The sequence below is a fragment of the Deinococcus aerolatus genome (assembly GCF_014647055.1).
In the GTDB taxonomy this organism is placed as follows: Bacteria; Deinococcota; Deinococci; order Deinococcales; family Deinococcaceae; genus Deinococcus; species Deinococcus aerolatus.
In genome coordinates this window covers 1-223,648 of sequence record NZ_BMOL01000003.1, presented here as the reverse complement: position 1 = coordinate 223,648, position 223,648 = coordinate 1, and the positions used below count along the sequence as shown (strand labels likewise).

General features: G+C 67.8%; 212 protein-coding genes and 2 tRNA genes (1 of these 214 cut by a window edge). 127 read left to right on the top strand and 87 right to left on the bottom strand.

Annotated elements, in window-relative coordinates:
* Positions 1-209: the 5' portion of a hypothetical protein gene (locus tag IEY31_RS05530; RefSeq protein WP_188969802.1), read on the bottom strand. It extends 160 nt beyond the left edge of the window; only the first 209 of its 369 coding nucleotides appear in the window; the start codon lies at positions 207-209; the stop codon falls past the left edge of the window.
* 216 nt (positions 210-425) lie between these two features.
* Between IEY31_RS05530 and IEY31_RS05525 the strand changes: the two genes are divergently transcribed.
* The 3 genes from IEY31_RS05525 to IEY31_RS05515 all read left to right on the top strand — a co-directional run bounded on the left by IEY31_RS05525 (position 426) and on the right by IEY31_RS05515 (position 3,649).
* Entirely contained in the window at positions 426-1,274 is an 849-nt protein-coding gene (locus IEY31_RS05525) for a tetratricopeptide repeat protein (protein ID WP_188969800.1), read from the top strand.
* Positions 1,275-1,365: 91 nt separating this feature from the next.
* Positions 1,366-2,844, top strand: a complete 1,479-nt coding sequence (locus IEY31_RS05520) for an NAD(P)H-hydrate dehydratase (protein WP_188969798.1) — start codon at positions 1,366-1,368, stop codon at positions 2,842-2,844.
* A 79-nt stretch (positions 2,845-2,923) separates the two neighbouring features.
* The gene (locus IEY31_RS05515) at positions 2,924-3,649 is read left to right on the top strand and encodes a DUF4388 domain-containing protein (RefSeq protein ID WP_188969796.1); all 726 of its coding nucleotides are present in this window, start codon (positions 2,924-2,926) and stop codon (positions 3,647-3,649) included.
* A 111-nt stretch (positions 3,650-3,760) separates the two neighbouring features.
* Here the strand turns inward: IEY31_RS05515 and IEY31_RS05510 are convergent, their stop codons facing one another.
* A complete protein-coding gene (locus IEY31_RS05510; protein WP_188969793.1) occupies positions 3,761-5,440 on the bottom strand; it encodes a chloride channel protein in 1,680 nt (559 codons plus the stop codon).
* A gap of 212 nt (positions 5,441-5,652) precedes the next feature.
* Here IEY31_RS05510 and IEY31_RS05505 point away from each other — a divergent pair, with 212 nt between their 5' ends.
* Complete coding sequence (locus IEY31_RS05505; protein ID WP_188969791.1) at positions 5,653-6,276, top strand: superoxide dismutase; 624 nt, start codon at positions 5,653-5,655, stop codon at positions 6,274-6,276.
* Between the two features lie 133 nt (positions 6,277-6,409).
* On the opposite strand, the gene serA is transcribed toward IEY31_RS05505, so the two are convergent.
* The 5 genes from serA to IEY31_RS05480 form a co-directional block, all read right to left on the bottom strand.
* Positions 6,410-8,044: a phosphoglycerate dehydrogenase gene (gene serA / locus IEY31_RS05500; protein ID WP_188969789.1), complete on the bottom strand. Its 1,635-nt coding sequence runs from the start codon at positions 8,042-8,044 to the stop codon at positions 6,410-6,412.
* 104 nt (positions 8,045-8,148) lie between these two features.
* Positions 8,149-8,769, bottom strand: coding sequence for a leucyl/phenylalanyl-tRNA--protein transferase (gene aat, locus IEY31_RS05495; RefSeq protein WP_188969787.1), 621 nt, complete (start codon positions 8,767-8,769; stop codon positions 8,149-8,151).
* Positions 8,770-8,807: 38 nt separating this feature from the next.
* Complete coding sequence (locus IEY31_RS05490; protein ID WP_188969786.1) at positions 8,808-9,239, bottom strand: PaaI family thioesterase; 432 nt, start codon at positions 9,237-9,239, stop codon at positions 8,808-8,810.
* 66 nt (positions 9,240-9,305) lie between these two features.
* The gene (locus tag IEY31_RS05485; protein WP_188969784.1) at positions 9,306-10,400 is read right to left on the bottom strand and encodes a peptidoglycan DD-metalloendopeptidase family protein; all 1,095 of its coding nucleotides are present in this window, start codon (positions 10,398-10,400) and stop codon (positions 9,306-9,308) included.
* 169 nt (positions 10,401-10,569) lie between these two features.
* Positions 10,570-11,019, bottom strand: a complete 450-nt coding sequence (locus tag IEY31_RS05480; RefSeq protein ID WP_188969782.1) for a hypothetical protein — start codon at positions 11,017-11,019, stop codon at positions 10,570-10,572.
* Positions 11,020-11,235: 216 nt separating this feature from the next.
* Here IEY31_RS05480 and IEY31_RS05475 point away from each other — a divergent pair, with 216 nt between their 5' ends.
* The 3 genes from IEY31_RS05475 (at position 11,236) to IEY31_RS05465 (ending at position 14,548) form a co-directional block, all read left to right on the top strand.
* Entirely contained in the window at positions 11,236-13,098 is a 1,863-nt protein-coding gene (locus IEY31_RS05475; protein ID WP_229723340.1) for a glycoside hydrolase family 10 protein, read from the top strand.
* A gap of 35 nt (positions 13,099-13,133) precedes the next feature.
* Positions 13,134-13,637 (top strand): flavin reductase family protein, encoded by a 504-nt coding sequence (locus IEY31_RS05470; RefSeq protein WP_188969780.1) that lies wholly within the window; start codon positions 13,134-13,136, stop codon positions 13,635-13,637.
* Positions 13,638-13,810: 173 nt separating this feature from the next.
* Positions 13,811-14,548: a metallophosphoesterase family protein gene (locus IEY31_RS05465; protein WP_188969778.1), complete on the top strand. Its 738-nt coding sequence runs from the start codon at positions 13,811-13,813 to the stop codon at positions 14,546-14,548.
* A gap of 86 nt (positions 14,549-14,634) precedes the next feature.
* On the opposite strand, the gene IEY31_RS05460 is transcribed toward IEY31_RS05465, so the two are convergent.
* Positions 14,635-15,072 carry a hypothetical protein gene (locus IEY31_RS05460; protein WP_188969776.1) on the bottom strand — a complete coding sequence of 146 codons (438 nt, stop codon included), beginning with the start codon at positions 15,070-15,072 and terminating at the stop codon, positions 14,635-14,637.
* 219 nt (positions 15,073-15,291) lie between these two features.
* Here IEY31_RS05460 and IEY31_RS05455 point away from each other — a divergent pair, with 219 nt between their 5' ends.
* From IEY31_RS05455 to IEY31_RS05430, 6 genes are all read left to right on the top strand, one after another.
* Positions 15,292-15,864, top strand: coding sequence for a DUF2721 domain-containing protein (locus tag IEY31_RS05455; RefSeq protein ID WP_188969774.1), 573 nt, complete (start codon positions 15,292-15,294; stop codon positions 15,862-15,864).
* Positions 15,865-15,949: 85 nt separating this feature from the next.
* Complete coding sequence (locus IEY31_RS05450; RefSeq protein ID WP_229723339.1) at positions 15,950-16,510, top strand: precorrin-2 dehydrogenase/sirohydrochlorin ferrochelatase family protein; 561 nt, start codon at positions 15,950-15,952, stop codon at positions 16,508-16,510.
* Entirely contained in the window at positions 16,507-17,628 is a 1,122-nt protein-coding gene (gene hemA, locus IEY31_RS05445) for a glutamyl-tRNA reductase (protein WP_188969770.1), read from the top strand. Before IEY31_RS05450 ends, hemA begins: the two co-directional genes overlap by 4 nt.
* 69 nt (positions 17,629-17,697) lie before the next feature.
* Positions 17,698-18,567, top strand: coding sequence for a CAF17-like 4Fe-4S cluster assembly/insertion protein YgfZ (ygfZ, locus tag IEY31_RS05440; protein WP_188969768.1), 870 nt, complete (start codon positions 17,698-17,700; stop codon positions 18,565-18,567).
* A 5-nt stretch (positions 18,568-18,572) separates the two neighbouring features.
* Positions 18,573-19,010 (top strand): hypothetical protein, encoded by a 438-nt coding sequence (locus IEY31_RS05435; RefSeq protein ID WP_188969766.1) that lies wholly within the window; start codon positions 18,573-18,575, stop codon positions 19,008-19,010.
* Positions 19,011-19,146: 136 nt separating this feature from the next.
* Positions 19,147-20,493 carry a flavin monoamine oxidase family protein gene (locus tag IEY31_RS05430; protein WP_188969764.1) on the top strand — a complete coding sequence of 449 codons (1,347 nt, stop codon included), beginning with the start codon at positions 19,147-19,149 and terminating at the stop codon, positions 20,491-20,493.
* On the opposite strand, the gene IEY31_RS05425 is transcribed toward IEY31_RS05430, so the two are convergent.
* Together IEY31_RS05425 and ttcA are read right to left on the bottom strand one after the other, a co-directional pair.
* On the bottom strand, positions 20,490-21,029 hold the full coding sequence (locus IEY31_RS05425) for a hypothetical protein (RefSeq protein ID WP_188969762.1): 540 nt from the start codon (positions 21,027-21,029) through the stop codon (positions 20,490-20,492). The two genes, IEY31_RS05430 and IEY31_RS05425, sit on opposite strands and share 4 nt — an antisense overlap.
* Positions 21,030-21,080: 51 nt before the next feature.
* Complete coding sequence (ttcA, locus tag IEY31_RS05420) at positions 21,081-21,950, bottom strand: tRNA 2-thiocytidine(32) synthetase TtcA (RefSeq protein WP_188969760.1); 870 nt, start codon at positions 21,948-21,950, stop codon at positions 21,081-21,083.
* Between the two features lie 155 nt (positions 21,951-22,105).
* Here ttcA and IEY31_RS05415 point away from each other — a divergent pair, with 155 nt between their 5' ends.
* Complete coding sequence (locus IEY31_RS05415; protein ID WP_188969758.1) at positions 22,106-24,454, top strand: transglycosylase domain-containing protein; 2,349 nt, start codon at positions 22,106-22,108, stop codon at positions 24,452-24,454.
* A 112-nt stretch (positions 24,455-24,566) separates the two neighbouring features.
* Here IEY31_RS05415 and IEY31_RS05410 read toward each other — a convergent pair whose 3' ends face one another.
* The 3 genes from IEY31_RS05410 to IEY31_RS05400 all read right to left on the bottom strand — a co-directional run bounded on the left by IEY31_RS05410 (position 24,567) and on the right by IEY31_RS05400 (position 27,679).
* Positions 24,567-26,060, bottom strand: coding sequence for a tripartite tricarboxylate transporter permease (locus IEY31_RS05410; RefSeq protein WP_188969756.1), 1,494 nt, complete (start codon positions 26,058-26,060; stop codon positions 24,567-24,569).
* Positions 26,060-26,572, bottom strand: coding sequence for a tripartite tricarboxylate transporter TctB family protein (locus tag IEY31_RS05405; RefSeq protein ID WP_188969754.1), 513 nt, complete (start codon positions 26,570-26,572; stop codon positions 26,060-26,062). Before IEY31_RS05405 ends, IEY31_RS05410 begins: the two co-directional genes overlap by 1 nt.
* A gap of 150 nt (positions 26,573-26,722) precedes the next feature.
* A complete protein-coding gene (locus tag IEY31_RS05400; RefSeq protein ID WP_188969752.1) occupies positions 26,723-27,679 on the bottom strand; it encodes a Bug family tripartite tricarboxylate transporter substrate binding protein in 957 nt (318 codons plus the stop codon).
* Between the two features lie 205 nt (positions 27,680-27,884).
* Between IEY31_RS05400 and IEY31_RS05395 the strand changes: the two genes are divergently transcribed.
* From IEY31_RS05395 to IEY31_RS05380, 4 genes are all read left to right on the top strand, one after another.
* The gene (locus IEY31_RS05395; RefSeq protein ID WP_188969750.1) at positions 27,885-29,498 is read left to right on the top strand and encodes an ATP-binding protein; all 1,614 of its coding nucleotides are present in this window, start codon (positions 27,885-27,887) and stop codon (positions 29,496-29,498) included.
* The gene (locus IEY31_RS05390; RefSeq protein ID WP_188969748.1) at positions 29,495-30,193 is read left to right on the top strand and encodes a response regulator; all 699 of its coding nucleotides are present in this window, start codon (positions 29,495-29,497) and stop codon (positions 30,191-30,193) included. Before IEY31_RS05395 ends, IEY31_RS05390 begins: the two co-directional genes overlap by 4 nt.
* A 174-nt stretch (positions 30,194-30,367) precedes the next feature.
* Positions 30,368-32,746 carry a penicillin acylase family protein gene (locus tag IEY31_RS05385; protein WP_188969746.1) on the top strand — a complete coding sequence of 793 codons (2,379 nt, stop codon included), beginning with the start codon at positions 30,368-30,370 and terminating at the stop codon, positions 32,744-32,746.
* Positions 32,747-32,847: 101 nt separating this feature from the next.
* On the top strand, positions 32,848-33,447 hold the full coding sequence (locus IEY31_RS05380; protein ID WP_188969744.1) for a single-stranded DNA-binding protein: 600 nt from the start codon (positions 32,848-32,850) through the stop codon (positions 33,445-33,447).
* A gap of 77 nt (positions 33,448-33,524) precedes the next feature.
* On the opposite strand, the gene IEY31_RS05375 is transcribed toward IEY31_RS05380, so the two are convergent.
* Entirely contained in the window at positions 33,525-35,135 is a 1,611-nt protein-coding gene (locus IEY31_RS05375; protein ID WP_188969742.1) for a S49 family peptidase, read from the bottom strand.
* Between the two features lie 100 nt (positions 35,136-35,235).
* Positions 35,236-35,898 (bottom strand): c-type cytochrome, encoded by a 663-nt coding sequence (locus tag IEY31_RS05370; protein WP_188969741.1) that lies wholly within the window; start codon positions 35,896-35,898, stop codon positions 35,236-35,238.
* A gap of 129 nt (positions 35,899-36,027) precedes the next feature.
* Between IEY31_RS05370 and IEY31_RS05365 the strand changes: the two genes are divergently transcribed.
* Positions 36,028-36,795 (top strand): helical backbone metal receptor, encoded by a 768-nt coding sequence (locus IEY31_RS05365; protein ID WP_188969739.1) that lies wholly within the window; start codon positions 36,028-36,030, stop codon positions 36,793-36,795.
* A gap of 6 nt (positions 36,796-36,801) precedes the next feature.
* Here IEY31_RS05365 and IEY31_RS05360 read toward each other — a convergent pair whose 3' ends face one another.
* Positions 36,802-37,272, bottom strand: a complete 471-nt coding sequence (locus IEY31_RS05360) for a hypothetical protein (RefSeq protein ID WP_188969737.1) — start codon at positions 37,270-37,272, stop codon at positions 36,802-36,804.
* 47 nt (positions 37,273-37,319) lie between these two features.
* Positions 37,320-37,904 (bottom strand): TetR family transcriptional regulator C-terminal domain-containing protein, encoded by a 585-nt coding sequence (locus tag IEY31_RS05355; protein ID WP_188969735.1) that lies wholly within the window; start codon positions 37,902-37,904, stop codon positions 37,320-37,322.
* 138 nt (positions 37,905-38,042) lie between these two features.
* Here IEY31_RS05355 and IEY31_RS05350 point away from each other — a divergent pair, with 138 nt between their 5' ends.
* Positions 38,043-38,645: a DoxX family protein gene (locus IEY31_RS05350; RefSeq protein WP_188969733.1), complete on the top strand. Its 603-nt coding sequence runs from the start codon at positions 38,043-38,045 to the stop codon at positions 38,643-38,645.
* A gap of 87 nt (positions 38,646-38,732) precedes the next feature.
* A complete protein-coding gene (locus IEY31_RS05345) occupies positions 38,733-39,296 on the top strand; it encodes an MOSC domain-containing protein (protein WP_188969732.1) in 564 nt (187 codons plus the stop codon).
* Here IEY31_RS05345 and IEY31_RS05340 read toward each other — a convergent pair.
* The 3 genes from IEY31_RS05340 to IEY31_RS05330 are packed head-to-tail and all read right to left on the bottom strand — an operon-like array spanning position 39,283 to position 41,048.
* The gene (locus IEY31_RS05340; protein WP_188969730.1) at positions 39,283-39,945 is read right to left on the bottom strand and encodes an LrgB family protein; all 663 of its coding nucleotides are present in this window, start codon (positions 39,943-39,945) and stop codon (positions 39,283-39,285) included. The two genes, IEY31_RS05345 and IEY31_RS05340, sit on opposite strands and share 14 nt — an antisense overlap.
* A gap of 1 nt (position 39,946) precedes the next feature.
* Positions 39,947-40,351: a CidA/LrgA family protein gene (locus IEY31_RS05335; protein ID WP_188969728.1), complete on the bottom strand. Its 405-nt coding sequence runs from the start codon at positions 40,349-40,351 to the stop codon at positions 39,947-39,949.
* Positions 40,338-41,048, bottom strand: a complete 711-nt coding sequence (locus IEY31_RS05330; RefSeq protein ID WP_188969726.1) for a 5'-methylthioadenosine/adenosylhomocysteine nucleosidase — start codon at positions 41,046-41,048, stop codon at positions 40,338-40,340. The genes IEY31_RS05335 and IEY31_RS05330 overlap by 14 nt, the downstream gene beginning before the upstream one ends.
* A gap of 174 nt (positions 41,049-41,222) precedes the next feature.
* Between IEY31_RS05330 and IEY31_RS05325 the strand changes: the two genes are divergently transcribed.
* Positions 41,223-42,020, top strand: coding sequence for a methyltransferase domain-containing protein (locus tag IEY31_RS05325; protein WP_188969724.1), 798 nt, complete (start codon positions 41,223-41,225; stop codon positions 42,018-42,020).
* A gap of 2 nt (positions 42,021-42,022) precedes the next feature.
* Here the strand turns inward: IEY31_RS05325 and IEY31_RS05320 are convergent, their stop codons facing one another.
* A complete protein-coding gene (locus IEY31_RS05320) occupies positions 42,023-42,895 on the bottom strand; it encodes an EamA family transporter (RefSeq protein ID WP_229723338.1) in 873 nt (290 codons plus the stop codon).
* A gap of 156 nt (positions 42,896-43,051) precedes the next feature.
* Between IEY31_RS05320 and IEY31_RS05315 the strand changes: the two genes are divergently transcribed.
* Positions 43,052-44,137 carry an alpha/beta fold hydrolase gene (locus IEY31_RS05315; protein WP_188969722.1) on the top strand — a complete coding sequence of 362 codons (1,086 nt, stop codon included), beginning with the start codon at positions 43,052-43,054 and terminating at the stop codon, positions 44,135-44,137.
* Positions 44,138-44,195: 58 nt separating this feature from the next.
* Here IEY31_RS05315 and pyrE read toward each other — a convergent pair whose 3' ends face one another.
* The 3 genes from pyrE to proC form a co-directional block, all read right to left on the bottom strand.
* On the bottom strand, positions 44,196-44,765 hold the full coding sequence (pyrE, locus tag IEY31_RS05310; protein ID WP_188969720.1) for an orotate phosphoribosyltransferase: 570 nt from the start codon (positions 44,763-44,765) through the stop codon (positions 44,196-44,198).
* A 56-nt stretch (positions 44,766-44,821) separates the two neighbouring features.
* On the bottom strand, positions 44,822-45,406 hold the full coding sequence (locus IEY31_RS05305; protein ID WP_229723337.1) for a hypothetical protein: 585 nt from the start codon (positions 45,404-45,406) through the stop codon (positions 44,822-44,824).
* A gap of 85 nt (positions 45,407-45,491) precedes the next feature.
* Positions 45,492-46,283, bottom strand: a complete 792-nt coding sequence (gene proC / locus IEY31_RS05300; RefSeq protein ID WP_188969718.1) for a pyrroline-5-carboxylate reductase — start codon at positions 46,281-46,283, stop codon at positions 45,492-45,494.
* Positions 46,284-46,429: 146 nt separating this feature from the next.
* On the opposite strand from proC, the gene IEY31_RS05295 reads away from it, so the two are divergent.
* Both IEY31_RS05295 and IEY31_RS05290 read left to right on the top strand, forming a co-directional pair.
* Positions 46,430-47,233, top strand: coding sequence for a 50S ribosomal protein L11 methyltransferase (locus tag IEY31_RS05295; RefSeq protein WP_188969716.1), 804 nt, complete (start codon positions 46,430-46,432; stop codon positions 47,231-47,233).
* A 37-nt stretch (positions 47,234-47,270) separates the two neighbouring features.
* Entirely contained in the window at positions 47,271-47,984 is a 714-nt protein-coding gene (locus IEY31_RS05290; protein ID WP_188969714.1) for a 16S rRNA (uracil(1498)-N(3))-methyltransferase, read from the top strand.
* Here IEY31_RS05290 and recO read toward each other — a convergent pair.
* On the bottom strand, positions 47,981-48,709 hold the full coding sequence (gene recO, locus IEY31_RS05285) for a DNA repair protein RecO (RefSeq protein WP_188969712.1): 729 nt from the start codon (positions 48,707-48,709) through the stop codon (positions 47,981-47,983). The genes IEY31_RS05290 and recO overlap by 4 nt on opposite strands.
* A 135-nt stretch (positions 48,710-48,844) precedes the next feature.
* Here recO and IEY31_RS05280 point away from each other — a divergent pair, with 135 nt between their 5' ends.
* Positions 48,845-49,246 carry a hypothetical protein gene (locus IEY31_RS05280; protein ID WP_188969710.1) on the top strand — a complete coding sequence of 134 codons (402 nt, stop codon included), beginning with the start codon at positions 48,845-48,847 and terminating at the stop codon, positions 49,244-49,246.
* Positions 49,247-49,335: 89 nt separating this feature from the next.
* Here IEY31_RS05280 and IEY31_RS05275 read toward each other — a convergent pair whose 3' ends face one another.
* The gene (locus tag IEY31_RS05275; protein WP_188969708.1) at positions 49,336-50,043 is read right to left on the bottom strand and encodes an MOSC domain-containing protein; all 708 of its coding nucleotides are present in this window, start codon (positions 50,041-50,043) and stop codon (positions 49,336-49,338) included.
* 70 nt (positions 50,044-50,113) lie between these two features.
* Here IEY31_RS05275 and IEY31_RS05270 point away from each other — a divergent pair, with 70 nt between their 5' ends.
* Positions 50,114-51,688 (top strand): phospholipase D-like domain-containing protein, encoded by a 1,575-nt coding sequence (locus IEY31_RS05270; protein WP_229723336.1) that lies wholly within the window; start codon positions 50,114-50,116, stop codon positions 51,686-51,688.
* Positions 51,689-51,798: 110 nt separating this feature from the next.
* Here IEY31_RS05270 and IEY31_RS05265 read toward each other — a convergent pair whose 3' ends face one another.
* The gene (locus IEY31_RS05265; protein ID WP_373289116.1) at positions 51,799-52,491 is read right to left on the bottom strand and encodes a Bax inhibitor-1/YccA family protein; all 693 of its coding nucleotides are present in this window, start codon (positions 52,489-52,491) and stop codon (positions 51,799-51,801) included.
* Between the two features lie 157 nt (positions 52,492-52,648).
* Between IEY31_RS05265 and IEY31_RS05260 the strand changes: the two genes are divergently transcribed.
* From IEY31_RS05260 to IEY31_RS05245, 4 genes are read left to right on the top strand one after another with little or no spacing between them, the layout of a single operon-like run.
* The gene (locus tag IEY31_RS05260; protein ID WP_188969704.1) at positions 52,649-52,900 is read left to right on the top strand and encodes an indolepyruvate ferredoxin oxidoreductase subunit alpha; all 252 of its coding nucleotides are present in this window, start codon (positions 52,649-52,651) and stop codon (positions 52,898-52,900) included.
* On the top strand, positions 52,897-53,352 hold the full coding sequence (locus IEY31_RS05255; protein ID WP_188969702.1) for a group III truncated hemoglobin: 456 nt from the start codon (positions 52,897-52,899) through the stop codon (positions 53,350-53,352). The genes IEY31_RS05260 and IEY31_RS05255 overlap by 4 nt, the downstream gene beginning before the upstream one ends.
* Entirely contained in the window at positions 53,349-53,651 is a 303-nt protein-coding gene (locus IEY31_RS05250; RefSeq protein WP_188969700.1) for a cupin domain-containing protein, read from the top strand. Before IEY31_RS05255 ends, IEY31_RS05250 begins: the two co-directional genes overlap by 4 nt.
* 11 nt (positions 53,652-53,662) lie before the next feature.
* Entirely contained in the window at positions 53,663-54,361 is a 699-nt protein-coding gene (locus IEY31_RS05245) for a Crp/Fnr family transcriptional regulator (protein ID WP_229723335.1), read from the top strand.
* 82 nt (positions 54,362-54,443) lie between these two features.
* Here IEY31_RS05245 and IEY31_RS05240 read toward each other — a convergent pair whose 3' ends face one another.
* Positions 54,444-55,043: a hypothetical protein gene (locus IEY31_RS05240; protein ID WP_188969697.1), complete on the bottom strand. Its 600-nt coding sequence runs from the start codon at positions 55,041-55,043 to the stop codon at positions 54,444-54,446.
* A 148-nt stretch (positions 55,044-55,191) separates the two neighbouring features.
* Here IEY31_RS05240 and IEY31_RS05235 point away from each other — a divergent pair, with 148 nt between their 5' ends.
* The 3 genes from IEY31_RS05235 to IEY31_RS05225 all read left to right on the top strand — a co-directional run bounded on the left by IEY31_RS05235 (position 55,192) and on the right by IEY31_RS05225 (position 59,125).
* Positions 55,192-56,166, top strand: a complete 975-nt coding sequence (locus IEY31_RS05235) for a polyprenyl synthetase family protein (RefSeq protein ID WP_188969695.1) — start codon at positions 55,192-55,194, stop codon at positions 56,164-56,166.
* A 303-nt stretch (positions 56,167-56,469) separates the two neighbouring features.
* Positions 56,470-57,714, top strand: coding sequence for a Glu/Leu/Phe/Val family dehydrogenase (locus tag IEY31_RS05230; protein ID WP_188969693.1), 1,245 nt, complete (start codon positions 56,470-56,472; stop codon positions 57,712-57,714).
* An 88-nt stretch (positions 57,715-57,802) separates the two neighbouring features.
* Positions 57,803-59,125 (top strand): Glu/Leu/Phe/Val family dehydrogenase, encoded by a 1,323-nt coding sequence (locus IEY31_RS05225; protein WP_188969692.1) that lies wholly within the window; start codon positions 57,803-57,805, stop codon positions 59,123-59,125.
* 284 nt (positions 59,126-59,409) lie between these two features.
* Here IEY31_RS05225 and treS read toward each other — a convergent pair whose 3' ends face one another.
* A complete protein-coding gene (gene treS, locus IEY31_RS05220) occupies positions 59,410-61,068 on the bottom strand; it encodes a maltose alpha-D-glucosyltransferase (RefSeq protein WP_188969690.1) in 1,659 nt (552 codons plus the stop codon).
* 213 nt (positions 61,069-61,281) lie between these two features.
* Positions 61,282-61,355, bottom strand: a tRNA-Gln gene (locus tag IEY31_RS05215).
* Between the two features lie 349 nt (positions 61,356-61,704).
* On the opposite strand from IEY31_RS05215, the gene IEY31_RS05210 reads away from it, so the two are divergent.
* Complete coding sequence (locus tag IEY31_RS05210) at positions 61,705-63,612, top strand: 30S ribosomal protein S1 (protein WP_188969688.1); 1,908 nt, start codon at positions 61,705-61,707, stop codon at positions 63,610-63,612.
* Between the two features lie 261 nt (positions 63,613-63,873).
* Positions 63,874-64,470: a TetR/AcrR family transcriptional regulator gene (locus IEY31_RS05205; RefSeq protein ID WP_373289115.1), complete on the top strand. Its 597-nt coding sequence runs from the start codon at positions 63,874-63,876 to the stop codon at positions 64,468-64,470.
* 134 nt (positions 64,471-64,604) lie between these two features.
* Here the strand turns inward: IEY31_RS05205 and IEY31_RS05200 are convergent, their stop codons facing one another.
* From IEY31_RS05200 to IEY31_RS05190, 3 genes are all read right to left on the bottom strand, one after another.
* Positions 64,605-65,549 (bottom strand): acetyl-CoA carboxylase carboxyltransferase subunit alpha, encoded by a 945-nt coding sequence (locus IEY31_RS05200; RefSeq protein WP_188969684.1) that lies wholly within the window; start codon positions 65,547-65,549, stop codon positions 64,605-64,607.
* On the bottom strand, positions 65,546-66,400 hold the full coding sequence (gene accD / locus IEY31_RS05195; RefSeq protein ID WP_188969682.1) for an acetyl-CoA carboxylase, carboxyltransferase subunit beta: 855 nt from the start codon (positions 66,398-66,400) through the stop codon (positions 65,546-65,548). The genes IEY31_RS05200 and accD overlap by 4 nt, the downstream gene beginning before the upstream one ends.
* Positions 66,401-66,513: 113 nt before the next feature.
* Positions 66,514-67,011: a LapA family protein gene (locus tag IEY31_RS05190; RefSeq protein ID WP_188969680.1), complete on the bottom strand. Its 498-nt coding sequence runs from the start codon at positions 67,009-67,011 to the stop codon at positions 66,514-66,516.
* A 128-nt stretch (positions 67,012-67,139) separates the two neighbouring features.
* Between IEY31_RS05190 and cutA the strand changes: the two genes are divergently transcribed.
* The gene (gene cutA, locus IEY31_RS05185) at positions 67,140-67,451 is read left to right on the top strand and encodes a divalent-cation tolerance protein CutA (RefSeq protein WP_188969678.1); all 312 of its coding nucleotides are present in this window, start codon (positions 67,140-67,142) and stop codon (positions 67,449-67,451) included.
* Positions 67,452-67,579: 128 nt separating this feature from the next.
* On the opposite strand, the gene IEY31_RS05180 is transcribed toward cutA, so the two are convergent.
* The 3 genes from IEY31_RS05180 to IEY31_RS05170 all read right to left on the bottom strand — a co-directional run bounded on the left by IEY31_RS05180 (position 67,580) and on the right by IEY31_RS05170 (position 72,162).
* Positions 67,580-67,918, bottom strand: coding sequence for a cupin domain-containing protein (locus IEY31_RS05180; protein WP_188969676.1), 339 nt, complete (start codon positions 67,916-67,918; stop codon positions 67,580-67,582).
* Between the two features lie 94 nt (positions 67,919-68,012).
* The gene (locus IEY31_RS05175) at positions 68,013-71,498 is read right to left on the bottom strand and encodes a diguanylate cyclase domain-containing protein (RefSeq protein WP_188969674.1); all 3,486 of its coding nucleotides are present in this window, start codon (positions 71,496-71,498) and stop codon (positions 68,013-68,015) included.
* A 232-nt stretch (positions 71,499-71,730) separates the two neighbouring features.
* Positions 71,731-72,162 (bottom strand): hypothetical protein, encoded by a 432-nt coding sequence (locus IEY31_RS05170; RefSeq protein WP_188969672.1) that lies wholly within the window; start codon positions 72,160-72,162, stop codon positions 71,731-71,733.
* Positions 72,163-72,462: 300 nt separating this feature from the next.
* Here IEY31_RS05170 and IEY31_RS05165 point away from each other — a divergent pair, with 300 nt between their 5' ends.
* Positions 72,463-73,608 carry an AI-2E family transporter gene (locus IEY31_RS05165; RefSeq protein ID WP_188969670.1) on the top strand — a complete coding sequence of 382 codons (1,146 nt, stop codon included), beginning with the start codon at positions 72,463-72,465 and terminating at the stop codon, positions 73,606-73,608.
* 42 nt (positions 73,609-73,650) lie between these two features.
* Here the strand turns inward: IEY31_RS05165 and IEY31_RS05160 are convergent, their stop codons facing one another.
* Complete coding sequence (locus IEY31_RS05160) at positions 73,651-74,151, bottom strand: hypothetical protein (RefSeq protein ID WP_229723334.1); 501 nt, start codon at positions 74,149-74,151, stop codon at positions 73,651-73,653.
* A gap of 55 nt (positions 74,152-74,206) precedes the next feature.
* Here IEY31_RS05160 and IEY31_RS05155 point away from each other — a divergent pair, with 55 nt between their 5' ends.
* From IEY31_RS05155 to IEY31_RS05140, 4 genes are all read left to right on the top strand, one after another.
* Entirely contained in the window at positions 74,207-74,524 is a 318-nt protein-coding gene (locus tag IEY31_RS05155; protein WP_188969668.1) for a hypothetical protein, read from the top strand.
* 37 nt (positions 74,525-74,561) lie between these two features.
* Positions 74,562-75,416, top strand: a complete 855-nt coding sequence (locus IEY31_RS05150; protein WP_229723333.1) for a nitroreductase family protein — start codon at positions 74,562-74,564, stop codon at positions 75,414-75,416.
* Positions 75,417-75,468: 52 nt separating this feature from the next.
* Positions 75,469-76,374 carry an aldo/keto reductase gene (locus tag IEY31_RS05145; protein WP_188969666.1) on the top strand — a complete coding sequence of 302 codons (906 nt, stop codon included), beginning with the start codon at positions 75,469-75,471 and terminating at the stop codon, positions 76,372-76,374.
* A gap of 107 nt (positions 76,375-76,481) precedes the next feature.
* Positions 76,482-77,543, top strand: a complete 1,062-nt coding sequence (locus IEY31_RS05140) for a type III polyketide synthase (protein ID WP_188969664.1) — start codon at positions 76,482-76,484, stop codon at positions 77,541-77,543.
* 58 nt (positions 77,544-77,601) lie between these two features.
* Here IEY31_RS05140 and IEY31_RS05135 read toward each other — a convergent pair whose 3' ends face one another.
* Both IEY31_RS05135 and IEY31_RS05130 read right to left on the bottom strand, forming a co-directional pair.
* Entirely contained in the window at positions 77,602-77,931 is a 330-nt protein-coding gene (locus tag IEY31_RS05135) for a hypothetical protein (protein WP_188969662.1), read from the bottom strand.
* 24 nt (positions 77,932-77,955) lie between these two features.
* Entirely contained in the window at positions 77,956-78,183 is a 228-nt protein-coding gene (locus IEY31_RS05130; protein ID WP_188969660.1) for a hypothetical protein, read from the bottom strand.
* 362 nt (positions 78,184-78,545) lie between these two features.
* Here IEY31_RS05130 and IEY31_RS05125 point away from each other — a divergent pair, with 362 nt between their 5' ends.
* Genes IEY31_RS05125 through IEY31_RS05105 form a run of 5 tightly spaced genes read left to right on the top strand, consistent with a single transcriptional unit; the run spans position 78,546 to position 81,666 of the window.
* Positions 78,546-79,127, top strand: a complete 582-nt coding sequence (locus IEY31_RS05125; protein WP_188969659.1) for a hypothetical protein — start codon at positions 78,546-78,548, stop codon at positions 79,125-79,127.
* 59 nt (positions 79,128-79,186) lie between these two features.
* Complete coding sequence (locus IEY31_RS05120; protein ID WP_188969657.1) at positions 79,187-79,390, top strand: hypothetical protein; 204 nt, start codon at positions 79,187-79,189, stop codon at positions 79,388-79,390.
* Between the two features lie 10 nt (positions 79,391-79,400).
* Positions 79,401-80,093 (top strand): SDR family oxidoreductase, encoded by a 693-nt coding sequence (locus IEY31_RS05115; RefSeq protein ID WP_188969655.1) that lies wholly within the window; start codon positions 79,401-79,403, stop codon positions 80,091-80,093.
* On the top strand, positions 80,090-81,040 hold the full coding sequence (locus IEY31_RS05110; protein ID WP_188969653.1) for an NAD(P)/FAD-dependent oxidoreductase: 951 nt from the start codon (positions 80,090-80,092) through the stop codon (positions 81,038-81,040). The genes IEY31_RS05115 and IEY31_RS05110 overlap by 4 nt, the downstream gene beginning before the upstream one ends.
* Positions 81,037-81,666 carry an HAD family hydrolase gene (locus IEY31_RS05105; protein WP_188969651.1) on the top strand — a complete coding sequence of 210 codons (630 nt, stop codon included), beginning with the start codon at positions 81,037-81,039 and terminating at the stop codon, positions 81,664-81,666. The genes IEY31_RS05110 and IEY31_RS05105 overlap by 4 nt, the downstream gene beginning before the upstream one ends.
* A 53-nt stretch (positions 81,667-81,719) precedes the next feature.
* Here the strand turns inward: IEY31_RS05105 and glyA are convergent, their stop codons facing one another.
* The gene (gene glyA, locus IEY31_RS05100; RefSeq protein ID WP_188969649.1) at positions 81,720-82,946 is read right to left on the bottom strand and encodes a serine hydroxymethyltransferase; all 1,227 of its coding nucleotides are present in this window, start codon (positions 82,944-82,946) and stop codon (positions 81,720-81,722) included.
* 264 nt (positions 82,947-83,210) lie between these two features.
* Between glyA and pheS the strand changes: the two genes are divergently transcribed.
* Genes pheS through IEY31_RS05080 form a run of 4 tightly spaced genes read left to right on the top strand, consistent with a single transcriptional unit; the run spans position 83,211 to position 87,664 of the window.
* Positions 83,211-84,242, top strand: coding sequence for a phenylalanine--tRNA ligase subunit alpha (pheS, locus tag IEY31_RS05095; protein ID WP_188969647.1), 1,032 nt, complete (start codon positions 83,211-83,213; stop codon positions 84,240-84,242).
* 11 nt (positions 84,243-84,253) lie between these two features.
* On the top strand, positions 84,254-84,760 hold the full coding sequence (locus tag IEY31_RS05090; protein WP_188969645.1) for an NUDIX hydrolase: 507 nt from the start codon (positions 84,254-84,256) through the stop codon (positions 84,758-84,760).
* A complete protein-coding gene (locus IEY31_RS05085; RefSeq protein ID WP_188969643.1) occupies positions 84,757-85,164 on the top strand; it encodes an NUDIX hydrolase in 408 nt (135 codons plus the stop codon). Before IEY31_RS05090 ends, IEY31_RS05085 begins: the two co-directional genes overlap by 4 nt.
* A 40-nt stretch (positions 85,165-85,204) precedes the next feature.
* On the top strand, positions 85,205-87,664 hold the full coding sequence (locus tag IEY31_RS05080) for a phenylalanine--tRNA ligase subunit beta (protein WP_188969641.1): 2,460 nt from the start codon (positions 85,205-85,207) through the stop codon (positions 87,662-87,664).
* Between the two features lie 25 nt (positions 87,665-87,689).
* On the opposite strand, the gene IEY31_RS05075 is transcribed toward IEY31_RS05080, so the two are convergent.
* The gene (locus IEY31_RS05075) at positions 87,690-88,670 is read right to left on the bottom strand and encodes an NUDIX domain-containing protein (protein ID WP_188969639.1); all 981 of its coding nucleotides are present in this window, start codon (positions 88,668-88,670) and stop codon (positions 87,690-87,692) included.
* A 10-nt stretch (positions 88,671-88,680) separates the two neighbouring features.
* On the bottom strand, positions 88,681-89,640 hold the full coding sequence (locus IEY31_RS05070; RefSeq protein WP_188969637.1) for an alpha/beta fold hydrolase: 960 nt from the start codon (positions 89,638-89,640) through the stop codon (positions 88,681-88,683).
* A gap of 50 nt (positions 89,641-89,690) precedes the next feature.
* Between IEY31_RS05070 and IEY31_RS05065 the strand changes: the two genes are divergently transcribed.
* The 3 genes from IEY31_RS05065 (at position 89,691) to IEY31_RS05055 (ending at position 92,145) form a co-directional block, all read left to right on the top strand.
* Complete coding sequence (locus IEY31_RS05065) at positions 89,691-89,996, top strand: hypothetical protein (protein WP_188969635.1); 306 nt, start codon at positions 89,691-89,693, stop codon at positions 89,994-89,996.
* Positions 89,997-90,264: 268 nt separating this feature from the next.
* Positions 90,265-90,933 carry a response regulator transcription factor gene (locus IEY31_RS05060; protein WP_188969633.1) on the top strand — a complete coding sequence of 223 codons (669 nt, stop codon included), beginning with the start codon at positions 90,265-90,267 and terminating at the stop codon, positions 90,931-90,933.
* A 126-nt stretch (positions 90,934-91,059) separates the two neighbouring features.
* Positions 91,060-92,145 carry a hypothetical protein gene (locus IEY31_RS05055; RefSeq protein WP_229723332.1) on the top strand — a complete coding sequence of 362 codons (1,086 nt, stop codon included), beginning with the start codon at positions 91,060-91,062 and terminating at the stop codon, positions 92,143-92,145.
* Between the two features lie 144 nt (positions 92,146-92,289).
* Here the strand turns inward: IEY31_RS05055 and IEY31_RS05050 are convergent, their stop codons facing one another.
* A complete protein-coding gene (locus IEY31_RS05050; protein ID WP_188969631.1) occupies positions 92,290-92,709 on the bottom strand; it encodes a hypothetical protein in 420 nt (139 codons plus the stop codon).
* A gap of 306 nt (positions 92,710-93,015) precedes the next feature.
* Here IEY31_RS05050 and def point away from each other — a divergent pair, with 306 nt between their 5' ends.
* From def to IEY31_RS05030, 4 genes are all read left to right on the top strand, one after another.
* Entirely contained in the window at positions 93,016-93,699 is a 684-nt protein-coding gene (gene def, locus IEY31_RS05045; RefSeq protein WP_188969629.1) for a peptide deformylase, read from the top strand.
* Entirely contained in the window at positions 93,692-94,654 is a 963-nt protein-coding gene (gene fmt, locus IEY31_RS05040; protein WP_229723346.1) for a methionyl-tRNA formyltransferase, read from the top strand. The genes def and fmt overlap by 8 nt, the downstream gene beginning before the upstream one ends.
* Before the next feature lie 117 nt (positions 94,655-94,771).
* Entirely contained in the window at positions 94,772-95,608 is an 837-nt protein-coding gene (dkgB, locus tag IEY31_RS05035; RefSeq protein WP_188969627.1) for a 2,5-didehydrogluconate reductase DkgB, read from the top strand.
* The gene (locus IEY31_RS05030; protein WP_373289114.1) at positions 95,609-96,493 is read left to right on the top strand and encodes a phosphotransferase family protein; all 885 of its coding nucleotides are present in this window, start codon (positions 95,609-95,611) and stop codon (positions 96,491-96,493) included. It abuts the gene before it with no gap.
* A gap of 47 nt (positions 96,494-96,540) precedes the next feature.
* Here the strand turns inward: IEY31_RS05030 and IEY31_RS05025 are convergent, their stop codons facing one another.
* Together IEY31_RS05025 and IEY31_RS05020 are read right to left on the bottom strand one after the other, a co-directional pair.
* Positions 96,541-97,392 (bottom strand): YtxH domain-containing protein, encoded by an 852-nt coding sequence (locus IEY31_RS05025; protein WP_188969625.1) that lies wholly within the window; start codon positions 97,390-97,392, stop codon positions 96,541-96,543.
* A 57-nt stretch (positions 97,393-97,449) separates the two neighbouring features.
* On the bottom strand, positions 97,450-97,839 hold the full coding sequence (locus IEY31_RS05020; protein WP_188969623.1) for a hypothetical protein: 390 nt from the start codon (positions 97,837-97,839) through the stop codon (positions 97,450-97,452).
* Between the two features lie 83 nt (positions 97,840-97,922).
* On the opposite strand from IEY31_RS05020, the gene IEY31_RS05015 reads away from it, so the two are divergent.
* Together IEY31_RS05015 and IEY31_RS05010 are read left to right on the top strand one after the other, a co-directional pair.
* Complete coding sequence (locus IEY31_RS05015; protein ID WP_188969621.1) at positions 97,923-98,921, top strand: DUF1517 domain-containing protein; 999 nt, start codon at positions 97,923-97,925, stop codon at positions 98,919-98,921.
* A 136-nt stretch (positions 98,922-99,057) separates the two neighbouring features.
* Complete coding sequence (locus tag IEY31_RS05010; RefSeq protein WP_188969619.1) at positions 99,058-99,384, top strand: HNH endonuclease; 327 nt, start codon at positions 99,058-99,060, stop codon at positions 99,382-99,384.
* A 437-nt stretch (positions 99,385-99,821) separates the two neighbouring features.
* Here the strand turns inward: IEY31_RS05010 and IEY31_RS05005 are convergent, their stop codons facing one another.
* Entirely contained in the window at positions 99,822-100,667 is an 846-nt protein-coding gene (locus tag IEY31_RS05005; RefSeq protein WP_188969617.1) for a phosphatase PAP2 family protein, read from the bottom strand.
* Positions 100,668-100,815: 148 nt separating this feature from the next.
* On the opposite strand from IEY31_RS05005, the gene IEY31_RS05000 reads away from it, so the two are divergent.
* From IEY31_RS05000 to IEY31_RS04975, 6 genes are all read left to right on the top strand, one after another.
* The gene (locus tag IEY31_RS05000; RefSeq protein ID WP_188969615.1) at positions 100,816-101,622 is read left to right on the top strand and encodes a M12 family metallopeptidase; all 807 of its coding nucleotides are present in this window, start codon (positions 100,816-100,818) and stop codon (positions 101,620-101,622) included.
* Between the two features lie 113 nt (positions 101,623-101,735).
* A complete protein-coding gene (locus IEY31_RS04995) occupies positions 101,736-103,385 on the top strand; it encodes an ABC transporter ATP-binding protein (RefSeq protein WP_188969613.1) in 1,650 nt (549 codons plus the stop codon).
* 104 nt (positions 103,386-103,489) lie between these two features.
* On the top strand, positions 103,490-104,677 hold the full coding sequence (locus IEY31_RS04990) for a MalY/PatB family protein (RefSeq protein WP_188969611.1): 1,188 nt from the start codon (positions 103,490-103,492) through the stop codon (positions 104,675-104,677).
* 125 nt (positions 104,678-104,802) lie between these two features.
* Positions 104,803-106,161, top strand: coding sequence for a glycogen synthase (locus IEY31_RS04985; RefSeq protein WP_188969609.1), 1,359 nt, complete (start codon positions 104,803-104,805; stop codon positions 106,159-106,161).
* Between the two features lie 49 nt (positions 106,162-106,210).
* Positions 106,211-107,011 carry a hypothetical protein gene (locus tag IEY31_RS04980; protein WP_229723330.1) on the top strand — a complete coding sequence of 267 codons (801 nt, stop codon included), beginning with the start codon at positions 106,211-106,213 and terminating at the stop codon, positions 107,009-107,011.
* 61 nt (positions 107,012-107,072) lie between these two features.
* Entirely contained in the window at positions 107,073-107,822 is a 750-nt protein-coding gene (locus IEY31_RS04975; protein WP_188969607.1) for an RNA methyltransferase, read from the top strand.
* Between the two features lie 78 nt (positions 107,823-107,900).
* On the opposite strand, the gene IEY31_RS04970 is transcribed toward IEY31_RS04975, so the two are convergent.
* The 3 genes from IEY31_RS04970 to IEY31_RS04960 all read right to left on the bottom strand — a co-directional run bounded on the left by IEY31_RS04970 (position 107,901) and on the right by IEY31_RS04960 (position 109,804).
* Positions 107,901-108,299, bottom strand: coding sequence for an inorganic diphosphatase (locus IEY31_RS04970; RefSeq protein ID WP_188969605.1), 399 nt, complete (start codon positions 108,297-108,299; stop codon positions 107,901-107,903).
* Between the two features lie 23 nt (positions 108,300-108,322).
* Entirely contained in the window at positions 108,323-108,718 is a 396-nt protein-coding gene (locus IEY31_RS04965) for a hypothetical protein (RefSeq protein WP_229723329.1), read from the bottom strand.
* Positions 108,719-108,916: 198 nt separating this feature from the next.
* Positions 108,917-109,804, bottom strand: a complete 888-nt coding sequence (locus IEY31_RS04960; RefSeq protein WP_188969603.1) for an alpha/beta hydrolase — start codon at positions 109,802-109,804, stop codon at positions 108,917-108,919.
* Between the two features lie 143 nt (positions 109,805-109,947).
* Between IEY31_RS04960 and IEY31_RS04955 the strand changes: the two genes are divergently transcribed.
* Together IEY31_RS04955 and sdaAB are read left to right on the top strand one after the other, a co-directional pair.
* The gene (locus IEY31_RS04955; RefSeq protein WP_188969601.1) at positions 109,948-111,435 is read left to right on the top strand and encodes a lycopene cyclase family protein; all 1,488 of its coding nucleotides are present in this window, start codon (positions 109,948-109,950) and stop codon (positions 111,433-111,435) included.
* 66 nt (positions 111,436-111,501) lie between these two features.
* Positions 111,502-112,167, top strand: a complete 666-nt coding sequence (gene sdaAB / locus IEY31_RS04950; RefSeq protein ID WP_188969599.1) for an L-serine ammonia-lyase, iron-sulfur-dependent subunit beta — start codon at positions 111,502-111,504, stop codon at positions 112,165-112,167.
* Here the strand turns inward: sdaAB and IEY31_RS04945 are convergent.
* Complete coding sequence (locus IEY31_RS04945; protein WP_188969597.1) at positions 112,164-112,916, bottom strand: IclR family transcriptional regulator; 753 nt, start codon at positions 112,914-112,916, stop codon at positions 112,164-112,166. The genes sdaAB and IEY31_RS04945 overlap by 4 nt on opposite strands.
* A gap of 221 nt (positions 112,917-113,137) precedes the next feature.
* Between IEY31_RS04945 and hutU the strand changes: the two genes are divergently transcribed.
* The 4 genes from hutU to hutH are packed head-to-tail and all read left to right on the top strand — an operon-like array spanning position 113,138 to position 118,431.
* Complete coding sequence (hutU, locus tag IEY31_RS04940) at positions 113,138-114,835, top strand: urocanate hydratase (protein ID WP_188969595.1); 1,698 nt, start codon at positions 113,138-113,140, stop codon at positions 114,833-114,835.
* Positions 114,832-115,743: an arginase family protein gene (locus tag IEY31_RS04935; RefSeq protein WP_188969594.1), complete on the top strand. Its 912-nt coding sequence runs from the start codon at positions 114,832-114,834 to the stop codon at positions 115,741-115,743. The genes hutU and IEY31_RS04935 overlap by 4 nt, the downstream gene beginning before the upstream one ends.
* Entirely contained in the window at positions 115,736-116,935 is a 1,200-nt protein-coding gene (gene hutI / locus IEY31_RS04930) for an imidazolonepropionase (protein WP_188969592.1), read from the top strand. The genes IEY31_RS04935 and hutI overlap by 8 nt, the downstream gene beginning before the upstream one ends.
* The gene (gene hutH, locus IEY31_RS04925) at positions 116,932-118,431 is read left to right on the top strand and encodes a histidine ammonia-lyase (RefSeq protein ID WP_188969590.1); all 1,500 of its coding nucleotides are present in this window, start codon (positions 116,932-116,934) and stop codon (positions 118,429-118,431) included. Before hutI ends, hutH begins: the two co-directional genes overlap by 4 nt.
* A gap of 60 nt (positions 118,432-118,491) precedes the next feature.
* Here hutH and IEY31_RS04920 read toward each other — a convergent pair whose 3' ends face one another.
* From IEY31_RS04920 to IEY31_RS04900, 5 genes are all read right to left on the bottom strand, one after another.
* Complete coding sequence (locus tag IEY31_RS04920) at positions 118,492-119,583, bottom strand: bifunctional 3-deoxy-7-phosphoheptulonate synthase/chorismate mutase (RefSeq protein WP_188969588.1); 1,092 nt, start codon at positions 119,581-119,583, stop codon at positions 118,492-118,494.
* A gap of 45 nt (positions 119,584-119,628) precedes the next feature.
* Positions 119,629-120,075, bottom strand: a complete 447-nt coding sequence (locus IEY31_RS04915; RefSeq protein ID WP_188969586.1) for a globin domain-containing protein — start codon at positions 120,073-120,075, stop codon at positions 119,629-119,631.
* Between the two features lie 71 nt (positions 120,076-120,146).
* Positions 120,147-120,935, bottom strand: a complete 789-nt coding sequence (locus tag IEY31_RS04910; protein WP_188969584.1) for an ABC transporter permease — start codon at positions 120,933-120,935, stop codon at positions 120,147-120,149.
* A gap of 61 nt (positions 120,936-120,996) precedes the next feature.
* Positions 120,997-121,935: an ABC transporter ATP-binding protein gene (locus IEY31_RS04905; protein ID WP_188969582.1), complete on the bottom strand. Its 939-nt coding sequence runs from the start codon at positions 121,933-121,935 to the stop codon at positions 120,997-120,999.
* Between the two features lie 122 nt (positions 121,936-122,057).
* Positions 122,058-122,921, bottom strand: a complete 864-nt coding sequence (locus IEY31_RS04900; RefSeq protein WP_188969580.1) for a 1,4-dihydroxy-6-naphthoate synthase — start codon at positions 122,919-122,921, stop codon at positions 122,058-122,060.
* 70 nt (positions 122,922-122,991) lie between these two features.
* On the opposite strand from IEY31_RS04900, the gene IEY31_RS04895 reads away from it, so the two are divergent.
* Positions 122,992-123,501, top strand: coding sequence for a DUF6174 domain-containing protein (locus tag IEY31_RS04895; RefSeq protein WP_188969578.1), 510 nt, complete (start codon positions 122,992-122,994; stop codon positions 123,499-123,501).
* Here the strand turns inward: IEY31_RS04895 and ribF are convergent.
* Complete coding sequence (gene ribF / locus IEY31_RS04890; protein WP_188969576.1) at positions 123,485-124,384, bottom strand: riboflavin biosynthesis protein RibF; 900 nt, start codon at positions 124,382-124,384, stop codon at positions 123,485-123,487. The genes IEY31_RS04895 and ribF overlap by 17 nt on opposite strands.
* Positions 124,381-124,899 carry an NUDIX domain-containing protein gene (locus IEY31_RS04885; RefSeq protein ID WP_188969574.1) on the bottom strand — a complete coding sequence of 173 codons (519 nt, stop codon included), beginning with the start codon at positions 124,897-124,899 and terminating at the stop codon, positions 124,381-124,383. Before IEY31_RS04885 ends, ribF begins: the two co-directional genes overlap by 4 nt.
* Before the next feature lie 282 nt (positions 124,900-125,181).
* Between IEY31_RS04885 and tilS the strand changes: the two genes are divergently transcribed.
* Positions 125,182-126,801 (top strand): tRNA lysidine(34) synthetase TilS, encoded by a 1,620-nt coding sequence (tilS, locus tag IEY31_RS04880; RefSeq protein WP_188969572.1) that lies wholly within the window; start codon positions 125,182-125,184, stop codon positions 126,799-126,801.
* Between the two features lie 38 nt (positions 126,802-126,839).
* Positions 126,840-128,006, top strand: coding sequence for a diaminopimelate decarboxylase (gene lysA, locus IEY31_RS04875; RefSeq protein WP_188969570.1), 1,167 nt, complete (start codon positions 126,840-126,842; stop codon positions 128,004-128,006).
* A 30-nt stretch (positions 128,007-128,036) separates the two neighbouring features.
* Here the strand turns inward: lysA and IEY31_RS04870 are convergent, their stop codons facing one another.
* Positions 128,037-130,511, bottom strand: coding sequence for a phosphoenolpyruvate carboxylase (locus tag IEY31_RS04870; protein WP_188969568.1), 2,475 nt, complete (start codon positions 130,509-130,511; stop codon positions 128,037-128,039).
* A 101-nt stretch (positions 130,512-130,612) separates the two neighbouring features.
* Complete coding sequence (locus IEY31_RS04865; RefSeq protein WP_188969566.1) at positions 130,613-131,422, bottom strand: TIGR00282 family metallophosphoesterase; 810 nt, start codon at positions 131,420-131,422, stop codon at positions 130,613-130,615.
* A gap of 92 nt (positions 131,423-131,514) precedes the next feature.
* On the opposite strand from IEY31_RS04865, the gene IEY31_RS04860 reads away from it, so the two are divergent.
* Positions 131,515-131,904: a universal stress protein gene (locus tag IEY31_RS04860; protein ID WP_188969564.1), complete on the top strand. Its 390-nt coding sequence runs from the start codon at positions 131,515-131,517 to the stop codon at positions 131,902-131,904.
* A 214-nt stretch (positions 131,905-132,118) separates the two neighbouring features.
* Complete coding sequence (locus IEY31_RS04855; RefSeq protein WP_229723328.1) at positions 132,119-132,523, top strand: MliC family protein; 405 nt, start codon at positions 132,119-132,121, stop codon at positions 132,521-132,523.
* Between the two features lie 232 nt (positions 132,524-132,755).
* Here IEY31_RS04855 and IEY31_RS04850 read toward each other — a convergent pair whose 3' ends face one another.
* Positions 132,756-133,628 (bottom strand): EamA family transporter, encoded by an 873-nt coding sequence (locus IEY31_RS04850; protein WP_188969561.1) that lies wholly within the window; start codon positions 133,626-133,628, stop codon positions 132,756-132,758.
* A gap of 88 nt (positions 133,629-133,716) precedes the next feature.
* Between IEY31_RS04850 and IEY31_RS04845 the strand changes: the two genes are divergently transcribed.
* From IEY31_RS04845 to IEY31_RS04820, 6 genes are all read left to right on the top strand, one after another.
* The gene (locus IEY31_RS04845; RefSeq protein ID WP_188969560.1) at positions 133,717-134,898 is read left to right on the top strand and encodes a thiolase family protein; all 1,182 of its coding nucleotides are present in this window, start codon (positions 133,717-133,719) and stop codon (positions 134,896-134,898) included.
* Between the two features lie 3 nt (positions 134,899-134,901).
* Positions 134,902-135,216, top strand: coding sequence for a YciI family protein (locus tag IEY31_RS04840; protein ID WP_188969558.1), 315 nt, complete (start codon positions 134,902-134,904; stop codon positions 135,214-135,216).
* Positions 135,217-135,518: 302 nt separating this feature from the next.
* The gene (locus IEY31_RS04835) at positions 135,519-136,355 is read left to right on the top strand and encodes a 3-hydroxyacyl-CoA dehydrogenase family protein (RefSeq protein ID WP_188969556.1); all 837 of its coding nucleotides are present in this window, start codon (positions 135,519-135,521) and stop codon (positions 136,353-136,355) included.
* Positions 136,356-136,451: 96 nt separating this feature from the next.
* Positions 136,452-136,703 (top strand): hypothetical protein, encoded by a 252-nt coding sequence (locus IEY31_RS04830; RefSeq protein ID WP_188969554.1) that lies wholly within the window; start codon positions 136,452-136,454, stop codon positions 136,701-136,703.
* Positions 136,704-136,817: 114 nt separating this feature from the next.
* Entirely contained in the window at positions 136,818-137,570 is a 753-nt protein-coding gene (locus IEY31_RS04825; RefSeq protein WP_188969552.1) for a tryptophan-rich sensory protein, read from the top strand.
* 79 nt (positions 137,571-137,649) lie between these two features.
* Entirely contained in the window at positions 137,650-138,399 is a 750-nt protein-coding gene (locus IEY31_RS04820) for a shikimate dehydrogenase (protein ID WP_188969550.1), read from the top strand.
* A 51-nt stretch (positions 138,400-138,450) separates the two neighbouring features.
* On the opposite strand, the gene IEY31_RS04815 is transcribed toward IEY31_RS04820, so the two are convergent.
* The 5 genes from IEY31_RS04815 to IEY31_RS04795 form a co-directional block, all read right to left on the bottom strand.
* The gene (locus tag IEY31_RS04815) at positions 138,451-139,455 is read right to left on the bottom strand and encodes an ABC transporter permease (RefSeq protein WP_188969548.1); all 1,005 of its coding nucleotides are present in this window, start codon (positions 139,453-139,455) and stop codon (positions 138,451-138,453) included.
* A 16-nt stretch (positions 139,456-139,471) separates the two neighbouring features.
* Positions 139,472-140,500, bottom strand: a complete 1,029-nt coding sequence (locus IEY31_RS04810) for an ABC transporter permease (RefSeq protein WP_188969546.1) — start codon at positions 140,498-140,500, stop codon at positions 139,472-139,474.
* A gap of 196 nt (positions 140,501-140,696) precedes the next feature.
* Entirely contained in the window at positions 140,697-142,274 is a 1,578-nt protein-coding gene (locus IEY31_RS04805) for an ABC transporter substrate-binding protein (protein WP_188969544.1), read from the bottom strand.
* Positions 142,275-142,435: 161 nt separating this feature from the next.
* Entirely contained in the window at positions 142,436-144,472 is a 2,037-nt protein-coding gene (locus IEY31_RS04800) for a glycoside hydrolase family 20 zincin-like fold domain-containing protein (RefSeq protein WP_229723327.1), read from the bottom strand.
* A gap of 120 nt (positions 144,473-144,592) precedes the next feature.
* Positions 144,593-145,846 carry an ABC transporter substrate-binding protein gene (locus IEY31_RS04795; protein WP_188969542.1) on the bottom strand — a complete coding sequence of 418 codons (1,254 nt, stop codon included), beginning with the start codon at positions 145,844-145,846 and terminating at the stop codon, positions 144,593-144,595.
* Positions 145,847-146,030: 184 nt separating this feature from the next.
* Here IEY31_RS04795 and IEY31_RS04790 point away from each other — a divergent pair, with 184 nt between their 5' ends.
* On the top strand, positions 146,031-147,500 hold the full coding sequence (locus IEY31_RS04790; RefSeq protein WP_229723326.1) for a glycoside hydrolase family 3 protein: 1,470 nt from the start codon (positions 146,031-146,033) through the stop codon (positions 147,498-147,500).
* A gap of 15 nt (positions 147,501-147,515) precedes the next feature.
* Here the strand turns inward: IEY31_RS04790 and IEY31_RS04785 are convergent, their stop codons facing one another.
* Both IEY31_RS04785 and IEY31_RS04780 read right to left on the bottom strand, forming a co-directional pair.
* On the bottom strand, positions 147,516-148,436 hold the full coding sequence (locus IEY31_RS04785; RefSeq protein WP_188969540.1) for a DegV family protein: 921 nt from the start codon (positions 148,434-148,436) through the stop codon (positions 147,516-147,518).
* Positions 148,433-149,317, bottom strand: a complete 885-nt coding sequence (locus tag IEY31_RS04780) for an NAD(P)-dependent oxidoreductase (RefSeq protein WP_188969538.1) — start codon at positions 149,315-149,317, stop codon at positions 148,433-148,435. Before IEY31_RS04780 ends, IEY31_RS04785 begins: the two co-directional genes overlap by 4 nt.
* A 145-nt stretch (positions 149,318-149,462) precedes the next feature.
* Between IEY31_RS04780 and IEY31_RS04775 the strand changes: the two genes are divergently transcribed.
* From IEY31_RS04775 to IEY31_RS04740, 8 genes are all read left to right on the top strand, one after another.
* On the top strand, positions 149,463-150,425 hold the full coding sequence (locus IEY31_RS04775; RefSeq protein ID WP_229723325.1) for a hypothetical protein: 963 nt from the start codon (positions 149,463-149,465) through the stop codon (positions 150,423-150,425).
* A complete protein-coding gene (locus IEY31_RS04770) occupies positions 150,425-150,979 on the top strand; it encodes a GNAT family N-acetyltransferase (RefSeq protein ID WP_188969537.1) in 555 nt (184 codons plus the stop codon). Before IEY31_RS04775 ends, IEY31_RS04770 begins: the two co-directional genes overlap by 1 nt.
* Positions 150,980-151,060: 81 nt before the next feature.
* A complete protein-coding gene (locus tag IEY31_RS04765) occupies positions 151,061-151,588 on the top strand; it encodes a hypothetical protein (RefSeq protein WP_188969535.1) in 528 nt (175 codons plus the stop codon).
* Between the two features lie 345 nt (positions 151,589-151,933).
* Positions 151,934-152,728: a 30S ribosomal protein S2 gene (gene rpsB, locus IEY31_RS04760; RefSeq protein WP_188969533.1), complete on the top strand. Its 795-nt coding sequence runs from the start codon at positions 151,934-151,936 to the stop codon at positions 152,726-152,728.
* 103 nt (positions 152,729-152,831) lie between these two features.
* The gene (gene tsf, locus IEY31_RS04755; RefSeq protein WP_188969531.1) at positions 152,832-153,629 is read left to right on the top strand and encodes a translation elongation factor Ts; all 798 of its coding nucleotides are present in this window, start codon (positions 152,832-152,834) and stop codon (positions 153,627-153,629) included.
* A 141-nt stretch (positions 153,630-153,770) separates the two neighbouring features.
* A complete protein-coding gene (gene pyrH / locus IEY31_RS04750) occupies positions 153,771-154,508 on the top strand; it encodes a UMP kinase (RefSeq protein WP_188969529.1) in 738 nt (245 codons plus the stop codon).
* Between the two features lie 111 nt (positions 154,509-154,619).
* The gene (frr, locus tag IEY31_RS04745) at positions 154,620-155,171 is read left to right on the top strand and encodes a ribosome recycling factor (protein ID WP_188969528.1); all 552 of its coding nucleotides are present in this window, start codon (positions 154,620-154,622) and stop codon (positions 155,169-155,171) included.
* A gap of 106 nt (positions 155,172-155,277) precedes the next feature.
* On the top strand, positions 155,278-156,105 hold the full coding sequence (locus IEY31_RS04740; RefSeq protein WP_188969527.1) for a phosphatidate cytidylyltransferase: 828 nt from the start codon (positions 155,278-155,280) through the stop codon (positions 156,103-156,105).
* A gap of 192 nt (positions 156,106-156,297) precedes the next feature.
* Here the strand turns inward: IEY31_RS04740 and IEY31_RS04735 are convergent, their stop codons facing one another.
* Complete coding sequence (locus tag IEY31_RS04735; protein WP_188969526.1) at positions 156,298-156,819, bottom strand: DUF4388 domain-containing protein; 522 nt, start codon at positions 156,817-156,819, stop codon at positions 156,298-156,300.
* A 122-nt stretch (positions 156,820-156,941) separates the two neighbouring features.
* Here IEY31_RS04735 and IEY31_RS04730 point away from each other — a divergent pair, with 122 nt between their 5' ends.
* The 5 genes from IEY31_RS04730 to IEY31_RS04710 all read left to right on the top strand — a co-directional run bounded on the left by IEY31_RS04730 (position 156,942) and on the right by IEY31_RS04710 (position 162,590).
* Positions 156,942-157,931, top strand: coding sequence for an ADP-ribosylglycohydrolase family protein (locus tag IEY31_RS04730; protein ID WP_188969525.1), 990 nt, complete (start codon positions 156,942-156,944; stop codon positions 157,929-157,931).
* Positions 157,928-158,491 carry a nucleotidyltransferase family protein gene (locus tag IEY31_RS04725; RefSeq protein ID WP_188969524.1) on the top strand — a complete coding sequence of 188 codons (564 nt, stop codon included), beginning with the start codon at positions 157,928-157,930 and terminating at the stop codon, positions 158,489-158,491. Before IEY31_RS04730 ends, IEY31_RS04725 begins: the two co-directional genes overlap by 4 nt.
* A 133-nt stretch (positions 158,492-158,624) precedes the next feature.
* Entirely contained in the window at positions 158,625-159,965 is a 1,341-nt protein-coding gene (locus IEY31_RS04720) for a right-handed parallel beta-helix repeat-containing protein (RefSeq protein ID WP_188969522.1), read from the top strand.
* 220 nt (positions 159,966-160,185) lie between these two features.
* Positions 160,186-161,283: a redox-regulated ATPase YchF gene (gene ychF, locus IEY31_RS04715; RefSeq protein ID WP_188969520.1), complete on the top strand. Its 1,098-nt coding sequence runs from the start codon at positions 160,186-160,188 to the stop codon at positions 161,281-161,283.
* Positions 161,284-161,504: 221 nt separating this feature from the next.
* Entirely contained in the window at positions 161,505-162,590 is a 1,086-nt protein-coding gene (locus tag IEY31_RS04710) for a GGDEF domain-containing protein (protein WP_229723324.1), read from the top strand.
* A gap of 22 nt (positions 162,591-162,612) precedes the next feature.
* Here IEY31_RS04710 and pgl read toward each other — a convergent pair whose 3' ends face one another.
* The 4 genes from pgl to gnd all read right to left on the bottom strand — a co-directional run bounded on the left by pgl (position 162,613) and on the right by gnd (position 167,218).
* On the bottom strand, positions 162,613-163,302 hold the full coding sequence (gene pgl, locus IEY31_RS04705; RefSeq protein ID WP_188969518.1) for a 6-phosphogluconolactonase: 690 nt from the start codon (positions 163,300-163,302) through the stop codon (positions 162,613-162,615).
* A 64-nt stretch (positions 163,303-163,366) separates the two neighbouring features.
* A complete protein-coding gene (locus IEY31_RS04700; protein WP_188969516.1) occupies positions 163,367-164,311 on the bottom strand; it encodes a glucose-6-phosphate dehydrogenase assembly protein OpcA in 945 nt (314 codons plus the stop codon).
* A 73-nt stretch (positions 164,312-164,384) separates the two neighbouring features.
* Entirely contained in the window at positions 164,385-166,145 is a 1,761-nt protein-coding gene (zwf, locus tag IEY31_RS04695; RefSeq protein ID WP_188969514.1) for a glucose-6-phosphate dehydrogenase, read from the bottom strand.
* Positions 166,142-167,218, bottom strand: coding sequence for a phosphogluconate dehydrogenase (NAD(+)-dependent, decarboxylating) (gene gnd, locus IEY31_RS04690; RefSeq protein ID WP_188969511.1), 1,077 nt, complete (start codon positions 167,216-167,218; stop codon positions 166,142-166,144). Before gnd ends, zwf begins: the two co-directional genes overlap by 4 nt.
* Before the next feature lie 244 nt (positions 167,219-167,462).
* Here gnd and mqnC point away from each other — a divergent pair, with 244 nt between their 5' ends.
* Both mqnC and IEY31_RS04680 read left to right on the top strand, forming a co-directional pair.
* A complete protein-coding gene (mqnC, locus tag IEY31_RS04685; protein ID WP_188969509.1) occupies positions 167,463-168,644 on the top strand; it encodes a cyclic dehypoxanthinyl futalosine synthase in 1,182 nt (393 codons plus the stop codon).
* A 4-nt stretch (positions 168,645-168,648) separates the two neighbouring features.
* Positions 168,649-169,095: a hypothetical protein gene (locus IEY31_RS04680; protein WP_188969507.1), complete on the top strand. Its 447-nt coding sequence runs from the start codon at positions 168,649-168,651 to the stop codon at positions 169,093-169,095.
* Positions 169,096-169,145: 50 nt separating this feature from the next.
* On the opposite strand, the gene IEY31_RS04675 is transcribed toward IEY31_RS04680, so the two are convergent.
* Positions 169,146-171,047, bottom strand: a complete 1,902-nt coding sequence (locus IEY31_RS04675) for a hypothetical protein (RefSeq protein ID WP_229723323.1) — start codon at positions 171,045-171,047, stop codon at positions 169,146-169,148.
* 203 nt (positions 171,048-171,250) lie between these two features.
* On the bottom strand, positions 171,251-172,591 hold the full coding sequence (gene obgE, locus IEY31_RS04670; RefSeq protein ID WP_188969505.1) for a GTPase ObgE: 1,341 nt from the start codon (positions 172,589-172,591) through the stop codon (positions 171,251-171,253).
* Positions 172,592-172,983: 392 nt separating this feature from the next.
* On the opposite strand from obgE, the gene uvrA reads away from it, so the two are divergent.
* The 5 genes from uvrA to IEY31_RS04645 all read left to right on the top strand — a co-directional run bounded on the left by uvrA (position 172,984) and on the right by IEY31_RS04645 (position 179,100).
* On the top strand, positions 172,984-176,010 hold the full coding sequence (gene uvrA / locus IEY31_RS04665) for an excinuclease ABC subunit UvrA (RefSeq protein ID WP_188969503.1): 3,027 nt from the start codon (positions 172,984-172,986) through the stop codon (positions 176,008-176,010).
* Positions 176,007-176,789: a hypothetical protein gene (locus IEY31_RS04660; protein ID WP_188969501.1), complete on the top strand. Its 783-nt coding sequence runs from the start codon at positions 176,007-176,009 to the stop codon at positions 176,787-176,789. The genes uvrA and IEY31_RS04660 overlap by 4 nt, the downstream gene beginning before the upstream one ends.
* Positions 176,790-176,999: 210 nt before the next feature.
* Positions 177,000-177,707, top strand: a complete 708-nt coding sequence (locus IEY31_RS04655) for a DsbA family protein (RefSeq protein WP_188969499.1) — start codon at positions 177,000-177,002, stop codon at positions 177,705-177,707.
* 83 nt (positions 177,708-177,790) lie between these two features.
* Positions 177,791-178,228 carry a disulfide bond formation protein B gene (locus tag IEY31_RS04650; protein WP_188969841.1) on the top strand — a complete coding sequence of 146 codons (438 nt, stop codon included), beginning with the start codon at positions 177,791-177,793 and terminating at the stop codon, positions 178,226-178,228.
* 68 nt (positions 178,229-178,296) lie between these two features.
* Positions 178,297-179,100, top strand: coding sequence for a GNAT family N-acetyltransferase (locus IEY31_RS04645; RefSeq protein WP_188969497.1), 804 nt, complete (start codon positions 178,297-178,299; stop codon positions 179,098-179,100).
* 68 nt (positions 179,101-179,168) lie between these two features.
* Here the strand turns inward: IEY31_RS04645 and IEY31_RS04640 are convergent, their stop codons facing one another.
* Positions 179,169-181,004 carry an HRDC domain-containing protein gene (locus tag IEY31_RS04640; protein WP_188969495.1) on the bottom strand — a complete coding sequence of 612 codons (1,836 nt, stop codon included), beginning with the start codon at positions 181,002-181,004 and terminating at the stop codon, positions 179,169-179,171.
* Positions 181,005-181,091: 87 nt separating this feature from the next.
* Between IEY31_RS04640 and IEY31_RS04635 the strand changes: the two genes are divergently transcribed.
* Together IEY31_RS04635 and IEY31_RS04630 are read left to right on the top strand one after the other, a co-directional pair.
* The gene (locus IEY31_RS04635) at positions 181,092-182,051 is read left to right on the top strand and encodes a hypothetical protein (protein WP_188969493.1); all 960 of its coding nucleotides are present in this window, start codon (positions 181,092-181,094) and stop codon (positions 182,049-182,051) included.
* Between the two features lie 111 nt (positions 182,052-182,162).
* Positions 182,163-183,374: a vWA domain-containing protein gene (locus IEY31_RS04630; RefSeq protein WP_188969491.1), complete on the top strand. Its 1,212-nt coding sequence runs from the start codon at positions 182,163-182,165 to the stop codon at positions 183,372-183,374.
* Between the two features lie 97 nt (positions 183,375-183,471).
* On the opposite strand, the gene guaA is transcribed toward IEY31_RS04630, so the two are convergent.
* Positions 183,472-185,016, bottom strand: coding sequence for a glutamine-hydrolyzing GMP synthase (gene guaA, locus IEY31_RS04625; RefSeq protein ID WP_188969489.1), 1,545 nt, complete (start codon positions 185,014-185,016; stop codon positions 183,472-183,474).
* Between the two features lie 161 nt (positions 185,017-185,177).
* On the opposite strand from guaA, the gene IEY31_RS04620 reads away from it, so the two are divergent.
* The gene (locus tag IEY31_RS04620) at positions 185,178-186,425 is read left to right on the top strand and encodes a 3-isopropylmalate dehydratase large subunit (RefSeq protein ID WP_229723322.1); all 1,248 of its coding nucleotides are present in this window, start codon (positions 185,178-185,180) and stop codon (positions 186,423-186,425) included.
* Positions 186,422-187,054, top strand: a complete 633-nt coding sequence (locus IEY31_RS04615; protein WP_188969487.1) for a hypothetical protein — start codon at positions 186,422-186,424, stop codon at positions 187,052-187,054. The genes IEY31_RS04620 and IEY31_RS04615 overlap by 4 nt, the downstream gene beginning before the upstream one ends.
* A 171-nt stretch (positions 187,055-187,225) precedes the next feature.
* Here IEY31_RS04615 and IEY31_RS04610 read toward each other — a convergent pair whose 3' ends face one another.
* Complete coding sequence (locus IEY31_RS04610; protein ID WP_188969485.1) at positions 187,226-187,630, bottom strand: YchJ family protein; 405 nt, start codon at positions 187,628-187,630, stop codon at positions 187,226-187,228.
* A gap of 200 nt (positions 187,631-187,830) precedes the next feature.
* Here IEY31_RS04610 and IEY31_RS04605 point away from each other — a divergent pair, with 200 nt between their 5' ends.
* From IEY31_RS04605 to IEY31_RS04590, 4 genes are all read left to right on the top strand, one after another.
* A complete protein-coding gene (locus IEY31_RS04605) occupies positions 187,831-188,673 on the top strand; it encodes a TrmH family RNA methyltransferase (protein WP_188969483.1) in 843 nt (280 codons plus the stop codon).
* Complete coding sequence (locus IEY31_RS04600; protein WP_188969481.1) at positions 188,670-189,854, top strand: hypothetical protein; 1,185 nt, start codon at positions 188,670-188,672, stop codon at positions 189,852-189,854. Before IEY31_RS04605 ends, IEY31_RS04600 begins: the two co-directional genes overlap by 4 nt.
* A 342-nt stretch (positions 189,855-190,196) precedes the next feature.
* Positions 190,197-191,054 carry an MBL fold metallo-hydrolase gene (locus IEY31_RS04595; RefSeq protein ID WP_188969479.1) on the top strand — a complete coding sequence of 286 codons (858 nt, stop codon included), beginning with the start codon at positions 190,197-190,199 and terminating at the stop codon, positions 191,052-191,054.
* Between the two features lie 185 nt (positions 191,055-191,239).
* Positions 191,240-192,577: an MATE family efflux transporter gene (locus IEY31_RS04590; protein ID WP_229723321.1), complete on the top strand. Its 1,338-nt coding sequence runs from the start codon at positions 191,240-191,242 to the stop codon at positions 192,575-192,577.
* Positions 192,578-192,742: 165 nt separating this feature from the next.
* On the opposite strand, the gene wrbA is transcribed toward IEY31_RS04590, so the two are convergent.
* Positions 192,743-193,363, bottom strand: coding sequence for an NAD(P)H:quinone oxidoreductase (wrbA, locus tag IEY31_RS04585; RefSeq protein WP_229723320.1), 621 nt, complete (start codon positions 193,361-193,363; stop codon positions 192,743-192,745).
* 305 nt (positions 193,364-193,668) lie between these two features.
* On the opposite strand from wrbA, the gene IEY31_RS04580 reads away from it, so the two are divergent.
* Together IEY31_RS04580 and IEY31_RS04575 are read left to right on the top strand one after the other, a co-directional pair.
* On the top strand, positions 193,669-194,124 hold the full coding sequence (locus tag IEY31_RS04580) for a MarR family winged helix-turn-helix transcriptional regulator (RefSeq protein WP_188969475.1): 456 nt from the start codon (positions 193,669-193,671) through the stop codon (positions 194,122-194,124).
* Positions 194,121-196,061: an MDR family MFS transporter gene (locus tag IEY31_RS04575; RefSeq protein WP_229723319.1), complete on the top strand. Its 1,941-nt coding sequence runs from the start codon at positions 194,121-194,123 to the stop codon at positions 196,059-196,061. The genes IEY31_RS04580 and IEY31_RS04575 overlap by 4 nt, the downstream gene beginning before the upstream one ends.
* A 404-nt stretch (positions 196,062-196,465) precedes the next feature.
* On the opposite strand, the gene glpX is transcribed toward IEY31_RS04575, so the two are convergent.
* The 3 genes from glpX to ffh form a co-directional block, all read right to left on the bottom strand.
* Positions 196,466-197,560, bottom strand: coding sequence for a class II fructose-bisphosphatase (gene glpX / locus IEY31_RS04570; RefSeq protein ID WP_229723318.1), 1,095 nt, complete (start codon positions 197,558-197,560; stop codon positions 196,466-196,468).
* 729 nt (positions 197,561-198,289) lie between these two features.
* Positions 198,290-198,365, bottom strand: a tRNA-Lys gene (locus IEY31_RS04565).
* A gap of 80 nt (positions 198,366-198,445) precedes the next feature.
* Complete coding sequence (gene ffh, locus IEY31_RS04560) at positions 198,446-199,783, bottom strand: signal recognition particle protein (protein WP_188969473.1); 1,338 nt, start codon at positions 199,781-199,783, stop codon at positions 198,446-198,448.
* A gap of 73 nt (positions 199,784-199,856) precedes the next feature.
* Between ffh and IEY31_RS04555 the strand changes: the two genes are divergently transcribed.
* Positions 199,857-200,144, top strand: a complete 288-nt coding sequence (locus tag IEY31_RS04555) for a nucleoside triphosphate pyrophosphohydrolase (RefSeq protein WP_188969471.1) — start codon at positions 199,857-199,859, stop codon at positions 200,142-200,144.
* 492 nt (positions 200,145-200,636) lie between these two features.
* A complete protein-coding gene (locus IEY31_RS04550; RefSeq protein ID WP_188969469.1) occupies positions 200,637-203,762 on the top strand; it encodes a DEAD/DEAH box helicase in 3,126 nt (1,041 codons plus the stop codon).
* Between the two features lie 12 nt (positions 203,763-203,774).
* Here IEY31_RS04550 and IEY31_RS04545 read toward each other — a convergent pair whose 3' ends face one another.
* Positions 203,775-205,001 (bottom strand): hypothetical protein, encoded by a 1,227-nt coding sequence (locus IEY31_RS04545; RefSeq protein WP_188969467.1) that lies wholly within the window; start codon positions 204,999-205,001, stop codon positions 203,775-203,777.
* A 71-nt stretch (positions 205,002-205,072) separates the two neighbouring features.
* On the opposite strand from IEY31_RS04545, the gene IEY31_RS19015 reads away from it, so the two are divergent.
* Positions 205,073-205,387, top strand: coding sequence for a DUF433 domain-containing protein (locus IEY31_RS19015; RefSeq protein ID WP_188969832.1), 315 nt, complete (start codon positions 205,073-205,075; stop codon positions 205,385-205,387).
* Here the strand turns inward: IEY31_RS19015 and trhO are convergent.
* Together trhO and ilvA are read right to left on the bottom strand one after the other, a co-directional pair.
* Positions 205,282-206,181 carry an oxygen-dependent tRNA uridine(34) hydroxylase TrhO gene (trhO, locus tag IEY31_RS04535; protein ID WP_188969465.1) on the bottom strand — a complete coding sequence of 300 codons (900 nt, stop codon included), beginning with the start codon at positions 206,179-206,181 and terminating at the stop codon, positions 205,282-205,284. The two genes, IEY31_RS19015 and trhO, sit on opposite strands and share 106 nt — an antisense overlap.
* 64 nt (positions 206,182-206,245) lie before the next feature.
* Positions 206,246-207,796, bottom strand: coding sequence for a threonine ammonia-lyase, biosynthetic (ilvA, locus tag IEY31_RS04530; protein WP_188969463.1), 1,551 nt, complete (start codon positions 207,794-207,796; stop codon positions 206,246-206,248).
* Between the two features lie 268 nt (positions 207,797-208,064).
* On the opposite strand from ilvA, the gene IEY31_RS04525 reads away from it, so the two are divergent.
* The 5 genes from IEY31_RS04525 (at position 208,065) to IEY31_RS04505 (ending at position 213,569) form a co-directional block, all read left to right on the top strand.
* On the top strand, positions 208,065-208,289 hold the full coding sequence (locus IEY31_RS04525; RefSeq protein WP_188969461.1) for an RNA-binding S4 domain-containing protein: 225 nt from the start codon (positions 208,065-208,067) through the stop codon (positions 208,287-208,289).
* A complete protein-coding gene (locus tag IEY31_RS04520; protein ID WP_188969459.1) occupies positions 208,286-208,831 on the top strand; it encodes a DUF1684 domain-containing protein in 546 nt (181 codons plus the stop codon). The genes IEY31_RS04525 and IEY31_RS04520 overlap by 4 nt, the downstream gene beginning before the upstream one ends.
* Positions 208,832-208,909: 78 nt before the next feature.
* Entirely contained in the window at positions 208,910-209,674 is a 765-nt protein-coding gene (locus tag IEY31_RS04515; protein WP_188969457.1) for a peptidylprolyl isomerase, read from the top strand.
* A 204-nt stretch (positions 209,675-209,878) separates the two neighbouring features.
* Entirely contained in the window at positions 209,879-211,684 is a 1,806-nt protein-coding gene (locus tag IEY31_RS04510) for an ABC transporter ATP-binding protein (RefSeq protein ID WP_188969455.1), read from the top strand.
* A 73-nt stretch (positions 211,685-211,757) separates the two neighbouring features.
* Positions 211,758-213,569 carry an ABC transporter ATP-binding protein gene (locus tag IEY31_RS04505; RefSeq protein WP_188969453.1) on the top strand — a complete coding sequence of 604 codons (1,812 nt, stop codon included), beginning with the start codon at positions 211,758-211,760 and terminating at the stop codon, positions 213,567-213,569.
* Positions 213,570-213,660: 91 nt separating this feature from the next.
* Here IEY31_RS04505 and IEY31_RS04500 read toward each other — a convergent pair whose 3' ends face one another.
* Positions 213,661-216,279, bottom strand: coding sequence for a BamA/OMP85 family outer membrane protein (locus tag IEY31_RS04500; protein WP_188969451.1), 2,619 nt, complete (start codon positions 216,277-216,279; stop codon positions 213,661-213,663).
* Positions 216,280-216,656: 377 nt separating this feature from the next.
* On the opposite strand from IEY31_RS04500, the gene IEY31_RS04495 reads away from it, so the two are divergent.
* The 3 genes from IEY31_RS04495 to IEY31_RS04485 are packed head-to-tail and all read left to right on the top strand — an operon-like array spanning position 216,657 to position 219,405.
* Positions 216,657-217,310 (top strand): YggS family pyridoxal phosphate-dependent enzyme, encoded by a 654-nt coding sequence (locus IEY31_RS04495; RefSeq protein WP_188969831.1) that lies wholly within the window; start codon positions 216,657-216,659, stop codon positions 217,308-217,310.
* Positions 217,307-218,137, top strand: a complete 831-nt coding sequence (locus tag IEY31_RS04490) for a DivIVA domain-containing protein (RefSeq protein ID WP_188969449.1) — start codon at positions 217,307-217,309, stop codon at positions 218,135-218,137. Before IEY31_RS04495 ends, IEY31_RS04490 begins: the two co-directional genes overlap by 4 nt.
* The gene (locus IEY31_RS04485) at positions 218,134-219,405 is read left to right on the top strand and encodes a cytochrome P450 (protein WP_229723317.1); all 1,272 of its coding nucleotides are present in this window, start codon (positions 218,134-218,136) and stop codon (positions 219,403-219,405) included. The genes IEY31_RS04490 and IEY31_RS04485 overlap by 4 nt, the downstream gene beginning before the upstream one ends.
* Positions 219,406-219,534: 129 nt before the next feature.
* On the opposite strand, the gene IEY31_RS04480 is transcribed toward IEY31_RS04485, so the two are convergent.
* Positions 219,535-220,215, bottom strand: a complete 681-nt coding sequence (locus tag IEY31_RS04480; RefSeq protein WP_229723316.1) for a hypothetical protein — start codon at positions 220,213-220,215, stop codon at positions 219,535-219,537.
* A 29-nt stretch (positions 220,216-220,244) separates the two neighbouring features.
* Positions 220,245-220,448: a helix-turn-helix domain-containing protein gene (locus tag IEY31_RS04475; protein ID WP_151847641.1), complete on the bottom strand. Its 204-nt coding sequence runs from the start codon at positions 220,446-220,448 to the stop codon at positions 220,245-220,247.
* 795 nt (positions 220,449-221,243) lie between these two features.
* On the opposite strand from IEY31_RS04475, the gene IEY31_RS04470 reads away from it, so the two are divergent.
* Both IEY31_RS04470 and IEY31_RS04465 read left to right on the top strand, forming a co-directional pair.
* Positions 221,244-222,020: a DUF554 domain-containing protein gene (locus tag IEY31_RS04470; protein ID WP_188969447.1), complete on the top strand. Its 777-nt coding sequence runs from the start codon at positions 221,244-221,246 to the stop codon at positions 222,018-222,020.
* A 132-nt stretch (positions 222,021-222,152) separates the two neighbouring features.
* A complete protein-coding gene (locus IEY31_RS04465; RefSeq protein ID WP_188969445.1) occupies positions 222,153-223,322 on the top strand; it encodes a DUF4384 domain-containing protein in 1,170 nt (389 codons plus the stop codon).
* Positions 223,323-223,648: the final 326 nt, after the last annotated feature.

Here is a 223,648-nt window from a genome sequence, read left to right as displayed (position 1 = left end):
GCGGCCCGGCGCAGGTAGTCATGTGCGACGGCGGCCTGCGGAAAGTAGAACATGGGCACCAGCATGGCGGGAATCAGCAGCAGCTGCACCAGATAGAACCAGACGGGCAGGCTGGCAAAGCCGTATTCCAGGCCGCCAAACACGATATTCAGCGCGCCGATGATCACGCCGGTGATCAGGGCGGTGCGTGGGAGAAAGGAAGCATTCACGCCACCCATGCTGCCACAGCGCGGGGGTGGCAACTGTCCGGCGACTCGGGAGTGTCTGGAGGGGGGGCGCGCGGCGGGGTTGTTGCAGACCGCCTCCAGTCCCGCCGCGTCCAGTCAGCTTCCGTTGCCAGGAGTGGGGTAGAGCAGTGAGCGGGCCAGCCGGAATGCGAAGCCCGCCGCCCTCGCCCGTCCCTGCACGGCATATCATCGGCCCTGATGTCTGATCCCGTTCGTTCCAGTTCCAGGCCAGCGGAGCCGTCCGCCGCTGCCCCCGCCGCCCTGCCCGATCTGGGCGAGGTCATTCGCGCCGGAGAGTGGCGGCGCGCGCTGGCCGTCTCGCGCGTGAACGGAGCCGGCCCCGACATCCAGGAGGCGCTGGAGGCGGTGTTCCGCTTTCAGGAAACGGTGCGGGCGCGGCGCTACCCCTCGGCGCGCCGGGCGCTGGCCGATTACCGCGAGGCGCTGGCGGGCAAGGCCGACGCCGCCGAGCTGAGCGTGCTGCGCCGCGTCGCCGATCCAGACGTGCTGGCCACGGCCCTGGAGGCTCTGGCCGCCCACCTCAAGGAGCCGGACCCGGAGATCCTGGCCGCCGGACTGGCCCCGGCGCTGAGCGAGCCCCTGACGCGGGCCGAGGCGCTGAACATCCAGGGCGTGCTGATGGCGTTGCAGGAACAGGGGGCCGGGGCCAGGACGCTGTTCGAGCAGGCGCTGGAGGCCGATGCGGGCCACTACCGCGCGCTGACCAACCTGGGCAATCTGGACATCGAGGCGGGCGACTACGCCGGGGCCGAGGCCCGATACCGCGAGGTGATTCGCCTGAATCCCGATTACGACGGCGGCCACCACAATCTGGGCGTGGCGCTGCGCCGCCAGGGCAAGATGGGCGAGGCGGTGCGCTCGATCCGGCGCGGCCAGCGGCTGGGCATGAAGCGCTCCAAGGAGGACGCCGACGCCGAGGTCAAGGCGCAGTTCGCGGCCAACCCGCTGTTCAAGGGAATGCGCTGGGTGCTGATCGCCGTGGTGGTGCTGGTGCTGTTCCTGGCCCTGCGCGGCGCGTTGACCTAGCGCCCGTTGACAAGGCAGACGGTTCGGTCATAGCCTTCTGCCACCAGGCCGTGGCGTGGGCGCCGTCGCATGGGGTGCGCTATAAGCGGGCATGAGCGAATCTATCCTGAGTCCTGGCGGCGCGCGGCGGGTAGACGCCCGGCTGGAAAGCGCCGGGCTGCTGGACCTGACGATGGAGGAGGCCGGGCGGGCGGTGGCCGATGCGGTTCAGGCCTCCTTTCCGGAGGGGCCGGTGCTGCTGCTGGCAGGCGGCGGGGCCAACGGTGGGGACGCTCTGGTGGCTGCCCGCCACCTGCTGACCCTGGGCCGGACGGTGCGCGTGCTGGCACAGCCGAGTAAGCACCCACTGACCCGCCTGAACCGCCGCCGTCTGCGGGCCACTGGCGGCGAGGTGCAACCCCTCCTTGTGGCCGCCCTGCGCCGCGCCTCCGCCTCCGCCGGGGTGCTGGTGGACGGCCTGCTGGGCACCGGCTTCGTGCCGCCGCTGCGTCCGGCCCTGGCCGGGGTGATGGGGGCGTTGAACGCCGCCCACGACGCGGGGGTTCCGGTGCTGTCCATTGACCTGCCCAGCGGTCTGGATGCGTCCAGCGCGGCCCTGCCGGACCTGAGCGTGGAGGCCGACATGACCGTTACCCTGATGGGCCTCAAGGCGGCCCTGCTGTTTGGCGCCCCGGCCACGCGGGCGGGGCGGGTGACGCTGGTGCCCCTGCGCGTGCCGCCCGCGTGGGTGCGCGCCGAGGCACTTGCCACCCGCCCGGGTGACGCAGAGGTGGCCGCGCTGCTGCCCGTTCGCACCACGGGCGCGCACAAGGGCACGGCGGGCCGGGTCTGGGTCGTGGGCGGCCACTCCGGCACGGTGGGGGCGGCGGCGCTGGCAGGCCAGGGAGCGCTGCGGGCCGGGGCAGGACTGGTCACCGTTCACTCGCTGGCGGACGTGCCGCTCGTCACGCCTGAACTGATGGTCCGGCGGCACGCGGACTGGGCCACGGCCCTGCCCGAACTGCACAAGGGGGCACTGCCGGACGCCGTGGCGCTGGGCATGGGTCTGGGACCGGAGGCCGTGCAGGTGGCCCGCGAGGTGCTGACCTGGGGGGTGCCCACCGTGCTGGACGCCGATGCCCTGTCCCCTGAGCTGGCGGGCCACGGCCACCCGCAGTGCATCTGGACCCCGCACCCCGGCGAGGCCGCGCGGCTGCTGGGCACCGGGACGGCGCAGGTCACCCGCGATCCGCTGGCGGCCGCGCGGGCCTTGCAACAGCTGCTGGGCGGCGCGGTGGTCCTGAAGGGCGGCCCCAGCGTCGTCGCGTCGGGGGGAGACGGGGGGGGGTCCCTGACCGTCTCGCGCGGCGGACATCCAGGGATGGCCTCCGGGGGCATGGGCGACACGCTGTCGGGCATCCTGGCGGCGCTGCTGGGCCAGGGTCTGGACGCGGCCGACGCGGCCGTCGCGGGGGTCAGGCTGCACGCCCGCGCGGGCGAACGTGCCGCAGCCACGCACGGCTACGGCCTGACCGCCACCGACGTCTCGGAGGAACTGGGGGCCGCCTGGCGGAATCTGTTGGAGCTGTAGAACCTGGCTTCAGTTAAGTCTGGACCGTTCCGCAAAAGTGGGAGTGCGGTAAGAGTGCCCGGCATACCGTACCGGTACTGTGCAGGGACTTCTCTCCGACCTACCATTGCTGGGCATTCTGGAACTGATTCACGCGACCCGGCAGACCGGCGTGCTGGACGTCCAGGCCGAGGTGCCCTATACCGTGACGTTCGTGGGCGGTGAGATTATTTCCGGCGGCATTCTGGACTGGATGGGGCTGGACGCGCTGTACGCCAGCCCGCTGCTGCCGGAGAGCGGTACCTTCGACTTCACGCAGCGCCCGGTAGCGGGGCAGCCGCTGGGGCCCTACGAACATCTGTCGACCGACTGGGCGCGGGTCAGTGACGAGTGGGAGAAGGTCTGCGAGATCATCGGCAGCCCCAGCCACTGCTTTCACGGTGACCTGTTTCCCTTTGGAACCCAGGGCGGCTTCTCGGTGCGCGGCGCGGCCCGCGAGCTGGACCTTCCGGTGTTCCAGGCCGCGCAGCTGGTGGTGGGGGCACTCAAGCAGGGGCGCGTGTTGCCGGTGGACCGCTACGAATGGTACCGGTTGCGGCTGCAGCCTGCCGGTCAGCGGGCCAGGGTTCATCCGGTGGCCCGTCACCTGAACGGCAAGCGCACGCTGGGGGAAGCCGTCCATGCGGGCCTGCCCCAGCGCGACGTGCGCGACTACCTGCTGGGCGAGCTGCGCCTGGGCCTGCGTTTTCCCGGCAGCGGCTGGGTACTGCGCGACCTGGTCTGGGAACAGCGGTACAGCCCCGTACCTGTGCCGGAGCCAAGTTGACCGCTCACCACCCCTCTGGATGGACCGCAGGACAAAAGTACGTTTACCCATGATGTCCAGGCCAATATCTGGGACGGGAACAGCAATCACCCGGATCCCCACTTCTGCAGCTCAGGCCCCCGGCAGCCGCAGCAGGCCTTCCAGGGCGGCGTAGGCATCCGGGCGGGCCAGGAACACCAGTTCGTCGTTGGGGGTCAGGCGCATCTCGGGATGGGTCAGCCGCACGCTGCCGTCGCGGACGATGCCCACCACCTCCACGCCCGGCGGCAGGCTCAGCAGCTTGAGCCGTGCGCCGCGCCAGCTCGGCGGCACGCCCCGGCGGTACAGCTCGCGCTCGGCGCCTGTGCTGCCTGTAGTTTCGGTCGGTGTATCGGCGGGCTGCGGGGTCAGGTCATCGTAGAGGACGGCGGGCGCGTCGGCAGACGCTTCCGGGGCGCGGCGCGGGATAAAACGCACGGAATCGGGCAGCTGGGCCAGACCGCCGATCAACCCCGGTCCGCCCTGATGGACGCCGCTCTGGGCGCGGGCCTCGACCTGGCCGGGCACCAGACCACTCGTGCCGCTCAGAACGTGGGCCAGCCCGGCGGCCAGCAGCGCGCTGGGCAGCAGGGCCTCGCCGCCCCAGGCCACGGCCAGCAGCGCGGCGGCCAGCGGCACGTTCAGGGTCACGGTCAGGTAGGCCACCAGACCGATTAACGTGGCCAGCGCCGGGTCCACGCCCGCCGCGCTGCCCAGCCCCGCACCGATCAACCCGCCCACCCCCACCGAGGGCAGCACGCCGCCCCCAAAGGCCAGCCGCGCGCCCAGGGCCAGCAGCAGCCAGCGCCACGCGCCCAGCGCGCCTGCCTCGGCCCCCACAAAATCCGAGACCCCCAGCTGCACCCAGCCGCTGCCGTCGCCCAGCACGCCGGGGGTGGCGTACACGGCGAGGGCGGCGGTGGCCAGCCCGAACAGGCCGCCCAGCACGGGACGCCAGCGGCCCCCGGCCCAGCGTGTGGGCAGGGTCCGCACCGCCTGGACCGACAGCCACCCGGCCAGCGTGGCGATCAGCGCCACCCCCAGCAGCGCCGGCAGCTGGGCCAGCGCTGGCACGCCCAGTTCCGGGACGCTCAGCAGCGGCGTGAAGCCGAAGGCCAGTCCGTACACGGCGGTCCCGGCCACGGCGGCCAGCACGCAGGGCATGACCACCTCGAACTCGAACTCGAAGCGGCGGTATAGCACCTCCGCGATCAGCACGGCGGCGGCCAGGGGGGCGTGCAGCACCGCGCCCAGCGCCGCCGCCGCCCCGGCCAGGGTCAGGGTACGGGCCTCCACCGCGTCCAGCCGCGTGAAGCGGCCCAGCAGCCGCGCGCCCAGTTGGCCCGTGACCGTAAAGGCCGAATCTCGTCCCACCAGCAGGCCCGCGCCGTAGGCCAGGACCGTGCCCAGCAGGGTACGCAGCTGCATCAGGGGACCGGGCCACTGGCCGCGGGCGTGGTAGCCGCGCACCAGCTGGCCCAGCGCGTCTCCGGCCGAGGCGGGCACCAGCCAGGTGTACAGCGCGCCCAGCACCGGCAGCGCCAGCAGGCCCCACGGCAGCGCATCGCCGAAGGCCATCAGCAGGCCGGCCTCGCCGGGGGTGCCGGGCGGCGCGTAGCCGGTGACCAGGGCGCCCAGGCGCAGCGCCGCTTCCAGCAGCAGGCGCAGCAGAATGCTCAGGCCGCCCACCAGCGCCCCCACCAGTACGCTGAGAACCACCAGCCGTCCCGTTTCCAGACGGGTCAACACGGCGCGGGGGAACGGTGAACGCATACGCGGCCCATGCTAGAGCAAAGTGGCGGTGCAGACGGCTTGCCCCACCCCGCTGCGTGACGGGGCCTGCTTCTCATCTTAGGGTGGCCTAAAAATTCATGCTTTCCTGAGAATTGGGGTGTGGCGGGTAAGCTGGGGGTAGTTTTTGCGAAAGCAGGGAGTGCGCGCACGGTGCGTGCCTCCGGCTTCGGCTTGCAAGGAGAAAGACTGATATGGCTTACCAAGTTCCCCCCCTGCCCTACGACTACGACGCTCTGGCCCCCCACATCGACGCCCGCACCATGGAAATCCACCACGACAAGCACCACCAGGCCTACGTGGACAACGCCAACAAGGCGCTGGAAGGCACCGAGTTCTCCGACATGCCCGTCGAGGAGCTGATCACGAAGCTGGACAGTGTGCCGGCCGACAAGAAGATGGCCCTGCGCAACAATGCCGGTGGCCACGCCAACCACAGCCTGTTCTGGACCGTCATGGGGCCGCAGGGCAACACGCAGCCGGGCGGTGAGTTGATGACCGCCATCGAGGGTGCGTTCGGTTCCTTCGAGGACTTCAAGAAGAAGTTCGAGGACGCCGCCAAGACCCGCTTCGGCAGTGGCTGGGCGTGGCTGGTTGTGCAGAACGGCAAACTGGCCGTGGTCAGCACCGCCAACCAGGACAACCCGTTGATGGGCGAGGCGATTTCCGGCACGAGCGGCACCCCGGTGCTGGGCGTGGACGTGTGGGAACACGCCTACTACCTGAACTACCAGAACAAGCGTCCCGATTACCTGGAAGCCTTTTGGAACGTCGTGAACTGGGACGAGGTGGCCCGGCGTTACGCCGCTGCCAAGTAACCCACTTGAATTAAGGAGATCGATTTGAAGATGCCCCCTGGCCGAGTGTGGCCGGGGGGCACTTTTTGTCGATGCCCGGGCGCCTGCTGACCGTGACGTGGTTAAGGTGCTGGGCCAGGCCCCGGAATACGGCCTACACCCGCACCAGATAGGCGCTGTCGATCACGTCCAGATCGCGCACCGCCTGCAGTTGCCCGGCGCTGAGGCCCTCGTCCAGGGTCAGGGTGAACAGGGCCTCTCCGCCCCGCTGGGCGCGGCCCAGGGCCATCCCGGCGATGTTCACGCCCCAGGTGCCCAGCAGCGTGCTGAGCTGGGCCACCGCGCCCGGCTTGTCCTGGTTGCTGGCGATCAGGATGTAGCCTTCGGGTTCCAGCTCCACGCGGTAGTCGCGCAGGCGGGTCAGGCGCGGGCTCTTGCCGAAGACCGTGCCGCCCACCGTGCGGGTGCGGGCCCTGTCCGGCCCCTGGGTGGGTCCCTGGGTGCTGACCTTCACGATCACCTCGGTCTGGTAATCGGGGCTGTCGGTCTGTTCGCGCACCGCCAGATTCAGGCCGCGCTCCCTGGCCAGGGCGCGGGCGTTGATCATGTTGGGCCGCTCGTCGGTGCTGCCCGACAGGTAGCCCACCAGCACACCGGAGACCACCGGGGCCGGGTCCACCGGGAACTCACCCCGGAAGGTGATCTCGATGTCGTGCGCGCCGGGCAGCAGCTGCGCCTGAATGCGGCCCAGTTTCTCGCCCAGGTCCAGGTAGCCGCCCAGCGCCTCCAGGGTCTTGGGGTCCAGCGCCGGGGCATTGACCGCGCCCTTGCTCACGTCGCCGTGCAGGGCGGCCAGGACGCGTGAGACGATCTCGGCACCCACCCGTTCCTGGGCCTCGCGGGTGTTGGCCCCCAGGTGGGCGGTGATGCCCAGGTTGGGCGCCCCCAGGAAGATGTGATCGGCGGTGGGCGGCTCGTCCACGAACACGTCCACCCCGGCCCCGAACAGGTGCCCGCTGTGCAGGGCGTCCACCAGCGCCTGCTCCTCGATGATGCCGCCGCGCGCCGCGTTGACCACGATGGCGTCAGGTTTCATCAGCGCCAGTTCACGCGCGCCGATCATGCCGGTTGTTTCCTCGGTCAGGGGGGTGTGGACGGTCAGGAACTCCACCTGCTCCAGCAGCCCGTCCAGCGAGGCGGCGCGGGTCACGCCCAGGCGCTCGAATTTGCTGTCGGGAACGTAGGGATCGTAGGCCACCACGGTCATCCGCAGACCCTGGGCGCGGTCTGCCACCATGCTGCCGATGCGCCCCAGGCCGACGATGCCCAGCGTGCGGTCCTTGAGTTCCAGGCCCAGAAACTTGCGGTCCCACTCGCCCGCCCGCGTCTTGCGGTCCGAGCGGGTCAGGCCGCGTGCCGCCGCCATCAGGTGCATCACGGCCAGTTCCGCCGCCGAGACGTTGTTGCTTTCGGGGGCGTTCAGCACCAGCAGTCCGCGCAGGCTGGCGTACTCCAGATCGATGTTGTCCACGCCCACGCCGCCGCGCCCGATCACCTTCAGGCGCGGTCCGGCGGCGTCGATCAGTTCGCGGTCCACCTTGGTGCGGCTGCGGGTGATTAGGGCGTCGTACTCCGGCAGGCGGCGCAGGGTCTCGGCGCGGTCCATGTTGCCCTCGTAATCGATCTGGAAGCCGCCGTGGTCCAGATTGCCGGGGTTCATCTCGTCGCAGATCAGCACGCGCAGCACTTGCGGGGCCTGATCGGTGGGGGCAGGGGCAGGAGCGCTCATGTCCAGAGGGTAAGCCGCGCGGGGCGGCCGGGGGGCGGTTGATCTAGCCCGTCGTGCCGGAGATGGGGGCTGGACTGTGCTGAACGTCCCTGCCAGGGCCGCGCTCAGAGCGCGGCGTTCACCCGCAACGCCGCTGCCAGCAGGGGCGCGTACTCGCGGTCCGTGACCTCATAGACGCCCAGCGTCTCCAGATGCGGGTTCTGGATCTGGGCGTCCAGCAGAATGAATCCTCTGGCCCGCACGTATTCGGCCAGCCGGATCACGGCCACCTTGCTGGCATTCGTGACCCGGTGAAACTTGCTCTCGGCGATGAACGCGCCGCCCAGCGCCAGCCCCAGGACGCCGCCCGCCAGCTCACCGTCCCGCCAGACCTCGAAGGAGTGGGCCAGGCCGGTGTCGTGCAGGTGCCCGTAAAGTTCCGCCAGCTCCGGGCTGATCCACTCGCCGTCCCGCAGCGGTGCTCCGGCCAGACGGCCCCGGCAGCCCTCAATCACCTCGCCGAAGGCGGTGTCCACCCGGACCTCGAAACGCGGCAGCTCGCGGCGCAACCGCCGGGCAATGTGCAGGCCGGCGTCCTCGGTCAGCGGCACCAGGGCGCGGCCCGGCACGCTGTACCACTGCACGCCGTCCCCGTTGTCCATCAGGAAGGCACCGTCCGCATAGTTCTGCGCGACCTCGCGGGTCAGGGGGTCGGGGTGCCTCAGAAAGTGGGCGGCGGTGGGCATCTCAGCGCGGACAACGGGCCGGTGTGGCCCCAGCGGGTTTACCGGCCATACAGCACCGCCTGGGTGCAGCGGAACAGCGCCATCACCTTGCCTGCCGGGCCGCGCACCTCGGCGTCCCAGACCTGGGTGGTGCGTCCGGCGTGCACGCTTCTGGCCTCGCAGGTGATGGTGCCCTCACGCGCCGTGCCCAGATGGTTGCTCTTGAGTTCGATGGTGGTGAAACTGCTGGCCCCTTCCGGCAGCAGCACCCGCGTGCCGTAGCCGCAGGTCGTGTCGGCCAGCGCCACCACGCTCGCCGCATGCAGGAAGCCGTTGGGCGCCAGCAGCTCGTCGCGCAGGGTCAGCTCGGAGCGCACCAGTCCGTACTCAACGTGCGTGAACCGGATGCCGATCAGGCCGGGCAACTTGCCCTCGCCCTGTCGGTGCAGTTCGTCCAGTGTGGGGATGGGGCGCAGGGTGGGGTCAGCCATGTAGGTCAGGGTAGCAGCCCGGCGCCCCGGCTCTTTCGGCAGCGGGCCAGGGCCACAGTCCCGGGCTTATTTGGGCCACAGCCGGTCCACCCAGTTCGCCGGATTGGTGCCCTCGCCGCGCACGCGCATTTCAAGATGCAGGTGCGGCCCGGCGCTCAGACCCGTCGTGCCCACCTCGCCCACCTTCTGGCCGCGCTTGACGACCTCTCCGGGCTTGACGGCAATCTTGCTCTGGTGGAAGTACAGGCTGGTCACGCCCGCACCGTGGTTAATCACCACCAGACCGCCGCGCACCGGGTACTTGCCCGCCAGAATCACAGTGCCGTCGTTCACCGCCAGTACCCCCGTGCCCACCGGGGCGGGGTAGTCGGTGCCGAAGTGGTAGGCCACGTCACCGCCCGCCACGTAGGTGCGCGGCTGCCCAAAGCTGCTGCTCGTGGCCTTGCCCCTGGCCAGCGCCGGGGCGAAGGGACGGGTCCACACCTGGGGGGTCCGCAGTGCGTAGGCCCGGTCCACGGCGGCGTCCTCGGCAGCCTTGCCGGGGTCCTGCAACACGCCGCTGACGCGTGGGGGCAGGTTCAGGTGCTGGATGGCCTGGTCCAGACCCACCACTGGAATGCGCCCGCGAATCAGCTCGCCGCCCAGCGCCACCTCGTAGACCACGGGCGTCGTCTTGCCCAGCACCACGCGGCCCAGCACCACGTACTCGCCTGCCGCCCCGATGGGCTTCAATACCTCGCCCGGCATCCGCACGTCCTCGCCCACCTCGCTGGGAAAGCGCACGGTGGTCTGCCCGGCCCGCGCGCCGGAAAGCTGCACCACAAACGCCTCGCCCATCCGCAGGCTCTGCGGCACCCGCACGGTCACGCCCGCAATGCTGGAGGCGGCCGTGGGCGTCAGCTGCTCGGGGGGCAGCGGCGCGGGCAGGGGGGGCTTGCTGCTGGCCGGGGTGCTGGAGGTGGGGGCCACGCCAGGAATCCGCAATTGTTGCCCGATTTCCAGGGCTGTGCCCTTCAGGCTGTTCAGGCGGATGATGGAGTTGACGCTGGTGTTGTTGGCACGGGCAATCGAGTACAGCGTGTCACCCTTCTTCACGGTGTAGGCCCCCGCGACGCTGAACAGCAGGGAAAAGGCAAGCAGCACGGCGGCGCGGTCTTTCATGCCGGGCAGAATAAGGGGAACATGTGAGAATGCTGATATACCGGCGGTTGAAGGCTGGTGAAGGCTTTTTTCCAGGCCCATCCGCGCCCGGCCACATGCGAAGGTAGATCACAAAAAAGAAGCCGGCAGACTTGCCGACTTCTCCTTGTGGACCTGTGTTGCTGTCAGGTCAGAGGGGGGCGCACAGCGGCACGGTGGCCAGCGAGGCCGCCTCGTGGATGTTGATGTAAGTGGCCCCGCTGAGCGCGGCGGTGTTCTGCAGGCCCTTGAGGGTCAGGGCGCCGCTGGCGTCGCTCATCATGGCCTCGCCAATGGTGCCGCCCACCACGGCGCCGTTCGAGGTGCACGCGTCGCTGCTCGCGGTACCCATCTTGTGGTAGTGCGCCAGGTAGCTGGTGCTGGGCTTCAGGCCGGTGGCCGTCAGGGTGGTGGCGCGGTCGCCGTTGTTCAGGTCGATGTACTTGGCCGAGCCTGCCGAACTCTTGTAGGTCGCGTCGTTGGGCAGCATAGCCTTGAACGCGGCGGTCTTGCTGGTCCCAGTCACTTCGGGAGCCTTCTTGCTGTTGCAGGAAGCCAGGGCGAGGGTACCGATCAGGACCATCAGTGCAGCTTTCTTCATATGAAACCTCCTGGAATGATGTGGTGCGTCATCCAGCGTAGCATGTGTCCAGGCGCGGTTAAACCGTGTGAACGGCGTGTCCGGCAGCGCGCAGCGCGGTTTGTCTGCCTGCTTGGCACCTGGGATTGTTACTGTGGGTGCAGAGGGCTGCCTGTGCGGCCCACGGTGACTGCGCGTGCCTGCGCCTGCGGGTGCGCTAGCCTGCTGGGCAACACCATGATGCTTTCCCTTTCACGCCGCGCGGCGGCCCTGACCTTCACGCTCATTCTCGGAACGGGGCTGGGCGGCCTGGGCGGCGCGCAGGACACCGGCATTCCCGCCGTTCCTGTGCCGCCGCCCTCCGCAACGCCGCCGGAGCCGCCGTCCCCCGTGGTGCCGCCCACGGTGGTTCCACCGGCCGAGCCCGCGCCGCCCGCCCCGGCCCAGCCGCAGCCAGTCCAGCCTCAGCCGGAACCATCACAGCCTGCGCCGCCGTCGCCCACCACGCCCCCGGTGCTGATGCCCGGGCCGCTGGTGCCCGCGCCGCCGGTCAGAACGGTGCCTGCGCCCGCCGGGCCAGCGGTTCCTGTGCCGGTGACGGTCAATCCTGCGCCTGCGCTGCCCAGGGCGCCGGTCGGCAGCGGGGTGCGCGGGTTGTGGGTGGACGCCTTCGGGCCGGGCCTGAAGACGCGGGTGCAGGTCACGCAGATGGTGGAAGACGCCGCACGCATGGGGGTCAACACCCTGTTCGTGCAGGCCATCCGCCGCGCCGACTGCCTGTGTCTCAAGGCCAGTGTACCCAGGGCGACGGACCCCGATCTGGAAAAGGGCCTGGACCCGCTGGGGCTGGCGGTGCGGCTGGCCCACGCCCGCGGCATGCGGGTGATTGCCTGGATCAGCGTGACTGGTATGGCCAACACGGCCGCGCCCAACACCAACCCCGCGCACATCTCGCGCACGCACGGCCCGGATTCCGGCGCTGCGTCGTGGATGGCCCGCCGTGCGGACGGCAGCTGGCAGGAAGGCAACGACGGCTGGCTGGACCTGGGCATTCCCGAGGCCGCCGAGTACGCCATTCAGGGGGTGGTCAGTCTGGTCAAGAATTACGGCATCGACGGCGTGCAGCTGGACCGCATCCGGTACCCGGACGGCGACGTGTGGGGCTACGATCCCAAGGTGCTGGCCCGCTACCGTGCCGAGACGGGCCGCACCGGAACGCCCGGCATAAACGACACGGTGTGGCAGGACTGGAAACGGCAGCAGGTGACCAACGTTGTGCGGCGCATCGCGCTGGAGATCAAAGCGTTGCGCCCGGACGCCTGGATCACGGCGGCCACCATCACCTACGGGGCACCCCCCGCGCCCGGTGATCTGGCGGCCTTCCGGCGCACCCGCACCTACGGCGACGTGCTTCAGGACTGGCCCGCGTGGATGCAGAGCGGCCTGATCGACCTGAACGTCCTGATGAACTACAAGCGCGACGCGGTGGGCGAGCAGGGCCAGTGGTTCGACGGCTGGAATGCCTTTGCGCGCGGTGTGCCGGCCCGGATCGATGGCCTGAGCGCAGGCGTGGCCGCCGGCACCGCCATGTACCTGAACGGCGCTCCCGTGACCGCCGCGCAGGCTCAGCGCAGCGTGGGCGCGGGCCTGGGCTGGGTGGGCTACTCGTACCGCACGCCCACCCTGGAGGTCTACGGCGCAAAGCAGACCACCGCGCAGGGCCTGAACAGCCTTCAGAAGCTGCTGACCGCCCCTGGCGCGGCGCTGGCCTCGCCCTCACCGTGGAAGGAAAAGCCGCCCACCACGCGCGGGCTGATGGGCCGCATCACCGGAACCCCCGTTCCCGGCTTCCGGGTGGTGGAGGCGCTGCAGGGTGGGCAGGTGGTGGCGTACTCGCTGACCGACGGCGGCGGCTACTACGGCTTCGCGGCCCTGCCGCCCGGCAAGACCGAGGTGCGGGTCAGCGGCCAGCGCTGGGTGGACACCGTGCCCGAACGCGGCGTGGTGCGCCTGCCAGACCTGACCGTGCGTGACCTCAAGCCCGTGACCACGGCCCCCTTACCGGTCATGCCGGCCATCCTGACGCCTGCCAGACCCTGAACATCCCCTCGCCTGCGGACGGGTAAACTCGCGGCATGACCTCCACCGATTCAACCTCCGGCACGCAGCCGGGTGTCACGCCCCTGGAATTTCGCGAGACGCTGGGGCGCTTTGCCAGCGGCGTGACCGTGATCACTGCCAGCGACGGCGAGACCCGCCGGGGCATGACGGCCAGCGCCTTCGTGTCGGTCAGTCTGACGCCTCCGCTGATTCTGGTGTGCGTGGACCACCGCGCCCAGATGTACTCGCTGCTGTCCGAAGACCGCGTGACCCATTTCGGCGTCAATGTGCTGAGCAGCACCCAGAAACATCTCAGTGACCACTTCGCCGGACGCCCCGGCCCCGAGGAAGCCGTGCCGTGGTTCACCCACGAGGGCCTGCCCCTGATCGGGGGCAGCGTGGCGCAACTGGTCTGCCGCAAGCAGCAGGTCATCGAAGCCGGAGACCACACCCTGTACCTGGGCTTCGTGGAATACAGCCGCTACACCGACGACGATCCGCTGCTGTACTTCCGTGGGCAGTACCACGAGCTGGGGTAGGGCAGGGTGTGGGAGAGGCCCGCGCGCTGATTCCTGGCCAGGGTCAGGCTGGGCGGCCTGGCCCCGTCTTTTCCCGCGTCCGCAACACCATGGCCGACAGCCCACAACCCAAATAAAGACCTCCTTACCCACTGTGGGAAAGTGGTCAGCCGCAGTGGTCTAGACTTCCAGGCATGATTCGTCTCGCCATCCTCGCGGACCTGCACGCCAATCTGGCGGCCACGCTCGCGGTACATCAGGACGCGGCGCGGCGCGGGCTTACCGAGTTCTGGGTGCTGGGTGACGTGGTGGGCAAGGGCCCTCGCCCACGCGAGGTGCTGGACTGGACGCAGGCACACGCCAGCCGCGTGATCCAGGGCAACTGGGACGCCCGCGTCGCCGGAGCCAGCCACCGCCCCCAGGATCTGTGGCCGCGCAGCAAGCTGTCGCCCGAACAACTGGGCTACCTGGAAACCCTGCCCTACGGCATCGAGGAACAGTTCGGCGGCGCGTGGTGGCGGTTTGTCCACGCCAGCAGCCGGGGTCTGTTTCACCGCCTGTACCCGCACAGCAGCCTGTCAGACCAGATTGAGGCCTTCGCGCCCAACCCGCAGTTGGGGCTGACCCAGCACGCCGACGCGCTGGTCTACGCCGACATGCACGAGGCCCTGCTGCTGGACGTGGAGGGCCGCCCGCTGATCAACTGCGGGTCGGTGGGCAACCCGCTGGACAGCACGCTGCCGTGTTACCTGATTCTGGAATTCGAGGAGAACGGCCCCGGCTACAGTGCCACCTACGTCCGCCTGACCTACAACCGCGACGAGGAAATCTGCGCTGCCGAGGCCAGCGGCATGCCGTTTACCCGTGAGTACATTACCGAACTGCTGACCGGGGCCTTTCAGAAGCGGCGGGCGCGCACTGGGGAGGTCTAGGGAAGGCTGGGCAGAGAGACCTGTCGAGGAAGCTTGGAGCAAAAAGGCCCCCCGCCCCGGTGGGAGGGAAGCCGCAAAAAGCGTGCTCAGTCCGCCAGATCACTGGTGGACGCACCGATCACCGGAATGCTCAGGGTGGCCAGCGTCTGCCCGCCAGCCCTCACGTTGAGGGTGGCGGTCTCGTTGACGGCAACGCCGGTGTCCGCGCGGCTGACCGTGACATGCAGCAGCGCCATGTCGCCGACCTGGGTCACGCCGGTCAGGGTGATGGTGGTGCCGGCGGCCAGCGTTCCGGCGTCCACGCTCAGGTCGCCGGGAATGCTGCCGCCCAGCACAGACACCGGAACCTGCAGCGACATCCACGCGCTCTCGGTAAATAGCGAGGGGTAGCTGAGGTCACCGCTGCCGTCGCTGGCGGTCACCCGGACGGCGGCGGGGCCGGCAACGGCGAAGGCGGTGGTCAGGGTGGCGGGGGCGAGGCTCAGGGTCAGGCCGAGTGCGGCGGACAGCAACGTTTTCTTCATGGGGGTCTCCTGGCGGCGGGTTCGGCGCGGTGGCCTCTTCTTTCCGTCCTGTGCCCAGTGTGGGCGAGGCGTGTGCAGGGCAGATTCAGGACGGGTGCAGGCTGTGCAAATGTGCGTGGACGACACAGATGCCCTCTGGCACGGTGGCGCAACCATTACTGGTGCGGAATGTGCAGAATGGACGAAGGCGGCCCGCGCTCCACGCGCTAGCCTGCCCGCATGGCCGAGACCAGCCTGGGCGTTCTGAGCGCCATGATCACGCCCGCCGTCCTGATCAGCGGCGCCGGCACGCTGCTGATGAGCACCAGCATGCGGGTGGGGCGGGCCACCGACCGGGTGCGCCACCTGACGGCCCGCTTCCGGTTTCTGGTGTCGGCGGAGGGCCAGCAGGAGCCCCGCGCCCGCCAGGAAAAACAGATGATTGTGCGGCAGTTGCCGCGTCTGGCGCGGCGTACCCGGCTGCTGGTGCGGGCCATGACGGCGCTGTACGTGGCGGTGGCCCTGCTGGTGCTGACCAGCATCCTGATCGGCGGCGCGTCCCTGCTGGGCGAGCTATCCGGCGTGCTGCCGGTGCTGCTGGCGGTGGCCGGCTCGGCCTCGCTGGCCTACGCGGCCCTGCTGCTCAGCTTCGAGACCCGCCTGAGCGCGCGCACCACCCGCGAGGAGATGGACTTTCTGGTGGGACTGGGCGAACACTATTCGGCCCTCTACGACGACACCTACCCCGATCTGGACTCGGACGCGGGCACGGCGCCCGTGCCTGTGTCCCCGGCCTCAAAGCCGCGCCTCTAGTGTGAGGTGAAACCCCGTCCTGGCCGCCTTTCTTACCGTTCGGTCGGGGACGCCTGCCCCGCCGCTGGGCGGTATGCTGCCCGGTGTGAGTGTGTTGCCCGTCTTTCTGAACCTGGGTGGTGAGCGGGCTGTGGTGGTCGGCGGCGGTGCGGTGGCCCTGCGCCGCGCCCGGACCCTGCTGGACGCCGGAATGGCGGTCACCGTGATCGCCCCCGAGATTCACGCGGACCTGCTGGCCCTGCCGGTGACGTGTGAGCGCCGCGGCTACCGGGACGGCGACCTGACGGGTGCGCGGGTGGTTGTGGCGGCGACGGATCAGGCCGAGGTCAATGGCGTTGTGGCCGCCGCTGCCCGGCAGGCCGGCGCCCTGGTCAACCACGCGGGCGAGGCGGGGCAGGGCAACCTGCACTTCGCGGCGACGGCGCAGCGTGCGGGCGTGCAGGTGGCCGTGAGCAGCGGGCGCGAACTGCCGCTGCTGGCCCAGGCCCTGGCCCGCCGCATCGCCGCCCTGCTGCCCGCAGAAGCGCAGATTGACGGCTGGATTGCGGCCCGCGAGCACGCGCTGACGCTGGACCCGCCGGGCCGCGAGGCCGCCCTGCAGGGCCTGAAAACCGACATCCACGCCGCGCTGGGGGGGCCGGCATGACGCTGGCGTGTCCCACCGCCCGGCAGTTCGTGGCCCGCTCGCCGCTGCCCGCGCCTGACCCACTGGATTTTGTGGTGGTGGGTCTCAACCACCACAGCGCCCCGGTGGAGGTCCGCGAACGCGCCGCCGTGCGGGCCGGCGAGGAGGACGCGCTGCTGGCGCACCTGTCGCGCCACGCCCGCGAGGTCATGCTGCTGGCGACCTGCAACCGCACCGAGGTCTACCTGGCCGGGCTGAGCGGCGACCCGCTCTCGGCGTTCCAGGGGGCCTGGGGCCACGCGCTCGAAGACCACCTGTACAGCCATTCCGGCGAGGAAGCCGTGACCCACCTGTACCGCGTCGCGTCCGGGCTGGACAGTCTGGTGATCGGCGAGACCCAGATCCAGGGTCAGGTCAAGCGCGCGTGGCAGGCGGCCAACGCCCGTGGCCTCAGCGGCCCGCTGCTGAACAAGATCGCCCAGGGGGCGCTGGCTGCCGGCAAGCGGGTGCGGACCGAGACGGGCCTCAGCGACAGCGTGGTCAGTGTGTCCAGCGCCGCCGTCGAACTGGCCGAGCTGGCACTGGGCGGGCTGGCGGGGCGGACCGCCCTGATCATCGGCGCGGGCGAGACCGCCGAACTGACCCTGACCCACCTGCGCGCCGCCGGGATTGAGGACGTGATTGTGGTCAACCGCACCGCCGAACGCGCCCGTCAGCTGGCCGCCAGACTGGGAGGCCGCGTCTGCGCCGCCGAGTTCCTGCACGAGGCGCTGCCGGAGGCCGATGTGGTGATCGCTTCCAGCGCCGCGCCGCATTACGTCCTGAACGGCGAGGCCGTGGCGGCGGCCCTGGCGGCACGCGGAAGCGGGGACCGTCCCATGTTCTTCATCGACATCAGCGTGCCGCGCATTCTGGACCCGGACATTGCCGCCGTGCGGGGGGCGCACCTGCTGAATCTGGATGACCTGACTGCCGTGGTCCACCACAACCTGCAGGGCCGCCGCGCCGCGCTGCCGCAGGCCGGGGCCATCATCCGCGAGGCCGCCTCGGACCTGAGCCGCTGGCACCTGACCCGCACGGCCCAGCAGACGCTGCAGGGACGCGGCGCACCGCGCGAACTGGCGGTGGCCAGCGACTGAGCGGCGCGGCCCCGCTGTTGGCCCCCCTTCCCCCATTCCCGGCCACCCGATTCCCGTACCCTGAGCCCCATGTGGACTCTTCTTCCTTCTGGCGGCCTGCGCGTGACCGGCGCAGACCGGGTGGATTTCGTGCAGGGGCAGATGACTGGCGATCTGCGCGGCGCGGCGACCCCCGGCGTGGTGGCCTGTGCTTTCCTGAACGTGCGCGGCCAGATCGAGCAGTTTGCGCGGGCCTACAAACGCGCTGACGACGTGTACCTGCACCTCGACGCCGGTCAGGCTGCGCCGCTGATGGCCCGCCTGGGGCGTTACATCATCTTCGATCAGGTGGAGGTGCAGGACGTGTCCGACACCCTCGGCACGGTGCATGTCTGGGCGGCGGGCGTGCCCGGCTGGAACGCGGACGGCCCCGACGCGCAGAGCTTTGAGCTGGGCGGCGGTACCGTGCTGGCGGGCCGCGTGAACCGCAGCGGGACGCCGGGCGTGGACCTGCACTACCTGACCCACCACGAGGCCGAGGTGCTGGCCGCGCTGGAGGGAGAAGAGGTGCCGCTGGAGACGCTGGACGCCGCCCGCATCCGTGCCGGGATGCCCGACATTACCCGCGACGGCTTTCTCGGCGTGCTGCCGCAGGAGGTCGGGCTGGACGTGGGCGGTCCGCTGCCCGCCATCAGCTACCGCAAGGGCTGCTACGTGGGCCAGGAAATCATGGCCCGCCTGGAGGCGCGGGGGCAGACCCGCTACCACCTTGCCCGGCTGGCGGGGGACGGCTGGCCGGTGGGCGCGGACGTAACCCACGCCGGGAAAGTGGTGGGTCAGGCAGGCCTGAACGTGGGTGGCCTGGGGCTGGCCCGCCTGCGCAAGGACCTGCCAGAGGACGCCGAGGTTCAGGTGGCCGGGTTCCCGGCCCGCGTGCAGACCCTGGCCGCCCGCAGCTGAAGTCCATGCTCGACACCTTCGTGCGCGACATGCGCTCGGACCGCGCTGGACTGATCCGCGCTGCCCGACGCGCCTACCTGCTGGGGCTGCTGGCCCTGACGCTGCCGGGGGTGGTGCTGGGGGGAGTGTTGCTGCTGACCCGGCCCCTCCCGGTTCCGCTGGCCGCCGTGCTGGCGCTGCTGCTGCTGGCCCTGGCCCTGGCTCTGGTGGCGCTGCGACTGGCCCGCACCGCCGCTACCAATGCCGAGCTGCCTGCCCGGCAGGCGGCCCTGGCAGGCGCGATTCAGGCGGCCACCGCGCCGGGGGTGCCGCTGTTACTGGCCTGCGCCACCCTGTCGCAGTGGCTTGTCATGGGCCTGTTTCTGCTGCTGGCCGCGGTGATGCACGCCGTGGTCTGGACGCAACTGCCCGGCTGGGTGCGGGAGCCGGAGGCGGTGGATTGAGGGCTGCGCGGTTGGTCTCGGGCCACCGCCCAGAGGGGGAAACGGCTGACCTTCTCCTCTGCGCTGCTCCATACATCCAGGAGCAGAGGCCACGCAAAGCGGCCCAACACCTGCCCCCGACTTGCTACCCTGATCCATGAACCCAGACATCATCGTGGTGGGTGCGGGCCTGGCGGGATTGACGGCGGCCCGGCGGCTCACGCAGGCGGGCCGGCAGGTGCGGGTGCTGGAGGCCCGGGGGCGCGTCGGCGGGCGCACCCACACGCTGCGGCTACCGCAAACCGGCTTGAGCGTGGACGTGGGTGGGCAGTGGGTCGGCCCCAACCAGCCGCACGTGATGGCCCTGATCCACGAGCTGGGGCTGGAGGTGTACCCCACCCACGACGAGGGCCAGAATCTGGCGCTGATCGGCGGCAAGGTGCTGCATTACCGGGGCCTGATTCCGCCGCTGCCCCCGCTGGTGCTGGCTGATTACGCTCTGCTGTCGCACAGGTTCGAGGCGCTGGCCCGCACCATTCCGCTGGACGCGCCCTGGACCGCCCCGAACGCCGCCGAACTGGACGCGCAGACCTTCGAGACCTGGATTCAAAAGAATGCCCGCCGCCCGCAGACCCGCGCCCTGATGCGCCTGTACGCCGGTGGGGTGTTCAGCGCCTCACCCGCCGAGATGAGCCTGTTGCACGCCCTGACCTACACCGCGCACGGCGGCGGCATCAACGGCCACACCCTGACGCGCGGCCACGCCCTGCAGGACCGGGTGCTGGGCGGCGCGGGCAGCATCTCGCAGCGGCTGGCCGACAGTCTGGAAGACGTGCGGCTCAACAGCGCTGTCCTGCGGGCAGAGCAGGATGATGCGGGCGTCACGCTGCATACCTCCGCCGGGACACACCGCGCCGCGCACGTCGTCTTTGCCGTGCCGCCCACCCTGCTCTCTGGCCTGCCTTTCGAGCCGCCGCTGCCGGCCCGCCGCGCACAATTGCAGCAGCGGCTGCCGATGGGCGCGGTCATCAAGTTCATGGCGGTCTACGAACGTCCCTTCTGGCGCGAGGCGGGCCTGAGCGGCATGGCGATCAGCGACAGCGGCCCCGTGGCGGTCACCCTGGACAATAGCCCCCCACAGGGCCACCCCGGCGTGTTGCTGGGCTTTATCGAGGGCGACGAGGCCCGTGAACTGATGGACGCCGACGAGGACGAACGCCGCACCGCCGCCCTGAACAGCCTGGGCCGCCTGTTCGGGGATGAGGCGCTGTGGCCCATCGAGACCGTGCAGCGTGACTGGACCACCGAACCGTTCAGCGGCGGCTGTTACGGAGCGCTGTTTGGTCCCGGCGTGTGGACCGGCTACGGCGAGGCCCTGCGTGCCCCGGTGGGCCGCATCCACTGGGCCGGCGCGGAAACGGCCCGCGTGTGGATGAATTACATGAGCGGCGCCATCGAGAGTGGCGAGCGCGTGGCGGCAGAACTGCTTGCGGCGCGGGGCTAGCCCAGCATGCTGACGATCTGCAGGGCGGCCTCCTGCGGGTTCAGTCCGGTGGCATTCAGCGTGCTGCCGGGCCAGTGTGCCGTCTTCTGCCCGAGCCAGCGTTCCCAGTGCATTTCCGGCCACCCACCCCCGGTGAGTACGTCCGGCTGCCAGTCCGCAAAAGCCTGATGGGCGCGCAGCCACGCCGCCCAGTTCAGCGTGTCCTGGGTGGCGTTAGCGCTGCCACGCTGGCGCAGGCGGCGGATGCGCTCCACATCGTCCACGTCCAGCAGCAGATGACGCAGGCCGGGCAAGGCGGGGGCTGAGGGCGCGGCCAGGATCTCGCCCAGCGGACACGGCCCCAGCAGGCCGAAGTGGCCGTCCGTCTCCAGCGCGGCCCTGAGCCAGTGTTCAGTCTGGCGCTGGCGTTCCGCCTTGCCGCCGTCCGCCCAGCGCTCGTTGAAACTGTGCCAGCGTACGTCTGGCCGCAGCTGACGCAGGCGCGGCAGCACCGTGGACTTGCCTGCGCCGGAGGCCCCGCCAATGACGTAGAACATGGGTCAAGCATAGGCCGGTGGCCCAATCACTGCGATTGGGCAAGGGTTCATTCAGCCCAGGGTCTGCAGTTCTTCCAGCCCCACCAGAAATTCCCGCGCAGCGAATTCCTCTCCGTCGAAAGCCGTATCCCTCGCTGCCTCTGCCCCGGCAAAGTCGTACAGCGTGCGGTCCAGCAGGTGGCTGGGGGTCACGCGGCCCAGCGACCGCAATATGTTGTTCAGGCGGCCTGGATGCTCGCGCTCCCACGTGGCCAGCATCTCGCCCACCACCACGCGCTGAAGGTTGGGCTGCGAGCCGCATAGGGTACACGGGATGATCGGAAAGGCGCGGACGTCGGCGTAGCGCTGAATCTCTGCCTCGGGCACGTAGGCCAGTGGGCGGATCACGACGTTGCTGCCGTCGTCGCTGGTCAGGCGGGGGGCCATGGCCTTCAGGCGGGCGCCGAAGAACATGTTCATGAACAGCGTTTCCAGCAGGTCCTCGCGGTGGTGGCCCAGCGCAACCTTTGTGGCTCCCAGACGGCGGGCGTGCGCGTACAGGTGGCCCCGGCGCAGGCGGCTGCACAGCGTGCAGGTGGTCTGTCCGGGCGCGGTTTTGGCGGTCACGGTGCTGTAGGTGTCGCGCTCCAGAATACTGAATTCCACGCCCAGCGCCGTCAGGTAATCGGGCAGGACGTGTTTCGGGAAGCCCGGCTGCCCCTGGTCCAGATTGACTGCGACCAGCCCGAACCCGATGGGCGCACGTTTCTGAAAATGCAGCAGCACGTCGAGCAGTGTGTAGCTGTCCTTGCCGCCGCTGAGGCAGACCATCACGCGGTCGCCATCCTCGATCATGGAGAAGTCGGCGATGGCCCGCGCCGCCCCCCGGACGATGGGCCTGAACAGGTTGGTGGGCGGGGCGGTGGAGGGCAGGTGGCTCATGGCGTGTGCCGCATGGTAGCGCCCGCCTCCGCCTTATGGCGGACGCCTGTCGGCGGGGCGGGGCTGGGGCCAGAATGCGCCCCGATGACCGGCCTGCCCACAGACCGTGACGCCTCTTTCGGCGTTTGGTGCCCTGCCCCGCTAGAGTGGAAGCGATGAGGTTTCTGGTTGGTCTGAGCCGCTTTGTGGCGATTGCGCTGTTGTTGGCGGCGCTGGGTGTCCTGGCCCTGTGGTGGATGTGGGGCCGTGACCTGCCCAGCGTGACCGATCTGGACGTGCTGGAGGTCAGTGGGCAGACCCGCGTGTATGACCGCCAGGACACCCTGATCGGCACCCTGACGCCCAGCCTGAGCAGTTCGGGCGGCACCAACCGCAACCTGCTGAAGCTGGGGCAGATCAGCCCGTGGCTGCAAAAGGCGGTGGTGACCAGCGAGGATCGCCGCTTCTACGAGCACCACGGCGTGGATTACATCGGCATTGCGCGGGGGCTGATCAAGGGGCTGCTGCAAAACGATCTGGAGGGCGGATCGAGCATCACCCAGCAGGTGGTCAAGAACACGCTGCTCTCGGACCTCCAGGCGGCGCGCACCGCAGAGCGCAAGTTCAAGGAGGCGGTGCTGGCCTATCAGTTGGACCGCAACTACGACAAGGAGCGTATCCTCAACGCCTACCTCAATATCATCTACTGGGGCGACGGGGGCCGCGACGACATTCTGGGCGCGGGGACGGCAGCGCGGGCGTACTTCGGCAAGCCTGCCTCTGACCTGAACCTGGCCGAGAGCGTGTATCTGGCGACGATCATTCCCGCCCCCAACCGCCGCTACAAGCAGTTCGCCGCCTTCCGCCCGCTGATGAAGGACCTGCTCTCGCGCATGGTGGAAGACGGGCGCGTCACGCAGGCCGAGGCCGACGCCGCGTGGAAGACCGCGATCTACCCGGCTGGCTGGCGCATCGGCTGGAACGCCGACGGCACGCTGCGCAGCGCCGTGCTGGAAAATCCGGGCCGGCTGCAGGACAACATGAACGTGGCGGAAGCCGTGCAGGGCACCGGGCGCTACGCCTACCAGTACTATCTTCAGGCCGTCGAAAAGGAGTTGCTGCCCATCATCGGGCGTAAGGCGCTGTACGGCGGCGGCAAGATCGTGACCGGCATGAGCCTGAGCGCGCAGCAGTCCGCCGAACGGGCCAGCCTGAACGCCTCACTACCCGACGGTGCCACCCTGGGCATCGCGCTGGTCAGCCCGCAGAACGGCGAGGTGCTGGCGCTGGTGGGTCAGAAGCTGACCGGCGGGCGGCCCGGCGACTGGGACAACGCCACCCAGGCCAAGCGGCAGGTGGGCAGCTCGATCAAGCCTCTGCTGTACACGCTGGCGCTGCAGGCCGGCTGGAAGCAGAGCGACACGGTGCTGGACTCGCCGCTGCTGAACACCTCGTACCAGCCGCAGAACTACGACGGGCGCTGGACCGGGCGCTACGTGACCATGCGCTACGCGCTGGACCACAGCCTGAACCTGCCCACCGTGCGGATCGCGCAGGAACTGGGGGTGCAGAACTTCGAGGCCAAGCTGCGGGAACTGGGCCTGACCCCGCCGCCCGAGGCCGGGCTGTCGCTGAGCATCGGCACCCTGGAGGCCAGCCCACTTCAGATGGCCGCCGCCTACGCCACGCTCGCCAACGGCGGGCTGTACTACAAACCCAGCTTGGTCCGCAGCGTGCAGGACGCGCGCGGCGTGTCGCTGTACACCCGGCCTGCCCCCACTCCAAAGCGGGTCTGGGACGCGCAGACCGCGTGGCTGGGCCTGGACATGATCCGGGGCGTGGTCAATGACCTGACGGTGGCCCAGGGTGGCCTGGCCACCCGCGCCCAGATCGAGGGCCGTCAGGTGGGCGGCAAGACCGGCACCACCAACGAGATTAAAGACCTGTGGTTTGCGGGCGTCACGCCCACCGTGGCCGGGGCGGTGTGGGTGGGCCGGCAGGAGGGCGGCGCCCTGCCGTACTGGGCCTACAGCGGCGAGATTCCCACGCCGATCTGGCAGCAGACCGTCGCCGGGGCGCTCGCGGGCCAGCCGGTCCAGACCTTCAAGGAACCGGACGGCATCACCTACCGGGTGGTCCGCCAGGTGGAGATGGCCTTCCGCACCGCCCAGGCCGATCAGGAACCCACCGCCCGTGACGGCACCGGCAACAGTGGCAGCAGCTTCTTTCGCCGTGACCGCCCGGCCGCGCCGGAGACGGTCCCGCCTGCCGTGCAGACCGAACTGTCGCCCGAGCCGCCTGTTCCCGAAGCGGAGCCGGAGCCCGTGCCGGACCTTGAAGTGGCCCCCGCCGTGGAGGAGATCCCCGCCGGTCCCATCACGGACGGGGAAGAGGTGGCCCCGCCCGAAGTGCTTCCCGGCGGGGACGTCTACGATTCGGTCCCCGCCGAGCCGGAGCCGCTGCCGGAGGTTGTGCCTGATGGGCCGTACACCGCGCCGGGAGAGGAGATTCCGCCGCTGAACTGAGGGACGCTGCCCCTCTTGCTGGCAGTGGGAGGTTCGGCAACCTCCCTGAAGCTCACGCCATAGAAAAGCCCCCTCCGCACGGGAGAGGGCAGGTCGGGTGAGGTGAGTGGCCTTACGCTGCCCGACGCGACGCCCGGTATTTCAGCACCTGCGGCACCAGCAGCGCGGCCAGCACGCACAGCATCAGGAAGGCGGTCAGCGGCTGGCGCACGAAGATCGAGAAGTCCCCGTTGCTCTGCTGCAGCGCCGTGCGGAACTGCGCTTCCGCTGTTGGCCCCAGCACCACGCCGATGATCGCGGGCGTGACCGGGAAATCGAAGCGGCGCATGCCGTAGCCGATTACGCCGAACAGCGCCAGCAGGCCCAGATCAAAGACGCTGTTGTTCAGCGAGTACACACCCACCGTGCTGAACACCAGAATCCCAGCGTACAGAAAGGGGCGCGGAATCAGCAGCAGCCGGGCCCACACCGGCGCCAGCGGCAGGTTCAGCGCCAGCAGCATCACGTTGCCGATGTACAGGCTGGCGATCAGGCCCCACACCAGTTCACCGTTGGTCAGAAACAGCAGCGGTCCCGGCTGCAGCCCGTACTGCTGGAAGGCGGCCAGCAGAATGGCGGCGGTGGCGCTGGTGGGCAGGCCCAGCGTGAGCAGCGGCACCAGCACGCCCGCCGCGCTGGCGTTGTTGGCGGCCTCCGGGCCGGCGACACCCTCGATGGCCCCGTGGCCGAATTCTTCCGGGTGCTTGGACAGCCGTTTTTCCAGCGTGTAACTCAGGAAGGTCGGGATTTCCGCGCCGCCCGCCGGAATCGCCCCGAAGGGAAAGCCCAGGGCTGTGCCGCGCAGCCACGGCCCCCAGCTACGGCGCCAGTCCTGCTTTGACATCGTGGCGCCGCCTTCCAGCTTGATCACGTCGCTCTTGCCCTTGCGCAGGCGGCTGGCGACATATAGCGTCTCGCCGATGGCGAACAGGCCGATCACCACGGTGATGAAGTCGATGCCGTCCAGCAGTTCCGGGCGGCCCAGCGCGAAGCGGGCCTGACCGCTTTGCAGGTCGGTGCCCACCAGCCCGATCGCCAGTCCCATGAACAGGCTCAGCAGGCCGCGCAGTGGGCTACCGCCGAAGGTGGCGCTGATGGTCACGAACGCCAGCATAATCAGCGCAAACTTGGCGCTGGGCGTGATCTGCACGGCAATCTCGGCAATGGCAGGTGCGGCGAAGGTCAGCAGCAGCGTGCCAATGGTGCCCGCAATGAACGAGCCGATGGCGGCGGTGGCCAGCGCGGCGGCGGCGCGGCCCTTGCGGGCCATCTTGTTGCCCTCCAGCGCGGTGATGATGCTGGCCGACTCGCCCGGGGTGTTCAGCAGGATAGAGGTGGTGCTGCCCCCGAACATCCCACCGTAATAGATGCCCGCGAACATGATAAAGGCGCTGACGGCCGGCAGTTTGGCCGTCACCGGCAGCAGCAGGGCCACCGTCAGCGCCGGGCCGATGCCGGGCAGCACGCCCACCAGCGTGCCCAGCGTGACGCCGATCAGCGCCCACAGCAGGTTGATGGGGGTCAGCGCGGTTTCAAAGCCCGCCAGCAGAGAGGTCAGGGCCTCCATTACAGGACGCCTTTCAGGACGCCGGGCGGCAGGTTCAGGCCCAGGCCGCGCGTGAAGGCCACGTAGGTGACCAGGGCCACGGCCAGCGCCACCCCGGCCATCAGGCCGACGCGGCGCTCACCGAAGGCCCATGCCACGCTGAAGTACATGATGGCGGTGCCGATCACGAACCCTGCGGTGGTCAGCACCGCCGCGCCCAGCACGAAGCCGCCCAGGATGATGCCGGGAGACGCCAGATTGACCGGCACCGTCAGGTCCGTGTCCTCCTCGGCGGCAGGTTCGGCGCGGTCACCGCGCAGCACGCTCACGGTCAGCAGCAGCCCCAGCACGGTCAGGCCCACGCTGACGATCAACGGAAAGACGCGTGGCCCCACCACCGCATTGATGCCAAAGGGAATCTCACGGCTGCCGAGAAACAGCGCGGCCCCCAGTGCGGTCAGGGCTAAGGCCACCAGCAGGTCCGGAACGCTGATGGGTGGGCGGGTGGAAGGGGTGGGCGGGGGCTGGGTCATGGGGGCTCCTGCAGGGAATGAATGAGAGGTCAACAGGTTGAGCGGGGCGTGGCACGCTCAACGGGAGGCGGCGCCAAACGAGGTGGGGCGCCAAAGAAAGGGGCGGAGGGGCCGTGGAACTCCCCTCCGCCCCACCGCCGGGTCAGCGGCTCACTTCACCAGGCCGATGCTCTGCAGCACTTCCTTGGTGCGGGCTGCTTCCAGCTTGAGGTACACGTCGAACCTGCTGCCGCTCAGGTACAGATCGGTCCAGTTGCGGGTGGCCAGGGTGTCTTTCCACTGCTTGCTGGCGTGCATCTTGTCCATGGCGGCGACCAGCGCGGCCTTCTCGCCCGCGCTGATGCCGGGGGCGGCCACGATGCCGCGCCAGTTGGCCAGTTCCACGTTCAGGCCCTGCGACTTGAGGGTGGGTACGGGAATCCCCGCCTGAGGCTTGGCCGAGCTGATGCCGATGGCGCGCAGCTTGCCAGCCTTGATCTGGGCCTCGAACTCACCGTAACCGGCCACGCCCGCCGCCACCTGGTTGCCCAGCAGGGCCGCCAGCGTCTCGCCGCCGCCGCTGAACGGCACGTAGTTGACCTTCTTGGGGTCAATCCCGGCGGCCTTGGCCACCAGCCCCACCAGCATGTGGTCGGTGCCGCCGGCGCTGCCGCCCGCAAACGCCACCTTGCCGGGATCGGCCTTCCACGCGGCCACCAGATCGGCCATGTTCTTGTGGGGGCTGGCGGCAGGCACCACGATGACCTCGTACTCGCCGGTCAGGCGGGCGATCGGGGTCACGCGGCTCAGGTCCACCTTGGAGCTGTTGGTCTGGATGGCGCCCACCATCACCAGGCCCATGGTCATCAGCAGGCTGCCGTCGCCCTTGGCGTTGTACAGCTGCGCCAGACCGATGGTACCGCCCGCGCCGGGCACGTTGAACACCTGCACCGGCTTGACGATGCCCTGTTCCTGCAACACGGTCTGAATGGCGCGGCTGGTCTGGTCCCAGCCGCCGCCGGGGCTGGCCGGGGCCATGATGCGCAGGTTGTTGACGCCCTGGGCCAGGGTGGCGGGCGCGGCGAGCAGCAGAGCGGACAGGGCAAGGACAATATTCTGGTGCTTCATGATGGAACCTCCGAAAAGTGATGCGCGGTGAGGCGCGGGTTTGGATTGTGCGTGGAATGAAGCGTAGCCCCCCGGTGGAATCGAAGCAAGAGGAAGAGGCCGTCTGGCACGCCGTTTTTCGTGAGCGCAATGCACAGCCGTGAACACAATGCACGGAACCGGGTCAGCCTGGGCAGGCACGGTTCTAGAATGACCGGCAACGCTGATGACCCCTGCCTCCCGCCCCCATTCCAGCCTGCCCAGAGGAGGGCTGCAAGGCCGTCTGGTGCGCTGGCATCTGGCGGTGCTGTGCGGCATGACGGCGTTGCTGGTGGGCGTGCAGTCGTGGCAGCTGTACGGCGAGGCCCGCGCGCGGCTGGGCGAGCGGGCGCTGACGGCCAGCCGTCTGGTGGCCCGGCTGCCGGAGGTGGTGGTGGGCGCGGCGTCCGGCCAGCCCAACCCGGCACTGAACGCCCGTGTCAACTCGCTGCGCGGCGCGGCAGAGGCCGACTTTATCGTGGTGGGGGACCGTGCGGGCCTCCGGCTGGCGCACCCGGTGCCGGCGCGGCTGGGCCTGCCGATGGAGGGGGGCGATAACGCTGAACCCTTCGCGGGCCACGAGATCGTGAGCGTGGCGCGCGGCAGCCTGGGCGTCAGCGTGCGCGGCAAGGTCCCGGTGTGGCAGGCCGGAGAGGTGGTGGGCGTGGTCAGCACCGGTTACCTGATGCCGCAGGTGTGGTCCCTGGTGGGCGAGGCGCTGAGTGGTCTGGCGCCGTGGTTCGTGCTGGCGCTGGCGCTGGGCAGTGGGGGCGCGGTGTGGGCGGCCCGCCGGCTGCGCGCCGAGATCCTGAACCTGGAGCCGGAGGAAATCGCCGCGCTGGCCCGGCAGCAACGCGCCGTGCTGGCCGCGCTGCGCGAGGGCGTGATCGCGGTGGACGCGGCGGGAAGGGTCACGCTGGTCAGTGACCGTGCCGCCGAGGTGCTGGGCCAGCGCCCCACCCCGTACCCGCTGGAGCAGGGCTGGCCTGAACTAGCCCGCCTGACGCGCGGCGGCGTGGCGGCCCGGCAGCAGAACCTGGAACTGACCCTGCGCGGCGAGCCGCTGCTGGTCAACTTGGAGCCGCTGGAGGGCGGCGGTTTCGTCTCGGGTTTCCGGGACCGCGCACAGGCGCTGGCGCTGGCTGAGGAGCTGACCCACGCCCGCGGCTTCGTGGACGTGCTGCGCGCCCAGACGCATGAGTACCAGAACCGCCTGCACGTTATTTCCGGCCTGCTGCAACTGGACCGCCCGGAGGAAGCCCTGCGCGTGCTGAACGCCGAGATCCGCTCGGACGCCCAGTTCCGGCAACTGCTGCGCGACGTCCAGGTGCCGCGTCTGGTGGCGCTACTGGCCGGCAAGCGCGAGCGGGCGCAGGAGCTGGGCATCGAGTTCGCGGTGGCCGAGGGCAGCGTCCTCTCGCCTGTTTGGGAACGGCACGCCGACACGCTGGTCACGGCGGTGGGCAACCTGACCGAGAACGCCTTCGAGGCGCTGGCCGGCCAGCCGGGCCGCGTGACCGTGTCCATCGGCGAGGACCCCGAGGGCGTGCAGATCGAAGTGGAGGACAGCGGTCCTGGCGTGCCGGACGGCCTGGGCGAGCAGGTTTTCGTGCGTGGCGTGAGCAGCAAGGGCGAGGGGCGGGGGCACGGGCTGGCCGGGGTGCTGGCCCGCGTGGGGGCGCTGGGCGGGCACCTGCGGCACCACCGGCGCGGCGGGCAGACCGTGTTCGAGGTCAGCCTGCCCGCACCGCTGCCTGCGCTTTCCACTCCTTCCGCGCCGGCTGAACAGGTGGGTGGATGACGCCCGCTCCCCCCGTGCGCGTGCTGCTCGTCGAGGACGATCAACGCGTGGCCCGCGTCAACCGTGACCTGCTGGAGCGGGACCCCGGCGTGCATGTGGTGGGCAGCGCTGCCAGCTGCGCCCAGGGCGACGCGCTGGCCCGCGCCCTGCAACCGGATCTGATCCTGCTGGACGTGCATCTGCCCGACGGCAGCGGTCTGGGCCTGCTGCACCACTGGCGTGCGGCGGGCCTCCTGACCGACGTGGCCCTGATCACCGCCGCCGATGACGAGGCCAGCGTGCGGCTGGCGCTGGCGCACGGGGCCTTCGACTACCTGATTAAGCCGTTCACCGGTGCGCGGCTGGCTGAACTGGTGGCCCGTCACCGCGCCCGCCGTCCCGCGCATGAGGGCGGGCCGCGGCTGGACCAGGCCGAGCTGGACCGGGTGCTGGGTGTGATCCCCAGCGCCGTGGGGGGCCTGCCGCGCGGCATTGACCCGCATACCCTGGAGCGGGTGGCCGCCGCCCTGCGCGCTGCGGCAGGTAGCGTCAGCGCTGAGGACCTGGGCGAGCGGGTGGGCCTGAGCCGCGTGACCGCGTGGCGCTATCTGGAACATCTGGTCCGCACCGGGGAGGCCAGCCTGGACCACCACTACGGGCAGTCGGGGCGGCCCGCCAAGCTTTACCTCTCCACCGACACGTCTGACGCGAGGTAAAGACCTGCTGGGCGGGATTGCAGAGCTGAACGCTTGTATTTCCCTGCCGCCCACCTGTCATGCGTCTCCGGACAGGCCGCGCGCAGGCGTGCTGTCCCCTGTGACCCTGCCAGTCGCTATGCTGCACGTCACCAAATTGCACTCAATACAAACATTCATCTAGGGGGAGACTCAATGGCACGACGTGGATCGGTGGGGCATGCGTTAAAGGGAATAGGGAGGGGGCTGCTGTGGTTGTTGCTGATCGTGCTGGTGGCGGTACTGGGCGTGGTGTTGTGGGCCAGGGCCACGTCCACGCCGCAGGTAAGCGGTGAGGTCACCCTGGGCGGTCTGAGCGGTCCGGCCACCGTCACCCGTGACAGGTGGGGCGTGCCGCACATCCGCGCGCAGACCGACGAGGACGCCGTGTTCGCGCTGGGCTACGTGCACTGGCAGGACCGCGCGTGGCAGATGGACTTCCAGCGCCGCGTGGTGGCGGGCCGCCTGTCCGAGGTGCTGGGCGCACCCGCGCTGGCCCAGGATAAATTTCTGCGGACCTGGGGCTTTCAGAAGGCCGCCGAAACGGTGCTGCCCGCCCTCTCGGAGCAGGCCCGCCGTCTGGTGCAGGCCTACACGGCGGGCGTGAACGCCGCGATGGCGCAGGGCCAGGTGGCGCCTGAATTCCGCATCCTGGGCTACACGCCTGAACCCTGGAAGGAGGTGGACAGCGTGTCCTGGAGCAAGCTGATGGCCTATGACCTGGGCGGCAACATGGAGGACGAGGTGCTGAACACCCGCGTCATGCAGCGCCTGGGACAGCAGGGGCTGGACGAGGTCACCGCCCCCTACCCAGCGGACGGCCCCACCATCCTCAGCGGCGATGAGCTGGCGAAGACGGGGACGCAGCCGGGGGCCGGCTTGGACACCGCCACGCTGCCGGAGTCGGCCATCGACGCCCTGCAGGCCCATCTGAACGCCGCCCGCGAGCTGGGCTTGCAGGCGGTTCCGGGCAAGGGCAGCAACGACTGGGTGATCGGCGGCAGCCGCACTGCCAGCGGCAAGCCGATCCTGGCCGACGATCCGCATCTGGCGCTGACCAGCCCGATGCTGTGGTATCTGGCCGATCTCCAGGGTCCAACCCTGAAGGCCATCGGGGCCAGCATTCCGGGCCTTCCCGCCATCGTGATCGGGCGCAACGAGCGCGTGGCCTGGGGCGTGACCAACACCAACCCCGACGTGCAGGACCTGTACATTGAACCCGCCGACGCTTCGTTCACCCAGCGCCAGGAAATTATTAAGGTCAAGGGCGGCGACGACGTGACCCTGACTGTACGCGAGAGCCGACACGGCCCGGTGGTCAGCGACGCGGGCGCGTCCGACGTGGGGCCGCGCGTGGCCCTGCGCTGGACCGCCCTGCAACCCGGCGACACCACCATGGATGCCTTTCTGGGGCTGAACTACGCCCAGAACTGGGACGACTTCAAGGCGGCCCTGACCCGCTACGTGGCCCCCAGCCAGAACTTCGTCTACGCCGACGTGGACGGCAACACCGGCTACTACGCGCCGGGCCGGGTGCCGCTGCGCGACGGCTGGGACGGCAGCCTGCCGGTCAGCGGCGATGGCAGCCGCGAATGGACCGGGTTCATTCCCTTCGAGGGCCTGCCGCACACCTACAACCCCGCCGACGGCCTGGTGGTCACGGCCAACAACAAGGTCGTGCCGGACAGCTACGCCTACAGCCTGGGCAACGAGCGCAACTGGGCCGAGCCGTACCGCGCCGCGCGCATCACCGACCTGCTGACCGCCAAGCCCGACGGCCTGACCGTGCAGGACGTGAAGGCGGTGCAGCTCGATACCGTCAGCCTGGTGTGGCAGGACATGAAGGACGCGCTGCTGGCCACGCAGCCTGACGGCGAGCTCAGCCGGCAGGCGCTGGAGCTGCTGCGCGGGTGGGACGGCAACATGCGGGCCGACGCCGTGGCCCCCACCGTCTTCGAGGCGTGGCTGATGCAGCTGCAGAAGATGGCCCAGGATGAGCTGGGCAACGCCGCCACCCTCAATAGCCTGAGCGTCCTGAAACAGCTCCAGTCCGACGGCGAACTGTGCCGCAACGTGGCTGCCCAGATTCAGAACTGCGCTGCCGAGCTGCGCGCCAGCCTCGGGCGCGCGGCCGACGACCTGAGCGCCCGCCTGGGGGCCGATCCGGCGGACTGGACCTACGGCCGACTGCATCAGGTGGCCAGCAACCACCGCGCTTTCGGCGACGTGACGGCGCTGGCGTGGCTGTTCAACCACAGTGCGCCCACCAGCGGCGGGACCAACACCGTGAACGTCGCCCGCCCTGAGCAGGGCACTTTCCGGCAGACCCACGGCGCCAGCTACCGCCAGATCATTGACCTGAGCGACATGAACAGCAGCGTGTTCATCGGCAGCCTGGGCCAGGGCGGCAACCCGCTGGGCGACCACGTCAGCGATCAGCAGCCCATGTGGATAGAGGGCCAGTACCTGCCCATGAGCACCGACGCGGCAGACTGGGGCCGCGTGCGGACGCTGACACTGACGCCCGGAACTTAGCTGGCCCGGAAATCGGCTGGGGGAGCGGCAACTCCACGCCGCCAACAAACGCCAAACCCCTCCTTAGACTTTTGGCCCCCCGGCCCTTTAGACTTCCGGACATGCCTGAATTTGACCGCGTGCGCGAAGCCCTCCGCGCCAGCATGAGCGCCTGGGCCACCCTGGAAGTACGGGGGGACCAGGCGCGCGTCATTCCCGTTCCGGACCTGGATCAGCTGGCCCTGCACCTGGAGGCGGCCGACCCGCAGTGGGCGCTGGCCTGGGCCTGCGACAGCGTGCAGCCCCCGGTGGTCCGCGCCCGCCTGACCCTGCTGGGCGTGACCCGCGAGGGCCTGTCGGGCGGCCACACCCTGAACGACGCCAAATGGGCCGCGCTGGCCGACGCGGCCCGCAGTTTCGGCGTGGCCCCCGCCGGGGAGATTCCCTGGGTGGAATACGACGCCGAGGACGGACCCAACACCTCGGATCTGGAGGACGTGACGCCGCTGCCTGGCCCGCCCGCCGCCGCGCCGCTGCCGCCGGAGCCGCCGCGCGACCCGCAGATGGAAAAGGCCCGCAACCACATCGATGACCTGCTGGACCAGCTCAAGGCGGCGGGCCGGGGGGGAGAGGCCGCCCGCATCCTGATGCGCGGCTACGGCGAGACGCTGGAAGAGAGCCGGGCCATCTACAAGGAACTGCACGCCATCCTGAAAAGCTGAGCGCCGTTCCAATCACCAGAACGCCCCTCGTCCATGACGGGAGAGGGGCGTTCTGGTGGTCTGATCAGGTTTGGATCTCAGCGCACCTTCACTTCCTGATCGAACCACGTTAGCACCCGTTCGCGGCCAAAGGGCCAGACGTTGATCTGAGCGGCGCGGCCAGCCTCCTGCACGAATTCGGGCAGGGGTCCGGCGTTCCTGGGGGTGGCGGTGTACACCGGGGCGTCGTAGGGCAGCCCGGCGAATTCGCAGGCGCGCTCGATGCCGGTGCGCAGGTCACCCAGCTCGTCCACCAGCCCGCGTTCCAGCGCGTCGTGGCCGCTCCAGATGCGCCCGCGCCCCAGGGCATTGACTTGGTCCCTGCTCATCTTGCGGCCCTCGGCCACCCTGGAGGTGAAGCGCTCGTAAACCTCCAGAATGCCGCGCTCGACGTGCTGGCGTTCGTCGTCGTTGTAGGGGCGGCTGGCGCTGTACATCAGGGCGCGGTCGCGGCCCACCCGTTCGGGATTGAGGCCCTGGCGGGCATTGAATTCCTGCAGGATCGGCTTGCCGCTCACCACGCCGATGCTGCCGGTCAGGGTGTACGGCGAGGCGACGATGTGTCTGGCGTGCGTGGCGACGTAGTACCCGCCGCTGGCCGCGTACTCGCCCATAACCACCACCACCGGCTTTTCGCTGGTGGAGACCTCGCGCCACATCAGGTCCGAGGCCAGCGCGCTGCCGCCGCCGCTGTTGACGTACAGGACGATGGCGCGGGTGTCCTTGTCCTCTTTTGCCCGCTTGAGCGCCGCCACCACCGTGTCCGATCCGGCCATCGGGCCGCCCAGGAGTGGCAGGGGCAGCGCGTTGTTGCGGCTCTTGCCCGTCACGATGGTGCCGATCACCGGCACAATCGCCACCTTACCTGCCTTCGGGCTGCCGAATTTGCGCGGCATCAGCAGGTCAATCACGGCGGCCAGCGGACGGGTACCGGGACCGACGAGTTCGTCCTCGTAGGCCACCTTGGTGATCAGGCCGGCGTCCAGCGCCCCCTGCGCGCTGGTCAGGTCGCCGGCCAGCCACGCGGCAGCCACCCCGCGCTCCACGCCACGCGCCGCTGCCAGATCATCGGCCCAGGCGGCTTCCAGACCGTCGATGTAGGCCTGAAGCTGCTCGCGGTTGGCGTCGTCCATGTGGTCCTGAGAGAAGCGGGTCAGCGCGGCCTTGTACTCGCGGATTCTCAGGTTCTCGAACTCGATGCCGTGCTTCTTGAGGAACTCGCCCAGATAGGTCTGCTCCAGCCCGAAGCCGCCCAGCAGCACGTCCGCCGATTCGGGCGCGGCAATCTCCTTCGCGCCGCTGGCGGCGATCAGGGCGGTCATGGTCAGCTGAGGCAGGTAGGCCACTACACGCTTATTGGTTGCCAGCCGTCCCAGCATGCCCCGGACCGCGTGTGCGGCGGCGGGGGAGGCCGTGAATTCGGAGATCTTCACGAGCACGCCGTGCAGCCACTCGGCGTTGCCCAGCTTGTCGATGCGGGCTTCCAGCGCCTCCAGCGTCTCGGTGCGGCTGAGCAGCGCGGCAATCGGGTTGCTGGGGTTGCGCTCCGGATACGGTCCGGTGACGTCCAGCACAACCCAGGTCGGGTGGGTCATGCCGCCGGGCAGGTTGGAATCCTTGTTCAGAAAGGGAATGTTGAGGGGAGCCATACCCTTAAACTACGCGGCCCGGCGCGCGAGGGTTCCCGGCAGGCCACCGCCATCAAAAAAGCCTGCCGCGTGGGCAGGCCGGCGGAGCAGCAGTGGAGGGTCAGAAGGTCTTGACGTAGGCAAAGACATTGGCGATATCGGCGTCGGTCAGCTGGGTCTCCGTGAAGCGGGGCATGATGGCGCCCAGTTCCTCGCCGTCGGGCAGCTTGCCCTCGCGCAGCACGGTATTAAACTGGGTGACCGTCCACGACTTGGGACCGTTGGCCAGTTTCAGGCTGGGGCCAATGCCGCCGCCACCGTCCGCGCCGTGACAGCCGGAGCAGTTGCTGACGTACAGCTCCTGGCCTGCCGAGGCGTCACCCTGGGTCTCTCCGGCCACGGCGGTGGCGGCCGGCGGGTTACCGGTGGCGGCCTGCTCGTTGCTGGTGGTGTCTGGGGTGCTGGGTGTGCCGGCCTGGGCCTGCTCGGTGTCGCCGCTGGGCGCGCCGTTGCCACTCATGTCGCCGCCCGGCCGGGCCACGGCCCCCTCGGGTCCGCTGGTGGTGCCGCCGGCCTGATCGGGCTTCACGTCGCCCAGTGCGCCGGGGGCACCCGCCGCACCTGTGGCGGCGACGTTGGCGCTGGGGGCTTCTTCAGAGACGGCGTTGGTCTCGTCATGGGCTTCTGCGTGGTGCGGGGTGGTGGCCATGCGGTAACCCGCAACCGAGCCAGCCAGCGTCAGGGCCAACAGCAGCGTGATGGTGACGGCGAACGTGTTCTTCATGACCCACAGGTTACCACACGGTCAGGGGGCTTTTGACCGCGCTGCACGCGCGGAAAATGCCGAAAGACACAACCGTGAAGGCGTCATGATGGCCCTGCTCCGCGCCGCCGCGTCGCTAGACTGTCCTGCATGGATTGCGGCCCCTCTTCCCCTTTACGGCTGGCCTCCCTGGTGTCCAGCAATTCGGACATTCTGGCGGCGCTGGGCGCGGCGGACTGGGTGGTGGCCGCCGACTCGCACAGCGACGCGCCGGGCCTGGAACGTGCTGTCCGGGTGGGGCCGGACCTCGACATTGATCTGGACGCCGTGGCGCAGACCCGGCCTGATCTGGTCCTCGCCAGCCTCAGCGTGCCGGGCATGCAGCGCGTCGTGGACGGTCTGCACGCTCGCGGCCTGCCGACTTTGATCCTCGATCCGGTTACGGTGGCCGGCACCCTGGATGACATCCGGCTGATCGGGAAGACCATCGGGCTGGAGCGCCGGGGGCAGGAGGTGGCAGCGCAACTTGAAGCGGACCTCGCCAGCCTGCGCCGCGCCTCTCTCCGCCCTCCGCGCGTGCTGGTGGAGTGGTGGCCGCGCCCGATCATCGCGGCCACGCGCGACTCGTGGGTCACGGAACTGCTGGCCGGGATGGGGGCGGTCAATGCCCTGGCCACGCGCCCGGGCCGCAGTACCCCCCTGACGCTGGACGAGGTGCGTGAGGCACAGCCGGACCTGATCGTGTGTTCGTGGTGCGGCGCGAAAAAACTGCGGCCCGAGGTGATCGAGGCGCGTGGGCTGGGGATTCCGGTCATCGCGGTTCCCGAAAGTGGCCTGGGCCGCCCCGGCCCCCGGTTGCTGGAAGGGGCGCGGCAGATCGCGGCGGCGCTGGAGAAGATGGCGTTGGCCGTGACCTGAGCTTGCCTATGCCGGAGCCGCCAGCAGCTCCCGCAGCTGAAAACTGTGGCGCACGGGATGCATTACCGCGTGTTCCAGCATGGCGTCGATCCAGTAGTGCATCCCCGGCGTGTATCTCTCCGGTTCCATGTCCGCATTCTCGGCGGCGGCCAGCGGCACGCGCCACCAGCGCAGCAGACGGTCCAGATAGTCCTGCGCCTGCGCCTCCACGTCCCCAATCTCAGGAACAGCCTCCACCTGCGGATCGGGCAACCCCAGATGCGCGCACATCCTGACCATGTACTGCCCGGACGAGTGCAGCACATGCCGCAGCAGGTGCTGCAACGACTGATAGTGGGCGTCGGGTGTGGCGGGGAGGCGGACGTTCGCCGCCTCGGCCTGCCGCCACACCTCCAGAAACTCGCGCATCTTCTCCTCATGGAGCAGCACCAGCGCCCGCGCGGCACGGGAAAGGTAGGAATCTAGTTCTCCGGTCATGTCGTAGCGTGACAGCTTTCCGGCAGCGCTGACCTCGGCCAGATGGCCTAGTCCCAGCCCAGAATCGCCCGCAGGCCCCCCAGGCAGTCGGCGCGGTAGGCCGCCAGATCGGGTGCCGCGTCGGCCAGAAAGCGTACGCTCAGGCCTTCGACCAGCGCCCGCAGTTGCCGCGCCCGCGTTTGTGCGCCGTCCTCCCCGGCCAGCCGCGCCAGTTCCAGGTCCAGGTCCAGCGTCTGCCGCAGGAAGTCGCGCTGCACGGCCATCAGTTCCGGGTCACGGGTGGCCGCCGCCAGGAAATCCAGCGACACGGTGTAGAAGCGCCGGGTGTTCTGGACGCCGTAAAACTGGTTGTCCACGAAGGCGCGCAGCTTGGCATCGGGCGTGTCGGCCAGCCGCAGCGCCCGCCGCGTCGCCACCGTGATGGTCCGGGTGAACCGCCGCATCACCGCCGAGAGCAGCCCGGCGCGGCTGCCGAAGTGGTACACCAGCGTGCCCCGACTGACCCCGGCGTGTTCGGCAATGTTGGCCAGCGTTACCCCGGCATACCCGCGCTCGTACAGCGCCAGGTACGCCGCCTGTTCCAGCGCCGAGCGCCGGGCGCGGTCCTGAATGGGGTTGACGGTGCGGGCCATAAGACTTCCCAGCATCGGGGCTGGGACGTGGGGAGTCAACTCGAGCAGGTTCGGTGGGCCACGTAATGCGGCGGGCAGAAGCTGCGGAGACAGCAGGGGAGACGGTTGCTCCCTTCCCCTTGCCCAGGAGGCTCCACCATGACCATCCTGCCCACCGCCCCGGCCCCGGCCACCCTGAGAGAACCCGCCATCTCCCGCCTGCTGTTCGCCGATCCGCGGCTGGCTCCCCTGTGGCTGCTGTTGCGCCTGTACGTGGGCCACGAGTGGCTCAGCGCAGGCTGGGGCAAGGTCACCAACCCCGCCGGGGTGTGGGTGGGCGAGAAGGCCGGCGCCGCCGTCACCGGTTTTCTGAACGGAGTGCTGGTCAAGACTGGCGGCGATCACCCGGATGTGGCGGGCTGGTACGGCTGGTTTGTGGAAAATCTGGCCCTGCCCAACGCGGTCGCCTTCTCGTACCTGGTGGCCTACGGCGAACTGCTGGTGGGCGTCGCCCTGATTCTGGGGCTGTTCACGGGCATCGCGGCCTTTTTTGGCGGCTTTCTGAACGCCAATTTCCTGCTGGCCGGCACGGTCAGCAGCAACCCGCTGCTGTTCATCCTGGCGACGTGGCTGGTGCTGGGCTGGCGCGTGGCCGGATGGTGGGGCCTGGACCGCTGGACCCTGCCGCGTTTTGGCGTGATGGAGCATCCCGACACTGTGCGGGCCGATCCGGCGCGGCGCCCGGCAGAGCCCGTCCGCTAACGGAGAACCAGGCGGGGCACCCGGACAGTCATCGTCCGGGTGCTTTCGGGCCTGCCGTGGGCGCGGCGGCCTGTCATACTCAGAGGCATGAAGCTGCTGGGCGTCTGTGTCGGCACCCCGCAGGCCGTGCGGAGCAAATCCGGCTGGACTGGCATCCACAAGCGGCCCGTGGCTGGTGCCGTGTTCATCGGACGTCTGGGGTTAAGCGGCGATCACATCCTGGACACCGAAAACCACGGCGGTCCCGATCAGGCCGTCTACATCTACACCGGGCCGGATTACAGGTTCTGGTCCGCCCGGCTTGGCCGGCAACTGGCGCCGGGCACCTTCGGGGAGAACCTGCTGTTCTCTGACCTTCAGTCCGCCTCCGTGCGGCTGGGCCAGCAGTTTCGGGTGGGCAGCGCGCTACTGGAGGTCACCTTTGCCCGTATTCCCTGCGTGACCCTGGCCGAGCGCATGGGCGATCCCGGTTTTGTGAGGCGTTTTCGTGACGCGGGTCGGCCCGGCATGTACGCCCGCGTTCTACAGGAGGGTGAGGTGCGGGCAGGCGATCCCGTGACCCCTGTCGGGAGCGTGCTGACCGATGCGCCCACCGTTCTCGACAACTTTGAGGCCTTCTTTTCCGGGCAGGAGCCCCTTAGCCCCGGCTGACGCCCGCCACCACCACGGTCACCAGCAGGGCGGCCAGCCCCATGCCAATCGAACTGGCCGCCCCGGTCAGTTCACCCTCCTCGCGGGCGCGGGCGGTCCCGACGCCGTGGGCCACCGCGCCAATCGCCAGCCCACGCGCCAGCGGATGCTTCACGCCGATCAATGTCAGGAAGCCTGGCAGGATCAATGCTCCCACCAGCCCCGACAGCACCGCCAGCGTGGCGGCCAGCGCGGGCGGCGCGCCGGTAAACTGCGCGAGTTGCAGCGCCACCGGACTGGTGGCAGGGGCGGTCAGCAGCGAGCGCTGGGCCTCACCGCTCAGCCCCAGCACGCGCGAGAACAGCACGTCGGCCCCCACGCCCACCAGCGTACCGCTCAGGCCGCCGATCACCAGCGAGCGCCACTGCCTGGCCAGCAGCGCCCGCAGCCGGTACATCGGCACCGCCAGCGCCACGATGGCCGGGGCCAGTAGCGCGGTCAGCGGCCTGACCTCCTCCAGGTAGCGGGCGTGCGGAATGCCGCCGACAAGAAGCACCCCGGCCACGATCAGCGTGGCCACCAGCGTGGGATTGGCCAGCGGCGAGCGCACCCGCAGCTGCAACACCACGCCCAGGGCGAAAGCAATTAACGTCAGCGCGATCCAGGGCACGCTACGCCTGTGCCCCGTCCTGCCCAGGCCGGACGAGACGCGAGGCCAGCACCCCGGCCACGCCGCCGCCCAGCAGCAGGCCCGCCGTCATGACCAGCAGCCACAGCCCCCAGTTGGCCCCGGCAGACAGGAACCCGATAAAGCCCACGGTGGCCGGCACGAACAGCAGCCCCAGGATGCCCAGCAGGCCGTCGGCGGCGCCTGCGATCCAGTGCAGGCGCACCACCCGAAGCCCCAGCGCGGCCCACAGCAGCGCCAGCCCCACCACCGAACCCGGCAGCGGCAGCCGCGTGACGGTCACCAGCGCCTGACCGGCAGCCGCAAACGCCACCAGCAGGCCCAGCCCCAGCACAAAGCGCACCGGGGCGGAGAGCCGGGCCGTCAGGGAGGCTTCAGTGGCGGTCATGGCCGTCAGGGGCGGTCAGCCGCACCAGCATGCCGCGCACCACGGCCTTGGCGTGGCGGGCCACCCTGGGCATGAACTCGCGGTAGTCCACCCCGGCGCTGCCGTCCGCCGTGTCGCTGACGCTGCGAATAATCACGAAGGGCACGCTCGCCTTGGCGCAGACCTGGGCCACCGCCGCGCCCTCCATCTCGGCGCAGGCAGCGTCAAACGTGGTTTGCAGGCGCCGCACTGCTTCCGGTGAGGCGATGAACTGGTCCCCGCTCGCAATGCGGCCCTCGATGACGCGCACGCCGTCCACCTCCTGCGCGGCCTGCACGGCGGCGGCCCGCAGCGTCTCGTCGGCGGCCCAGGCAGCAGCCTCGCCCGGCACGGTGCCCAGCGGGTAGCCCAGCGCCGTGACGTCCACGTCGTGCTGCACGCAGTCGGTGCTGACCACGATGTCGCCCACCTGCAGGTCCGGGTGAACCCCACCGGCCACGCCGGTAAAGATGATGCGCGTCGCGCCCGCCGCCAGCAGGTGCGCGGTGGTCAGCGCCGCATTGACCTTGCCGATGCCGCCGCGCGTGAGCAGGATCTCCGTGCCGTCCAGCTGGCCGCGGTACAGCGTCGCACCCGGGTAGGACAGCTCCTGACGGCCCGTCAGATCGCCCAGCAACAATTCGATTTCTTCGTCCATCGCGCCGATGATTGCCAACATTGCCGGGAAGTCTAGAGCATCCGGCCCGCGGTCCTGGGGAGGAGGCCCCGGCGGGCGGGCATCCTCCCGGCGCAGCGCGCGCTGAACCTGCCGCTGGGGACCGGTTTCGACTCTTGGCGCATGTCACTACTCGAGTACGCACACTCTGAAAATCCCCGGATTTAAGCTCAGGGCATGACCTGGAATCCTGACCAGTACCACCGGTTCAACGAGGCCCGCAGCGCTCCCGCACGCGATCTTCAGGCGATGGTGCCGCAGCAGGCCTACCGCGAGATTGTCGATCTGGGCTGCGGCACGGGCGAGCAGACCGTGGGGCTCGCGGCCCGTTTTCCCACAGCGCGCGTGCTGGGCCTGGACAGCAGCCCGGAAATGCTGGGGCGGGCGCGGGACCACCGCCTGCCCAACCTGCGTTTTCAGGAAGGCAGCATTCTGGATCTGGACGGCGGCTACGATCTGATCTATTCCAACGCGGCGCTGCAGTGGCTGCCGGACCACCCGGCGCTGCTGGCGCGGCTGTGGTCGAATCTCCGTCCCGGCGGCGTGCTGGCGGTGCAGGTGCCGGCCAACCACGATCACGCCTCCCACCGCCTGCTCTCGGCCACGGCAGACGACTTCCGCACCGAACTGGGCGGGTTCACGCGCTTCGGGCCGGCGCATGGGGCCTCGCCGGTGCTGACGCCGGCCGCCTACGCCGAGACGCTGGACGCCCTGGGGGCGGCTGACATCACGGCGCTCAGCAGGGTCTACCCGGTGGTGCTGGACGGCGCGGCGGGCCTGCTGGACTGGACGCGCGGCACGGCGCTGGTGCCCTACCTCTCGCGGCTGGACGCGGAGACCGGACGGCGTTTCGAGGCGGCGTACCTTCGGCGGTTGACGGACGCGTTTCCCGGCGGGCGGGTGTACTACGCCTTCACGCGGGTGCTGTTCGCGGCGCGGCGGCCGGATGGCCATGGGGCCGCCGCGCGTGGCTGAAGCTAGTTCACCGGCTCCACCATGGGCGGCGGGCGCGGCGTGGTCAGGTTGATGCCCGCACTGGCCAGGATCACGCAGGCAATCGCCACCCATTGCAGGCCGGCCAGCCGCTCGCCCAGGAACAGCAGGCCGCACACGGCGCCCATGGCCGGCTCGACGCTCATCATCACGCCGAAGACGCGCGGAGGCACCAGCCGCAGGGCGCGCATTTCCAGACTGTAGGGCAGAGCGCTGGACAGCGCGGCCACGCCCAGCCCGGTGAGCAGCACGGCGGGGTCCAGCAGCGCCGTTCCGGCCTGCGCCACCCCGAACGGCACGCACACGGCGGCGGCCACCAGCATGCCCACCGCCACGCCCGTGGTGCCGGGCAGCCGCCGCCCCACCGCGCCGCCCAGCAGGATGTACGCGGCCCAGAAAGCCCCCGCCACCAGCGCCAGCGTGACGCCGATGGGGTCCAGCGGGCCGCTGCCGTTGCCCTGCGGGCTGATCAGCACGATGCCCAGACCAGCCAGAATGACCCAGGCAAAATCCAGCGCCCGCCGCGACAGCGCCGCCGCCAGCAGCAGCGGCCCGATGAATTCCAGCGTCACGGCAATCGCCAGCGGCAGCCGCTCCAGTGACAGGTAGTACGTGAGGTTCATCAGGCCCAGCACTGCGCCGTAGGGCACCACGGCCTGCCAGTCGTTGCGGGTCAGGCGCCGCAGGTTGGGCCGGAAAATCAGCATCAGGATGGCGGCGGCCAGCCCCACGCGCAGGCCGGTGGCGCCCAGTGGCCCAATCAGCGGAAACAGCGTCTTGGCGTAGGCCGCGCCCGCCTGAATGCTCAGCATCGACAGCAGCAGCGCCGGAATGGGAGGAAGGTGGAAGCGGCGCATCCGGAAGCCATTATGGGGGGTGTGGGGCCGGGACTGCGCTCCTGAAATGTGGGCCTGGAATAAGGGCTGCTGCGGCTGCATGACCTGACTGGACCCTGCCGCAGCGGGGGGCCGGTGTGACCGCCGCGTAACGCCCCGCGCCTACCCTCAGCCGTGATGAGCGAGACGCTGCGGGACGCACGGCTGGAGAGGAGAGGCGGGCCGGGAGAGTGGATCTTCTCGCTCCAGGCGATGTTGGCGGGCGTGGCGGTGCCGCTGCGGCTGGGGGCGCAGTCGTGGGGCACCCTGAATGAGGCGCGGGACAACGCCGTGCTGGTATGTCACTACTACACCGGCACCATGCGCGCGGCGGGCCATGGCCCGGACGGCACCCCCGGCTGGTGGGCGGACCTGATTGGGCCGGGGCGGCCGCTGGACACGGACCGCTACTTCGTGATCTGTCTGAACACCCCCTCCAACGTGCAGGCGCTGGATCCCGGCATCGTGACCACCGGGCCGGACACCCCGCACCCGGACGGTCAGCGGTGGGGCGAGCGCTTTCCGTGCTGGGACTTTGGCGACCTGCACGCCATGCAGCGCGAGCTGATGTGGGCGCTGGGGGTGCAGCGCTGGCACGCGGTGGCTGGCCCCAGCCTGGGTGGGCTGCAGGCCCTGCAGTGGGCCGCCCGAACCCCTGAGCTGGCCCCACGCGTGGCGGCGGTGGCGGCCAGTCCGCATGTCGGGCCGGCGCTGCGGGACGCCTTTGCGCCGCTGCTGGGGCACGTGGCTGCACAGGACAATCTGGACGGGGCGCTGCGTCTGATCACCTTTTTTGGTCTGGGGGCCGACGGGCTGGAGGCGACATTTCGCGGCGGCGAGTTCAACACCTACCTGTCGTCCCGCTCGGGCACGGCCAGTCTGGCGCACATTCTGGATATTGCCCGGCTGGTGGGCACCCACCGTCTGGCGGAAGTGGCCCCACACGCTGACCTGTTCGCGCGCTGGGCCGGATGCGGGCTGCGGCTGCTGACCGTGAACGTCGCGGTGGACCAGTTCTTCCCCGCCGCCGAGATGCGGGCCTTCGCGCAGGCCTCGGCGGCGGCGGGCGTGGACCATACGCACCTGGAATTCGCCTCTGAGCAGGGCCATCTGGGCTGCGTGAACGACACGGCGGCCTTCGCCCCGCTGCTGCGCGAGTTGCTGGCGGCCCCGGTCCCGGTCCCGCTGCCCGCCGCGCCCAGCGGCCACGTCACCCAGGTCTGAAGCTGGCCTACTGCCTGCGCTGGTCTGAACTGCCCCGGTCCGGTTTCAGACCGGCGCTCTAGATCTCCTGCATGGGAAGCTGCGCCAGCCACTCCGGCACCTCACCCGGCGGGTAGGTGTCAAACACCAGACGGCTCAGCGACACCAGCGGATAACCGGCCAGCGGGCCGCCCTCGGCGCGGCGGTCCACGATGCACGCGATGGCCGCGCACCTGCCCCCGGCGGCCTCGGCGGCGCGCACGGCTTTCAGCACGCTGCCTCCGGTGGTCAGCACGTCTTCCACGGCAATAAAGGCCTCGCCCGGTGCCACCGTGAAGGCCTCCCGGATTTTCATGCCGCCCTGCCCGTCCTTCTCGGCGAAGATGGCGCGGACGTCCTCCCCGCCGAAGTGCCGCGCCACCTCGTAGGCCAGGACCACGCCGCCCATCGCGGGACCGATCAGGAGGCTGGCCTGCACGCCCGCCTCCGTGAGTTTCCCGGCCATGGCGGCAGCGATCTGCCCGGTCAGGTGCGGGTATTGCAGCACAGTGGTGCTTTGCAGGAATTTGGGGCTGTGGCGGCCACTGGCGAGCAGAAAGTGCCCCTCGTGGTAGGCCCCGGCCTGCCGGTACAATTCGAGAACATCCATGCCGGAAGTATCGCACTGGCGGGCTCTCCGGCGCAGGGGGCGCGGGCCGGCATGTCCTAGCGCAGCAGGTTGACCCGGCTTCCGTCCGCCGTTTCAAAACGCACGACACCCAGGCCCGGCACGAAATACGCGGTCTGCACGCTGACGCGCCCGCCCGCGCTGGTCTCGGTGCGGATGCTCAGGGCGTTGTACCGGCGCCCACTGGTTTCAATGGTTGCCACGCCGGTCACGGCGCTGCTGACGGTCATGTTGCCGCTGGCGCTGGTCCAGCGCTGGCCGGGCGTCAGCGGGGCGGGCGGGTAGATGTTGAGCGGCGCGGCGTACCAGCCCAGCCGTCCGCCCGTGTTGACGCCGCGCAGCCACACGCTGCCGTCGGCGCGGTATTCCAGCAGGTCCTGCGTGAAGGTTTTGCCGCCGAACTGGTGGCTGACCGGCACCACCCGCACACCCCGGTGCGTCACGGCGGGTCCCACCACCTGCGTCTCGCCGTTGCTGTAGGTCCAGTGGGTGCCGGATTTGTGGGGGTAATACTCTGGATAGGCCCGGCCCTGTGCGGCGGCCCCGGCCAGATTGCCCAGCAGCAGCACAGCGCCCAGCGCGGGCAGGCGGCGGCGGAACATGAATGTCGGTTCGGCAGGCATCTCTGGCGCAGCCTAGGGTGCGGGCCGTGACAGCCTTCTGACGGACACCGGCCTGTGCCGGTCTGTCTCCCGTCTGGTTCCGGCCTTACTCCTGATCCAGCCCCAGTTCCGTGCTGCGGCGGGTGGCCTCGATCACCGCGTGCATCAGTCCGCCGCGCACGCCCGCCGCTTCCAGGGCCGCCAGCCCGGCAATGGTGGTGCCGCCCGGCGAGGCCACCTCATCCTTGAGCATGCCGGGGTGGGCACGGCGCTGCAGCAGTTCGCCGCTGGCCACCAGCAGTTTGGCGGCCAGTTCGTTGGCCAGCACGCGCGGCAGGCCCATGCGGACGCCGCCGTCGGCCAGCGCCTCGGCCACCACGGCGGCGTAGGCGGGGCCAGAGGCGCTCATGCCGGTAAAGGCGTTGAACAGGTGTTCGGGCAGGTCATAGGCGTCGCCCACCGAGCCGAACAGGTGGTGCGCGAAGGCCAGATCGCCCGCGTCCGCGGCCTCGCGCGGCCCGGTGATGGCCGTCTGCGACAGCCCGATGGTGGCCGCCAGATTGGGCATCACCCGCACCACCCGCTGCGTGCCCAGCCGCCGCGCCAGGCTCGCCACGCTGACCCCGGCCATGGTGCTGATGTATCCGGCGTTCTCCTGCGCCAGCCATTCGCTGGTTTCGGGAAACACGCGCGGTTGCAGGCTGATCAGGATGCGCTGCGCCTGTCCCAGGTCCGCCGGGGCGATCACCCGCGCCCCGGTGCGCGCGGCGATGTCCTGCACGCGGGCGGTGTTCGCGTCGATCAAACCGATCTGCGCGGGCGCGATGCCGCCGCGTGCCGTCACCCCTTCCAGCAGGGCCAGGCCCAGTTTTCCGACGCCGACGATGGCAAGTTCCATGCGCGGCAGTATAGGGGTGGGGAATTATGTGGCAGTGTGGGCGTCTAAATTCCCGCTGGCCCCGCCGCCCAAGTCGTGGCCTGGGGGCGCGGTGGGGTCATCCTGACGGTGACGCGTGCGGCCCTGTTGCCTCTAGACTCCTGTACATGCTGGTCTACCACCTGCCGGGAACCTTTGAAACGCGCGAGGCGCACCTTGATCTGCTGTGGGAGGCCGGGGCGACGGGCCTGGAAGAGCGCGCCGGGCTGATCCGCGCCTACTTCGACACCCGCGCTGAACTGGACGATGACATTGCGGACGGCGAGTGGCGCGACGAGGTCGAGCAGGACTGGCAGGCGCAGTTCAAGGCGACGCTGCGGCCGGTGCTGGCGGGCCGCGTGACCATCGTGCCGCCGTGGCTGCGCCATGAGGTGGGCGCCGGACAGACGGCGCTGGTGATCGAGCCGGGCATGGCCTTTGGCACCGGGCACCACGCCACGACGCGCATGGCGGTCGAAGCCCTGTCCGCCCTGGACCTGGGGGGCAGGCGGGTGCTGGACGTGGGCACCGGCAGCGGCGTGCTGGCCATCGCGGCGGCGCTGCTGGGCGCGGAGCACGCCACCGGGCTGGACATTGACCCGCTGACCATTCCCATTGCCACCGAGAACGCGGAGATCAACGGGGTGCCGCCGGGCCGGGTGGCCTTTGCCGAGGGCAGCCTGGGCCTGGGCGACGACACGGACGAGGTGTACGACGTGCTGGTTGCCAACCTCTACGCCGAACTACACGATCTGCTGGCCGGCGAGTACGCCGCCGCGCTGCGTCCTGGCGGGCCGCTGATCCTGACCGGCATCCTGACCGGCAAACTGGCCCTGGTCCGCGCCGCCCTGGACCGCGAGGGCTTCGGCGACGTGACGGTGCGCGAGGACGGCGAGTGGGTGCTGGTCACGGCCACCGCGCCTGCCCAGTGATTCGCCCAGCCGGGACCCGCCCGGTGGGAGGGACCGCATGACCGACACCCGCATCCGCGTCTCGGCCCTGACGCCCCGGATGGACCTCGGTCCGCGCGAGGCCCGCCACCTGCACGTGCTGCGCCTGAAGGTGGGCGACGTCCTGCGGGTTTTCGACGGGCAGGGGGCCGAGGCCGCCGCTCAGATTGCCCAACTGGAGGCGGGCCGCGCCGTCCTGACGCTGGGCGAGGCGGTCAGCGGCGCGGCCGAGACGCCGTTTCCCCTGACGCTGGCGGTGGCCCTCCTGAAGGGAGACAAGCTCTCGGACGTGGTACGCGCCGCCACCGAGCTGGGCGTGGCGCGGGTGCAACTGCTGGTCACGGCCCGCGCCGACGCCCGCGAGATCGGGGCGCAGAAGCTGCTGCGGCTGGCGCGGGTGGCCGAGGAGGCCAGCAAGCAGTCGCGCCGCGCGGTGGTGCCGCAGGTGCTTGCGCCCATCTCCCTGACCGAGTTTGCCTGGGAGGGTCAGCTGTTCGTGGCCCAGCCGGGTTCGCAGGGGCGGATCATGCCCCTGCTGGACTGGGCCGCACCCGTGAACGTCCTGACCGGCCCGGAAGGTGGCCTGACCAGCGCCGAGGTGGGGGGCCTGCTGGAGCGCGGCGCCCACGCCGTCACCCTGGGGCCGCGCGTGCTGCGGGCCGAGACGGCCCCGGTGGCGCTGCTGGGGGCCATCGCGGCGTTCGGGCAGGAGGACCAGCCCAGGCCCGCCTAGACGACAGCCGCGCTGGGCACCAGCTGCCGCCAGCTGTGCACGCCGCCCACCTGCACGGTCACGAAGCGTTCCAGGGTGCGCCACAGCGCCGGGCGCTGCTCAGGCGGCACCGGGGCGTCCATGCTGGCCCTCACCGTGCGGCGCACCGCACCCAGCAGGAAGTCCAGCGACTCGGGCGGGTACGCGGGCAGGCTGGCGCAGGCGGCGCACAGCATCTGGCCGCCCAGCGGGTCCGGGTGCGCGGGGTCCGGCGCGCTGCAGCGGGCGCAGCGGGCCGTTTGCGGCACGATGCCGGCCAGCCCCAGCAGCTTGTGACTCATGACCAGCGCCACCCACTCGGGGTCCGGCTGGTGGGCCACGCCGCGCAGCGCCCCCGCGAACAGCTCGAAAGCCTGCTGGCTGAACTCGCCCTCCTGAAACAGCGCGTCGGCAAATTCGGCCAGCAGATGCGCGAAGGCGTGACGCTCCGGCTCGGCCAGCGAGGGCAGCGCGCCTTCCAGCACCGCCTGCTTGAGGGTGGCCAGATCGTTCTGCGGCGTCTGGTAGGTCTGCACGCCGACGTGGTGAAACAGGTTCAGGCGGCTGGCCAGTGGCCCGCGCACCCCGCCGCGCGCAATGGCCTTCAGCTTGCCCTGCGGCGTCAGCAGCGTCACGATGATGTCGCCGGAAGGCAGCACCCGGCGCCGGATCACGATGCCGCTGCGGTTGGCGGTGCGGTGCTTCACCGTCGCTGCCTCCTACTCTCAATTTTTTCCTGCGCCTGGGGCCGCGTCACGCTCCGCAGTCTAGGCGTCCTGGCCCCCGCCGCCTGTGCCAGCGTCCACGTTCCTGAGGGCGGGGGGCGGGTAAACTGGGCGGCAATGAAAGACCCGCGCCCACAGGAACACAGCGCCCGCGACCTGTTGCGGGAACTTTTCCCCGAAACGCACCGCGAACTGTTCGGCCCCCACGAGGGCGACGCCCGGCCCACCCTGGGCCTGTACCCGGTGGCCGATGGGCGGCTGGCCCTGGTCCACGGCGATCAGCTGGCCGAATTCACCCCACTGGACCCCCGGGGCAAGAATGTCCTGCACTGCGATCTGTGCCACTACACCCGCAGCCGCAGTGAGGCCGCGCTGTACCGCGTGGTGGTGGCCGCCCGCCGCACCCGTTACGTGACGCTATGCACCGCCACCGGGGCCTGCCAGGACCGCGCCGGGCGCCGGGGGCTGGAGACGCTGGCGGGACGGATCTTTCCGCTGGAACTGCCGTTTGCAGAGTAGGGGCGTTTGGCAATTGGGCGTCTGGCCGTTAAGCCCCCATACTCACTGGCTGGTCCATTAACCCTGCCCTGGGTGGATTCCGCTGCCACTCACAGGGTTGAGCCTTCACGCCTCTCGGCCAGCTGACCCTGCACCCTGGCCCGGACGCGCACGGCCAGTGGGAACTCCAGGTACCGTTGCAGCGTTTCGGGGTCCGGGGCCGCGTCGTACCACAGGGCGAACAGCTGCGCGATGGTCGGCGCGTCCTTCGGGGCGGAGGTGACGCGCACACGGTCGCCGACCCCCAGCTGGCCGCCGCGCAGGACGCGGGTGTAGAAGCCGGGACGGCCCGCCGCCACAAACCGCCTGATAAAGGCTGGATCGCCGAGATGTGCCGCCAGCGTGGCGCAGGGAATACGCGGGGCAGTGACCTCCAGCAGCACGCCGCCCCCCTCTGAACTTGCGCCCTGCCCGATTTCTAGACGGTCACCCACCCGCATGGTGGCGGATTCCAGCCCGCCCACTAGCAGGTTCTCCCCGAACAGGCCGGGAGGCAGGGGCCGTCCCAGCTCAGCCTCCCAGTGGGCGTAATCCTCGCGGGTGTACACGTACACGGCCTGATCGGGGCCGCCGTGGTGGCGGGTGTCCACCACCCGGTCACCGTCCAGCCCGACCCCGGTTACGCGCACCCGGCCCGGCAGAGGCCGTTTGTCGATGCCGCTGACGTGCGGACGCGCGCCGATCTGGACGGTGGAAGGCTGGCCGATGTTGACGCTCAGAAGGTGACGGTCAGGCGTGAAGGGGGCGGCGGCGGTCATGCGCCAAGCTATCAGGAGTGGTGAAGGTGGCGTCAGGCACGGGCCGGACACGCCGTCTAAGCTGTGGGGGATGGGGGCGCTGCTGTTGCTGAGGATGTTTGGTCTGGTGGCGCTGCTGGGCTTGCTGCTGGGCCTGGGCGGTGTCGCGTCCCCCACCTCTCCCAGCCCCGCCACGCTGAACGCCGCCTCACCCAAGCCCACGCCGTTCACCCTACTGGCCGGTGACCTCTCTCCTCCCGAGCTGGCCACGCTGGATGGGCTGGGCCTGGTGGTACCGGACTGTCCCGCGCCGCAGGCCCCCCTGGACCGCGTGCTGTACGCCCATCTGCGTGGCCAGGGCGCCGAGCTGAGCTGCGGCAACGCGTTTGTACGCCTTATTCACTTTCCCAATGATGACTCGGGCGAGAGCGGTCAGGCTCCGGACCCGCTGGGCGGCTTCAGGGTGGTGGCCCGCCAGATCGAGTCGGCCCGGCGCGAGGTGTTGCTGGCCAACATGCTGTGGGACGGCGGCAAGGACGCACCTGGAGCGCTGCTGGCCCGCGCGGTGGCTGCGTTGAGGGCATCGGTGGCCCGCTTCCCCGCCCGCTATCCCCAGGGCGTGACCGTCCGGCTGATGTTCGGCAACAGCGTGCGCCTGGACGCCTTGCTGGACCCCAGCAGCAGCGTCTACAGCGCCGCGCAGCACCTGCTGGAAGCCGGGGTGCCGCTGTCGGGCGACCCGGTGCAGGGCTTCAGGCTGGAGCTTGCCAACTACACCTACGCTTCCCCGCACAACCACCTCAAACTGCTGGTGATTGACGGGCAGGAGACGTCGGCGGGCGGGGCGAACATCAGCTATTTCCATGTCCCGGACAGCACCCCCGGTGGCCTGGACCTGACCGATCTGCTGCTGGACCTGAAGGGGCCGGTGGCGCGGCACACGGCGGCGGCCTTCCGCGATTCCTGGCTGCTGAGCCGCCCGCTGCGGTGCGGCGGCAGCGTCACGGTGGCCACCCTGCGCCGCGCCTGCACGCTGGTGGACGCGGGCGAACCCTATCCGCTGTTCTATACCGCCCCGCCGGCACCCGCCGGAACGTCACGTGCCTACGGTCTATACCGCCGCTCCGGCTACGAGACGCAGGACGCGGCGCTGCCCGCGCTGTTTGCCGCCGCGGGGTCCAGCATTGACCTGATGCAGTCGCAGATCAGCGGCACGCTTCAGTGCAGCCTGAGCCTGACAGCGCCGGGAGGCTGCCCGTTCCCCGGCGAGGCCCTGCCGGTGTGGCAGGCGATTGTGAGCGGGGTGCGGGACCGGGGCGTGCGGGTTCGGGTGGTGCTGGACTATGATCCTCTGCTGCAGATTGAGCCGCTGGCCCTGCTGTCGGGTGTGTGGACGTACCTCAAGCCGCTGGGCCTGGAAGACCACCTGCAGGTGCGCTGGTCCGGCACGGCAGGCGGCATGCACACCAAGGCCGCGCTGGTGGACGACGCCATGCTGACGGTAGGCAGCCTTAACCTGCATTTCTCGTCTTTCGGGCCGCGCGGGCTGAACGAGTACACCCTGGCGACCAGCGATCCTGCCGCGCTGCGGGCCGCCCGTCAGACCTTCGACTTCGAGTGGGCGCGCAGCACGCCACTCCGCCTGCCGTACTGGTTGCGCCCCTGACACCGCGCTGCACCCGACACTGTGCCGCCCCCGAACACTGCGCCCGCAAACCCAACAAAAAAAGCACCCTTGCGGATGCTTTGCTGAGAGGGAACGGTGCGAGGAAGGGCTCAGTTCCGGCTGCCGCCGAACAGGCGCAGGATGAACAGGAACATGTTGATGAAGTCCAGGTACAGTCGCAGCGCCCCGTTGATGGCGGCGCGTTCGGCCTGCTCGCCCTCGATGCCGCTCAGGGCCATGTTGCGCAGCATCTGGGTGTCGTAGGCGGTCAGGCCCGCGAACAGCAGCACGCCAATGATGCTGATGCCGAAGGTCAGGGCGCTGCTGGCGACGAAGATGTTGACGATCATGGCGATGATCAGGCCGATCAGCGCAAACAGGAAGAAACGGCCCATTACGCTCAGGTCCTTCTTGATCACGTAGCCCACCACGCTCATGGCGGCGAAGGTGCCGGCAGTTGTGGCAAAGGCGCTGATCACCGCAGCGGGGCTGTAGGCGAACAGCAGGGCGCTGAAAGTCAGGCCGGTCAGGGCAGCGTAGGCGATAAACAGCATTCCGGCAACGGCACTGTTCAGGCGGTCGGCAAAGAGGCTCAGGCCGAAGACCAGGCCCAGCTGAACGAGCAGCAGCGGCATGCGGTACTGCATGATCTGATAGGCAAAGGCCTCATTCTGGGCAGTGAGAAAAGCGATTCCGGCAGTCAGGGCCAGTCCGGCGGCCATCCAGGAATAGGTGCGGGCCATGAACGTGCGGACAATTTCTGCCGTTCGCGCCTGCGGTCGGGGCATGGGATAGGTCTGCATACGTACCATGATACGGGGTGACCCCGGCGGAAGTTCCCGCGGGTGCCCCGCGGTCTTGAGGACGCCTTGACCCACTCTGAAAGGACCTGGCCCGGTTTGCCCCCCCAGGTTGATCTGGGTCATGGCAGACCCGCCACCGGTCTGGCACACTCGGTCCATGACCCACATCATCACCAGCCCCTGTATCGGCACCAAGGACGCCTCCTGCACCGAGGTCTGCCCAGTAGAATGCATCTACGACGCCGGCGAGCTGTATCTGATTCACCCCGACGAATGCATCGACTGTGGGGCGTGTGTGCCGGCCTGTCCGGTCAGCGCCATCTTGGCCGAGGAGGCCGTGGTGGGCTGGATCACCCACCTGAAGCTGGGCGCCAGCGTGCTGCTGTGCGCCGCCGTGGGAGCCGCATGACCGGCCCGCTGCTGCTGACCGCCGGGGGCGAGACGCTGTTTTCGCGCATCGGCGAGGCCCGGCTGCGGGCGCTGCTGTGGGGCTTTTACGCTGAAGTGATGAAAGACGAGCTGTTGGCCCCGGTCTTCAAGCAACGCGTCGGGCCTTTTCCGGGCGCAGGCTGGCCGGTGCATATCGCCCGGCTGGAGGGCTTCTGGCGAGCCGTGACCGGCGGTCCCAGTGCCTACCGGGGACAGCCCGGCCCGGCGCACAGCGATCTGGGCGCGGGGGCCGAACACTTTGACCGGTGGCTGGCCCTGTGGGAAACGGCGCTGGCCGAACATCTCGGTCCGCCCGAGGCTCAGGCCATGCTGGTACTGGCCTCACGCATGCGGGGATCGCTGCAACGCTTCGCGCTGGCCGGCGCGTCCCCGTCCTTAACCCAGACACACCTAACCCAGAGAGTCCAATGACCACTGAACAGCCCCTTCCTGCCCCAGACATCCAGCGCGCCGCGCCCCCACAGGTCATGGCGGTCACCCCCGGTGGACGCTCGCTGCTGTTCACCCTGGAGCCTGGACAGGGCATCCCGCCCCACCGCCATCCCGGCAGTCAGGTGCTGCTGGCCGTGCTGTCCGGCGAGGTCGAGGTCCGGGCGCCGGACATGCAGGTGGCGCGGGCCGGAGAGGTCCTGGTCCACGACGGCGACGGATCCATCAGTCTGCTGGCCCGCCAGTCGGCCCAGGTGCTGGTGACACTGCTGACCAGGTAAAGCGTGACAGCATGGGGTTCGTGACTGCCCGTGCCCTCTCGCTGCTCGTCCGCGCGCCCATCTTCCAGGGGGCCGAGGACGCGGATCTGCAGCCGTTGGCCGGGCTGGCGACCTTCTCGCGGCTGTCGCGAGGGCAGCATCTGTTTCAGGCGGGGCAGACGATCGAGTCGCTGTACATCGTGGCCTCGGGCAGCGTGCGGGTCTACCGCCTGTCGCGTGGCGGGCGGCGCGAACTGACCCTGCACGTCGAGGGGCCGCATCAGGTGGTGGCGGGGGGCGCGGCCTTCCAGAGTCGGGCGATCTACCCGGCGCATGCCCAGGCCCTCCACAGTCCCACCGAGATGCTGACCCTGCCGGTGGACGCAGTGCGGCACGCGGTGTTCAACACACCAACGCTGGCGCAGGCGGTCATCGCCTATTTCGCGCGGCGGCAGGCCGAACTGCTGGGGCGTCTGGACACGCTGATCTTCAGCGAGCTGGGCGAGCGGCTGGCCGCCTACCTGCTGGAACATGCCGCCGCGCCGCATGCCCTGCCCACCAACTCTGACCTGGCCGCCCTGCTGGGCACCGTGCCGGAACTGATCAGCCGCAAACTGGGCGAGTTCTACCGCCTGGGCCTGATCGTGTTGGAACGCCGCACGGTGCGGGTCAGCGACGCGGCAGAACTGGCCCGGCTGGCGGGAGGCATAGCCAGGGAGGCGGGGCACTGAATGTTCCAGTGCCCCGCCTCGTGTTGGTGTGTCGCTGTGTGTGCTCTGGCCCGTGTCCGGCGCTTCTGGGCTGCCGGTTGGCCTAGCGGCCGTCCTGGCCGGCCCGCTCGCTCTGTAGCCGGCCGCCGCCGACCACGTCGTCGAGCCGGATTGCCCCATGCTGGCGCATCAGGCTCAGGGCCTCGTCGGCGCGGGCGCTGCTGGCGTTGCGGGCAATCACGATGACGTGGCCGTCATTGATGCCGGCGTTGAACTTCTCGGCCTGCACCGGGGGCACGCCCATACGGCGCAGCAGCGCCACGTAGTCGCCGTGATCGCTGCCCGCCAGAGAGCCGAACATGCCGCCCAGGAACAACCCGCCGATGACGCCGTACATGATGCCCAGCAGGCCACCCTCCTGATAGATGCGAGTGACCGGAAAGATCAGCAGCAGCAGCCAGATCGGAACGGTCAGGGCCAGACTGGCCAGCACGCCCCCAATGGCCCCGCGAATTACGCTGGCTGACCCGGCCGGGGCGCCCGCCTCGGGACTGACGCCGGTGGCCTGCGCCAGGTCCTCTTCAGCCACGGCGTCGCTCAGGGCAAAGCCCAGATGATCGCGTTCAAAGCCGCGAGATTTCAGCGCTTCCAGAACCACCTTGGCCTGGCTCGGTTCACGAAAGAGGGCAACGACACTTTCCATACCTGCATGTTTACCATGCGGCGGCCCGGATTGGGGAGGGACAGGCAGGTAATGTCCTTTACCTTCGGCCCTCTGGCGGCGCCCACGCGGCGGCGAGACCGCGCCGGAGGGTACGTTTGGCCCCCCCCGGTACTTCTATACTGTGGGCATGACCGGCGTCCTGGCTCTGAGCGTTCCCGATGCGGCCTTTGAGGCGCGTCTGCGCGAGGTGCTGCGCTCGCGGGTGGAGTTTATTGAGCTGATCGGTGACGATCTGGTGGCGGCCGGCGGCAAACGTGTCCGGCCGCTGCTGACACTGCTCTCGGCACAGTTGCTGGGCGCCTCGCCGTCGCGGCCCGGCTGGGACGGGGTGTTGGATCTGGCGGTGTGCGTCGAACTGCTGCACTCGGCCTCGCTGCTGCATGACGACCTGATCGACGATGCCGACACCCGGCGCGGTCAGCAGTCTGCCTTCCGGCGGTTCGGCAACGTGGTCAGCGTGATGAGCGGCGACTTCATGCTGGCGCGGTTGCTGACGCTGCTCTCGGGCATGAGCGGCGGCCCAGCCCTGACCCGCGCCTTCGGCGAGACCGCCAGCGTGATCTGCGAGGGCGAGGTGCTGCAATTTCAGGTGGCGGCCTACCAGGACTATGACCTGCCAAACTACCTGACTGTCATTCACGGCAAGACGGCGGCCCTGACTGAGCTGGCCGCCAGCGCCCCGGCCACGCTGCTGGGGGCGGACCTGGGAGCCCATGAGGCACTGGGCGTTTTTGGGCGGGAGTACGGCCTGGCCTTCCAGATGCAGGATGACCTGCTGGACCTTGCGGGCACCGAGCAGCAGATCGGCAAGCCGGTGGGCGGCGACCTGCGTGAGGGCAAGGCCACCTACCCGACGCTGCTGCTGCTGGACGGGCCGCACGGGGCCGAGGTGCGGCGCATTCTGGAGCGCCGTGCCGAGCGTGAGGGTGACGTGGAGCGCGTGCGTGAACTGGCGCTGTTGATGGGGGCATTTGACCGCACCCGCAAGGAGATTCGCCGCCGCGCCGCCCTGGCCGTGGACGCCTTGCACCTGTTCCCTGCCACGGAGGCGCGGCAGGCGCTGGAAGCGCTGGCCCGCCGCGAGATCAACCGCGCCCACTGAACGGCCCACCCTGTCCCACCTGGATGGACGGTTGACAGGGTGCCTTACATTCGCCAGATATACCGGGTGACGGCCTCATTTGTAAGCGCTGGAATCGCTTCAGCTGAGGTCTTTGTGCGCGGCTCATTTTGCCGGGTTGACGGGCTGGGCACGCGAGGTTAGAACGGGGAGACGACATTCCCCACGCCGGACCGTTCATGGGCTTCCCATGTCCTGCCGGGCCTGTTGTCTATGCGTGTATCCTCCAAAGACACACTTCGTTGCACCACGGCCGATCCGCTCATCCACCCAAGGAGACCCCACATGCGGGCATCAGGACTCAACTGGCAGGGCCTTATGGAACAGCTTCAGCAGGCGCTGCCCCACTGCGACGTGACCGATCAGTCGCTGGCCTATTTCAAGTATCCCAAGCGTACCGTGACCATGAACCTGCCGGTGCGGATGGACGACGGCACGGTCCGGGTGTTCAAGGGTTTCCGCACCGTTCACAGCACCGCGCGCGGCCCGAGTATGGGCGGTATGCGCCTCAAGGAGGGCCTGAACGCCCATGAGTGCGAGGTGCTGGCCGCAATCATGACCCTCAAGGCGGCGGTGGCCGATCTGCCGCTGGGCGGCGCCAAGGGCGGCGTGGACGTCGATCCCTCAATGCTCAGCCCGCACGAGACTGAGGGGCTGGTGCGCCGCTATACCTCCGAGATCGTGGAACTGATCGGGCCGCGCACCGACATCCTGGCCCCTGACGTGGGCAGCGACGCCCAGATGATGGCCTGGATGATGGACACCTACAACCAGAACACCGACACCACGGTCAACGGCATGGTGGTGGGCAAGCCGCTGCAACTGGGCGGCAGCTACGCCAGCAAGGATGCGCGGGGCCGCAGCGCCGCCCTGGTCACCGCCCGCGTGTTGCAGGAGGCCGGGCGCACTCTGCACCGCGCGCCGTGCGCCGTCTACGGCTTCGGTGACGTGGGCCGCAAGGCCGCGCAGACGCTGGCCGCCGAGGGTGCGATGGTCATCGCCGTCAGCGACCAGAACGGCGCAACCTTCGCCAGCGGCGGGCTGGACCTCGACGCCCTATCGCAGCACCGCGAGATGTTCGGCACCGTGCAGGGCTTCGCCACCGACATTACCGTGGACGAGCTGCTGGAGCTGGACGTGGACGTCATGATGCTGGCCTACGACTACGGCGCCGTCAACGCCAGCAATGCCCACGCCATCCGCGCCAACTATCTGGTGGAGGCCACCAACCGCGCCGTGCTGCCCGAGGCCGAGCGCTTTTTGAAGGAGCGCGGTGTCATCGTGCTGCCCGATCTGGTGGCCAGCCTGGGCGGCGCGGTGGTCAACTACCTGGAGTGGGTGCAGGACGCCAGCAACTTCTTTTGGACCGAGGAGGAGATCGAGGCCGCCATCGACGAGCGCGTCGACGCCGCCGTGGACACCGTGATGGAGTTCATGCGGGCGCACGGCCTGGATCTGCGGACCGCTGCCTACGCGGTGGCCCTCAACCGCCTGCACAACGCCACGGTGATGCGTGGGGTCTATCCATGAGCGGCTCTGGCGTTGTGCGCGCCGCCTCCACATCCTCTGTTCTACCCACCCCACGCCCCACGCCCCAGCCCTCCAAAGGAGCTTCCGCATGACCGCCACCCAGGATTCCGATCACGTCAACCAGAAAAAGTACGGCGCCCACGACATTCCCAGCTACCTCGACCCCAACCACATCGGGCCGTACGAGATCTACCTGGAGCAGGTGGAGCGGGTCACGCCGTACCTGGGCAAGCTGGCGTACTGGGTGGAGACCCTCAAGCGGCCCAAGCGCATTCTGGTGGTGGACGTGCCGATTCATCTGGACGACGGCACCGTGGCGCACTTCGAGGGCTACCGCGTACAGCACAACACCTCGCGCGGCCCGGCCAAGGGCGGCATCCGCTACCACCAGGACGTGACCCTGAGCGAGGTCATGGCGCTCTCGGCGTGGATGACCATCAAGAACGCTGCCGTCAACCTGCCGTACGGCGGCGGCAAGGGCGGGGTCCGGATCGATCCCCGCAAGTACAGCACCGGGGAAATCGAGCGCCTGACGCGCCGCTACGCCACCGAGATCGGGCTGATCATCGGGCCGGAAAAGGACATCCCCGCACCGGACGTGAACACCAACCCGCAGACGATGGCGTGGATCATGGACACCTACTCGATGAACGTGGGGCGCACCTCCACGGGCGTCGTGACCGGCAAGCCCGTGTCGCTGGGCGGCTCGCTGGGCCGGGCCGACGCCACCGGGCGCGGCGTATTCGTGACCGGCGCAGAGGCCATGAAGAAGCTGAGCCTGCCGATGGAAGGCGCGCGTATCGCCATCCAGGGTTTTGGCAACGTGGGCGAGGCCGCTGCACGTATCTTCCACGGGCACGGCGCAAAGATCGTGGCGATTCAGGACGTGACCGGAACCATCCACAGTGAGGCGGGGATCGACCCGGCCGCCGCGCTGGAGCATCTGCGCCGCACCGGCAAGATCACCGAACTGCCCGGCAGCGAGGAAATCCAGAAGGACGAGTTCTGGAGCGTGGACTGCGACGTCCTGATTCCTGCCGCGCTGGAAAACCAGATCACGCTGGCCAACGCCGACAAGATCCGCGCCCGCCTGATCGTGGAGGGGGCCAACGGCCCCACCAACCCCGCCGCCGACGATCTGCTGTCCGGCAAGGGCATCACCATCGTGCCGGACGTGCTGGCCAACGCCGGGGGCGTGACGGTCAGCTATTTCGAGTGGGTGCAGGACTTCAGCTCGTTCTTCTGGACTGAGGAGGAGATCAACAAACGCCTGGACCGCATCATGTCCGAGGCCTTCTTGAGCCTGTGGGACGTCAAGGAAAAGCACAACGTGACGCTGCGGACGGCTGTGTACATCGTGTCCTGCACGCGGGTTCTCGAAGCGCGGGCGTTGCGTGGCCTGTACCCCTGAGCGCTGCTTTTACTGAACCTGCCCTCTCCGTCATGGAGGGGGTTTTTCAATTCATACGGGCTCCGATTGAATCGTTTGCAAAACGATGAAAATCCGAGCGAAGCGAGAACGAGTAGAACGGGTTCCGGGAGTGGAGTTAGCAAACCGGCGCCCTCCCGGTTTGCTAACGAAACAGACGGAATCCGTATCAGGAATGCTGCACACAGGCCCAGGCAGGGCAGCGGCGAGAGAAGAATGAATCTCCTCCCGCCGCATCTGCCCGGGCTGATGCTCTCAGCCGCCCCTCAATTCAGGCGCAACCAGTAATATTCGTGCCGTCCCATGATGATCGTGTACGACGCGTTGTTCACGGGGGGGAACGGACTCGCGCCGGACAGCGTGACTGGGGTCCGGCCGACATGATCGCTCAGGTCCAGGGTGGCGGCCTGGGCGTTGGCGGCAAAGTTGCATACGATCAGGAGCGTCTCGTTGTCGTGGCTGCGGGTGAAGGCCAGCACCGAGGCGTTGTCGGTGTCCACAAATTTCAGGTCGCCGTGGGCAAAGGCGGGATGCTGGCGGCGGGCCTCCAGCTGACGGGAGGTCCAGTGCAGCAGGCTGCCCGGATCGCGTTCCTGGGCCTGCACGTTGACGCGCTGGTAACCGTACACCGGATCGCTGATCGGCGGGAAGAAGCAGTCTGAGGGCCACGCGGTGGAAAAGCCGCCACTGATGCCCGCGTTCCACTGCATCGGGGTCCGCACGCCGTTGCGGTCGGCCAGTCCCAGATCGTCGCCCATGCCGATCTCGTCGCCGTAATACAGGATCGGGCTGCCGGGCAGGGCCAGCAGCACGCTGTTCAGCAGCTCAATGCGGCGGCGCTCGTTGTTCAGCAGCGGGGCCAGGCGGCGCCGGATGCCCACGTTGATACGCATACGCGTGTCGGGCGAGTACGCCGCATACATAAAGGCGCGCTCATCGTCATCCACCATTTCCAGCGTCAGTTCGTCGTGGTTGCGCAGGAAGGTGGCCCACTGCCCGAACGACGGGATCTCCGGCAGGCGGCCCATGATCTCGCGGATGCTGGTGGTGTCCTCCTTTTTCAGGCTCATGTACAGCCGGGGCATCACCGGGAAGTTAAAGCACATGTGGAATTCCGGGTCCTCTTCCGTGCCGAAGTACTCGGCCACGTCCTCGGGCCACTGGTTGGCCTCGGCCAGCAGCAGGCGGCCGGGGAATTCCTCGTCCACCATGCGGCGCATCCGCTTCAGGATCTCGTGTGTTTCGGGCAGGTTCTCGCAGTTGGTGTCCTCGCGCTCGATCAGGTACGGCACGGCGTCCACCCGGAAGCCGTCCACGCCGACGTTGAGCCAGAAGCGTGCAGCCTCCAGAATCTCCTCGATCACCCTGGGGTTGTCGAAGTTCAGGTCCGGCTGGTGCGAGAAGAAACGGTGCCAGTAGTAGCGCCCGCACTGCTCGTCACGGGTCCAGTTGCTGGTCTCAGTGTCGGTGAAGATGATCCTGGCCCCGGCGTACTCAGTGCCAGTGTCGCTCCAGACGTAGTAGTCGTGGTACTCGTTGGGGCTGCCGTCGGGCAGGGTAGGGCCGCGCCGGGCCGCCTGAAACCAGGGATGTTCGCTGGAGGTGTGGTTGGTCACCAGATCGGAGATCACCCGCAGGCCGCGCACGTGCGCCTGATTCAGGAAGAACTGGAAGTCCTCCATGGTGCCCAGGTCCGGGTGGATGGCCGTGTAATCGGCCACGTCGTACCCGTCGTCGCGCAGCGGGCTGGGGTAGAAGGGCAGCAGCCACAGGCAGTCCACCCCCAGGGTCCGCAGGTAATCCAGCTTACCGGTCAGGCCGGGAAAGTCGCCCTTGCCGTCACCGTTGCCGTCCGCAAAGGTGCGGACCGACAGTTCGTAAAAGACGGCGCTCTTGTACCATTGTGGAGGGGTGTGCTGGGTCATTGCCCCCAAGTGTAGGACACCTGCGCTTTGGAAGCGTTGCCACCCTGAAGCATGAAAGTTGGACTCACGTCTTTTAAAGCCAGCGTGCCGCACCGTTATGGGATCGGGTAACGTCACTCAGGCGGCCTGTAACAGGGGCCAGCCTCACGTCAGGTCCACCGTCAGGGACAGACACAACAAAAAACCCCGCCGGAAGCGGGGCCTTCTGTGTTCTGGTTGGGGCACAAGGACTCGAACCTTGATCGACAGTGTCAGAGACTGTTGTCCTGCCATTAGACGATGCCCCAGCGAGAAGAGGGGTGCTTTCCCACAGGGGAAGGCGACAGGAAGTATACCGGGGCGGTGCAGATGCGTCAAGCGTTCGTCTGCGGCCAGCCGGACTGTCTTCCAGGCGTGCCTATACAGGACCGTCCATCAGCGTTCTGTCAGGAAGCTGCGGCGGGAATCAATGGACTGCGTTCAGAGCGTGCTTGCCGCCCCCGCTTAGACTCTGGTACACTGACAGATGTTGCCGCGCCGTAGCGCCCGTGTCTTCCCCCGCTGAATTAAGCCTCAGAAGGCCGAAGGACGCACGGCAGCAGTTTACAGAAGCTGGCTGTCAGGCGAAGTTCTGCCAGCCCAGGAGGACAGGAGTTCATGGAAGACAACACCCAGACCCCCGCCGTGCAAAGCGGGACTCAGCCCACGACGGGCAACGAGACGGCCACCGACACCCAGGCAGAAGGCACGACCAACGCTGCCAGCGAAGTGGAGACCGCCGCCACCGAGACCCAGGCCTCCGAGCCTCAGGCCACGGAATCTGAGCCCGCGCCCGCGCAGGCCCCAGCCGCCCAGTCCGCCCCCCAGCAGGCCAGCGCCCCCGCTGCCCCTGAGGAGCGCGAGTACCCCGCCATGACCATGGAGGACATCCTCGCCAGTGAGGCGCAGGAGCCCCAGAGCGTCACGCGCGGTGACATCGTGGACGGCCAGATCGTGTTCATCGGTCAGGAAGGCATCGCCGTGGACATCGGCTCGAAGGTAGAGGGCATCATCCCCCTCAACCAGCTCGGCGATGAGCCGGTCACGCTGGAAGAGGCCCAGGGCATGTACAAGCCGGGCGACCAGATCGAGGCCTACGTCGTGCGCGTGGACCTGTCCAACAGCCAGATCGTGCTGAGCAAGAAGCGTGCCGATCAGGACAAGGGCTGGCGCGTCCTCGAGAAGATGCAGGAGGCCGACGAGGCCTTTGAAGTCGAGGTGCTGGAGAAGGTGCGCGGCGGTCTGGTGGCCCAGGTCGAGGGCATCCGTGCGTTCCTGCCTGCCAGCCAGGTCGATACCCGCCGGGTCAACGATCTGGACCCCTACGTGGCCAAGCCGCTGATGGTCAAGCTGATCGAGCTGAACCGCAAGCGCAACCGCGTGATCATCAGCCACCGCGCCATCATGGAAGCCCAGAAGGCCAAGGCCCGTGAAGAAACGGTGGGTCAGCTGGAACCCGGCGCGCAGTTCGAGGGCGAAGTGGTCGAGATCACCGATTTCGGCGTGTTCGTCAACCTCGGCGGCATCGACGGTCTGGTTCACCGCAGTGAGCTGACCTACGGACGCTTCAACCACCCCCGCGACGTGGTCACGGTGGGCGACAAGGTCCAGGTCCAGGTTATTGACGTGGACGAGGGCCGTGAGCGCATCAACCTGTCCATGAAGTCGCTGACCCAGGACCCCTGGGAAGGGGCGATCGACCGCTACAGCGTCGGTCAGCGCGTCAAGGGCAAGGTTACCAACCTCACTAACTTCGGGGCCTTCGTGGAACTGGAGTCCGGTCTGGAAGGGCTGGTCCACGTCTCTGAGATGAGCTGGACCAAGCGCGTGCGTCATCCCAACGAAGTGATGAAGGAAGGCGACGAGGTCGAGGCCGTCATCCTGCGCATCGATCCCAAGGACCGCCGCATCAGCCTGGGCATTCGTCAGACCACCGACGATCCCTGGAGCGCGCTGCCTGACCGCTACCCGCCCGGCACGCCGGTCAAGGGCAAGATCACCGGCATGACCGATTTCGGCGTGTTCATGGAGATCGAGGAAGGCATCGAGGGCCTGATCCACATCAGCGAACTCGATACCGCTCGGGTCAACAACCCGGCGGACCTGTTCAAGAAGGGCGACGAGATCGAAGCCATGATCCTGAACATCGATCCTGTCGAGCAGCGCGCCAGCCTGAGCCGTCGCCGCTTCCTGGGCGGAGGCGCACCCCCCGCTGCGGGCGGTGGACAGCGCGACTACGTCAGCCAGGGCGGCGGCAGCCGCAGTGACCGTTACGGCGGCGCTCCCGGTGGTGGACGCGCCGGCGGACGTGGTGGACGTGGCGGCGGAGCCGACTACAACTACAACGCCAAGGATGCCAGCCAGGGCGGCAAGATCAGCACCAAGCTGGGCGATGTGTATGCCGACCTGTTCGCGCAGTTCGGTCTGGGCGGCGACAAGAAGGATGACGCCGCTGGCACGGAAACGGCCAACGCTGAATCCGTTGACACCGCCAGCGACACCAAGACCGACGACACCCAGGCCTAAACCCTAGGTTCACCGTCAAACTGAGCACGAAAGAAGGCCTGGATGCGTCCGGGCCTTCTTTCGTGCCGTGTTGCGGGCCACTGTGCGCTGCCGGACGCTTCGAAGGTCGGCTGTGTAAATCTTGCGTCTGGGCTGCTGGAACCGCCACGCACTTGCCAGGATCTCGACATGGGAGTTCCGACCTGCATGGCTGGGAGCGCAGAAGATGGAAGAGAGCCCCTTCGGGTATCTGGTGGGCGGCAGACAGGTATCATGCGGGGCGTGACTGTGCCCACGCCGCCCACCTCTGCCCCGCCCACCGATACCACCCGCGTCCGTATCGGGCAGGAAGCCGCGCGGCTGTTCGTGGCGAGCGGCTACCACGGCGTCTCCATGCGCGAGGTGGCCGAGGCGGTGGGCGTGACCAAGCCTGCGCTGTACCACCACTATGCCGATAAGGAGGCGCTGTTCCTGGCGATGCTGGACGGCGCACTGGCCGGGCTGGCACGGCTGATTGCCCACGCCTCGGCCCAGAGCGGCCTGTCGGCGCAGCTGAACACGTTGGTGAGCGAACTGGTGGACAGCGCCCCGGAGCAGCGCGTGGGCCTGCAACTGGCCTCCGAACTGCGGCATGTGTCGGCTGCCCGCCGCCAGGCATTTGAGAATGAATACCGCCAGGTCTGGATGGGCGGCCTGAGCGCGCTGTTCGAGGCGGCCTCCGCGCGCGGTGAACTACGCACGGACCTTCCGCCGCAGATGCTGACGCGGGCGTTCCTGGCCATCATCTACCCGCTGGTGACCGGCACCCCTCCTGCTGATCCGCAGGGCACGGCGCGGGCCTTGCTGTCGGTGTATCTGGACGGGGCCTGTCCTCGCTGAGAAGGTCTGGTCACAGGGGAGAGCCGCAGCCTCCAGGGTGCTGGGCCTTTCCAGGGTCTCCCCCTGAGCGGTTTTAAAAGGACGGCGGGAACGTGGCTGCAGTTCGCCCGTCCCCGCCGTCGGTGGTGGACCGCCTATTTCTCGGTAAAGGCCCCCATCGCCCGGAAGCGCGCCGCACGTCCCTTCTTTAATTCCTGGGGCGACTGGGCCATCAGTTCAGCCAGATGACGGCTGACCGCCTCGCCCACGGCGGCGGCGGCCTCCTGCGGATTCAGGTGGGCGCCGCCGGTGGGTTCGGGGATGACCTCCTCGACCAGTCCCAGATCCAGCAGATCGGGGGCCGTGAGCTTCAGGGCCTCGGCGGCCAGAGGGGCCTTGCTGGCATCCTTCCAGATGATGCTGGCCGCACCTTCGGGGGAGATCACGCTGTACCACGCGTTTTCCTGAATCAGGACGCGGTTGCCCACGCCCACGGCCAGCGCGCCGCCGCTGCCGCCCTCACCGATCACAGTGCACACCACCGGCACGCGCAGGGTCAGCATCCGCCGGATACTCTCGGCGATGGCCCACCCCTGGCCGCGTTCCTCGGCTTCCAGGCCCGGATACGCGCCCTGGGTGTCGACCAGCGCCACCACCGGCAGCCCGAACTTCTCGGCCAGATCCATCAGGCGCACGGCCTTGCGGTAGCCTTCCGGGTTGGCGCTGCCGAAGCGGCGTTTGATCTTGGTCTTGGTGTCGCGGCCCTTCTGCTGCAGCAGCAGCATGACCGGCACGCCCATCCAGCGGGCCGGCCCGCCGATCAGGGCCGGATCATCGCCGAAGCGGCGGTCCCCGTGCAGTTCGGTAAAGCCGGTACACAGCTGTTCGACGTAGTCCAGTGCGGTGGGTCGGCCGGGCGCGCGGGCGAGCTGCACCCGTTCCCAGCGGCTGGGCGGGCCGCTGGCCTCGCGTAGCCGCTGAACTTCGACCCTCAGCGGCGAGATCGAGGCGTCCAGGTTCTGCCCGGTGCGCTCGGCCGTGGCCTCCAGATCACGCACGCGGGCTTCAAGTTCGCGCAGGGCCTCGGGGCTGCCGGTCACGCGCTGGCCTCGTAACGGGTCAGCAGGCCCAGCAGATTGGCCAGGTAGGGCCGCTGTTCGCGACGGTCCACCACGGCGTCCACCATACCGTGCGACAGCAGGAATTCGGCGCGCTGGAAGCCTTCCGGCAGGCTCTGGCGGATGGTCTGCTGAATCACGCGCGGCCCGGCAAACCCGATCAGCGCGCCGGGCTCGGCCACGATCACGTCGGCGATGGTGGCGAAACTGGCGGTCACGCCCCCGGTGGTGGGGTCCGACAGGATGCTCACGTAGGGCAGGCCCTGCTCGGCCAGGGTTTCAAGGGCCACTGTAGTTTTCGCCATCTGCATCAGGGACAGGGCGCTTTCCTGCATTCTGGCCCCGCCGCTGGCGGTCACGATGATCAGCGGCGTACCCTGCTCGGCGGCGTGTTCGGCGGCGCGCGAGATTTCCTCGCCCACCACGCTGCCCATACTGCCGCCGCTGAAGGCGAAATCCATCACGGCCAGCGTCACCGGCAGATTCAGAATGGTACCGCTGCCGCTCAGGATGGCGTCGGGCCGTCCAGTTTTGGCCTGGGCCCGTTCCAGGCGGTCGGTGTAGGCCTCGGTGTCGTGGAAGTCCAGCGCGTCCACGGGATGCACCCGGCCCGACAGCTGCGTGAAGCTGCCCTCGTCAAGCAACACGTCCACGCGCTGCGCCGCGCCCAGCCTCAGATGGTGACTGCACTTGGGACATACATAGGCGTTGCCCAGCAGGTCTCGGTTGTAGATGCTCTCCTTGCACTGAGGGCATTGGGTCCATAACTCTGGCACGTCCGAACCCGACTGTTGCTGCGGGCGGCGGCGGCGGAAAAATCGGTCAAGCGCCATGCGGTTCAGTCCTCCGGTCTTCAAATCCTTACTGGCGCATTCTAGCCGGGTGGACCCGGCGGAAATGCACCGGGTTCAGCAAAATGACGCTGAAACCCGGTGGGTGGACCGCGTCAGGGCTTCTTGTCTAGCCTGATTTCGGCGGGCAGGATGCGTTCCGGAGTTGCGTCGCCCAGCCTGCTTTTCAGGTAATCGTCCAGCGCCGCCAGCTGAAGGTTCACGTCGCGCTGCATCTCGTCGATGCGAGTGTGAACAGCCCTGAGTTCGGCCTCGGTGCCGCCGGTGCTCAAGGCGTTCAGGCGCGTGTCTAGGTGGCTGCGCAATTCGGTGAAGCGGCTGCCTTCCTGACTGTCCAGGCTGATCCGCAGATTTTCCATGTCGCGCAGCAGCTTGGCGCTGTCGGCCTGGGCGCGCAGGTTGCTGATGCCGGCCCAGAAGTAGAACAGAAGCGCCGCGAAGATCGCCGTGAGCAACATGATCAGCCCGATCGGCGCGGTGACGTACTGGACAAAACCCAGGTTCATGGGCGTGAGGGCCATCAGCGAGCTGAAATTCAGGACCGCGAAGATCAGGAGCAGCACGAGGCCGGCAATCAGGACAATTGTCCGCATGTCAGTCAGCTTAACACCCTGCCCCGGTGGCACCGTGCCCGTGAGGGTTGTGGGAACTTTTACGTTTCTGGCGTCGCCCTGCTGGAGTCACGATTCCTGGAAGGCGTCGGGGCGTATCCTGTCAGCCTATGTCCCTTGTCGTGTTGGTCACCCTGCCCCCCGAACGTGCGCATGATCTGGCCCGTACCCTGGTGGCCGAGCATCTGGCCGGTTGCGTCAACATCCTGCCGGGCGTCCACAGCGTGTACCGCTGGCAGGGCGATGTGGCTGAGGATCCTGAGAGCATGCTGCTGATCAAGACCAGCGGTGAGAAGTATCCCGAGCTGGAGGCCCGCATCAAGTCGCTGCACCCCTACGAGGTGCCCGAGATCATTGCGCTTCAGTATGACCGTGCCCTCCCGGAATTCCAGACCTGGCTGCGGGAGGCCCTGACTTCTTGAGTCACCAATTGGCGTCAGGCTGCTGCATCTGACAGTCAGCCTCCCCGCCCGAATCTCCTGAACATGAGCGGCCCCATCTCGAGAAGAGGCGGGGCCGGCATTTTTCTTTTCTCTGGCTACTGTTTACGTCAGCTGGATTGTCCCGGTGTCGTGACCTCCACGGCAGTCAGTGTCTCTGTCACGCGGTAGGTGTGCTGGACCCCCTGCGGCACACAGTAGCTGTCACCCTCGCCCAGCATCAGGGTCTGATCGCCGACGGTCAGCTCTACCTTGCCGCTGATCACGTAGCCCAGCGTCTCGTAGTCGTTGGAATGAGGCTGCTTGTCCCGGGTGTCGCTGGGCTGTTCGTTGTGCCACAGCCGCATGCTGCCGCGCTGCCCGGCCACCAGCTGGTGCTGGCCCTCGTCGCCGTGCCGGGTGTCGCTGCGGCTGACCTTGTACTGCTGGCTCTCACTGTTCTGGGTCATGGCCCCACTGTCCTGCCTGCCGCGGCAGTGGGCATGATGGGGGACTAAGTGGGCCTTCACCGGGTCTTCGCCACGCCTTCACCTGGGTTGGCCTTCAGTCCTGACTGTCCCCCACCTCTACGGGGTGAGCCGTCAGCAGGGTTTGCAGGGGAGCGTAGAAGCGGCGCACCTCGCCATTGGCCCCCGGATGCCCCAGCGCGAGGGCCAGCAGCCGGCGGGCCTCGGTGGGGCGGTCCTCGTCGTGGGCACAGGCGGCCAGCCCCCCCAGCAGCTCGGCGTGCAGCGAGGGTGCGTCCTGCTCGCTCACCAGTTTTTCCACGTCCAGGTAATGGGCGCGGGCCGCCTCAGTGCGCCCACACAGGCGCTCGGCGTGGCCCAGATTCAGCAGAATGTTGGCGATTTCCCAGATCTGGGCGGCGTCCTGCGCCTCGCGCAGCAGTTCCCGGCCCAGCCGGACGCTGCCCTCACCGTCGCCGCGCAGCAGCCGGACCCAGGCCAGACCCATGCGGTTCAGAATCTGGCCCTCGCGGTCAGCGTGATCCTCGTGCAGTTGCAGGGCCGCGCGCAGACAGGCGTCAGCGGCCTCCAGGTGCCGGTCTTCAGTCTCGATCAGGGCGGCGGTGTTCAGCAGCAGCGCCCGCCTCAGCGGGTCGCGTTCCGGCCCCAGCGCCGCCAGGGCGCGGGTGCTCAGGCGGCGGGCCAGCGGCAGCTGATCCAGGTAGATCAGGCAGCGGGCCTGTCCGTCCAGTGCCTGCGCCAGCAGTGCTGGGGCACGCCGCGCGGCGCCGCTGCGGGTCAGCAGGGTCTGGGCGTGCCGGTAGGTGTCCAGGGCCGAGCTGTACTCGCTGCGGCGGTGCAGGATGCGGGCCTCGGCCAGCAGGGCGCCGACGTGAAGGCGGGCCGACAGGCCCGGATTGGCCCGCACCGCCCTGGTCAGTGTGATGGCCGGCGCGTAGTCGCCCAGGTGTTGCAGCGTCCGCGCCAGCGCCAGCCTGACCTCGGCCAGACGGGTGCTGGCGCGGGGCGGCAGCACTTCCCCCCGGGCAGCCTCTTCACTGGTTGCTGCTTCACTGGCCCGCAGCAACTGTTCCAGATCGGCGCGGGCGTCCAGAAAATAGGTGCGCGAGATGCGGTAGGGGGTCAGGGCCATCACGGCGTCCACCAGGGCGGTCTCGGGGCCGGTTGCCGGCCCGCCCCGCAGCAGACCGGTCAGCAGTGAGCGCAGCGGCACGTAGGCGGTGTCCAGCCGTGCCAGCCACTCGCGGTGGTGGTCCGGGTCAGGGCGGGCCAGGACGCGCCGCAGTTCGGCTAGGGCACGGCGGCGGGCCTGGCGCAGAAAGGGCGGGGGAGGGGCCTGGGCAGCGGCCTCACGGGGCGCGGCAGCGTCCACCACGTCCAGCCCTCCGGCCAGACGGTACAGGGCCTGACCGACAGACACCAGATAGCCGTGCTCGCGCAAGCCGGCAAGGGTCAGCGGCGAGGCCCCGGTGACCGCCTGCGCCCACGGCAGGCTGAACACGTCGCTGAACAGGCCCAGCGCCGTCAGCGTGCGGCGTTCGGCCTGGCCCAGGGCCAGGCCGCCCGGTCGGGCCGCTTGAGCCGGTGACGGGTCCAGCAGGCCGTCCAGCAGCCCCCCCGAAGGGTCGATGCTCAGCACCCGCAGCACGTCCTGCAGCCGGTTCGGCTCACCGCGTACCCAGTCGGCGGCGCGGGCGGCGAGGGCAGGGTCCACCGCCTGGGGGTAGGGACGCAGCGCCTCGCGGACCACGTCCGGGTCCAGCAGCGGCAGCGCCAGCACCTGTTCGCCACGCAGGCCCAGCGGATGGTACGCGGTGATGATCATGCGGGTGTCTGGCGCGAAACTGAGCAGCCGCTCCAATGCGGCGCTCCCGACGCCCGGCGGCAGGTCATCGAGCAGCAGCAACGTGGGCCGCCGGGCCAGCAGGCGGCCCACGCTCTCCAGTCCACCCAGGTCTGCCGGCTGCCCCAGCAGGGTCTGCGCCAGCCGGCTCAGCAGCTCCTCGGTGCGGCCGATTCCGGCCAGCGAGACGGTCCACGCCCCGCCGGGCATGTGCGGGGCGTATTCCATCAGCAGCTGCTCGGCCAGCCGGGTGCGGCCCCGGCCAGCCGGGCCGGTCAGCACCACGACCGGCCCGCGCCCCAGGGCCGCCAGCGCAGCGTGAAACAGCGCGGCCCGACCCCACAGGTAGGGGCGGTTGTGGTAGGCGGGGCGGGGCAGATGCCTTGCCGCGCTCCACTGCCAGTCACCTCCAGCTCCGGCGCGTTCCGGCTCAGCCTCCACCAGCTGCGCTGGGTCCTCGTGACGCAGCCTGGCCTCCAGCAGCAGCGCCCCCAGCCAGCGCCCGATCTCGGCGGGAACGCCCCCGGAGCGCTGCGCCAGCCAAGCCTGCACCGGCCCGGCCAGTGGCCCCCCGGCCAGCCGTCCCCCCACCGCGCCGACCGCGCTGTCCGACAGCGGAAGCAGCTGGATGACGGGCGGGGCCGCCCCCGCATCCGGCGCACCGGGCAGGGGCAGGGCGGGTGACGGCTCGGGGTTGCCAGTCGCGCAACGGCCAATGACGCAGACGCGGGCGACGGCCCGCAGCGGGGCGATGGCCTCCAGGGTGTGCGGATCAAAATCCTCGGGGCGGTCCAGCAGCAGCGCCAGCGGCCGGTCCGGGTCGGGCAGGATGTCCGGCAGCCGCCCCAGCATGCCCCGGCCGGCGGCCGCGCTGCCCGTTCCCAGTCCGCCCGCAGGACCGTGCACCGGCGTGCCATTGAGGGTGGCGCTGGCCCACGCTCCGTACTGCCGCAGGCGCCGGCTGCGGGTGCCCTGGACCGTCACCGTCTGGTACCCGAGCAATTGCGCGGCCCGGTCGGCCACCCGCAAGAAGGCGCTCAGGCCACCGCCGGGGCCGGCGTGGACGTCCACGGTCACGCCACCGTCTGGGCGGTCCGGCGGTGACGTGTTCAGCGCGGCCTGCAGGTGTATGGTCAGCGCGGCCAGTGGCGTGTCGCGTTCCAGCAGGCGAGGATCCGGGTCCGGTTGCTCCGGCGCGTCATCGTCGCTGACCAGCCGGCCCCGGCCCCGCCGTTTGGCCGCGTACAGCCGCCGATCCACCCCGGCCAGCACGTCCTGGGGGGTGCGGGCCGCAGAGAGGCCGCTCACGCCGGCGCTGAGCCGCAGGGGCTGACCGGGCCGCACCACCAGCGCCGCCATCGCCTGCCGGACCCAGTCTTCCAGCTCCTCGGCGGTCACCGGGGCCAATACCGCGAACTCGTCTCCGCCCAGCCGGTAGGCCGCCCAGCCGGGCTGCAAACGGTCGCGCAGCGTTCCGGCAACGGCCGCGATGGCCGCGTCGCCAGCCGGATGCCCCAGGGTGTCGTTGATCAGCTTGAGGTGATCCAGATCGCACAGCAGCAGGCTGCCGGTGCCCTGCGCGCACAGGGCCTGAAGATGAACCAGAAACGCCTGACGCGTCGGCAACCCGGTCAGGTCGTCACGGTGCCCACGGTCAGGGCGCTCCGCGGCGGCGGCGAACTCCGCCGGCCAGCGGTCCCGGCGGCCCGCCTCACCCATGCGGGGACCGGCCCTGTCCAGGGCAATCAGGCACGCCGGGCAGGGAACAGTTCAGCGTGGTGCGGTTCATCACCCCTTCATGGTAACGTCTGCATCCGCACTGGAACGCAACAGATTGGGACGTGAAGGGGCCGCTCACTGGGTGGACTGAGTGCTGATCGAGATGGTGGGACCGTGAACGGGAGGAAGGCGGGAGCAAAGTCATGGCAGGGACTGATCGTCCTCTCCCCGCCTACGGGCGTTCCGTCACGGGCCGGGTCAGCCACGCCAGCCACACCGCGAACAGATTCGCCGCCCCGGCAGCCAGATGCCACACCGGCAATTCGCCCCCCACCGCCCAGGCCAGCGCGGACGCGGCGGCCAGCCCGTTGAGGCCCACCCCCAGGTGATATGTCAGCCGCTCGTGCGGGGTGTCGTACATGGGCGTGCGGGCATGGGGGTCTTCCATGGAGGTGATGGCCTCGACGTAGCGAATCAGGGTCAGGACGCCGTAGACCAGCAGCAGCCCGGCCAGCAGCATCACCGCCAGCCCCAGGTACCGGCTGACGTGCTCGTAGTCCAGCGCGCCCAACGTGAAATGGGCCAGTGCGCCCAGGACACTCATCACGGCCAGCCCCAGCGTCCGGGGCGTGCTGTAGTTGGGGGGATCACCGAGGGCAGGCATGGTAGGCACTTCAGCTTGCCGCCTGCGCGGGGGCCAGGGATGAGGAAGGGGTCATGCAGTCTGCAGATCGAACGACCCCGGCGTGGCGTCCATGCCGCCGGTGCTCCTTTCCTGGCCGAAGAAGGGCGGCGGAAGGTACGTTCGGTTGGCCTGCCCGGTGACGTACAGTGGGTGCCAGTGAACGCCAATGGATTTCCCCCTGACCCGCCCGGCCCTGACCGCCCAGACAGCGCCCGGCCTGCCGAGCCATCGGTGCTGCCGCCTCCTGATTCGGGCGGGAGCGCGGCACCGATCCCGGCAATGACATCAGCTCCCGCACTTACCCGGCAGCACGCCGGCTCCCCCCCTAACGCGTTCCATATCGTGTGGCGCAGTCCCTGGGTGCGGGCGGCCGTGTTCTTGCTGATCGCCTACCTGGCCTACCGGCTGGCCGGACAGATTCACACCGTGATCGTGGACTTTCTGGTGGCGTTTCTGATCGCGTATCTGGCCAACCCGCTGCTCGACTGGTTGCAGCGCGGGCGGGTGGCGCGTGGGCTGGGCGTGTTCTTTGTGGTGCTGCTGTTCTTCGGGCTGTTTGCGCTGGTGGGGCTGCTGCTGGTCACGGTATCGGGGCAGCTGATCATGCTGTTCAACAGGTTGCCGGAGCAGATCGGCACGCTGGGCGAGATTCTTGACCGCATGACGGCCTGGCTCACCAACCTCGGCGTGGGCGGTCTGACCAATGCCCGGGAGCAGATTATTCAGGGGGCGCAGAACTATGCCACCAACCTGGGTGACAATCTCGTGCCGCTGCTGCGCGACGCCCTGACGTCCACGGGGACGCTGTTCAACAGCGTGCTTCAGATTGGCGGCGTGGTGGGGCAGGTGGCGCTGATCCTGCTGCTCAGCATCTACCTGATGGTGGATTACAGCCGTGTCAACGCCACGCTGCTCGCCATCTTTCCGCGTCCCTGGCAACCGCGCGTGCTGGAATTCAGCAGTCTAATCGGCACGGCGGTGGGCGGGTACGTGCGCGGGCAGCTGCTGATCGCGGTGTTTATCGGCGTGTTCGTGTGGCTGGGCCTGACCATTATTGGCGTGCCCAGCGCCGCCGCCATCGGCTTTATCGCCGGGGCCTTCAACATCGTGCCGTACCTGGGGCCGATCATCGGGGCCACGCCGGCGCTGCTGTTGGCGCTGACCATGCCCAATGTGCTGTTGACCATGGTCTTCGTGGTGCTGGTCTTTGTGGCGGCCAACCAGATCGAGGGCAATTTCCTCAGTCCCTACATCCTGAGCCGCACCACCGACCTTCACCCGGTCACGGTGCTGGTGGCCATTCTGGTGGGCGTTTCGCTGCTGGGCTTTGTGGGCGCGCTGCTGGCCGTGCCGCTGGTGGCGCTGGGCAAACTGCTGCTCCAGAAGTACTACTACCCCAGCCGGCTCTACACCGAGGGCCCCTGACGCTGGCCGGGGGCGGCGGTTCGTCTGCTCCCCCCGGCAGGATCAACGGGGGCCGAACGCGCCGAGCAGTGCCGGCTCGTTCTGAGTGACGTAGGCGCGCGTCAGGAGCTTCAGGGTGTCCTGCTGGCCGGGCAGGATCAGCACGTCTTCCAGCCGGGTGCCGCGAGCGGGCCGCCATCCCTGGCCCTGCGGGGTGTTCACCTGTGACGCGCCCTCGCCGGCCAGGGCCTGGGCGGTGAACTGCGGGGCGCTCAGGGTCAGAAACCACGCCAGAGGCCGGGCGTCGCTGTCGTACTGCAGGACCACCTTCCGGGCAGGCAGCGGCGGCCTGCTGGTCCAGGTCGTGCGGCGCAGGCCACCGGGAATGCGCTCTTTCAGGTCCGCCTGCGCGTCGTAGGAGCCGGTGGCGGTGAACAGCAGGGTGGACACCAGATCCTCCGGGCCGCCCGCCGGACCGGCCTTGCGGCACGCTCCCAGGGAACACAGCGTCAGGGCGGCCAGCAGGGCGGGGGCCAGCTGGGGGATAGCAGCATGAAACCTCATCGCCCCAGACCATACGCCCACCAGGGAAACATGCACAGCCCGCTATCCTGGGCAAGTGTCCGCCCACCACATTGCCCTGCTCGTGACCGGCGCGTTGCTGGCGGTTCTCAGCGGGCTGGGCCTGTCCCTGCAACTCGGCTGGCGCCGGGCCGCCCCGCGCGCCGCGCACCACCTGCTGTTCTTTGCGGTCTGCGCGGGTGTCGTGGCGGGCGGAGCGCTGGCCTCCCGGGCAGGGGAGAGGGGGTGGGCGCTGCTGCCCGCGCTGGCGCTGCTGCTGCGGATGCCGCGCACCCGTCCGGGCCGGGCGAACCACTGGCGGCTGGCGCTGATCGGCGCCGTGGCTTACGCGCTGGGGGCCTGGGCAGCGTGGTAGGGGCAGAGATCTTCCCCGTGCCTGCTAGCCTGCCGCCATGAGCCATGAACCTCCGTCCGCTTCCCCCGTGCCGCCGTCCCCGGTGATCGAGGGCATGCTCCGGCGGCGCACCACCAACGGGCCGTTCCGCCCGGACCGGGTCAGCCGCGAGCACCAGCACGCGCTGATGCGGGTGGCGCAGGCGGCCCCCAGCCACTTCAATTCCCAGCCGTGGCGCTTTGTGCTGATCGAAAACCCCCAGACCATCGCGCGGGTGGCCGAGCTGGCCGGCCAGAGCATGACCGAGCTGATCGAGGCCGGGCTGTTCTTCCAGCGCTACCGCCGCTACTTCCGCTTCTCGCAGGCCGAGATGGAAGAAAAGCGCGACGGCATCCACATCGATCATCTGCCGGGACCGCTGCGGCCCTTTACCCGGCAGGTCTTCAGCGACGCGGGCCTCAGGCTGATGCGGCAGCTGGGCGTGCCGAAGAAGCTGGGCGAGGACAACCGCAAGCTGGTGTCGGGTAGCCCGCTGCTGCTGGCCGCGCTGCTGGACAAAGAGGAGTACCGCCCCGGTGAACTGTCGGGCTTTTACAGCGTCTTTGGGCTGGGGGCAGCCATCGAGAACATCTGGAACGCGGTGGGCGAGCTGGGCATGGGCATTCAGTTTGTGAGCACGCCCGCAGAGATTCCGCGCCACTGGGCGGAGATTCAGACGCTGCTGGCGGTTCCGCAGACGCTGGAACTGATGGCGCTGTACCGCCTGGGCTACCTGCCGGCGGACCAGAGCCGGCCCACCATCGACTGGAGCAGCCGTCACCGCAAGCGTCTGGAGCAGTTCGTGTACCGTGAGACCTGCGCCGTGCCGGAGACCGATGCCTTCCCCCAAACCTCTGGACACGCTCAACCCTGACCTCTCCCCGCCTGTTTTCCAAAGGCGCACACTTCCACATGGAGGCACCACCATGACCGACAGATCAACCACCACCGAACAGCCCAATGCCGCCGACAGCGGAACCTTCAAGATCGGCGGTGACCTGAGCGTCAACCGCCTGGGCTTCGGCGCGATGCGCATCACTGGCGACGGCATCTGGGGAGACCCCACCGATCCCGAGGGCGCGATGGAAACCCTGCGGCACCTGCCCGAACTGGGCGTGAACCTGATCGACACTGCCGACAGCTACGGTCCCGCCGTCAGTGAGGAACTGATCCGCGAGGCCCTGCACCCCTACGACACCGTGGTGATCGCCACCAAGGCCGGGCTGACCCGCACCGGTCCCAACGTCTGGACGCCGGTGGGCCGCCCCGAGTACCTCAAGCAGCAGGCGTACATCTCGCGCCGCCGTCTGGGCGTGGACCGTATCGACCTGTGGCAGCTGCACCGCATCGATCCCAACGTGCCGCGTGACGAGCAGTTCGGGGCCATCCGCGAGCTGATGGACGAGGGCGTCATTCGCCACGCTGGCCTCTCGGAAGTCAGCGTGGAGGAGATCGAGGCGGCCCGCGAGGTCTTCCCGGTCTCCACCGTGCAGAACCTGTACAACCTGGTCAACCGCAAGTCCGAGGACGTGCTGGACTACTGCGAGCGCGAGAACATCGGCTTTCTGCCATGGTTCCCGCTGGCAGCAGGCAGCCTGGCCAAGGACGGCAGCGTGCTGGCCGACGTGGCGCGTCGTCTGAATGCCAGCCCCTCGCAGGTGGCGCTCGCCTGGGTGCTGAGGCGCAGCCCGGTGATGCTGCCCATTCCCGGCACCGGCAAGGTCCGTCATCTGGAGGAGAACGTGGCCGCCGCCAGCCTGACCCTGACCGGCGAGGACTTCAGAACCCTTGACGGTGTGGGCCGGGCCGAGTGGGAGAAGAACCAGAAGTAGCGCCGCTGCCAGTAAGGCACAGCAGGGGGAACAGGCTGGATGGCCTGTTCCCCCTGAATCTTGCTGGCGTACCCTTTCTGGAGGGCATTTCGCGGCACAATGCCCGGATGAGTTCTGCCGCCGCACCGCCCATCCTGCGCTCCCTGGTCACCGGGACCCCGCCCTACCGGGCCGCCCAGTCCGAGATCCGGGAGGCGGCCCGCATCCTGTTCCCGCGCATGGCCGCGCGGCCCCACCTGCTGGACGTGTTCGGCAACGCCCAGATCGAGTCGCGTGCCCTGGCCCGCCCGCTGGAGTGGTACCTGCAGCCGCGCGGCTTTGGCGAGAAGAACGCCGTGTTCATCGAGGAGGCCCGCGCCCTGATCACCCGGCTGGGGGCCGAGGCGCTGGACCGTGCCGGGCTCCGGCCTACCGATGTTGACGCGGTGGTTGTGGTCAACACCAGCGGCCTGAGCACCCCCAGTCTGGACGCGTGGCTGATCGACGCGCTGGGCCTGAATCGCCACGCGGCCCGGCTGCCGGTGTGGGGGCTGGGCTGTGCGGGCGGGGCGGCGGGGCTGGCCCGCGCAGCCGATCTGGTGCGGGCGGGCTTCCGGCGCGTGCTGTACGTGGCGGTGGAACTGTGCAGCCTGACGCTGGTCAGGGGCGACGAGTCGAAGAGCAATTTTGTGGGAACTGCCCTGTTCGCCGACGGCGCCGCAGCGCTGGTTGTCACGGCCCCGGATGTGCCCGGCCCGCCGCCGCTGCTGTCCCTGCACGGCGCGTACAGCACCCTGATCGAGAACAGCGAGGACATCATGGGCTGGGACGTGGTGGACGACGGCCTGAAGGTGCGTTTCAGCCGCGACATTCCCGCCCTGGTGCGCGGCATGATGCGCGGCAACGTGGCCGAGGCGTTGGCAGCCCACGGCTGGACGCAGCAGGAGATCGGCACCTTTGTGGTTCATCCCGGCGGCGTCAAGGTGCTGGGGGCCTACGAGGAAGCCCTGGGCCTGCCGGCAGGCGCGCTGGACAGCAGCCGCACGGTGCTGCGTGAGCACGGCAACATGAGCAGCGCCACCGTCCTGTTCGTGCTGGAGCAGGCCCTCATGGCCGCCACGCGTGGCCGGACCCTGCTGAGCGCGATGGGACCGGGCTTCAGCGCCGAGCATGTGCTGATCGAGATCTGAAAAAGACCGTGGAACAGGCGCTCAGGCTTCCACGGTCTTTTACGCTGTCTGCTGTGCGCTAGATCTTGTCGTCCGCGTACACGGTCTTGTCCGGGTCTGCCGGAGCGCCGCTGGCCGGCAGGCCTTCTTTCATCCCCCCAAAGCTGCTGGGATTGATGGCGTCACCGCCCTGAGTCTCGGGACGGGGATCGAGGGTGCTGGACACCTGCTGTGCGGTGGAGGTGGTGGCCCCTGCACTGGCCTGCCCATCGCCTTCCTCCGCCCAGTAGGTCTGCTTGTCGCCCTGACTGGGGTCTTTTGGAGTGCCCGTGTTCCACTGGGCCTGATCGTTCACGGTTTCCTGTGACACGTTGGACTGTGCTTCGGTCTGCGGCTTGCCTTCTCCCATGTGGACTCCTGTGCAGATGCGTGGTTACGAACGCTGGTTGGGATTTTTGAGCGTATCGGTGCCAATGACGCTCTCGGGGAGGTTCTCGGCCTGCCTGGCCTTCTCCTGCATTCCGGTCTTCTGAACGCCCTTGATGTCGCTCAGGTCATTGGTGTCCTTGACGCCCCCCTGCGGACTGCGGCCTTCCTGCGCGGGGTGGTTGGGCTGCGTTGAGTGACTGGTCGGGGTGGTGTCGGGTTTGCCTTCTCCCATGATGGAACCTCCTTGGGTTGTGAGTGACTCCAGCCTAGGGGAGGTGGGCCGGGGCATGGTGCCATTTGGGTTTAGAAGGCTTTGGAGAATGGACAGGGGCGGGCCATGTGGGCGGTTCCCCCTGTTCTACAGGCCGGAATCCGTACCCCCACTGCACCGGGCAGCCGCTCCTGCCGGCCAGTGGGCAGAGGTCTCCAGCCACCTCATGGCCCTTTATGGCTCCTTCTGGCACACTGGAGGGCATGTCTGGGTTCTGCCCTGGCGCTCAGGACCTTGGGTTTCACGGCCCATCCCACATCTCAGCCGGACCCCACCCCCGCTCCTTCAGACTTCCATCAAGCCTTGCCGTTAAGCTACGAACCATGAAGCCCCGCGCCCTGCTGCTGTCTGTCCTGCTGACCCTGCCCGTTCTGGCCGCCGCGCAGGACGCCGCCCCCGCCACCCTGCCTGAGATTCCCCCGGTGGTGGCCCCGCTGCCGGGCACGCCGCCTGTTAAGCCGGCGCTGCCCACGCCAGCCGCGCCCACCGCACCGTCGGTGCCTGCCGCTGCCGCCGTGGCCCTGCCGGAGGTGCAGGCCAACCTGTTCGTGCCGCGCACCGTGACGGGCAAGGTGGGACTGACCTTCACCATCCGCAGCAGCAGCGCGGCGCCGATCACCTTCAGTGTGCGGCGCGACAACGATCAGAACTGCGCCACGGCCCCGCAGGTGCGCGTGCTGGAGGTGGGCACGCGCGCGGTGGTGTACCCGGTGCCGGGCGCGTCTCCCCGCCTGTGCGCGCAGGACCTGGAAACCAGGACGGCTGCGGCCAGGGGCAATGTGACCTTTACCCGCGAGCTGGAACTGGCCCCCGGTGAGTACATGGTGGAAAGCTGGCTGAGCGGCTTCGCCAACAACCTGCTGGTCAAGGTGCCTGCCGCGCCGGTGCGGATCACCGTCAAATAGGGTCGGTCTTTCTGGGCTGCCGGGGTGATGAGGCTCCGGCGGGTTTCTATGCTGCTCTGATGAAGCCTGGCCTCCCTGTCTGCCTGGGCTGGCCCGAACCTGTGCAGGAGGCGTGGGGAACGGTCATTGCCGTTATCGTGCGCCAGGACGATCTGGAGGACAGGCTGGTGGTGGAGCGCTGTGGGACGCGCTGGACGGATGAGGGCATCATCGGCGCCACCCGGTTTCAGGAGAGATATTTCCGGACCTGCCCGGCGCGCTAACCTCGGGCGTATGTCCTCACCCTTGCCCACCACCCTGATTACCGGCGCGTCCGGCGGCATCGGCAGCGCCCTGGCCCGCGCGCTGGCCGGCACACATGACCTGATCCTGACCGGACGTGGCGGCGCGGCGCTGGACGCCCTGTGCGCCGAGGTGGGCGGCCGTCCGCTGCGGCTTGACCTGACGCGCCCGGAGACATTTGAGGAGGCGCTGGCCGGACTGGGCCGCGTGTCCAATGTCGTTCACAACGCCGGAGTCGTGGAACTGGGCGCGGTGGCCGAACAGGGGCACGCCGTCTGGACCCACACGCTGGCCGTCAATACGGTGGCCCCCGCCGAGCTGACCCGGCTGCTGCTGCCCGGGGTGCGGCAGGAGCGCGGCACCATCGTGTTCGTCAACAGCGGCGCGGGCCTGAGTGCCAATGCGGGCTGGGGCAGCTACGCCGCCAGCAAGTTCGCCCTGAAAGCGCTGGCCGACGCCCTGCGCGCCGAGGAGGCGGAAGGTGGCGTGCGCGTGACCTCGGTGTATCCGGGCCGCACGGCCACGGAGATGCAGCGCAAGGTACGCGTTCAGGAGGGGGCCACGTACACGCCAGAAGCGTTTATAGATCCGCAGACGCTGGCCCGGACCATCGCCTTCGTCCTGAACGCGCCGCGTGACGCCACGCTGACTGACATCACGGTGCGCCCCGGTCCCCCGGCATGACGCAGCATTACGATGCAGTGATTGTCGGCGCTGGCCCGGCCGGACTGACCGCGGCCCTGACCCTGGGCGGCGCGCAGCGGCGGGTGCTGCTGCTGGACGGCGGCCCCCCGCGCAATGCCCGCGCCACGGCGGCGCACAACGTCTTTACCCGCGACGGTTGCGCGCCCACGGACCTCAAGACGCTGGGGTTGCGCGATCTGGCCCCGTACGACATCACGGTGCTGCACACGCCCGCCCGCGAGGCCAGCGCAGTGGACAACGGCTTCGCGGTCCGGCACGACGGCGGCTGGGCCAGGACCCGGCGGCTGCTGTTTGCCAGCGGCGTGCGCGACCGGCTGCCGCACATTGCCGGTCTGCGCGAGCGCTGGGGCGTGACCGTTCACCACTGCCCGTACTGCGACGGCTGGCCCAACCGCCATGCCCGGCTGGGGGTTCTGGGCCGCCACCAGGAGGGCCATCACCTGGCCCTGAACGTGCGCGCCTGGGCCGGGGACGTGACCCTGCTGACCGACGGTCCCGACGAGTTGACCGACGAGCAGAGGCTGGACCTGCGGCGCATCGGGATTCCGCTGCACACCGGAGCTGTTGCGAGAATCAGCGGCAGGGACGGGGCAACCGTGCATTTCAGGGACGGAAGCCGTCTGGAACTCGACGCCCTGTTTCTTAACCCGACCCAGGTGCAGAACAGCACCCTGCCGGTCGCGCTGGGCTGCACGCTTGACGACAAGAGCCGCGTGACGGTGAACGAGAACGGCATGACCTCGGTGCGCGGCATCTGGGCCGCCGGGGACATGACCGGAGCGCCGCAGTACGTGACCAGCGCCGCCGCCAGCGGCATGACGGCAGCGGTCAGCCTCAACACCACCCTGATTCACGAGGACGTGCGGGCACAGGGTGCGGCCTTCCACAAATCGCCGGACGAGGCCCCGCAGGTGGGCGTGACGTGAAGGCCGTTCTGTTTGATCTGGACGGCACGCTGCATGACCGGAATGCCACGGTGCTTCGGTGGCTTGAGGGCCACACCCGGCGGTTTACGCTGCCGGCTGCCTACGCCGCCCGCTTCGTGGCGCTGGACGATTTCGGTTACCGCCCCAAAGCCGAGGTGATGCCGCTGCTGGTGCAGGAATTCAGGCTGGCGTATTCGGCACAGACGCTCCTGGGCGATTTCACGGCGCACTTCATGGTGGCCCCAGTTGTTATGGTCCACGCCCACGCGGTCCTCCGGCAGTTGCGGGAGCGCGGCGTGCGGATCGGCGTCGTGACCAACGGCTGGCCGGAGATGCAGAGCGCCTGCCTGAACCGCTGCCGCCTGTCCGAACGGGTGGACGACGTGGTGATCAGCAAGGCCGTGGGCCTGAGCAAGCCTGATCCCGCCATCTACCGGCTGGCGCTGGAACGGCTGAATGTTTCGGCAGCCGACACATGGTTCGTGGGCGACTCGCCGCGCAACGACATCACAGGGCCGCAGACGGTGGGGCTGCGCACCGCTTTCCTGCCCACGGGTCACGCGCTGACTGGAGAGACGCCGGACGCGGTGCTGGAGGACCTGCGGGCGGTGCTTACGCTGAACTAGACGGGGGGCAGAAGGCGGTCTGTTTGGGCCTTCTGCCTCCTGTGCTGGACGGCTCAGGGCAGCGGGAAGCCGCTCGCGAAGGCGTGGACCTCAGCCTTCACGTTCTCGCCTTTCAGCGCCCGGTCGATCAGATCGGCAATTTTCGGCATGTCATCCTCCACCATGCCGCGCGTGGTTACAGCGGGCGTACCGATGCGGATGCCGCCGCCGTGCAGGATCTTCTCGGTGTCATAGGGCAGCGTGGACTTTGAAATGGTGATGTGGTTGGCGTCCAGAGCCCTGGTTGCCTTGGTGCCGTTCAGGCCCTGGGGCCGCAGGTCCAGCAGGAACAGGTGGTTGTCGGTGCCGCCCGACACGACGCGGTAGCCCTTGGTCTGGAACGCGGCGGCCAGCGCCTGCGCGTTCTTCACGATCTGCTGCGCGTAGGCCTTGAATTCGGGTTGCAGCGCCTCGCCGAAGGCAATCGCTTTGGCCGCGATGATGTGCTCCAGCGGCCCGCCCTGATGGCCGGGGAACACTGAGCGGTCCATTTTGGCGGCGATGTCGGGGTCACTGCTGAGCAGCAGGCCGCTGCGGGGGCCGCGCAGAGTTTTGTGGGTGGTGGTGGCGACGATGTGCGCGTGCGGCAGCGGGCTGGGATGCACGCCGGCGGCCACCAGTCCGGCGATGTGCGCGATGTCCGCAAACAGAATGGCGCCCACCTCGTCGGCAATGGTGCGGAACGCCTCGAAATCGATGACGCGGCTGTAGGCACTGGCCCCGGCGATAATCATCTGGGGCCGGTGGGTGTGCGCCAGCCGGCGAACCTCGTTCATGTCGATTCGTTCCGTTTCGGGGCTGACCTTGTAGCCCACGATGGAATAGTTCTTGCCGCTGAAGTTCACCGGGCTGCCGTGCGTCAGATGACCGCCGTGCGACAGGTCCATGCCCAGCACGGTGTCGCCGGGCGACAGGAGTGCGCCGTAGACCGCAATGTTGGCGCTGCTGCCGCTGTGGGGCTGGACGTTGGCCCAGGTTGCACCGAACAGTTCCTTGGCCCGCTCGATGGCCAGCAGTTCCACCTGATCCACCACCTCACAGCCGCCGTACCAGCGCTTGCCGGGGTAGCCCTCGGCGTACTTGTTGGTCAGCACGCTGCCCGCCGCCTCGCGCACGGCGGCGCTGGTGAAGTTCTCGGAGGCGATCAGTTCCAGCCCGGTGCGCTGGCGCTCGGCCTCCTGCGCGATCAGGTCAAAAATGGCGTCGTCACGGACGGGCGCGGGGCGTTCGGCAGTGGTCATGGTCTTACGGTAACACCGCTCCTGTTGGGGAAATGTCCGTCTGTCTTGGCAGCATAGACGGGTGGGGCCGCGCCTCTGGAGGCGTCCGGATTTCCTGCGACTGACCCTCTGGCCCTGCTTCTGATACCTTACGTCCCATGACGCTCCACACGGGTCCACTTTCGCTTTTTACCCGCTGTGGGGTTTCGCTGACCTAAGCTGGTCCAGCGCGTCACCCCGCCGACTCCATGTCCGGCGGGGCTTTTTTATGTCAGGAGGAATGGAATGACAGACAACCATCAGCAGGAAGCATTGGCGGCAATCGCCCAGTCGGAGTCATTAGAAGGTTTGCAGGCCGTCAAGACCAGGTACGTGGGCAAGAGCGGACTGGTCACCCGGGAACTGGGCGCACTGGGCAAGCTGCCGCCGGAGGAACGCAAGGCACGCGGCGCAGAGATCAACGCCGTGCGGCAGGCCATCGACGCCGCCCTGACCGAGCGGGAGGCCACCCTCAAGCGCGCCGCGCTGGACGCCCGCCTCGCCAGTGAGGCGATTGATGTGACGTTGCCGGGCCTGCCGCTGCCTGCTGGCGGCCTGCACCCCATCAACCGCGTGTACGATGACCTGACCCGCATCTACGAGCGGCTGGGCTACGCGGTGATCGAGGGGCCGGAGGTCGAGGACGAACACCACAACTTCGAGGCGCTGAACGTGCCGTGGTATCACCCCGCCCGTGACCTTCAGGACACCTTCTGGCTGGAGGATGGCCGCCTGCTGCGGACGCACACCAGCCCCATGCAGATCCGTTACATGGTGGACCACGAGCCTGCCCTGAAGATCGTGGTGCGCGGCAAGGTGTACCGCTACGAGGCCACCGACGCCACCCACGAGGCCATGTTCCACCAGCTTGAAGGCCTGGTGGTGGGTGACGGCATCAGCATGGCGGACCTGAAAGGCACCATTGCGGAAATGGCACGCGGGCTGTACGGACCGTCTGCGAAGGTCCGGTTCCAGCCCAGCTACTACCCCTTCACCGAACCCGGCGCGGATTTTGCCGTGTGGTGGGAGAACCCGCGCGGCGAGAGCAAGTGGCTGGAGCTGGGCGGCTGCGGCATGGTTCACCCCAATGTCTTCAGGGCTGTGGACGACCTCCGAGAGGCCGAGGGCAAGCCACGCGTCTACGAGGGCAAAACGGGCTTTGCCTTCGGCCTGGGGCCAGAGCGGATTGCCATGCTCAAGTACGGTATTCCCGACATCCGCTACTTCTACGCCAACGATCCGCGCGTGCTGGGGCAGTTCCGGGGAGAGTTGGGCTAGAAGGAGAATGGATGATCCTGCCCGAAACATTCGCGATTCCCTGCGTTGGGGCCATCATTGCCCGTCAGGTTGGTGGCGTGCGCTGCCTGCTGATTCAGGAGCGCCTCAAGCCGGGCGCAGGCATCGAGAACGGCATGCTGGAAGTGGCGGCGGGCAAGGTGCGCGAGTACGAGAACGTGTTTGCCGCCCTGCGCCGCGAGGTGGGCGAGGAAACGGGCCTGCGCCTGACCCGGATCGCGGGCGAAAACACTGCCATCACCCGCACCGTGAACGGCTACGCGGTCATGAGCTACACGCCGTTTTGCATCACCCAGAACCTGTCGGGCGGCTATTCGATCATCCTGCACACCTTCATCTGCGAGGCTGAGGGTGAACCGCTGACGCAGACGGACGAAACGAGACATCTGCGTTGGCTGCCGCTGGCCGAGTGTCGCCAACGCCTGCGAGACCGGCCCGAAGACTTCTATCCCCTTCACATCAACGTGCTCAGCCTTTATCTGGGCCAGGAGCAACCATGAGACCCCGCGCTGTCGGTATCCTCTTCAACGATCAAGATCAGGTCCTGCTAATGCTGCGGCAGAAGGCGGGCCGCGCCTACGCCACGCTGCCCGGCGGCGGCATCGAGAGCGACGAAACCCCTGCCGAGGCCTGCGCCCGCGAACTGCTGGAGGAAGTCAATCTGGTGGTGGCGGTGGGCCAGGAAGTGCTGGTGCTGGACAATCTGGACAACCACGAACACTACTTCCGCGTATCCCTCGTCTCCGGCGAGATGCGCCTGGGCGACGGCCCCGAGGGCATTCGCAACAGCGCCGAGAATTCGTATGCGCCCCAGTGGGTGAACGTCTCGGAACTGGACGCCGTGAATCTGGTGCCGCCGCAGGCGCGCGGGGTGGTTCGAATCCTCGCCCAAACCGCTGGCTGACGCTGCCCTTCTCCTCCCCGCCCCATCAAGAGGTTTCACCATGAAATTGTCCTATTCCTGGCTTCAAGAACTTGTTCCCAACCTCCCGCCGGTCACCGAGCTGGAACCCATCTTCGCCAATCTGGGCCTCCCGCTGGAAGGCATCGAGAAGACGCCCACTCCGCCGGGGGGCGTGCTGCTCTCGGTCATCACGCGGGCCGAGGCGATGCCCGGCACGCAGCTGGCGAGGCTGACGCTGGACACCGGGCCGCACGGCGAACGCGTGATCGCCACGGGTGCGCCGGGTGCGGCGAGCCTGCCGGCCGGAACGGTGGTGGCGCTGGTCACGCCCGGCACCGCGCTGGGCGACACCGAGTACGGCGTCCGCATGTTGCAGGGTGTCGAATCCTGGGGCATGGCCGCCAGCGCCAAGGAGCTGGGCATCGGCGAGAGCAGCGCCGGAATCCTGACCTTCCCGGCGGGTACCGCACAACCCGGCACGCCCATGGATGAGCTGTGGCCCACCGATCACGTCCTGGACATCGAGGTCACGCCCAACCGCGCCGACGCCCTGAGCGCCCTGGGGGTGGCCCGCGATCTGGCCGCCTTCCTCAAGCTGGAACTGAAGCTGCCTCCTGCTGGTCCCGCCGCTCACGGGAGCGGCGAGATCCGGGTCAGCCTGCCGCCGAAGGGATTGACCATCGAGCGCGATCCCTCAAAGAAGCTGCGCTTCGGCTGTGACCACTTCGCGGCGCGCACGGTGGGCGGCGTGCAGAACGGCCCCTCACCGCTGTGGATGCAGCGCCGCCTGTCGCTGGCGGGAATGCGCCCGATTGACCTGATCGTGGATACCAGCAACTACGTGATGCTGGAACTGGGCCAGCCCACCGCGCTGTATGACCGCCGTGACGTGACCGGCGATCAGATTCTGGTGGCCTTTGGGCTGCGCCAGGGCGAGGAAGTCGCTGATCTGATGGGCGGTACACACACGGTTGGCCCCGAGGACCTGCTGATTCTGGACGGACGCGAGCGCGAGATTTCCACCGTGGCCGACGCCTTGGCCAACGCTGGACAGCCCCAGCCGGGCGCGGGGGTGCTGGGCATCGCCGGGATCATGGGCGGCGATCACGGGCGGGTGCGGGCCGACACGACGGACGTGGTGATCGAGTCCGCGCACTTTGACCCGGTGTTGCTGCGCCGGACCAGCACGCGTCTGGGCCTCAAGACCGACGCCGTGTACCGCTACGAGCGCGGCGTCGATCCACTGCTCTCGCCCAGGGCGGCGGACCGGGTGGCGGGCCTGCTGGCCGAGTGCGGTGGCGGAACGGTGGAGCCGGGCGCGACGGTGGTGGGCACCCCCGAAATCCCCGGCCAGATCACGGCTGACGCCGACGCCATCCGCGCCCTGCTGGGTATGGAGATCGATACGGCGGAGATGCGGGCCATCCTCGTCCGCCTGGGCTGTGACGTGGCAGGCGAGGGTGACACGTTGCTCGTCACGCCGCCGTCCTGGCGCATCGACATGAACATCTGGCAGGACGTGGCCGAGGAAGTTGCCCGCCTGCACGGCTACGCGGAGCTGCCCGAAACGCTGCCCACGCTGCGGATCCACGAGAGCAACATCGGCGCGTCTGCCGCCAACGACGAGCGCCAGAACCTGCGCCGCACGCTGGCCGGACTGGGCTTTCAGGAGGTGGTGACCTACACCTTCTCCAGCGACGAGGAGGCCCAGAAGGCGCGGGCTGAGGCTCCCAGTGTGCGCCTTCGCAACCCCATGACCACAGACCGCACGGCGCTGCGAACCGCGCTGTACCCCAGCCTGCTGCGCGCCGCACTGGCGCATCCCAAGGGCGAGCGCGTCCTGCTGGCCGAACAGGGCCGTATCTTCCCGAAGGGCGGCGAGGCCGAGCGGCTGGGCCTGCTGATGCGCGGGCCATTTGCGCCGAACACCTTCCAGGGCGGCGTGGCGGGCGGCTACAGCGTCTTTCGGGGACTGCTGGAGGCGCTGGCCGCCAGCCAGGGCGCTGCGCTGGAGATTCGCCAGTTGCGCGGCGACGCTGTGCCCAGTGCGCTGCACCCCGGCATTGCCGGAGAGGTTGTCTGGAACAGACAGGCCATCGGCTGGATCGGCGCGGTGCATCCCGAAATCGCCCAGGAATTTGGCCTGAAGGGCGAGACGTTTCTGCTGGAAGTCGCCCTGCCGCTGCCCGGAAGGGCGTGGGGCTTCCGCGATCCCAGTCGCGCTCCTGCCGCGTGGCGCGATCTGGCGGTTATTGCACCGCAGACCGTGGGCTACGGCGAGATTGCCGCGCTGCTGCGTGCCGAGGCGGGGGACACGCTGGAAAGCGTGGAGCCGTTCGACGTGTACACCGGCGATCAAGTCGGGGAGGGCCACCGCAGCGTGGCCGTGCGACTGGTCTTCCGGGGCGCGAAGACCCTGACCGATGCGGAAGTCGATCCGGTGATGAGCCGGCTGATGGGCGCGGTGCGGGCGCAGGGCTGGGGCATCCGCGAGAAGTAGGGGAGAGGTGAGATGGAGGCCAGGGCTAAGTGCCCTGGCCCCCTTTCCATACCCTCAGGTTGTCCACAATTAATGTCCCGCTCAGTTCCTCCTCCGCTGGCAATTCATCCGCGCCGAACCAGCCCACTTCCAGCACCTCGCCCGCCTGGGGGGTCAGCGGGCCGGTCACGTCATGTGCCCGGTACAGCACCGACACGTTGTCCACCACGTCCCCGTGCGGATAGGTGAAGCGGTGGCGCGGCCCGGCGAACATCTGGAGCGGCTCCAGCGCCTCCGCCCGCAATCCCGTCTCCTCGAGCAGTTCCCTTCGGGCGCAGTCCTCAAAGCTCTCGCCGGGTTCCAGACTGCCTCCCGGCACCGTCCACTTTCCAGTTCCGCCATGCCTCAGCAACAGCAATCTGTCTCGCCCATCTGTGACCAGCACGTTCGCGCCGGGGGCAAAGAGGGGCCGCGGCCCCACGCGGTTTCGCAAAGCCATCAGGTGGTTTCCAACAGGCGGCGCGGGCGGTGTGGGTTCCAGCGGCAGCGGCGGCAGACCCAGCCGCGCACGCAACACGCTCAGGCTCTGGCGGTTGGCATTGTTGCTCAGCGGGGGCAGGTCATTCAGCGCGAACCAGCGCAGTTCCAGCGTCTCGCCGCTGTCGTCCGGCTGGGCCTGTTCCAGCGCGGAGGCCGGAAGCGTTCCGTGCGCCCGCATGCCCACGATGTAGATCTCGTGGCCGTTGGGGTAGCGGTGAAACAGTTCCGGGCCGCTTTGCAGGCCGTCCGGCAGCGGCAGCAGGGTCAGATCGGGGCAGACCAGCCCGGTTTCCTCCAGCAGTTCGCGGCGCGCCCCGGCTAGAAAGTCCTCGCCGGGTTCTAGCGCGCCGCCGGGTTCGCCCCACAGGCCATCGTCGCCCCGGCGCTGAAGCAGCACGCGGCCCGTTTCGTCCTGAATCAGTACGCCGACTGCGGCGGCAATCAGCGGGCGGTTGCCCCAGAGTTTGCGGAGTTCGAGGATGGACACACCAGAAAGCCTAGCGTCTCAATGCATCTTCTAGCGCCTCGGCGAACGCCTCCTCGTCGTCCAGCCAGGGGTAGTGGCCGGTGTCCAGCACGGTCACGTCGGCGTCGGCCAGATCGGCCAGGTACTGCACCTGTTCGGGGTAGCTGGTGCGGTCCTGGACCCCCACGATCACGTACACCGGGCGGCGTATCTCGGCCAGGAAGGGCAGGTACTCGAATTCCCACATTCCCTGGTTGACCAGCGCCTCCTGCACCTCGCCGCCCCCTACGAGCTGGCTCTCCACGTCCACGAATTCCAGTCGCATGCGGCTGGGCGCGTCCACGAATTCCAGGGTATTCAGCAGGTCACGGGCGTTCAGCAGGCCAAAGGCGGCCTCCACCCGCGCGTCGCCCACCTGTGGATGCTGGCCTTCCGGGGTGCTGGCGCGGATGGCCCCGGCAGGGTCTTCCAACTCCACGCCGCGCAGGGCGCTGGCCTCCGACAGCAGGGTCAGCGCCAGCGCCGGAAAGTGAACCCAGGGGCCCACAACCACGGCGCGGTCGGTGTGCGTGGGGTGGCGGCGGGCGTATTCCAGCGCGATCAGGGCGCCGAAGCCGTGGCCCAGCGGCACGATGCGCTCCAGGCCCAGAAAGTCGCGCACGGCTTCCAGGTCGGCCACCAGGGTGTCCAGGTCCAGGGTTTCATGGCCCTGCTCGGTGTCTTCCAGCGGACCGCTGCGCCCGCTGCCGCGCCCGTCCAGATACACCACCGGGCGCTCTAGCGACTCGCCGAACAGTTCCCGGAACGAGTAGCTGTTGTAGCCGGGCCCGCCGTGCAGGAAAACCAGCGGGGCCTCGCCGGCGTTGGGGTCGCCCGCCACCTCGAAATACAGGTCGGCCCCGTTCAGGCGCTCGATGTACACGCCCTCGCCCAGTCCATCGGTGTCCAGCCCGTCCTCGAAAAAATCATCCTGTGGCAGTTCGCCGGTCATGGCTGCAGTCTAGAGCAGCCTTCCGGCTCCGCCGCGTTAGCCTGTGCGCCATGACGCCCCCCGCTTCCTCCCGGCCCGGCGACGTGCAGGGCATTGCCTTTACGCTTGACGGCGTGGACGAGCTGACCTTCGCGCGCATCCTGCGGGACGTGATGCACGACGCCACCTTTGGCCGGCCGCTGCAGATTCAGGCGCAGGAGCCGCGCCCCGGCCTCAGTGCCCGGCTGACTGTGGCCTTCCGGCAGCAGGACCGCACGCGGGCGGTGGCGGCCATGCAGCGTCTCAAAACTCTGTTGCTGCGCTACGGGGTGCAGGTGGACTCGGTCAAGGTGCCGGAAGGCGGTGGGCTTACATGAAGATGCTGCCTTGAAGACGCGGCAGGCTCTTGAGTGACAGATGTAGTTTCGAAGCCCGCCCGCGTTTCTGAAGAAAGTGCAGGCGCTGTTAAGAACGTGTAAACCGTTCTTGTGCGCCCAGTATTGCGCTGCCCCCTACCATGTCTGACAGCAGAGGAGACTTCTCGCCGGTCCGGCGCGAGGTCTCACCAGCAGGCGCAGTTTTCCCTTTCGGCTGACAGCGCGCCTTTCCGGCGCCGCCCAGGGGGTGCCTCACAAGAGGGTGATTATGGAGCAACGCATTCTATTGATCGAAGACAATCCAGACATCACCCGCGTCGTGGAATACGAGCTGGAGCAGGCTGGCTACCGGGTGCTGAGCGCCTCGGATGGCGTGAGCGGTCTGACCAGCGCCCGCGAGAGCAGTCCTGACCTGGTGATTCTGGACCTGGGGCTGCCCGACTTTGACGGCGCGGAGATCGCCCGTCGCCTGCGTAAGACCAGCAGCGTGCCGATCATTATCCTGACTGCGATGGACGCCGTGGACCGCAAGGTCAACCTGCTGGAAGCGGGGGCCGATGACTACATGACCAAGCCGTTCCACCCCGAGGAACTTGTGGCGCGGGTGAAAGTGCAACTCCGGCATCAGCAGCACGGCGAGGTCATTTCCATCGGGGCGCTGGAGATTCATCCCCAGAAACGGCTGTGCCACTACAACGGCCATGAGGTTCGCCTGTCGCCCAAGGAGTTTGACCTGCTGACCTTCCTGGCCCGCCAGCCGGGTCGGGTGTACTCCCGCCAGGAGATCGAGCGCGAGGTCTGGAACGGTGAGCTGCCCAGCAACAGCAACGTAGTAGACGTGCACATGGCGAACATGCGGGCCAAGCTGCGTGATCTGGATGGCTACGGCATCATCCGCACTGTACGGGGCATCGGGTACGCGCTGAAAACGTCCTGACTGCTTGGCGGAGGCGGGCCGGGCTGCGGCCCGGCCCGCTTTTTGCTGTCTCCCCGTGTCAGGCACCCCTAACCTCCCCCAGCGGGTCCCTTTCGCCGGCCCGGTCCACTGCTCTACGCTGTGCCCATGCGGCGATTGTTCTGTCTGGTGGGACTGGCCCTGTTGGCCTCGGCGGGAGCACAGGACCTGAAGAAATGCGGCGGCGTGGCCGGGCCGCCGACCTGGGTACGCTCCGGGGTGTACTCCGGCACGCTGGGGCCAAAAGCAGTGACCCTGGCGCTGGACCGCCAGAACGCCGATGCCAACCGTTACTTCTACGTGGGGCGGGCCGGCGACTTGCGCCTGACCGCCTTCCACTCCGGCGAGACCCTGATCCTGCAGGAGGAGGTGCGCAAATCGCTGGCCTCGGCCTCGGTGGTGACCGGCTGTTTCACGCTGACGCGGGTGGACGGAGTGTTGCGCGGAAGCTGGAAGGCACCGGGGGCCGCCAGCCCACTGAAGGTCAGCCTGGAGCCGCTGAACGTGGCCCAGCTGCCGCTGAAATTGCCGTCTTCACCGGGCCTGCTGAAACTGCGCCGCAGCGATCCCCTGGCCTTTGTCAAGCTCAACCGCGCCTGGGCGGTGGCTCTCGACACTCAGAGCGTGCGCGAGCCGTTGTCGGGCCTGACCTACCCGCGCGTGCCCGGTGCGGGCGCAGCGCTTCGGGCCGCCTTGCAAGACCGGCTGCTGCTCAACGCCGTGGATGCCCTGGAATGCGTTTCCTCGTTGCCCGAGGACATGCTGGGAGAGGGCTACACCCTGAACGCCACCGTGACCCTGCTGACGCCCAGGCTGCTCAGCCTGCGCGAGGACGTCTACTACTTCTGCGGCGGCGCTCACCCTGACAACTTCAGCGTGGGCCTGATCCTGGACCGCATGACCGGGCAGCCCGTGCCGCTCGCTGCCCTGTGGCCCAGCCTGACTCCCAGCCGTCTCAAGACGCTGTATCTGGCAGCGTCTGCGGCAGACCCGGTGTCGGAATGCGACGACGTATTGCGGGACATGGAGGGAAGTTACGCCGTGTCTCTGGGCAGCGGAGGCCTCACGCTGACGCCCGATGGTCTGCCTCATGTCTACAGTGCCTGCGCGGAGAGCGTAACGGTGCCATACGGGCAGTTGCGACGCGGGGCCAACACCGCGTCGCGCTACTTCGCGGACCTGTATCCGAAATAACGGGCGTACTGCCCTGATTATTCGCGATAACAATAGAAACGCTGCGGAGAATGTGTCCTCCGCAGCGTTTCTATTGTTATCCGTTATCCAGTCTGAGCACTGCTGTTCTTGGAGTATCAGCAGCGCCCTACTATTGGAAGAGGCTTACTTCCGCTTGGTTTTGGAGCGGGTCTGACCCAGGGCCTGCCCTTTCTCGTAGCTGGCCTGCATCTTCTTGCGGGTTTCATCGGCCATCTTCTTGAAATCCACCAGTCCAGCCTCGATGGCCTCGACGGTGGGCTTGATGGTGCCGCCCTTGCGTGCTGCGGCAAGTTCGCGGTTAACTTCATCGAACCATTTCTCGAATTTGGGCGTGACTTCAAAGAGCATTTCCTTGGTGTCGCGCTGATAGGTACCCTCGCTGCCGCGGCGGGTGAACTGTTTGGGCATGGTGAAGCGTTCGGGCATGTAGGCGGCTGCGAATTTACCGTCGCGAACCGCGTCACGGAACATCTTGACAAAAGTATCGCTGCGCTGGGGATTGCTAAGTTCGTGGACCTGCTCGCTGAGTTTCTTATAAGCCATATCGTTTGGCCTCCAACTGCAGAGTATGGATGATGGGGCCAAGTGTTGTAAAGTCCCTGCCCTGCCTAGCAACAAGACGCGGATGCGAAATCTCAGGTCTGGTCCGAGAAGCCTTCAAATTTACTCACATCTCAGAGATTTACGGGGTGACATCCGGAACTCTGAATGTGCAGGAGGCATCCGCCAGAGACTGAGGCGGGAAAACGTGAACGTGGCGGGATAAGCTGAGCCACCGGCCCGGCTTCGTTCCACCTGAGAGGCGTCGCCCTTTCCAGGGGCGGTCCTTCTGGTAAAACAGACAGCATTATGACCGGGCCAACGACTCCCACCTGGATTTCCGCCGCGCCGCCGCGCGTGTACCCGCTGCGCCTGTACGGCGATCCGGTCCTGCGCCGCAAGGCCAAACCGCTGAACCTGACCGACCCGCTGAATGTGCCGGGTGTGGGACCGCAGAGCGTGCGGCAGGTGGCCGACGCCATGCTGGAAACCATGTTCGAGGCGCGTGGGGTGGGCCTGGCCGCGCCCCAGGTGGGCCTACCTGTGCGGATGTTCGTGGCCGTGGAGTACGAGGACGACGAGGAGGAGGACGAGGGGGGAGACGCCCCACTGCGTTCGCGGGTGCTGCGCGATTTCGTGATGATTAACCCGGTGGTCAGCGTGCTGAACAAGAAAAAGGACAAGTCGTACCAGGAGGGCTGCCTGAGCATCCCCGGCATCTACGAGGAGGGTGTGCCGCGTGCCCGCGCCGTGTCGGTGAGCTACACCGATCTGGACGGCAACCAGAAGGTGCTGGAGGCCGAGGATTACCTGGCCCGCGTGTTTCAGCATGAATTGGATCACCTGGACGGCGTGCTGTTTCTGGACCGCCTGCCGCCCGAGGTGACTGAGGATTACCGCAAGGAACTGCTGGCGCTGCAGCAGAAGTCCAGGACGTTGATCAGCGATCTGGCCCAGGCAGACCGCCTGCGCCGCGAGCGTGCCGGTGCGTGATTCGCGCGGCCTGCGGGTGGCGTTCTTTGGCTCCCCGGCCTTCGCGCTGCCGGTGCTGGAGGCCATCCGCGCGCAGTTTGAGGTTGTGCTGGTGGTGGCCCAGCCGGACAAACCCGTGGGGCGCGGGCTAAAGCTGACCCCGCCCCCCGTTGCGGCGCGGGCCGCTGAGCTGGGGCTGCTGCTGGCCCAGCCCGACAGGCTGCGGCGCAACGCGGACTTCGCGGCGGTGCTGCGGGACAGCGGCGCGGATGTGGCCGTGACCTGCGCCTACGGCAAGATCCTGCCCGCCTCTCTCCTTGAGGTGCCCAGACACGGCTTCCTGAACACCCATACCAGCCTGCTGCCCGCGTACCGGGGCGCAGCGCCGATACAGTGGGCGCTGATCCACGGCGAGACCGTTACGGGCACCACCATCATGCAGACCGATCCCGGCATGGACACCGGGCCGATTCTTTTGCAAGAAGAGCTGCCGATTGCCCCGCAGTGGACCAGCTTGGACCTGTCGGACGCGCTGGCAGGGCAGGCGGCGCGGCTGATCGTGACGGCGCTGGAGCGGCTGGGCCGGGGCGGGCTGCCCCCCACGGCCCAGGACGACGCAGCGGCCACCCACGCGCCGATGCTGGTCAAGGAGGACGGCTTCGTGCGCTGGACCGATTCGGCCCTGGCCGTGGTGAACCGTTACCGGGGCGTGGCGGCCTGGCCGCAGACCACCGCGTTCCTGAATGGCGCCCGCCTCAAGCTGGGTGGCCTGAGCGTGGGGGAGGGGGTGGGTGGGCCGGGCGAGGTTGTGGGCATGGACGCTGAGGGGCTGCTGGTCGCCTGTGCGAGCGGCGCGGTGCGCGTGCAGACCATTCAGCCGGAAACCCGCCGCCCCCAGCCCGCGTCCGTCTGGGCCACCTCCGCAGGGGCCGGGGTAGGAACGCGTTTTGACCTGTGGACCCCGGAATCGGATTAAGGAGCCTGTGCGCCTGCCCCAGCTGAGCTGCCCAGGCTGTTCCACCCCATCTCGTCAGGCCCAGATAAAGAAAATCGGTGCTTGTTGCCCGCCCGCCCGGCGCGGCATCATGCCCGGATGACTGCATCAGACTGGCCTGCCTCGCACTGGACTGTGCCGCCCTTTGGCCTGGGGACCTTTCGCCTGAAAGACCAGGTTGTCCGGGACTCCGTCCGTGACGCACTGGAGCTGGGGTACCGCGCCATAGACACCGCGCAGGGCTATGGCAACGAGGCCGAGATCGGTGAGACCATCGCGCAGAGCGGAGTGAAACGCGAAGACCTGTTCATCACCACCAAGATCAAGCCGGACAACTACAGTGCCGACAAACTGGTGTCCAGCCTGCGCGAGAGCCTGGAAAAGCTGCAGACCGACGCCGTGGACCTGACCCTGATCCACTGGCCCGCCCCGCGCGGCCCGGTGAGCGCCGAGGAGTACCTGGGCGCACTGGCCGACGCCCAAGCCCAGGGCCTGACCCGCCATATCGGCGTGTCGAACTTCACCATCGCCCTGTTAAAACAGGCCCGCGAACTGTTGGGGGACCGGGCCATCGCCACCAACCAGGTGGAGATTCACCCGTATCTGCAAAACCGCAAACTGGCTGAGTTCGCCCGTCAGGAGGGCATCCACCTGACCTCCTACATGACGCTGGCGGTGGGCCGGGTCATGGAGGACGAGGTCATGGGCGAGATCGCCGCCGCCCACGGGGCCACGCCCGCACAGGTGGCGCTGGCCTGGGCCATGGGGCAGGGCTTCTCGGTGATTCCGTCGTCCACCCGGCGCGAACACCTGGAGAGCAACATGAAGGCGCTGGACCTCAAGCTGACCGACGAGGACATGGAGCGCATCGCCGCGCTGGACGGTCGGGGCGAGCGCCTTGCCAACCCGGCCAGCGTCGCGCCCGACTGGGATTGAGTGCTGGGTCAGGCGGCGGCCACACCGACCAACCTCACCCGGCTGATCCATCATTTCCGGTCAGGGGCTCTACTCGTCCGTTCCTGGCCCTTGGCGGGCGGCGTCTCTGCGCGTGTGACGGCCGTTGAGATACGTCTGGCCCACGGACAGGCCGAGCGTCTGGTGGTGCGCGAATACGGGGCACGTGACTTGCAGGCCAATCCCGACATCGCCCGGCAGGAGTTCAGGGTGCTGCGGGCACTCCACGCAGCCCATCTGCCTGTGCCTCAGCCGCATTATTTTGAAACGGGCGCGCTGGTCACCGAGTTCATGGAGGGCCAGCCCGAATTCGAGCCTGCTGACGGGGCCAGTTGCGTGCGCCAGATGGCCGCCTTCCTCGCCCGTCTGCACGCGATTCCCCCCACCAGGTTCTCTTTCCTGCGCCCGCTCGCATTGCCTAGCCCATGCCCCAGGCAGCCTGACGAGTCGCTGTCCGAGAGCCGTATCCGTGATGCCCTGAACCGTCTGGACACACCGCTTTCTACACGGCCCGTTGTGCTGCACGGTGATGTCTGGCCTGGCAACATCCTGTGGTCCGGGGGCCGCTTGACGGCGGTGATCGACTGGGAGGACGCGGCGCGGGGCGATCCGCTGGCCGACGTCGGCAATGCCCGGCTGGAACTGCTGTTCTTCCTGGGCGTGAAGGCCTTGCACGCCTTCACGAGTGAATACGCTGTCCTGAGCGGCGCGAACATGACAGTTCTACCGCACTGGGATCTGCGCGCGGCGCTGCGTCTCTGTGGACGACTGGGCGACTGGGGTCTGGAGCAGGGGCTGGAACGGCAGATGCGTCAGCGGCACCAGGAATTTGTGGACGGTGCCCTCGAACAGATTCAGCAGACCTGAAGGAAAAAAACCTCCCACATGGGGAGGCTTTTTTCCCGGGATCAAGTTCAGAGGTTGCGCTTGGTGTCGTTGGCCGCGTTCTTGACGTCTGTGGCAGCCTTCTGGGCACCGGCCTTGGCATCCTGCGGGGCGTTCTGCATGTTCGTCTTGACGTCCTGCGCGGCGTTGCGGGCATTGCTGCTCAGCTCGCCGCCCTGGTGCTGGGTGGCTTCTTCAGCGGCCTTTGCGGCCTGTTTCTCGGCCTCAGCGCGGGCCTCGGCAACAAAGTCGCGGGCGTTGCCCTTGGCGTCGGCTGCCTTGTCCTTGGCCTGATCTGCGGCGTCTGCCGCCTTGTCCTTGACCTGGGCGGCGGTGGCCTGGGCCTTGTCTTTCGCGTCGGCGGCAGCGTCCTGCGCCTTATCCTTGGCCTGGGCCACAGCATCCGAGGCCTTGTCTTTCAACTGATCGGCGCGGTCCTGGGCCTGGGCGGCGACGTCCTGCCCGGCTTTCTTGGCTTCCTGGCCCATATCCTGCGCCTTGTTCTGGGCGGTCTTGGCCACGTCACCGGCGGCGTCGCTGGCCTGACCGGCTGCCTGGCCCACCGCCGCCTTCACGTCACCCGCAACTTCCCTGGCCTTGTCCACGGCGGCCCCGGCACCTCCGCTGGCGGCGTCCTTGACCTCGCCCGCCTTGTCGGCGATCACATGTCCGGCCTGGGTGGCGGCGTCTTTGGTCTTCTCCCAGCCCTTGGTAACGCTGCTGCCCACGTCTTGTGCGGCGTCTTTCAGGCCCAGTTCGGCCAGCTTGACGTCCAGGGCTTTGCGGTTCTGCTCACGGCTGAAGTAATACGCCCCCGCGCCGATCAGGGCGCCCAGGACCAGCAGGCGTTTGGTGGGAAAATGAGGTTTGTGGTTAGACATGAGAAGCAGCTTACGCGCCCCTCATCTGTGTGGGATGAGCCACGGTTCAGCGCGGGTTTACCCGGCCTGGCTCATGCCGAACAGGCCCAGACGCCGCGCGAGTTCCTCGGTGAATAGCCACTCCTCGGGCTCGTCATGGCCGGTCACGCGCACCAGCACGGCGCCCCGGCCGAGGTAGAAGGCCACGATTCTTTCCCAGGCCTCCTCCTCGTCCGCCGCCGTCTCGTCGATGTCCTCCAGGGTGCCCCACACGTCGCCGTCCACCTCGCCGCTGTTCAGGGCCTCGGCGTGGCCGCTCAGGACATAGGCGTCCACCTGCTCGCCGCGGGCCAGCACCGTGTCGGGGGTCCGCAGTTCCAGGCGGTCATCCCGCTCGTACAGTCGGTCCTGGAAGTCCTGCCACTCGTCAGGGCTCAGCGTAATGGTGCGTTCGGGTTCGGAGGTCACAGCTGAGTCTACCCGCGCCGCGCCGCAAGCGTGAAAAACCGGATAAGGGAACCCTGAACACGCCGGGGCCGTAGACTGCGGGCATGAACGCTTCTCGCCCCCCTGCCCGACGTTTCCGTCCGCGTGGTCTGATGATCTGGCTGGCCGCCCTGGTGCTGGCGCTGGGCGGCCTGAGTTTCTCGGGACTGGGCGTTGCCGGCACGGTTCTGGCGCAGTCGGGCGGCGGTTTTGGCGGCAGCAGCTCCGGCGGTGGAGGTGGGGGAGGCGGTGGCAGTTTCGGGGGCAGCTCCGGCGGCGGCTTCTCGCGCGGGGGTGGGTATTCCGGCGGTGGATACTCCGGTCCGATCATCATCAACGGGGGCGGCTACGGCTACGGGGGCGGCGGCGGCGGCTCCGGACTGATCGGGATCATCATCGTGGGCGTGCTGGTGTTCATGGTGGTGGGGTACATGCGCCGCAGCCTGGGTGCGGGCGGCGGCGGCGGTCTGGCCGCGCTGGGCTCGCTGAGCGGCACCGCCCAGGCGGTCAGCGTGCAGCTGCTGCTGGCTGAGGGCGATGAGGTCAAGAAGGCGCTGCAAGAGGTGGCGCAGAACGGTGATCCCGACACCAATGAGGGGCTGGCCCGCATGCTTCAGGAGGCCGCGCTGGTGGCCCTGCGTCACCCCGAGCGCTGGGTGTACGGCAGCGTGGAACGCGCCCAGGGTGCGCCCAACGCCGCCGACAGCCAGGTGGGCGCCTGGGCCACCGAGGCCCGCGCGGCCTTTACCCAGCAGACCACCAGCAACTACCAGAACAAGGACCCCAGGACGGGCTTCACCCAGCGCGGGGACTACCAGTACAAGGGCGACGCGGCCGACATGTATCTGGCCGTGACCATTGCCGTGGCTGCCCATGCCCTGGGCAACCTGCCGCCCGCCGGAGTGACCAACGCCGCCGAGGCGCGGGCCGCCCTGAGCATCATCAGCAGCGTCAACGCCTCGGACCTGATTCGCGCCGAGGTGGTCTGGAGCCCCGACGCGCCGGGCGAGTTTCTCAGCGAGGACGAGGCCATCATGAAATACCCCAATCTGACGAAGCTGTAGGACGGAAGTGAGGCGCAGAGGCCGGGCGGCATCCGCTTCCCGGCCTCTGCGCTGGATTGTGGTCCTGCGCTTGCTGCCCCGTTCTGGCCCTCGGGCCACACTCCTGCCACGGAATGGCCCCTATGCTTCAGACCCGATGGCCCGCCGCCTTCCTGCAACATCCTGGCCGCCGCCCGCAACGGCTGTGCCCATTTGCGCCCTGTGTGAGCGGGCTGCGCCGAACCTGACCGAGCACCACCTGATTCCACGCTCGCAGGGGCGGCGGCGTGGGACGCGCGTACCGGACCTGCCCACTGCGGCGCTGTGCGGCCCCTGCCACAAGTTCCTGCACCGCACCTTCAGCAACGCCGAGCTGGCGCAGGACTACAGCACGGTGGACACGCTGCTGAGGCATGAAGACGTGCGCCGTTTCGTGGCCTGGATCAGAAAACAACCCGCCAGCCGGAGCGTGCGGGTGCGGTAAGGCGGTAGGTCGGAGGCAGGAGCGCCGGGCTACTGCTGCATGCTGATGTAGGCAGCAATGGCCTTCAGGTCAGCGTCGGTGATGGGGCGTAGCATGATTCGCATGGTGTCGGGGTGGGGGAATGCCAAAACCGGGCGCACCCTTGAACTCCCTCAGAATCTCCACGCCGTGTTGTGGCGAAACGTTGATGATGCTGGCCCCGGCAGAGCGTGATTGCCGCGCCCGCCGTGCTGGATGCCACAGGCAATGATGCCGCGCTTGCCGTCACCCATGTGCAACAGCCCTCACCCCTGGCCCGCAGCGCGGCGAGGCCCCAGACTGTGCGAGGGCTGAGAGGTGCCGAACGAAAAGGGCGAAAGACGGGTGATTCTGCAACCTGAGACATAGTGGAGCCTTTGTGACTCTGGAACTTCAACGGTTCAGGTTTCGCGCCCCTCTCAGCGCGGAAGCGTGCCTTCCGGCTGCGGGTGGGCCATGCGGACCGGCGTGGCCAGCGCCGTGCGCGGCATCCAGCGGCGCAGGACGGCAGGGACCACCTCGACGGCCACCACCACCAGCACAGCGTAGCGCAGCGCCCGCACCAGCCCGATGTTCTTGACTGCCTCTGGCAGCGCCCCCAGCCCGAAGAACACGGCAAAGACGATCAGTAGGCCCAGCCCCCCCACAACCAGCCGCCCGACTATGTCACGCGGCGGCGCGAAGGTGGGGCGGGCGTACCAGAAACCCGCGAACAGGCCCAGGCCGGTGCCATACTCGCGCGGCGTGCCGCTTGGCAGGAAGGCGGCCACCAGCAGGGCGGCCAGCGGCACGGCCCAGCGCCACGTTCCGGCGTCCACGAAGGCCGCGCGGCCCGCCACCAGCGCCGCAAGCCCGCCCAGCAGCAGCCCCACGATCACGTCCGAGGGGTAATGCACGTTCAGGGCCAGCCGCGACACGGCAATCAGGGCGATCAGTACCCCGGCCACCACCCACATGCCGGGCCGCCGCACCTGCGCGGCGATGCCTCCCCACAGCGTGGCTGACATCTGCGCGTGGCCGCTGGGCAGACCTGGGCCGCCGCCTGTGGCCCGCACTGTGTCTGAAACGAGCCCCGGATCGTTGGTAAAGGGGCGCGGCAGGTTCAGCCCGTACTTCAGCGCCGAGTTCACCAGGTAGCTGCCCGCGAACACCACGCCCAGTGTGCGCCCGCCGCCGGGATTGAACAGCCAGGTGTACAGCGCCAGCACCACGATGAACACCTCGTCGCGCCCCAGATTGGTGACGGCCAGCCAGAAGGATTCCATGCCCGGTATTGTGGCAGGAGCCGGTGTCCGGCGCGGCCTGTTTCTGGAGCGGGGCCTATCGGCGCGCCGCCGCCAATGACGGAAAATTCGCTTACAACCGTCTTGTCAGCGGATAGCGTGTGGCCCACAGCACACAGGAGGAACATATATGCGCAACACCGCTGCGGTCTTGTTGTCTCTGGCCCTTGGTCTCTCGGCCTGCTCCCCCTCTCCAGTGCCGGACGGCGCGTCCCAGGCCAAGGCCGATTCGCGTTCGGTGACGATGATTCTGCCCGACGGCAGCCGTCAGCAGGTCACCGGCTTCGTGAAAGACGGCTACGTCATGATCGAGGACGACATCATCGTCGCGGAGGCCGGTCAGCTCACGCAGCAGGGCACCTACGTTGTCGACACCCGCTACCGCTGGGCCGGGCGCACCGTGCCGTATACCTTTGCGAGCAACGTGCCCCAGGCCATTCGTGACCGGGTGGTCCAGGCCGCCAGCACCATCGGCGCCACCACCAACACGATCGTGACGCCGCGCACCAGCACCAAGCAGCGCGACTACGTCCAGATCACCTACAACACCGGCACCAGCTGTGCTTCGGGCCTGGGCATGACGGGTGGGCGGCAGACCATCACGCTGGCCGACCGCTGCTCGACCGGGTCGATCATTCACGAGTTCGGCCACACCCTGGGCCTGTTTCACGAGCAGACCCGCCCCGACCGCGACCAGTACGTGGAGATCGTGTGGGCCAACATTCCCGCCGACTGGCAGAGCCAGTACGAGATTCGCAGCGGCAGCGCGGGCTACGGCGCCTACGATTTCGACTCGATCATGCATTACCCCGCCTACTTTGACGGCAAACTGGCGATCCGGCCGCTGGACGCCAGCGTCGACCTGAACCGCATGGGCCAGCGCAACGGCTACAGCCCCACCGACGTCAATACCCTTAACGCCATGTACCCCCGCTGACCATCCGGAAACGCAGGAGACCGGCGCGGCGCATTCCTTTCCGGGGGTGCGCCGCGCCGTGTGCTGGGCGCCGTGTGGGCCGCAGCAGGAGGCCAATACCCTAAACTGACGTCATGACCGCCACCAATCCCAATGCACCTGCCCCCGACGTGCTGAAAGAGATCCGGCACCAGTCCGAGAACGCGCTGGAGCTTCGGGGCATCACCAAACGCTTTCCGCTGGTGCTGGCGAACGACGACATTTCCATGCAGGTCAAGTGGGGCAGCGTCCACGCGCTGTGCGGCGAGAACGGCGCGGGCAAGAGCACGCTGATGAAGATCGTGTACGGCATCCAGCCGCCCACCTCCGGCGAGATCGTGGTCGACGGCGAGGTCGTGAACTTTAACGATCCTGCCGACGCCATCAAGCGCGGTATCGGCATGGTGTTCCAGCACTTCATGCTGGTTGAAACGCTGACCGTCACCGAGAACGTCATTCTGGGCGCGGAACCCACCAAAGGTGGGGCCATCGACTACGCCACCGCGCGCCGCAAGGTGGCCGATCTGATCAAGCAGTTCAACTTCGCCCTGAACCCCGACGCCATCGTGGGGGAGTTGCCGGTGGGGTTGCAGCAGAAGGTGGAAATCCTCAAAACCCTGTACCGCGGCGCACGCATCCTGATTCTGGACGAGCCGACGGCGGTGCTGACCCCCAGCGAGACCGACGAACTGTTCGAGTTTCTGGTGGGTCAGTACGCCAAGAGTGGCAACGCGGTGGTCTTTATCTCCCACAAGCTGCACGAAGTGCTGCAGATCAGCGACCGCATCAGCGTGATCCGCGACGGGCGCATGATCGGCACCATTCCCGCCGAGGGCGCCACCACCGAGACCCTGGCGCACATGATGGTGGGCCGCGAGGTCACGCTGAAGGTGGAAAAGACGGCGGCCCAGCCCGGCGAGGTGGCGCTGGACATCCAGAACGTGGTGGTGAAGGGTGAGCACCGCAACGCCGTTGACGGCGTGAGCTTTCAGGTGCGTGCCGGAGAGATTGTGGGCATCGCGGGTGTGGAGGGCAACGGCCAGAGCGAACTGGTGGAGGCCGTGACCGGTCTGACCTCCTACAGCGGCACCATCACCTATCTGGGCAAGGCGGCCAAAGGGGTCAAGGACGTGGAGGCCTCGGGCCTGTCTCACGTGCCCGAGGACCGCAACGAGCGCGGGCTGGTGCTGGACATGACCACCGCCGAGAACTACATCCTGGGCGAGCAGGACCGCCCGCCCTTTGCCGGACGGTTCGGTTTCCTGAACCTGGACGTGATCCAGCAGAACGCCCACGAACTGAGCGAGAAGTACGACGTGCGGCCCCGCAGCGCCAGCCTGCGCGCCGGGCAGTACAGCGGCGGCAACGCCCAGAAGCTGATCGTGGCCCGCGAGATGCGCAAGGGGCCGAAGATTCTGGTGGCCAGCCAGCCCACGCGCGGGGTGGACATCGGGGCCATCGAGTTCATTCACGCCCGCATTGTGGAGGCGCGCGATCAGGGACTGGCCGTGCTGCTGATCAGCGCCGACCTGGGCGAGGTCATGAATCTGGCAGACCGCATTCTGGTGATGTACGAGGGCCGGGTGGTGGGCGAGGTTCCGGCCAGCGAGGCCACCGAGACCGGCCTGGGCCTGCTGATGACTGGCAGCAGCGAGCATGGGGGGGCCTCGGGCGGACGCAGCGGCGAGGTAAGCACAACGCTGCAAAAAGGCGAGTCGGGGCGCGGCGGGGACCAGCAGATATAGGCCGCACTCAGAAAAACACCAGGGCTGCCGTCTGTGCGGCCCTTTCTCTTGCCGCCCAGGGGTGGACTGCTCCCCGCCGCGCTGGTCCGGCGTATCCTTTCCCCATGACCCAGACGGAAAATCTGCCCGCGTATCCCACGCTCAGCCCCGCCGAACTGCGCCACCCGGACTCGCTGAAGTGGACGCTGTACGCCGAGGACGTGATCCCGATGTGGATTGCCGACATGGATTTCCCGGTGGCCCCCCCGATCCTGGCGGCGCTGAGTGAGCGGCTGGAGCGCAGCCTGGGCTACCACCAGCTGATGGGCGATAAGGTACTGGACAGCCTGTTGCGCGCCAAACTGGACACGCACGGCCTGAGCGGCCTGCCCGAGGGCGGCCTCGCCATGCTGCCGGGTGTGGTGCCGGGCATCTACGCGTCGGTGGCGGCGCTGACGCAGCCCGGCGAGCGGGTGCTGACCATGACCCCGGTCTACCACCCCTTTCACCTGAGCATCACCGGGCTGGGGCGTGAAGTGGCTGCCGTGCCGTTGCTGGACGGTTCCGGTGGCTACGAGATCGACTGGGACGGCATGGAGGCTGCCGCGCAGGACGCCCGCCTGATGCTGCTGTGTCATCCACACAATCCTACCGGGCGCGTCTGGACACATGACGAACTGGAAAAACTGCGCGATCTGGTGGTCAGGCATGATCTGTACGTCCTAAGCGACGAATTGCACGCCGATCTGCGTTTCACCGAGGGGCCGTTCGAGTCCTTTGCCGCTGCCGAGCGCGTCCGTGACCGCACCATCACCGTGACCGGACCGTGCAAGGCGTTCAACACCGCTGGCCTGGGCATCGGCGTGCTGATCGGCCACGATGCCGAACTTGTCAAACGCGTGCGGGCCGCCGCCGGGGGCCTGATGGGTCACGAGGGGGCCATGAGCGTGACCATGTGGCAGGCGGCCCTCCGTGACGGCGGCCCCTGGCTGGCCGACACGGTGGCCTACCTGCGTGCCAACCGCGACTTTCTCACGGAGTACCTGCGCGAGCATCTGCCTGCCGTCCGGTTTCACCCGGTAGAAAGCACCTACCTGGCGTGGCTGGACCTGCGCGACTGCCCGCGCGCCGGGGACATGCAGACCTTCCTGCTGGAGGAGGCCAGGGTGGCGGTCCATGACGGCCCCACCTTTGCCCCGGAGGAGTTCAAGGCTCCGTCTCAGGGTTTCGTCCGCCTGAATTTTGCCACCAGCCGCGAGATCCTGACCGAAGCGCTGGAGCGGCTGCGCCGGGCGCTGGACGGGGCGCAGTAGGCCAGGGCCTCTCCCACCCGCTGCGCCGCTGATGGCACACCGTGGGCGGATGGTGCGGCCCCCACGCTGCCGTCGTCTACCACCGCTGCGGCCCTCTGGCGGCGCAGACGGGTACAGTGAGCGACATGCGTGTTGTTCATGTGGCATCCGAGGTCTTTCCATTTTCCCGTTCCGGCGGGCTGGGGGACGTGCTGGGGGTTCTGCCCGAGGTGCTGGCGGCCCAGGGGGCGCAGACCACCGTGGTCTCGCCGTGGTACGGCTCACTGGCCGGGCAGCCCGCCGAGATCTGGCGCGGCACCTCGCCGGAGCTGACCGCCGGTCCCTCTCCAATCCGTGACGTGCGGGTGGGTGAGATCGTTCAGAACGGCGTTCAGTACCTGTTTATCGGGCTGCCGGAATTTGACCGTCCAGGGCTGTATTTCGAGGACGACGTGTACCGCTTCTGCCTGTTCGGGCGCACGGTCCTGTCGGTGCTGCATCAGATGGGGATCAAGCCGGACGTGCTGCACGGGCACGACTGGCAATCGGGGCTGGTGCTGGCCTACGCGCATCTGGCCGGGTTGCGGACCGTGTTCACCATCCACAACCTGCAGTACCAGGGCCGCTGGAACATGGAGGAGGCCGCGCGCTGGACTGCCCTGCCGCAGTGGGCGCTGGGGCCGGACGCGCTGGAGTTTCACGGCGACCTGAACCTGATGAAAGCGGGGCTGGTGTTTGCGGACGCCGTGACCACGGTAAGCCCCACCTACGCTCAGGAAATCACCACCCCCGAGTACGGCGAGGGCCTGCAGGGCCTGCTGGTTCGCCTGACCATTGAGGGCCGACTGACCGGCATCCTCAACGGGCTGGACCAGGAGCGCTGGAACCCGCGCACTGACCCGGACGTGCCGCCGTACAGTGACGCGGCGGGCAAGGCGGCGGCCACCGCGCTGCTGCGGGGAGAGTTCGGGCTGGACGACGCGCCGATTCTCGGCGTGGTCAGCCGGCTGGCCGACCAGAAGGGCATCGACCTGCTGATCGAGGCCTTGCCCCAGCTGACGCCCCACTGGAACGTGGTGGTGCTGGGCGGCGGCGATCCGCTGCTGACCGCCGCGCTGTCCGGCTGGGCGCAGCACCCGCGTGTGGCCTTTATGGGAGGCCTCAACGAGCCGCTGGCCCACCGCATCTACGCGGGGGCCGACGCGTTTGCCATGCCCAGCCGTTTTGAGCCGTGCGGCCTGTCGCAGATGATCTCCATGCGTTACGGCACGCTGCCGGTGGTGCGCCTGACCGGGGGGCTGGTGGACACTGTCCCCGCCGACATCGGGTTCCGTTTCGCCGAGGCCAGCCCGGAGGCCCTGAGCGCTGCCTGCGCCCAGACCAGGGCCGAATTCGAGCGGCCCGACGCGTGGCAGGCCCGCATGCAGCGCGCCATGGCGCTGGACTTCAGCTGGCAGGGGCCGGCGGCGCAGTATCTGGCCCTGTACGGACGGCTGGGCCGGTGAGCCTGGACAGGACGGTGAGCCTGTGCCGGTAGGGGTGGAGGTCCGGACTGTGTCCCCGACCGAACTGCTGCCCGCCTTCGCGGGCCTGTACGGCGCAGCCCCAGGAGACCTCGCGTGGATGGCGGAGGCCTGTGAAGCCGGGTTTGTGGCGCTCAATGACCGGGAGGAAGTGCTGGGGGCGGTGGGCACCCGTCCCAGTCCTCAGCACGGGTCGGAACTGGTGGGTGGCGTGTTTCCCGGCCCCTGGCGGGACGAGGCGGCGCTGGCCCTGGTCCGCGCGGCGCACGCGGAGGTGGGCCGGGTCTACCTGTTCGCGGAAGGCTACCTGTTTCCTCCCGAGGTCCTGCTGGAGGCCGGGCTGCGTGAGGTGGGCGCGTACCGCCGCCTGAGCGGGCGCGTGCCGTACCGCCACGTGGACCCTCCTGTTGGCACTCAGCTTCTGCCGCTGGCCGACGTGCCGGACCCCGAAACCCGGCTTGAGGCCCTGCGAACCTACATGGACCGTGTCGGCCACCACGCGGTCACCGCCGACGCGGCGGCGGACGGTGCGGGCGGCTTCGACTCGCACCTCAGCGTGATCGCGCTGGACGATATGGGACGGGGCGTGGGCGTGTGCCGCGCCGCAATCGACGGTGGCAAGGGCCGGCTCGACGCTCCCGGCGTGGCCTCCGGGTGGCGGCACACCAGCCTGCGCGCCGCCCTGCTGAACGCGGTCAACACCCGCCTGCGTGCGGCGGGCATCACGCGGGTCAACGTGGATTCCTGGGGGGACACGCCCGAAGACCTCGCCCACGACCTGACGCTGCATCTGGGCGTGACGGAGGAAACGCCGATCCTGGCCCTGGGTTAGGGCCGGGGGGGGACAGCCGCGTTTCCACATCTGCCGCCGCCGCCCTGCTAGCATTCCGCCCGTGACCCTGGCTGTCGTTCTCGTTTCCCCCAAGACCCCCGGCAATATCGGCTCGGCGGCCCGCGCCATGCTGAACATGGGCGCCAAGGACCTGCGGCTGGTGGCCCCACGTTGCAACCATCTGGATTCAGCGGCGGTGGCGATGGCCGTCCACGCGGCCGATCTGCTGCGGGGCGCCACCATCTACCCCACCCTGCGCGAGGCGCTGGCGGACCGCGACCTGAGCGTGGGCACCAGCGCCCGCATCCGCTCGGATCTGCCGATGCCGCAGCACCCGGCGCAGATTCGTCCCTTCGTGCGCGCCGCCACCGCTCCGGCGCTGGTCTTTGGCCCGGAGGAGTCGGGCCTGAACAACGCGGATCTGGAGCAGTGCCAGATGACCGTCCGCATTCCCACCGGCGACTACGCCAGCCTGAATCTGGCACAGGCAGTGCTGCTGGTCTGCTACGAGTTCCTGCAGGGTCAGGACGAGCCGCAAGACCGCGTCCGCAAGACCGCCACCCGCGAGGAGATGGAGGCGATGTACGGCCATCTGCAGGGAACCATGCACCTGATCGGCTACACCGACGCGGTGCGCGCACGCCACACCCTGCGCCTGTGGCGTGCCTTGCTGGACCGCGCCCTGATGAGCAGCGCCGAGAGCCGCCTGTTCCGGGGCCTGTTGCGGCAGGTGCAGTGGAAAGTAGAGGACGCCGCAAAACGCGGGACGACCGAGCCGAGGTCGGCGGCGGAAGGCGGAGCGCAGGAATAGACCCGTCTTGCCGTCTTCCCTCAACGACGTCAGGGAAAGGGGAGGCGGCCAGAACCCACGCTCTGCTCCCGCCGCTGCTCAGTCATTCACTGTTGCGGCCCCAAGTGAATGCAGCCACGCCACCGCCTCCGCGTGGCCCAGCAGGCGTGCGCCGCGTTCGGGTGGAAACCAGGCCAGCAGCCTCGCCTGCAAGGCCTGCAATTCAGCGTGGGCCCTGGCCTGCACATCCGCCGCGAAGATGACCTTGTGATCGCCGTCCCGCAGCCACAGCAAGCCCAGTGGCGCTGCCTCTGGTGTGGTGCCGACCCCCAGCGCCGGTCCCAGCCACACCGCGTCTATCTCGGCGGCGTCGGCGGGATTCAGAGTGCCAGGCAGACAGCCGTAGTTGACCGGGGCGGCGTGCGGCTCGGTTCGCAGCGCCTCCAACTGACTGGCCCGCCACACGAAGCGTTCGCGCGTTCCGGCGGTCCATTCCACCACTCCCCGGTACAGGGGAGCGTTCAGGGCTGGACCTCGTACAGTTCCACCTGCCGCAGCACCGCGCCGCCCAGGGACAGCACTGCCCGGTAAGCCCCCTGGTCCGGAGCCGTCAGGCGGAACGTTGCCGTGCGCTGGGTGGCGTCCAGATACACGCTGTCGGTGCCCAGCGCACGGCCACTGTCGAACCACGCCACGCTCAGGTAGCCCGGTTCGAAACGACCCTGGATGGTGGCCGTCACCGTCAGCTCAGCGCCGCTGCGGCTCAGGCTGGCGGCGGTGACGCGTGCGGGCAATTCAGGCTCCACCAGCGGAGGCAGCAGCGGCACGAAGTTGTAGCGGCATCCGCCGAGGCCCAAGCCCAGCGGCAGGGCCAGGACGCACAGCGCGGCAGGGCGAAACAGGCGGTGGCGAAGCATGGACGCATGGTACGGCGCGGAAGTGAGGGAAGGCAGGGGAGAGCGGCCCTGCCCCTGCGCCTCAGAACGATGCATCTGGCTTTTAGACAAATTGGGTGGAGCAAGCAGCGAGAAAGTGCCTTGAAACGGAAATGGAGAGCTTCCGGCGTCTTCCCGGAAGCTTGGAATGCCGGGTTCAAGGCACTTGCCTTCGGCCGGTCACTTCAGCCGGTGGGCCTCGATAAAGTCGATCACCTGTTGCCGGGTGTCGCCCAGAAAGGTCAGGGGCTGCGCCACCGCCGCAATGACCGTGATGTGATTCACGCCCGGCAGCACTGTTTTCGTGACAGAGACCCCGGCTTTCTTGAGGGCCGATTCCATGTTGACGGCGTTGTACGGGTCCACGGTGGTGTCGTTGGCCGCCACCAGCAGCAGATGGGGCGGGGCGTCGGGGCGCACGTGGCGGTCGGGCATGATGTCGTCTGGGTTGCCGCCCTCGGGAAAGGCCACCCGGCTGGAGAACTGCCTGAAGTCGTAGCTGTACGGCCCGGCCACGCCGATCACGCCGCGCACCGCGCTGACCGGTACCCCCACCTCGCCCAGCCAGCGGGCGTTGTCCACCACCTCCACGGCGTTAAAGCCGCCTGCCGAGTGGCCCATCACGAACAGATTGTCGGGGCTGCCTCCGTCACTTCTCGCCCTGTCCCGCAGCGCCTTCAGCGCAGCGGCGGCGTCCTGTACGTAGTCGGGGTAGCGGTGCTCGGGAGCCAGACGGTAGTTCATCACGCCGGTGACGTAGCCCGCGCGGGCCAGTGACGCGCCCACGAACTTGTGGCCGTCCTTGTCGCCGCCCTGCCACGAACCGCCGTGGATGTACAGCACCACCGGCGCGTTCTGCGCGTTCTGGGGCACGTAGATGTCCATGACGTTGCGCGGCGCGGGACCGTAACGCACGTCCTGGACCACGTCCAGCCCCCGCGTGGAGGTCACGGCATTCAGGGTGTTCTGAGGCGAGCAGGCGGCCAGGCCCAGGCCCAGCGCGGCGGCGGCCAGGCCCAGGCCAGTGGCGCGGGCGAAGGGGCGTGAGGGGAGTGCTGTCTTGCGCATGGCAAAGAGGCTAGTGCCGCGTCCCCGGCCGCGTTGCCGCCAGGCGCACAGTTGGCCCCTGCCGGACTTTAGGATGCGTTGGCAGTTGCGCGGCGTCCGAACCCCCACAGACCCGCTGCCCCCCACGCGCTAGCCTGCCGCGAATGTCTGCTGCTCCACTCTCAACAACAACCGACGTGCTGGTGGTGGGCGGCGGTCCTTCCGGGCTGGCGCTGGCCGCCGAACTGGCTGCGCGGCGCCTGAGCGTGCGAATAGTGGCCCCGCACCCGCCCCGGCCCTTTGCGCCCACCTACGGGGCGTGGCTGGATGAACTGCCCACCTGGGCGCAGCCCTGCACTGCTCAGGTCTGGACCGACGTGCGGGTCTACACCGGCCCACAGCCCACGCCGCTGATGCGTCCCTACGCCCTGCTGGACAACACCCGTTTGCTGGACACCTTGCTGGAGCGGGCGGGCGGGCGGCTGCACTGGACGCAGGACCGGGTGACCGGCGCGGCGCAGCGAGACGGGCGGTGGCACGTGCAGGGCGAGGCGGGCGAGGACTGGACGGCGCGGCTGGTGGTCGACGCGTCCGGGCACGGCGGCCTGCTGTGCCCCACCTGCTTCGGGGGCGGCGCGGCGCTGCAAACGGCCTACGGCATCGTGGCTCACTTCCAGCGCCCGCCCAGTCCGCCGGGCGCAATGGTCTGGATGGACTACCGCGCCGCGCATCTGGACCGGGCCGAAGTGCGGACCGAGCCTACCTTTCTGTACGCCATGCATCTGGACGGGGACCGTTACTTCGTGCAGGAAACCAGCCTGATCGCCCGCCCCGCTCCCAGCCGCGACTTCATGGCCGCGCGCCTGTACGCCCGCCTCCAGGCACTGGGCACGCCCCCGCACAACACCGAGTCCGATGAGTGGGTGGCCTTTCCGATGAACGCACCTGCGCCCGCGCCGGGGGGCGTGCTGGCTTTCGGGGCGGCGGCGGGACTGGTTCATCCGATCAGCGGCTTTCAGGTGGCGGGTGCGCTGAACGACGCCCCACGGGTGGCCGAGGCGGTGGCGGTGACCCTCCGGCGGGGTGAGGACGCTGCCGCCGCCGGCTGGGACGCGCTGTGGCCCCCGGAACGCCGCGCGGCCCGCGAGGTGCATCTGCTGGATCTGGGCGCCCTGCTGGAACTGCCCGGAGACCGCCTGGGTGAGTTCTTCGCCGCCTTCTTCCGGCTGCCCGCTGCCGATTGGCATGCCTTTCTTGCGCCGCAGACCGGCGTGAGGCGGCTGGCCCGCAGCATGCTCCGGGTCTTTGCCCACGCTCCCAGCGCAGTGCGCCTGCCGCTGGTCCGCGCGGCGCTGAAGCACCCCGGCGTCAGCCTGCAGGCCCTGCGGGAGGCGGCCCGCATGAAGGAACCTGACCGGCTTTCCCATCCAACCGCCGCGCCCGCAGGCCACCCTGGGGCCATGACCCAATCCGACGACACCCGGCGTGAGGCAAACAGCGGCGACATCGATCAGCAGGAAGTGATTGAGGAGGGCATGCAGGGGGCCACCGGCAACGTGGACGCGGATGGTCTGGCCCCCAACGTGGACCGCCAGAAGAAACTGGAAGAATTACGCGAGAACATCGCCGAGATCAGTGGCGAGGGCCGCTAGAGTTCTGCGGACCTCCAGCGAGGGGCGCGGCGGACGTGTTTCTCTGGCGGCCCCTATACTCACTCCATGTCCCTTCTCGACATGATTGGCCCGGTGATGATCGGTCCCAGCAGCAGCCACACGGCGGGAGCCTGTCGGCTGGGTCTGGTGGCCCATCACCTGCTGGGCGAGGCTCCCCGGCGGGCGAAGATTGGCCTGCATGCCTCGTTTGCCAAGACTGGTCGTGGGCACGGCACCCATCTGGCCCTGGTTGCCGGCCTGCTGGGCTTCGCGCCCGACGACGCGCGCCTGCCCCAGGCCTTTAAGGAAGCCAAGGCCGCCGGTCTGGAGTTTGAATTCAGGGACGCCGATCTGGGCGACGTGCATCCCAACACTGCCCACATTGAACTGTACGGCGACGAGGAGAAGGTCACCGTGCAGGGCAGCAGCACCGGCGGCGGCGTGATTCTGGTGACGCTGGTGCAGGGGCTGGGCGTCAACTTTGGCGCCTCCAGCCCCACTGTCCTGCTGCGCTACACCGACGCGGTGGGCATGATTGCCCGCATTGCCGCCACCATTGCCGCCGACGGCGTGAACATCGCCGCGCTGACCTGCACCCGCCAGACGCGCGGCGGGCAGGCGCTGCTGGCCATTGAGCTGGACGCGCCCCTCAGTCCGCAGGCGCTGGCTTTCCTGCACCACTGGCCGGACACCAACTGGGTGCGGCTGCTGCCCAAACTGATGGACGGCTAGCCCCGGTTTCCCAGGGTCCAGCCCACCGCCGCCGCCGCCGTGTGCAGGGCACGCAGCAGGCCCTCGCGCGCGTGCATCCGCGCCGTGGGCAGGCTCAGGCCCAGGGCGGCCAGCACCATGCCGCCCTCGCCGCGTACCGGCACGGCCAGCCCACTTGTGCCCGGCGCCCACTCGTCCTGGCTCAGCGCGTGGCCCTGGGTGCGGATCTGCTGGCTCTCGGCGTTCCAGGCGGTGGGGTCCGTGAGCGTCTGGGCTGTGAACCGGGGAGCGGCGGCAGGCAGGGGCCGCCCGGCCAGCGCCAGTAGCAGCTTTCCGCTGGCGGTGGCGTGGGCCGGAAGCTCGAAATCCAGTTCCCCGGCCACCGGCGGTCCGTCGCGGCCCTGAACGCTGCGGGCCACACACAGCACCTGAGTGTCCTGCGTGGGTGGGCTGTGCAGCACGCACAGAAAGGCCAGCAGGTGCGTGCCGCGTGCCAGCCGTTCCATCGCGTCGTGGGCCGGGGCATACCACGGCAGGCTGCCGTACAGCGCGCTGCTCAGCTTTAGCAGTCGCCAGCCCAGCCGGTAGCGGCCCCGCCCCACCTGCACCAGCAGCCCAGAGCCGGCCAGCGTCTGCAACTGCTCATGCACCGTGGACGTGGGCTGGCCCAGGTGCCGTGCAAGCCCACTCAGCGTCCATTCGGTGCGGTCCGCGTCGAACAGTTCCAGCACCCGGACGGCGGCCTCGACGGTGGCGTGCGTGCGGGTCATCTCGCGGGTGTGGGGAGAAGCCCGGCGCCCCACCTGCGCCGAAAATTTCCTGGAAGACTGGGGAGGCAGGGAACATGGGCCGCCCCAGCAGCCCGACGCCCCTCCATCCACCGGCAGCTGCCGTCCCCGCTCGCCTGTCGCATGCCGATGACTCTAACAGTCTTTCCGCCATATCCGGAAAAAGTTATTTATTGGGGAGGCGGAAAGCCAAGCATGTGTTCATGACCACCACCCAGCCTGTCTCCGACGACTCCAGCGCCCCCGTTATCCGTGCTCCCCGTGGCCCGCAGCGCACCGCGAAAGGCTGGATTCAGGAGGCCGCCAAGCGCATGCTGATGAACAACCTGGACCCGGAGGTGGCTGAACATCCCCAGGACCTGGTGGTCTACGGCGGGCGCGGCAAGGCGGCGCGGAACTGGGCGGCCTTTCACAGGATCGTGGAGACGCTGGACCGGCTGGAAAACGACGAGACGCTGCTGATCCAGTCGGGCAAGCCGGTGGCCGTGCTGCGGACGCACGAGTTCGCCCCGCGCGTGATCCTCGCCAACTCCAATCTGGTGCCCAACTGGGCCACCTGGGAGGAATTTGACCGTCTGGATCAGGCGGGCCTGATGATGTACGGCCAGATGACCGCCGGAAGCTGGATCTACATCGGCACGCAGGGCATCCTGCAAGGCACGTATGAAACGTTTGCGGGAGCGGCGGACAAGCACTTTGGCGGTAGCCTCAAGGGCACTATTACCGTGACCGCTGGCCTGGGCGGCATGGGGGGCGCGCAACCGCTGGCGGTCAAGCTGGCCGGGGGCGTGAGCATCACTGTGGAGGTGGACCCCACCCGCATCGCCAAGCGCCTGGAAACCCGCTATCTGGATGAGGTGGCCGACAGCCTGGAAGACGCCATCCGGCGGGCCGAGACGTACAGGGCAGCGGGAGAGGCCCGCTCCATCGGCCTGCCCGGCAACGCCGCCGAGATTATCCCCAGGCTTGTCGAGCTGAACTGGACGCCCGATCTCGTTACCGATCAGACCAGCGCCCACGATCCGATGTGGGGCTATCTGCCGGTCACCACGCCTGACGAGGACGCCGCCATTCTGCGGAAAGACCAGCCGGAGGTCTACCGCAAGCGCGCCTACGACGCGATGGCCGCGCACGTCCGCGCCATTCTGGAGCTCCAGAGACGCGGCGCGGTGGCCTTCGACTACGGTAATAACCTGCGCCAGCGCGCCAGGGAGGCGGGGGTGGAGGACGCCTTCGCGTACCCCGGCTTCGTGCCCGCCTTTATCCGCGATTCCTTCTGCGAGGGGCGCGGGCCGTTCCGCTGGGTGGCGCTGTCGGGCGATCCCGAAGATATCTACGCGACAGACCGGGCGCTGCTGGAACTGTTCCCCGACGACGTCCGCCTGCAATCGTGGCTGACCTACGCTGCCGATCAGATTGCCTTTCAGGGCCTGCCCGCCCGCATCTGCTGGCTGGGCTACCGCGAGCGGGACCGGGCGGCGCGGCTGTTCAATGAGATGGTGGCCGATGGCCGCCTGAAAGCCCCCATTGTGATCGGGCGTGACCATCTGGACGCGGGCAGCGTCGCCAGCCCGTACCGCGAGACAGAAGCCATGCTGGACGGCTCCGACGCCGTGAGCGACTGGCCGCTGCTGAATTTTGGCATCGGCATTGCGTCCGGCGCGGCGTGGATGAGCTTTCATCACGGCGGCGGCGTGGGCATGGGCTTCTCGCAGCACAGCGGGCTGGTGGCCCTGGCCGACGGCACCCCGGAAGCGGCCGAACGCCTGAGCCGCTGCCTGACCAACGATCCCGCGATGGGCGTGCTGCGCCACGCCGACGCCGGGTATGGGCGGGCGCAGGACGTGGCGCGCGACCGGGGCCTGGACCTGCCCAGCCTGGGCATCGGGGACCGGACGTGAGCCAGCCCGCCCACCTGCCCTACGGCGGCATCCCCACCTTCGCCCGCGCCCCCATGGTTCAGCCAGATGGCGACTGGCGCGCAGATGTCGCTGTGCTGGGTATTCCCTTCGACATCGCCCTGGGCTTCCGCCCCGGCGCACGCTTCGCGCCGCGTGCCCTGCGGGAAGCCAGCCTGCGTTCTGTGCCGCCGTTCACCGGTCTGGACGGCGTGACCCACCTGAAGGATGTGACCTTCACCGACGCCGGGGACGTGGTGCTGCCCTCGCTGGAGCCGGAGCTGGCCCGCGAGCGCATCGCGGCGGCGGCGCGACAGGTCAGGTCACGCTGCCGTTTCCCAGTCTTCCTGGGCGGCGATCACAGCGTGACCCACCCGCTGCTGCTGGCCTTTCACGATCAGCCGGACCTGCACGTCATTCAGCTGGACGCGCACCTGGACTTCACCGACACCCGCAACGACACGCGCTACAGCAATTCCAGTCCCTTCCGCCGCGCCGCCGAGGAATTGCCCAATCTCGTCCACGTCACCACCATCGGCCTGCGCGGGCTGCGCCATGATCCGGAGGCAGTGGCGGCGGCGCGGGCGCGCGGGCACACGCTGGTGCCGATGACGGACGTGGAGGCCCGCTTCACCGAAATCGTGGAGGCGCTGCCTGCAGGCCGCCCGGTGTACCTGAGCGTGGACGTGGACGCCCTCGATCCCGCCGTGCTGCCCGGCACCAGCAGCCCCGAGCCGGACGGCTTCTCGTACGCGCTGGCGCTGCGGCTGATCGCGGCGCTGGCACGGCGGCACCAGCTTCTGGCGCTGGATGTGGTGGAACTGGCCCCCGGCCTCGATTCCAGCGGACGCAGCGAGCTCTTCGCCGCCCGGCTGATCATGGAAACATTGTGCGAGGTGTTCCATGACTGACACGCTGTTTACCGGCATTACCGAGCTGGTGACCCCGGCCCCTGGCCCCCAGCGCGGCGCGGCCATGCGCGACCTGACGGTGATTGACCGCGCGGCGCTGCTGGTCCGTGATGGCCTGATCGCCTGGGTGGGGCCTGACGCAGAGGCTCCCCCGGCAACCGAAAAGCATGATCTGGGCGGCGTTGCGGTGGTCCCCGGTCTGGTGGACCCGCACACCCACGCGGTCTGGGCCGGGGATCGCCTGGATGACTTCGAGGCGCGTGCGGTGGGCGTTCCCTACGAGACCATGCTGGCGGCGGGCGGCGGCATCCGCTCCAGCATCGCGGCGACGGCGGCGGCCACGGTGGAGGAACTGGTGGCGTTGGCCCGCCCACGCCTGACGGCCCTGCAGCTGTCCGGCGCCACCAGCACCGAGGTCAAGAGCGGCTACGGTCTGGACTTTGACGCCGAGCTGCGGATGCTGCGGACCATTCAGAGCCTGGGCCGCGAGTTTGCCCTGACCTCCACCCTCCTGATTCACGTCCCGCCCACCGAGGGCCGGGACGCCTACGTGCGCGGTGTCTGCTTAACGCTGATTCCCGAAGCCGCCGCCCGAGGGCTCGCCACTGCCGTGGACGTGTTCTGCGAGGCCGAGGCGTTCTCGGTGGAGGAGACACGGCAGATCTTTGAGGCGGCTCAGGCCCACGGCCTCAAGATCAAACTCCACGCCGATCAGTTTCGCGCCATCGGCGGCACCGAACTGGCCTGCCGGATGGGCGCGCTGAGCGTGGATCATCTGGAAGCCAGCGGCGGGCCGCAGATCGCGGCGCTGGCGGCCTCCGGTACGGTGGCCACCATCCTGCCGGGCGTGACCCTGCACCTGGGTCTGCCCGCCGCGCCGGGCCGGGCGCTGATTGACGCGGGCGCGGTGGTGGCCGTGGGCACAGACCTGAATCCCGGCAGCTCGCCGCTGTTCAGCACGGCGCTGGCCCTGGCGCTGGCCGTGCGCCTGAACGGCCTGACCCCCGCCGAGGCCCTGACCGCCGCCACCGTCAACGCCGCCGCCGCGCTGGGGCTGACGGACCGCGGCTCCCTGAGTGTCGGCCAGCGCGCCGATTTCCTGGCCCTGCGCGGCCCCGACTGGCGCGAGCTGCCCTATGCCCTGGGGACCAATCCCGTTCGGGATGTCTTTGTGGGAGGAGTGAAACGATGATTCTTGATCTCAGTGTGTCGCTGGAAGAATTCATCCGCGTGGTGCGCGGCGGCGAGAAAGTGGAACTGTCGGGGGCGGCCCGCGAACGCATTCTGGCGGCCCGCGCCGTCGTCGAGCGCATCGTGGAGGGCGGCGCGGCGGTGTACGGCATCAACACCGGCTTCGGCAAGTTCGCCAGCGTGCGGGTGGGCCAGGACGAGCTTCAGCAGCTGCAGTACAACCTGATCGTGTCGCATGCCATCGGGGTGGGCGAGCCGCTGCCCGCCGAGGTGGTGCGCGGCATGCTGCTGCTGCGCGCCGTGTCGCTGTGCCAGGGGCACTCCGGGGTGCGTCCGGAAGTGGTGGAGCTGCTGCTGGCGCTGCTGAACGCGGGAGCGCATCCCGTGGTGCCCGCGCAGGGCAGCGTGGGCGCGTCGGGCGATCTCGCGCCGCTGGCACATCTGGCGCTGGCCCTCATCGGCCTGGGCGAGATCGAGTGCGGCGGTGAGGTGCGCCCCGCCGCTGACGTGCTGAATGAGCTGAACCTCGCGCCGCTGACCCTGCAGGCCAAGGAGGGTCTGGCGTTAATCAACGGCACGCAGCTGATGGGCAGCCTGCTGGGGCTGGCCCTGGCCGACGCCCGCACGCTGCTGGGCACCGCCAATCTGGCGGCGGCGATGACGGTGGAGGCGCTGTACGGCTCGCACCAGCCGTTTCGCGCCGACTTGGTGGGGCTGCGCCCGCATCCCGGCGCGGTGGCGGTGGCGGCCGAGTTGCGCGGCTTCCTGCGCGACTCCGAGATCGCGCCCAGCCACGCCGAATGTGGCAAGGTGCAGGATCCGTATTCCTTGCGGGCGGTGCCGCAGGTTCACGGCGCAACCCACGACGCGCTGGCCCAGGCCGCCCGCGTGCTGGCCACCGAGTTCGCCTCCGTGACCGACAATCCGCTGGTGTTTCCGGAAAAAGGTGAGGTTGTCTCCGGCGGCAACTTTCACGGGCAGCCGCTGGCCCTGACTGCCGACGCCCTGAAGGTGGCGGTGGCCGAGCTGGGCAGCATCAGCGAGCGCCGCTGCGAGCAGCTGCTGAATCCGGCCCTCAGCGGCCTGCCGGGCTTTCTGGCCGCGCACGGTGGCCTCAACAGCGGGCTGATGATCGCGCAGTACACGGCGGCGGCGCTGGTCAGCGAGAACAAGGTGCTCTCGCACCCGGCCAGCGTGGACAGCATTCCCACCAGCGCCAACCAGGAGGATCACGTCAGCATGGGCGCGCACGGCGCCCGTCAGTTGCGCCAGATTCTGGGCCACGTCCAGACGGTGGTCAGCATCGAGCTGCTGTGCGCCGCGCAGGCCCTGGACTTTCAGAAACTGCGCGCCGGTGTCGGGGCCCAGGCCGCCTACGAGCGCATCCGCGAGGTCGTGCCGACGATGCAGGAGGACCGCTACTACCGACCTGATCTGCTGCGCTTGCGGGAGCTAGTGGCGGGGGGCGAACTGCTGAGAGTGGCGCGGCAGGCGTAGCCCGCTCCAGAAGAGGGGAGCCCCGCAGCGTGCGGGACTCCCCTCTGTTGACCGCTGAACTCAGACGCCCGCAGGCACCTTCATCATTGGTTTCAATGCCTCGTCGAACCTGTCGTAGCCAGCGAAGTCCAGCTGCTGCTCGTTGTCGCTCAGGGCGGTGGCGGGGCTGGGGTGCACCTCGATGTGAATGCCGTCCGCGCCCACCGCCAGCGCCGCTTTGGCCAGCGGGATCAGCAGGTCCCGGCGTCCGGCGGCGTGGGTCACGTCCACAATCACGGGCAGGTGGGTTTCCTGCTTGGCCAGCGCCACGGCCGAGAGGTCCAGCGTGTTGCGGGTCCACTTCTCGAAGGTGCGGATGCCGCGCTCGCACAGGATGACCTCGTTGTTGCCCTCCGAGAGGATGTACTCGGCCGCGTACAGCCATTCCTCGATGGTGGCCGACAGCCCGCGCTTGAGCAGCACCGGGCGGCGGGCGCGGCCCACTTCCCGCAGCAGGGCGAAGTTGTGCATATTGCGTGCGCCCACCTGCAACATGTCCGCGTACTCGGCCACCACTTCCACGTCACGGGTGTCCATCACCTCGGTCACGAACAGCATTTTGTTGGCACGGGCGACGCGGCTGCCCAGAATCAGGCCGTCCACGCCCATGCCCTGGAAGCCGTAGGGACTGGTGCGCGGCTTGTACGCGCCGCCGCGCAGAATCTTCACGCCCTTGCCCGCCAGATACTCGGCGGTCTGCTCCATCTGCTCTTCGGATTCAATGCTGCACGGCCCGGCGATGATGATGGGCGGCGCGTCACCGCCGATGCGCACGCCGTCGATGTCCAGCACGGTGTCCTCTTTCTTGACCTTGCGCGATACCAGCAGCTGCTTCTTGTCGTTGCTCTCCTCCAGCGCGAGGCTGGCCTTGAAGATCTCCTTGAAGAGGCTCTTGACCGTGGCGCCCGTGAAGGGACCGGGATTCAGCGCCTCCAGCTCGCGCAGCTGCTGCTCCTCGCGGGCCGGGTCATAGTGGTTGGGGCGGCCTTCCTGGGTCTTGGCGTGGCCGATCTGGGCCACCACGGCGGCGCGCTGGGACAGCAGTTTCAACAGATCACGGTTGATCTGATCAATTTCGGAACGGAGGTCCTCAATGGTGCGCGGTTGTGTCATACCCCGTAGTCTAGGAAAAACGCGCATGGACTGCCCTCCACGCGGCTAGTCAATTGAAAAGAGTTGTCCAGCTTTCCCGCCCTGCCCGGCTTTGCCCTCCGGCGTGTTCACCATGTGTGCTGCCACCCGCGAGAGCGCGGCGTGCAGTTCCCGCGCCTCGGCCTCCCCGATCTGGGGCGTGTCCTGCAGGGCGCGGGCCATGCACGCCAGCCACGCCTGCCCGCGCGTGGGTGTGATGGCATGCGGCAGGTGACGCGCCCGCAGACGCGGCGGCCCGAAATGCTGGTGGTATAGCGGCGGCCCGCCCAGAAAGCCGGTCAGGAAGGCCAGCTGCTTCTCGGCGGTCAGCGTCAGATCGTCGGGGAAGATCGGGGCGAGGTCCGGGTCCCGGGCCACCAGCGCGTAGAAGCGGGTCACGAGTGCCTCCAGCGCCTCCGGTCCAATGCGCTCGTACAGTGAGCCGCCCGCAGAAAGTTGAATGGGCGCGGTCATGGGGGCAGCCTAGCAAACCACCAGAAAGGGGAGGCGGACGATTGCCGCCTCCCCACACGTCCAGTGAAGGGCTAGACGTCGCGCCGGTCGAAGGCGTACACCGACATCAGGCCGAAGCCCAGGGTGTAGATCAGCAGCAGGATCACGCCCTGGTTGATGTCGTCAGGCCCCTTGAACGCTCCGTAGGCGTAGATCTTGAAGTGGTAGGGCAGCAGGATCTTCTGCACGGCCTGGGGCAGCACCACCAGCAGCTGCATCACGATCAGGGTGGCAAAGGTGCCCAGCGCCGCCGCCGCCGTGTTGAGGAACAGCACGCCGAACAGCAGTGATAGCGCGGCAATCGGCATCAGGATCACGCTGGCCAGCAGACTGCCGCGCAGCACCTGCCCCAGCGCCTCGCCGCCGCTCAGTTGCCCTACCCCCACAAACAGTTCCGGCCCCAGCCCGGTGCCGCCCGTGAAGGTGCCGAAGCCCATTGGAATGCCGGCCAGCAGCGATCCGGCCACGGTGGTGAACACCAGCAGGAAGGGAAAGGCCAGACTGGCGATCAGCTTGCTGGCAATGACCCGGGTGCGGTCCACCGGGCGCAGCAGCAGCGGTGCCAGCGTGCCCTGCGCGGTTTCCGAGCCAATGGTCTCGGCCACCGTCACGGCGATGAACAGCGGCAGCAGCAGCGGCAGGGTCAGGCCCAGGCTGACGGCGGGCAGCTGCCACCCGCTGATGATGTTGACCCCAAACACGTCGCCCAGGCGCGGGGCGTAGGCCCAGACCAGCGGCAGCAGAAAAGTCAGGATCAGGGCCATCTTGGCGCTGCGCGAGCCCAGCAGCTTGCGGAATTCCAGCAGCAGCAGCGTCAGCATGGGCGGCCCCCGGACACGGACAGAGCGGCGGAAGGAAGAAGGATGGGGAAGAGGGCATTCATCAGGCTTGCTCCACGCGCTCGCGGTAATACTCGTACAGGTCGAAATGGTCAGGGCTGGCCTCGAAGACCCGGATGCCTTCCTCGCTCAGGCGGGCCAGGGCGTCCGGGACGCGGGCCTCGCCGCCCAGGTGCGCGATGGCAAACGGCGTGCGGGTGCCCACCTTGCGGACGAAGGGCAGCCGTTCCAGCACCGCCGCCGCGCCCACCGGGTCATCCACCCGGAAGCGGTAGGCCGCCTGCCGGGCCCGCAGATCCACGGTGTCCACCAGTCGCCCGCCGGTCAGGATGCCCACGGTATGCGCGTAGGTGGCGATTTCCCGCAGGTGGTGGGTGCTCAGGACCACCGCGCAGCCGTCGGCGGCCAGGCTGGTCACGATGCGGTGAATCAGCCCGATGCCCAGCGGATCGAGACCGCTGGTCGGTTCGTCGAGTATCAGCACCCGGGGTTCGGCCAGAATGGCGCTGGCCACGCCCAGCCGCTGCCGCTGGCCCAGCGAGTACTCCTGCACCTTACGGTCGGCCATGCGCGTCAGCTCCAGCAGCGCCAGTACCTCACGCAGGCGCTCACGGCCCACCCGCTTGCCGCCGGGGGCCATGGCCGCCAGATTGGCGTGGATCTGCAGGTTCTGGGTGCCGGTGAACTGCGTGTAGAACTTGGCCGGGGCCTCCACCACCGCCCCCAGGAACGCGCGGGCGCGGGCGCCGTCGGTGTGCACGTCGCGGCCCATCAGCCGGATCTCGCCGTCGGTGGGGAAGGCCAGGCCGGTCATGCAGCGGATCAGGGTGGTCTTGCCGGTGCCGTTGGGGCCGGTCAGGGCGTAGACCTCACCGGGGCGGACATTCAGGAAGACCTCTTCTAGGACAGTGTGGTTTCCGTATCTCTTGCTGAGCCCGCGCACCTCAATGGCGGGGATGGCAGGCGCGCCTTGCTTCGTCACCCGGCCACATTAACGCAACATGAATCAACAAGTTCTTACACAATTCTCTCGGATGGCCCCGCCGCGCACTCACGTCGTCTGTACGTCCCTGGTCTCGTACACCCCTGGTCTCACCCTGACCTTCAGGGCTGTTCCACAAACAGCGGCAATCCCGAGTCCTGCACCGCCCCCACCTCCACGGCCCGGCGGCGCAGCTCCTGTACAGCACGCGTGCCTTCCTCGCCCACGTCCAGACTGAAGGCGTTCACGTACAGGTCAATGTGCGCCTGCATGACCTCGTCGGCCATTTCCAGCGCATGTTGCCGGATGTACGCGCGTGAGGCTTCCGGGTGTGCGTAGGCGTAGTCCAGGCTGGCCCGTACCGATTCATTCAGCGCCCACTGTACAGCCGGGGCCAGGTCGCGGCGGACCAGGATCGCGCCCAGCGGCAGGGGCAGGCCCGTGTCAGCCTCCCACCACGCGCCCAGGTCCAGGTGCCGGCTCAACCCGTGCTGCGGGTAGGTGAAGCGCGACTCGTGGATGATCAGGCCCGCGCTGATCGGCTGTCCATCGGCCTCGCCGCGCTCCACGGCGGGCATCACCGCGTCGTAACGCATCCGCACCACCTTCACTTCGGGGTAGACCAGCCGCAGCAGCAGCTCGGCGGTGGTCAGCGCGCCGGGCGAGGCCACCGTCTTGCCGTTCAGGTCCGCCACGTCGCCGCGCGTCACGATCAGCGGTCCCACGCCGCGCCCCAGCGCTCCGCCCGCGCGCAGGGCCACGTAGCGGTCCATTACGCCGAAGTAGGCGCGGTAGCTGATCTTGGTGATGGGCAGGCGGCCCGCCACCGCCCAGTCGTTGAGGGTCTGTACGTCTTCCAGCACCTCGCGCACCGGCAGGGGCGCAGGAACAAGCCCGGCGTGCAGCGCGTGGAAGATGAAGGTGTCGTTGGGGCAGAAGGAATAGCCCAGCTGCAGAACTGCGGGGGAGGGGGGCGTGAGGGTCATGGCTCTAGGGTACGCCCCGCCCCACGGACGGCTCAGCGGCTCATCACACGGGGGCGGCATGCTGGGTGTCATGACACGGCCTGTCCTGTTGATGGTCCTGAGCTGTCTCGCCTGCGCCCAGGCGGGCGGTGTGGGGGGCGGCCCTGGCCCCCAGAGCTGCGCTCCTGGCGCTGTTCAACCCGGTTTTGCGCGGCTGGAGGCCGAGTTGAAGACGGCCCGCACCCGTTGGAAGGCGGCGAGGCTTCAGAACTACCGCTACGATTTTGCCCGGATCGCCGCCCCGCTGCGCTTTCCTGATGTGACGGTGTCGGTAGAGGGCGGCCGCGTAGCTACCGTCATGTCCGTGGACTCTCTGGCACCGGACCTTCCCGGAGGGCTCACGGTGGGGCCGGTGGAGGCGCTGTTTCTGGAAATCACGCAGGCCATCACCTACCAGCGCGCCCAGCCCTGCGCCGATCTGCGGGTCACCTACGACGCGGTGGACGGCTACCCGCGCACCTTTTACAGCGGCTCGCGCTTCAGCCCGCTGGCCGACGGCTATGCCGAGTGGCGCGTGACGAACTTCAGCGCACGTCCCTGAGGACCGCCCGTGCCTCCTGGGCGTCGCGGGTCAGTTGCGCCTGTAGCTCGTCCAGGCCGCTAAACTTCTGTTCGCCGCGCAGGTGCGAGAAGAACTTGACCTGCAACTCCTTGCCGTAGAGGTTGCCCTCGAAGTCGAACAGGTGGACCTCGAAGCGCCGGGTCTTGCCGTTCACGGTGGGCCGCAACCCCACGTTCGCCATGCCGTGCCAGCGTTCGCCCCGGTCGCCCAGCACCACCACCGCGAATACCCCCAGCGGCAGCGCCTTGCCGTCCGGCACGCCGATGTTGGCGGTGGGCCAGCCAATCGTGCGGCCCAGCTGATCGCCCTGAATCACCACGCCCTGCGCGTCGTAGTGGCGCCCCAGCAGGCGGCCCGCGCCGTCCACGTCGCCCGCCGCCAGCAGCTCGCGGATGCGGGTGCTCTTGATGTCCTCGCCGGCCAGCTGGTGCATCGGCAGGGCCACGACCTCGGCGGCCACGTGGCGCAGGTCCTCCACGCCCCCGGCCCGGCCGCGCCCGAAGTGGAAGTCCTCGCCCACCACCAGCGTGCGCGGGCGCAGGGTGCGCAGGTCCTCCAGAAACGCCTCCTTGGGCCGGGCGGCAAACTCGGTGGTAAACGACATGGCAATGGTCTCGTCGACGCCGTAGCGGGTCAGCAGGTCCAGCTTCTCGGGCAGGGTGGACAGGAATTCCACGCCCTGGGTAAGCACCCGCGTGGGCGGATCAAAGGTGTAGACCACGCTGGGCACGCGGTGCTCGCGCGCCTTGGCCTTCAGCTGGGCGATCAGGGCCTGATGCCCCAGATGCACGCCGTCGAAGGAGCCGACAGCCACCACCGTTTCAGTGTCGGGGCGCTGGGACGGCGAGACGTAGGTCTTCACCCGTGCGCCGCCGCGCCGCTGGCGTTCAGGCTCTGCACGCCGTACAGCGCGGCGGCCAGGGTGGACGCGCTGCCCACGATGCGGCCCTCGCGCATGCCGTCCAGCACCTTCTGCGGCGCCATCCAGACCACCTCAATGTCCTCGTCCTCGTCGTGGGGCAGCTTGCTCTCGCGCAGCCCGGTCGCCTGGAACACGTACAGCAGCTCGTCGCAGAAGCCCGGGCTGGCGTAGAAGCGAGTCAGCAGCCTGACCTCGCCGTCCAGCCCAGCCTCCTCCTGCAACTCGCGACGGGCCGCTGCCTCAGGCAATTCCTCGCCGTCGATCAGGCCCGCCGGGGCTTCCAGTGTGTGGGCGTTCACGGCGCGGCGAAACTGGCGCACCAGCAGCATCTCGCCCGCGTCGTTCAGTGCCAGCACAGCCACCGCGTCGGCGTGGCGGATCACCTCCCACTTGTCCTCAAGCAGTTCCAGTTTCAGGATGTGGCCGTCGTAGATGGTCCGGGCGTCGCCAGTCATGCGGGCCATTGTAGGGATTTGGGCCTGGGGGGCCTGTGGGCGCGGAGGCTTTGGCCTGAGCAAATTACCCACCCCCCATCTCGAGGGGGACTTGTCGAGCTGTGAAGTAGAGCTTCCAGTGCACTGGGCCGGAGATCTCGGATGTGGCCGGCGAGAGAGGGGGGCGGCTCTCCCACTCACGCGCCCTGCTGCGTCACGCTGCGTCCGGCCCGTGCGCTGCGCGCCCGACGGCCTTCGGGGACAGTCTGCGGTGGGGGAGATAAGGATGTCCTGCCCAATACAATGGCGGGTGTGTCTGCCCTGCCCCCCCCGCTGGCCCAGCCGCTGGCCCCCTATGCCGGGCAGACGGTGGCCGTGGGTGTGTCGGGCGGGGCGGATTCGGTGGCGTTGCTGCGGGCGCTCCTTCTGGGCGGGGCGCGGCCCGTCGCCGTGCATCTGGACCACGCCCTGCGCCCGGAATCGGCGGCGGACGCCCGCTGGGTGGCGGAACTGGCCGGGACGCTGGGTGTGGCCCACGAGTCGGCGCGGGTGGATGTGGCGGCGGTGGCGGCGGCGCGCGGCTGGAATCTGGAGGACGCTGCACGCCGCGTGCGCTACGACTTCCTGGGACGGATGGCGAAGGGGCACCGCGCCGCCGCGATCCTGACCGCCCACACCCGCCGCGACGTGGCCGAGACAGTGCTGATGCAGGTGCTAAGGGGCGAGGCCGTTCTGTACGGCATTCCCCTACAGCGGGGCCGGGTGCGCCGTCCCTGGCTGGACGTGCCGCGCGCCGATATCGAAACCTTCCTGCACGCGCTGGGTCAGGGCTGGCGCGAGGACGCCTCCAACGCGGACACCGCCTTCAGCCGCGCGTGGATTCGCCGCGAGGTCATGCCTGTGCTGGGCGCCCGCTTTCCGGGGGCCGAGGCGAGTCTGGCGCGGGTGGCAGGCTACGCCGCTCAGGACGATCTTGCGCTGACAAGGCTGGCCCTCCGGCTGAACCCCCACACGCCGCTGGGGGGGCAGCCTGCCGCCGTCCTGCGCCGCTTCGTGCGGCTGCGGCTGACAGAGGCGGGCCTGTCTTTTCATGCCGAACATCTGGAAGTGCTGGCTGGGGCGCTGGCCGCCGGCAAGACCTCGCACCTCACCCTGCCCGGTGCGCGGGAGGTCACGGCGACGGACGGGCGGCTGCATCTGGCGGCGCAGCGCTGGCCCGAGCCGGATTTCCCGCTGCCCCCCGGCTGGTGGCGCCGCACCCGGCAGGATGGGGACCGGATTCAGCTGTCCGGCGGCACGCGCAAGCTCAGCGACGTGTTGACCGATCTCAAGGTGGCGCGTGGGGACCGGGATGCGGTGCCGCTGCTGGTGTCCGGCGAGGGCGTGCAGTGGGTCGGTGTGGTTCCTGCGGTCTGGGCCGTGGGGGCACGGGAGGCGGCGGGTGTGGTCCCGGACCCCCTCCACACCGCGATGGGCGAGGCACTGGCCCTGGCCCGGCAGGCGGCCGCCGAGGACGAAGTGCCGGTGGGCGCGGTGGTGCTGGGGCCGGACGGCCGGGTGGTGGGCCGGGGCCGCAACACATCGCGGGCGGACGGCGACATGACCCGCCATGCCGAACTCGCAGCGCTGCGCGGGGCGGCCGCCTCGCTGGGGACGGGGTACCTGACCGCGTGCACCCTCGTCGTGACCCTGGAACCCTGCCCGATGTGCCTGGGGGCGGCGCTGGAGGCGCGGGTGGGGGCCATCGTCTACGGCGCGGCCAACCCCAAGGCCGGGGCACTGGGCGGCGTGAGCGACGTGCTGGCCGCCCACTGGGGCCACGCCCCCACCGTGACGGGCGGCGTGCGGGCCAGCGAGGCGGCGCGGCTGCTCAGGGCCACCTTTCAGGCGGTCAGGGCGCGGCGGCAGGAAGGGCCAGGCTGACGGCCTCTGGTCCTGCTGGACCCCCTACACTGTGCGCCGTGACCATTCCCACCCCTGCCCTCCACGCGGCGGCCGAACGCTTCGGCACGCCGCTGTACGTCTACGACGCTGCCGAGCTGGACGCTGCCCTGGCGCGGGTGCGTGCTGCCTTCGGCCCGGCACGGGTGTACTACGCCATGAAGGCCAACCCCAATCTCACGCTGCTGCGCCGCTTGCAGGCTGCCGGGGTGGGCTTCGAGTGCGTCAGCCCCGGCGAACTGGCCCGCGCCGAGGCGGTGGGCGCATCGGGCGGGCAGATTCTGGTCAACGGCCCTGCCAAATCCGGCGCGGAGTACGTGTCGGGTGCGCGGCTGGGCGCGACGTTCATCGTGGACCGCGAGGAGGAGGTGGGCCTGCTGCCCCCCCACTCGCGGGCGCTGGTGCGGGTCAACCCGGCGCTGGAGGTCAGCACCCATGACCATCTGGCGACCGGCGCGGCGGGTAGCAAATTTGGCGTGACGCTGGTGCAGGCCCCACGGGTGCTGGAGGCGCTTCGCGGGGCCGGACACACCGCGCTGGGGCTGCACGTGCACATCGGCAGCGCCATCCGCGACGCCCAGGACTTCACGGCGGCCTTCGGGCGGCTGGCCGAACTGCGGGCCGAAACCGGGCCGCTGGCGGTGCTGGACGCCGGCGGCGGCTGGGGCCTGGACGCGGACCTGCACGGCATTGCCCGTGAAGCCTGGGCCGCTGCACGGGCCTTTGACGCGGACCTGTGGGTGGAGCCGGGCCGGTATCTGGTGGCCCGCGCCGGCACGCTGCTGACCCGTGTGGTGGGCCACAAGCGCACCGGGCGCAACTTCTGCCTGGTGGACGCGGGCATGACCGAACTGCTGCGGCCCATGCTGTACGGCGCCGAACATCCGGTAACAGCGCTGTGGGAGGGCACAGACTGCGGGGTCTGGGACATCGCCGGACCTGCCTGCGAGAGCGGTGATCTGCTGGCCCGCGACGTGTCGCTGCCCACGCCCCGGCGCGGCGACCTGCTCGCCATCGGGGAGGCCGGGGCCTACGGTGCGGCCATGGCCAGCACCTACCTGAGCCGCTCCCGTCCCGCTGAGGCGCTGTACGAACCCGGCGCGGCGGACGGCACCGACTGGACCGTGATCCGCCGCCGCGAAACGCCGCAGGACATCTGGGCCATGGAACTCGGCAGGAACCGCTGAGCACCGCCCTGCTCCCGCGCTGGCCGCGCGTCAGCCTGTGTTGCGCACCCCCGCCGCAATCCCCTGCAAGCTGAGCATCAGCGGGCGCTCGAAGGTGTCGAGGCCGCCGTCCTCGGCACGGGCGCGCCGCAGCAGTTCCACCTGAATGCGGTGAATCGGATCGATGTACGGGTTGCGCAGGCTGATGCTCTCGCGCAGGCGGGGTTCGTTGTCCAGCAGCGGCGCGCCCACCACCGCCTCCACCAGATCCACCGTCTCGCGGAAGGCGGCTTTCAGCTGCTCCGCCAGCGGATGCGGCCCCAGCAGGCGCAGGTATTCCTCGAAGATCAGCGGGTCACTCTTGGCCAGGCTCATCTGGGCGTTGTCGATCACGGTTTGGAAGAACGGCCACTCGGCATACATCTCCCGCGCCGCCTGTGGCCCGGTGCTCTGCAGGCCCTCACGCAGGCCGTACCAGCCGGGGAGGTTGCTGCGAATCTGCGTCCAGCTCATGACCCAGGGAATGGCGCGCAGGTTGGTCAGGGTGGGCGCGCCGGGCCGCTGCACCGGGCGCGAGGCGATGTTCAGGCGGGCGATCTCGTGGATGGGCGTGGCCGCCTCGAAGAAGGGCAGAAAGGTCTCGTCGTGCACCAGGGCACGGTAGGCCCCGGCGCTGGCGGCGGCGGCGCGGTCCATCGCTGCCGTCCATTCCTCTTTCAGGGCGTCTGCCGGGCGCGCGGCAGACAGCAGCAATCCGTATAGCGCCTGTTCCAGGTTGCGCCGTGCCAGGACCGGGTGGCTGTACTTGTCGGCCAGCGCCTCGCCCTGCTCAGTGATGCGCAGGCCCGCGTCGATCGTCCCGGCAGGCTGCCCCAGAATGGCGCGTGAGGCGGGGCCACCCCCCCGGCCAATGCTGGTGCCACGCCCGTGAAAGAAGCGCCAGCGCACGCCTGCTGCCCGGCACACCGCGCTGATCTGCCGCTGTGCCTCGTGCAGCGCCCAGTTGGCGGCCAGGAATCCGGCGTCCTTGTTGCTGTCGGAGTAGCCCAGCATGATTTCCTGAACGTCGGTTCCCAGAATGGCGCGGTACTCGGGCAGGGCCAGCAGGTCAGTCATCACCTGTGGAGCACGCTGCAGGTCGTCGAGCGTCTCGAACAGCGGCACAGTCAGCACCCGCAGCCCCACCTCGCGGGCCAGCAGCAGCGGCTCCAGCACGTCGCTGACGCTCTCGGCCATGCTGATGATGTAGCGGCCGAAGGCGCGCGGGCCGCTCATGGCCATCGCGTCCCTGACCTCGCGGATGGGGCCGATCACCGTCTCCAGGTCCGGGGTGAGGGGTTCTCCGGCCGGCCACAGCGGGCGGCGCGAGCGCAGTTCGGTGGCCAGCAGCGTCTGACGCCCGGTCTCGGAGAGGGCCAGATAGTCCGCTTCCACCCCCGCCTGTGCCAGCAGGGCCGCCACCGCCGCCCCGGTCTGTCCGGAGTGCTCGCGCACGTCCAGGCTGACCAGATGCTGCCCGAAGACCCGCGCCACGGTCAGCAGGGGCGTCAGCAGCTGATCGGCGCTGCGGCGCTGCCCGTCTCCCCGCAGCCGCCGGTCCAGGGCCTCCAGGCGCGGCAGCAGCTCCACCGGCTCGCCGTCGCGCACGGCGTTGTGCAGTTCGCGCAGCTCGGTGCGGTAGGCCTCTGCGCCCGTCTCCTCCTGCGACAGGTTGGCGTAGGTCTCCTTCAGGCTGCCCAGCAGCAACCCGCGTGCCCGCTCGCGGTGCAGTTCCAGCGTCTCGCGTGTGGCCTGCGGCGTCACGAAGGGATTGCCGTCGCGGTCCCCGCCCATCCACGACGAGAAGCTCAGCGGTAGCCGGGCCTCCGACGGCTGGCCGTAGACGCTCACGAAGGCCCGGCCCAGATCGCGCTGCAATTCCGGCAGCGCCCCGGCGATGGCCCCCATGTAGTTCAGGCCGCCCTTGACCTCGTCCAGCACGGTGGGTTTCAGATGCCGCAGTTCCGGCGTGGCCCACATCGCTTCCACGTGCGCGGCCACCCGGTCCTGTGCCTCCGGGTCGTCCAGTTGCGGCAGGTCTCGCGCCACGGCCTCCAGATGCTGCCGGATGGTGCGGCGGCGCATCTCGGTGGGGTGGGCGGTGAAGGTCAGGCCCAGATCCAGCCGCTCGATCAGCGCCTCGGTGTCCGCCGCGCTGAGGCCCTGCGCCCGCAGTTCGGTCAGGGCGCTTTCCAGGCTCTGGGGGCGCACGCCGGAACTCGCGCGCAACACGCGCACCCGCTCGTATTCCTCGGCCAGGTTGACCAGCTGGAAATACCATGTAAAGGCCCGCGCCAGCCGCCCGGCATCCTCGCCGGACAGTCCGGCCAGCATGGCCCGGAGTTCGGTGTCGTCACCCCCGGCCCTCACCTCGCGCACCAGCGCCCGCGTGCGCTCCACGAGGTCAAAAAACGCCTCGCCCTCCTGTTCTTTCAGCACCTGTCCCAGCGTGCGGCCCAGCAGGTTGACGTCGCTTCGTATGCCCATAAGGTCCTCCGGTGGTGGGGGGAAAGAGGCGCGGGGGGGTGCTTCGCGGCGGTGTTGTGCCCTGACCCCAGCCCGGCCCTGTCGGGACAAGACAATTGAGGCTACAGCCCCTCCTCCTCGTGCGCTTCCTCGATGGCACGGTAGCGCTCGATGGACACGGCGCGGCCCGCCTCTATCTGGACATACACGGCGTTCAGCTCGGCGCGGCCCTCGGCCACCGCGTAGCGGTGGGGGCGCTCGGTCACAAAGCGCGCCACCGGGCCTTCCGGGGCCGAGCCGATGATGCTGTCGTGGGGGCCGGTAAATCCGGCGTCGGTCTGGAAAGCGGTGCCGTGCGGCAGGATGCGCGAGTCGGCGGTGGGCACATGGGTGTGCGTGCCGATCACGGCGGCCACCCGTCCGTCCAGATGCCATGCCAGCCCCACCTTCTCACTGCTGGCCTCGGCGTGAAAGTCCACGAAGACGCTGCCCAGGTCCTCGCGCTCCAGCAGCCGGTCGATGGCCGAGAACGGATTGGACACCTGGTCCATGAACACCCGGCCCAGCAGGTTGACCACCGTGAGCCGCTCGGTCTGGCCCTGCCTGCCCGTGACCTCGAAGGTGCGCCAGCCGACGCCGGGGGTTTCCGGATCGGCGTAGTTCAGCGGGCGCACGATGGGATAGTTCTGCGGGTCCTGCATCAGCTTGAGGACGTCGCGGTGGTGCCAGGCATGGTTGCCCAGCGTCATGCAGTCGGCCCCGGCCCTCAGCGCGCCCTCGGCGGCCTCGCGGTGCATGCCGAAGCCCCCGGCGGCGTTTTCCATATTCACGACGGCAAAATCCACTTCCCGGCGCAGGTCGGGCAATCGGGCCCCCAGCATCCGGCGGCCCGGCTGACCGAACACGTCTCCCACGAACAGCACCTTGATCATGCCGGCAGGCTAGCGTCTGCGCCCGCCCAGTTTTCCGCGCCGTAATGCCGCCGTAATGTGCCGGCCCGAGGCTGACCGCAGGAGGCCCCCCCATGAACAGAATTCTCGTGACCACCGACGGCAGCGAACTGGGCCAGCACGCCCTCTCTCACGCGCAGGCCCTGGCGCGGGCGCTGGGGGCCGAACTGACCGTGGTAAGCATCCAGGTCGATCCGGTGGTGTCCGGCTACGGCGCATACGCTTACGCCCTGCCCACTTCGCAGGAAAACATGGACGAACTGAAGGCGGGCCTGGAACACCTGTTGCGCGAGCGTGTGCCGGACGCCAGGATCCGTGTCGAGCGGGCCGGGGGCCGCCATGTCGCGCGCGCCATCCTGAACATCGCCCGCGAGGAGGGCGCCCAGATGATCGTGATGACCACCCACGGGCTCAGCGGTCTGGGCCGCGCGCTGATGGGCAGCGTGGCGCAGGCGGTCGCCTAGCACTCTTCTGCGCCGGTGCTGCTGATCAAGGGGGACCAGCAGCCGATGGAGTGGGGCCGGGGCGCGGCAGCCCAGGGCTAGGCGGGGCGCGGGCGGCGAGGGTCCGCTCTGTCCCCGTCCCTGTTGCAGATGGCTGCCTGTTCGCTGAAGCTGGTCTGGTTGCCACCCTGGGCAGTCAGGATCGTGACAGAGCGGCCGGCCTAGCATGGGCGGTATGACTGGCCACCTTCGTCTTGCCGCCCTGCTGGCCCTGACCGCCACCCTGGCCAGCGCTGCCCTGGTCAACGTTAATGCGGCTGGTGGGGCGGCCATGCCCACCCCGGTCAGCGCCCGCACCTTTCACTACACCTGTGACCGGGACCAGCAGGTCAGCGTGGCCTACGTTCATTACGGCGCGGACGGCCCCACCTTCGCCGTGCTGAACTGGAAGGGCGTCCAGACCGGCCTGGCGCAGGCGGTCAGCGCCAGCGGCGCGCGGTACAGCGCTCTGAGCCGCAGCACCGGGGAAGGCAGCGGCCTGGAATGGTGGGAGCATCAGGGCACGGCGACGCTCAGCGCCTTTGTGGACGGCGGAACGCTCAAGTCCCGGCCCCTGCTGCGGGGCTGCAAGGTGAACTGAGAGCAGGGAACGGGGCGGCCTTACACGGATTGTTCATTGCCCCCTGCTGTCCCTTCCCGCGCCATACTCGGGCCATGAAAGAAAGCACCCGCGCGTGGTTGCGGCGCTGGCTCCCCGTGATGCTGTTTACGCTGTTAGGGGTACTGATGCTGGCCCAGGTCTGGCTGTCGGCCAATCCGGTGTAGCCGTGCGGCTGGACTGGCCCCGTTGCCGGCTTTCCAGCCCAACCAATTCACTTCAACCCGATCAGTACGGTGCTCAGGCAGGCCAGTGCCACCCCGGTCCACTGCACCGGCCCCAGGCGTTCGCGGTTAATCAGCAGCGCCAGCACCGTGGTCAGCACGATGGACATGCTGCCCAGCACGGTTACGACGCTGTCCTCGCCGCGTCCCAGGCCCAGCGCAGTCACAAGAATGGCTCCGGTCGACAGCAGGCCAGACCAGCCCGCGTACTTCAGCGCCCCTGGGCCGTCGGCGGGGCGCATTCCAGTGCGGCGCCGCTGCCACACCCGCAGCGTCACGAAGGTCAGGCCCAGCGTACACACGCGCAGAATCCACGTCGCCTGCACGCCGCCCACGCGGGGAGTCAGGCCGTGGCCGATGACGAAGAAGCCTGCGCCCAGTGCCGCGGCGGCGAAGATGGCCCACCACGCCCCTTGAATCTGCGCGGGGGTGGACTGAAAGCCCTCCGTGTTTTGCGGCAGGGACACCAGCGCCACCGCCGCCAGGACGCCCAGCAGCCCCAGGCCAGTCAGCAGGCCCAGCCGTTCGCCGCTCAGCCACGCCAGCGCGGTGGTCACGGCCCCGTAGCTGCCCATGATCGGGGCCACCACCGCCAGCTGCCCCAGCCCCAGCGACTGGTAAAAGGCCAGCCCGCCTGCCGTCATCAGTGTGGACGCTCCCAGCGCCCAGGCCCACGCCACCGCGTCGGTGGGAAACAGGCCCGTGCCGGTCAGCACCAGAAAGACCAGCAGCGCCGCCGCGCCGAAGCCCTGCGCGGCAAAGGACGCCCGCATGGCCCCCATTCGCCGCGAGGCAGGTTGCGCCAGATAGTCCGCGAAACCCCACGCCAGCGCCGCCAGCAGGCCGAGGGTTACGCCGCCCATAGATCCAGGAGGTTCAGACTCACCGGCAGAGGATAGCTGTCCCGCATGACCTAACGCCCGTTAGGCTCGCCGCGCTATCCTGCCAGACATGAGCAAAGCAGTGATCGTGGCGGCGTCTCGCACGCCGACAGGCAAGTTTCTGGGAGCCCTCTCGGACGTCAGCGCCGTGGAACTGGGCAGCATCACGCTGGCCGAGACCCTGCGGCGTTCGGGCCTTCCGGCAGACGTGATTGAGGAAGTCATCATGGGTCAGGTGGTCCAGGCGGGAAGCGGGCAGAACCCGGCCCGGCACGCGGCCCTCAAGGCTGGCCTGAGCAATGAGGTCGGCGCGTTGACCATCAACAAGGTCTGCGGCAGCGGCCTCAAGGCCGTGATCCTGGCCGCCCAGAGCATCCGTGCGGGCGATCAGAGCGCCGTTCTCGCGGGCGGCATGGAATCCATGAGCAACGCGCCGTACCTGCTGCCCGGCGCCCGCAAGGGCTACCGCCTAGGCCACGCGCAGGTGCTGGATGCCAACACCCACGACGGGCTGTGGTGTTCCATCAACGACGAGGGCATGGGCCTGACCGGTGAGCGCGTGGCCGACAAGTATGGCATTGGCCGCGAGGAACAGGACGCCTTCGCCACCCGCAGCCACCAGCGGGCCATTGCCGCGCAGCAGGCCGGACGCTTTGCGGACGAGATCGTTCCCGTGACCGTCAAGGGCCGCAAGGGCGATACGGTGGTGGACACCGATGAGGGGCCGCGCAGTGACACCAGCCCCGAGACGCTGGCCCGCCTGAAACCCGCCTTCAAGAAGGATGGCTCCGTGACAGCAGGCAATGCCCCCGGCCTGAACGACGCCGCCGCCAGCCTCCTGATCATGTCTGAGGAAGCCGCCGCCGCGCATGGCCTGACCCCCCTGGCCGAGATCGTGGACTACGCGACGGGTGGCCTGGCCCCTGAATGGGTGATGATGACCCCGGTGCCCGCCACCACCAAGCTGCTGCAAAAGCTGGGCTGGAGCGCGGCAGACGTGGACCTGTGGGAACTCAATGAGGCGTTCAGCGTGCAGAGCATTGCCGTGATGAACGAGCTGGGTCTGGACCCGGAGCGCGTGAACGTCAATGGCGGCGCGGTGGCGCTGGGCCACCCGATTGGCGCATCCGGCGCACGGATTCTGGTCACGCTGCTGCACGCCATGCGGCAGCAGAACAGGGAAACCGGCATCGCCACGCTGTGCATGGGCGGGGGCAATGGGCTGGCGCTGGCCGTCAAGCGGGTAGGCTAGGGCATGTCGCAACCCACCCTCTGGATCATTGAAAGCCGCTACACCAAATCCGGCGATGAGCTGGCCGCCGTCACGCCTCGCCACCGCGAATGGCTGGACCAGCATTACCGCACGGGCGTCTTCCTGACCTCCGGGCGCAAGCTGGACAATACCGGCGGCGTGCTGGTGGCGCAGGCCGACAGCGAGGAGCAACTCCGCGACATCTTCAAGGATGATCCCTTTGTGCTGGAGGGCTGTTCAGAGTACGTCTATACGCCGTTTACCCCGGTCAAGCGCGGGCGGGCGCTGGAGCTTGAGGGCGTGGCTTTGGTGGAGTGAGGTAGCTGTCTTGACCACGGCGTCGGAAGAGCCGGGAGTCAATCTGGCCAGTGTGTTTTTGGGCCACTGAGGGAACATGTAGCTGAATTGCCCCAGGACAATGTTCTGAAGGAGGCGTTGGGAGACGCGCAATACGCCTATTTGCTGGATTTGAGACTGCTGACCATGTAGCAGCGTGAATCCATTGCGCCCGGATTGGCAACTCTCAGAACGAGGGCGGTTGAGCGTGATGGCGGACATCTGGGTTTTCTTGCTCACATGGAAGCGGTGAGAAACGACGTGCTGAGAGAAGGAGTTCAACCATGAAATTCGGAGTCATTGGAGCAGGACAGATGGGCGGCGGCATCGCGCAGGTGGCCGCACAGAGTGGATTTGACGTGATCGTTCAGGACGTGCAGCAGGAGTATCTGGACCGGGGCCGGGGCGTGATTGAAAAAAGCCTGGCCAAGTTGCACGAGAAGGGAAGACTCGACGCCGCGCCCGCCGACGTGCTGGGCCGCATCACCTTCACCACGCAGATGCAGGACTTTGCCGACTGCGATCTGGTCGTGGAGGCTATCGTTGAAAACCAGGCGGTCAAGAACGCCCTGTTCGAGCAACTCGGCCAGATCGTCAAGCCGTCGGGCATTCTTGCCAGCAACACCAGCTCCATTCCCATTACAGCGCTGGCCTCGGCGTCGGGCCGCCCGGACCGCTTTATCGGTATGCACTTCATGAATCCGGTGCCGCTGATGGCGCTGGTGGAAGTGATTCGCGGTTACGCCACCAGCGACGAGACCGCGCAGTTTGTCACCCAGACCGCCGAGAAAATGGGCAAGACGCCCCTGACCTGCAATGACTTTCCTGGCTTCGTGTCCAACCGGATCCTGATGCCTATGCTCAACGAGGCGATCCAGTGCGTCATGGAGGGCGTGGCCGAACCCGACGCCATTGACGGCATCATGAAGCTGGGCATGAACCACCCGATGGGGCCGCTGACGCTGGCGGATTTCATCGGCCTGGACACTTGCCTGAGCATCATGGAAGTGCTGCACGCTGGGCTGGGCGATGACAAGTACCGCCCCTCGCCGCTGCTGCGCAAGATGGTGCAGGCCGGGCTGCTGGGCCGCAAGAGCGGGGAAGGCTTCTATCGGTATTGAGGCAAGCCCGGACAGACGGTTCTGTCCCAAGCGTAGCTAAAGGGCTCGTCATTTTGGGTGATGGAACAGTCATGCACGCGGGCCTATGCTGGGGCCATGAACGTCACCCGCCATTTCAGCGACACGCGGACGGAGCAGGGCCGCGTGCGGTTTCTCCTGGCTGCTGGCCGCGTCTGCCTGATGGCAGAGGGGCCGGGCTGGACGCACCGCAGCGCCCACGACACGCTGGCCGACGCGGCGACGTTTCTGGCTGTGCTGCCCGGGCTGGGCGGCGGGCTGTACCGTCAGGCCCTGGATGATCTGGACCGCCAGCTGGCCTTCGGGCGCGGCTACGAGGGCGCGGCCTGATACACCAGTTTCGCAGGTCACAGCATCACCCGGCCCACGGCTGACGCTTCGCTGGTTCTCTTCATCCGGCCTCCATGCGACGGATGATTTTTTTTGTGGCCCGTATGATCGGGTATGACAGGAATAGCCCGGCAAGTGACGCTCGTCCTGGCGACAGTGCTGACCCTGGTGATGAACTACCTCAGCAACGCGCTGCCGCTGTTCGGCAACTCCAACGGCCAGATCAGCGATTCGCTGCCCAACGCCTTCACGCCCGCCGGATTGACCTTCGCGGTGTGGGGGCCGATCTTCCTGGGGCTGGCGGTGTTCGCGGTGTATCAGGCGCTGCCGGCCCAGCGCGGCGCCCGCCATGACCGTCTGTTCTGGCCGTTTCTGCTGGGTAATCTGCTGAACGTGTCATGGTTGTTCGCCTTCCAGAGCCTCAACTTCGGCCTCAGCGTGGTGGTGATGCTGTTGCTGCTGGGCACCCTGATCTCGCTGTACCTGACTGTGCGCGGCCTGCAGCCCATGAGCGGCGAGTTCTGGGCGCTGCAGGTACCGGCCAGCCTGTACCTGGCGTGGATCAGCGTGGCGACGATGGCGAACGTCACTGCCTTTCTGGTCAGCCAGGGCGTCACGCAGGGCGTGCTGGGCATCGGCGCGCAGCTGTGGTCCGCGTTGCTGGTGGTGATCGCCGGTCTGGTGGGCACCTTCTTCCTGCTGCGCTACCGCGATTACGCCTTCGCTGCCGTGCTGCTGTGGGCCTTCCTGGGCGTTTATCTGGCCCGCCCGGATACGCTGCTGGTGGCCGTGGGCGTGCTGGCGGGGACCGTTCTTGTCGTTCTGGCGGGACTGCGTGCCGTGCGTCAGGGAAGAATGGCGCTGTAGCAGAGAGCGGTGGTGCCCCCGATGCCCGTCGACTGAGGCCCGAGGCCCCTGGACCGCCCCCGTTGCTACACTGCCTGCAATGCAAGTGTCCGACACGCCCCTGGCCCTTATCGGTTATCCCGGCCCCGCCGCCCGCGCCCTGCGGGAGCTGGGGCTGGTTGCGCTGGCCACCCCCACCGATGACCTGAAGTCCGTGATGGACGCCTGCACGACCCTGGGTTTCAGCGGCGCCCTGGTGCACCGCAGCCAGGAGGCCCGCGCCCATGACGCCACCCAGGCCGACGCGACTGCCCGGCGGGTGGGCCGGGTGGACGCGGTGGCCTTTACCGCCGGCGCCCACGGCACCTTTGCCCTGGCCGACGCCCTGGGTGACACGCTGGAGGCCAGCGGCTATGCCTCACGCGGGGCCAGCGCCCTGCTGCTGGGCACCGACATGCATGACCTGGCCCTGGCGCTGCCGCTCACCCGTCTGGGGTTCTCGACGGTGGGCGTGGTGGCCGGCAATACCCCGGACGCCGAGCGGGCCGCCCGCGCCCTGCCCGCAGGTGTGCGCGCCTTTCCGATGAGCCGCCAGGACTCGGCGCTCCTCGGGCTGGCCGAACGCGCCGATCTACTGGTGCTGACCGGCGGCTCTCTCCCGGCAGGCCTCGCCCAGCCGTATCACACCATTGTTGACCTGACCGGCCTGCTTCAGACGGCGCCCGGCGGGGCCACCCTGCTGGACCTCACCGCGCTGCATGCCCGCCGTCTGGTGTGCCAGCTGGCCCACGCCACCGGCCAGCGCTTCCACGCCCTGGAGCTGGAAGGAGCGGTGGCTGCGCTGATGTAACGGAAAAACCCCCTCCACGGGGGAGAGGGCAGGTGGGGCGGGGAAGAGACGCTACTGCGTGCTGCGGGGGTCCAGCACGTCGCGCAGGCCGTCGCCCAGCAGGTTGAAGCCCAGTACGGTCAGGAAGATGGCGAGGCCGGGGAAGATCATGGTCCAGGGGTAATCCACGTAGTACGAGCGCGAATCGCTGATCATGGTGCCCCATTCCGGCAGTGGGGGCTGCGCGCCGATCCCCAGGAAGCCCAGTGCGGCCACCTCAATGGTGGCGGTGGCGATGCTCAGCGCGCCCTGCACGATCAGCGGTGAGAGGCTGTTGGGCAGCACGTGACGGAAGATCATGCGCCACTGCGACGCCCCCAACGCTCCGGCGGCCTGCACGAACTCGCGCTCGCGGACGCTCAGGACCACGCTGCGGGCCAGACGCAGGTACACTGGAATTTGCACCAGCGACACCGCCAGCATGGCCGTGACCAGTTGCGGACTGTTCAGCGCAAATAATCGGTCCATTGCGGCGATCAGGAACGGCGGACTGTCCACGCTGAAAATGCTGGCAAACCCGATGGCCAGCAGAATGCTGGGAAAGGCCAGCATGACGTCGCTGACGTACCCCAGAATATTGTCCAGCCAGCCGCCGAAGTACCCGGCCAGCACGCCCAGCAGTGAACCGATCACCAGGGCCAGCACCGTGGACACCACGCCCACCTTCAGCGATATGCGGGTGCCGTGTAGCACGCGGGCGAACACGTCGCGGCCCAGGTTATCGGTGCCGAACGGCGCCGCCCAGATGTTGGTCTTGCCCGTCACCGCGTCGGTGTAGGTTTCCCTGGCGTCCGGGTTCCACAGCGCCGTGATGCTCGGCGGCTTGAGGTTCAGGCGGTAGTTGCGGTCTGTGGTGGGGTCGTAGGGGCGTAGCACCTGAGCGAACACCGCCAGCAGCACAAACAGAATCACGATGATGCCGCCGATCTTTCCGGGTGTGCTCTTGCGGAAACGCCGCCAGAAGATGCTCTCGGTCTTGTTCGCGGACGCGGCGGTGGAGGGTGTCGTGGTCGTCATGAATAGGCCCTCCTCATTAGTTGTATTGAATCCGGGGGTCAAGGGCCGCGTAACTCAGATCGACCAGCAGGTTGACCACGCTCACCACCAGCGCCGCAAAGATCACGCCGCCCTGGATGATCGGGTAGTCACGCTGTGAGATGGCCTCGTAAACCCACGAGCCGATGCCCGGCCACGAGAAAATCGTCTCGGTCAGCACTGCGCCGCCCAGCAGGGCGCCTGCCTGCAGACCGATCACGGTCACCACCGGCAGCAGCGCGTTTCTCAGGGCGTGCTTGATGGTCACCGCGTTGGCCGCCAGCCCCTTGGCGCGGGCGGTTCGCACGTAATCCTGTCCCAGCACGTCCAGCAGGCTGCTGCGGGTGATGCGCGAGATGATCGCCAGCGGAATGCTGCCCAGCGCGATGGCCGGCAGGATCAGGTGTTTCAGGGCGTCCCAGAACGCACCGCCGTTGCCGCGGATCACCGAATCAATCAGGTAAAAACCGGTGACCGGTTCGATGGTGTACTCGTAGCCCAGGCGGGCGCTCGGCGGCAGCCAGCCCAGCTTGACAGCAAAGAAGTACGACAGCAGCAGCCCCAGCCAGAACACCGGCATGCTCACGCCCACCAGGCTGATGCCGGTGGCCAGATTGTCCCAGCCGCTGTTGCGCCGCAGGGCCGCCAGAATGCCGGTGGGCATGCCCACCACCAGCGCAAACAGCAGCGCCGCGACACTCAGCTCGGCGGTGGCCGGAAAGCGCGATTTGAGTTCGCTGATCACCGGGATGTTGCTTTTCAGGCCGCTGCCCAGGTCACCCTGCAGCAACGCGCCCATGTACTTGGGATACTGCGCGTCCATCGGGTTGGCGGGGTTGAAGAACCACGGCTTGTTCAACCCCAGCTGCTCGCGCAGGGCCGCCGCCGCCTCCGGGGTGGCCCGCTCGCCCAGCATGGCCACGGCGGGATCGCCGGGAATCGAGCGCACAAAAACAAAAACCACCAGGCTGATACCCAGCATGACCAGCAGGGTCCGCACCACGCGGCGGATCAGATAACTGCCCAAAACAGACCTCCTTGGGTTCGCATGGGTGCGAAACCGGAACGAAGACGGGAACGTGGAAAAGCGTGTCGGGCCGAAGGTTATGGCGTTCGGGCAGTGTAGCCCGTCCTCCGGGGGCGCAGGGGGCCAGCCGGCAGTACAGGAGAGGGGCAGACCTCCCAGTGGAAATCTGCCCCCCCTTCAAGAGCGGTTACAGCCGTTACTTCTTGCCGTCGATGCTGATGGTGTTGAAGGATTCGCTGCCCAGCGGGCTGGGCACCCAGCCCTTGACGTAGCTGCGGGCGGCAGCCAGCGGCTGGCTGTGCGCGATGGGCACGCGGTACGCGGCGTTGTAGGTCAGCTCGTGAAGCTGGGCGTACACCTTGGCCTTGGCGGCCTGGGTGGTCGCGGCGCGGCCCTGCTCCAGCAGCTTCTGCACTTCGGGCGGGTTCCAGCTGATGTCGCTGCTGCCGTTCTGGCCATAGTACGCGCCGTAGAAGTTGTCGGGATCGCCGTAGTCGCCGGTCCAGCCGATCATGTACATGTCAAAGCCCGGTTCAGCGTTGCGGTCCTGCAGATACTTGGCCCAGTCCTCGGTCTTCAGGGTCACCTTGACGCCGATGGCGCTCAGATCAGCGGCAATCGCCTCGGCAATCGGCTTGGGGTTGGGGAAGTACGGGCGGCTGACCGGCATGTACCACAGGTCGATGGAGATGCCGTTGGGGTAGCCCGCGTCGGCCAGCATCTTCTTGGCGGCGGCAGGGTCGAACTTGTAGTCGGCGGGCACCTTGCTGCTGTTGGCCCAGGCCAGCACCGGCGGCAGGAAGCTGGCGTTGCTGACGGCCAGACCATTCCAGAACGCGTCCACAATGGCCTTCTTGTTGATGGCCATGCTCAGGGCCTGACGGACCTTGTCGTTCTTCAGGTACTGGTTCCTGTTGTTCATGCTGACGAAGCCCACGTTGAAGCTGGGGCGCTTGACCGCCACCAGGTTCTTGTCGGCCTGCACGCTCTTGAGGCTGTCGGGGGTCAGGTCGTTGGCGAAGTCGATGGTGCCCGCCTTCATCTCGTTCAGACGCTGTGACGCGTCCTTGATGTTGCGGATCACGAGTTCGTCGACCTTGGCCTTCTCGCCCCAGTACGACTTGTTGGGCGTCATGACCACGCGGTCCCCGGTGCGCCAGCTCTGGAAGATAAAGGGGCCGGTGCCGACGGCCTTGCTTGCGGGCGTGCCGTACTTGGCGCCGTCCTTCTTGATGGCCGCGGGGCTGGCAATGCCGAAGTAGCCGGCGGCCAGCACGTTGGGCAGCACGCTGCTGGGCTTGTTCAGGTCCACGCGCACGGTCATGTTGTCGACCTTGACGATGTCCTTGATGACGGCGGTGGGGTCACCCTTGTACCCGCCCAGCAGGTCGCCGATGATCTCGAAGGTGCGGCCCTGATCTCGGAAGCCGTAGGGGTCCGCCTTGTCCCACCAGCGGCGCAGGTTGAACACGATGGCGTCGGCGTTCATGGCGGTGCCGTCATGGAACTTGACGTTCGGGCGCAGCTTGAAGGTCCAGGAGGTGGCGTTGGCGTTGCTGCTCCAGGAGGTGGCCAGGCCAGGGGCCAAGTCAGTGGTGCCGTTCTTGAAATCGACCAGCGTGTCGTAGATCTGGCGCTGCACCAGAATGCTGATGCCGTCGGTGATATTGCCCGATTCCAGGCTGACGGGCTCGCCGTTGTTGCCGAATACCAGCGTGGCGGCAGAAGCGGCGGGCAGGGTGGCGAGCAGGGCGGTCAGAAACAGTTTCTTCATGTGAAGCCTCCAGACCCTGGCATGCCCCATCTCCCGCAGGGTGCGGGCAGAGGAGGAATGAGGGCGATGAGAAAATAGAACGTGCGCTCAGGGTAGGGTGAGGCCAGAGGGGGTGTCAAGCTGCCGGCTCACCCGAGGCGGCCTCAACCCTGTCAGGCAAGCTATTTTCCGCCTCCGATCAGGGTCAGGCCAATCAGGGTGGGATTGGCGTTCTTGCCCTCGCTGACCAGCGTGACGCTGGTAATAGCGACCGTGGGCCTGGGATTGTTCCACTCCAGTACCGGGATGTTCACTTCCAGCCCGTCCGCCGTCTGCCCAGTCCAGCCGGGGGCCGGGATCATGGAGGTGGGCAGCGTATCGGTCCACGCGCGGATGTGCCGCCCGTATTCCAGCGGCTGCGTGAGCTGTGTGCCGTCGGCGTACCTGATCTCGTAGCGCCCCACGGTCTCGCGGGCCAGCGCCCCGGGCCAGCCGGTGGTGTGCAGGAAAGCGAGGGCGTCGGCCTTGCGCCCCAGTTCCACGGTGGCCCGCGTGGGCAGGTCACGCACGGCTGCGCGCGCCCCCCTGAGCATCACCGCGCCGGAGATGTCGAACCGGTACGCGCCGATCTGCTGGACGCCCGCTTTCAGGTTCCGCAGGTCAATGTCTGGCCCCTTGCCAATCCAGCCCTTCTCGTCGTTGTCGGTCAGGCTGCGTGTGGCCAGCGCCCTGAGGCTGACGGTGGCCCCTGCCGTTCCCCGGTAGGCCACGGGCGCGTACAGGTCACGGTAGACCGCCGCCGCACCTGCCACGGGTCTGGCCTCCGGGTTCCAGAACGCGCCCGCCGCCCGCACGTAGGCCACGCCCTGCTGCGCCTGCCCGTCCCAGATGCTGGGGTTACCGAAATACCCGGTCCAGCGCGTCTGGATCATGCCCAGCGCCCCGGCCTTCTGCGCGGCGCGGGCCAGCCCCTCGGCGTTGCCCGCCTCGTCCCACGACGCGCCCAGCACCGGAAAGCCCAGGCCGGCGATCTTCTGGATCATGGCGTAGTCCGTGCCTGGCGCGTAGTTCCAGTACGCCACCTGAATGTCCCTGGGCAGTTTGGCAGGCAGGCTGCCGATCACCGAATCCGAAAACGCCGAGTCGTGCCAGATCATGGTGTTCACGCCCAGCGATTTCAGGTAACCGTGAATCTTCACGGTGTCGTCCACAAACAGTTTCTCGAAGCCCGCCGCCTTGCCGCCCTCGCGTGCGGGAAAACGGTCCCGGTTGCGCACCTCGTCGTGGCCGATGTGAATGGTCTTTGCGCCGAAGGTTTCGGCTGCCTCCTTGAAAATGGGAAAGAGGACACGGCTGTACGTCGCCGGGTTGAGGGTGTCGTAGGCATAGGGATTCTGGCTTTCGGGGTCCTGGTACAGGTCCTTATTCGCGCCGCCGTAGTACATCCACTGGACATGCCCCAGCGTCTCGATCAGCGGAATAACCTGCAGGCCGTGGTCGCGGGCCAGGGCGGCCACCCGCCGCGCCTCGGCCTTGCTTGCGCCGCCGGGGTGCGCGTAGCCGCCCGCCCGCGCCGTGTCCCACTGCACATAGTTGCTCATGACCAGCACCGTGTTGTACTTCAGCGCCGCCAGCAGGGGAATCAGGGCGTCGTTCACGCCCTTGCTGTACTGGTCGAGGTAGATCATGGCCACCCGTTCCTTCAACGCGGGCGAATCGCTGATCCGCGCAAAGCGCAGGCCCGCAGGCGTCAGCAGTTGCCGCAGCGTCTGTGCGCCCTGGTAGGCCCCGCTGGCGTCCGCGCCGACGATGTACGCGCCGCCCGCGTCCACCCACAGCGCGTAGCCCTCGGCAGCGGTGGTGAACAGGCCCGCTGCCCTCGCCTTGGCCGCCAGCCCTGCGTCCGCCAGCGTGCCGATGACGATGGCCGGCTGGCCCTCCGGGGCATCGGGCAGCGTTGCGCCCAGCCGCACTTTCCACTCGGCCTTCAGGTCACGCGCCGCCCAGCCCAGTTGCGGCGCGGTGCCCAGCGTGCGAACGCCCAGGCCCGCCAGCGCCAGCGTTCCGGCGGGAAACTCCGCCCGCTTCGGCTGCGGCACCAGCTGGGTACCAGGAACCTGGGCGCGGGCGTCGGGAACGGGGGTGGTTGGGGCTGGGACGGCGTGGGCAGTAGCCACAGTGAGCAGGCCCAGGGCCAGGAACATTTTTGGTGGAGTCATCGGTTAAATCCTTTGGGGGGCTGGAGAAAGCCGTGGTGGAGTGGCGTGGGCAGTTCCCCCGTGGCAAAAAGCCGGGAGCATCCGGGCCACCCCGAACACCCCCGATTGCGGTGGAGATCCTCAGAGGCTCGCGTTCCAGGCCTTCACGATGTCGTCCAGTGCGGCCTTGACGGTCTTCTGGCCGGCCATTGCGCCTTCAATGTTGTCCTTGAAGACCTTGTTCAGCTTGCTGGCGTCGGGGTAATTGAGGGTCAGATCCTTGGCCTTTTTCAGCTCGGTGCTGGCCACCAGCTTGCCCTGGTCGATGGCCGAGGCGCCGCCCTGCTTGAAGAACTTGTCGGTGCTGGCCTTGACCGTGCTGGGGAAGGTGGTCTTGGTGACCCGGCTGAACTGCAGCTGATTGGCGTCGTTGGTCAGGAACAGCGCCAGCTTCTGCGCCAGCGCCCGGTCTTTGACCCCCTTGGGCACCGTGAAGGCCATCAGCGGCGTGTGAATCACGTTCCCGGCCAGGTTGATCGGGTAGGGCGCCACTTTGGTCAGGTTGTAGATGGCCTTGTTGTCGTTCTCCACCCGGATGATGAACTGCGGCCCGGTAATCAGCATGCCCAGCTTGCCCGACGAGTACAGCTCGGTGGCGGCGGTGTAGCCCCGGCGCATGGTGTCTTCCGGGATATAACCCGCCTTGTACAGGTCCACGTACTGCTGCACCAGCCGGATGTGTTCGGGGCTGTTGAACACGGCCTTGCTGCCGCTCTTGTCCAGCACCGGCAGGCCCGCCTCCTGAAACAGGTACAGCATGTTGATGCCGCCGATGTTGGGCATGAAGCCGTACATGCCGGTCCTGTCCTTGATCTGCTTGGCGGCGGCGATGATGGTCTGGAGGGTGCGCGGCGGGTTGTTGGGGTCCAGTCCGGCCTTCTTGAAGATGTCGGTGTTGTACGCCACCACCTTGGGTGCCCAGTACCACGGCACGCCCATCACCTTGCCGTCAAAGGTGAAGGTGCTCAGTGGCGACTCGAAGTAGAGCTTCTTCGCGGCGGCGTCCAGTGTCAGCGGCTCCAGGGCGCCCTGCTGCACCAGCTTGACTGCCATGTCCGAGGACAGGTTCACGGCGGCGGGCGGGCGCCCCGAGGCGACAGCGGCCAGCAGTTTCTGCTCCATCGCGTTGCTGGGCACGTCGACCCACTTCAGCTCTACACCCGGGTTTTCCTTCTCGAACTGCGCCACCAGCCGGTTCATCTCATCGTTGAACAGCGGCGCGAGGCTGATGGTCCAGAATTCCAGCTGCGTCTTCTGGGCGCTGGCAACGCCGGCCGAGGCGGCGGCGAGCAGGGTGGCGGTCAGCAGGGCGGAACGTGCGGGCAGTATTTTCATGGGCAACTCCAGGGGAGACAACGGGCGGGGCAGACGGGGTGGACACGGGGTCAGGACACGGTGCAGGGTCTGGATTGGGGATTGGTGCCGAGAATCTAGCGCCCCGCCCCCGCCCTTGCCTGAGAAAATGACGGCCCGCCTCATCTGCGTCCGGCCTGACCCGTCGCGCGTTACCCTGCGGCCCATGACTGACCAGCCCCTGCTGCCCGGCGCGTTCGTGATGGTGGACATTCCTGGTCCCGCCCTGGACGCCGACACAGCCGCCCACCTGAGACGATACGGCGTCCGCAGCGTGTGTCTGTTCGGTAAGAACATCGAGTCGCCGGGGCAGCTGGCCCGGCTGTGCGCGGACCTGCGTGAGGTGCTGGGAGACGACGCCCTGATTGCCCTGGACCACGAGGGCGGCGCGATTCTGCGCCCGGACTTCTGGCCGTTTGCGCCCAGTGCCATGGCCCTGGGCGCGGCGGACGACACGGCCCTGACCCGGGAGGTTTCGGCGGCGCTGGCCCGGCAGCTGCGCGGCGTGGGCATCAACTGGAACTTTGCGCCGGTGCTGGACGTCAACGTGAGTCCGGCCAACCCGGTGATCGGCGAGCGGGCCTTTGGCGCGGACCCGGCGCTGGTCACGCGGCACGGGCGGGCGGCGCTGGCGGGCCACGCGGCGGCGGGGGTGGCTGCTTGCGTCAAGCATTTTCCGGGCCACGGCGACACGCGGGTGGACAGCCATCTGGCGCTGCCGCGCGTGGACAAGACCCGCGCCGAACTGGAGGCCACCGAGTTCGTCCCTTTCCGTGACCTGCTGTCCCAGACGCCCGCCGTCATGACCGCCCACATCGTGTACCCCGCGCTGGACGGCGTGCATCCCGCCACCCTCTCGCGCCGCATCCTGACCGGGTTGCTGCGCCAGGAGTGGGGCTACGGCGGCGTGACCGTCACCGACAGCATGGGCATGCGGGCCATCGACGACAACTACGGGCGAGGCGAGGCTGGGGTGCTGGCGCTGGAGGCCGGGGCCGATCTGGTGATGGCCCTGGGCCGCCGCGAGGCGCAGGAGGCCACGCTGGGGGCCATCGGTGCGGCGCTGGAAGGCCGCCTGAACCGGCAGGAGACGCAGGCCAGCCTGGAACGGCTGCGCCAGCTGGCGCGGCAGTACCCGGCTGGCGCGGACGCCACATTCGAGCCGCAGGACGACGCGGCCCTGTTCCGCCGCGCCTGGGCCGGGGGCCTGACTGCCTACCGCCACCCGGTTGCGCCGCCGCCCGGTGCCCGCATCACCCTGATCGCGCACCGCCAGCCCGCCCGCGAAAACGTCAGCGAGGCGGGTGCGGACGCCGAGACCCTGGCCCGCGAGCTGGGGCAGATCTACGACGTGACGCTGCGGCCCTTCGAGACGCCTGAGCAGATCGACTGGGCCGCCGCCCGCGCCGCTGGTGACCCGGTGGTGCTGGCCACCACGGGCCGCCACCGTCACCCGGCCCTGATCGGCGTGCAGCCGGACCTGCACCTGTGCCTGTACAACCCCTACGCCGTGCTAGACGTGGACGCCCCCGCACTGCTGGCCTACGGCTTTCGCCCCGAGGCCCGCGCCGCCGTGGTGGGCTGGCTCCGCGGGGGCGCAGGGGCAAACGGAACGCTCCCGTTCACTCAGGCCTGACCCGGCAGGGCAGGCTTACGGGGTGTCGCGCTCCCAGGGCCACTTGCCGGGTGCTGCCGCCACGCCCAGCGCACGCGGTCCGGTGTGGACGTTCAGCACCGGATTGATGCCCACCGCGCCGGACCACACGATGGGGTGGCGCCCCTTGAGCTGCTCCAGCAGGGCGTCGGTGTCCTCGCGCACGGTGCCGTACAGCAGACCCACGCGCAGCGGCGTGCCCTCGCCGTAGGTCCGGGTGACCTGCTGGCCCACCGCCTCGATGCCGCCCTTGTAACTGCGGGCGCGGCTCACGTTGGTGTAGGTGCCGGTGGCCTTGTCCACGGTGATGACCGGCTTGAGGTTCAGCAGCCCGCCCAGCGTGGCCTGCACCCGCCCGATGCGGCCGCCGCGGCGCAGGTATTCCAGCGTCTCGATGGTGAAATACAGTTCGGTTTCCTGCTGCACGGCGCGGACCCACTCCAGGGCCGTTTCCAGCGACTCGCCCCGCAGGGCGGCGGTCTGCGCGGCATGCACCTGAAACGCCTGCGCCGCGCTGAGCGTGCCCGAGTCGTGCAGGCGCACGTCGATGCCGTCCAGTACGCTTCGCGCCTGATCTGCGGCGTTACGGCTGCCGCTGAGGCCCGCGCTGATGGTCACGGCCAGCACCTGCGGCGGCGTTCCCTCTGGCTCCACCGCATCAGCGCCTGCCGCGGCGCGGACCGCGTCGGCCCATTCCTGCGGCGTGGGCTGGCTGCTGGTGGGGTGCTGCGGGTTGGTCTGCAGTTCCTTGAACAGGTCCTCGCGTGAAATCTCGTCGGTGCGGTAGCTCCGGTCCCCGAAGTTGACCGAGAACGGCGCGACCGGCACGGCATTGTGGAGTCCCTCGAAAGCGTCCAGGCCCCCGTCGGTGGCGACGGCGAACTGCGGGTTGCGGGTCGGTGCGGTTTCCTGTGTCATCTGATCTCCTGTCCGTTCATCTGCTCTATCAGCTTCAGCATGGCGCTGTGGTCCTCGTCCGGGCCAATCATCTGCGCGGCGGCGCGGCACAGGGCGGCCACCTGGGCCAGCACCGGTGCGCTGCCCCTGACATTGTCCACCACGTCCAACGCAATGCCCGTGTCCTTGGCCAGCAGGCCCAGCCCGAAGGTGGGGGGGAAGGCGCGGGTCAGCACGCGGTCGGGAATCAGGTGCTCGGTGGCGTTGCTGCGCCCGCTGCTGGCGTTGATCACGTCCAGCGCCGCGCCCAGTTCCACTCCACTCCTGGCCAGCGCCGCGAGGCCCTCGCCCGCCGCCCACAGGTTGACCGCCAGCAGCGCGTTGTTGACGGCCTTGACTGCAAAACCTGCCCCGGTGTCGCCCACATGCACGGCCCGGCCCGCAAAGGCCAGCGCGCCGCGCACCGCCTCCACCTCATCCGCCGGGCCGCCCAGCATCACCGTCAGGGTGCCGGTCTTTGCGCCGCTCACGCCACCGCTGACCGGGGCGTCCAGAAACTTCACGCCGCGCTCCAGCAGCCGCGCCCGCTGCGCCCGCGCCGCGTCCGGGTGGCCGCTGGTGCAGTCCACCCAGACCGCGCCGGGCCGAAGGTGCGGCTCCAACTGCTCCATCACCTCGTTCACGTCCGCGCTGGTGGGCAAGCAGGTGAAGATCACCTCTGCCTCGCCCACGTCCGGCAGCGAGGCGGCCTGCGTGCCGTGCTCGGCGGCGTGGGCCTGCGCCCGGTCTGCGTGGCGGTTCCACACCAGCACGCGGCCCCCGGTGTCGGCGGCGCGGCGGGCCAGCGCGGCGGCCATCGGCCCGCCCATCGCTCCCAGGCCCAGAAATGCGGCAGTCTTCATGCTGTCCAGGCTAATGGCAGGTGTGGGGCCGGCGGCTGAAGTTGAACGCGGTGCAATCTTTAGGGGTGGCCGGAGGTGCTCCGGCCCGCGTGCTGTGCCCCACCCGGGCGGTACGCTGGGGCATGCCTGGTGCAGGGAAGTTGACGTGGTAGAGGCGGTGGTGTGGATCGTTCATCCGGCGGCCGGGATGGCGCTGGGCCTGTTCAGCGTGGTGCTGTTCTCCGGACGGGGACGGCGGTGGGAGGCGGTGGCGTTTGCGTCAGCCTTGCTGCTGGTTCTGGCCGTGCTGGGCGCGGGGTGGGTGGCACATCCGGCGGCGGGAATGCTGCTGGGCTACTTCGGTTCCACCGCGTTTGGCCACTGGCGGCGGCGCTGGCCCGCGCTGCTGGCGGCGCTGGTGGCCTCCGGTTTTTTCATGCTGGCGGGCGCGACCTGGCTGGTCTTTCCGCTCTCGGTCATGGGCCTGATCTGGCTGCTCACCGCTGCTTTCTCGTTCGTCAACCGACCTGCAAAGGCCCTGGATGCCTCCTCGACTTCCAGTGTTTCAAAGTCGCCCGCCGGGCTGCCCGAACACGCCGGAGGCTTTCCCTGCGGCTCCTGTTTCGGCGACAGGGGGCGGGAGAAGGAAGCGTTTGCGTCTACCCAGTCGCAGCGTACAGTCCCCCGCTCCAGCGCCGACGCGCCTGCGCCCAGCGATCCCTACACCAACTGGATGCGCGACAGCCGCCTGCCCGGCGAGGCCCGCGCGCAGCTGGTGGCCCTGAATCTACGGACGAAAGAGGCGCTGGCGCAGCTGCACGGGCTGGGCCAGCAGGGCAGCGAGGCCGGGTACCTGGCCCGCGCCATTCGTGAGGAGTACGTGCCCACCGCCGTCAACGGCTACCTGAAGCTGCCGCGTACGCGGGCGGATTCGGTGCCCATCGAGGGTGACAAGACCGGGCGGGACCTACTGTGCGAACAGCTCGATCTGCTGCTGCACGCCGTGCAGGACATCATAGACACCACCCTTCAGGTCGGCGGGCGCGAACTGCTGACCCACCAGCGCTTTCTGGAAGACCGTTTTGGCAGACCGGCAGAGACCACCCCCTCCGGCGAGTTGAAGGTCTGATGCCACCCCGCGTCCGCCCGGCCACCCGCGCCGATGTCCCGGCCATGCTGGAGATCTACAACCACGCGGTCCTGCACACCACCGCCTCGTATGACCTGGAACCTGTGGTGCTGGAGACCCGGCTGGCCTGGTTTGACCACAAGCAGGTGGCGGGCTGGCCTGTCCTGGTGCTGGAGGAGCCGGGCGAGGTGACTGGCGACAGGGTGATCGGCTGGGCGACCTACGGCCCCTTCCGGGAAAAACCCGGTTACGCGGGTACGGTGGAACACAGCATCTACGTCCGGGAGGACCGGCGCGGCTCGGGCCTGGGCCACCTGCTGATGCTCGCGCTGATCGCGGACGCGCGGGCCAGGGGCTTTCACGTCATGGTGGGTGGGGTGGACGCCAGCAACGCGGGCAGCCTGGCCTTTCACGCGCGGCTGGGCTTTGTGCAGGTGGCTGAGTTTCGCCAGGTGGGACGCAAGTTCGGGCGCTGGCTGGATCTGGCCTTCGTGCAACTGCTGCTCGGCCCGCCAGCTGCCGAGGCTCCGCAACACCCGGCCCCCAGAACCTGATGCCCGGTTGACAGCGCGCCGCACGTTCCTCACAGCCGGCTCATAAGCTGCTGTGCAGGGAAGGTTAGGGTTGACAGCGAAATGATCCGTCCTCTTCTGACCGTGACCCTGCTGGCGGGTCTGCTGATTCCAGGCCAGGCCCATGCGGTGCCGGTAAAACTGGCAAGCCTGCCTCTCTCAGTGGAACCCAATGCCAAACTGCTGACCCTGAACCAGGCCGGGATTCGCGCTGCCTTTCCCTCGGCGGCGGGGCGTCCCGACGCAGTCTTCATGACCGAGGACCGTAAGGTCAGCGTGGCCTTCGAGTGGCGGACCAGCAAACTGGCGTCCAACGAGATCGACAAACTCGTGGCGCAGTTCCCCGCTGTGATCCGTGCGCAGGTGCCGAACGTCAAGTCCCTCAAGGCCACGCTGGTGCAGGTGGGCGGCTCGCCTTGGGCACAGTTTGTGTTCACCACGCCCGGCCAGGACGATGACCTGCGCCGCGAACTGATGGTGACCAGCGCCGGGGGCCGCATGCTGGTGATGACCATTGCCGGCAAGGTCAAGGACTATTCGCGCAACGAGGCTGTGATCCGCAACCTGACCAACAGCGTTCGCCTGAACTGAATTGAGGCGCGCTGGCCGTCTGTCTGCCCCAGATGCCTCTAAACACGGTCCCCTCTCCCAATGTGGCAGAGGGGCTTTGCTTGTGCCCGTGCTAAGGCAGGGGGCCAGCCCTGTCTGTCCGGTGGAGGTGGCCAGCAGCCTGGCGGGAGCTGTGAGCGTGCGCCGCCGCCCACGCCTTCCCTGATCTCGCTGGACGCGCTATACTCTTCGGTTGGGTGCCCCCGTGACCCGCCGTGCGCGCTCAAGCGTCGCGCACCGGCCTGGCCCAAGAGCCGGCGAGATCTGACCGCTGGGCTGGCACGAGGACGGCAAACTCTTCCCACTCAACGCTTATGGAGCGCCACCATGTCTTACATCAGCATGAAGCAACTGCTGGAAGCCGGAGTTCACTTCGGTCACGAAACCAAGCGCTGGAACCCCAAGTTCAAGCGCTTCATCTTCGCCGAGCGCAACGGCATTTTCATCATTGATCTGCAGAAGACCCTGAAGCAGGTGGACCGTAGCTTCGATTTCATCAAGGAACTGGCCGAGCGCGGCGGCGTCATCCTGTTCGTCGGCACCAAGAAGCAGGCTCAGGAAATCGTGGAACTCGAAGCGCGCCGCACCGGCATGCCCTTCGTGACCAGCCGCTGGCTGGGCGGCATGCTCACCAACTTCAAGACCATCCGCACCCGCATTGACCGCCTGAACGAACTCGACGACCTGTTCGAGTCCGAGCGCATCAATGACCGCGGCAAGGCCGAGCGCATCGCCCTGGGCGCCGAGCGCGAGCGTCTGCTGCGCTTTGTGGGCGGCATCCGCAAGATGAACCGCCTGCCCGACGCGATCTTCGTGGTGGACCCCACCAAGGAAGTCATCGCCGTGCAGGAGGCCAACAAGCTGGGCATTCCCGTCATTGCACTGGCCGATACCGACTCTGACCCGGACGTGATCGACTACATCGTTCCTGGCAACGACGACGCGATCCGCAGCATCCAGCTGATCACGCACCGTATCGGCGACCTGCTGGTCGAGGCGCGTGGCGGCGGCGAGGACGTGTCGGGCGAGCGCGTGGAAGGCGAGAACGCTGACACGGCGGCTGCCGAGCAGGGTGAGGGGGGCGACACCGCCCAGGTCACCACCACGCAGGGCCGCAGCTAAACCGTCTCAAGGTGGGGGGCGTCGCTGCGCGGTGAGCCGGCCGCGCCCCCTGTTTTTGTCTCCACAAGCTTAGCCCCACCCCTAACCCCCAGGAGGAACAACCATGTTGGAATCAATCAAGAAGCTGCGTGAAATGACCGGCGCAGGCATGATGGACGTGAAAAAGGCCCTGGCCGACGCGGGCAACGACGAGGACAAGGCAGTGGCGCTGCTGCGCGAGCGTGGCATCGTCAAGGCCGCCAAGAAGTCTGACCGCGAGGCCCGTGAAGGTCTGGTGCGCTTCGTCGTGGACGGCGGCGCCGCCGCAATGGTTGAGGTCAACAGCGAGACCGATTTCGTGGCCCGCAACGCCGACTTCCAGAAGCTGGTCGAGGAACTGGCCCAGGCGGCCCTGAAGGCCAGGACCAGCGACGTCGAGGCGCTGAAGAACTTCACGATGGACAGCGGCGAAACCGTGGGCATCGTGGTGGCCGCCGCTGCGGGCCGCATCGGTGAGAACCTGGTGCTGAACCGCGTGGCCTACATGGAAGGCCAGCAGATCGCCGGCTACGTCCACAGCAACGGCAAGATCGGTGTGCTGGTGGACCTGGAAGGCGGCAACGCAGCGCAGGCCAAGGACGTGGCCCTGCACGTGGCCGCCGAGAACCCGCAGTACCTGAAGCGCGAGCAGGTCAACAGCGACGATATTGAGAAGGAGCGCGAGATCCTGACCAACAAGGCGCTCAACGAGGGCAAGCCCCAGCAGATCGTCGAGAAGATTGTCTCGGGCCAGATCAGCAAGTTTTACGAGGAAAAAGTGCTGCCGGAGCAGAAGTTCGTCAAGGACAACAGCATGACCGTCGGCAAGTACCTGGGCGACGCCACCGTCAGCAACTTCGTTCGTTTCGAGATCGGCTCGTAATTCAAAACAGGGGCGGCGCAACGGGCCGCCTCTTTTTTCGGGCCACGTCTTTTCCCTTCCCGGCGGCCCCATCGGTTGCCGGGCTTTTCTCTGCCCGGACCCTCTTCACACCGTCATTCCTGCCAGCGAGGTGGTTTTTCTATGTTCAAGCGCGTTCTGCTCAAACTCTCCGGTGAATTTCTGGCCGGCGAGGAGGGTTTTGGCATCAGCCCCGACACCACCGCCCGCCTCGCGCGTTTGATCGTGGACGCCCTGCAGGGCAGCGAGGTCGAACTGGCCATCGTGATCGGCGGCGGCAACTTCTGGCGTGGGGCGCGCAACGGCGTGGGCATGGATCCGGCCACCGCCGACTACATCGGGATGCTGGGCACCGTCATGAACGCGATGGCCCTGCAGGACGCGATGGAAACCGCCGGACGCCCCACCCGCGTCATGAGCGCCATTCCGATGGCGGCGGTGGCCGAGCCGTACATCCGCCGCCGGGCCATGCGGCACCTGGAAAAGGGCCGCGTGGTGATTTTTGGCGGCGGCAATGGTGCCCCGTTCTTCACCACCGACACCACCAGTACCCTGCGCGCCCTGGAAATCGGCGCGGACGTGGTCTTGATGGCCAAGAACAAGGTGGACGGTGTGTACGACAGCGATCCCCAGAAAAACCCGGACGCCAGCAGGTTCGATACCCTCACGCACCATGAGGTGGTCGAGCGCCGCCTGGAGGTCATGGACGCCACCGCCATCACGCTGTGTATGGACAAGGGCCTGCCGATCGTGGTCTTCGACCTGTTCCAGCAGGGCAACCTGGAGCGGCTGTTCCAGGGCGAGCGGGTAGGCACCCTGATCCACACCGGGCAGGGCGCCAACGCCGTCACCGTGGGTTGAGCGGGTTGCCTCCGGGGACGCGGGGTCTGCCCGGCCCGTTTCCGGCGCAGACACGCTAAACTCAGCCGTCACTCATCCGCCTCCAGAGTATTCAGAAAGGAGAGTTTTTCCATGTCCGACATGAAATCCATTCAGGACGGCACCCGCGAGAAGATGGGCAAGGCCATCGAGTCGCTGGAGAATAGCCTGAGCGTGCTGCGTACAGGCCGCGCCAATCCCGGCATTCTCAAGCGCATCGTGGTGGACTACTACGGTCAGTCCATGCCCATCGATCAGGTTGCCAGCGTCAGCACCCCCGACGCGCGGACCCTGGTGATCACGCCGTGGGACCGCGGCGCCCTGGCCCCGATTGAAAAGGCCATCCGCGACAGCGATCTGGGCCTGAACCCCAACAACAAGGGTGACACCATCTTCCTCAGCATGCCGGTGCTGACCGAGGAACGTCGCAAGGATCTGGTCAAGAACGCCAAGACCTACGCCGAGGACGCCCGCATCGCCATCCGCAACCTGCGCAAGCATTCGCTGGACGACGTCAAGAAGCTTGAGGGCATCGGCGACGACGACATCAAGCGCGGTGAGGCCGAGGTGCAGAAGATCACCGACGAATTCATCGCCCGCGTGGACAGTACCTTCCACAAGAAGGAGCAGGAAATCCTCGGGTGAGGCCCGCGCTGCAACTTCCCCTGTGGAACGTGGATCGTGGCAGACCACCACGGTCCACGTTCTCCATGGTGTGCTGTTGTGCTGCGCGCGGCGACCAGGAGGCAGCATGGAGACCCTGAGCACCCGCGTGCTGACCTCGGTCGTGGGGTTTGCCATCGTCAGCCTGATCGTGTGGATTGGCTGGTGGGCCATGCTTCCGGCGCTGGTGTTCCTGTCGGTGATGGGTCTGTACGAGTACATCCGCATGCTGGACCGCAACGATATCGACGTGCGGCGGGCCAGCCTGGGGGTGTTCGGCGCGGCCCTGATCGTGGCCAGCCTGCCGATGTGGCCGCAGACCCCGTGGCCCGGCGGCTCGTGGCGCGAGGTGGTGCTGACCGTGGCGGTGGCCTACCTGCTGGTCATGGAGGTGGTGCGTCCCGGCGAGCGTCCCCTGGAACGGATCGTGTACAGCCTGTTCGGACTGCTGTACATTCCCTGGCTGCTGGGCTACTTCCTGCTGCTGCGTTACAGTCCGGACGCCTCGGCGGGCCTGCTGTACTTCGCGCTGCCGCTGCTGGCCACCTTTGCTGCCGACATCGGGGGCTTTTTTGGCGGCTACTACTTCGGGCGCCGCAAACTGGCTCCAGAGGTCAGCCCTGCCAAGACGGTGGAGGGGGCCGTGGGCGGCCTGCTGGCCAGCTTCCTGATCGTGTTGCTGATTTCCAGCCTGACCCTGTGGTCACCGCTGGAATCCCTGCTGTACGCCATCCTGGTGGCCAGCGCCAGTCAGCTGGGCGACCTTGCCGAGAGCCTGATCAAGCGCGCCCTGAAGACCAAGGACAGCGGCACCAGCCTGCCTGGCCACGGCGGCTTTCTGGACCGCATTGACAGTCTGCTGTTCGCCGTTCCGGCCACCTATCTGTTTTTGCAGATCAGCGTGTTCCCGCGCTGAGTCTACGGGGTCAGGCTGGGCCACAGTTCTGTGCTGACTTTTGAAAGCTGGATGGGTTGCTACCGGCTGCCGAGCCGAACGTGCGCGGGGGGCACCAGTATCGTAGGTTCTGGTGCCCCCTCTGGTTTCAATGCCGTTTGGAGTGTGCTCGCCCCGTCAAACCAATGGCAAACGACTTTGCGGGCAGGCCGCCTAGAATTCTTCGATCAGGCCGGCCATCACAAAGGGACGCAGCGTGTCCAGAACGGAACGGGGCGCCTCGCCGCTGCGCTCGAGGATGCTGCGGATGTCAAGTTCCTGCGACACAAGCTTCAGGGCGCGGTACTGCAACTGTGATACAGGCTGGGCCTCGGTCCAGCGGGCAGTGAAGCGCAGCCGGCGCCGCCAGTCGGGAAAGGCCCTGAGCAGCGGCTCCCAGGCGTCGGTTTCCTCGAACAGCCGGCGCAGCGCCGAGTCGCGGTGCAGGTGCAGGGTACGTTCCGGGGCATGGACGTCCGGTTCGAAGACGAAGGTGCCGCCGCTCAGGCTGGCCAGCACCTGCAGGGCGCCGTCGCCCGTCAGCTCGCCGCAGCGGGCGTGAATGATCTCCCCGCGCTCCAGCCACAGCTGTCCGCCGCGCACGTGGTCCACGCTGAGCAGCCCGTCACGGCCACTGCCCAGCAGCATCTGCATGACGGAAAGAAAGGGAAAGACTGCGAGGTCGCCGCGCACCATAAAGTAGACCCAGTGTAGTGCGTTTCAGCGCCGAAAAGGAACCTCACCCGGATGCCCCCGACGGGCGGGGTGCGGCGGCATACAGGCCCACACGTTCCAGGACCACATGCCACAATGTCGCCATGACAACCGGAACCGCAATGCTGCTGTCGCTGGCCGCGGCGGACGCGCTGGGGGCCGCCACCGAATTCAAGACGCCCCAAGCCATCGCGGCCCGCTACGGCGAGAGCGTCACGCAGTACCAGTCCGGCAGCGTCTTCGGCTTTGCCCCCGGTGAGGCCACCGACGATACCCAGATGGTGGTGGCGACCCTGCTGGGCTACGCGCGCCGCGATGGGCTGACGGGGGTGGTGCACGCCCTGAGCGAGTGGCTGGCAGCCGGACCACCCGACGTGGGAGGACTGACCGGTGCGGCCCTGCGCGTCGCCTCACTCGACGGCGGGGCACGTGCCTGGCAGGCCAGCGGCTTTGAGGGTGCTGGCAACGGCGGGCTGATGCGAATTGCCGCCGTCTGGATCGCCGGTTTTCGGGGGACGGCGCTGGCCTGCGAAGCTGCTGCCGTGACGGCCCTGACCCACCCTGACCCCCGCTGCGTGTACGCCTCGGTATTTCTGACGGCGTTTCTGGAGGCGTTGGCCGGGGGGCAACCTTACGTCGGGGCCGCCTCCGAGGCGCTGGCCGTGACCGACGACTTCGATGCCCGCACTGTCCTGCTGGACGCTGGAATCTTTGGAGTTAAAACGCAGGGCGCCCACGCGGCCTTCCGGGACCGTGAGCGCGGGGCCAGGGCTGAGATCCGGGCCCGCGTGCGTTCGGGGCTGGGCGGTGGGCTGACCTCGCAGAGCGGGTTCGTGCTCGACACCCTGGAGGCCGCGCTGAAGCATGCGGGGGCCGGCACGTGGCAGGCCTGTGTGGAGCCGGCGGTGCTGCTGGGCGACGACAGCGACACGGTGGCCTGCGTGGTCGGGGCCGTGGCCGGGGCGCGGGGGCTGGCGGTGCCCGCCCACCTGTTGACACCCCTGCGGCTGGGCCACTCCTGGCCGGGCTGGCAGCGGGACTGGGCCTGCACGGAGCATTTTCCTGCCCTGGTGGGCGCGGCACAGCCGGCATGACTCCGGACGAATTTCTGGGTTTGGTCCGCCACAATCCGGTCAATGCGGCCCTGCTGGAGCGCCTGCCGGATCTGGGGGTGGCTCAAACTCATCTGGTGGCGGGCGCGTTGTTTGGCACGGTCTGGAACGTGCAGAGCGGACAGCCGCCCACGGCCCAGATCAGGGACTACGACGTGTTCTACTGGGACGACGATACCAGTTATCAGGCGGAGGACGCCGTGATCCGTCGGGCCGAGGCCCTGTTCAGGGATCTGGAGGTGCCGGTTGAGGTCCGCAACCAGGCCCGCGTGCACCTGTGGTTCAGCAGAAGATTCGGTCAGGCGCGCCCGGCCCTGGCCAGTGTCCGTGAGGGCATCGATCAGTTTCTGGTGGAATGCACCAGCGTGGGCATCGACGCGCGGGGCGAGGTGTACGCCCCCTACGGCCTGAGTGACCTGGCCGCTGGCATCCTGCGTCCCAACCGCCGGAATCACACCCCCAATCTGTGTGATGCCAAGATTGCCGACTACATGCGCCGCTGGCCCTGGTTGCAGGCCCCCCAACGGGTGGGAACCCCCTGACGGAGAGGGACCAGAAAGGCGGGTGAGGCGTGACCCGCCGGGCGTTAGGGAGTCCTCACAACCGGTCGATACACTGTCGCCACCAGAAACATCAGGTTTCGGAGGCCGCCCGGCAAAGACTCACAGAGACGGAGTGAAAGCATCCATGACAGCAACTCGTGTGGCAACACAGACAACCCCCCGCCCGGCGGCCCGCTTCGGGCGCTGGGCCGTGCTCGTATTTGGTGGCCTGACGCTGGCGCTGACCGCCTGCGTGCCGACGGTAGACTCTCGCACCATCGTGCCGGAAAATGACCCGTCGCAAGGGCCGGCGTACACCGGGCCGCTGGTGATTACCCGGGGCGGTACGTACCGGGGCAACTGGCAAAGCTTTGATCCGGCGGTGCCTGCCGTGTCGGTCCAGACGCGTGAGCCGGTGGTGATTGAAGGCTCGTTTCTGCGTGGCCGCGGTCACCTGATCAAGGGTAGCGAGATCAATCTGACGGTGAGGAACACCACGGGCTACGCGCTCAATCCCCTGACTGGCGGGTCGTTTCCGGGCCGGTTCCTCACGGTCTACAAGGCCGTCAACCTGCGGGTCGAGAACAACACCCTGTACAGCACGTCCGGCATGTACATCAACCTGTTCGTGGGGAACCCTGCCGCCGGACAGACCATCAAGATCCTGCGCAATCAGATCAGAAACATTGATGGACGGTACGTGAACCAATTGGGGAAATTCACCGGAAAGCGTTACTACGTTCAGGCGATCCAGTTCAACCGGATCGTTCGGGTACCCAATGTAGAGATCGCCTGGAACGAGGTGATCAACGAGCCGGGCAAGAGTGCGGTTGAGGACAACATCAACATCTATGAGTCCAGCGGCACCGCGGCGAGCCCGATCAGGATTCACAACAACTACATCTACGGCGCCTACGCGCCCGACCCCTCGAAGGCCCAGAACTATTCGGGCGGCGGCATCCTACTGGGCGATGGCGCGAAGGACAGCATGGACATTGCCGGCGGTTACGCCGAGGTGTACAACAATCAGGTCATCAACACCTCGAACCACGGAGTGGCCATTGCGGGCGGGCACCACCACAAGGTGTACGGCAATCGGGTCCTCTCCAGCGGGTTGCTGCCCGGCGGCATGGTCGATCCAAATGCCAATGTCGGGATGTACGTGTGGAACATCAAGGGAGGAACGGGGAGGGAGGCTGCCACATTCGTCAACAACACCGTCCAGAAAAACACCGTCGGCTGGAAGCGTTTTGGCCCTGCTGGCAGGGAGTACTACAACAACCTATGGACCCCCAGTTGCCTGGAGGCCACCGGAAACGTCTGCAAGGACAATCAGGACTGGCCTGTGCCCGTGACCCAGGATGTCGAGCGTCAGGAATTCGTCTTCTGGCGGGAGAAACTTCAGGATGCGGGAGTGCTGGTGGGCGCGGGCCGCGCTTCCAGCATGCCGGCAAGGGCCAATACGGCCCCTTGAGCAGGATCAATGTGGGAGCGCAGTTGTCCCGTGCTCCCCTGTGCTCCTCAGTGCCGCCCCCGTCATGCTGCTGGCCTCCTGCGACGTCTGAGGCCCCACATACGGCAGCGTCTCGCCCCGTCGCCGCGCCGCACCCCGCAATCCCGTACACTGTCAGGGTTGCCGCGCCGCGCCCACGGCCGTATGGCCGGGGCACAGGCGCAGGCTGAGGAGTGAGAATATGGGCCTTGCTATTGGAATTGTCGGACTGCCGAACGTCGGGAAAAGCACGCTGTTTAACGCCATCACACGCGCCGGGGCACTTGCGGCCAACTATCCCTTTGCCACCATCGAGCCGAACGTGGGCCGCGTCACCGTGCCGGACGAGCGTCTCAGCGCCCTGAGCCGGGTGTTCACCAAGGGGGACCGCGTGCCGCCGATCATTCCCACCTTTGTGGAATTCGTGGACATCGCAGGTCTGGTCAAGGGGGCCAGCCAGGGCGAGGGCCTGGGCAACCAGTTTCTGGCCAACATCCGTGAGGCCGACGCCATCGCCCACGTCGTGCGCTGCTTTGCCGACGACAATGTGGTGCATGTGGCGGGGACGGTGGACCCGCTGGACGACATCGAGACGATCAACACCGAGCTGATCCTGGCGGACCTCTCGGGCCTGGAAAAGCGGCTGGGCAACCTTCAGAAGAAGGGCAAGGGCGGCGACAAGGAGGCGCGCGAGCACGCCGAGCTGGCCGAGCAGATCCTGGCGGTGCTGGGCGAGGGCAAACCCGCCCGCGCCGGTCAGTACGACGCCCCCGTTCCCAAGGAGTTTGGCCTGATCACCACCAAGCCGGTGATCTACGTGGCAAACGTGGGCGAGGACGATCTGACCGAGGACAACGCCCACGTAAGGCAGGTGCGCGAGTACGCCGCCGCCGAGGGGGCCGCCGTGGTCAAGATCAGCGCCCAGATCGAGGGTGAACTGGCCGAGATGCCCGAGGATGAGGCCAGGGAATTCCTGACCGATCTGGGGGTCACCGAGAGTGGACTGGACCAGCTGGTCAAGGTGGGCTACCAGACCCTGGGGCTGATCACCTTCATCACCAGCGGCGAGAAGGAGGTCCGGGCCTGGACCATCCGCGACGGCGAGAAGGCCCCGGAGGCCGCCGGGGCCATCCACAGCGATCTGGAACGCGGCTTTATCCGCGCCGAGGTCATCGAGTGGAACCGGATGGTGGAGGCTGGCGGCTGGGTGGGGGCCAAGGCCAAGGGCTGGGTTCGCACCGAGGGCAAGGAATACGTCATGAAGGACGGCGACATCATGAACGTGCTGCACAGCTCCTGACGGCTGGTGGCTACACCCCAGATCCAAGAGAAATACGGTCTGGGGCCTTACAGGTGTGCGGGCACGGGCGCAGGGGACGTGCCGTATAGTGAAGTCCACAGACTTCCTGGGAGGGGTACGCGCCACGCTGGCCTGAGTGCCGTACCAGAGGCCATCCAGCTGGACCAGCCGTAGACCCGCCCGTTCACACGGAACCGGACCATTCTTTTCTGGGAGACTTCTTGTCCGCACAGCCCCGCCGCCTGCCCGACCCATCCCTGCATTCGCCCCTGTGGCAGGAAAAACAGCGGCGGATGTTTCTGCTGATCGTGGTGCTCTCGGTGGGCGCCAGCATGGCGGCGCTGTGGTCCCAGGCCCCCAGCTTCGATCTGCTGGACCTGTGGGCGCTGCCCCTGCTCTCGGTCATGCTGCTGGGGTTGCAACTTCTCCTGAGCCGGTCGCTTATCCGTTTTGAGACGGCTCTGTCCGCCGCGTTCCTGGGGGCATGCCTGTACGTCCTGCTGGCACTGAGCCACCAGTTTCGCGTGATGCCGCCTGCCGCCCGGACGCTGTCGGAAAACACCTACTGGTTCGCGGTGCTGTACACCTCGGTCTTCTACGTCTACCCGCCGCGCCACGCCGTCCGGGCGGCCCTGGCGATCCTGGGCACTGCCGCGCTAGTCTGCGTGTGGCACCTGTCCTTCACGGTTCCGGAGGCCACGCGCCTGAGCCTGATCGGCGCCTCGGTGCAGTTTCTGATGGTGGGGGGCGTGCTGGTCCTGATTCAGGCCACCTTTGGAGCCCAGCGGGCGCAGCTGCTGGCCACGCGGACCGCCGCGCTGGTCGATCTGCTGACCGGGATCGCCAACCGCCGGGCAGCCGAGGAGCGCCTGCGGCAGCTGGCGGCCCGGGGAGCGGTGTACACCGTGGTGCTGTTTGATATCGACCACTTCAAGCAGATCAATGACCGACACGGGCACGCCGCCGGCGACGTGGTGTTGCGTGGCGTGGCCCAGCTCGCGCAGACGCTGCTGCCGCAGGGCGGCATGGTCGCGCGCTGGGGCGGCGAGGAATTCCTGCTGATCCTGCCGGTGCTGGGCGATACACAGGTCCGGAGGCTGCTCAACACCCTGCGCAATGAACTGCGGCAGCAGCGTCACGGCGAGGTGGTCGGCGTCACTGCGTGTTTTGGAGTCGCCAACGCAGCGTCCGGCGAAGTGCCGGAGACTGTCGTGGCCCGCGCCGATGAGGCGATGTACAGCGCCAAGCAGCAGGGGCGCAACGACATCCGTCTGGCCGACTGGCGGCGCAGCGCAACAGGGGCCTAAATTTCCCTGGCAGCGTCGGACTTCACGGGCTCTGGTCCCCTTGGGTTGCGGCCCCCGCTGCAGCCGCGTCCACGAACCAGACCGGGTCAATGACCCGCGCCACAGGATGGGCGCCGCGTCCAGCCCGCACGTCAGCCAGCGCGGCCTGCTTGGTCTCCCCGGCCACCAGCAGCCAGCGCTGGCGGGCCGCGTTGATCTCACCGAAGGTCATGGTGAGCCGCCCGGTGTCCAGTTGCGGCACCCAGTTGGCCGTCACGCGGCCCTGTGCCTCCAGCGCCGCCGTACCGGGAAACAGACTGGCGGTGTGGCCGTCATCGCCCATGCCCAGCAGGTTCACGTCCAGGCGTTCGGGCAGCAGGGCGGCGTAGGCGGCGGCGGCCTCTTCCAGCGGACGGCGCTCCCCCTCCATGCGGTGAATCTGGGCAGGCGGTACCGGAACGTACGACAGCAGGTCATGCTGCGCCGCGCCGTAATTGCTCTCGGGGCTGTCTGGCCCCACGCTGCGTTCGTCCCCGAAGTAGATGTGGACCAATTTCCAGGGAATGTCCGGCAGTTCGCGCAGGGTGGAATACATCCGTTTGGGCGTGCTCCCGCCGGACAGCGCCACATGAAAGGCCCCACGGGCCGTCACAGCGTCTCTTGCCGCGCGGGCAAAGGCGGTGGCCACCGCGTCGGCGGCCGCCTGCGCCGTGGGAAAAATGTGCAGGTTCATGCCTGGCCTCCCTTAAGGGCTGATGGACGCTGGGCGAGTCCACGGGTGTTGTTCTGAAATCCTCTCACAGCGTCGACTTGGCCAGTTTCCAGGCCCGCTCGAACATCTCGCCGCGCTCCGGACGGGCCATCACGCGGCCCAGGCCCTCGGCCAGCGACATGGACGGCACGTTCACCTCTGACGCGTGCTTCTTGCCGTCCCAGATGGCCTCGACACGGGCCACGTCGCCGTTTCTGGCCGCCAGCGTGAAGCGCACGCCCTCGCCGGCCAGTTCCACCCCGCAGAGATCACCGTTCTCGCGGCCACAGCGGGCTGCCCTGAAGGTCACCCTCTTCAGGTCCTTCCAGCCCAGCGTGTCGGCCACAAAGCCGCCGTACAGGCGGGCAGGCAGGTCCTTGCTGCCGGCGTAGCGCACGGTCAGGCGGTCCACGCGTGGCAGTTGCCGGGCCGCCTCGGGGGTGTCGAACACCTGCGCTAGGGCCTCACGCCAGCCGGACGAGCGGCTCCAGCCCAGATCGGCCAGGGCGTAGTGCCGGGCCGGGGGAATGTCCAGGGTCAGGCTGTCGGCAATCACCTGATCGGCAATCTCGGTCAGTTCCAGCAGCAGGGGACCGCCGGGTTTGGTGTCGGCCCCCCACCAGATGTGGTTGACGGTGGCGGGTCGCAGCAGCGGCAGAATCGCGCCTTGGAGCTGCTCGCTGCTGGCGTCCAGCGTCAGGCGTTCCACGAAGGCCCTCCCGCGCTGCGAGATCAGGCTGGCGTGGACGTTCAGATCATCACTGCCGTCCATCACGCCGATGATCTGCCGCCCGGCGTAGCGGCCTTCCAGCCCGGCCAGCGCAGCCTGCACGCGCTCCAGATGCCCGCGCACCGTCAGCGCGATGATGTTGCCGGTGTAGGCCCGCGTCTCTACATTGGTCTGCGCCCACAGTTCGTCCAGCGTGACCTGCGCCTTGCGGACCGTGGTCTCGATGGGACCGAGCGTCCTGTCGGCTGGAGCGGCGGTCATGGCCGGACCTCCCACTGCGGAGGCCTGGCCGCCAGCAAGCAGTGCCGCTTGCGGTCCAGCCCCAGACCCACCCTCACAGCCGCCTCCAGCGCCGGTCCGGTCCCATCAGCTTCTCGGCGTCCTCGGGACCCCAGGTACCGGCGGCGTAATTGGGGAAGTCTGGGGTTCGGCCCTTGCCAGGGCGCGTGTCCCAGGCCTCCAGAATGCCGGCCACGATCTGCCAGGCGTGGTCCACCTCGTCCTCACGGGGAAACAGGGTAGCGTCGCCGATCAGGGCGTCGAGCAGCAGCCGGGAGTACGGGCTTTCCAGCTGCGCCCCGAAGGCGTCGTAGCGGAAATCCATCACCACCTCGCGCAGCACCATTTCCTGCCCCGGCGATTTGGAGGAAAATTTGAGGCTCACGCCCTCGTCCGGCTGGATGCGGAAGGCCAGCACGTTGCGTTCCAGGCCGCCGGGAAAGATGCCCAGCGGGGCACGCTTGAACACCACTGCGATTTCCGTGACCTTCTTGGGCAGCCGCTTGCCGGTGCGCAGGAAGAACGGCACGCCCTGCCAGCGCCAGTTGTCGATTTCCAGCTTGACGGCCACGTAGCTCGCGGTGCGGCTGTCGGATTTGACGCCGGGTTCCTCGCGGTAGCCGGGCACCTTCTCGCCGTCCATGCTGCCGGGGCCGTACTGGCCGCGCACCGCCACCTGTCCCACGCGGCCTGATGGAATGGGCTTGACCGCCCGCAGCACCTTGGTCTTCTCGTCGCGGATGGCCTCGGCGTCAAAGGCGGCGGGAGGCTCCATGGCCGTCAGCGCGAACAGCTGCATCAGGTGGTTTTGCAGCATGTCGCGCACGATGCCGGCTTCCTCGTAGTACCCGGCGCGGCCCTCCAGGCCCAGGTCCTCGGCGGCCGTGATCTGCACGTGGTCCACGAAGCCCCGGTTCCACAGCGGCTCAAAGATGGCGTTGCCGAAGCGGATCGCCATCAGGTTCTGCACCGTCTCCTTGCCCAGGTAGTGATCGATGCGGTAGACCTGCGACTCGTCCCAGGTGTCGTGGATGGCGGCGTTCAGCTCACGGGCGCTGTCCAGATCGCGTCCAAAGGGTTTTTCAATTACGATTCGGCGCCAGCCTTCCGACTGATCGGCCAGCCCCAGGCGGCCCAGGCCGTTGCTGATCGGCTCGAACAGGCTGGGCGGGGTGGACAGGTAGAACAGCGCGTTCTTGCGCCCGCCGTGCGCCTTCTGGGCGCGGTCAAGTTCCTTGCCCACCAGATCGTAGACGTCGTCCTCGCCGAATTCACCGAACTCGTAGTACAGCAGCTCGCGGAACTTCTCCAGGCTGCCCGGCTGAATGGCGTCGGTCTCCTTGCTCTCCTGCAGGGCCTTGAGGGCGTAGTCCTTGAACTGCTCATCGGTCATGTCCTGGCGGCCCACGCCCACGATGTTGAAGGCGCTGCCCAGCAGGCCGTCCTGCCACAGCCCAAAGATGGCGGGCAGTAGCTTGCGGCGCGACAGGTCGCCGGTCACGCCGAAGATGACCATGGTGGCCGGTTCCGGGGCGCGGCTGCGGCGCATGGTGGCGCGAAAGGGATTCTGGCCGTCAGCGCCCGCCCCGCCTGATGGGCGCCGACGCGACTTCGTTGAGGTTTTGGCAGCCGCTTTTGCCTTCGGCGCGGGCTGGGCCACCCCCACCTTCTGCGAGGCAATCTTCTCCTTCACGGCCTCTTTCGTGGCAGAGGCCGAGACTCTCTTGGTCACAGGCTTCCTGTGCGTGGCCCCTTTGGAGGCGGGCTCGCTGGTCTTTTCAGGGGTCGCCGCCTTCTTGCCGCGTCTGGTGGTCATTCGCTGCCCTTGACACGTTCCTGTCCGGTTTCACCCAGCTGCTCCCTGATGGAGCCGTCGCCCTGCCCCCTGTTTCTGGACGCCGGGATGTTCTCGGGGGCGGCGGCCCTGGGATTCTGGCCCGGCTCCACCTCCGGCACGAAACCGTCCTTCTTGGGGGTTTCCACGGTCTTGACCGCGTGGCCGCCGAAAGCGCGGCGCATGGCCGAGAGCATCTGCCCCGCGTAGCTCAGCTCCTGCTGACTGCGGAAGCGCATCTGGGTGGCCAGGGTAATCACCGGTGTCGGCACCCCCTGCTCGATGCTGTCGATGATGGTCCAGCGTCCCTCGCCGCTGTCGGCCACGTAGTCCGAGAGCTGATCGAAGTCGGCCGAGTTATTGAGGGCCTCGGCGGTCAGGTCCAGCAGCCACGAGCGGATCACGCTGCCGTGGCGCCACAACTCGGCAATCTGGGCCATGTCCAGGCCAAATTCCTCCTTGTGGCGCATCAGCTCGAAGCCCTCGGCGTAGGCCTGCATCATGCCGTACTCGATGCCGTTGTGGACCATCTTGACGTAGTGGCCGGACCCCGAAGGGCCCATGCGGCCCCAGCCTTTGTCCGGTGCGGGGGCCAGCACTTCCAGCACCGGGCGCAGGCGCTCGACCGCCCCCGCGGGGCCGCCCACCATCATGGCGTAGCCCTCGGACAGGCCCCACACGCCGCCGGAGGTGCCCACGTCCACCATATGAATGCCCCTGGCGGCCAGTTCCTCGGCGCGGCGCATGGTGTCCTTGAAGTTGCTGTTGCCGCCGTCCACCACGATGTCGCCGGGAGCCAGCCTACCCGCCAGATCATCGATAACCGACTGCGTGATCTTGCCCGACGGCACCATCACCCACACGGCGCGGCTGCCGGGCTCACCCAGCGCCCCGATCAGCTCGTCCATGCTGCGTGCGCCCTTGGCGCCCTCCTTCTCGATCAGCGCGACGCTTTCCTCGCTGCGGTCATAGCCGACGACGTCCTGGCCGCCGCGCGTCAGGCGCAGGACCATGTTGCCGCCCATCTTGCCCAGACCGATCATTCCCATTTTCATAAGGTCACCTCTATGTTTGTGTCTGCTTGTGCGTGTGCGTCTGAAACCTGCCCCGGCCCACTGCTGTCTCCGGCGTCCCTGACGGCTCCAGCATTCCAAAAAGTATGATACGACCGGGCTTTCTTGGGAAACACTTGGGCTGATCTTCATTGCCGTTCCTGCGGGGCAGACCGGTACACAGGGCGGGGTTTTGACGGTGTCTCAGGCCGGAATAAGGCGTTCCCAGGAGTGATACGGTGACGCCATGACCGCCCCTCTCCCCATTTCACCCCCCCAGGTGCTGGACAGGGCCGCGCGCGGCGAACGTCTGGACGCCGCCGAGATCGAGGCGCTGTACCGCCTGCCCCTGCCGGACGTCGCCGGGGTCGCCAACGCGCTGCGCCTGGAACGGCGTGATCCGGACACCGTGACCTTCCTGATCGACCGCAACATCAACTACACCAACGTCTGCAACGTGGGCTGCAACTTCTGCGCCTTTTACCGCACCAGACGTCAGAAGGACAGTTACACGCTGGACTACCAGGAGATCAGCGCCAAGATCGTTGAGCTTGAAGAGGTGGGCGGCACCCGCATCCTGATGCAGGGCGGCGTGAACCCCGAACTGGGGCTGGACTATTACACCGGGCTGCTGCGGCACATCAAGGCCAACCACCCCACCATTCGCATCGACGCCTTCTCGCCGGAAGAAGTGCTGTTCATGGAAAAGACCTTTGGCCTGGGCCTGGACGCACTGCTGGATACCCTGATCGAGGCTGGGCTGGATGGCCTGCCCGGCGCGGGCGGCGAGATTCTGGAGGACGACGTGCGGGCCCGGGCGGCCCCCGCCCGCATCCGCAGCGAGGACTGGTTCCGGATCATCGATGCGGCGCAGCGCAAGGGGCTGTATACGATTGCCACGATGGTCATCGGCTTCGGCGAGACCTTCGCGCAGCGCACCAGCCACCTTCTGAAACTCCGCGAGCAGCAGGACCGGGCCACGCGCGACTACGGCGGTAACGGCTTTTCCGGCTTCGCGATGTGGACGTTGCAGACCGAACACACCCGCTTGCACGGCAAGGCGCCGGGCGCCACTGCCCACGAGTACCTGCAGCAGCTGGCCGTGGCCCGCATTGCACTGGACAACTTCGCCAACATCCAGGCGTCGTGGCCTGCGCAGGGCTTCAAGGTGGCGCAGGCGGCGCTGTATTACGGTGCCAACGATCTGGGCTCCACCATGCTGGAGGAGAACGTGGTGTCGGCGGCGGGCGGCGGCGGACGCCACCAGGCCACAGTGCGCGAACTGGTGCGGATCGCGGTGGACGCAGGCTTTACCCCGGCCATCCGCAACAGCCGCTTCGAGATCATCAAGTGGCCGGACGTGCAGGCCGAGCTGAACCGCGCCGATGCCAACCCGGAAGGGGCGCGCGCCGTCGGGGCTGCCGGTTAAACCTATGCTGGGGCTGGCCGTTGTCATCTGCGAACGTGGCCCGGCTGGGACGACCGGGGCGGCGGTGGTGGAGGGCGGCCCGGTTGGCCCGGCAGACCCCAGGTCTCCTCACCTGTCATTTGACCACTCCGGCGCGGACCACTCTGGCGCATGGCAGGCCGAGGCCCGCTTCATGATCCCCAACGCGGACGAGCTGCTGGCACTGCTGGCGGTGTCGGGGGTGGCGGACCGGGAGCATCCGCCGCACCTCAGCACCCTGGTCAGCGCCGATCTGCTGTTCGAGGACGGTGACATCATGGGCAGAACGTGGCTGGCCCGGGGTGATCTGGCGCGGCTGCTGCCCCACGCCGCACCGGAGATGTGTGAGCGGATCGTCGCCTGGGACGCGTTCTCGCGCGCCCTGGAAGATGGTGGGTACGCCAGCCGCCTGATCGTGTGGTTTATCCGCTGAGTTCAGGCAGTCCTGGGGCGGTCTGAACGCCCGCCAGGATGCTGTTCGCGTCAGGGCGTGTCCTGGGGCTGCGGCGCTGGCTGGGCGGCGGCGGCCAGCCAGCTGCCGTGGCGGGTCAGAATCACGCTGAAGCCGGGCACGCGCGTCACGGTCAGGTCTTCCAGGACCGTCGGCGGGTGTCCGGGCATGATCGCCGCCCACTCCCGGCGGAAGTCGCGCCGCAGGGTGATCACGCGCGGGCCGAGGTGCAGGGTCAGCGGCGGATCGTCGCGCAGGTGGGCGCACACGGCCGAGCCGTCCTGTGGCAGTTCCAGCCGGCCATGTCCCACCGGAGGGGGGCAGGTTTCCAGGCGGTGAACTGCGGCGTCCAGGGCTTCGGCCAGCCGGTCCGCCCAGGGGCCAGACAGGCCCAGGGAGCGTGCCGAGTCGCGCACCGAGGCGTGAATCTCCTGCGTGTTGCAGCGTGACAGATGGGCACACAGCGCCTCGGCTCCCTTGCGGGCAAAGCCCAGCAGGGCGGTGGGGGAGGCCAGGGCGTACTTGGCGGCGCTGCGGGGGGCCAGCGCCGGAGCGTCCACCCAGCCCTCGCGCAGCCGTTGCGCGGCGGCGCGACCCAGCCGCAGCGCCGCGTAGGCCTCGGCAGGGTCCAGCAGCAGCGCAACGGCCCGGCCCAGCGACAGCAGGCGGCCCAGTTCTTCCTGCGGACTGGTCTGGACCCGCAGCAGCAGGTACGCGCCGCTCACGAAGGCGTCAAAGCGGATGTGGGGCAGGTTCAGGGTGACGTGACGCTCGGCAGCGCTGGCCCCTGGTTGCAGCAGGGCCACCTGATCTTCCGCCAGCAGTTGCCAGTGCGGGCCGATGGCCTGCCACTGAAAATCGGTTCCCCGCCAGCGCGTGGCCCGCGCCTGGGTGCCTGCCAGATAAATAACCAGTTCATCGGCCCCGTCGTCGGGAGCGCGCAGGGCCGTAACCGGCTGGGCCGCGTGTAGCACGCTGTGCCGGGGAGGGTTGCCCAGGTGGGTCTGGGGTTGGCCGCTCAGCAGCGGTTCCAGGGCGTGGGCCAGTTCGCGCGCCGCCTCGCGGATGGCTGGACGCTCGCGAGGATCACGTTGCGGGGTGGCGTGGTGGGTCCGCAGGGCCTGTATCAGCGTTTCTTTGGCGCGTGGGGCCATCGGCTCTCGCTCGACGGCCGCCACCCGGGCTTCCAGCACGTCCTCGTCGGGGTGCCTGGGAAACGGAACCTCCTGAACCTGCGACAGCGCGGTCTGCAGCCGCGCTGGTCCGCCGGGCTGTACCAGCAGGTCGACGGCGGCGTCCGTCAGCACCTGAAGCACCTGTGGGTGGTCCAGTTCGGTCAGCGGATCGTGCAGGGTGGGCACGGCAAAGGGCATCTGTCCGGACCGCCCGGCCTGCACGGACCGCTCGGCGTTTTCCAGGGCGGTGTACAGCACCCGCAGGGCCAGCAGGCTGGGTTCACGCTGCCAGCCTGCCATCAGGCCCTTCAGGGTGGCGCGTGCCGCGTCGCCCCAGGCCAGCAGATGCAGGTCCTGCCACGCCTGCGCCTCGGCAGATTCGCGTCCCGGCGGCGCGTCCCACACGGCGGGCGGCGCAGCCGGGGCAGGGGGGGTGGCCTGCGGTTCACTGAGCGCCTTGCGGTGGGATCGGTACTGCCGGTCCGCTTCCAGCAGCCGCCGGTACAGGGCCGGTTCCAGCGAGGCGCCCAGCAGTTCCTCGCGCAGATCGGCCAGAGAGTGCAGACCGCCGCGCGGCACCTGTCCCTGAAGCGCGTCGCGCACCCGGTATTCGTACAGTTCGACCAGTTCGCCCCAGCGTTCGCCCGGTTCCTCGGGGCGGCCCAGGCGCCCGGCTCCTCGTGTCATGCCCGGACCTGTACCCACGGTGCGGCGCAGCGCGGCGGTCCGTCCGTGGTGGGTCCGGGGACGGCGCAGCACGCCTGGAGAACGGCTCCTTGCATCGTGCCTTCAGTATGCCGCGGGCAATCACACAGAAAACTGTCCAGACGGTCTTTCATTGCTGCGGGCTGTAGCCGGTCCAGCGGTGAACGGGGAATGGCCCCCGCCGGTTGCCGACAAGGAGAGGGGGCTGGAGCGCGTTATCGGCTCCAGCCCCAACCCCAGCACCCCTCCTGGCCTTCCTAGCTCTTGTCGGCCTGATCGTCGAAATACTCGAAGCGGAAGCTGCCGATTTCCACGGTGTCGCCCTCGCGTGCTCCGGCGCGTTTCAGGGCGGCGTTCAGCCCCTGGCGTTTGAAGACTCCTCCCAGGTACTCGGCGGCGTCTTCCATATAGCGCGAGAAGCGCGAGATACGGTCCTCGAAGCCTCCACCGTGAACCTCCCACACGCGCTCGTTCTCGCCGGTGGTCACGATGCCCACGCCCCTGGCGGGCGGGTCCTCGCGGAAGACGACCGTCAATCCCTCGGCCTGCACTTCCTCGGGCTCGATTTCCAGGGCGTTCTGCTGCGCCCACAGCTCGCGGTCAGGCAGCATCTGGAACAGCGTCTCGCGCAGCATGTTCAGGCCCACGCCCTCCTTGGCGCTGACGCGCAGCACCGGCAGCCCGAACTCGGCCAGTTCGTCCTCTACCATCATGCTCAGGTCCCCGTCGACCAGTTCCACCTTGTTCAGGGCGATCAGGGCGACGTTGTCCAGCAGGGTGGGATCGTAGGCGCGCAGTTCGGCCTGAAGCTGGCGCAACTCCTCTACCGGGTCACGGGTCACGTCCAGCACATACACCAGCACGCGCGTGCGGCTGATGTGGCGCAGGAATTCCAGCCCCAGCCCCTTGCCCTCGCTGGCCCCCTCGATGATGCCGGGGATGTCGGCCATCGTGAAGCGCTCCTCCACCGGGTTGCCGTGTTCATCCTGGCGCTCCACCACGCCCAAAATGGGGGAGAGGGTGGTAAACGGGTACTCGGCAATCGCCGGATTGGCCCGCGAGAGCGCGGCCAGCAGGCTGCTCTTGCCCGCGTTGGGATAGCCCACCAGTCCCACGTCCGCGATCAGACGCAGTTCCAGTCGCATCCGGCGCTTTTGCCCCGGTGTGCCCAATTCCGCAAAACGGGGGGCCTGCCGGGTGCTGCTGGCGAAGGTGCTGTTGCCACGCCCGCCATAGCCTCCGCGCGCCACGACCTTCTCCTGCCCCACGCGCACCAGATCGGCGATGACCTTGCCGGTGTCCTCGTCGAAGGCGGTGGTGCCCACCGGCACGTCGATAAACACGTCCTCGCCGTCGCTGCCCTGACGCAGACGGCCCTCGCCGTACGCGCCGTTGGGGGCCTTGAACTTGCGGCGGCCCACCAGCCGCTCCAGCGACTCCACGCCCTCGATGGCCCGCAGGATGATGCTGCCCCCGCGCCCGCCGTGCCCGCCGTCCGGGCCGCCCTTCTCCATGTATTTGGCCCGGTGAAAACTCATGCTGCCGTCGCCACCATTGCCCGCATTAACCTCAATATTCAGTACATCACGAAACGCCACAACCCAACTCCTTTGCACGGTGTTCAGAACACAGGTTTCACCCGTCTGCCCGCAAATCCACGGCCCCTTTTTCTGCAATCAGCAGCGCCCTCATGCCCGCACTGCGGGAATGGACGCGGCGAAAAGGGCCGCAACATCACAGAGCAGCTTATCAGGGTGTGGGGAAGCTGGGGAGAGGGTGACATGAAGGGGGCGCCGCCAGGGTGGGCCACCCGCCTGCCCTCATGGCCCTTGAGAGAGTCTTTCCCGCCCTGGTCCCAACCCGTCCTGACCTGATAGAATATCCCGTTTCAGAGCGGAGAGGCTGGCATCTCTTACGCATCAGACAGAATCACGAGCGGCGCAATGTTGCGTGCTGGCCGCGTTTTCCGACGAAGAAGGGAGCGATCCTCTTGCAGAACAACCTGGTGGTACGCGGCGCGAAAGAACACAACCTCAAAGACATTACCGTGGAGCTGCCGCGTGATCAGTTCATCGTGATCACCGGGGTGTCGGGCAGCGGCAAAAGCACGCTGGCCTTCGACACCATCTATGCCGAGGGCCAGCGCCGTTACGTGGAAAGCCTGTCGGCCTATGCGCGGCAGTTCCTGGGCCTGATGGAAAAGCCGGACGTGGAGAGCATCACCGGCCTGTCGCCGGCCATCTCCATTGACCAGCGCACCACCAGCCACAACCCGCGCAGCACGGTGGGCACGGTCACCGAGATTCACGATTATCTGCGGCTGCTGTACGCCCGCGTCGGCACGCCATACTGCCCGGTCTGCGGGCGCAAGATCGAGAAGCAGAGCCCCAGCGAGATCACCGACCGCCTGCTGTCCGAATTTCCCGACAAGCGGGCCATCCTGTTGGCCCCTGTGGTGCGTGGGCGCAAGGGCGAGTACCGCAAGCTGTTCGGTGACCTGCGCCGCGAGGGGTTTGCCCGCGTGCGGGTGGACGGCACGCTGTACGAGCTGGACGAGGCCGAGAAACTGAAGCTGGAGAAGTTTGAGAAGCACGACGTGGACGTGGTGATTGACCGCGTAACCCTGCGCGAGACGGACCGCAGCCGCATTGCCGAGAGCGTGGAACTGGGCCTGCGCCGCGGCGAGAGCCTGCTGCGCGTGCTGCTGCCCGACGGGGGCGAGGGCGGCGAGGCGCACGAGGAACTGTATTCCGAGAAGTTCGCCTGCCCTGAACACGGCAGCGTGCTGGAAGAGCTGGAGCCGCGCTCCTTCTCCTTCAACTCTCCGTATGGGGCCTGCGGCGACTGCGCGGGCCTGGGCACCAAGAACGAGTTCTCGCCGGATCTGGTGATTGACGACAAGCTGAGCATCGCAGAGGGCGCGATTCTGCCCTGGAGCAAGAAGGGCACCGGCGGCGGCGTGTACTACTGGGACAAGTTGCAGGCGCTGGCCGAGCATCTGGAGTTCAGCCTCAAGGCCCCGTGGCGCGAGCTGCCCGCCGCCGCGCAGAAGGCCGTTCTGCACGGCCCCGGTCAGCCGTTCGAGGTGGTGTACCGCCGGGGCGGCAAGGAAACCATGCGCTTCATGACCGAGTTCGAGGGCGTGATTGTCAACCTGGAGCGCCGTTATTCCGACACCGAATCAGAATTCATGCGCGAGAAGCTTGAGGAACTGATGGAGATGCGGCCCTGTCCCACCTGCGGCGGCACCCGCTACAAGCCCGAGATTCTGGCGGTGCGTGTGGGCGGCCTGAACATCGCGCAGGTGGGCGGCATGAGCGTGCTGGAGGCGGACGCGTTCTTCGGTGGGTTGCAGGACGGCACGCTGGACCACGACGCGATTGCCCCGTTCCTGAAGGGCCACCTGGGTGGCACGGCCCGCGCCCATGCGCCCCGCCACTACGAGTACGTCCAGAACGCCTTCGGCGCGGCGGTGTCGGTGCCGGTGCTGAAGGCCATCCGCACCCGCCTCAAGTTCATGGTGGACGTGGGCCTGGATTACCTGTCGCTGGACCGCACCGCCAACACGCTGTCGGGCGGCGAGGCGCAGCGCATCCGTCTCGCCACACAGGTGGGCTCGGGTCTGACCGGCGTGCTGTACGTGCTGGACGAACCCAGCATCGGGCTGCACCCCAAGGACAACGGACGGTTGATCGGCACCCTCAAGAACCTGCGCGATCTGGGCAACACGCTGCTGGTGGTGGAGCACGACGAGGACACCATGCTGGAGGCCGACTATCTGGTGGACATGGGACCCGGCGCGGGCGTTCACGGCGGCGAGGTGGTGGCGGTGGGCACCCCGCAGGAAGTCAAGGCCAATCCCAACAGCCTGACCGGCAAGTATCTGCGCGGCGAGCTAAAGATCGAGGTGCCCGCAATCCGGCGGCGCGGCAATGGTCGGAAGCTCAGGATTTTCGGCGCCCGCGAACACAACCTTCAGAATGTGGACGCCGAGATTCCACTGGGGACCATGACCGTGGTGACCGGCCCCTCGGGCAGCGGCAAGAGCACCCTGATTCACGACATCCTGCACGCCACGCTGGCCCGCGAGCTGAACGGCGCGAAGACCACGCCCGGCAAATACGACCGCATTGAGGGCATGGACCAGCTGGACAAGGTCATCGAGATTGACCAGTCGCCGATTGGCCGCACCCCGCGCAGCAACCCGGCCACCTACACGGGCGTCTTCACCGAGATCCGTGACCTGTTCACCCGCACCAACGAGGCGCGTCGCCGCGGGTATCTGGCCGGACGGTTTTCCTTCAACGTCAAGGGCGGGCGCTGCGAGCACTGCAAGGGCGACGGCGTGATGAAGATCGAGATGAACTTCCTGCCCGACATCTACGTGCCGTGCGAGGTCTGCAAGGGGGCGAGGTACAACCGTGAGACGCTGGAGGTCAAGTACAACCACAAGACCATCAGCGACGTGCTGGACATGACCGTGGAGGACGCCCACACCTTCTTCGAGGCGATTCCCAACATTGAGCGCAAGATGCAGCTGCTGCTCGACGTGGGCCTGGGCTACATGCGCATCGGGCAGCCCAGCACCACGCTCTCGGGCGGTGAGGCCCAGCGCATCAAGCTGGCCTCCGAGCTGTCCAAGCGGGCCACCGGCAAGACCATCTACATTCTGGACGAACCCACCACGGGCCTGCACTTCGAGGACGTCCGCAAGCTGATGGAGGTGCTGGACCGTCTGGTGGAGGGCGGCAACTCGCTGGTCATCATCGAGCACAACCTGGACGTGATGAAGCGGGCCGATCACATCATCGACCTGGGGCCGGAAGGCGGGGTGCGAGGCGGCACGATTGTTGCCACCGGAACGCCGGAACAGCTGGCCGCGCACCCCACGAGCTACACCGGCGAGTACCTGAGCCGGGTGCCGGGCATCGTGCCTGCAGCGGCAGCAAAGGAGGAGCGTGAACTGGTGCTCTCAGCCCCCGCACGCAAGCCGCGTGCTAAGAAGGGAGCAGCATGACCAAACCGCCCACGCCCGAGCAGTCTGATCTGCACCCCGAAGCCCTCCAGCGAGCAGGGGAACAGGCGGCGGCGGACGTCACCTCCTCGGCGGCGGTGGAGCGGACCGAGGTGGCGCGGCCTGACGTGGGCGCGGCGGTTAACCTGTCCAAGACCACCGGCGCGCAGGAGCAACGTGGGCCGGAACTGGGCCGCCCCTCACCGACCCGCCCGGCACCGCCGCTGCCCCCCCTGCCCAGCCGGGCCGAGGAGGAAGCCCCCCACCGCACCCGCTTCCTGACCTTTCTGCGCCTGCTGGGCGGCTGGGCGGTGCTGGGGGCGCTGGCCTACGCCATGTGGACCCCCGGCGAGTGGCAGAACAGCCTGCTGCTGTGGGTGTTCCTGGTGATCCTGGCCGACGAGTTCGGCGGGTGGTTCGGCTACCTGGGGCTGCTGCTGGGCGGACTGGGGTACCTCAGCCCGTCGCTGCCGCCCGCGCAGTGGCTGGTGGTCCTGCCGCTGGTGGGCGGCGCACTGATGGCGCTGCTGATGGTCAAGCACTCGGGGGGGGTGCTGGTGCTGCCGTTTGCGGGGCTGCTGTTTGCCGGCACGCTGCTGGCGGTGGCCCGCTTTGGCCCCAAGTTCGACCCGGAGCTGAAGCTGCCGTCTGACGCCACGTTTCTGCGCTCGGCGCTGATCGCCATGGTCGCCGCGCTGGGTTTCAGCCTGGTGCGCCAGCTGGTCGGGTTGTGGTTGCGGCGGCGTGGGCAGCAGACCGGGCCTGCGGGCGTGGCGGCCTGAAACGGACTCAGATTGAATCGTTTGCGAAAACGATGGACATCCCAGCGAAGTGGGAAAAAGCAGCACGGATTCCGGGCGTGGAGCTGGCAAACCGGCGCCCTCCCGGTTTGTTGATGAAACGGACAGGATCTGTAGTAAGGCCTGCCGCCGTTCGCCTCCGGACATGCGCCCGGCTCTGCCTCATGTCTGGGCGCTAAACTCTGGAGTGATATGACCAGACTTCAGGGCAACAACCCCAACCGGACCCTCCTGGTGATCGGCACGCTGATCGCCGCCGTGCTGATCGCGCTGGCCCTCTTCGCCGTGCGTGACAAGCCTGCCGCCGGAGCGGGCCTCAGCGCCGACTTCAAGCTGGACGGCGTGCCCTACGCGGGGCAGGCCGATGCACCCGTTAACGTGCTGGTCGTCGAGGACTTCAAGTGCCCGGCGTGCCGGCAGTTCGAGGCCAGCGTCGAGCCGGAGCTGGCGAGCAAGTACGTGGAGACCGGCAAGATCAAGCTGTACACCCTGGTGTGGCCCTTCCTGGCCGAGGCGGCCCGTCTGCCCACCGACGACAGCAAGCTCGCGGGTCAGGCCGCGCTGTGCGTCTATGACCAGGGGGGCAACGACGCCTTCGGCTCGTTCAAGAGCATTCTCTTCCGCGCCCAGGGCGACGAATCCACGGTCTGGGCCAGCAAGACGCGCCTGAAGGAGCTGGCAACCAACGTCGAGGGGATCGACCAGGCCGCGTTCGTCACCTGCCTGGACACCGACGCCACCGCTGACCGGGTGGACGCCATGGAAAAGCAGGCGTCGGACGCGGGCGTGAATTCGACACCCACCGTGTTCGTCAACGGCAAACAGGTGGTCAATGACGCCGGCCAGGGCAGCTCGCTGGCCGCCGACGTGAGCCGCGCCATTGACGCCGCACTGCAATGAGCAGGCCGTCCGGGGTGGGTGACGCTGCGCCGGCCGCACAGGACCGCCCGCCGCAGCCCCTGCGCGGGCAGGGCGGCGGACTGCTGACCCGCGACAACCGCCTGTATCTGGCGTGGCTGGTGGCCCTGGCCGCCACGCTGGGCAGCCTGTATTTCAGCGAGGTCAGGGGATTTCGCCCCTGCGTGCTGTGCTGGTACCAGCGCATCGCCATGTACCCGCTGGCGGTCATCCTGGGCATTGCGGCGCTGAACAGTGATCTCGGGGTCCGGCGCTACGTGCTGCCGCTGGCCGCGGTGGGCTGGGTGGTGGCGCTGATTCAGAACCTGGAAGACTGGAACGTGATCCCCACCCTCAAGGCGTGCAGCGCTCTGGTGGACCCGACGGTGGTGCCGTGCAACACGCCCTGGCCGATCTGGGGCGCGGGCGCCCTGTCGGTGGTGAATCCCATTCTCACCATTCCGGTGCTGAGCATGGTTGCCTTCACGCTGATCATTGCGCTGCTGAGCTGGCGCAGACGCTGAATCTCAAAGTCAACATCTTCTGAGCCACTGGACGCGCCTTGCCCAGTGGCTCTTTTCAGAGGTCACCCTTGAATACCTTCACTGTCCAGCCCGCCACCGCCAAAACCCTGCCGGATCTCGTCGCCCTGATCGTTGACCGGGAGGACGCGGCCCGACGCCTGACCGTCATGCGCGAACGCCTGGCCGGGGGGCAGCTCAGCCTAGAGAACGCGCTGATCCTGCGTTCGGAGCGGGGCGTGGAGGGTCACGCGCTGATCACTGCCGTGCCCCAGATTCCAGTCTTTCCGCATCTTCGGTTCGACGTTCCGCAGGAGGCCGTCATGCTGCTGGCCCGCGCGCTTCTAGAGGTGGCCGGCTCCGAACAGCGGGTGCTTCTCGACGACAATCTAGCTCCTCTCCACGCTGCGCCCTTCGAGGCCGCCGGGTGGGTGCTGGACAGCCGGCACGTCATGTACGAGACCAGCCTGCGTGCCCGGACGTACCCGCTGGACCCGCAGGCGCAGGCCGTGGAGGCGGATCAGCCCGATATCCGCGTCCTGCTGCACCAGCTCGGTCAGCCGCACCTGGAACTGTCCGAAGGCTGGACGCTGATCGCCCTGCCCGCTGCGGATGGCGTCACCGCTGCGTTGGGCGCCGTCGGCCCTGGCGGACGCCCGGACACCGCCAGCATCAACATGATCGGCGTGTTGCCAGAAGCGCGCGGCCAGGGCCTGGGCACGCGCCTGCACGCGCATCTGCTGGCGCTGGCGGCGCGGCAGTTCGCCACCCATGTGGGAGGCACGGAGGCAGAGAATGCAGTGATGCGCCGCGTGTTCGACAAGCACGGCTCCCGGCTGGTCGCCACGCAGCTGTCTTTCGTGCGGGCAGACTGAGGCTGGTGGCCTGGGTGCCAAAAAAGCCCTCTCCACACGGAAGAGGGCTGGTTGGGGGGCGCTTCGGGCTAGCCGCGCACCACTTCCAGAATCTTGTCGCCGTACTTCTTCATGCGCTCCGGCCCCATGCCCTTGACGGCCTGCAGATCGGCGTCGGTGTAGGGCACGCGGCGGGCGATCTCGGCCAGGGTGGCGTTGCTGGCAATGATGAAGCGGCTGATTTCCTGACGCTTGGCCTCGGCATTGCGCCACTCGCGCAGGCGGGCGTAGACGGCGGCCTGTTCGTCGCTCAGGTTGGCAGCCGGGTCTTCCTTGGCGGCAGGCAGATCGGGGGGCAGGATCACGGGTGTGGCGTCCGGCGCGTCCTGTGGCTCCCGCCGGGGCGGGCGCTGCGGGCGCCCACTGCCGCGCCGGGAGGGCTGCTCCTGTGGCGCTTGTGTGCTCGTCTCAGGGGCGGCGCTGGCCTGTGCGGAACGGTCAGTGCCACCAGAGACGTGGTCCGGCGCGTCGTGGTCCTCGGGCGCGGGCGTGCGCTCCGGCTGGCGGCGCACGTCCGGCACCCCGGCCTCCAGCGGCGTGAAGTCCGGACCGGAGCTGACCGGTGTGGGCAGACGCACCGGCGGGTGGTTCAGATCGCTGTAGACGATTTCCGGCTCCCAGCTTTCCTCGGTCTGGGCGGGGGCGGGGTCCGGAGCCGCCTGGGACGCGCCCGAAGGCGCCTCGAAGGTGAAGCGTTCCGGGGCGCTGGCCTGCGCCTGACTGGGTTGCGGCTGACTGGGCCGGGACTGGGTTGACTGGGCCTGACTGGTCTGGGATGGATTGGGCTGGTGAGACGGATTGAATTCACCCCGGCCGGACTCGCTCTGGTTGGGTGTGCTGGGGCGCTCGCCCCGTTCGGGACGGTCTCCCTGGCGGAACTCCTGCCGCGACTCGCCCTGGCGCTCCTCGCGGCGGCCTTCCTGACGCGGTCTGAAATCGCGCCGTCCCTCACGGTCCCGGCGGTTCTCGTTGCGGCCCTGGCGTGGGTCGCCGTCCTCGCGCTCCGGCTCACGCTCACGGTTGGCCGAGGGCGGACTGGCCTGCGGCTTGTCCTCGCGCCCATCCTGTGCTGACGCGCCGTGCAGCAGGCCCAGCGCCGCCTCGGCGTCTTCCAGACCGGGGGTCAGGATCACGCCGGCCGGCACGCTGCGGGCGGCGGCCCGCACGCCTCCGGGCGGCTGGGCGGTGTCGGGGGCGGCGTCGGGGGCGAGTAACAGCGCAGTGGGGCCAGCGCCCTGAGCCGCGCCGCCCAGCCGCTCGGCCAGTGTGGACACCGTGCGCGCCGCGCGGGCCAGCCGCAGCGGCAGGGTGGCCACGTCACGCAGGGCCAGCGCCACGCTCAGCTCGCTGGGGGGATCGGTCACGGGATCCGGGGCCGCGCCCGCGCCGAACAGCACCGCCAGCGACACGTCGCCGTGGCCGGTCAGGGTGGTTCCGTCGCGGTACACGATCAGGTCCGCGCCGACACCCAGCCAGCCGCCGCCAGGGGCCAGGGTGGCGTCGGCAATGATCGGCACCCCGGCCCGGCGGGCGCGTTCGATGTCCCCGGCTTCCGGCTCCAGCAGCCACACGCCGCGTGCGCCGCGCCAGTCACCGTCCAGCGGCGCAGCGGCCAGACCGGCCACCGCCAACAGGTCACGGTTGAGTCGCAGGCGCGAATCCACTCGCACCGTGCCCTGGCCCAGCACGGCGGCCAGTTGCCGGGCCAGCGCCGCCTCGCCGGGCAGCAGCAGGCCCCACCCGGCCCCCTCTAGCGCCGCCAGGGCGCCAGAAAGGCGGGCGTGGGGATCGCCGCGTTCGGCATGCAGGCCGACCAGCCGGGCATCGGGGCGGATCTCGGCGCGGGGTAAACGTGAATCTGTCATGCGCTCTATTGTGCCGCACGCGCGGCGGGGAGGCTGCGGGAAGGCAAATACGGTCATTTGTGGCGGCGCAGCCCGTGCCCTGGGCGCATGAAAGCGCTGCTTCTGTCTGCCGTGATGCTGTTGCCCCTCGCCTCTGCCCAGAGAGCCACCCCGGCCGCCTCGGCCCCGGTGCTGAGCCTCAGCGCCCCGGTGGGGACGCAGGTGGAATATCAGACCACCACCAGCCGCACGGCGGTGTCCAACGTGCAGGTCACGGCGCTGCCCGGCTCGGACACCTCGGCGGAAGAATTGGCCGACATCAAACGCAATCTGTCGGCGGGCACGGCGGGGGCTGGGAACGTTACCGTGAAGGAAAAGCTGTTCTACCGGGTGACCGGGCAGGACGCGGGCGGCAACGTGACCCTGGTGTCCAGCGTGGTGCAGAGCGTGCCGGGCCAGCCGCCCATGACCTTCAGGATTACCCAGACGGTGGCGCGGGACGGCGCGGTGAGCGGCCTGAAGTTCGAGAGCGACAATGCGGCCCTGAACGCCGCCTTCGCGGGTCTGGACGGCCAGAAGTTGCAGGAACTCGCCAGCCAGAGCAATGCCAGCCTCGCGGGGGTGTACGGGCGGCCACTGGTGCAGGGGCAGCCACGCCCGCAGACGGCCACATTGGACGTCACCGGCCTGCTGTCAGGTCTGCTGGGCGCTTTCGCTTCGCAGGCCGATCTGCCGCAGTTGTTTGGCCAGATTCAGTCCACCCCGCTGAGGGTCACCACCATCACCACCTACGGCGGCCCGAATGCCCAGGGCCTGCATACCTTCACCCAGAGCAGCAAATACGACCGCTGGCAGGTCAAGCTGGGCGGCAGCGGCGCCCTGCCCGCCATGAATATTGAGCTGGCGGGCGGTGGGGCCAGCGGCACCCAGACCTACCGCAAGGACGGTCTTCCCGGCCCCCCGACCCAGAAAACCCAACAGACCATGAACATGACAGTGGTGATGAACGGCGTGCAGGTGGCGCTCACCATGACCATCAACCAGAGCGTAACGGCGGCGATGCGCTAAGCCGGTGGGCTGGGCCGCCGACCCGCCCAGCACTGCGCCCCGCCTTACAAACGGCGCTTACAAACGCTGCCCCGCACACGCGCCATGCTGTGTCCATACGGAGGTCACGACATGGCGCGCATCACGCGGTACAGCAAGTTTGAGGGCGAACTGGATCAACTCGATTCCAGCGAGCTGATGCAGATGATCCAGGAAGCCCTGCTGGGACAGGGCATGAACGATCCCTACGACCCCGACCCCAACGCGCGCCCCAGCATGGACGATCTGTTCGACGCCATTCTGGAAGCACTGGCCGAGCGCAACATGATTCCCGAAGAGCAGCTCATGGAAGCCATGCAGTCGGCGGACATCCACGACACCGCGCTGGGCCAGCAGATCAAGACCCTGATGGACAAGCTCCAGCAGGACGGCTTTATCCGCAAGGAATTTGAGGACCAGGAAGGCCAGGGCGGCGCGGGCCAGGGGGGCGAGGCCACCTTCCAGCTGACCGACAAGAGCATCGACTTCCTGGGCTACAAGTCGCTGCGTGACCTGATGGGCGGGCTGGGCCGCAGCAGCGCGGGCGCGCACGACACCCGCGAGTACGCCAGCGGCGTCGAGATGTCCGGCGAACTCAAGAACTACGAGTTCGGCGACACCCTGAACCTGGACACCACCGCCACCCTGGGCAACGTGCTGAGCAAGGGCATGGAGAACATGGAGGAGTCGGATCTGGTGATCCGTCAGGCCGAATACAACTCCTCGGCGGCCACGATTGTGCTGCTGGACTGCTCGCATTCCATGATCCTGTACGGCGAGGACCGCTTCACCCCCGCCAAGCAGGTGGCGCTGGCGCTGGCCCACCTGATCCGCACGCAGTACCCCAGCGACACCGTGAAGTTCGTGCTGTTCCACGACAGCGCCGAGGAAGTCCCCGTAAGCAAACTGGCGCAGGCGCAGATCGGGCCGTACCACACCAACACGGCGGGCGGACTTCGGCTGGCCCAGCAACTGCTGAAGCGAGAGAACAAGGACATGAAGCAGATCGTGATGATCACTGATGGCAAGCCCTCGGCTCTCACGTTGCCGGACGGGCGCATCTACAAGAATGCTTACGGCCTTGATCCCTACGTGCTGGGGGCCACCCTGCGAGAAGTCGCCAACTGCCGCCGCAGCGGTATTCAGGTCAACACCTTCATGCTGGCCCGCGATCCCGAACTGGTGGGCTTCGTGCGCCGCGTCTCCGAGATGACGCGCGGCAAGGCATACTTCACCACGCCGCAGAACATCGGCCAGTACGTGCTGATGGATTTCGTGACCAACAAGACCAAACTGGTGAATTAGCGGCAGGCGTGCAGCCAAAAGAGAGGGGGCCTAAGCATTGGCCCCCTCTCTTTTGGCTGTGTCTGGTCAGCACGCTCCGTCGCCGCCGCTAGGTGGATTATTCCCACTCGATGGTGGCGGGCGGCTTGCCGGTGATGTCGTACACCACGCGGTTGATCTCATGCACCTGATTGACGATGCGGTTGCTCATGGTGGCCAGGAAGTCCCAGGGCAGCCGCGCCCACTCGGCCGTCATGTAGTCGTCGGTGGTCACGGCCCGCAGCGCTGCCGTGTAGCTGTAGGTGCGCTCGTCGCCCATCACCCCCACGCTCTGAATGGGGGTCAGGATCGCCAGGGCCTGCGAACAGCCGTCGTACAGCCCGAACTCGCGCAGACCGGAGATGAAGATGTCGTCGACCCGGCGCAGGATGTCCAACTTCTCCTCACTGATCGCGCCCAGGCAGCGGATTGCCAGCCCCGGCCCCGGAAAGGGGTGGCGCATGCGGATGTGTTCCGGCAGGCCCAGCAACTTGGCGATCTCCCGCACCTCGTCCTTGAACAGCGTCCGGAACGGTTCCACCAGCTTGAAGTTCAGGTCCTCGGGCAGCCCGCCGACATTGTGGTGGCTCTTGATGTTGGCCGCGCCGGATTTGTCGGACTGCAGGCCGCCGGCCGACTCGATTACGTCCGGGTACAGCGTGCCCTGCGCCAGGAAGTCGAAGCCACCGTGTTCCTGCGCCTGAAGGGCCGCCTCGCGCTCGAAGGCCCGGATGAACTCGCGCCCGATGATCTTGCGCTTCTGCTCGGGGTCCGAGACACCCTCCAGGGCGCCCATGAACTCGGCGCGGGCGTCCACCGTGACCAGATGCACGCCCAGCGGAATCAGGGCGGCCTCCACCTGTTCGCGTTCGCCCAGGCGCAGCAGGCCATGGTCGATAAAGACGGCGGTCAGCCGGTCCCCCACCGCGCGGGCCAGCAGCAGCCCCAGCGTGGAGCTGTCCACCCCGCCGCTGATCGCCAGCAGCACGCGGCCCTCGCCCACCTGCTTTTGCACGTCAGAAATCAGCTCGTCGATGATGTGTTCGGCGGTCCAGTCACGCGCCACGCCGCAGATGTTCAGGAAATTGCCCAGAATCTGCCCACCCTTGGGGGTGTGAACCACTTCCGGGTGAAACTGCAGGCCGTAGCGCCGGGTCTCCGTGTTCTCGATGGCGGCGACGGGGGTGTCGGCCGTTTCCGCGATCACCTCGTAGCCCTGGGGCAACTGGGTCACGCTGTCGCTGTGGCTCATCCACGCCACAAACTCGCCGCTGATGCCCTCAAACAGCTGGCCGCCGTAGCGGGTCAGGTCCGCCTTGCCGTACTCGCGTTTGCCGGCCCGTTTCACGTCGCCGCCGGCCTCCTGGGCGAGGTACTGCATGCCGTAGCACACGCCCAGAATCGGCACGTTCAGGTCCATCACGCCGGGGGCCGGCTTGGGCGCCTGGGCGTCGTACACGCTGCTGGGGCCGCCCGACAGCACGATGCCCTGCGGGTTTTCCTGCTGAATGCGTTCCAGCGTGGCCGTGCCGGGCAGGATCACGCTGTAGGCCCCGAGTTCACGAAACCGCCGGGCGATCAGGCGGGTAAATTGACTGCCGAAATCCAGAATGACAACGCTCACCCGCCGATTGTGGCATGTCGGGGCCAGGGGCGGCAGGCGGCCCCACACCATCGGCTGGCCGCAGTGCCGGGAGGGGCCGGAAGCTGGCATTTGAAAGTTCTGGGGGGCTCTTTCCAGTCAACCTCACGCTGCGCCCGTCCGGCAGGCGGCACAATGGGGCCATGACGTTCGTCCTCAAGCCCCAGACCATGGCCGAGAAGATCCTGTCGCGGCGCGGCGACCGGGTCGTATACGCCGGAGACCTTGCCGTGGTGGAAGTCGATCAGGTGATGGTGGTGGACTCGATTGCCCAGAGCTTTATCGAGCGCATGCAAAAGGACCTCGCCGCCGTGCCCAGATACCCGGAACGCGTGTCTATCGTGGTGGACCATGTGGCCCCGGCCAGCACCGTCAGCGTGGCCCAGGCACAGAAGGAGGCCCGCGAGTACGCTGCCCAGACGGGAGTGGCCCTGTTCGACGTCGGGCGCGGCATCTGCCATCAGGTGCTGATGGAAGAGGGGCTGGCGAGGCCCGGCTGGATCGTGCTGGGCAGCGACAGCCACTCCACCACCTACGGCGCGGTGGCCGCCTTCGGCACCGGCATGGGCGCCACCGACATCGCCCTGGCCGCGGCCAGCGGCAAGACGTGGCTGCGTGTGCCGGAGAGCGTGAAGGTCACGTTCACGGGCGAGTTGCGCCCCGGCGTGAGCGCCAAGGACGTGGCCCTGGAGATGATCCGTACGCTGGGCGCGGACGGCGCCACCTACCAGAGCATCGAGATTCACGCCGGGGACCGGTTCACGCGCGGCGAGCGTATGACCCTGGCGAACCTGTGCGTGGAGGCAGGCGCAAAGGTGGGCCTCGTCGTGCCCGGTGGCGAAATCCTGACGATGTACGACGTGCCGGACTGGGTGTACCCCGACGACGGCGCCGTCTACGTCCAGCAGATCGAGCTTGATCTGGGCGTCCTCAACCCCCGCATGAGCGCGCCGAGCGAGGTGGACAATGTGCATGACGTTTCCGAGCTGCGCGGCCTGAAAGTCGATCAGGTCTTTATCGGCACCTGCACCAACGGGCGGCTGGAGGATTTGCACGCCGCCGCAGAGGTCCTGAAGGGCCACAAGGTCAGTCCCGGCACTCGCCTGCTGGTGATTCCCGCCAGTTCGCAGGTCATGGAGGCGGCGATGGAGGACGGCACGCTGCTGACCCTGCAACGCGCCGGGGCGGTGCTGGGCACGCCGGGCTGCGGGCCGTGCATGGGCCGCCACCAGGGCGTCCTCGCGCCAGGAGAAGTGTGCGTGTCCACCAGCAACCGCAACTTCATCGGGCGGATGGGCGATAAGGACGCGCAGATTTATCTGGCCAGTCCGGCGGTGGCCGCCGCAACGGCGGTGATGGGAAGGATTGCCCTGCCGGGAGATGTGGGGTGAGATGGCCTCCCGAGAAACTGCCCATTCTGGTCTGGGGGCTTGTCTTTCTGTGGGTGGCCTGGCTGGTCTACATGCTGATCAAGCTCAATACCATCTCTACAGTCAACCCCGACTATTTCGGGAATTTCGGTGTTCTCGGCGATAGTTTCGCAATGGTGGGCAGTCTGTTCGCCTCGCTTGCCCTGATTTTTACGGCTATTACCAACAATCAGCTCAGCAAGGACCGAAGGCTTCAATATGAAAAACAGCTCTATGACCTCTTGGTTTTAAATAAGGAGATTTCCTCTGCCCAGTACTACCTGGACAGCGGTTCACTCGGCTTCTTTCCCGACGCTCTTCTTGATGGCGAGCGCAATTACTTCATTCTAAGGGATAAAAAATACGAGCCTGAATTTCTTGACTCGTCTATTGAATCACTGATCTTTTCTATCGATCTCGCCTTAAAATATATAAAATCGAATCTGGTTCATGAAGAAGGATACATAGCGTACAAGATCAATAGTGTGGTCAAGGACCGGAATGTGCAACTGTATCTGGAGACATTGAAGCGGCGCAGAGAGGTCCTGGGGCTGGAAGGTTTTCCATTCCCATATCTCTACGAGCGAATCCAGTCTGTAGGGCGCGGATAGCGCACGCAATTTCCGTGCGGCCCAGCCCACAAATGAAGCTGCTGGTGGGCCGGGTCAGGCGCCGCATGTGGGCGGAGTACGGCGGAGAACCGAGTGGGCGCTGGGAAAATTCAGAGGGCAGGGTAAAGCCGACCTGTCATGTCTGGGCTGCATTCTCGCGCCCGAAGAAATTTACCCTTCGGGTGTGTCCAGCGTCGGCGGCGTGACGTCGTCCACGTAGACCCAGCGCCCGTCCAGTTGCGTGAACAGGCTGCGTTCGCGCAGCACGTACCGCTCGCCCCGGTCCACCTTCAGGGCAGCGCTGAATTCCACCTCCTCGCCGCACGCCTCATGCACTTTCAGCCACAGGTAGCGGGTGGCCGGATTCAGATGCAGTTCCGGCGGCCGGGTGTCCGGGTGCCACGTCGCCAGCACGTACGGGGCATTGCCCAGCGCGTAGGCCGAGTAGCGCGAGCGCATCAGGGCCTCGGGGGTGGGCGCGGGCCGCGTGCCGCCGTGCGCCGGGCCGCAGCAGTGGGCGTAGCTGTGCCCCGAGCCGCACGGGCAGGATTTGAACGGGGGATAGGCCAGCGGCATGTGGTCAACCTAACGCAGTCTGGGGGGGCGGGTGAGCTCAGATGAACCGGGTACAGCGCCGGCAGTGCGCCGCACCCCCCAGGGCCGAGGTGTTGCGGTGTCTGGCGAACGGCTGTCGGGGACGAGAACGAACAAGGGGCTGTCAAGTAAACAAGGGGCTGTCAAGGAATGGAAAGAGCGATCCGCCATAATGGTCCCGGATGACCCGCGCCGATCCCATCACCTCATTGCAAAATCCGCAGCTCAAGCGGCTGGTGCGCCTGCACGCCCGGCGTGCCCGTGAACAGGAGGGCGTCATTCTGATCGAGGGCGCGCGTGAACTGTCGCGGGCGCTGGAGGCGGGCGTGCGGCCCACGGAAATCTTCAGCTGCCCCGAACTGCACAGCCCCGAGGCCGCTGGGGTGGCCCCCGCGCTGCCGCTGACGCCCACCCTGCTGTCCGCCGCCGCTTTCGGGAAGGTCAGCGGGCGTGAGCACCCCGACGGCCTGCTGGCGGTGGCCCCCCGGCCCGTCGTTGACCTGCCCGACCTGACGGAAGACGCTGTGGTGGTAGTGCTGGACGGCCTGGAGAAACCCGGCAACGTGGGCGCGGTCCTCCGGACGGCAGATGCCTCGGGGGCGGCGGCGGTGCTGGTGCTGGGGCGCGGCGCGGACCCCTACGGCCCCAACGTGATCCGCGCCAGCCAGGGCAGCGTGTTTGCCCTGCCGGTGGCCGCCCTGGACGGGGAGGAGGCGCACGCTTATCTGGCCGCACAGAGCTGCCTGACGGTGGCCTGCACTCCCGACGCGCCGCATGTCTACTGGGACGCGCCGCTGACCGGACGGGTGGCCCTGCTGCTGGGCACCGAGCACGGGGGCCTGCCCGCGCACTGGCGGCAGGCGGGTGGCCCCGGCGGCGGCCTGAGCGTCCGCATTCCCATGCAGCCGGGCAGCGCGGCCGACAGCCTGAACGTGGCCACGGCTGCCGCACTGATGCTGTTCGAGTGCGCCCGCCAGCGCCGTGATGTGGGCGGGCGCGGCGCCTTGGCAGGAGGGGCGGCGTGAGCCACGCCTCCACGCACGATCCCTACCGGGACTGGCTGCGGACCCGGCTGGGACAGGAACTCGGGGCGGGGGGGGCCGAGACGGCCATCGAGGGTGCGGTGCTGCGCCGGGGCTGGCCCGCCCTGCGCCCGCTGGGACCGCGTGACGTGGTGGCGGTGCTGCAGGACGTGTACAGCGGGCTGCGCCAGACCATCGGGGACACCCGCGCCGACGGCTGGTTGCAGGGCACCACCCAGGATCTGGCCGAGTACGCCCAGACGGTTCCGGTGCCGGCCCAGCCCACGCCCGGCCCGCTGGCCCCCTCGCCCGCGCCGCTGCGCTGGGGCCGGCGGGCGCATGATCTGCCGCTGCTGCTGGCCCGCGCTCAGGCCGAGATGGCGGGCCGCAACCTGGCGGGCATCCGCGCCGACGCGGAACTTGGCGGCCTGGAGGCGGCGGCGGAATGGGACGTGCAGGCCGCCGCTGCCGGGGTGCGCCGCTGGGAAACCGAGGAGATGCTGAGCAGCCTGCGGGCCGATCACTCGCGCATCGAGGTAGCCGATACCGTGGCCGTCGCCGCCGCCGAGGCCGAGGTTATGCGGCTGAGTGTTCGTGAGCTTCAGGATGAAATGCGCGAGGGGCACAACGTCGCCGCCAAGCTGGCCCACAGTCGCCTGATCCTGACCCAGCTGAACGCCTTTCTGGAGGTGTTTCCCCCGCTGATTGATCTCAACGACGCGGACCTGCCGCTGGCCCCACCCACGGCACGGCTGGCCCCTGGGGATTTTCTGCTGGAAGTGCCGCTGCACCCGGCGGTGCTGCGTGCCCGGCACGCCCTGAAGCTGGCCCAGTGGCGTGCCGGAGTTGAGCCTGCGGTGGGGTCCGCCGTGGCGCTGGCCCAGCGGGCGCTGGAGGACGCTGAGACCGGGGCAAGGGCGGAGCTGGAAACCACCCTGAAGACCGCCCATGACTGTCAGGCCCGCCTGACGCCGTTGTGGCAGCGGGCCGAGGCGCTTGAAGAGCGGATCCGGGTGCTGGGCCAGATGGGCAGCGATCCCCTGAGTCAGGCCAGGGTGCGTCTGGAATGGCGGCAGCAGCGCGCGGCGGCCCGCGTGCAGGCCCACCGGCTGGAACAGGCCCTGCGCCTGCTGGAAGCCTTGGCGGACGTGCCCAGCGGCCCGGACCTGACCACCAGCGACTGAGGCCTCCCCGTCGAGTTCAGAAGACAGCGCCTGCAAGCGAGGGACGCAAAAGCCCGTGGTCATGACCGGCACCCTGGGGGAGAAGACCTTTAGCGCGGTGATCGCAAGCTCCCAGGTGACCAGTTGTCTCTACTGGACCAGTCAGGCCTGCCGATACACTGATACGGGCTCCGATTGAATCGTTTGCAAAACGATGAAAATCCGAGCGAAGCGAGAACGAGTAGAACGGGTTCCGGGAGTGGAGTTAGCAAACCGGCGCCCTCCCGGTTTGCTAACGAAACAGACGGAATCCGTATGACGCCAGGAGTTCTCTTTTGACCTAACGTTTGTTAGGCTGATCCGATGGCCTGGAACCAAACGCGGCAGATCGGGGAAATACAAGTCACCAGCCTCACAGACGCCAGCTTCGGGCTGGACGGGGGGGCCATGTTCGGCAGCGTGCCCAAGACGCTGTGGGAGCGGGTGGCCCCGGCGGACGAGCTGAACCGCATTCCGCTGCGCATCAACCCGCTGCTGATTCGCCTGGGCGACGAGAATGTCCTGATCGAGACGGGCTTCTGGGACCGGGGCGGCGAGAAATTCGAGTCGATCTACGGCCTTGACCGCGAAGAGACTGTATTTCGTGGCCTGGACCACGCGGGCCTGATCCCGGACGACATCCATCTGGTGATCAACACGCACCTTCACTTCGATCACGCCGGGCGCAACACCACCGCGCTGAACGAGCCAACCTTCCCCAATGCCCGCTACGCCGTGCAGAAGCGTGAGCTGGACGACGCCCGCCACACCCATGAGCGCAACCGCGCCAGCTACGTCCCCGACACCTACGAGCCCATCGCGGACGCTGGTATGTTCGACCTGATTGACGGCGAACACGAGCTGCGCCCCGGCGTGACCGTGCTGCCGCTGCCCGGCCACAACCTGGGCCAGCAGGGTGTGGTGTTGCGCAGCAAGGGTCAGACGCTGGTGTACGTCGCGGACCTGGTGCCCACGCTGGCGCACGCACCCACGCCCTACATCATGGGCTACGACCTGTATCCCGTGACCACGCTGGAAACCCGTAAGAAATACCTGCCGCAGTGGTTCGAGGAAGGCGCGCTCATCTGCACCCCGCACGACCCACGGACGGCCTTTGCCCGGTTGCAGGAAAATCCCAGGGGCGGCTTCGTGGCCGTGCCGGACGAGGGCCAGGACACCTGACGGCCTGACCGTCCGGCGGCGCCACCGCTGGCCTGCGCTGCCATCGTGAGACCGCGCGGCGGTTAGACAGGCCCGGTTGCGGCCAGCCAGATGGCTGATCTGCGTCCGGCCCCCAGGGTGTACTCTGGCGCGTTATGTCAGCCGTTCCCAGCCTTGCCCCGCCGTCTGAAACGATCAGGTCGCCTATGCGCGAGATTGCCTCCATCGCCGTGCCCGTCAGTCTGGAGATGGTCATTCAGCTGCTGCTGACGTTTATCAACCAGGTCATTGTGGGGGCGCTGGGGGCGGTGGCGGTGGCAGCCGTGGGCCTGACCGGCAGTCTGAGCTTCCTGTTCTTCGTGACGCTGGGAGCGCTGGGTTCCGGGACCAGCATTCTGATTGCGCGGCGCGCCGGGGCCAGTGACCGCGCGGGGGTCAACCAGACGCTGAGCGTCACGCTGGTGGTCAGTGTGCTGCTGGCAGGCGTGCTGACGGTGCCGATTATCCTCAACGCGGGCGGGCTGCTGCGGCTGGCGGGCGGCGCGGAAGACGTGACCCGGACCGCCGTGCCGTACATGCAGGTCAGCATGCTGGCGCTGCTGCCGGGGGTGCTAGGCTGGATCTTCAGCGGAGCGCTGCGTTCGCTGGGCCACGCCCGCACGCCGCTGGTGGTCACGAGCTTCACGGTGATTGTGGAAAGCCTGGCTGCCTACGGGCTGGTGTTCGGCGTCGGGCCGCTGCCGCAGATGGGAGTGGTGGGGGCCGCCTGGGCGCTGGTGGTCGCCAACGCGCTCAAGGCCGGCCTGCTGGCCTATCAGGTGTACGGGCCGCGCCATCTGGCCGCCCTGCAGTTTCCCACGCGCGCCGCCTTGCGCGCCATCACCGGGCCATTGATCGCCCTGAGCGCGCCGCTGGCCTTTACCGAGTTCGTGTGGAGCCTGGGCAACTTCATGTACGCCGCCGTTTTCGCCCGCGTGGGCACGGTGGCGCTGGCGGCCAGCCAGATCGTCCACACCCTGGAAGGCATCTTCATTGTCGGCTCTTTTGGCCTGATGAGCGCGGCCACCGTGTTCATCGGACGGTCGCTGGGACAGGGTGACGCGGCGGGGGCGCAGCTGTGGCTGACCCGCATCGCCCGCGCCGGACTGGTGACCGGCCTGGGCTTCGGGGTGCTGTTCGCCCTGAGCTCGCTGCTGGTGCCCACCCTGTTTCCGAAAGTGGGAGGGGCCGTTCAGCAGATTGCCCTGATCGGCATTCTGATCAACGCCAGCACGCAGGTTTTCAAGGTTCGCAACATGATCGTCGGCGGCGGCATTCTGCCCAGTGCGGGCGACGGCAAGGGCATCATCCTCGGCGACGTGGTGGGGGCCTTCGTGGTGGGGTTGCCGCTGGCGATCTGGCTGGGGCTGTACACGCCGCTGGGTGTCTGGGGCGTCTTTCTGGCGCGTAGCCTGGAGGAAATCGTCAAGGTGGGCATCTTTGAGTGGCGGCGGCGCCGCGTGAACTGGGAGCGGCTGGCGCTGCAACAGGCGCGGGCGGCCTGATTCAGCGCGTGCGCTGAGGCGGTGGTCCTGAACATCAACCGCCCGGAGCGTGGCCGCAGGTCCGTCCTGAACCATGGCCGTTGTCGGCGCGAGAGGTGCGCTGGAATGACATGGAAAAAGGGAAGGCAGGCCGGACAGGCTGCCTCCCCATACATACGTTTGCGCTCAGCGCAGCCTGGCGGTGATGTCTACCAGCCGCCGGGTCTGGTGCTGGATGCTGGCCCGATCCGCGTCGCTCAGGTCCTCGCCCGTGGCGGTCACGCTGCTGCCGTAGGGGTTGCCGCCGGAGGCGAAGACCGCCGGATCGGTGTAGCCGGGCGGCACCAGAATGGCGCCCCAGTGCATGGCCGTGATGTACAGAGTCTGCAGCGTGGTTTCCTGGCCGCCGTGGGGATTCTGGGCGCTGGTCATGGCGCTGAAGGTCTTGTTGGCCAGCTTGCCAGTGCCCCACAGCCCGCCCAGGGTATCGATAAAGGCCCGGATCTGGCTGGTGGCGCCGCCGAAGCGGGTGGGGGAGCTGAACAGAATGGCGTCGGCCCAGTCGAGGTCATCGGGAGATGCGGTGGGTACGTCGCTGCTGCGCTGCTGCTGGGCCTTCCAGGCGTTCTGGGTGTCGATGATGGCCTGGGGGGCAGTTTCCCGCACCTTGAGGAGTCGGACCTCGGCGCCGGCGGCGCGGGCGGCCTCGGCGGCCTCATTGGCCATGGCATGGTTGGTGCCGTAGGTGCTGTAGTACACAACTGCGAGCTTGACTACTTTAGATTCCATTCCGGTCTGGTTGGTCATGTGGAAACCTTATCTCATCTGTTAATATAGTTCAATATTAAGCTAAATGGGAATGTCTGGACAGGCCAATTGCTTCACGCTGCGAGATCTACAGTTCCCCACCTCAAGCCCTGGAATTTCACTCTCTAAGCCAGATGACCTACCTCACTTTCCCGAATAGTGTAGTCAAGCTAACGTTTTGGATCTGAAAATAGTTTCACTCTCTTAAGCATGATGGTGACTCTGTGAGCAATCTTGATCCTCCCCAGAACTGCTGTGCTGCCACGGCCAAGCTCAACGAGCCCGTGGAGCGCCTGACCTCCTGCATGCGCCAGCTGCACCGGCTGGTCTCGGACCAGATAATGGGGAGGCTGCAAAGCGAAATGCAGGACGAGGACGTGGGCTTCACGCAGATGACGGCCCTGTACAAGCTGCGGGCCTTTGCGCCCATCAGTGTGACGGCGCTGGCCGAACACCTGGGGGTCAGCCTGCCGGCCACCAGTCAGCTGGTTCAGGAACTGGTGGGGCGCGGCCTGACAGAGCGGCGCGAGAACCCCCTGGACCGCCGTGAGAAGCTGCTGGCCCTCAGCGACAAGGGGCAGCAGTTCCTGAGCGTCAAGGAAAAAACCATGATCAGCGCGTACAGCGAGGTATTCGGCCGTGTTCGCCCTGAAACCCTCGCCCGCGCTGAAACAGCCATCAATGCTCTGCTGGATGAGGTGTACCAGTTCAGTCCACGCTCCGCCCAGCAGCCCCCCGCGCCCCCAGAGGAACAACTATGACCCAGAGTGCCCCGCCCATGGGCGGCCCCAACCCCGAGGACCGCATCAATTACGCCGAGGTGCTGCCGCAGCAGACCAAGGTCATCATCCTGATCGGCACCTTGCTGGGCCTGTTCCTGGCCGCCCTGGATCAGACCATCGTGGCCACCTCATTGCCGCGCATCGTGGCCGATCTGAACGGCCTGAACCTGTACGCCTGGGTGACCACCGCGTACCTGCTGGCCAGCACGGCGATGGTGCCCATCTACGGCAAGCTCTCGGACATCTACGGGCGTAAGCCCATTCTGATGTTCGGCATCGTGGTCTTTCTGATCGGCTCGGCGCTGTGCGGCATGGCGGGGGAGCCGTGGTTCGGCAACCTGTTCGGCGGCGGCATGATGCAGCTGATCGTGTTCCGGGGCCTGCAGGGCTTCGGCGCGGCGGCGCTGACCTCGGTGGCCTTCGCCATTATCGCCGACATTTTCGCTCCCGCCGAGCGTGGCCGCTACCAGGGCCTGTTCGGGGCCGTTTTCGGCTTGAGCAGCGTGATTGGCCCGCTGCTGGGCGGCTTCCTGACCGACAACATCTCCTGGCGCTGGGTCTTTTACGTCAACCTGCCCATCGGTTTGATCGCCCTGGCGTTCATCTTCAGCAAGATGCCGATTCTCGCCAGCGGCCTGAAGCCCAGGATCGACTACGTGGGCGCGGTGCTGGTGCTGACCTTCTCGGTGCCGCTGCTGCTGGCGCTGACCTTTGGCGCCGAGCCCCAGTACGGCTGGACGGACCCCACGGTGCTGGCCCTGTTCGCGGGCGCGGCGGTCTCGCTGATCGCCTTCCTGTTCGTCGAGTCGCGCCACGAGAGCCCGATTCTGCCGCTCACGCTGTTCAAGAACCCCACCTTCGCGTGGGGCGTCGCTGCCCGCTTCTTCCTGGGCGCGGCCTTCCTGGGGGCCATTCTGTTCCTGAGCCTGTATCTGGTGAACGTGCAGGGGGTCAGCGCCACCAAGGCCGGAACCGCCACCATTCCCCTGACCATGGGCCTGATCATCGGCTCGGTGGCCAGCGGGCAACTCGCCTCGCGCCTGGGCTACTACAAGAACCTGATCCTGATCGGCCTGCTGATGATGGTGGGCGGCTTTTACCTGCTGTCCACCCTGAATGCCGACACGCCCTACAACGTGGTCATCGTGTACATGGTCATTCTGGGCCTGGGCATCGGACCGGCCCTGCCGCTGTTTACCCTGGCGATCCAGAACGCCGTGCACCGCTGGGAAATCGGCGTGGCAACCAGCGCCGGCCAGTTCTTCCAGCAGATGGGCAGCACCATTGGCACCGCCGTGTTCGGCGCCGTTCTGACCAGCACGCTGGCCACCCAGGTTCCGGCGCAGTTCCGCGCCGCCGAGGCTGGACAGCCGCCCGCCGTCGTGGCGCAGCTGGAGGCCGCTGCGAAGCAGGCCGCCGACGCCGGCGGCTCACAGGGCGGCGACGCCCCCACCTTCGACAGCATCCAGGCCAGAATCACGTCTGGCTTTGCCACCACCTTTGGCAGCGTGGAAACGGCGGTGCAGGGCGGCGACCTGAGTGCCCTGACCCAGGACCCCGGTCTGCCCCCGGAACTGCGCAGCGGCCTGGGCAACATTCCCGCCGCCGCGCTGCAGTCCGAGCAGGGCAGGGCAGGGGTGCTGGCCCAGATCAGGGCGCAACTGGACCGTGCCCAGACGGCGGCCATCACCGACGCCCGCAAGGTGTTCGAGTTGTCAGGCCGGGCCTTCAAGGTGGCCTTTTCCAACACCATCAGCCGCATCTACCTGATCAGCATCTTCATTGCGCTGCTGGCCTTCCTGTGTACCCTGCCGATGCCCAACCTGCGCCTGCCCAAGAAGGGCGAGGGCCAGGGCGGTCCCAGCGGGGAAAAGGACGGCGAGTCGCGCGGCGGGCTGGCCTCGCTGGAAGGCTGAGCGCACACCGATCACACCGGTGGGAAGAGAGGAGGCGGGCTATGGCGGCCCCGCCTCCTCTTCCTGTTTGCCCCTACGCTAACCCTTGAACCTGTCTGTGCCGTGCCCGCCACAAGGAGCCCCCATGACCGATGCCCCGGCTGATATCGGCGTGATTGGCCTGGCGGTGATGGTCGAGAACCTGTACACGGCCTCCCGGGGCCTTACTGTGGCGGCTTTTTAACCGCAGTCCCAGCCGGGTGGATGATTTCGTGACCGGACGCGCGGAAGGGCGGAGGCGCAGAAGGGCTGAGCATTCTGGGCGCCGATGACCCGCCCACCTTACGGTCAGGGAGGCGTTCAGCGAGGCGCGGGCGTCGCTGGTTCCACTTGCGCCGGGCGAGCCCAGACTGGCCTTGCGGGACTCAGACCCGGATGGTCACGCGGGCCGAGTCGTCTTCCAGATGGATGCTGTCGATGAAGCGGACCACGCGGGTGGCGTAGCCCATCACCAGCGTATGTGTCCTGGCCCCGCCTGCAAAGCGCCGCACGCCGTCCAGAATCTCGCCGTAGGTGATGCCGGTGGCCGAGAACACGATCTGCGAGCCGGGGGCCAGATCCGCCGTCTTGTACACGCGCTTCTCGTCCACACCCATGGTCTTGAAACGCTCACGCATGGCGTCGTCCTCAGCGATGAAGCGGCCCTGGATTTCCGCGCCCAGGCATTTGCAGGCCGCTGCACTCAGCACCCCTTCCGGCGCGCCGCCCGAACCCATCAGTGCGTGGACGCCGCTACCGCGCACGCCGACCGCGATACCCGCGATCACGTCGCCGTCGCCGATCAGCTTGACGCGGGCGCCGGTGGCGCGCACCCGCCGGATCAGGTCCGCGTGCCGTTCGCGGTCCAGAATGGTGATCATCAGGTCGTCCACGTCGCGCGCCAGACTCTGGGCCAGCACATTCAGGTTGGCCTCCACCGGCCATTCCAGATTCACGCGGCCTGCGGCGGGCGGCGGCACGATCAGCTTTTCCATGTAGCAGTCCGGCGCGTGCATCAGCCCGCCGCGCTCCGAGAGGGCAATCACCGCCAGGCCGTTGGGCAGCCCCTTGGCCGTGACCTCGGTGCCCTCCACCGGGTCCACGGCGATGTCCACCTCGTACTGGCCGTTGCCCACCTGTTCGCCGATGTACAGCATGGGGGCCTCGTCCATCTCGCCCTCACCAATCACCACGGTGCCCCGGATGTCCAGGGAGTTGAGCAGTTCGCGCATGGCCTCGGTGCCGGCACCGTCCACCGCATTCTTGTCGCCCAGGCCCATGAATCTGCTGGCGGCGAGAGCTGCGCCCTCGGTCACGCGGGCCGTTTCCAGCACCAGCGCGTGCTCGAAACTCTGGATGGTCTTGTTGCGGGCCAGGCGCGGCGCACCGGCCTCATTCGGGGCAGCCGCCGACTCTCCGGACGGACTGTTGGGGGCGGGGGTGGAACTGGCCTTTGCGCTGGGTTGCCGTTTGGAGGTCATACCAGAGACGCTAACACGCGCACCCCGGTTTCAGGCGTCTGGGAGCGTTTCCAGGGTGGAAGTTCCAGTGGTGAGTGCCTGGAGTCGCGGAGGTTCAGGCTCAGACGGAGGCACCGGTCTTCGGCTGATTGTGGAAGTGAGACCTCTGATCCCGAAACGTGGACCTTCCCGGTTCGGCGCCCGGCCTGAGACGCTCCACCTATCTCAGCACGCCAGTCCACACCAGCAGACCCCACAGGATCACCGGAATGGCCAGCGAGGCAACGATCAGTTTAAGCAGTCGCCACCAGTCGTTCAGAAACTCGCGCATGGGCAAAGGGTAGCAGGCGGTGGGGCAGGATGTCTGCGTTCTACGGGCCATTTTCCCGCGGCCAGCGGCACGAGGTTGCCAGTCTGAACCGTGGCATCATGTCTTGCCAACTCATACGGGCTCCGATTGAATCGTTTGTAAAACGATGGAAATCCGAGCGAAGCGAGAACGAGTAGAACGCGTTCCGGGAGTGGAGTTGGCAAACCGGCGCCCTCCCGGTTTGTCAACGAAACAGACGGAATACGTATCAGAAGGCGGCGTGGAGACTGGACCCGTACGTCACTGCGAAAACTGGGAACAACTCCCCGGCTGGATGCCGTTGAAATCTGGACGTGCCCCGGTGGTGACCAGACCACAGCACTCGGACCGAGACTGCGGGTGCATCAAAGAAAATTCCCCGCGCCAGACGGGGAATCTTATGGTGGGTCGTGTAGGACTTGAACCTACAACCCGCTGATTAAAAGTCAGCTGCTCTACCGATTGAGCTAACGACCCGCGAGCGGTCCCAGGTGGGAGCGTTTTGCAGCGGGTGTGAGTATACGGAGGGCGGCGTGACGTGTCAATCTCGGCGCGGGCTAACGGCGGATGTTGGGGGGCAGGTTGGGCATGCGTGGCGGCTTGCCGCCCGGTCCCTTGCCGCCCATGCGCCCCAGCATCTTCATCATGTCCTTCATCTGCTCGTGCATCTTCAGCAGCTTGTTGATGTCCTGCACGCTGTGGCCGCTGCCGGCCGCGATGCGCTTGCGCCGCCGCCCGTCAATGACCTTGGGATTGCGCCGCTCCTTGAGGGTCATGCTGGAGATCATGGCGTCGATGCGCTGGATCTGCTTTTCGTCCACGTTGAAGCCCTCGGGCAGGGCGCGGCTCATGCCGGGAATCAGCTTCAGGAGGTCGCCCAGCGGCCCCATCTTGCGAATCTGGCGCAACTGGGTCAGCAGGTCTTCCAGATCGAAGTCGCCGGGCTTCTTGACCTCCATGGCCTTGAGGTCTGCCATCTCGGCGCGTTCGATCAATCCCAGCACGTCGCCCATGCCCAGGATGCGCCCGGCCACGCGGTCCGGGTGGAAGGCGTCCAGACCGCTGATCTTTTCGCTGGTCCCGGCGAAGTAGATCGGCTTGCCCGTCACGCTGCGCGCCGAGAGGGCCGCGCCGCCGCGCGCGTCGCCGTCCATCTTGGTGATGATCAGGCCGCTCACCTGCACGCGGGTGTCGAAGGTCTGCGCCACGTTCAGCGCCTCCTGCCCGGTCATGGCGTCCACCACCAGCAGGGTCTCGGTGGGCTGCATGGCGGTCTGGAGGTCCGCCAGCTGTTCCATCAGCGTCTCATCGATCTGGAGGCGGCCTGCCGTGTCCACGATCACCAAGTCGCGGAAATCGGTTTTCAGGTGTTCGTCCACGCGGCGGCGGGTCTCGGCAGGAGTCTCACCGTCGGCCACCTTCAGCACCGGCACGCCCACCTGCTTGGCCAGCACTTCCAGCTGGTCCCGCGCCGCCGGGCGCTGGGTGTCGGCGGCCACCAGCAGCACGCGGCGGCCCTTGCTCTTGTAGTGCGCGGCCAGCTTGCCGGTGCTGGTGGTCTTGCCTGCCCCCTGCAGGCCCACCATGAACCACACGTTGCCCTCGGTCTTCAGCTCGGGCTGAATGGACTTGCCGCCCAGCGTCTCGATCAGCTCGTCGTGGACCAGCTTGACCACCGTCTGCCCGGAGTTGAGGCTGCCCGAGACCTCCTGGCCCACGGCCTTCTCGGAGACTTTTGCCACGAATTCTTTTGCCACACCGAAATTCACGTCGGCTTCCAGCAGAGCCATCCGGATCTCGCGCATGGCGGCCTTGACCTGGGCTTCGGTAAGCTGGCGCTCCTTGCCCACCCGGTCCAGAATGTCCTGCAACTTGTTGCCCAGCGACTCAAACATACGGGCAAATTACCACGCGGGGGCAGGCCTTTCTGTTAGTGGAGCCCGAGGTCGGAAGCCCTATGCTGCGGACATGGGCAAACTGGTGCGCGACCGGATTCCGGATCTCTTCGGCGGCGCCTGGCGTGTGTTGAACGCGGACGAATTTCGCGCCGCCCTCCGAGCCAAACTGGGCGAGGAGGTGGCCGAATACCTGGCCTCGGGCGAAGTACTGGAACTGGCCGATGTGCTGGAAGTCGTGTATGCGCTGGCAAAGATAGACGGTGTGGGGAACGGAGAACTGGAAGACCTGCGGCGGCAGAAGGCCGGGGAGCGCGGCAGCTTTGAGGCCCGGCTGTGGTGGGAGCCGTCGCCAGAGTGACGCCACCTCTGGCAAAAACAGCGCCGCCTTTACCTCAAAGACTCAGCCAGCTTTCGCATCTGTTCCAACAGGGACGCCCGCCTGCGTCCCAGCCGTTTTCCGTTCAGCATGGAAACCCGGTGGTGTAGGCCGCCCGCTGAAGGGTCATGGCACCGTCTTCTGTCCAGGCAGTTTCAAATTCCCTGCCGGGTATAGCTGCGCGAACGGGGCTAGCGAGAATCGCCCGCCCTCCATTTGCCCGATTTCAAGCAGCTCTTGCAAAGCCTGTATGCAGGTATTCCCGCGACATTTCGCCATTGCCAGGTTAACGGTGGAGGATGCCCAGCTTGATCCAAGCCGACTGCGGCACACTGCCTGATTTGTGTCTCAAATTCTTGAACTGTACGAAAGTTATGCGGGTTGACCAATGCGGGGACTGCGCGAGATTCAGCCAGGAGCCCCTGAACGTCCGTCCGCACAGTCCCCTTTCCCCCAACCGCGTAAACTCTTCAGGTGACCATCTCCGCGCCCAACCTGTCCAAACTGCTGCCCGCCGCCCCGCCCGGAAACCTGCTGCTGCTGCCACAGGTGGCGCGGGCGGCGCTGTTCGCGGCCTTTCCCGGCCCGGCAGTGCTGCTGACGACCGCAGACCGGATTGGCAGCTACGCCTCGGCGGGGGCGCTGGGCGCGCCGGTGTCGGTCAATCCGGGCCTGCGCGACTGGGACGGCAAGCACGAACACGTGGTGCTGGACGTGAACACGGCGCTGGATCTGTTTCCTGCCCATCCCGAGGAGCACGCCCTGAGCCTGCGTGTGGGCCGCAATTACCCGCGCGAGGCGCTGCTGACCCGCCTGGAGCGCCTGGGCTACGAGCGCGGCGAGGAACCCGGCTATGAGCTGCGCGGCGATACGCTGGAACTGCGCCTGTCGCCCGGCGCTGGCCGCCCCGTCGACGCCGACGGTGACCTGTGGGTGCGGGCCGAGTTCTTTGGCGATGAGCTGGACACCCTGCGCCTGCTGGCCCCCGGCGAGCTGAGCGGCGAGAAGGCCGAGACCTTTACGCTGGAACCCACTGCTGACTACCTGACCGAGAGCAAATGGGACGCCACCCGCCTGGAACTGCTGCCGGGCCGCGTGTTTCTGGACTCGCCGGAGTTCTACGCCTCCAGCCTGGGCGTGCTGACCGACACGCTGTGGCCCCGGCTGGCCGGGCGTGAGGTCACCTCGTTTGGCCGCGCCCCGCTGGAGTTGCCCGACTTGGACACGGGCCTGAAGACCCTGGACTTCTACCGCGCCCGACTCGCCGATCTGGAACGCGACGTGGCCGAGTGGCGGGAGGCCGACTACCGCGTCCTGATTCTGGTGCGCCACGACCGCACGGCGGCGTACCTGGCCGACAAACTGCTGAACACCCACGAGATTCCATGGCTGAAGCTTCCGCGCGTGGAGGAAGGTGGCCTGGGCTTCCTGCGGGCCGGGGGAGAGGGCGGCTTCGTCATTCCCGAGCACCGCACGGTGGTCATCACCGAGGACCTGATTTACGGCTTTCAGGGCGGCTCCGCGCTGCGCGGCAAGCGGCTGTCGGGGCGTCCGGTCACCGACGCGCTGGGGCTGCACGTGGGCGATTACCTGATTCACCCTGAACACGGCATCGGGCAGTTCCAGGGCCTGGAGACGCGCACGGTGCTGGGCGTCACCCGCGACTACCTGAACCTGGAATACCGCAAGGGCGCCCGCCTGAGCGTGCCCATTGAACAGCTGCCGGTGCTGCGCCGCCATCCCGGCACCACCGACGATCCGCCCGTGCTGAGCAGCTTCGACAAGAAGGACTGGGCGCGGGCCAAGGACAAGGCCCGCAAGAACGCCGAGGAGGTGGCGGGCAAGCTTCTCGTCCAGTACGCTGCCCGGCAGGTCACCCCCGGCAACGCCTTTGCCCCCATTCCCGACTGGGAAAAACAGATCGAGCAGAACTTCCAGTTCGAGTTGACGGGAGACCAGCGCACCGCCCTCAAGGAAACCCTGAAGGATCTGGAGAAGCCCAACCCGGCAGACCGCCTGATTTCCGGCGACGTGGGCTTCGGCAAGACCGAGGTGGCCTTGCGGGCCGCGCACCGCGTCGTGGGCCACGGCATGCAGGTGGCCGTTCTCGTGCCCACCACCCTGCTGGCCGAGCAGCACACCTCCACCTTCGTGGAACGCTTCAAGGACCTGCCGGTGCGTGTGGAGGGGCTGTCGCGCTTCACCTCGCCGCAGTCCTCCAAAAGCATCCTGCGTGATCTGGCGGCGGGCAAGGTGGACATCCTGATCGGCACGCACCGCCTCCTGAGCGGCGACATCGAGTTCAACAATCTGGGATTGATCATCGTGGACGAGGAACACCGCTTTGGCGTGTCGCAGAAGGAAAAGCTGCGTGCGCTGCGGGGCATGCCCGACATGGCGGACGGCAAGCTGGAGATTCCTGAGGGCGTTAAGGCCGTGGATACCCTGGCCCTGTCGGCCACGCCGATTCCGCGCACTCTCTACATGAGCATGGTGGGCCTGCGCGACATGAGCAGCATCCAGACGCCGCCCAAGGGCCGCAAGCCCATCCAGACGGTGCTGGCCCCCTTTGACCCCAGCACCGTGCGCGACGCCATCATCAGCGAGATCGAGCGCGGCGGTAAGGTCTTTTACATCCATGACCGGATTGCCAGCATTGGCGCTCGCAGCCTGTACCTGCGTAACCTGGTACCGGAAGCCCGCATTGGCGTGGCGCACGGGCGCATGAATGAGGAGGAACTCGAGGAGATCATGCTGGGCTTTGAGGAAGGGGCCTTTGACGTGCTGGTGTCCACCACCATCGTGGAGACGGGGCTGGACATCCCGGAAGCCAACACCATCCTGATTGAGCGTTCAGATCGGCTGGGCCTCGCGCAGCTTTACCAGTTGCGCGGGCGGGTGGGCCGCCGGGCGCAGACCGCTTACGCCTACCTGTTCTACCCACCGCGCATGACCGAGACCGCGCAGCGTCGCCTGTGGGCCATTGCCGATTTGCAAGACCTGGGCAGCGGGCACCTGCTGGCCGAGAAGGACATGGAAATTCGCGGCGTGGGCAACATTCTGGGCGAGGAACAGCACGGGCACGTGCAGGCCGTGTCCATTGACGTGTACACCGAGATGCTCTCGGAGGCCGTGGCGCGGCTGAAAGGCGAGAAGATTCAGGCCCCGGTCAACATCTCCATTGACCTGCCCATCAACGCCCGCCTGACTCCGGAGTATTTCGGCGGTGACGACGAGGCGCGGATTGCCACGTATGGCCGCCTCTCGGACGCACGCACCTTGCAGGCGATCAGCCGGGTGGAGCGTGATCTGCGCAAGAAGTACGGCCTGCCCAGCCCGGATGTCCAGAACTTCATTGACCTTGCCAAGCTCAGGCTGACTGCCGCCGCCCGGCGCGTGCTGAGCATTGGCGAGACCATGACCGAGTTGCAGATCACCTTCGCCTACAAGGGCCTGGATTACGACGCCGCCGGACTCAAACGCTTTCCCCACAAGACCGAGGTGCAGACCTTCCCGCCCAGCGTGAAAATGGAAAAGCGGGGGATCAAGGTGGACGACTACGCGCGAATGATTATTGAACTTTTGGGGTATTTTGGGTGAGTTTAACGATGTTTAAAATCTTAGTAAATTTGATACAAGACCTTCATACTTGATAATCATATTTTCAAAATTATCGTCAGAGTTGGTAAAATTATCTATCCTCTCCTTATGCCTTGTCATTGAAAAGTAACTCTCCCATTCAGGAGCTGAAGTCACGATGCTGCGTATATTTTCCTCGGGAGATGCTAGGGGCATATATCCCCGTTGAAATAATAATGACTCGATTTTGAACACCTTGAGCATGTTTGAGTATCTTTTGTCATATGTCATAACGTATGGAATCATAAAGTTTGCATTGTGCGGGGCGGCAGAAAATCTTTCCAAAATTCTAGATATATGTAAATCCCAAGCTAAGCTACGTAGCTTTTTGAATAGCTTCGGATTATTCGGTTGTATGAAAGAGAAGAATGATAAGCTGGGATTCTCTAAAAAATATCTAGCATAAGAAAAATCTCTAAGCAGCATAAGTCCTATTTCTTTATCATATATTTCCAACAGTTGGCTCAGTTTATATGTATTGGACTTCCTAGAAGAGTATTTTAAGTAAATAGTAATCAACATAGAGAGATAGGTCAGTCGCCATAAGTTTGAATAAAAATTGGGATCAATAATTGACATTCTCTGCTTATTAATAACTACGTCGTCAATTCTTTGAAGAATAGTCGCTTTATTGCATTTGGCTCTTATTTTCCCCGTCCGCAGAAAATAAGCTTCATCTAGATCCTTCATAATCTCAATCGCCTTCATATTATTCAAAAAATTGTTACTAGAATAAATCTGATCATGGTTAAGGGCTTCGTGATTCTCCCAATAAAATAAATTGAAATCATAATTTATATTGTTTTCTACTAAATATTTAATCGTATGAAAGGCGATAAAGGAAGTATCATTGTTATATCCAAATATACAATTACTAATGTATTTTATTAGATTTAGATCAATACCCACCGAGTAATCACAGCTAAAATTTGCCTTTAGACCTTTCATATTTTTCTCAACGATTTCATTGTTAAGAAATATAAATCTATCAAATCTGAATAGACTTTCAATAAATACTTCCCCTAAATTTGGTATTTCAATTTTATTATCAATAAATTTGATTCTACTGCCTAGTTGATCTAATGACTTTATAAAATTGTATTTTTCCAATTCATCTTGAAGTGCATACCAGTATGGAAATATCAACGGTAGTTCCAAATCGTTTAGGGTGACAAATAGTTCAGATTCATTGAATTTCATAATGATGACTGTCCTTCCGTAGCTATTTTTTTCTTGAGCGGTCAGTCTTCATTACAGTGTAAGCTCGCCCCATAACTCTGCTAGAGCGCATTACATCTAATCCCGCGCAGTGTGATGGGCGGCCTTGCATCCGGGGAATGCGAATTCGGGTCAGCGATGTGCTGGATTTACTGGGCGCAGGCGTGGAAGCTGACGAGATTTTACGCGAATACCCCGACTTGCAACGCAAGGACATTGAAGCTGCTGTGCATTGGGCCGGATCCCAAACCCACCCGCACTTCTACACCTGCTGCGCGTCATACATCCGCTGCCGATCTCTAAACGCCGCCTTCTGTGCCTCCGTTGTCGCCTCCACACAGTTCGGGCAGCTCACGCCTTCCTCGTAGGCCGCATGCGCCCGCTCTGCCGCGCCCAGCGGCCAGCCGCACGAGTGGCATATGGCGGCCCCGCCCTCGCGCAGGCCGTGGCCCACGGTCACGCGGCCATCGAAGACGAAGCATTCGCCGTGCCAGCGGCTCTCAACTTCAGGCACATCTTCCAGATACTTCAGGATGCCGCCGCGCAGGTGCAGCACGTCTGTAAAGCCGCGCTCCCGCAGCAGGCTGGTGCTTTTCTCGCAGCGGATGCCCCCGGTGCAGAACATGGCGACGCGTTTGCCCGCCAGCTCTTCGGCGTGGGCGTCCAGCCACGCGGGAAACTCGCGGAAGCTGTCGATCTGGGGGTTGACCGCGCCCTCGAAGGTTCCGGCGCTGACCTCGTAACGGTTGCGGGTGTCCACCACCACCACGTCCGGGTCCGCGATCAGGGCGTTCCAGTCGCCCGCCTCCACGTACTGCCCGGCCTGGGAGGTGGGTTCGACGGGAATGCCCAGCGTCACGATCTCAGCTTTCAGGCGCACCTTGAAGCGCTTGAAGGGCTGTTCGGTGCTGTGCGATGTCTTGGCCTCCAGCCGGTCAAAACCCGCCGTCCGCAGGAAATCACCCAGGCCATCAATCGCTGCCTGTGTTCCGGCCACGGTGCCGTTGATGCCCTCGCCGGCGACGATCAGCGTGCCGCACAGGCCCGCCGCCTGCCCCAGTTCCAGCAGTTCGGCCCGCAGGGCGGCGGGGTCCGGCACGCGGCGGAACTGATACAGGGCCAGGACGGTGAAGGGAGCAGGGGAGGGGACAGCGGGACTCATGCCCTGAAAGCATAGCGGGCCAGCCGGGGGCGTTTGGACCGTAGGCGGCGGTTCCAGGCAGCTGTCAGGTGAGGAACAGCCGGTACGCCGGATTGTGGGTCATCTCGTCGGCGGGGTAGCCCAGGTCGTGCAGGAAGGCGGCGAAGTCCTGCTCATCCCCAGGCGGCACCTGAAGCCCGGCCAGCACCCGCCCGTGGGCGCTGCCGTGGTTGCGGTAGTGAAACAGGCTGATGTTCCAGCGCCCGTGCAGATGCGTCAGGAATTCCAGCAGTGCGCCGGGGCGTTCGGGGAAGGTGAATGAGTACACGCGCTCGCCCTCGGCCTCGGGGGCGCGGCCCCCCACCATGTGGCGGATATGCACCTTGGCCAGCTCGTCGCCGGTCAGGTCCGTCACGGCGTAGCCCCGCGCGGTCAGGGTGTCCACCAGTTCGCCGCGCTGCCCGGCAGAGGCCAGCTGCACCCCCACGAAAATCTGCGCCTCGCTGCGGGGGGCGTAGCGGTAGTTGAACTCGGTCACGGCCCGCGCACCGATCACCTCGATAAACTCGCGGAAGGCTCCGGCGCGTTCGGGAATGGTCACCGCCAGAATGGCCTCGCGCTGTTCGCCGATCTCGGCCCGCTCGGAAACATGGCGCAGGCGGTCAAAGTTGACGTTGGCGCCGCAGGTCAGGGCCACCAGGGTCTCGCCGCTCAGGCCGTGGTCCTCGGCGTACTGTTTGAGGCCCGCCACCGCCAGCGCCCCGGCGGGTTCCATCACGGCGCGGGTGTCGTCGAACACGTCCTTGATGGCCGCGCAGACCTGATCGGTGTTCACGCGCACCCAGTCGTCCACGTAGCGCCGGGTCAGGTCAAAGGTGTAGGCCCCCACCTGCTTGACCGCCACCCCGTCCACGAAGATGCCCACCGAGTCCAGCCGCACCCGCGCGTCTGCCTGCAGGCTCTGGTACATGGCGTCGCTGTCGTCCGGCTCCACCCCCACCACCCGCACGTCGGGGCGCAGGGCCTTGATGACACTGGCCACGCCCGCAATCAGTCCGCCGCCGCCCACCGGCACGAAGACCGTGTAGCCGCCCTGCGTCTCGATCTGGCGCAGCAGTTCCAGTGCCACCGTGCCCTGCCCGGCCAGTACCAGCGGATCGTCGAAGGGATGCACGAAGGTCAGCCCCAGCTGCCGTTGCAGCGCGTAGGCGTGGGTTTCGGCATCGGAAAAACTGTCGCCGTGCAGCACCACCTCGGCGCCACGGGCGCGGCAGCCCCCGATCTTGATCTCGGGTGTGGTGGCGGGCATAACGATCACGGCGCGCATGTTCAGTTCCTGCGCGGCGTAGGCCACCCCCTGAGCGTGGTTGCCCGCTGAGGCGGTGATGACGCCCCTTTGCCGTTGCTCCGGCGAAAGTTGCGCCATCTTGTTGTACGCGCCGCGCAGCTTGAACGAGAAGATCGGTTGCAGGTCCTCGCGCTTGAGCAGCACGCGGTTGCCGGTACGGGCGCTGAGCCGGGGGGCCTCACTGATGGGCGTTTCTACCGCCGCGCCGTACACCTTGCCGGTCAGCGCGAGGCGCAGCACGTCCATGGCGTCCATCTGGCCGGGCTCAAATTCCTGGGGCTGGGTCATGCGGGTGGCCTCCTTGCGGCATGTGTGGGGCAAAAAGAAGCCCCCGCGGACTGGGCGGAGGCAAACTCGTGGCAGCGCGTCGGCTGTCAGGTGCTGATCCCTGACCCGCCGGTAATTCGCGCCGTCTTCATGCCCACGAGCATAGGGGAGAGGCCGGGACTGCGGGCGGCTCAGGGGTAGACAAGGGCCGGGTTATGCGGGGTCCGGGAGAGGCGCGAAGGGATTTTGCGTCTCTTCTTTGCGCCGCCGCGCCTGCTACGCTGCCCGCATGACAGGCAGCCGAGAGACAGCTCAGAACCCACAGCGCGACACCATCGATCTTCAGGACTTCCTGAAAATCAGCGGGGTGGTGGAAACGGGTGGCGAGGCCAAATTCCGTGTGCAGGGCGGCGAGGTGCGCCTGAACGGCGAGATCGAGACCCGCCGACGCAAGAAGCTGCGGCGCGGCGACATCGTGGAGTACGCCGGGCAGACGCTGACGGTGAACTGGTGAGTTCCTCTCCCTACGAGGAGGCGCTGCTGGACTTTCGCCGCCGCAAGGATGAGCATTTTGCGGCCGGAAACGGCCCGGTGGACGCGGCCACGTTTCACGGCTTGCGCTACTACCCGCCGGACCCGGCCTGGACCTTCAGCGCCCCGCTGACCCTCACCCTTCCCGGTCCGGCAGCAGAGTTCACGCTGGACACCAACACCGGCGAGCCGCGCACCATGGCGCTGTACGGCACGGTCACGCTGCCCCTGCCCGGCGGTGAACAGACCGTGAGCGTGTTTGCGCCGTTGGGTGAGGAGACGCCGCAGCGCGTGTTCATTCCCTTCCGGGACGCCACCAGCGGGCAGGAAACCTACGGCGCGGGCCGTTACCTGGACGCGCCGCTGGCCCGCAGCGACGACGGCGACGCCCTCGTGTCGGTGGATTTCAATCTGGCGTATCACCCGTACTGCGCTTACGGCGACGGCTGGACCTGCCCGCTGCCACCGCGTGAAAATGTGCTGCCGGTGGCGGTCCCGGCCGGGGAGCGGCTGCCCGAGGCCTGAGCTTTCAACGCCAACGAAGGTGGCCTCCGCCGAAGGGGGGACGCCCGCCCACGCCGCGCTGCTCTAGACTGAGGCGCTATGACGAACGCCGTGAAGAACTCTGCCCTGATCCTGAGCGCCCTGCTGGCGCTGACCGCCTGCCAGAAGAAGGCGGACGAGACCGCCACCAAGCCGGATGAGACCACCACGGCTGAACAGCCCGCCGAGACGGCGCCGGCCACGCCTGCTGTCACCGCAGCGGGCGAGATTCCCACGGGCTATACCCTGGTCCCCCCCCTGAGCAAGGAGCCGGTGCGCGAGTTCAAGAAGGAACCCGCCATGGCCCTGCAGGACGGCCAGGACTACTACGCCCTGATCGACACCAGCCGCGGTCAGATTCTGGCGGACCTGTACGAGCAGGAAACGCCCGTGACGGTCAACAACTTCGTGACGCTGGCGCGTGACCGTTACTTCGATGGCATCCGCTTTCACCGCGTCATTGAGGGCTTCATGGCCCAGACCGGCGATCCCCTGAGCGTGGACGAGGCCAAGAAGGACCAGTGGGGCACCGGCGGCCCCGGCTACAGCTTTGCCGACGAGTTCCGCACCAAGCTGACCTTCAACTCGGCAGGCATCCTGGCGATGGCCAACAGCGGCCCGGCCACCAACGGCAGCCAGTTTTTCATCACCTTCGCGCCCACCGATTTCCTGAACGGCAAGCACACCATCTTCGGCAAGGTGGTCACGGGTGACGACGTGCTGCCCAAGCTGACGCGTACGATGGACGCGCAGAACGCCGAGGTGCCTGACGCCGAAGCCGATGAGATCCTGTCGGTGAGGATTCTGACCAAGGACAAGAGCTGAGGGTCAATTCCTTTCTGACCTGAGCTGGCCAGAGGGGTAGGCATTGCGCGGGGCCGAAACGGATCGAGATGGAGGGAGGGCCGCAGCGGCCTGCCCCTCCATCTCATATTTCGACTGGCGCAACCTTCATGGGCGCAGCATGGACACGCCCAAATGCGCCACATTGCGTATGCAATTGGGCGCGCGCCGCTCTAGCCTGTAGTGATGTCGTTGCCCGTTTCCCCTCAAGAACCTGCCGGGTCGTCCAGACCGTCCTCGACGCTGGGCGTGCTGCGGGTGTACCTGGGGCCGTTGAAGTGGCAGGTGGCTGGACTGGCTGCGCTGTTGCTCACCGGCACCGGCCTCAATCTGCTGCTGCCGCAGCTGCTCCGAACCTTCGTGGACAACGCCAAACTGGGCGCAGGGGCTGACGTGGGCCTGCTGGCGCGGCTGGCGGGCTTCTATATCCTGCTGGCGATTGGCGTACAACTGATGACGGCGGGGGCCACCTACGTGGGGGCGCGGGTGGGCTGGACCGCCACCAACCGCCTGCGCGTCGATCTGATGGCCCACCTGCTGTCGCTGGACATGCGCGAGCACAAGGAACGCACGCCCGGCGAGATGATCGAGCGCATCGACGGCGACGTGACGGCCCTGAGCAACTTCTTCTCCCAGTTTGCGGTGCGGGTGTTTGGCGCGGCGCTGCTGCTGCTGGGTGCGCTGTTCATGTTCTTCCGCGAGGACTGGCGCGTGGGCGCGGGCGTCACGCTGTTTACCCTGGTCACGCTGGTCGCCATGAACGGCGTTCGCAAGCTGGGCGTGGAACCCACCCGCCTGGAGCGCGAGTCCAGCGCCAAGCTGTTCGGCTTCGTCGAGGAACGGCTGGCGGGCCTGGAGGACATCCGCAGCCTGGGCGCGGGCGGCCACCACCTGAACGCCTTTTTGCGGACGCAGCGCACCTTCTTTACCCGCAGCGTCCGGTCCTGGCAGCGGCGCAGCGTCGTGTGGCAGCTGAGCATGGCGCTGTTCGCCGTCGGCTATGTGGGCGTGCTGTCGGCGGCGGTGGGCCTGTACACGGCGGGCGCGATCTCGCTGGGCACGGCCTTCTTGCTGTACCAGTACATGAGTCTGGTGGAAGAACCCATTGACCAGCTCACGCAGCAGCTTCAGGAGTTGCAGAAGGCCGGGGCCAGCCTGTTCCGTGTGAGCGAGATTCTGGCCCTGCGCAGCGCGATTCACGGCGGCAGCGCCCAGCTGCCCGAAGACGGCGCGCTGGGCCTGGAGTTCGAGAATGTGTCGTTCAGCTATTCCCCCGACGAGCCGGAGCTGCGCGGCGTGCTGCACGGCGTTTCCTTCAGCCTGCCTGCCGGACAGACCCTGGGCCTGCTGGGCCGCACCGGCAGCGGCAAGACCACGCTGACCCGGCTGGTCTCGCGGCTGTACGACGCCACCTCCGGCAGCGTAAGGCTGGGCGGCATGAATGTGCAGGACGTGGACCTGCACGGGCTGAGGCGGCGGGTGGCGGTGGTCACGCAGGACGTTCAATTGTTCCAGGCCAGCGTGCGTGACAACCTCTCGTTCTTTGACCCCCAGATCACCGACGAGGAGGTGGAGGCGGCCCTGCATGAAGTGGGCCTGGGCACGTGGCTCGCGCGCCTGAAAGACGGCGTGCACACGCCCCTGCCCACCGGCAGCCTGTCGGCGGGTGAGGCCCAGCTGCTGGCCTTTGCCCGCGTGATGCTGCGCGATCCCGCCGTGATCATCCTCGACGAACCCAGCAGCCGCCTCGATCCGGCCACCGAGGCGCTGCTGACCGCCGCCATGACCCGCCTGCTGGCCGGACGCACGGCCATCATCATCGCCCACCGGCTGGACACCGTGGCCCGCGCGGACCGCATTCTGGTGCTGGGCGACGGCGAGGTGCTGGAGGACGGCGCCCGCGCCGTGCTGGCCCTGAATCCAGCCAGCCACTACGCCGAACTGCTGCGGGCCGGCACGCTGGAAGAAGAGGGCGTGGGGGTGCTGGCATGAGTCCCGGTTCCTGCCTCTCGGTGCCTGTTCCGCCGCGTTCCCCCGACGTTTCCTTCCCCTCCGGAGCCTGTACATGACCACCGTTCCTTCCACCCAACCCGCCACCGCGCCGGACCGCACCTTTGCCCTGACCAAACGCCTGTTTGCGTACCGGCCGGCCCTGTTCGCCTTCAACCTGCTGATGTGGGGCCTGGTGCACGTCTCGCCCGCGCTGCTGGTGTACGCGGTCAGCGGCGTGTTCGCGCGGCTGGACGAGGCCGAGAACCTGCGGACGGGCGGGCAGGGCATCAGCCCGGCCATCGCCGCCGCGTGGACCTCGGTGGCGTGGTTCGCGCTGGTGCGGGCCAGCCGCTTCGGGCTGTTCTACGGGGCCTTTCGCGCCTTTATCGAGCTGTGGTACACGCTGGACGCGCTGGTGCGCCGTAACCTGCTGGGCTACCTGCTGACCGCCCGCCGCTCGCGCCGTCTGCCCGACACCCCCGCCGAGGCGGTCAGCCGCTTCCGCGACGACGTGGAGGACGTGGCCGGCTACGTCGAGGTCTGGATCGACAGTGCGGGCTTCGTGGTGTACTCGCTGGTGGCCATCGCGCTGATGGCCCGCGTGGACCCGCTGATCACGCTGCTGGTCTGCGCGCCGCTGCTGCTGATGGTGGCGTTCGTGCAGCGGCTCTCGCCCACCATCCGCAGCTACCGCCGCCGCATGCGCGAGGCCACCGCCCGTGTCACGGACTTTATCGGGGAAACCTTCGGGGCCGTCAGCGCCGTGAAGCTGGCCGCCCGCGAAGACGGCATGGTGGCGCACCTGGGCAAGCTGGGCGAGACGCGCCGCCACGCTGCCCTGCGCGACGTGCTGCTCACCGAGCTGATCCGGGGTGTCAACACCAACATGGTCAACCTGGCGGTGGGGCTGGTGCTGCTGCTGGGAGCCAGCAAGATTCGCGGCGGCGCGCTGGAGGTGGCCGACTTCGTGCTGTTCATCGGCCTGCTGCCGCGCCTGACCGGCAGCATGGGCTTCTTCGGGGACGCGATTGCCCGCCACCGCCGCACCGGGGTCAGCTATGACCGCATGACCCGGCTGCTGCAGGACGCGCCCGACACCAGGATCGTGGAGCACCACCCCGCCTACCTGCACAGCGAGCCGCCCGCGCCGCCCGCCGCGCCGCCCCGCTTGCCGCTGGAGGAATTGCGGGTCTCCGGCTTGACCGCCACCCACGACAGCGGGCTGGGCGTGCGCGACGCCAGTTTCAGCGTTCGGCAGGGCGAGTTCGTGGTGGTCACCGGGCGCATCGGCAGCGGCAAGAGCACGCTGCTGCGGGCGCTGCTGGGCCTGATTCCGGCGCAGGCCGGCACCGTCACCTGGAATGGGCAGACGGTGGACGATCCCTCCTCGTTCCTGGTGCCGCCCCGCAGCGCCTACACCTCCCAGATTCCCAGCCTGTTCAGTGACAGCCTGCGCGAGAACGTGTTGAGCGGCAGCGGGGAGGACCGGCTGGGCCGCGCGGTGCGGCTGGCCGTGCTAGAACCCGATCTGGCCCAGCTTTCGCAGGGGCTGGACACCCCGGTGGGCGCACGCGGCGTCAAGCTTTCTGGCGGGCAGATGCAGCGCACGGCGGTGGCCCGGATGCTGGCCCGTGACGCGGACCTGCTGGTCTTTGACGACGTGTCCAGCGCCCTGGACGCCCGCACCGAGGCGCAGCTGTGGGACGGCCTATTCCGCGAGACGGACGCGACGTGTCTGGTGGTCAGCCACCGCCGCGCCGCTTTGAGCCGCGCCGACCGCATTCTGCTGATGCAAGAGGGACAGATTGTGGATGAGGGAACGCTGGCCCAACTGCTGGACCGAAGCGAGGAGATGCGGGCGCTGTGGGCCGAGCAGCAGGGTTAGCCGGGAAAACCAGCAGAAACAGAAAATAGAGGGCGGCGCGCATCCCCAGTCAGGATGCGCGCCGATCTCGTTTTAATGCTCTAGCTTCTGTTCAGAAGAAGTTGCCGATGCGGAAGTAGAACTTGCCGCTCGCTTCCTTGGGGCTGTAACCGTAGTCGAAGCGCAGGCTGGGCAGCAGCGCCCCGCCGATGCCCAGGTTCAGCTGCACGCCCGCGCCCACGCCGTACTTCAGGTTGAAGTTGGGGTTGTCGCGGGTGCCCCAGGCGCTACCGGCGTCCGCGAAGGCCACGCCGTACAGGCCCTGGGCAATGCCGGCCTTGAGGCCGAAGTCGAAACGGTACTCGGCGCTGGTGGTGAAGTAGTTGGTGCCGAACTCCGAGCCATCGGACAGGCCGCGAATCTGGCGCGAGGCCTGGGGCGTGCTGCCGCCGCCGACCGCGAAGCCGGTGCCGCCCGGCGCGCTGTTCTGGTTCAGAATGGTGCCCGCGTTGGCACGCACGGCGAAGACCTGCTGCTTGTTCTTCAGGCCTAGATCCTTCTCCAGCGTGCGGCCGAAGCCGTAGTACGTGCTGCCTCCGGTCTCGACGTCGCTCCAGCGCAGCGGGGTCGCGCCCTGCCGCCCAAAGTTGTACCCGGCGTCCAGGTTGGCGCGGAAGCCGCTGTCCGGGAACTCGGGATTGGTGGTGCTGTCGTAGGTCAGGTTGCCGCTCAGGCGGGTGGTCACGCCGGCCTCGGGCAGCAGGCTCTGGGCCTTCTTGGCGTCGAAGGTGTAGGTCTGGTTCGGCTGGCCGTTGGTGCCCGGAATCTCGGTGCTGGTCTTGTCTCCCTCTTTCAGGGCCTCGAGGTAGTACGTCTTGTAGCTCACGCCCGCGCCCACGCTGGCATACAGGTACCGGCTGAGGTTGCGCCCGGTGTTGACGCTGAAGCCGGTGCTGCGCACGGTGTAGTCAAAGCCTGTGTCGGTGTTGGGCGGCGACCCGGTGGTGGCGGGCGTCTCGTCAGGACGGGTGAACACGGCATTGTTGCCGGTCACGCTGCTGCCCACCCCGAACGACACGCTGGTGCGGTTTTTCTGGAAGTCCAGGAAGTTCAGGTCCAGCCACGGAATCGTGTAGTTGACGCTGCCGTTGAAGTTCTGCCCGGCGTCGTTCTGCTGCGCGCCGATGCCCACCGTGAAGGCGTGGCCCAGTCCGAAGGTGTTGGGGTTGGTGTAGGCCGCGTCGCCGCTGAAGCCGCCCGCGAAGCTGTCGTAGGTGAGGCCCAAGCTGACCGGAATGCCCTTGGCGGTCTCTGCGATGCCCAGCACGTAGGTCACGTTCTCCGGGTTCTGCGGGTCGCTGCGGACGGTCTCGGTGGTCACGCGCACGAAGCCCAGACGGCTGATGCGGCCCAGCGCGGCGCTGAGGGTCTCGCGGTTAAAGGCGCTGCCGGGTTCGGGCAGCTCGCGCAGGATCACGCGGTCCTTGGTGCGGTGTGCTCCCTGCCACGCCAGCTCGTAGCCGACCAGCTTGACTTCCCGGATGTTGAAGGTCAGGGCACCTTCCTTGAAGCTCACCGCGTCGCGGGTGCTGATCTCGAAGCCCTGCTTGCGGTAGGCGTCGCGCAGCGCCAGGAAGTCGTCCTGGGCCAGCTGCGGGCTGTAAATGTCGCCCGCCTTGGTTTTCAGGGCCGCCTGCAGCGTGGCAGTGGGCAGCAGCGTGTTGCCGGTGATGGCGATAGTCTTGACCGGTCCGCTGGCCACGTCCGAGGCGCCAAACAGCACAGTGACCTCGCCTGGATTCTCGGGGTTGGGCTGCAGCGCGAAGCCCACCGGCTTGCCAGTCTGGTTGGCCAGGGTCCGCACGTCGGCCTGCAGGTTCGACAGCACCACGGGCTTGCCAGCCGCCGTGAGCAGCGTGGCCTTGGGATCCCCCAGGGCGCTCAGGTCCACGGCCGTGACCTTGCCCTCGATCACCTTGATCTTCAGTACGCCGTCCACCAGCGTGCTGTTGCGGGGGTCCACTCCAGCCTGCAGGAAGCCGGCGTCGTCGTATTCCATCTGCAGCTGCTGCACCGCGCCGTAATACAGGTCAGGCGTGAACTTCTTGGCGTCGTACAGCGGCTTGAACACTTCCGTGACGGTGGCGGCGGGCAGCAGCGCCACGCCGCTGACCTCCACGCGCTTGATCGGGGCCGTCTCGTCCACGATAAACGTGACGGTGACGGTGCCGTCGGCGCCCGCCTTGGTCTGGGCGCTGATGCTGGGCGCGAAGGGGTAGCCCTCGGCCTGATAGTTCTGGGCCAGCGCTTCCTTGGCCTGATCGACGCGCTGGGTGTTCAGCGTTGCGCCGGGAGCGATGTTCAGCAGTTCGCCAATCGACTTCTTGAAGGCGTCGGGCGACAGGAAGGTCAGGCCGCTGGCCTCCACCGCCGCAATAGTAGGGTTGGGGACCACGGTGACGTTCAGGGTGTCCTTGCCGGCCACCGTGCGCAGTTCGGCCACGGCGCTCTTGAAGTAGCCGGTGGCCACGACCTCCTGCTCGACGGCGCGCAGGTTGACGCTGGACAGCGCCGCGCCGGGCTGCACACTGAGGGTGGCGCGCAGGAAATTGGCCAGCAGATCGCTGGTTCCGGCCACGGTGATGTTTTGAACGGTGCCTGCTGTCTGTGCCTGGGCCACGGCGGGCGCAGCCAGAACGGCGGTCACGGCGAGCGTTAAGGGGTGTCGCATTCTTCTCCTAGTTTCGCACATCCTTGAACTCGCCCTGACCGCGCAAATGCCCGCTGGGGGGGGCGGGCAGGGCAGGGCCGGGGGCCGGATGGGGCGTTCACTGCGTCCACAGTTGCCGCTAGGCCCCTGAGAAGGGTGAAGGCAGGCCACGGGCGGTTAAACATTGCCCCCCTGGCCCCTGCCTGAGTAGGACGCGGCGCACTTGAGCCGGGCGCCGGGGTGGGTGAGAATGCAGAAGTGCCTTCTTTAAATTCGTTGTGTGGCGCCGTGCCAAATCCGGGCGCGGGCCGGAGAATCCATGTGGACGCTCAACGGTGCAGGCATGCGGACGCCGTGTCTGCGGCGCGGGCGTGCCCGTTCCCGCAGTGGCCCCGGCCATGAGCCTGCCGGAGGTCACCCTTCACCTGCGGGCGCTGGAGCAGGAGGCCGGACGCGCGCCGGGCAGCGCGAAACTGGTGGCTGTGACCAAGGGCCAGACCCTGGAGAGCATCGAGAAACATGTCCTGGCCTACGGCACCTTCCCGCTGGGTGAGGGCCGCGCCCAGGAGCTGCGGGACAAGGCGGCGCAGCGCCCCGAGTGGGAGTGGCACTACATCGGGCCGTTGCAGCGCAACAAGGTCAAGTACCTGCGCCCGGTGACGCTGGTTCACGCCATCGAGGCCGCGTGGCAGGCCGAGGCCATCGCGGAGGCGGCGGCGAAGTGGGGGCGGGCGCCGGACCTGCTGCTGCAACTGCACAACGGCGAGACGCAGAAGCATGGCATTCCGGCGGACGAGCTGGTGGATACCCTGAAAAGCGTGCGTGAAACGGGCCTGACGGTGCGCGGCCTGATGGTCATGGCCCCGGAATTCGGCGCCGACGTGGCGCAGGCCGAGGCCGAAAGCCGTATCCTGCGGCTCTTCACCGACACCGCGCGGCAGGCCCATGACCTGGGACTGGGTGAGCTGAGCATGGGCATGAGTGGCGATTACCCCCTGGCCGTCCGCGCAGGAGCCACCCTGGTGCGGGTGGGAAGGAGCCTGTTTCAATGACATCCGACACGACACGAGACCTGCCTTCAGAACTGACTTCCGGCAGCACGGCCCGCCGGGATTCCAGCCGGCTGACCCCGCTGGACATCCGCCACCAGGAATTCCCCCGCAGGTTTGGCGGCTACAACCGCGACAGCGTCCGGACCTTCCTGGCCCAGATTTCCGACGAGCTAGAGGGCCTGCTGGGCGAGCAACTGCGCGAGCGCGAGACGCGCACCCGGCTGGAGCGCGAGCTGGAGGAACTCAAGGCGTCCCAGGACCAGATTCGCCGCGCCGTGGTGGCCGCCGAGAAGATGGGCCACGACATGCGCGAGAACGCCACGCGCGAAAGCGAGCTGATCGTGGCCCACGCCACCGCCCAGGGCGAGGGCATGATGCGCGAGGCCCAGGCCCGCAACGTGGAGCTTGAGGCCCAGCACGGGGCGCGCATGACCGCCCTGGAGGCCACCTTCCACTCCCGCTTCGCCGATCTGGAGCGCGAGCACCACCAGTTGCTGCTGGAGCGCGAGCGGGTGCAGACCGAGCGCATCAACGCGCTGGAACGCGAATTCAACGACCGCCACACCGAGTACACCTCGCGGCTGGCGGGGGCGCGGCAGGAATACGTGCAGTTCCTGGGCGGCTACCGCGCGCTGATGGCCTCCTTTTCCGAGCTGTCGGCCCGGCACGTGCTGCCGGATGACCTGGCCCTGCCCACCTCCGGGCTGCCCAGCCAGCACCTCAAGGGCAGTGCGGCCCGCCGTGAGCTGTCTGAAGGGCCGGATGCTGCCGCAGAGCAGGAGGCCACCAAGGACACGGCCCTGCTCGACGGCCACCAGTTCCTGTGACGGTTTTCCCGGCCCTGTCCGCACCGGGCCTGCCGCGCGTGCAGCTGCCGGTGGCGGACCCGGCGTTCATCCAGAACCCCTATCCGCTGCTGACCGAGTTGCGCGAGGGACAGCCGGCCTTTCTCGATCCTCACCTGAACCGGGTGGTGCTGACCCGTCACGCCGGGATCAGTGCGGTGCTGCGCGACAGACGCTTTGGCCGCAGCGCCCTGCACCGTTACTCGCGTGATGAGCTGGGCTGGCCGCCGCCGGATCCCGCGCAGGCGCAGTTCGATGCCTTCAACGGCAACCACATGCTGGACAGCGAGCCGCCCAAGCACACCCGCCTGCGTTCGCTGGTGGGGCTGGCCTTCACGCCGCGCCGGGTCGAGCGGCTGCAACCGCGCATCGAGGCGATTCTGGCCCGGCAGTTGCGCGGTCTGGGGGCCGGCGGCGCTTTCGATCTGGTGGCCGACTACGCCGAACCGCTGCCCGTCACGGTGATTGCCGAACTGCTGGGCGTGCCGCCTGAACACCGCGCCATGCTGCGGCCCTGGTCGGCTGCCATCGTCCGGCTGTACGAGCCCAGCGCCGGACCGCAGGCGCAGGCCGATGCCGAACGCGCCGTGCAGGACTTCAGCGCCCTGCTGCGCGACCTGGGTGGGCAGCGCCGCCGTCAGCCGCAGGACGACCTGATCACCGCCCTGGTTCAGGCCGAACAGGCAGGGGACCGCCTGAGCGAGCAGGAGCTGATCGACACCTGCATTCTGCTGCTCAATGCGGGGCACGAGGCCAGCGTCAACGGGCTGGCGGCCGGGGTGCTGGCGCTGCTGCGGCAGCCCGAACACTGGGACGCGCTGGTGGCGGCGGCCCCACACGAGGACAGCCTGCCCATCTTCCGCCGCGCCACCGAGGAACTGCTGCGTTTCGATACGCCCCTGCCGATGTTCGAGCGCATCGTGCTGGAGCCGCTGGAGTTGCATGGCGCGGCCCTTTATCCGGGGGACCGCGTCTCGCTGCTGTACGCCAGCGGCAACCGCGATCCGCGCAGATTTGATCAGCCCGGCGCCCTGAATCTGAACCGCGATCCCAACCCGCACCTGACCTTCGGCCTGGGCATCCACTACTGTCTGGGAGCGCCGCTGGCCCGCCTGGAACTGGCCCTGAGCCTGCGGGCGCTGTGCCGTACCCTGCCGGGGCTGCGGCTGGCCAACGCGGACGAGCCGGGGCAGTACACCGGCGGCTTCGTGATCCGGGGGCTGGCGAGGCTGGACGTGGTGACGGCTTGAGGGATGCGGTGACCCGGCAGTGGGGTAGATCAGGGACGCACCAGCCAGATCACAATCGTCTGGATGGTGCTATGCGCCCGTCTCTCCGAGGGTCGACGCTTCAGGTGTCGGTTCCGCAGGCATAGCTTGCTACAGAGCTGGACTGAAGTCGCGCCACCACACCGCTGCCAGTTCTCCGTCCGCCGCTTCAGCTCTGGCGTCCGCCGTCCTCGCCAGGGCCAGCAAGGCCAACACACGGGCCGGGCTGCGCGGCAGACTGCGGTCCAGGGCCTTCTCCGCCGTCCGCAGACCCTTGGCCCCACCCAGTGGGAGTTGAGCGTGGGCCAGCACGGCCAGCAGATGCGCGTCGCTGGGCTGCCCCGTTCCCTCTGCCACTTTCAGGCCCTCGGCCAGGGCGCGCAGGGCAGCGTGAGGCCGGGGCAGCAGTTGCTCGCCGCGCAGGGTGACGGCGGCGATCACGGCCCCGACATCGCCCTCCTGGCGGGCCAAATGAAGGGCATGGGAGGCCGGCCCCTCGGCCTGTGCACCCGCAAGCTGCCACTCGGCCCGGGCGCGCAGCACGGCGGGACGGGCGGTGTCGGGCAGGGGGCGCAGCACAGACAGCGCCTCTTCCGCCTGCCCCAGCCGCAGCCATGCGGAGGCGTGCGTCAGCGGGTCAGCCTCGCTCCACAGGGCGGCCAGCCGGGGGCGACCCAGACGCAGCGCGTGACGCGCCAGCACGGACTGGTGTTCAGTCGTAACCTCGCCGAAGAAGGCAGCGGGCTCGCCGCGTTCCAGCGCGGCAATCAGGGTGGGGGGCGCCTTGGCCATCGCGCAGCCAGCATAGCGCCCCCCGCTGCCTACGCGCTCAGGGCTAGGTCCAGTCCCAGGAACCGCCACAGGGCGCGGCGCGGCACGCGCAGGCCGCTGGGATGTTCCACGGCGCCCAGGCGGCCATCGCGGATCCAGCGGCGCACGGTACGTTCGTGGGTGCCGGTGAAATCGGCGACCTGGCGGACCTTGAGCAGGGTGGGCAGGCTGTGGAACTGATCTGAAAGGGTCATCGTGGACCTCCCAAAAAGAGCGCGGGGCCGCCACACGGCAGCCCCAGACAGGATTTGATTTCAGTGTTCAGGCCCAGGTCTGTCTCAGGCCAGGCCAAAACAGCGCCGTCGCCCGGTCCGCCACCCCACAGGGGTACGGCCACGGAACAATCCTCGGTGCGTTTCAACTTGGGCGGAGAGTACCACACGCGGTGTCAGGCGAAAATCAGGCCCCCACTGGGGGTGGGCATGTGTCGATGTCCCAGTTCAGTGGTGTCCAGGCCGGATGTTTCGGCCTGGACGTGTGAAAACTCCTATTGATGACAGCGTGTGATGCATATTGGGCAAAGCGAGCATTTATTTGTGGTTTTCTCATCCCCGCAAATCGTGGAGCTGAGGACGCCATGCAGATCAGCACTGGCCGTATAGATTGGGAACCGGACAAAAGTCTGAGTATTCACGGTCATATCGGCGTTTTACGATCCCGATTGAGCGTCCAGTCGGAACAGGCCCTATGCAGCTTGCGTCAGGGACGCCCAAATTTTTACGGGAGTGGCAGCTATGCGTGTATGGCCGGAGGGAGGGCACAGCTGGTATGCAGTCCAGAGATATCGACTCTGACGGTCTTTTTCCTCGCAGGTGAATTTTGTCCGGTTCCCAATATAGAGAATCGACGATGGCTGCAACCAAGTGCGGCGCTCCCGTGCATGCAGGGTTCAGCAGTGGGTCCGGAATGGGGGAGCCGTGCTGGTGGAGATGGGCTGCATCGGCCCCACCTCTGACCCCGCGCCCAGGGCACGCGCTACCCTTCTCCCGATGAGCCTCCTCTCGCAACTGTCGGGTACCTTCGTGAACGTGGTCGCTGTGCTGCTGGGCACGCTGCTGGGCCTGACGGTGGGCGGACGCCTGCCCCCGCAGACGCAGCGTTCGCTGCTGCAGACCCTCAGTCTGGTCACACTGTTTATCGGTCTGGACATGGCGGGCAGCCTGAACCGGGTGTCGGCGGGCAGCGTTCCGGGCGTGATCCTGGCGCTGGTCAGTCTGGCAGCGGGCGTGGTGATTGGCGAGGCGCTGGGGATCGAGGAGCGTCTGGGCCGCCTGGGCGAGACCCTGCGTCGGAGCTTCCGGGGTGAGGGCCGATTTACCGAGGGCTTCGTCGCTGCCAGCCTGCTGTTCTGTGTGGGGCCACTGACCTTTGTGGGTGGGCTGCAAAACGGCCTGACCGGCGACGCATCGAGCTACATCCTGAAAAGCACCCTGGACGGCATTGCCGCGCTGGCGCTGGCGGGCGCGTACGGCATCGGGGTGGGCTTCAGTGCCCTGACCGTGCTGATCGTGCAGGGGGGCATCAGCCTTGCCGCCGGGGGCTTTGCCGCCACACTGCTGGGGGGCGCGGATCCCGAGACCCTTAAGACCAACCCCTATGTCCTGATGCTGACGGGGGCCGGCGGGCTGACCATCATCGGCATCAGCTGGAACCTGATGCTGGCGGGCCTGGGCCTGGAAGACCGCCGGGTGCGGGTGGCGAGTATGTTGCCCGCGCTGCTGCTGGCCCCGCTGGCGCTGGCGCTGGCCCGCCTGATCGTGGGCTGAGTGGGCTGAAGCCTTCTGGGCCACGGCCACAGAACCACCATTTTTTCTTAATGATCACGACCTATCAGTGCGTCGTCAGATTCAGCCGGTACCTTGACCGCATTCAATACCAGCTTCAAGGAGGTTCCACCTATGCGCCACATCAGCATTCTGACCCTCGGCGCCCTGCTCGTGGGCACGGCCAGCGCCAGCGACGCCAAACTCAGCGCCCAGAGCATCATCGTCAACCCCGCGCAGCCGGACCTGAACGTGCAGGTCTGGACCAACCGTGACGCCAGCGGTGAGGCCAACCCCACCTACCAGATCGGCGAGCGCATCAGCGTGGGCATCAAAACCAACGCCGACGCCTACGTGTATCTGTTCAACGTGAACGCCGACGGGGCCATCGACCTGTTCTTCCCCAACCGCTACGAGGACAGCAACTACGTCAAGGCCAACACGGCGCGGGTGTTTCCGGGTGGGGGCGAGAAGTACAGCCTCAGCGTGGGCGGCCCGGCAGGCCAGGACAAGCTGCTGGCTGTGGCCAGCGCCACCAAGCTCAGCCTGGACGACATCTACCGTTTTGAAAGCCAGCAGGACTTCGCCACCGTGAACGTCAAGGGCCAGGATGGGCTGGCGCAGGCACTGAGCATCACGGTCAACCCACTGCCCGCCGATGGCTGGACCACCGACACGGCCTTTTTTCGCGTCGGTACGGTCGCGCAGACGCCCCAGCCTCAGCCCACGCCGACCACCCGCATCCAGCCGGGCCAGCGCGAGAATGGCGTCTTCGACAGGGCCATGGTGGACGCCTACGCCCGGCTCAAGGGCGAGGAATCGCTGGGCAACGCCACGACCTACGCGGTGCCCTGGGGCAACGGCTGGTGGCAGAAGTTCAACGGAATCGGGGCCTACGGCGACGCCGCGCTGCTGCACGCCGACGGCAGCAGCCGCTCGTACGCGGTGCATGGACGCCTGCTGGAACGCTATCTGGCGCTGGCCCGTGCCGAGAACGGGGCCACCCGCCCGCCCAGCCGCCTGGGCTGGGCCGCCGGCGACGAGAAGGTCATTCCCCAGAACCGCTACGGCACCACCGGCCTTTACGGTTTCTTCCAGAACGGCGCGCTGTACGGTTCCGAGAAGTACGGCACCTTCTGGCTGACCGGCCCGGTGCTCAAGTCCTACCAGGGTCTGGGCGGCAGCGGCAGTTTCCTGGGCTTTCCCACCCGTGACCAGTACCAGCTGAACGGCGCGTGGGCCGCCGATTTCGAGGGCGGCACCATCCGCACCGTGAACGGAGCGGTCAAGATCTACCGCAAGTAAGCTCCACCCTCAAACCAACCCCTCTGCGCCGGGCGTGACTGGACACCCAGTTCGTGACCCCACGTCCGGCTCCTTTCCCCCAGCCTCGTGCCAGAGGCCGGGTTCCAATCGGCGCGCTTTTTCGGGCCAACGATCTGTCCCGGCGCAACGGCCCCTCGACCCTCTATCCCAACCGAAATCCAGGGCAGGACGCCAGAACCCCCCGACTCCGTGGCGAGTGTGGGGGGTTTGGCTGTTGCCGGTCAGGCTGGGGGTCTGCCTCATACGAATCCCGGTTAATTTGTTACACGAGGCCACCAATGGAAGAGGGTCAGGGAGCGCACCCG

Coding starts and splice junctions, on each gene's coding strand:
- IEY31_RS05330 (WP_188969726.1), bottom strand. CDS start 41,048: ATGTTGGCAATCATCGGCGCGATGGACGAAGAAATCGAATTGTTGCTG.
- IEY31_RS04765 (WP_188969535.1), top strand. CDS start 151,061: ATGATCCGTCCTCTTCTGACCGTGACCCTGCTGGCGGGTCTGCTGATT.
- IEY31_RS05315 (WP_188969722.1), top strand. CDS start 43,052: ATGAGCGAGACGCTGCGGGACGCACGGCTGGAGAGGAGAGGCGGGCCG.
- IEY31_RS05130 (WP_188969660.1), bottom strand. CDS start 78,183: ATGGGAGAAGGCAAACCCGACACCACCCCGACCAGTCACTCAACGCAG.
- tilS (WP_188969572.1), top strand. CDS start 125,182: ATGGCGGGTGTGTCTGCCCTGCCCCCCCCGCTGGCCCAGCCGCTGGCC.
- IEY31_RS04965 (WP_229723329.1), bottom strand. CDS start 108,718: ATGCTTCGCCACCGCCTGTTTCGCCCTGCCGCGCTGTGCGTCCTGGCC.
- IEY31_RS05255 (WP_188969702.1), top strand. CDS start 52,897: ATGACCGGCCCGCTGCTGCTGACCGCCGGGGGCGAGACGCTGTTTTCG.
- IEY31_RS04960 (WP_188969603.1), bottom strand. CDS start 109,804: ATGCGCAAGACAGCACTCCCCTCACGCCCCTTCGCCCGCGCCACTGGC.
- pyrH (WP_188969529.1), top strand. CDS start 153,771: ATGTTCAAGCGCGTTCTGCTCAAACTCTCCGGTGAATTTCTGGCCGGC.
- IEY31_RS05125 (WP_188969659.1), top strand. CDS start 78,546: ATGAAGCCCCGCGCCCTGCTGCTGTCTGTCCTGCTGACCCTGCCCGTT.
- IEY31_RS04590 (WP_229723321.1), top strand. CDS start 191,240: ATGCGCGAGATTGCCTCCATCGCCGTGCCCGTCAGTCTGGAGATGGTC.
- IEY31_RS04500 (WP_188969451.1), bottom strand. CDS start 216,279: ATGCGACACCCCTTAACGCTCGCCGTGACCGCCGTTCTGGCTGCGCCC.
- IEY31_RS04475 (WP_151847641.1), bottom strand. CDS start 220,448: ATGACCCTTTCAGATCAGTTCCACAGCCTGCCCACCCTGCTCAAGGTC.
- IEY31_RS04800 (WP_229723327.1), bottom strand. CDS start 144,472: ATGACTCCACCAAAAATGTTCCTGGCCCTGGGCCTGCTCACTGTGGCT.
- IEY31_RS04850 (WP_188969561.1), bottom strand. CDS start 133,628: ATGGGCGGCGTAACCCTCGGCCTGCTGGCGGCGCTGGCGTGGGGTTTC.
- hutI (WP_188969592.1), top strand. CDS start 115,736: ATGACTGACACGCTGTTTACCGGCATTACCGAGCTGGTGACCCCGGCC.
- IEY31_RS05505 (WP_188969791.1), top strand. CDS start 5,653: ATGGCTTACCAAGTTCCCCCCCTGCCCTACGACTACGACGCTCTGGCC.
- IEY31_RS05250 (WP_188969700.1), top strand. CDS start 53,349: ATGACCACTGAACAGCCCCTTCCTGCCCCAGACATCCAGCGCGCCGCG.
- IEY31_RS05355 (WP_188969735.1), bottom strand. CDS start 37,904: ATGGCCCGCACCGTCAACCCCATTCAGGACCGCGCCCGGCGCTCGGCG.
- IEY31_RS05370 (WP_188969741.1), bottom strand. CDS start 35,898: ATGAAGAACACGTTCGCCGTCACCATCACGCTGCTGTTGGCCCTGACG.
- IEY31_RS04580 (WP_188969475.1), top strand. CDS start 193,669: ATGCGCCAGCTGCACCGGCTGGTCTCGGACCAGATAATGGGGAGGCTG.
- proC (WP_188969718.1), bottom strand. CDS start 46,283: ATGGAACTTGCCATCGTCGGCGTCGGAAAACTGGGCCTGGCCCTGCTG.
- IEY31_RS04605 (WP_188969483.1), top strand. CDS start 187,831: ATGACCCGCGCCGATCCCATCACCTCATTGCAAAATCCGCAGCTCAAG.
- IEY31_RS04825 (WP_188969552.1), top strand. CDS start 136,818: ATGACAGGAATAGCCCGGCAAGTGACGCTCGTCCTGGCGACAGTGCTG.
- IEY31_RS05455 (WP_188969774.1), top strand. CDS start 15,292: ATGGCCGAGACCAGCCTGGGCGTTCTGAGCGCCATGATCACGCCCGCC.
- IEY31_RS04910 (WP_188969584.1), bottom strand. CDS start 120,935: ATGCTGACGCTGCTGCTGCTGGAATTCCGCAAGCTGCTGGGCTCGCGC.
- IEY31_RS05335 (WP_188969728.1), bottom strand. CDS start 40,351: ATGACCGCCACTGAAGCCTCCCTGACGGCCCGGCTCTCCGCCCCGGTG.
- IEY31_RS05070 (WP_188969637.1), bottom strand. CDS start 89,640: ATGACCGGCGAACTGCCACAGGATGATTTTTTCGAGGACGGGCTGGAC.
- IEY31_RS04900 (WP_188969580.1), bottom strand. CDS start 122,921: ATGACCCTCACGCCCCCCTCCCCCGCAGTTCTGCAGCTGGGCTATTCC.
- IEY31_RS05230 (WP_188969693.1), top strand. CDS start 56,470: ATGCGGGCATCAGGACTCAACTGGCAGGGCCTTATGGAACAGCTTCAG.
- IEY31_RS04990 (WP_188969611.1), top strand. CDS start 103,490: ATGACCCAGACGGAAAATCTGCCCGCGTATCCCACGCTCAGCCCCGCC.
- ychF (WP_188969520.1), top strand. CDS start 160,186: ATGGGCCTTGCTATTGGAATTGTCGGACTGCCGAACGTCGGGAAAAGC.
- aat (WP_188969787.1), bottom strand. CDS start 8,769: ATGCCCACCGCCGCCCACTTTCTGAGGCACCCCGACCCCCTGACCCGC.
- IEY31_RS04545 (WP_188969467.1), bottom strand. CDS start 205,001: ATGAAATTCAATGAATCTGAACTATTTGTCACCCTAAACGATTTGGAA.
- IEY31_RS04635 (WP_188969493.1), top strand. CDS start 181,092: ATGAAAGCGCTGCTTCTGTCTGCCGTGATGCTGTTGCCCCTCGCCTCT.
- IEY31_RS05275 (WP_188969708.1), bottom strand. CDS start 50,043: ATGACCGCCGCCGCCCCCTTCACGCCTGACCGTCACCTTCTGAGCGTC.
- IEY31_RS04660 (WP_188969501.1), top strand. CDS start 176,007: ATGACCAAACCGCCCACGCCCGAGCAGTCTGATCTGCACCCCGAAGCC.
- IEY31_RS04555 (WP_188969471.1), top strand. CDS start 199,857: ATGGGCAAACTGGTGCGCGACCGGATTCCGGATCTCTTCGGCGGCGCC.
- IEY31_RS05175 (WP_188969674.1), bottom strand. CDS start 71,498: ATGGGTGAGGCGGGCCGCCGGGACCGCTGGCCGGCGGAGTTCGCCGCC.
- IEY31_RS05410 (WP_188969756.1), bottom strand. CDS start 26,060: ATGGAGGCCCTGACCTCTCTGCTGGCGGGCTTTGAAACCGCGCTGACC.
- pgl (WP_188969518.1), bottom strand. CDS start 163,302: ATGAACCTGCACATTTTTCCCACGGCGCAGGCGGCCGCCGACGCGGTG.
- IEY31_RS04840 (WP_188969558.1), top strand. CDS start 134,902: ATGTCGCAACCCACCCTCTGGATCATTGAAAGCCGCTACACCAAATCC.
- IEY31_RS04855 (WP_229723328.1), top strand. CDS start 132,119: ATGACTGGCCACCTTCGTCTTGCCGCCCTGCTGGCCCTGACCGCCACC.
- IEY31_RS04920 (WP_188969588.1), bottom strand. CDS start 119,583: ATGACACAACCGCGCACCATTGAGGACCTCCGTTCCGAAATTGATCAG.
- IEY31_RS04805 (WP_188969544.1), bottom strand. CDS start 142,274: ATGAAGAAACTGTTTCTGACCGCCCTGCTCGCCACCCTGCCCGCCGCT.
- IEY31_RS04680 (WP_188969507.1), top strand. CDS start 168,649: ATGCTGGGGCTGGCCGTTGTCATCTGCGAACGTGGCCCGGCTGGGACG.
- IEY31_RS05380 (WP_188969744.1), top strand. CDS start 32,848: ATGCCTGAATTTGACCGCGTGCGCGAAGCCCTCCGCGCCAGCATGAGC.
- IEY31_RS04860 (WP_188969564.1), top strand. CDS start 131,515: ATGAACAGAATTCTCGTGACCACCGACGGCAGCGAACTGGGCCAGCAC.
- IEY31_RS05405 (WP_188969754.1), bottom strand. CDS start 26,572: ATGACCCAGCCCCCGCCCACCCCTTCCACCCGCCCACCCATCAGCGTT.
- IEY31_RS04845 (WP_188969560.1), top strand. CDS start 133,717: ATGAGCAAAGCAGTGATCGTGGCGGCGTCTCGCACGCCGACAGGCAAG.
- IEY31_RS05150 (WP_229723333.1), top strand. CDS start 74,562: ATGAGCCATGAACCTCCGTCCGCTTCCCCCGTGCCGCCGTCCCCGGTG.
- zwf (WP_188969514.1), bottom strand. CDS start 166,145: ATGACCACCAGACGCGGCAAGAAGGCGGCGACCCCTGAAAAGACCAGC.
- IEY31_RS05085 (WP_188969643.1), top strand. CDS start 84,757: ATGAGACCCCGCGCTGTCGGTATCCTCTTCAACGATCAAGATCAGGTC.
- IEY31_RS05055 (WP_229723332.1), top strand. CDS start 91,060: ATGCGGCGATTGTTCTGTCTGGTGGGACTGGCCCTGTTGGCCTCGGCG.
- IEY31_RS05525 (WP_188969800.1), top strand. CDS start 426: ATGTCTGATCCCGTTCGTTCCAGTTCCAGGCCAGCGGAGCCGTCCGCC.
- IEY31_RS05475 (WP_229723340.1), top strand. CDS start 11,236: ATGATGCTTTCCCTTTCACGCCGCGCGGCGGCCCTGACCTTCACGCTC.
- IEY31_RS05135 (WP_188969662.1), bottom strand. CDS start 77,931: ATGGGAGAAGGCAAGCCGCAGACCGAAGCACAGTCCAACGTGTCACAG.
- IEY31_RS04510 (WP_188969455.1), top strand. CDS start 209,879: ATGTCGTTGCCCGTTTCCCCTCAAGAACCTGCCGGGTCGTCCAGACCG.
- rpsB (WP_188969533.1), top strand. CDS start 151,934: ATGTCTTACATCAGCATGAAGCAACTGCTGGAAGCCGGAGTTCACTTC.
- treS (WP_188969690.1), bottom strand. CDS start 61,068: ATGACCCAGCACACCCCTCCACAATGGTACAAGAGCGCCGTCTTTTAC.
- IEY31_RS04640 (WP_188969495.1), bottom strand. CDS start 181,004: ATGACAGATTCACGTTTACCCCGCGCCGAGATCCGCCCCGATGCCCGG.
- IEY31_RS04620 (WP_229723322.1), top strand. CDS start 185,178: ATGACGTTCGTCCTCAAGCCCCAGACCATGGCCGAGAAGATCCTGTCG.
- IEY31_RS04490 (WP_188969449.1), top strand. CDS start 217,307: ATGACATCCGACACGACACGAGACCTGCCTTCAGAACTGACTTCCGGC.
- IEY31_RS05295 (WP_188969716.1), top strand. CDS start 46,430: ATGCTGGTCTACCACCTGCCGGGAACCTTTGAAACGCGCGAGGCGCAC.
- IEY31_RS05235 (WP_188969695.1), top strand. CDS start 55,192: ATGACCGGCGTCCTGGCTCTGAGCGTTCCCGATGCGGCCTTTGAGGCG.
- IEY31_RS05015 (WP_188969621.1), top strand. CDS start 97,923: ATGAACGCTTCTCGCCCCCCTGCCCGACGTTTCCGTCCGCGTGGTCTG.
- IEY31_RS05430 (WP_188969764.1), top strand. CDS start 19,147: ATGAACCCAGACATCATCGTGGTGGGTGCGGGCCTGGCGGGATTGACG.
- IEY31_RS05305 (WP_229723337.1), bottom strand. CDS start 45,406: ATGCCTGCCGAACCGACATTCATGTTCCGCCGCCGCCTGCCCGCGCTG.
- IEY31_RS05010 (WP_188969619.1), top strand. CDS start 99,058: ATGGCCCGCCGCCTTCCTGCAACATCCTGGCCGCCGCCCGCAACGGCT.
- IEY31_RS05210 (WP_188969688.1), top strand. CDS start 61,705: ATGGAAGACAACACCCAGACCCCCGCCGTGCAAAGCGGGACTCAGCCC.
- IEY31_RS05280 (WP_188969710.1), top strand. CDS start 48,845: ATGAAAGACCCGCGCCCACAGGAACACAGCGCCCGCGACCTGTTGCGG.
- IEY31_RS04595 (WP_188969479.1), top strand. CDS start 190,197: ATGGCCTGGAACCAAACGCGGCAGATCGGGGAAATACAAGTCACCAGC.
- IEY31_RS05115 (WP_188969655.1), top strand. CDS start 79,401: ATGTCCTCACCCTTGCCCACCACCCTGATTACCGGCGCGTCCGGCGGC.
- IEY31_RS05225 (WP_188969692.1), top strand. CDS start 57,803: ATGACCGCCACCCAGGATTCCGATCACGTCAACCAGAAAAAGTACGGC.
- IEY31_RS05345 (WP_188969732.1), top strand. CDS start 38,733: ATGAAGCTGCTGGGCGTCTGTGTCGGCACCCCGCAGGCCGTGCGGAGC.
- IEY31_RS04820 (WP_188969550.1), top strand. CDS start 137,650: ATGCAAGTGTCCGACACGCCCCTGGCCCTTATCGGTTATCCCGGCCCC.
- IEY31_RS04795 (WP_188969542.1), bottom strand. CDS start 145,846: ATGAAAATACTGCCCGCACGTTCCGCCCTGCTGACCGCCACCCTGCTC.
- IEY31_RS04575 (WP_229723319.1), top strand. CDS start 194,121: ATGACCCAGAGTGCCCCGCCCATGGGCGGCCCCAACCCCGAGGACCGC.
- IEY31_RS05080 (WP_188969641.1), top strand. CDS start 85,205: ATGAAATTGTCCTATTCCTGGCTTCAAGAACTTGTTCCCAACCTCCCG.
- mqnC (WP_188969509.1), top strand. CDS start 167,463: ATGACCGCCCCTCTCCCCATTTCACCCCCCCAGGTGCTGGACAGGGCC.
- IEY31_RS04830 (WP_188969554.1), top strand. CDS start 136,452: ATGAACGTCACCCGCCATTTCAGCGACACGCGGACGGAGCAGGGCCGC.
- dkgB (WP_188969627.1), top strand. CDS start 94,772: ATGACTGCATCAGACTGGCCTGCCTCGCACTGGACTGTGCCGCCCTTT.
- IEY31_RS05375 (WP_188969742.1), bottom strand. CDS start 35,135: ATGGCTCCCCTCAACATTCCCTTTCTGAACAAGGATTCCAACCTGCCC.
- IEY31_RS05435 (WP_188969766.1), top strand. CDS start 18,573: ATGCTCGACACCTTCGTGCGCGACATGCGCTCGGACCGCGCTGGACTG.
- IEY31_RS04815 (WP_188969548.1), bottom strand. CDS start 139,455: ATGACGACCACGACACCCTCCACCGCCGCGTCCGCGAACAAGACCGAG.
- IEY31_RS04770 (WP_188969537.1), top strand. CDS start 150,425: ATGCCACCCCGCGTCCGCCCGGCCACCCGCGCCGATGTCCCGGCCATG.
- ttcA (WP_188969760.1), bottom strand. CDS start 21,950: ATGAGCCACCTGCCCTCCACCGCCCCGCCCACCAACCTGTTCAGGCCC.
- IEY31_RS05140 (WP_188969664.1), top strand. CDS start 76,482: ATGAGTTCTGCCGCCGCACCGCCCATCCTGCGCTCCCTGGTCACCGGG.
- gnd (WP_188969511.1), bottom strand. CDS start 167,218: ATGAAAATGGGAATGATCGGTCTGGGCAAGATGGGCGGCAACATGGTC.
- IEY31_RS04465 (WP_188969445.1), top strand. CDS start 222,153: ATGCGCCACATCAGCATTCTGACCCTCGGCGCCCTGCTCGTGGGCACG.
- IEY31_RS05465 (WP_188969778.1), top strand. CDS start 13,811: ATGATTCGTCTCGCCATCCTCGCGGACCTGCACGCCAATCTGGCGGCC.
- IEY31_RS05365 (WP_188969739.1), top strand. CDS start 36,028: ATGGATTGCGGCCCCTCTTCCCCTTTACGGCTGGCCTCCCTGGTGTCC.
- IEY31_RS04895 (WP_188969578.1), top strand. CDS start 122,992: ATGACACGGCCTGTCCTGTTGATGGTCCTGAGCTGTCTCGCCTGCGCC.
- ilvA (WP_188969463.1), bottom strand. CDS start 207,796: ATGACCCAGCCCCAGGAATTTGAGCCCGGCCAGATGGACGCCATGGAC.
- IEY31_RS04515 (WP_188969457.1), top strand. CDS start 208,910: ATGACGAACGCCGTGAAGAACTCTGCCCTGATCCTGAGCGCCCTGCTG.
- IEY31_RS05290 (WP_188969714.1), top strand. CDS start 47,271: ATGACCGACACCCGCATCCGCGTCTCGGCCCTGACGCCCCGGATGGAC.
- IEY31_RS04700 (WP_188969516.1), bottom strand. CDS start 164,311: ATGACCGCCGCTCCAGCCGACAGGACGCTCGGTCCCATCGAGACCACG.
- IEY31_RS04885 (WP_188969574.1), bottom strand. CDS start 124,899: ATGACTGGCGACGCCCGGACCATCTACGACGGCCACATCCTGAAACTG.
- IEY31_RS05050 (WP_188969631.1), bottom strand. CDS start 92,709: ATGGCTTATAAGAAACTCAGCGAGCAGGTCCACGAACTTAGCAATCCC.
- ygfZ (WP_188969768.1), top strand. CDS start 17,698: ATGTGGACTCTTCTTCCTTCTGGCGGCCTGCGCGTGACCGGCGCAGAC.
- IEY31_RS05245 (WP_229723335.1), top strand. CDS start 53,663: ATGGGGTTCGTGACTGCCCGTGCCCTCTCGCTGCTCGTCCGCGCGCCC.
- IEY31_RS05415 (WP_188969758.1), top strand. CDS start 22,106: ATGAGGTTTCTGGTTGGTCTGAGCCGCTTTGTGGCGATTGCGCTGTTG.
- IEY31_RS05000 (WP_188969615.1), top strand. CDS start 100,816: ATGCGCAACACCGCTGCGGTCTTGTTGTCTCTGGCCCTTGGTCTCTCG.
- IEY31_RS04505 (WP_188969453.1), top strand. CDS start 211,758: ATGACCACCGTTCCTTCCACCCAACCCGCCACCGCGCCGGACCGCACC.
- IEY31_RS04725 (WP_188969524.1), top strand. CDS start 157,928: ATGACTCCGGACGAATTTCTGGGTTTGGTCCGCCACAATCCGGTCAAT.
- accD (WP_188969682.1), bottom strand. CDS start 66,400: ATGGCGCTTGACCGATTTTTCCGCCGCCGCCGCCCGCAGCAACAGTCG.
- tsf (WP_188969531.1), top strand. CDS start 152,832: ATGTTGGAATCAATCAAGAAGCTGCGTGAAATGACCGGCGCAGGCATG.
- IEY31_RS04835 (WP_188969556.1), top strand. CDS start 135,519: ATGAAATTCGGAGTCATTGGAGCAGGACAGATGGGCGGCGGCATCGCG.
- sdaAB (WP_188969599.1), top strand. CDS start 111,502: ATGTCCCTTCTCGACATGATTGGCCCGGTGATGATCGGTCCCAGCAGC.
- IEY31_RS04995 (WP_188969613.1), top strand. CDS start 101,736: ATGACCGCCACCAATCCCAATGCACCTGCCCCCGACGTGCTGAAAGAG.
- IEY31_RS05395 (WP_188969750.1), top strand. CDS start 27,885: ATGACCCCTGCCTCCCGCCCCCATTCCAGCCTGCCCAGAGGAGGGCTG.
- IEY31_RS04870 (WP_188969568.1), bottom strand. CDS start 130,511: ATGGGCATACGAAGCGACGTCAACCTGCTGGGCCGCACGCTGGGACAG.
- IEY31_RS04740 (WP_188969527.1), top strand. CDS start 155,278: ATGGAGACCCTGAGCACCCGCGTGCTGACCTCGGTCGTGGGGTTTGCC.
- IEY31_RS05325 (WP_188969724.1), top strand. CDS start 41,223: ATGACCTGGAATCCTGACCAGTACCACCGGTTCAACGAGGCCCGCAGC.
- IEY31_RS04655 (WP_188969499.1), top strand. CDS start 177,000: ATGACCAGACTTCAGGGCAACAACCCCAACCGGACCCTCCTGGTGATC.
- IEY31_RS04865 (WP_188969566.1), bottom strand. CDS start 131,422: ATGATCAAGGTGCTGTTCGTGGGAGACGTGTTCGGTCAGCCGGGCCGC.
- IEY31_RS05480 (WP_188969782.1), bottom strand. CDS start 11,019: ATGAAGAAAGCTGCACTGATGGTCCTGATCGGTACCCTCGCCCTGGCT.
- IEY31_RS05385 (WP_188969746.1), top strand. CDS start 30,368: ATGGCACGACGTGGATCGGTGGGGCATGCGTTAAAGGGAATAGGGAGG.
- IEY31_RS04955 (WP_188969601.1), top strand. CDS start 109,948: ATGTCTGCTGCTCCACTCTCAACAACAACCGACGTGCTGGTGGTGGGC.
- IEY31_RS04985 (WP_188969609.1), top strand. CDS start 104,803: ATGCGTGTTGTTCATGTGGCATCCGAGGTCTTTCCATTTTCCCGTTCC.
- IEY31_RS05240 (WP_188969697.1), bottom strand. CDS start 55,043: ATGGAAAGTGTCGTTGCCCTCTTTCGTGAACCGAGCCAGGCCAAGGTG.
- IEY31_RS05490 (WP_188969786.1), bottom strand. CDS start 9,239: ATGGCTGACCCCACCCTGCGCCCCATCCCCACACTGGACGAACTGCAC.
- IEY31_RS05110 (WP_188969653.1), top strand. CDS start 80,090: ATGACGCAGCATTACGATGCAGTGATTGTCGGCGCTGGCCCGGCCGGA.
- serA (WP_188969789.1), bottom strand. CDS start 8,044: ATGAGCGCTCCTGCCCCTGCCCCCACCGATCAGGCCCCGCAAGTGCTG.
- IEY31_RS04730 (WP_188969525.1), top strand. CDS start 156,942: ATGACAACCGGAACCGCAATGCTGCTGTCGCTGGCCGCGGCGGACGCG.
- IEY31_RS04610 (WP_188969485.1), bottom strand. CDS start 187,630: ATGCCGCTGGCCTATCCCCCGTTCAAATCCTGCCCGTGCGGCTCGGGG.
- def (WP_188969629.1), top strand. CDS start 93,016: ATGACCGGGCCAACGACTCCCACCTGGATTTCCGCCGCGCCGCCGCGC.
- IEY31_RS05510 (WP_188969793.1), bottom strand. CDS start 5,440: ATGCGTTCACCGTTCCCCCGCGCCGTGTTGACCCGTCTGGAAACGGGA.
- IEY31_RS05320 (WP_229723338.1), bottom strand. CDS start 42,895: ATGCGCCGCTTCCACCTTCCTCCCATTCCGGCGCTGCTGCTGTCGATG.
- IEY31_RS05270 (WP_229723336.1), top strand. CDS start 50,114: ATGGGGGCGCTGCTGTTGCTGAGGATGTTTGGTCTGGTGGCGCTGCTG.
- IEY31_RS05470 (WP_188969780.1), top strand. CDS start 13,134: ATGACCTCCACCGATTCAACCTCCGGCACGCAGCCGGGTGTCACGCCC.
- pheS (WP_188969647.1), top strand. CDS start 83,211: ATGACAGACAACCATCAGCAGGAAGCATTGGCGGCAATCGCCCAGTCG.
- IEY31_RS04915 (WP_188969586.1), bottom strand. CDS start 120,075: ATGACCGCGCCCATTCAACTTTCTGCGGGCGGCTCACTGTACGAGCGC.
- IEY31_RS05060 (WP_188969633.1), top strand. CDS start 90,265: ATGGAGCAACGCATTCTATTGATCGAAGACAATCCAGACATCACCCGC.
- hutH (WP_188969590.1), top strand. CDS start 116,932: ATGATTCTTGATCTCAGTGTGTCGCTGGAAGAATTCATCCGCGTGGTG.
- IEY31_RS04945 (WP_188969597.1), bottom strand. CDS start 112,916: ATGACCCGCACGCACGCCACCGTCGAGGCCGCCGTCCGGGTGCTGGAA.
- IEY31_RS05485 (WP_188969784.1), bottom strand. CDS start 10,400: ATGAAAGACCGCGCCGCCGTGCTGCTTGCCTTTTCCCTGCTGTTCAGC.
- IEY31_RS05090 (WP_188969645.1), top strand. CDS start 84,254: ATGATCCTGCCCGAAACATTCGCGATTCCCTGCGTTGGGGCCATCATT.
- IEY31_RS04785 (WP_188969540.1), bottom strand. CDS start 148,436: ATGACACAGGAAACCGCACCGACCCGCAACCCGCAGTTCGCCGTCGCC.
- IEY31_RS05390 (WP_188969748.1), top strand. CDS start 29,495: ATGACGCCCGCTCCCCCCGTGCGCGTGCTGCTCGTCGAGGACGATCAA.
- IEY31_RS05425 (WP_188969762.1), bottom strand. CDS start 21,029: ATGTTCTACGTCATTGGCGGGGCCTCCGGCGCAGGCAAGTCCACGGTG.
- IEY31_RS04525 (WP_188969461.1), top strand. CDS start 208,065: ATGACAGGCAGCCGAGAGACAGCTCAGAACCCACAGCGCGACACCATC.
- IEY31_RS05190 (WP_188969680.1), bottom strand. CDS start 67,011: ATGCGGACAATTGTCCTGATTGCCGGCCTCGTGCTGCTCCTGATCTTC.
- glpX (WP_229723318.1), bottom strand. CDS start 197,560: ATGACCTCCAAACGGCAACCCAGCGCAAAGGCCAGTTCCACCCCCGCC.
- IEY31_RS05400 (WP_188969752.1), bottom strand. CDS start 27,679: ATGAAGCACCAGAATATTGTCCTTGCCCTGTCCGCTCTGCTGCTCGCC.
- IEY31_RS05350 (WP_188969733.1), top strand. CDS start 38,043: ATGACCATCCTGCCCACCGCCCCGGCCCCGGCCACCCTGAGAGAACCC.
- IEY31_RS05180 (WP_188969676.1), bottom strand. CDS start 67,918: ATGACCCAGAACAGTGAGAGCCAGCAGTACAAGGTCAGCCGCAGCGAC.
- glyA (WP_188969649.1), bottom strand. CDS start 82,946: ATGACCACTGCCGAACGCCCCGCGCCCGTCCGTGACGACGCCATTTTT.
- IEY31_RS05170 (WP_188969672.1), bottom strand. CDS start 72,162: ATGCCTGCCCTCGGTGATCCCCCCAACTACAGCACGCCCCGGACGCTG.
- IEY31_RS04470 (WP_188969447.1), top strand. CDS start 221,244: ATGAGCCTCCTCTCGCAACTGTCGGGTACCTTCGTGAACGTGGTCGCT.
- IEY31_RS05265 (WP_373289116.1), bottom strand. CDS start 52,491: ATGCAGACCTATCCCATGCCCCGACCGCAGGCGCGAACGGCAGAAATT.
- IEY31_RS05025 (WP_188969625.1), bottom strand. CDS start 97,392: ATGTCTAACCACAAACCTCATTTTCCCACCAAACGCCTGCTGGTCCTG.
- IEY31_RS04630 (WP_188969491.1), top strand. CDS start 182,163: ATGGCGCGCATCACGCGGTACAGCAAGTTTGAGGGCGAACTGGATCAA.
- IEY31_RS05460 (WP_188969776.1), bottom strand. CDS start 15,072: ATGAAGAAAACGTTGCTGTCCGCCGCACTCGGCCTGACCCTGAGCCTC.
- IEY31_RS05005 (WP_188969617.1), bottom strand. CDS start 100,667: ATGGAATCCTTCTGGCTGGCCGTCACCAATCTGGGGCGCGACGAGGTG.
- IEY31_RS04735 (WP_188969526.1), bottom strand. CDS start 156,819: ATGGTGCGCGGCGACCTCGCAGTCTTTCCCTTTCTTTCCGTCATGCAG.
- cutA (WP_188969678.1), top strand. CDS start 67,140: ATGTCCCTTGTCGTGTTGGTCACCCTGCCCCCCGAACGTGCGCATGAT.
- trhO (WP_188969465.1), bottom strand. CDS start 206,181: ATGAGTCCCGCTGTCCCCTCCCCTGCTCCCTTCACCGTCCTGGCCCTG.
- IEY31_RS04790 (WP_229723326.1), top strand. CDS start 146,031: ATGACTGACCAGCCCCTGCTGCCCGGCGCGTTCGTGATGGTGGACATT.
- IEY31_RS05145 (WP_188969666.1), top strand. CDS start 75,469: ATGACCGACAGATCAACCACCACCGAACAGCCCAATGCCGCCGACAGC.
- frr (WP_188969528.1), top strand. CDS start 154,620: ATGTCCGACATGAAATCCATTCAGGACGGCACCCGCGAGAAGATGGGC.
- IEY31_RS05160 (WP_229723334.1), bottom strand. CDS start 74,151: ATGAGGTTTCATGCTGCTATCCCCCAGCTGGCCCCCGCCCTGCTGGCC.
- IEY31_RS04495 (WP_188969831.1), top strand. CDS start 216,657: ATGAGCCTGCCGGAGGTCACCCTTCACCTGCGGGCGCTGGAGCAGGAG.
- IEY31_RS05520 (WP_188969798.1), top strand. CDS start 1,366: ATGAGCGAATCTATCCTGAGTCCTGGCGGCGCGCGGCGGGTAGACGCC.
- IEY31_RS04780 (WP_188969538.1), bottom strand. CDS start 149,317: ATGAAGACTGCCGCATTTCTGGGCCTGGGAGCGATGGGCGGGCCGATG.
- hutU (WP_188969595.1), top strand. CDS start 113,138: ATGACCACCACCCAGCCTGTCTCCGACGACTCCAGCGCCCCCGTTATC.
- IEY31_RS05120 (WP_188969657.1), top strand. CDS start 79,187: ATGAAGCCTGGCCTCCCTGTCTGCCTGGGCTGGCCCGAACCTGTGCAG.
- IEY31_RS05065 (WP_188969635.1), top strand. CDS start 89,691: ATGACGCCCCCCGCTTCCTCCCGGCCCGGCGACGTGCAGGGCATTGCC.
- IEY31_RS05165 (WP_188969670.1), top strand. CDS start 72,463: ATGACATCAGCTCCCGCACTTACCCGGCAGCACGCCGGCTCCCCCCCT.
- IEY31_RS05260 (WP_188969704.1), top strand. CDS start 52,649: ATGACCCACATCATCACCAGCCCCTGTATCGGCACCAAGGACGCCTCC.
- wrbA (WP_229723320.1), bottom strand. CDS start 193,363: ATGACCAACCAGACCGGAATGGAATCTAAAGTAGTCAAGCTCGCAGTT.
- ffh (WP_188969473.1), bottom strand. CDS start 199,783: ATGTTTGAGTCGCTGGGCAACAAGTTGCAGGACATTCTGGACCGGGTG.
- pyrE (WP_188969720.1), bottom strand. CDS start 44,765: ATGGATGTTCTCGAATTGTACCGGCAGGCCGGGGCCTACCACGAGGGG.
- IEY31_RS04480 (WP_229723316.1), bottom strand. CDS start 220,215: ATGGCCAAGGCGCCCCCCACCCTGATTGCCGCGCTGGAACGCGGCGAG.
- hemA (WP_188969770.1), top strand. CDS start 16,507: ATGACGCTGGCGTGTCCCACCGCCCGGCAGTTCGTGGCCCGCTCGCCG.
- IEY31_RS05360 (WP_188969737.1), bottom strand. CDS start 37,272: ATGACCGGAGAACTAGATTCCTACCTTTCCCGTGCCGCGCGGGCGCTG.